The organism is Massilia sp. HP4 (genome assembly GCF_005222695.1).
In the GTDB taxonomy this organism is placed as follows: Bacteria; Pseudomonadota; Gammaproteobacteria; order Burkholderiales; family Burkholderiaceae_D; genus Telluria.
In genome coordinates this window covers 113,815-277,184 of the sequence record NZ_STGG01000064.1, presented here as the reverse complement: position 1 = coordinate 277,184, position 163,370 = coordinate 113,815, and the positions used below count along the sequence as shown (strand labels likewise).

The following is a 163,370-nucleotide window of genomic DNA, read 5'->3' as shown; positions in this document are numbered from 1 at the left end:
CTCCGGGTGCGATTGAATACTGGGACTGCTGAATCCAGCAATCAAGTCGCCCAGCATAGCTTTTGCACGGAACAAAGGCCAGCTACGGCGAGGAACATGATCGCACGATACTGAACAGATAGCCAGAGGCCGGCAGCGCGTGCCGATTCAAGGATGAGTGTCTGCTTCTGCGCTTGTCCGGGCAGTCCGTCACCCGCGAGTTTTACGGCGTAGTTCGTGCTCAATCCAATGTCCTCGTCAATGTAGGTAAGTCCGGTGCGGACAACTTCTTCCCATGCCTGAGAGCAATTGTATTGTATAAATGCATGGCAGGTCAGGTCTGATATTCCGACACGAGCTCAGCCTTGGAAAAAGCGTTCATTGTCGAGGTAGTGTCTGAATGTCAGTACCGACCCCATTGATGCACTATGCGGATACCATCGGGTGTGCGATTAAAAAATAACCGTAGCAGCGGTTGAGGCCAGATCGGGCGCGTTCAAGCGCTCATTGTCGGGGCAGTGTACAAATTTCAGACCTGACCCCAATGATGACCACTGGCCTTAACCATCCCTGAAAGCCACTGCCATGCGTAGGAAGTCAGCCAGAATTCATGTGCAATGCTCTACGAGCGTGATCGCAAAGGTCGATCCCATCTTCCAACAGCCTGGAAGTTCCAGACAGAAGAAAATGTAGTCTGATGGCAAATTCTTTGCGCTTCTCGGGTGTGTCGAGACTGTCATCACCTTCGCGAACCATTTCGAGCGCCCTAATGGCTGTGGCAATTTGATCCCCAGCTTCAGCGAGCTGACCAACCTTACGTGATGAAAGGGGGGCCATTGGCATCAGGTCGGTTGCCGTCCAGAGTTTAATCTTGTCGAGATCGAAGACGCAGATAGTGATGCTCGCCTCACCACGATCCTTCTGAGCATCAATATGGAGACTTCGACAGACGCGTTCGATGGCGCCTCGAGCATTTACCAGCCGAAGCATAAATCCTGCGGCGTGAAGTCTTGCCTGAGTTACTTCCTTTCGATATGCCGCATTGACTATCCATAAGGTGCCTGCGAGAGTGCCGACGGTGCCCGTCGCCCCGACCCAAGTAGGCAAGTCGCCTTTATCAAGAGCGGCCCAGTCGAAAAAACTAACAGCCCAGTGAATGACCACAAGGGTGCATATGATCAAAATCAGGACCAATGCGCCAAAACCGATCAGCTTCCAGAGTTTTTGTTCCATGTCAGTAGTGAAATGAGATGTTGCCGATCGTATCATGACTTGTTCACGAAAAAGCAATCGTGAGGGGCAAATGGGAGAAACCGTGAGCAGTAACCGTCACCCGCTGATTAATGACGCACTAGCGTATCTCGCGCTGGCGCTCGCCGGGGCGGCCAGGGTCACCGGACGGCCATGGCCACGGCCAGGGGCAGATCTGATACTTAGACACGAGCTTGGTCTTTAAGAAGGCGTTGATTGTCGGGGCAGTGTCTAAATGCGGCATTCGGACACGAGCTTAGCCTTCCAAAAAACGTCTATTGTCAGAGCCGTGTCCAAATACTAGGCCTGCCCCCGTTGCTGTGTGACCCGTTGATGTGACTTTGCTGATGTCGGTTGGTCTTCGATCAATCATCGTCCTGAGGAATATCGAGCCACATGACGTAATGCCTTTCATCTGGAGAGCTGCAGATCTTCCCACCTCGGATTTTTGCAGAGCATTCGAAATGCGTGAACTCACCCAAGTGGCCTGCGCTGATCGCGCGGCGAAAATCCTGTGCAATACGGGGAGCCAGATTTCCAATCACCTCATCCTGGATGAGTACGCGCACAGCACTTGATTTGGTCTCGACACGCAACTGCACCTGGATATCAAGAGCTGCGCCTTTATTAGTCCGAGGTCCGCATATGGCTTCAAAAGATTGCTGATACCGCTTGGTGCCGAGCACCTCGATCCTGAACTGTCGCGGACCTGTTATGACTGGTATGGCCGAGGGAGAGCCAGTCGACAGCGCTTTGGTAGCTCGGCTTGGCGACATGGTCGGGTGGGCACCGTGCAGAGCGCGGAAATATACCTCCAATGCCCAAAGTGTATCGTTCAGCGCGCGATGAGCTACGCCGTTTTCCAAGCCAAGGTAATCAGCAAGATGCCCTAATTTATGGTTCGGTAAATCCGGCCAAGCTTCTCGAGCCCGGGCAAGTGCGCAATGTCCGATATTCTTGAGCGGACTCCGACCGTGCCGGGTGAGCGCGGAGTTAAGAAAGCCTGTGTCGAAGTTGATGTTGAACGAGACGACGTCATGATCGCTGATGAACTCGATAAATTCATCGAGTACAACATCCATTGGGCGCCCCTCCCGCTGCAGCATATCGTTTGTGATGCCAGTCAGCCTGGAAATAAAGGGCGAAAGCGGCCTGTCAATCAGTATCAACTGCTGCATATGCGGGTGCGACTTTGCGCCAGGCACATACTTCACCGCCGCCACTTCGATGATCAGATCAGTTTTTGCGGACAATCCAGTTGTCTCGAAATCAAAAAAGACAATTGGGTTACCGGTTTGAGGGTAGTGGGTATCGTGCATAAGGGAGGCGTATTTGGACGGCGAAACCAAGGTGATTGCCAAATGAACAGGTTGCTCTCGCGAGTATAGCTGTACAGGTGCTCGTCGATTCTCGCGCATACTCACTGGAGGAAGAGCGCATCGAAGTAGTCGATGACATCATGTCTGCCCAGACTTCAGAAATGAAAAAGCCGCTGACGAATCAGCGGCTTTTTGGAAAGAGGTTGGTGGAGGCGGCGGGAATCGAACCCGCGTCCGCAAGCACTCTACAGACAGTTCTACATACTTAGCACTATCATTTGATTTGACCTGTACAACGGGGATGTGCACCCTTTGGACAAGCGAGTTACCTTAAATTTCGGAAGCAACCAAGTAACCCGATTGATTCCTAGCCTCTGTAAATGACTCTACTAGTCTTGCGACTCACCCCAGAGGCGAGGTGTTGTAGAGCTAGCAGCAATTAAGCTGCTTGTGCGTACGAGTTATCGTTTGCAGTTATTGATTTCTGGATGTATTTACGAGGTAACCAGTCCTCGGTATGCCCTGCGCTGCTTTGCAACCCACGTCGAAACCAGGTCGCCCCCAACGTCAAGAACCTCTATTGTACTCCAAGCGTCAAGGATGTACAGCGCTGTTCCTTAGCGCCTGCTTAAACTCTGTCGCACTAAAAAACCTACAATGCATAGCTTAATTGCAATAAGCTGGCGGGATCAGCAATGCTGGCGAGGTTCGACATGACGTGCATCGTATGTGGCAGCACCAAGACAGCCGGCCTGGCCGGATGGCATGCATTTTGCCCGGCTTGCGACTATGAAAGCGCCGCCCTGAGCGCCGCCATCAATGCCCACAGCGGGCCGGCGGTCGATGAAGCCGAACGTGAGGCCGGCCTCAAGGCGCTGCGCCTCGAGAATTTCCGCACCATCGTCGCCTGGGCCCGGCAGCATGTCGGCGCCAGCCGGCCGAGCCTGCTCGACGTGGGTAGCGCCCATGGCTGGTTCCTCGAAACGGCGCGCGAACAGTTCGATGTGCTGGGCGTCGAGCCTGACGCCGTGGTCGGCGCACGCGCCGCCGCGCGCGGCTTGCCGGTCCGTTCCGGCTACTTCCCGGATGTCCTGCAAGACGGCGAACACTTCGATGTGATCGTGTTCAATGACGTGATCGAGCATATCCCCGACATCCGCAGCGCGCTGGCGGCCTGCCATGCGCGCTTGAATGACGGCGGCATCCTGATTCTCAACCTGCCGAACAGCCGAGGCTTCTTCTACCGGCTGTCGAAGTTGATCGCGCGCTTGGGCTGGCGCGGGCCGTTCGAGCGACTGTGGCAGAAAGACCTGCCGTCGCCGCACGTCCACTACTTCAATCCGAGCAACCTGCAACGGCTGGTCGTGGGGCAGGGGTTCGCGCTGGCTGAAGCGGCCGAGTTGCCGGCCTTGCGCGCCAAGGGTTTGCTCGAGCGGCTGCGCTGCGCCGGCAATGTCCCGACGTTCTCGCTTTACGCACAGTACATCGCGATCATGTGCGCGATCCCCGTATTGCGCATGTTCCCGAGCGATATCATCGTCGGCGTATTCAAAAAAAAGGCCGCAGACTGAAGTCCGCGGCCAAGGGGAGAGAGACGGTAAGTTAGCGCTTGCTTAGCGGCTATTGCGGTTGGCGACTTCGTTGCCGATGATGCCGCCGCCGATCACGCCGGCGACGGTTGCCAATTTCTTGCCATTGCCGCCACCGATCTGGTTGCCGATCAGGCCGCCGATCACGGCGCCGGTGCCGATGCCGACATAGTTCGGCTGCTGGGCTGGTGCAGGCTGCGAGTAACGCGGTTCTTCATAGCGCACCGGTTGCGGCTTGGCGTGCACCACGCGGGTTTTCTCGACCACCTTCACCACTGGCTTTTCCTTGATGATCACGGTCGGCTGCGGCTGGGCGACTGGCTGGGCATAGGCCACCTGCTGGGCCGGGACCATCGCGGGTACCATCGCCGGCACCAGTTGCTGGCCGTTTGCCGCCACCGGCACCATCTGGCCAGGCTGGGCTGCATAGCCATTAGGCTGGGCAACATAGCCGTTAGGCTGGACCTGCATGCCCGCCTGCGGCATCGCGTACGGCGAGGCGGCTGCCAGCGGCATGGTCGGTTCGGGCGCGCTCTTCGAGGTCGGCAGCAGACCGGTGATCGCGGCGGCGCCCGTCAGGCTGACGACGATGACCGACGCAGCGGCAGCGGCCATCAGTGGGTGGATGCGGTTATTGGTCGTGGTTTCCATGATCTGCTCCGTAAGATGTGGCGTGTTCGTATGGCACTAGATTACTGGCGAGCCGGGCGCAGAGATAGACGCGACCCTGTATCAATCGTAAATTGATGTAAGCACGGCCCGCAAAAGAAAACGGCGCCGAAAAAGGGCGCCGTTCGGGAAAATAAATAAAAGGATCAGGCTGCGTGCTCGGCCTGCCGTGCGGCTTCCGATATCTGCCCTAGCAGCGCGAGCATTTGCGCTGGCGTATCGAGCAGATAATCGGCGCCCCAGCTCGACGGTTCGATCGCGCCGCAATAACCCCAGGCGCAGGCCACCGTCACCATGCCGGCCGCGCGGCCGGCTTCGATATCGCGCAGGTCGTCGCCCACGTACCAGCACTGCTCCGGTGCGATGCCGAGCCGGCGTGCGCCTTCGAGCAGTGGGGCAGGGTGGGGTTTTGCGAAGCCCGTCGTGTCGCCCGAGACCACGCAGCCGGCATGCGCCAGCGCGATCTGCGGCACCAGCGGATCGGTGAAGCGGGCTGGCTTGTTGGTGACGATGCCCCAGCTCATGCCGGCGTCGGTAATCCCCGCCAGCAGCTCGGGAATGCCGTCGAACAGCGTGGTATGGGCCGACATCGCCGACTGGTAGCGGTCGAACCAGGCCAGGCGCAGTTCTTCATAGCCCTCATCGCCTGGCGCCAGCCCGAAGGCGGCGCCGATCATGCCGCGTGCGCCGGCTGAAGCGGTCGGGCGCAGCACCTCGTAGGGCGTCGGGTCGAGGCCACGCTCGGTGCGCAGCCAGTTGACGGCCGCCGCGAGGTCGGGCGCCGTGTCGGCCAGCGTGCCGTCGAGGTCGAACAGGATGGCACGCGGTGCCGGCATCACGGTCGGAAAGGTCATGTCGTTCAGAGCGGTTTGCTGCACGCCACCATGTAGTTCACACTGGTGTCGTTGTTCAGCGAGTAGATCTTGGTCAGCGGGTTGTAGGTCAGGCCTTTCAGGCCGTCGACCTGCAGCCCGGCCTGGCGCACGAATTGCGCCAGCTCGGCCGGCGTGATGAACTTGCCGTAGTCGTGGGTCCCGCGCGGCAGCATGCGCAGCACGTACTCGGCGCCGATCACGGCGAACAGGTAAGACTTGGGATTGCGGTTCAGGGTCGAGAAGAACAGGTGGCCGCCCGGTTTCACCAGCTTGGCGGCGGCGCGCACGATCGAGGCCGGGTCGGGCACGTGCTCCAGCATCTCCATGCAGGTGACCACGTCGAACTGGCCGGCTTCCTGCTCGGCCATCTCTTCGGCCGCGATGTGTTTATAACGCACCTCGACGCCCGATTCCAGGCTGTGCAGGTCGGCGACCTTGAGCGCCTTCTTCGACAGGTCGATGCCCGTGACCTTGGCGCCCTTGCGTGCCATCGATTCGGACAGCACGCCGCCGCCGCAACCGATGTCGATCACGTTCTTGCCGGCCAGCGGCGCGCGCGCGTTGATCCACTCGAGGCGCAAGGGGTTGATTTCGTGCAGCGGACGGAATTCGGAGGTCGGGTCCCACCAGCGGTGGGCCAGTTCGCTGAACTTCTGGATTTCTAATGGGTCTGCGTTTGTCGTCGTCATGGCTCGAATAATAGCGGATTTGATGCAGGGGAACGGCCCGCAAATGAAAAAACCCCGCCGCAGCGGGGTCTCGCGGGGGTTAGCCCGAATTACTTGTTGACGGTACGGGTACCGACGACTTCGATTTCCACGCGACGGTTCTGGGCGCGGCCTTCGGCGGTCTTGTTGTCCGCTTTCGGCTGGCTTTCGCCCTTGCCTTCGGTGTAGATGCGGGTTTCTTCGATGCCCTTGCCTTTCAGGTAGGCTTTGACGGCTTCGGCGCGGCGGATCGACAGTTTCTGGTTGTAGGCATCGGTGCCGATCGAGTCGGTGTGGCCGACGGCGATGATGACTTCCAGGTTCATGTCGCCCAGCTTGGCGCTCAGCTCGTCCAGCGACGATTTGCCGGCTGGCTTCAGGATCGCCTTGTCGAAGTCGAAGAAGGCGTCGGCCGAGTAGCTGACTTTTTCCGAGGTCGGCACTGGCGCGGCCACGACTGGCGCGGGGGTCGGCTCAGCGACCGGTGCTGGCGGTGGCGGCGGAGCGACGCACTTGCCGTTTTCAAGTTTCTCTGGCTCGACGCACAGCGGTGCATCGCAACCTGGGACCGCATCGGCCGGGGTCCAGTAGCCGGTGCGCCAGCACAGGCCGAACGGATTGCGCGCGATGACGCCGCGTGCATCTTGCACGTAGGCGCTGTACGGGGTGCGGGCCTGGATGTCGGTGGTCAGTGGCGCGTAAGGTGGGGCGCTTTGGGCGGAGGCGACGCCAGCGATCGCGGCCGACGCTGCGAGCAGAACGGTGATCAGTTTCTTCATATTCTTTTCCTTTCGGTTAAATCCGTAGCGATTCAAACGGGGTTTTGTGGTCATAAGATTAACACGCTGGTCGCCCCGTCTGTTTCGTATTATGAAACAAGCAATTGACTTCCTGTCCATTTTGCCACATGCACCAAAATCGCACGACTGCACCCAAATCAAACATCAAGCATTAATTGCTTGACGTTGTTTGGCCGCAACATTTTCACAAGCGGACTATCCCGACGACGACAATGTTGGAAATTTCGCATTTCGGCGCACGATTTCAAGAGCGTAAAGCACTGTGGTCGGAATTGAGCAACTGCTATCTGTCGCATGGTAGAATCGTCCGTTGCAACTTATAACCATCGCCTGAAAGCAGTCGACCCGCCCAATGGATCAATTCGCAAAAGAAACAGTCCCGATTTCCCTCGAAGAAGAGATGCGCAAGAGCTACCTCGATTACGCCATGAGCGTGATCGTGGGCCGTGCGCTGCCGGACGTACGCGACGGCCTGAAGCCGGTGCACCGCCGTGTGCTCTACGCGATGCATGAGATGAACAACGTGTGGAACCGTCCTTACCTCAAGTGCGCGCGCGTCGTCGGCGACACGATGGGTAAATTCCACCCGCACGGCGACTCGTCGATCTACGACACCCTGGTTCGCATGGCCCAGGACTTCTCGCTGCGCTACACCCTGGTCGATGGCCAGGGCAACTTTGGTTCGATCGACGGCGACAGCGCCGCGGCGATGCGTTATACCGAGTGCCGCCTGGACCGCATCGCCGGCGAGATCCTCGCCGACATCGACAAGGACACGGTCGACTTCCAGCCGAACTACGACGGTAAAGAGAAAGAGCCGACGGTCCTGCCGACCCGCATCCCGAACCTGCTGATCAACGGTTCGTCGGGCATCGCGGTCGGCATGGCGACCAATATCCCGCCGCACAACCTGTCCGAAGTGATCGCCGGCGCGATGCACGTGCTGCACAACCCGGACTGCACCATCGACGAGCTGATCGAGCTGATCCCGGCGCCGGACTTCCCGACCGCCGGCATCATCTATGGCGTCTCGGGCGTGCGCGACGGTTATCGCACCGGCCGCGGCCGCGTGGTGATGCGCGCCAAGACCCACTTCGAGGAAGTGGGCCGCGACGGTTCGCGCACTGCGATCATCGTCGACGAGCTGCCCTACCAGGTCAACAAGAAGTCGCTGCTCGAGCGCATTGCCGAGAACGTGCGCGATAAAAAGCTTGAAGGCATCAGCGACATTCGCGACGAGTCCGATAAATCGGGCATGCGCGTGGTGATCGAGCTCAAGCGCGGCGAAGTACCTGAAGTGGTGCTGAACAATCTGTACAAGCAGACCCAGCTGCAAGACACCTTCGGCATGAATATGGTGGCGCTGGTCAATGGCCAGCCGAAGCTGCTGAACCTCAAGCAGATGCTCGAGTGCTTCCTGTCGCACCGCCGCGAAGTGGTTACCCGCCGCACCGTGTTCGAGCTGCGCAAGGCGCGCGACCGCGGCCACATGCTCGAAGGCCTGGCCGTCGCGCTGGCCAATATCGACGACTTCATCGCGATCATCAAGGCCGCGCCGACCCCGCCGCTGGCCAAGGTCGAGCTGATGCAGCGCGCCTGGGATTCGTCCCTGGTGCGCGAGATGCTCAATCGCACCGAGCTGGGCGAATCGGGCGGCATCGCCGCCTTCCGTCCCGAGCACCTGCCGAAGCACTACGGCATGCAGCAGGATGGCCTGTACAAGCTGTCGGACGAGCAGGCGCAAGAGATCCTGCAGATGCGCCTGCAACGCCTGACGGGCCTGGAGCAGGACAAGATCGTCAACGAGTACAAAGAGGTGATGGCCCACATCGCCGACCTGCTCGACATCCTGTCGAAGCCCGAGCGCGTGACCACGATCATCGTCGACGAAATGAACGCCATCAAGGCCGACTACGCCGACAATGGCAAGGACACCCGCCGTTCGAGCATCGAGCACAATGCCAGCGACCTCGAGACCGAAGACCTGATCACCCCGCAAGACATGGTGGTGACCCTGTCGCACTCGGGCTACATGAAGGCGCAGCCGATCTCTGAATACCGCGCCCAGAAGCGCGGCGGCCGCGGCAAGCAGGCGGCGGCGACCAAGGACGAAGACTGGATCGACCAGCTGTTCATCGCCAACACCCACGACTACATGCTGTGCTTCAGTAACCGCGGCCGGATGTACTGGCTCAAGGTGTGGGAAGTGCCGCAAGGCTCGCGCAACTCGCGCGGCAAGCCGATCGTCAATATGTTCCCGTTGCAGGATAACGAGAAGATCACCGTCATCCTGCCGCTGCAGGGCGAGAACCGCACCTTCCCTGAAGACCACTACGTCTTCATGTCGACCTCGCTGGGCACGGTCAAGAAGACCCCGCTGCGCGACTTCTCCAATCCACGCAAGGCCGGCATCATCGCGGTCGACCTGGACGAAGGCGACGTGCTGGTCGGCGCCGCGCTCACCGACGGCAAGCACGACGTGATGCTGTTCTCCGACGGCGGCAAGGCCGTGCGCTTCGACGAGAACGACGTGCGTCCGATGGGCCGTACCGCGCGCGGCGTGCGCGGCATGAACCTCGAAGAAGGCCAGCAGGTCATCGCGTTGCTGGTGGCCGAGAGCGAAGAGCAGACCGTCCTCACCGCCACCGAGAACGGCTTCGGCAAGCGTACCCCGATCACCGAGTACACCCGCCATGGCCGCGGCACCAAGGGCATGATCGCGATCCAGACCAGCGAGCGTAACGGCAAAGTGGTGGCCGCGACCCTGGTCGAGCCGAGCGACGAGATCATGCTGATCACGACCGGCGGCGTGCTGATCCGCACCCGCGTATCCGAGATCCGCGAAATGGGCCGTGCGACCCAGGGCGTGACCCTGATCGCGGTCGAGGATGGCACCAAGCTGTCCGGCCTGCAGCGCATCGTCGAGACCGACCTCGAAGAAGTCGAGCTCGAACCGGCGCCGGAATAATGGCGCCAGGGGGCAAGCGCTGAGCCGGTGCTTGCCCCCTTTGTTCAATTCAATGGGCGCCAGCGCCCGCTTGGGAAACCAATGAAAAAACTCCTCCTCGCCGTGACCTGTGCCGCCGCCTTTGCCGGCGCGCCTGCACCCGCGTTTGCGCAAGGCGCCGCACCGGCCGCTCCCAGCGCCCAGGAAGCTGCCGCCGTCAAGGAATTGCTGGCGGCGATGGATGTGCGCAAGATGATGATGGCCTCGTTCACCGAGATGGAGAAGGCGCTGCCGCAGATGATGCGCTCGCAGATGACGGCCGTGATCAATGCCGATCCGACCGCCAGCGACGACAAGAAGAAGGCGGCCCTGGACAAGGTCGAGCAGGTGCTGCCGGGCGCCACCGAGGCGATCAACCGCATGTTCCGCGATCCGGCCCTGGTCGACGAGATGATGGCCGAGATCGGGCCGCTGTACGCCAGGCACTACAACGTCGCCGAGCTGAAGGAACTGGCCGCTTTCTACCGCACGCCACTGGGCCAGAAGATGCTGACCCTGTCCCCGCGCCTGGCGGCCGAGAGCATGGCGGTCGGCCAGAAGATCGTCGCGCCGCGCCTGAACGGCCTGATGCTGGAAGTGATGCAGAACGCCCAGGCAAAATAACACCGTCGAAAGGACCGCATGACCCACGTCTTCAATTTCTCGGCCGGCCCCGCCGTCCTTCCGAAAGAAGTGCTGCTGCAGGCGGCGAGCGAGATGCTCGACTGGCACGGCAGCGGCATGTCGGTGATGGAGATGAGCCATCGCGGTCCGGAATTTTCCAGCATCCACCGCCAGGCGCTGGACGACCTGCGCGAGCTGCTGGACGTCCCGGCAAATTATAAAATCCTGTTCCAGCAGGGCGGGGGACTGGGCCAGAACGCCATCGTTCCCCTCAACCTGAGTGGCCGCCGCAGCGACCCGGTGATCGATTTCGTCCACACCGGTTCGTGGTCGGGCAAGTCGATCAAGGAAGCGGCGCGCTATGCGCGCGTGAACGTGGCCGCATCGAGCGAGGCGGAAGGCTTCGCCCGCGTCCCGGCGCGCGAGTCGTGGCAGTTGTCGCAGGACGCGGCCTATCTGCACATCTGCACCAACGAGACCATCGACGGCGTCGAATATCCTGACGCGCCGGAGATCGACCCCGACCTGCCGATCGTGGCCGATATGTCCTCGCACATCCTGTCGCGCAAGATCGATGTTTCCAAATACGGCGTGATCTTTGCCGGCGCCCAGAAGAATATCGGGCCGGCCGGCCTGACCCTGGTGATCGTGCGCGACGACCTGCTCGACTACGCGTCGCCGCAGTGCCCGTCGGCCTTCCACTGGAAGACCTGTGCCGAGCACGATTCGCTGTACAACACGCCGCCGACCTATTCGATCTATATCGCGGGGCTGGTGTTTGCCTGGCTCAAGGCGAATGGCGGCGTGGCGGCGATGGAGCAACGTAATATCGAGAAGTCGCGCCTGCTGTACGAGGCGCTCGATCGCGACGATTTTTATACCAATCGCGTGGCGAGCCCATTCCGCTCGCGCATGAACGTGCCGTTTTACCTGCGCGACGAATCGCTGAACCAGTTATTCCTGACCGGCGCACAAGCGCGCGGTCTGCTGCAACTGAAGGGCCACAAGTCCGTCGGCGGCATGCGGGCATCCATCTACAACGCGATGCCGATCGAGGGCGTACAGGCCCTCGTCGATTATTTGAACGAGTTTGCAGGGCGGTGATTCCGGCAGGGTGCGCGACGACGCATCGGCCGGTTGAACGCGTCGGCGGCGGAGCCGCCAACCCTACGTAGGGTCGGCAGGTCTCCTGCCGACGCGTGCAACCCACGGTTGATTCACACGCACGCAAACAAAATCGACCACACAGCATAACGATGACAGACAAACTCAAACCCCTGCGCGAACGCATCGATGCGATCGACGCGCAAATCCTCTCGCTGTTGAGCGAGCGCGGCAAGGTCGCGCAAGAAGTCGGCCATGTCAAGGCCGAAACCAACGCCCCGGTCTTCCGCCCCGAGCGCGAAGCCCAGGTGCTGCGCGGCGTGGCCGAGCGCAACCCCGGCCCGCTCAAGGACAAGGACGTACAAACGATCTTTCGCGAGATCATGTCGTCCTGCCGCGCGCTCGAGAAGCGCGTCACGGTCGCCTATCTCGGCCCGACCGGCACCTTCAGCGAGCAGGCCGTATTCCAGCAGTTCGGCACCGCCATCGAGACGCTGCCCTGCGTGTCGATCGACGAGGTGTTCCGCGCCACCGAGGCCGGCACCGCCGACTTCGGCGTGGTCCCGGTCGAGAATTCGTCCGAAGGCGCGATCAACCGTTCGCTCGACCTGCTCTTGGGGACCACCACCATCATCAGCGGCGAAGTCTCGATCGCCGTCCACCACAGCCTGATGAGCAAGACCGGTTCGATGGACGGCATCAAGATCATCTGCGCGCACTCGCAGGCGCTGGCCCAGTGCCAGGTCTGGCTCAACCTGCACCACCCGCAGATCGAGCGGCGCGCCGTGGCCTCGAATGCCGAGGCGGCGGTGCTGGCGAGCCAGGATCCGACGGTCGCCGCTATCGCCAGCGAGATGGCGGGCGAGCAGTACCAGCTGGGCGTGGTGCAGGCCCATATCCAGGACGACCCGCACAACCGCACCCGCTTCGTGGTGATCGGCCATCTGCAGACCGGCCCGTCGGGCAGGGACCGCACCGGTATCGTGCTGGCCGTGCCGAACAAGGCGGGCGCCGTCTACAACCTGTTGGCGCCGCTCGAAAAGCATGGCGTGTCGATGACCCGCTTCGAATCGCGGCCGGCACGCATCGGCACCTGGGAGTATTACTTCTACGTCGATATCGAGGGCCACGTGCATGACGCCGCCGTTGCGCGCGCGCTCGAGGAACTCAAGGACAACGCCGCCTTCTTCAAGGTGCTGGGCTCCTACCCGCAAAGCCTTTAACAAACAGAGAGAGACATATGTCGACATTCGGTCCTGAATACGTCCGCGCCATCGCCCCTTACCAGGCCGGCAAACCCATCGCCGAAGTCGCTCGCGAGTTCGGTCTCGACGAGGCGACCATCGTCAAGCTGGCTTCCAACGAAAATCCGTTCGGCCTGCCGGAATCGAGCCGCGCCGCGATGCTCGAAGCCGCCGCCGACCTGGGGCGCTACCCGGACGCCAACGGTTTCGATCTGAAAACCGCGCTGTCGCAGCGCTACGACGTGCCGCTCGAGTGGATCACCCTCGGCAACGGCAGCAACGACATCCTCGAGATCGCCGCCCACGCCTTCGTGCAAAAAGGCGAAGCGGTGGTCTATTCGCAGTACTCGTTCGCGGTGTACGCGTTGGCCACGCAGGGCGTGGGCGGACGCGCCATCGTGGTCCCAAGCGTGAACTACGGCCATGACCTGGATGCGATGGCCGCCGCGATCGACCTTGAGACCCGCCTGGTGTATGTCGCCAATCCGAACAACCCGACCGGCACCTTCATCCCGGCCGCGCAAGTCGAGGCCTTCCTGCAGAAGGTGCCGGCCAACGTGATCGTGGTGCTGGACGAAGCCTATAACGAATACCTGGCGCCGGAACACCAGTTCGAGTCGAGCGGCTGGGTGCGCAAGTACCCGAACCTGGTCGTCTCGCGCACCTTCTCCAAGGCCTACGGCCTGGCCGGCCTGCGCGTGGGTTTCGCCATCGCCCAGCCGGAAGTGACGGACCTGATGAACCGCATCCGCCAGCCGTTCAACGTCAATTCGCTGGCGCAGGCCGCCGCGATCGCCGCGCTGAACGACAAGCCGTTCCTGGAAAAGGGCGCGCAGAACAACGCCGCGGGCTACCAGCAGATGGTCCAGGCCTTCGAGGAGCTCAAGCTCGAATACGTGCCGTCGTTCGGCAACTTCGTGCTGGTCAAGGTCGGCAACGATGACCAGGCCGGCGCGCGCGTGAACACGGCGCTGCTCAAGCAGGGCGTGATCGTGCGTCCGGTCGGCGCCTATGGCCTGCCGCAGTGGCTGCGCATCTCGATCGGCCTGCCGCAAGAAAATGCAGCCTTCATCGAAGCGTTAAAGAAAGCACTCGGCTAAATGCTCGGCAAGGTTGTCATCGTCGGCGTCGGCCTGATCGGCGGTTCGTTCGCGCTGGCGCTCAAGCGCGCCGGCCAGGTGGGGCAAGTGGTCGGTATTGGCCGCCACCCGGAGGCGCTGGCACGTGCACTGGAGTTGGGCATCGTCGACACCGTCAGCGAGTCGTACGAAGAAGCGCTGCGTGGCGCGGACCTGGTGTTGCTGGCCGCGCCGGTGGCCCAGACCGGGGCCATCCTCGAAGCACTGCTGCCGCACCTTGAGCCGCACACGATCGTGACCGACGCCGGCAGCACCAAGTGCGACGTGGTCGCCGCTGCGCGCGCGGTGCTGAACGATCGTGTAGGCCAGTTCGTGCCGGGCCACCCGATCGCGGGCAGCGAATCGAACGGCCCGGACGCCGCACTGGCCGGCCTGTACCAGGGCAAGAAGTGCGTGCTGACGCCGCTGCCAGAGAATGCGGCTGCCGACATTGAAAAAGTAGCCAGCGCCTGGCGTGCCTGCGGCGCCGTGATCCACACGCTCAGTCCCGGCGACCACGATCGCGTCTTCGCCGCCGTCAGCCACCTGCCGCACCTGCTGGCCTACGCGCTGGTGGACGACATCGCCGCCAAGCCGCATGCCGACCTGCTGTTCCAGTACGCCGCCAGCGGTTTCCGCGACTTCACCCGCATTGCCGGTTCGTCGCCCGAGATGTGGCGCGACATCAGCCTGGCCAACCGCGCCGCACTGCTGTCCGAGCTGGATGCATATCTGGCACAATTGACGTCGATGCGGGCCATGCTCGCGGCATCGGATGGCGTCGGCTTGCAAGGAATCTACGCGACCGCCCAGCGCGCCCGCCGCGAGTGGCAAGAGGCCATCGAGGCCGGCTCGCCGGACCGGCGCACGCCCAATCAGGAAAACACATGACGCAGCAAAAACACTACCCGCAGCACATCGACCTCGAACCCGTCCTGCATGCGCAAGGCACGGTGCGGCTGCCGGGCTCCAAGAGCATCTCGAACCGCACGCTGCTGCTGGCCGCGCTGTCCGAAGGCGCGACCACGATCCACGACCTGCTGGCCTCGGACGACACCATGGTGATGCTGGGCGCCCTGCGTTCGCTGGGTATCCGGTGGGACGAGGTCGACGAGCGCACCGTGGTCGTGCACGGCAATGGCGGCGAGCTGCCGAACGGTGAGGCCGACCTGTTCATGGGCAATGCCGGCACCGCGATCCGTCCGCTGACGGCGGCCCTGGCCGTGATCGGCGGCGACTATACGCTGCACGGCGTCTCGCGCATGCACGAGCGTCCGATCGGCGACCTGGTCGACGCCCTGAACGAGGTCGGCGCCCAGATCGAGTACACGGGCGAGCAGGGCTTTCCGCCGCTGCGCATTCGCCGCGGCCGCGTCAACCCGCAGCGCATCGCAGTGCGCGGCAATGTATCGAGCCAGTTCCTGACCGCGCTCCTGATGGCAGCGCCGCTGATGGCCAAGACCCATCCGGTGGCGATCGACGTCGTCGGCGAGCTGATCTCGAAGCCGTATATCGAGATCACGCTGAACCTGATGCGCCGCTTCGGCGTCGAGGTCGAGCAGAACGGCTGGGCCTCGTTCACCGTGCACCCGGGCCAGCGCTACCAGAGTCCGGGCACGATCCACGTCGAAGGCGATGCTTCGTCGGCGTCCTACTTCCTGGCGGCCGGCGCGATTGCCGGCGGTCCGGTGCGGGTCGAAGGCGTGGGCGAACAGAGCATCCAGGGCGACGTGCGCTTTGCCGACGCACTCGAGCGCATGGGCGCCATTGTCACCCGCGGCGACAACTGGATCGAGGCGCGTTCGAACGGTGTGTTGAAAGCCATCGACGCCGACTTCAACCACATCCCGGATGCGGCGATGACGATCGCGGTGGCGGCCCTGTACGCCGACGGCCCGAGCACCTTGCGCAATATCGCCAGCTGGCGTGTGAAGGAAACCGACCGCCTGGCGGCCATGGCGACCGAATTGCGCAAGGTCGGCGCCGAGGTGGAGGAGGGGCCGGACTACATCCGCATCACCCCGCCCGAAGAGCTGAAACCGGCAACGATCGACACCTACGACGACCACCGGATGGCGATGTGCTTCTCGCTGGCTTCGCTGGACGGCAAGGCGCGCCGCGGCAACGCGATGCGCATCAACGATCCGAAATGCGTCGCCAAGACCTTCCCCGATTATTTCGAGGCTTTTGCGGGCATCGCCCGTGACGAGTTGTTTTAACGTGTTAATTTAATTGATTGCCAGGATCCGCATGCCGAATTCGAACGTACCAGTCATCACCATCGACGGCCCTACCGCATCCGGCAAGGGGACGGTCGCCAGCCGGGTCGCCGGGCATCTCAGCTTTCACCTGCTCGACTCGGGCGCGCTGTACCGCCTGACGGCGCTGCAGGCGCTGCGCCGTCAGGTGGAACTGCGCGACGAGCATGCGATCGCCAAGCTGGCCGAGCACCTGCCGGCGCGGTTCCAGGGCGAGCATATCTACCTGGCCAACGAGGATGTCACGCACGCGATCCGGGCCGAGGAAGTCGGCAATATGGCGTCGAAGATCGCGGCGCTGCCGACTGTGCGCCAGGCGCTGTTCGGGCTGCAGTTGGGCTTTCGCCAGACGCCGGGGCTGGTGGCCGACGGGCGCGATATGGGCACCGTGATCTTCCCGACCGCCAAGCTGAAGGTGTTCTTGACCGCAAGTGTCGAGGCGCGGGCGCAACGCCGGTATAAGCAATTGATTGACAAAGGGTTTTCTGCTAATATGAACGACCTCCTGGCAGATTTGCAGGCGAGAGACGAGCGCGACACCAATCGCGCGGTCGCTCCTCTAGCCCCGGCAAGCGATGCGCATCTGCTGGACACGTCCGAAATGGGCGTGGATCAGGCGGTGGACCAGGTCTTGGCCTGGTATGCGCAAAAGTAATTCGAAAGAATTACCGCGGCAAAAGTATTCAAGAAGAGTTCTTAAAGACTTTGAATGGCGTTTCGATGCCTTCGGCGTAAGCCGTTGGTGTCGAAATGTCATTCCCGCGCAGGCGGGAATCCCAGTTCGATGCCTACCGTTGGCTCGAGTCATCGCCGTGGTGCGCGGGCAAACTGGGAATTCCGCCTGCGCGGGGATGGCGGCCCCAGGGCCGCCATCCTTTGGTGCCTGCAACAGGCTTTTATGATGCAGGCGTGTTTTAACCCTAACCCAGTTCAGTCCGCAATTTCGTCGGCCTGCTGGTTAACATGAAATATCCCACTTTTATGTCTACTGCAACTCAAGATACCGGTATGGAAAGCTTCGCAGCCCTCTTCGAGGAATCGCTGCAACGCCAGGACATGCGTTCGGGCGAAGTCATCTCGGCTGAAGTCGTCCGCCTGGATCACAACTTCGTCATCGTCAACGCTGGCCTGAAGTCGGAAGCCTTCATCCCGGTCGAAGAATTCAAGAACGACCAGGGCGAACTGGAAGTTCAGATCGGCGATTTCGTTTCCGTGGCTATCGAGTCGCTGGAAAACGGCTTCGGCGACACCATCCTGTCGCGCGACAAGGCCAAGCGCCTGGCGTCGTGGCTGGCACTGGAAAAAGCGATGGAATCGGGCGAAATCGTCACCGGTACCGTCAACGGCAAAGTCAAAGGCGGCCTGACCGTCCTGACCAACGGCATCCGCGCCTTCCTGCCGGGTTCGCTGGTTGACACCCGTCCAGTCAAGGACACCACCCCATTCGAAGGCAAGACCCTCGAATTCAAGGTCATCAAGCTGGACCGCAAGCGTAACAACGTCGTGCTGTCGCGTCGTGCCGTCATCGAAGCCTCGATGGGCGAAGAGCGCGCGAAGCTGATGGAAACCCTGAAAGAAGGCACCGTGGTCACCGGCGTCGTCAAGAACATCACCGACTACGGTGCGTTCGTCGACCTGGGCGGCATCGACGGCCTGCTGCACATCACCGACCTGGCATGGCGTCGTGTGCGTCACCCGTCCGAAGTCCTGTCGGTTGGCCAAGAGATCACCGCCAAGGTCCTCAAGTACGATCAAGAGAAGAACCGCGTTTCGCTGGGCGTCAAGCAACTGGGCGACGATCCATGGACCGGTCTGTCGCGTCGTTACCCACAAGGCACCCGCCTGTTCGGTAAAGTCACCAACCTCACCGACTACGGCGCGTTCGTCGAAGTCGAGCAGGGTATCGAAGGCCTGGTCCACGTGTCGGAAATGGACTGGACCAACAAGAACGTGGCGCCAAACAAAGTTGTCCAACTGGGCGACGAAGTGGAAGTCATGGTCCTGGAAATCGACGAAGAGCGTCGCCGTATCTCGCTGGGCATGAAGCAGTGCAAAGCGAACCCATGGGACGACTTCGGCATGACCCACAAGAAGGGCGACAAGGTCAAGGGTTCGATCAAGTCGATCACCGACTTCGGCGTCTTCATCGGCCTGCCAGGCAATATCGATGGCCTGGTCCACCTGTCCGACCTGTCGTGGACCGAAGCCGGCGAAGAAGCCGTGCGTCGCTTCAAGAAGGGCGACGAGCTGGAAGCCGTGGTCCTGGCAATCGACGTCGAGCGCGAGCGTGTTTCGCTGGGCGTGAAGCAACTCGAAGGCGACCCGTTCAACAACTTCGCTTCGCTGAACGACAAGGGCACCCTGGTCACCGGCACCGTGAAATCGGTTGAGCCTAAAGGCGCCGTGATCGCCCTGTCGGAAGAAGTCGAAGGCTACCTGCGCGCTTCGGAAATCTCGCGTGACCGCGTGGAAGACGCTGGCACCCACCTGAAAGTGGGCGACAAGGTCGAAGCACTGGTCATCAACATCGATCGCAAGGCTCGCAGCATCCAGCTGTCGATCAAGGCGAAAGACAATGTCGATACCCAAGAAGCAATGAGCAAATTGGCCAACGACAACAGCGCAGCTTCGGGCACCACCAGCCTGGGCGCACTGCTCAAAGCCAAGTTCGACAATAAGAACTAATCAGGAATTTCCTGAGGAGCTGCGATGACCAAATCCGAGCTGATCAACCGTCTGGCTGAGCGTTATTCCCAGCTGGTGGCAAAGGATGCGGAGTTCGCTGTCAAGACCATCCTCGATGCGATGACCAACGCCCTGTCGACCGGGCAGCGCATCGAGATCCGTGGTTTCGGCAGCTTTTCGCTGAACAGCCGTCCCCCGCGCATCGGCCGCAATCCGAAGTCCGGCGACAAGGTGATGGTGCCCGAAAAACGGGTGCCGCACTTCAAGCCGGGCAAGCAGTTGCGCGAGCGGGTGGATGCGATGGTCGGGCAACCGATCATCAACGATTGAATCGTCACACAGTCCACGAGAACGGCATCCGCAAGGGTGCCGTTTTTTTATCCCTGTCTTCCGGCCAGCGGCCCCACGCCGCATGTCATTTTGAAATATCATGGCGAATATGCGACACTTCGCCCTCACACCATTCTCCAGCGGAACCTGCTGATGAAATTCGTCTCGACCATCGTCGGAATCGTCCTGTTCATCCTCTTCTTCGGCTTTGCCTTGAAGAACACCCAGGAAGTCGACCTGCACTTCTTCCTGCAATATGAATTGCGCGGCCCGCTGGTGCTGATGCTGCTGGCGTTCTTCGTGGCCGGCGCCGCCCTTGGCATCCTGGCGCTGACCCCGACCGTGTTCCGCCAGCGCCGCGAGAAGTGGCTCAACAAGATCACCATCCAGTCGCTGCAGAGCGCCGCCGGCACCGGCACGCCGGTCGCTCCAGCACCGGACAGCGTGCCGCCGGTCCCGCCGCGCCACTGAACAATAAGAAAACAAGAACTCCATGGAATTTGAACTCTGGATGCTGCTTGGCATCCCCTTCTTTTTTGGTCTCGGCTGGCTTGCCGCCCGGGTCGACATCAATGAACTGGTCTCCGAGTCGCGCACCTTGCCGCGCGGCTATTTCAAGGGCTTGAACCACCTGCTGAACGACCAGCCCGACAAGGCCATCGATTCCTTCATCGAGATCGTCAAGCTCGACCCCGAATCGGCCGATATGCACTTTGCGCTGGGCAATCTGTTCCGCCGCCGCGGCGAGACCGAGCGCGCCATCCGGGTGCACCAGAACCTGCTGGCGCGGCCCGACCTGCCGGTCGAGGACAAGGCGCATGCGCAATATGAGCTCGGCATCGACTACCTGAAGGCCGGCCTGCTCGATCGCGCCGAAGAGACCTTCAACCAGCTGGTCGACACCTCGTATGCGGTGAAGGCGCGCCGTTCGCTGCTCGAGATCTACCAGCGCGAGAAGGAGTGGAAGCGCGCCATCGCGGCGGCCGAAGGCCTGCAGGAATCGGGCGCCGGTTCCCGCCAAAAGGAGATCGCCCAGTTCTATTGCGAACTGGCCCAGGATGCGCTGGTGCACATGGCGCCGAGCGACGCCATGCTATTGCTCGAGAAGGCGCTGGAAGCCGACCGCCACAGCGTACGCGCCACCATCCTGCGCGGCGACGCGCTGCTGGCCCAGGGCGACGTCGAAGAGGCCTTGAAGACCTGGCGCCGCGTCGAGCAGCAGAGCGTGCCGCACGTGGCCCTGGTCGCCACCCGCCTTATGGATGGCTACCGCAAGGTCGGCCGCCCGCAAGAGGGCGTCAACCTGCTCAAATCCTACCTGGCCGAGGCCTCGTCGATCGACCTGATCGAAGTCGTGTTCAAGGCCGTCATCGAACTCGACGGCGTGCAGGCGGCCAAGGAACTGGTGGTGGAGGAATTGCGCCGCAACCCAACCCTGCTGGGCCTGGATAAATTGCTGGAAGCGCGCCTGATGGATGCGCCGGCGAATATCTGGGAAGAGCTGTCGATGGTCAAGAACCTGGTGCAGCGCTATACGCAGAAGCTGGCGCGCTACCAGTGCAGCCACTGCGGCTTCAAGGCGCGCCAGTTCTACTGGCAATGCCCGGGGTGCAACCGTTGGGATTCCTACCCGCCGCGCCGCACCGAAGAACTGAACGTCATGAACTGAGCACCATGAACAACCCGACTCCAAGCCGCTTGCTGGCGGCCGACGACTTCCGCCAGCAGGCGGCCCCGCAACTGTCCGCCGTGCGCCTGCTGGTGGTGGGCGACGTGATGCTCGACCGCTATTGGTTTGGCGACGTGTCGCGCATCTCGCCCGAGGCGCCAGTGCCGGTGGTGCGGATCCAGAAACGCGAGGAACGCCTGGGCGGCGCGGCCAACGTGGCGCGCAATGCCGCCGCCCTCGGCGCGCATACCGGCCTGTTGGGCGTGGCTGGGGCCGACGAGGCCGGCGACCAGATGGAGCAGCTGCTGCAGGATGGCGGCATCCACAGCTACCTCAAGCGCGATGAAGCCATCTCGACCATCATCAAGCTGCGCGTGATCGGGCGCCAGCAGCAGATGGTGCGGATCGATTTCGAGGATGCGCCGACCGAGGATGTCCTGCGGAACAAGCTGACCCAGTTTAAGGCGCTGCTGCCGGACTACGATGTCATCATCCTGTCCGACTACAACAAGGGTTCGCTGGTCAATGTGGCCGAGATGATTGCACTGGCGCGGGCGGCGGGCAAGATCGTGCTGGTCGACCCGAAGGGCGACGATTTCACGCCCTACAAGGGCGCGAGCATCCTGACCCCGAACCGTTCCGAGCTGCAGCAAGTCGTCGGCGGCTGGAAGACTGAAGAGCAATTGCTCGAGAAAGCGCAGAAGCTGCGCGAGGAACTGGGCCTGGATGCGCTGCTGCTGACCCGCTCCGAAGAGGGCATGAGCCTGTTCACGAAAGACGAAGTGCTGCACGTGCACGCCGATGCGCGCGAGGTGTTCGACGTCTCGGGTGCGGGCGACACCGTGATCGCCACGCTGGCCACCATGCTGGGCACCGGCGCGCCGCTGGCCGAGGCGCTGGTGACGGCCAACCGCGCCGGCGGCATCGTCGTCGGCAAGCTGGGCACGGCGACCGTCACCCGCGGGGAGCTGTTCCCCGCTTGACGCTTGATCGCGCTCAATCCTCGGGGCCCAACCGTAGCCGGGGTCATCCGTCTAAGTGAACACCGGCGGCGCCGCTGCCGGGCGACCTCACCTTACGGAGAAACTTCGATGATCAAGAAACTGATGCTTGCCTTCGCTGCGCTGGCCATGTCGAGCGGGATCGCTTTTGCCCAAGTGGACGTGAACAAGGCCGACGCCGCCGCGCTCGACGGCGTCAAGGGCGTGGGACCGAGCATGTCCAAGGCCATCCTGGACGAACGCACCAAGGGCGCATTCAAGGATTGGGCCGACCTGCAGGGCCGCATCAAGGGCTTGGGCGACAAGAAGGCCGCCAAGCTCTCCGAGGCCGGCCTGGTGGTCAATGGCAAGGGCAAGGAAGGCGCGGCGGCCAAGCCGGCCGCGAAGGACGCCAAGCCGAGCCAGACCGCGGATGCCAAGGCCGCAATGTGACATGTATTGACTGACATTCGCGCGGGCGCGTGGCAAGATGTACAAGCTCGACTGTTACAGCTTGCACACCAATACCAGAAAGGTAATCATGCCTCACGCCCGTGTTTCCACCGCCTTGCTGGCGGCCCTGCTGGCCGCTGCGACCGGCGCCTCTGCAGCCACTTCTGCACAACCCAATATCACCGCCCAGCAAGCCCAAATCAACAAGATTCTTGGCGAAATTTCGCAGAAGCGTATCGAAGGCCATATCCGCAAGCTGGTCAGCTTCGGCACCCGTCACACGATGTCGGAGACCGAATCCGAGACGCGCGGCATCGGCGCCGCCCGCCGCTGGATCAAGGCCGAGCTGGAGCGCTGCGGCGCCGGCACGCCGCTGCAGGTCGCCTTCGACAGCCACGTGGCGCCGGTCTCGGCCCGCATCTCGAAACCGACCGAGATCGTCAACGTGGTCGCGACCCTGCCGGGCACGCAAGCCGCGTCGACCGACCGCATGTACGTGGTCAGCGGCCACTACGATTCGCGCGCCTCGGACGTGATGGATGCAACGTCGGATGCGCCGGGCGCCAACGACGACGCCTCGGGCACCGCCGCGATCATGGAGCTGGCCTGCGTGATGGCCAGGTACAAGTTCGACGCGACGCTCGTGTTCATGGCCGTCGCGGCCGAAGAGCAGGGACTGATCGGCGCGCGCCACTGGGCGACCCAGGCGCGCGAAAAGGGCTGGAACGTGGCCGGCATGTTCACCAACGACATCATCGGCAGCTCGCGCGGCGACGACGGCAAGGTCGACGATAAATCGGTGCGCCTGTTCGCCCAGAGCATCCCGGCGACCAGGGAAATGAGCGAGGCCGTGCGCCAGCTGGTGGCGACCGGCGGCGAGAACGATTCGATCTCGCGCCAGCTCGCGCGCCACACCAAGGAGCAGGGCGAGCGCTACGTGAAGGGCTTCAAGGTATCCGTCATCCAGCGCCACGACCGCTACCTGCGCGGCGGCGACCACATGCCGTTCCTGGAGCAGGGCTACGCCGCGCTGCGCTTTACCGAGCCGGCCGAGAACTTCGACCACCAGCACCAGGACCTGCGCACCGAAAACGGCAAGGTGTATGGCGACACGATCGACCACGTCGACTTCCGCTACGTTGCCAATGTCACCAAGGTGAATGGCGCCGCGATGGCATCGCTGGCGCTGGCGCCATCTGCGCCGCAGGAAGTGAAGCTGCGCACCGCTGGCCTGACCAACGATTCGACCCTGGTGTGGAAGGCGAATGCCGAACCGGACCTGGCCGGCTACCGCCTCGTGTGGCGCGATACGACCAGTGCGAACTGGGAAGGCTCGAAGTGGGTCGGCAACGTCACCGAAGCGACGGTCGAGCTGTCGAAGGATAATGTGTTCTTCGGTGTGCAGGCCGTCGACAAGGACGGCAACGTCAGTCCGGCGAGCTATCCCTTGCCGCTGCGGTAGGGTTGGCGGCTTCGCCGCCGACGCGGTGATGGTTGGCAGCCAGATCATCCGGCGCGGGAGCGGAGCGGCTGGTTGGCAGCCAGATCATCCGGCGCGGGAGCGGAGCCGCTCCCGACGCCGTATTGCTTCTCGGATTAAAATGGCGCTTTGGTATCGCAAGGAATAGAGAAAGCAATGGCTTACAAGACCATCGAAGCCACGATCGGCAACACGCCGCTCGTGCAGCTGCAGCGCCTGCCTGGCGCCGACATCGCGGCCCGCAACAACATCATCCTGGGCAAGCTGGAAGGCAATAACCCGGCCGGTTCGGTGAAGGACCGGGCTGCGATGTCGATGCTGCGCGGCGCCGAACAGCGCGGCCAGATCAAGCCGGGCGATACCCTGATCGAAGCGACCAGCGGCAATACCGGCATCGCGCTGGCGATGGCGGCGGCGATCCTCGGCTACAAGATGATCCTCTTGATGCCCGACAACCTGTCGGTCGAGCGCCGCCAGAGCATGGCCGCCTACGGTGCGCAAATCATCCTGACCCCGAAATCGGGCGGCATGGAATACGCGCGCGACATGGCCGAGCAGATGCAAAAAGACGGCCAGGGCATCATCCTCGACCAGTTCGCCAACTTCGACAATCCACGCGCCCACTACGAGACGACCGGCCCCGAGATCTGGCGCGATACCGAAGGCCGCATCACGCACTTCGTCAGCGCCATGGGCACCACCGGCACCATCATGGGCGTGTCGCGCTACCTGAAGGAACAGAACGACGCCATCCGGATCGTCGGCGCCCAGCCCGAAGAAGGCTCGTCGATTCCGGGCATCCGCAAATGGCCCGAAGCCTACCTGCCGAAGATCTACGAGGCGGCGCGCGTCGACCAGGTCGAGAGCGTGAGCCAGGCATCAAGCGAACAGATGGCGCGCCGGCTGGCGGCCGAAGAAGGCATCTTCTGCGGCATCTCGGCCGCCGGCGCCTGCGAAGTGGCGCTGCGCATCGCGCAGACCGTGGAGAATGCGACCATCGTGTTCGTGGTGTGCGATCGCGGTGACCGCTACCTGTCGACCGGCGTCTTCCCCGCCTGATTGGTCCTGGCAAATAAAAAGGCCGCCTGGATGACAGGCGGCCTTGTCGTATCAGTCGCTGGGACTGCATAGATCGTTCAACCGGCGTATGGCCGGCGCTAAACGGTCGTCCGCCAATGCGGCGGCTCGTACGCCCGCGCGGGCGTACGCACTACTTATCCGGCGGCGCGCAAGGCGCCGTCATTCCTGCAAAAAGCCCCGGCGCAAAAGCGCCAGCGGCTTCTCAGTCTTTCGATGCAGGAACCGCGCCTTCTTTCGGCTTGAACTGCTTGTCGCTGATGCGGAATTTCGCACGGCGATCGCCCATCAGGTAGCGCAGGTCGCGGATCGACAGGTCGCTCACTTCGTGCATGCGGATCAGCAGCGACGCACCGACCGGCAGGCGGTGGTGGCGGATCTTCGAGATCACCGGCGGCGCGACTTCGAGTGCGCGCGACAGCGCTGCGTCGTTCTTCAGGCGCAGGTTCTCGATCAGGGTATCCAGCAGGCGGTTGGGGTTGTACTGAAGCAGCTCGTCGCCTTCCGAATCGCTGTTCATATCAATGCCGACTTGGTTAGTCATGATTCAAATTCCTATCTGGGGGTTGAAACGGAGTCGCTGGCGGCGTTCGATTCCGGAAGTTTAATTTCGTAATTTTCTATTCAATTGTACAACTATTTTTATTCCGATACTCATGAGCAAGTCGGAATCGTTTCTCTCACTTCGGATTGTTGTCTAGTTGCAACAATAGCCGCAATGCAATTCTCTCATAAAATCACTGGAGAAATATATTGTTTTTTGAATAAGCAATAGTGTACGGGCATCCAGCATTTGATGCCGCACGGTACGAGATTTACTGACGAAAAGGAAAGAAAATAGGGGGTATGCTAAAACACATGCCATATTTGCCACTAACGTGACACAGTTGGCCGTGGATACCCCTGGGGGTATGTAGGAGGATGCCTACGTGGAATAGACGAGGTAAAAGGGAAACCTGTTACAAAGGATTACAAAGTTTCCCGTTCGGAAATAGTCATCCAGGGCGTGCCGCCCGTACCGCCCGCCCCAGATCGACGACCGACATGGCATAGAAATAACTGCGATTGTATTTTGTGATGGCATAGAAGTTATCGTTAGCCACCCAATATTCTGTTGCTTCGGCGCCATTCTGCAGGTCGATCAAGCCATACAGGCGGTCGCCCGGCAGCGCCGTGCCGGTCGCCACGCCGGCCTCGCGCAGTTCATCCGGCCGCAAGGTCGCTTCCAGGCCGCGATCGAGCAAGCCTTCCCAGGCACGCGCCGGCGAGACGTCGGCCGCGAACACGGTCGGGCCGCGGTGCTCGGCGTTCCAGCCATGCTGGACCAGGAAATTGGCCACGCTGCCGATCGCGTCGGTCGCCGAGCCGCGCAGGTCGACCCGGCCATCGCTGTCGAAGTCGACCCCATATTTGAGGATATTGCTTGGCATGAACTGCGGCATCCCGACCGCGCCAGCGAACGAGCCCAGCAGCGAGAACGGATCGTAGCCGCGCTCGCGTGCCAGCACCAGGGTATTGGCCAGCTCGTCGCGGAAGAAGGCCTTGCGCGCGGCCTGGTTCGGCGTCTCGGGATAGGCGAAGGCGAGCGTGGTCAGGCTGTCGAGCACGCGGAACTTGCCGGTATCGCGGCCATAGATGGTCTCGATGCCGATGATGCCGACGATGATCTCGGCCGGCACGCCATATGCCGCTTCGGCGCGCGCCAGCGCCTCGGCATGCTCGTTCCAGAAGCGCACGCCGGCGCGGATGCGGATCGGCTCGATGAAGCGCGCGCTATAGGCTTGCCAGTTCTTCGGCTTGCCCGGCGGCGCCGGCTTGACCAGCTGCACGGCGCGGTCGATGAAGCGGACGTCCTTGAACAGCGCCTGCAGCGCTTCGCGCTCGAAGCCGTGGGTGGCGACCATCTCTTCGATGAACTCGCGCACCGGCAGCCATTCGAGGAAGTTGACGTGCTCGGGATCCAGCTCGGCGGCGGCAGTAACCCGGGCCTGGGATTGGGTGCTCTGGCCGGCGGCGAAGGCCTCGCCATGGGCGCCGGCGAAGAGGGCGATTGCGGAAAGTGCGGAAACAATGAATTTCATTTGACTTGCAACAATAAGCTTTTCAAGGTGGCGGTCAGCCGGGGATCGGCCGTCGGGGGCGCATAGCGCCAGGCGCTGTAACGACGCAGGAATTCTTGCGCCGCCGCGCGCGATTGGGGCGCCAGCTCAGTGGCGCCGGCGACCCGCGCCGCGTAGGCGCTCGGTCCTTCATCCTGGGCACGCGCCAGGCCCAGCTGGCCGAGACGCTTGCACAGGGTCGAGTATAGAGCATCGACCGGATGCCGTTCGCCACGACGGCGCAGAAATCTCAGCAAAACCAGCGCCAGGACAACAGACGCCAGCAAGGCGATGAAAGGCCAGCCGAACAGCTTGCGCTGCAGCTCGCGCACCACCTCGCGCTGGCGCTCGGGCGTATAGTTGAGTACCCACTGGTTCCAGCCATTGTTGACGGCGTTGACGGCATTGCGCAGCTCGGCCATCCAGGCATTGCTGCGGCCCTGGAACGGGTTCATGCCGCGCAGCGCCTCGATGCCGAACGGGGGCGGGCGCGGAACCGAGGCGTCCAGGCCGCGCCGCACGCGCTCGGGCGCCACGGCGGCGGTCGGGTCGACCCGCTGCCAGCCGATCCCCGCGATCCAGACTTCGGCCCAGGCGTGGGCGTCGGACTGGCGCACCGTCATGAAGCCGTCGAGCGGATTGATCTCGCCGCCCTGGTAGCCGGTCACCACGCGCGCCGGGATGCCGGCGGCGCGCATCAGGAACACGAAGGCGCCCGCATAGTGTTCGCAAAAGCCCGAGCGGGTGCCGTACAGGAACTCGTCGACCGTGTGCCGTCCCAGCAGCGGCGGCGACAGCGTGTACTGGAACGGCTGCTCGCGGAACTGCCCCAGCACGGCTTCGACCCGCTGCGCCGGATCGGGGATCTTGCGCAGCGCGCGGCCGGCGGCCAGCGCGCGCGGATTGAAGCCATAGGGCAGCAGCAGCCAGCGCCGGGCGTCGTCCAGCGTCGGGCCGCCCTGGAAGGCGAACTGCAGGTGCGAGCTGGCGCGATAGCGCACGCGGGTGTCCAGGGCATCGTTGGCGGTCAGCTCGAATTGCGGCGAGATGCGCAACTGGTGGCCCGGCACCGCGGGCAGCTCGCCCGGCATCTCGAGCGCGAACACCCAGCGCGATGGCGACGGCTCGAGCGTGACCTCGTACTCCACCGGGTCGCCGCTGACCGAGAGGTGCAGGTCGCGGCCCGAGGCCTGGCTGGCGCCGCGCGACCAGGTCAGGCCGTCGAAGAAATCGAGCACCGGGCCGCGCCAGTAGAGTTGGGCCTGCACCGGCGGCGGCGTGAAGAAACGTACCCGAAACGCCGGCTCCTCGGACAGCGCCAGGTTCGACATCTGGCCCGGCGCCATCGTGTCCGACAGGCCCGAGCGCGCGCCGCCCGAGTCGCCCGGCATGGTCCACAGCGGTCCGTGGATGCGCGGGAAGACCACGAACAGCAGGATCGCGATCGGCGCCGCGAAGGCGAGCATGCGGCCGGCCATCGCCAGGCGGGTGCGCAGCGGCGGCACGGCGCCCGTGAACTGGAACGACAGCTGGGTGGCGAGCAGCAGCAGCACCGAGGCCACCATCAGCACGGCGCTGCCGATGCCCTGGGCATAGAAGAAGTTGGTCAGCACCAGGAAGAAGCACAGGAAGATCACCACGAACAGGTCGCGCCGCGCATGCATCTCGAGCATCTTGAAGGCCACCAGCAGCACCAGCATCGCCACCCCGGCATCCTTGCCGAGCAGGGTCTCGTAGCTGAACTGCACGCCGGCCATCGCGGCCACCGCCACCGGCAGCAGCACCAGGGCCGGCGGCATGCGCTTGCCGCGCAGGGTGATCGCGGCGCGCCAGGCCAGGGTGGCGCCGCACAGCAGCGAGACCCACAGCGGCAGGTGCGTGGTATGCGGGGCCAGCACCAGCACCGCGCTGGCCAGCAGCAGCAGGGTGTCGGCCTTGTCGCGCGTGAGCGCCGTGGCGAAAGGCTTCATGCGGCGTCCTCGCTGCCGCCGCCGGTCCCGTACAGCGCCAGCGCGCGCAGGCAGGCGGCCTGGTGGGCCGCGCCGAGGGCGGCGTCGAAGCGCAGCGCGCCCAGGCGGAAGGCATAGGGCAGGGCGCGGCCCTCGGCCTCGAGCACCCAGCGCGTCATGCGCGACAGGCGCAGCTCGAGGTCGAGCGTGGCCGGGATCGCGTCGAAGTCGAGCACCAGCTCGTCGCCGCCGCCACCCTCGAAATGCTTGGACACCAGCGCGCCGCCGATGCTGGGATCGAGCCGGGCGATCTGGCGCCAGGCCAGCTGGCGCGGCGAATCGCCAGCCTGGTAGTTGCGCACGCCGGCGAAATCGTCGTGGCCGGACGCACGCAGGCTGCTGCCGCTGCCGCCGCCCAGCGGCAGTGGCGGGGCGCCGTCCTCGGGCCGCGGATAGACCAGCACGCGCATGGCCGGGCGCCAGTAGCTCCAGGCGTTGAACAGGCCGAGCGGAAACCGGGTCGACAGCTTGATCCGGGCCGGCGCCAGCCAGCCGCGCTGCAAGCTCGGCACCGACAAGGTCAATACCGCATGGGTGCCGGGCAGGATGTCGGCCACGTGGCGTGGTTCGGCCACTTCGGCGAAGTCGGCCCGGATCGCGTAGCGCGCCAGGCGCGTGCGGTTGAACACCAGCAGCTCGAACTGGGCTTCCTGGCCGGCGAACACGGGCGCGGCCCGGCCCTGCTGCAGGGCCAGGTGCGCCAGGTTGCGGTAGGTGGCAACCATGTCGACCAGCGCGCACGACAGCGCCAGGAAGGTCAGGCCGAAGCCCAGGCCCAGCGCGTAATTGATCGAGCCGATCAGCAGCACCATCAGCAGCAGGGCGAAGCCGAGGCCGGCCCTGGTCGGCAGGATGAATACGCGGCGCTGCCTGAGCACCACCTCGCCGGCGTCGAGTTTGCCGGCGCGCGGCAGCCAGGCGCCGGTCGCGCGGCGCAGCCGTCCCCGCGGACCCCCGGCCATCAGACCGGCACCGCCTTCTGCAGTTGCAGCACAAGGTCGCGGCTGGCCAGCGCCGTGCCGTGGGCGGCGCGCAGCGGCCGCAGGCGGTGCGCGCAGACCGGCACCAGCACCGCCTGGATGTCTTCCGGGATCACGTGGTCGCGGCCCTCGAGGGCGGCCCAGGCGCGGCCGGCCTGCAGCAGGGCGATCGCCGCGCGCGGCGACAGGCCCTCGGCGAACAGGCCGTTCTGGCGCGACGCTTGCGCCAGCGCCTGCACATAGGTGATGAGGTTGCCGGAGGCGTGGATGGCGCGCAGCCGATGCTGGGCCGCGGCCAGTTCTTCGGGCCGCATGGCCGGTTGCAGGGTCTTGAGCATGCTGCGCCGGTCTTCGCCCATCAATAGCGCGCGCTCGGCGGCGGCGTCCGGATAGCCCAGGCTCAGGCACATCAGGAAGCGGTCGAGCTGCGATTCGGGCAGCGGGAACACGCCGACCTGGTTGGCCGGGTTCTGGGTCGCGATCACGAAGAAAGGCTCGGGCAAGGCGCGGGTAACGCCGTCGGCCGACACCTGGCGTTCTTCCATCGCCTCGAGCAGGCCAGACTGGGTCTTGGGCGTGGCGCGGTTGATCTCGTCGGCCAGCAGCACTTGCGTAAAGATGGGGCCGGGGTGGAACACGAACTCGTTCTTCTCGCGCTCGTAGACCGAGATGCCGGCCACGTCGGCCGGCAGCAGGTCGCTGGTGAACTGGACCCGGTTGAACCGCAGGCCGAGCGAGATCGCCAGCGCATGGGCCAGGGTGGTCTTGCCGACGCCGGGCAAGTCGTCCAGCAGCAGGTGGCCGCCGGCCAGCAGGCAGGTCAGGGCCAGGCGCACCTGCTGGTCCTTGCCGACCACGACTTCGTTGACCTGGCGTGCGACGGCGTGCAGTTTGTTGAACATGGATGTCCCGTGGGTTGGTCGATGCGTCTGTCGTTTTGGCGGCGGCCGAGCGGGGCGGGCGGCTGCCGTGGTAGATTAGCGCCATTGGCAAGCTTCATGCTCCGATAGGTCGAGCCGTCCCAAAGATTCTATGCGAGAACGGCGGCGCGGGGTGTGAATGGATGAGCATTGGCGGAGACGACAGCACCATGAGTACAGCGATTTACAGCCACCCCGACTGCCTGCGGCACGAGATGGGCAGCTGGCACCCCGAATCCCCGGCACGCCTGCAGGCGATCGACGACCAGCTGATCCTGGCGCGGCTGGACGGGCTGATCGAGCAGCGCAGCGCGCCGCTGGCCGAGGTCGAACAGGTCTTGCGTAACCATACGCAGGGTGCGCTGGCGCTGGTGCGCGAGAACGTGCCGGCCACGCCCGGCGACTATTATCCGCTCGACGGCGACACCTCGCTCTGTCATTACAGCTACCAGGCGGCGCTGCGCGCGGCCGGTGCGGCGGTGGCCGCCACCGACGACGTTATCGCGGGCAGCGTCTCCAACGCCTTCTGCTCGGTACGCCCGCCCGGCCACCATGCCACGCCGACCACGCCGATGGGGTTCTGCTTCTTCAATAACGTCGCGATCGCGGCGCGCCATGCGCTCGAGGCGCACGGGCTGGAACGCGTCGCCATCGTCGATTTCGATGTCCACCACGGCAACGGCACCGCCGACGCCTTCCGCGACGAGCCGCGCGTGCTGATGGCCAGCTTCTTCCAGCATCCATTCTATCCGTACAGCGACCCCGAGCCGGTCACGGCCAACAGGGTCAACCTGCCGGTACCGGCGCGCTGCGACGGCGACGCGGTGCGCGCGCTGGTGCACGAGCACTGGCTGCCGGCGCTGCATGCCTTCAAGCCGCAGATGATCTTTATTTCGGCCGGCTTCGACGGCCACCGCGACGACGATATGGGCGGCATGGGCCTGGTTGAAGCCGACTATGCGTGGATCACGCGCCAGATCATGGCGGTGGCCCGCGAGTACGCCGGCGGGCGCGTCGTGAGCTGCCTCGAAGGCGGCTACGACCTGTCGGCGCTGGGGCGCAGCGTGGTGGCGCACCTGAAGGTGATGGCGGATCTCGAGTAAAGCTTGTCCTTAGCGTGTCGTTACTTCCACTGGCGGTAGCGACTTTCCGGGAAGGGGCAACCTAAGTGACCTTCCCAATAGGAACGCATGCCCGGCTGCTTGCCCTGCCTGCGTAGAGTCGACCACCGTGAACAAGAAACACACCTTCTATGCGCTGTGCCTGCTCTCGGCTGCAGGAGCAGTCGAAGCCGCCAACTACACGCTCTGGTTGACATCCTCCCCGCCCTAAAGGACAGGAATCCCTACGGCGCCGTGCGCTCTTCTGCGGGTCGCTTCGGTGGGTTCCTGCTTCAGCGAGCGGCCTTGCTGCACCGGCTCTCCACAGGCTATGACGCGATGCCCTCGCGCTAAAATGTTGATCGCACCGACTACGTCGGCGTGGTTTTCGTAGCCACAGTCGACGCACAGGAATGAGGCCTGAGTCTGCCGATTGTCTTTCGAGATGTGACCGCAGCACGGGCAAGTCTGGCTGGTATGATGGGGCGGCACAGCCAGCAACACGCCGCCACACCACGCCATCTTGTAGTCAAGCTGGCGCCGGAATTCGCCCCATCCCTGATCGAGAATGGCGCGGTTCAGAGCGCTTTTCTGGTTGACCTTCTTTCCTGGTTGTTCGACCGTGCCCTTGGCAGACCCGGACATATTCCGCACTTGTAAGTCCTCAATACAGACGAGCGCGTGGTTTTTGCTGATCGTCGTTGTAGTTTTATGCAGAAAGTTTTTTCGCGCGTTAGCGACGTCGGTATGAATCTTCTGGACGCGGGCTTTCGCCTTCTTCCAGTTGTTGCTGAATTTGACCTTGCGGCTCATGCTGCGCTGATAGCGTGCCAGGCGCGGTTGGTGTTTCTTGAAGCTGTTTAATGGGACGACGAAATCGCCGTCGCTCATCGTAGCGAACCGGGTGATACCGGCATCGATGCCGATGGCTGTCGTTGCAGTGGGAAGGGGTTGTTCGACTTCGCGTCGCGTCTGAATCGACGCGAACCACTTTCCATCTGACTGGCTGACGGTGACGTTGCGCACTTCGCCCAATACCTCACGACTATTGCGATAGCGTAGCCAGCCGAGCTTGGGCAAACAGATGCGGTTGTTGGCCTGGTCGAGCTTGATCTGCTTCGGATCAGGGTAGCGGAAGCTCTCGCTACTGCCTTTGCGTTTGAAGCAGGGGAAGTCGGCCTGTTTCTCGAAGAAATTCTTGTATGCCTTGTCCAGGTTTCTCAAGGCCTGTTGCAATGGGTGGCAAGGCGCGTCTTTTAGCCAAGGCGTTTCAGCACTATTGCGCCAACTGGTCAAGTGCTTCGCCATGGCGACGTATCCGATGAATCTATTTCCAGCGTCGCGATTTTCCTTTTGCAGCGCCAGCGCCTTGTTGTAGACGTACCGGCACGCTCCGGCGTAGCGGCGCATGGCGCGTGCCTGCTCGCCATTGGGCCTCAGTTCGTACTTATAGGCCTGTAGACGTAGCATGTTTCGATTGTCGTCGACCCATGAGCAGTGATCACGACATAGGTCAATAAGAATCAACCGAGTATTCGTATGAAACTCTGTAGCGACGCACTCATCGCCGCTATGCAGCAGCACATCGAACTTCAGCAGCCCCTGCACTACGGATGACGAGGACAGCTCCGCCGTCTGCGCCTGCTCCGGCCGTGAACAGCGGGCTTCACCTCCGCAACCAATCAAGTGGGTGCGGGAGGCATCGGGCGCCGCGGGCAGTTAGGAACTCGACTGCGGATCAATAAGGCAACAACGGCAACTGCTCGACCAGCGCCGACGCCACGATGGCGCAGCACAGCATCAGCACGCCATACCAGCGTGCCAGCGACCGTTTCAGTTTTTCCCGTGCGCGCATTCCCAGCTCCGTCTTGTGCAGGCAAGAGGACAGTGTGCGCCCAGAATATGTCACCAGTGTTGCAATAGCTCAACTGAGCGCGAGATAGAAAGGGTGCTTGTGGCAGCGCCGCACCGTTTGCATCGGCGCTCAGCGTAGAATACCGCCTTGGACGAAAGATTAAGAGAGCAATAGTATGTCGATACAATGGTTCCCAGGCCACATGAACGCGGCCAAGCGGGAAGCGGCCGAGCAGATGGAAAACATCGATCTGGTGATCGAGGTCCTCGATGCGCGCCTGCCCGAGGCGAGCTGCAACCCGCTGGTGGAAGAGCTGCGCAAGTTTCGCCAGCGCCCCTGCCTGAAGGTCTTGAACAAGATCGACCTGGCCGACCCCGGTGCGACCGCCGCCTGGAAAGCCTATTACGATGCCCAGGACGGCGTGACCGCCTATCCGATGACCACCAAGAAGCCAGCCGACGTCGCGCGCATCCCCGACCTGGCGCTGTCGCTGGCGCCGCACCGCGGCGTGCCGACCAAGCCGCTGCGGATCATGATCATGGGAATTCCCAATGTAGGCAAGTCGACGCTGATGAACGCGCTCTTGAAAAAGCGCGTGGCCAAGGTGGGCGACGAGCCGGCCGTGACCAAGACCCAGCAGCGCCTGTACCTGAACAAGAACGTGGTGCTGGTCGACACGCCGGGCATGCTGTGGCCGAAGATCGCCATGGCCAGTGACGGCCTGATGCTGGCCGCCAGCCACGCGATCGGCACCAATGCGCTGGTCGAGGAAGAAGTGGCCGAATACCTGGGCGAGCTGCTGCTGCAGCGCTACCCGCAACTGCTCACGGCGCGCTACGGCTTTGCGACCGACGGCATGGACGGCGTGGCGGTGATCGAGGGCGTGGCCCAGCGCCGGGGCTTCCGCGTACGTGGTGGCGATTTCGATTACGAGAAGGCGGCGCACACGCTGCTGCAGGATTACCGCCAGGGCGCGCTGGGCCGCATCAGCCTCGAGACGCCCGAATCGCGCGCGGCCAGCCTGGCCCTGCATGCGGCCGAGGTGGCCGAGAAGGCCCGTATCGCGGCCGAGAAGGCGGCGGCCAGGCTGGAAGAAGCGGCGCGCGGCAAGCGCGGGACCTGATCACGCCGACGGCGGTGGCCCGAACCTGAAACTCGACACCGTCAAATTGCCCATGAACGCGTCTTCGTGATACACGCAGGCGGCCGCTTCCTGCTCGGCCGCCCCCAGCGCCACCATCAACGGAATCAGGTGTTCCTCGCGCGGATGCGCCGCCCGTGCTTGCGGCGCCGTGTCCCAGCGCAGCAGTTCCTGCTCGCGTTGCGCGGGATCGCGCTCGAGCAGCGTGTGCTGCAACCACCCATCGAAGTCCCGTGAGGCCTCGCGCCCGTTCGGCCCGAACTGGCGCAGGTTGTGGTACGACAGCCCGCTGCCGATGATCAAAATGCCCTCGTCGCGCAGCGGCGCCAGCGCGCGGCCGGCGGCCAGGTGGGTGGCCGGATCCAGGTCGCGCCGGAGCGACAGCTGCACCACCGGCATGCGCGCTTCCGGGTAGACCGGATACAGCATCGAGAACGTGCCGTGGTCGAAGCCGCGTTCGGCATCGAGCCCGGTCGGGAAGCCCGCGGCATCGAGGAGGCCAGCCACGCGCTGCGCCAGCGCCGGTTCGCCCGGGGCCGGGTAGGTGATCTGATAGGTGTGCGGCGGGAAGCCGCCATAGTCGTAGATCATGCCCGGGGCGGCGCCGGACGACACCATGAATTGCGGCGCCTCCCAGTGGGCGGTCACGACCAGCACCGCCCGCACCGTGTTGCCGGCCTCGACCCGCATCGCCGCCAGCGACGCGGCCAGCTGGTCGTAGGCAGGGCCGTACTGCTCGCGCATCCAGGGCCAGGGGCCGCCGCCGTGCGAAACGAAATAAGTGGGTAGACGCGCCATGGCCGCTCCTGCTTTGAAAGCGACCATGGTAGCCCAAGCGGCGGCAGCTTGCCGGCGCCGGGCCGGAACGACAGTTGTCGATGTATAATCGCCCCGTTTTGGTGCTCTCGCGCGCGTCCAGGTGCGCGAAGTTAAACGGGAAACACGACATGGCCGCGCCACGCGCCGCCATGGAGGTGTGCTGCCCCCGCAACGGTCAACAAGCGCCGCGCCTGCATCCAAGCAGGGCGGCAGGCGGTCTCGACAACCACTGCGCATGACGCGCAGGAAGGTGAGGCCGTCATGCTTGCCAGCCCGGATACCGGCCAAAGCAGGTGGAAGCGCGTCGAACGCGCTTCCGTTGACTCCGGTCTGCGGGGACGCAGGCCGGTGCCTTTTACCGAGACCACATTCATCATGATTCTTGCTGCCGCACCGCGCCGCGCGCCACTCGCATTGGCCTGCGCCTTCGCCCTTTCCGCCATCGCTCCCCATGTCGCCGCCCAGGACACCCTGCCGTCGATCGTCATCACCGGCCCGCGCTTCCCGGCCCAGGCCACGCCGATCGGCGCCACCGTCATCACCGCCGAGCAGATCCGCAGTGCCGGCGCTGGCGACGTGAATGCCGCGATCCGCAAGATCGGCGGCGTGTTCGGCCGCCAGAGCCTGGACGGCTCGCCCGACTTCGGCCTCGACCTGCGCGGCTTTGGCACCAATAGCGCCCAGAACACGGTGGTGCTGGTCGACGGCGTGCGCCTGAACGAGAACGAGCTGGCCCATACCGTGCTGTCGACCATTCCCGTCGACACCGTCGAGCGCATCGAGATCACGCGCGGTGGCAGCAGCGTGCTGTATGGCGATGGCGCGACCGGCGGCGTGGTCAATATCGTTACCCGCCGCGGCACGGGCGCGGGGACCCACGGCTCCCTCTTTATCGAAGGCGGCCGTTTCGACCACCTCGACCTGCGCGCGTCGATCGCGCACGGCGCCGGGCCATGGTCGTTCGACGCCGCGGTAAGCGACCGCCGCACCGATAACTACCGCGACAACAACAAGTACGAGCAAACCAGCTTCAGTGGCGGCCTGCAGTACGCCTACGCGCCCAACGGCCGCGCCGGCCTGCGTTTCGAAACCTCGCGTTCCGACTCGCGCCTGCCAGGCTCCTTGACGGAAGCGGAATTCCTGTCGGTGCCGACCCGGAGCAATACGCCGAACGACTTCGGCTCGCTCGACACCGACCGCGTGACCGCCTTCATCGAACACCGCGTCGGCGCGCTCGAGCTGGCCGCCGAGCTGTCGCACCGCGAGCGCGACGTCAGCGCGACCTATGTGTCGGACTGGGGCACCTCGGCCTCACGCTACGAAGCCGAGCAGACCCAGTTCTCGCCGCGCCTGCGCCACACCCACGATTTCGGCGACAAGCGCAACGAATTCGTGACCGGCATCGACCTGATGCGCTGGGAACGCGACGTCACCTCCAGCTTCTCGGCCGGCGCCGCGCGCCAGGACTCGAAAGCCTTCTACCTGCGCGACGAGCTGCGCTGGAATGCCCCGCATAACGCCCGCCTGGCGCTCGGTGGCCGCCACGAACGCTTCGAAAAGGACTACAGCGACCCACTCGCATTCCCGCCGGTCGTGGGCGAGCACCGCAAGCAGTCGCTCAATGCCTGGACCGTCGAAGGCAGCATCGACGTGGTGCCGCTGGTGACCGTGTTCGCCAAGGCCGGCCGCAGCTACCGCATCGCCAATATCGATGAAAACAGTTTCCGCTCGACGCTGGACGTGCTGGAGCCGCAGACTTCGCGCGACCTGGAGCTGGGCGTGGCCGCCGGCAATGAAGCGAGGAAGGCGACCGCGCGTGTGTTCCGCCACCGCCTGACCAATGAGATCTATTACGATCCGACCATCGGCTTTGGCGCCAACACCAATCTCGACCCGACCCGCCGCCAGGGCGTGGAAGTGGAAGGGCAAGCGGTCCTGGCCGACGCCTGGCGCCTTACCGGCTCGTGGCAATACGTGCAGGCCGAGTTCCGCGACGGCCCGAACGCCGGCCGCGACATGGTGCTGGTGCCGAAGCACGTCGTCACCGCGCGCCTGGCCTGGACGCCGGGCGACGGCCAGACCGCCGACATCGGCGCCCAGTGGGTCGACAGCCAGCGCTATGGCGACGATTTCACCAATAGCTGCAGCACCCGCATGCCGTCGTTCACCACGGTCGACGCCCGCTATGCGCGCCGCTTCGGTCCGTGGGAAGCGGCGATCTCGGGCCTGAACCTGGCCGACCGCCAGTACTTCAGCCAGGCTTTCAGCTGCCGCGCCGGCATCTATCCGAGCGCCGGCCGCCAGCTCAAGCTGTCGCTGCGCTACGACTTCTGACGCCATGAAGCGGCTGACTGCGCTGTTCCTGGCCGTGCTGCCGGCGGTCGCCGGCGCCAGCGTCACGGTGGTCGACGATGTCGGCCGTACGGTCACCCTGGCGCAGCCGGCGCGGCGGGTGGTGTCGCTGGCGCCGCATGTCACCGAGCTGCTGTACGCGGCCGGCGGCGGCGCGCGCCTGGTCGGCGCCGTCAACTATAGCGACTACCCGGAGGCGGCCAGGAAGCTGCCCCAGGTCGGCAGCTATAACAAGCTCGATTTCGAACGCGTGCTGGCGCTCAAGCCCGACCTGCTGGTGGTCTGGCATAGCGGCAATCCGGTGCGCCAGGTCGAGCAGCTCGAGCGCCTTGGCATCCCGGTCTTTCACAGCGAGCCGGGACGGTTGGACCAGATCGGCGAGAGCCTGCTGCGCCTGGGCCGGCTGCTCGGCACCGAGCCGGCCGCGCAGGCTGCGGCGCAGGATTACCGGGCCCGCATCGCGGCGCTCAAGGCGCGCTATGCGGCGCGCCCGCCAGTGACCGTGTTCTACCAGGTCTGGCCCAAGCCGCTCTACACGCTCAACGACGACCACATCGCCGGCGACATGCTGCGCCTGTGCGGCGGGCGCAATCTGTTCGGAGCCCTGAAGACGATCGCCCCCGAAGTCGGCGTCGAAGCGGTGATCGAGGCCGACCCCGAAGTCATCCTGGTCGGCGGGCGCGACAACCCATCCGATCCGGGCGGGAAGATGTGGCAATCGTTCAAGGGCATGACGGCCGTGAGGCGGGGCAATATCTTCACTATCGATGGCGATTTGACCAACCGGGCGGGGCCGCGCACGGCCGAGGGCGCGGCGAAGCTGTGCGCGATGCTCGAAGAGGCGCGCGGGCGGCGTTCGTCCGTTCCTTGACCATTTCGGCCGCCAACGTATAGTGAAAGTCACCACACGCTTGTTTCAGCCGTAAGCAAATGCAATAAATTGGGCCGCGGGGACAGGGGATCCGCAAAAAGTGGTAATCTCGCGGTCGTTCGTTCATTCTTTTGGAAGGATTTTATGCGCACCCTGCGTTTCGCCCTCGTTGCCGCTGCCCTGGTCGCCGGTTTCGCCAATGCCACGCCGACCAACCCCCAGGTTGGCGCCGAATACACCGTGCTGGCTTCGCCACAGCCGACCCAGACGGTGGGCAAGAAGGTTGAAGTGGTCGAGTTCTTTGCCTACCACTGCGGCGCGTGCAACGCGTTCGAACCGAGCCTGGTGAACTGGGTCAAAAAGCAAGGCGACAACATCGTGATGCGCCGCATCCCATTGCCGTTCCAGGGCGCCACCGATCCAGAAGCCCGCCTGTTCCTGACGCTCGACGCCATGGGCAAGCTCGAGGAATACCATCACCGCGTGTTCCGCGCCGTGCACGTCGAGCGCAAGCGCCTGATGAAGGACGACGACATCATCGCCTGGGCCACCTCGAACGGCCTGGACAAGGCCAAGTTCACCGAAGCGTGGAACTCGTTCGGCGTGCAGACCAAGCTCAAGCGCCTGCCGCAGATCGCCGAAGCCTACAAGGTCAGCAGCACCCCGACCGTCATCATCGACGGTAAATACGTCGTGTCGCCGGCCACGGTGGCGCAATCGAACAAGATCCAGGACATGGGCCAGCTGATGTCGGCCACCGGCCAGGTCCTCGACGCACTGGTGGCGAAGGCAGCCAAGGAAAAATGAGCGACAAAGTCGAAGGCGAGATCCTCAAGATCTATGAAGGGTCACGACCCAAAGAGGAAACCTTGTTCGAGACCAGTAACGTGAATCACATCGCGTGGTCGCTGGCGCTGATCTTCGTCCTGACCACCCTCTGGTTCGGCATCGCGCTCGTGCATGCCGAAAACCAGCGCCACGCGATGGCGTCGAACCTCTGCCCTGATACGGTGTTCAAGGAAGGGTTCGACAAGAAATGCCTGGCGACCGTGCGTTCGCGCGATCACTGGTGGGAACACCTCTGGTACGGCGCGACCCATGTACGCTCGCATCCCGACCACGACGGCCGGATCGATACCCGGAAGTAGAACAAGACGGCGTCCCTTGCGGACGCCGTTTTCTCATCCGGGTACGTGCGGCGTGACCGCATAGGCGCAGCGCCGCGCTCCGGCCAACTGGTGCTCGATCCGGACCACTTTCACGTCCGGCCCCAGCACCCGCTGGAATACCTCCAGCTCCGAGCGGCAGAAATCCTGGCACATCGTGGCCGCCGCGCAGATCGGGCAATGGTGCTCGACCAGCAAGACGCCGCCATCTTCCTGCGCTTGCGCCTCGGCCATATAGCCTTCTTCGTCGCGCACCCGGGCCAGCGCCTCGACCCGCCGCGCCAGCGGCGCCCCGGCTTCCACTTCATCGAGCCGGCTGCGGTACAAGGCCTCGCTGGCCTGTTCGCGGGCGGCGATCAGGCGCTCCATGGCTTGCGGCCCGAACAGCGCCTGCACCTGCCCGATGAGGTCGACCGTCAGCTCGGCATGGCGATCGGGAAAGCGCGCATGACCGGCCTCGCTCAAACCCCAGCGCCGTACCGGGCGGCCGACCTTGCCGCTGCTGTCATGGCTCTCGACCAGGCCCTTGTCCTGGGCCTGCTCCAGGTGGCGGCGCACACCCATCGAGGTCAGGCCCAGTTGGTCGGCCAGGGCCTGCGCGGTCTGCGGACCGCGCATTTTAATTTGCAGCAGGATGCGCTCTGGCGTATTCATGCGTTCTCCAGGTGGGGATGCGGGCTGCGCGCGCTCCAGCGGCGCAGGGCCACCGAGGCCCAGGCGGCCAGCAGGCCGCCGACTACCAGCACCAGGCGGGTATCGATCAGGGTCAGCACCGCACCTGCCAGCGCCATCAGGATATTGGCCAGGCAAAAGATGGTCGACAGCAGGGCCATCACGGAACCCTGGCCATGCAGCGCGAATTCGTCTGCCGACCAGGTTTGCAGGGCGGTGTTGTAGAAGGCATGCGGCGCGCCGAACAGGACGATGCCGGCGATGCCGACCCACAGGTTGCCGAATCCCACGCACAGCACGGCGACCGCCGCCATGGCCGCATACCAGCCGGCGCGCAGGCGGCCCTCGACCTGGCTGGCGTGGCCGGCGAACAGGGCGGCCGTCGTCATCAGCGCGCACATGCCCATGTTCACGACGGCGATCTGGCGCGCATCGTAGCCGCCCACGTCCACCAGCCACAGCGGAAAGAACTCGTACAGCGCGGCGACGCCGCAGCAATAGCCCAGGTGGACAGTGAACAAGGTGCGCAGCGGCGGGTGGCGCAGCAGGGTCAGTGCGTGGCGGTCGCGCGCCACCGTCCACCAGCGGTGCGCGTGCGGCGCGGATGGCGTGGGCGGGATCGAGACCAGGACGCCCACCGTGCCCAGCAGCAGGGCAACGGCGGCGATGTAGAACGGCAGTTCGGGCCCCAGCGCCATGGTGAAGCCGGCCAGCAGCGGGCCGACCAGCCAACCCAGGTTGAACGCGCCGTTGAGCCATGACAGCGCGTGGTTGCGCAGCGGCCCCTTGATGCGCTCGATGACCAGCGCCCGCATCACCGCGCCATTGCCTTCCAGCAGACCGGTGAAGAAGCGCGCCGCCAGGAACAGCAGGTACGATTCCATCACCATCGCGACTGCCGTGAGCAGGTGGCCCACGGCCGCCCCGACCGTGGTCAGGAGCAGGGCGCGCCGGCGGCCGAAGCCGTCCGACAGCGGCCCCAGCACCGCGCTGCCGATCAGCAGGCCGACTGGATTGATCATCAGGGCGATGCCCAGCAGCAGCTTGGGCGGCAGGCCGAGGAAACTGTTGAGGCCATTGACATTGCCGTCGGCGAACAGCGGCGCCAGCATCGGGTAGGGGAGGGACGCCCCGACGGTGGACAAGAGTCCCAGGCCGCACAGGGTGCCGATCAGCAGGCGTTCGTTCATGGCAGTGATGGAATTGGCAACCCGCCCAGCTTACGCCCGGCTCGACAATAAGTAAACGAATCCGTTTATTTATTAGGGCTATTTGCCGGCAGCGTGATCACGAAGCGCGCCCCGCCCATGGTAGATGTCTCGACCCGCAAGGTCCCGCCATGCAAGAGCACCGCCTTTTGCGCGATCGACAGGCCCAGGCCAAAACCGCCGGTGGCGCGGTCGCGGCTGCGGTCGAGCCGGTAGAACGGGTCGAAGATCCGGTCGCGCTCTTCGGCGGGAATGCCGGGGCCATTGTCGTCGACGGCGATCTCGACCAGGTCCGGCGCGCGCCGCGCCGACAGCACGATCCGCCCCTGCGCATACTTTTGGGCATTGCGCAGCAGGTTGCCGACCGCGCGCGCCAGCAGGCGCGCATCGAGTTCGAGCGTGCCGAGTCCCGGTGCCAGCTCGCAGGCGACTTGCTGCGGCGAGGGCGGCAGGGTGGCGCAGCAGTCGCGCAGCAGCGCGTCCAGGTCGGCCTCGGCGCCCTGCAGGCTGCGCGCGCTGTCGAGCTTGCTCATATCGAGCAATTCCTTGACCAGGTTGTTCAGCTCGGACAAATCGCCTTCCATGGCCGCGATGCGGCGGCTCAAATCGGCATCCCTGGCCTTGGCATCGAGCAGCTCGAGCGCGAACTCGAGGCGCGCGATCGGCGTGCGCAGCTCGTGCGACACCGAGTGCAGCAGATTGCGTTGCGACTCCATCAATGCCTCGATGCGGCCGGCCATGTGGTTGATGCGCTCGCCCAGCGGATAGACGGTGTCCGACGGCTTCAGGTGGGCCCTCACCGACAGCTTGCCGGCGCCGAACTCGTCGGCCATGCGCGACAGCGATTGCAGGCCCTGCCAATGCGAGCGCGACCACAGCGCGATCGGCACCAGCAGGGCGATGGCGACGATCACGTAGCGCAGCAGCTCCATCTTGAGCGCCTGCCCGATATCGATCGGCAGGTCCTGGGCATGCAAGACCTCGTCCTGGCTGCCGATATAGCGTTCGCCATCGAGGTCGACCCGGCGGTAGAACGATTTGCTGCCCACGTCGATCACGATGGCGCCGCGTTCGAGGTCGGCGCGCCGGCCGGCGCCAAGGGCGTCCCGGGCTTGTGCCAGCGGCATCAGGTCGTAGCGCGCGTCGGACACTTCGCGCACATTGTTCAGGCGGGTCAGCCATTCGTCCCTGGGCGCCTGGTCGACATACTGTTCGAGCAGGAAGATCTGGGCCGCCGCCTGGCGCCGCGCAATGTCGTCCAGCGGGTCGCCGAACAGGCGCGCGAACGCGAAGTAGATGACGAAGGTGGCGGCCGTGATCGACAGCATGACGAGCACGAAGAAACGGAAGAATATCCGGTTCACGATCGCGTCCTGCTCGACTGTCGGTTTGGCGCTGCCAGCTGCATGGTGTCTCCTCGGGCCGAATTGTACAGGCGCAACGGTCGCGTCGGTGGACCGCAAGGGGGAGGCGCAGGATGGCTTACAAATTGACGACAATTGGCCGACATCTCAAGGTTGAATGACAGCGGGGCGAACGATTAACATCTTCCTCATCATCAGGTTTTCCGTTTGCCCACCTGATGCGCAAGTGTCGGTGGGTTTTTTTATTCAAGTAGGAAGCGATCACAGGTCGATTCCGAAGCGCCGCGCCCAGCGCGCCGCACAGAATGGCCCCAGGATGTGACGGCGGGCGCGCGTTCCACAGGAAACGCGACGCGGTCACCAATCGAATAGTCATACGGGGATGGGAGAGCGAAGCTTGCTCGACGTAAAATATCGACAGACGAACTCTCCGAGCACTTTCACGATGAAACCATTTTTCGCCCTGGCCCTGGCGGCTGCAAGCACGGCAGCAAGTGCGCAGACACCGGCCACCAACCCGATGCCCGACGGCAGCCGCGACATGTACGCAGGGCTGGGCGCCGTCGCGCGGCCGCGTTACGAGGGGGCGGACAGTCACAAGGTTTCAGCCTTGCCAGTGATCCAGGTTCAATGGAGCAATGGCTTTTTTATTTCCGGCATGAGCGCAGGGATGCATTTGTCCAACCGTCCGACGGTCGAATACGGGCCGCTGCTGACGGTCCACGCCAACCGCGACGAATCCGGCTCCGGCAAGATCGTCGACGGGGTCGGTGTCACGACCGCGCCGGTGGAGTTCCTGCGCAGCGAGAACCGCCTGGTCGGCATGAAAGACGTGAGTACCCGGCTCGAGGGCGGGTTCTTCTTCAACTACTACCTGGCGCCCGAATGGCGGCTGACGAGCAGCGTGCTGCTCGGCTCGGGCAATGACCGCGACGGCGCGCGCATGGAGCTGGGCGTGCAGCGCCTGGCCGTGCAGCTCGCGCCTCGGCACACGCTCTCGTTCAATGCCGGCGCCACCATCGTCAACGCCGACTACAGCCGCGCCTATTTCGGCGTGACCGGGGACGAATCCCGGGTCAGCGGCAACCCCATGTACCGGCCGGGCGGCGGCATCAAGGATGTGCGCGTCGGCGCGCGCTGGAACTGGGCCCTGAACCCGTCCTGGATGCTGGTCACCAATGTCCAGGCCACGCGCCTGGTCGGCAGCACCCGCAATAGCCCGCTCGTCGAGCGGCCCACCAACGTGTCGGTTTCGGCCGCCTTCGCCTACCGGTTCTGATGATGCGACGCGCACACCTCACCGCCTGCGTGACCCTGCTGCTGACGGCCGGTATGGCCGTGGCGCAGCCGAGCGCCGGGGAATGGGTGAACTATCGAGATGCCTACCGCGCGATGGTGCAATTCGATAAGTATGGTGGCCCCAAGAACCTGCTGCACAACCACCTGCAAGTGCTGCCGCGCGAAAAAGGCGTGCTGGAGCAGGGCGTGCAGCTGGTGATGAAAGGCCGCACGGTCCAGGCCGGCCTGGCGCTGGATGCGCTGGGGCGCACCACGCTGCCGCTGCTCAAGGCGGCATACGACGAGAACGCCGTGCTGTCGCCGAATCGTCCGCTGGGCGGCTTCACGATTCGTCCGCGGGTCTCGCTGGCGCTGCGCGCCGACGGCGCCTATGACATGACCGAATTGCGCGCCGCCTGCGAACAGGCGCTGGCTTTCGCCCGCTATGCCGACCGCTCGGCGGGTAGCCGTCAATGCGTCGGCGTGCGCCTGGTCTTCCCCAAGCAAGGCGAGGCGGCCAGCGTGCACCTGCGCCTGGGCGGCAATCTGGTGGCCCTGGCGGCGACGCGCGGCGCGGCCTTCGCCGGCGACGTCGACGCCGATTTCCCGCTCGTCACCTACCGCTTCGCACAGGCGCCGGTCGAGGGAGCTGCCCTGCAGCTGATTACCACGCGCCTGGCCACCGCCAAGGTGCTGACCTATAACGCGCCCTTGGCGATCGTGCCGCTGTTCGAATAAGCGGACACAAAAAAACCTGCGCTTGGCAGGTTTCATTGGTGAGTCTTCAATTCCAGGCCGAAGGCGAGAATAGGTAGCCTTCTCCCCACACCGTCTTGATCTTTTCCGATTCGGCATCGTCGAACTTGCGGCGCAGCTTGGAGATGCAGTTGTCGATGCTGCGGTCCAGGCCGTCGAACTCGATGCCGCGCATCTTCTTGAGCAGGGCGTCGCGCGACAGCACGCGGCCGGCCGCTTCGGCCAGCACCAGCAGCAGCTTGTATTCGGTGTTCGACAGCACGCAGGGCTGGCCGCGCCAGACCACGCTGCGATCCGAGGTGACGATGCGCAGGGCGCCGAACTGCAGCACGCGCGAATCGACGCCCGACTTGGCCTGGGTGCGGCGCATCAGCGCGCGCAGGCGCGCCAGCAGCACACGCGGCTGGACCGGCTTGTTGACGAAATCGTCGGCGCCTTGCTCGAGGCCCGACACTTCGTCATACGAGTCTTCGCGCGCGGTGAGGATGAGGATGGGCACGTCGGACTGGTCGCGAATCTGGCGGCACACGACCATGCCGTCCAGGCCCGGCAGCATCAGGTCGAGGATCACGACGTCGGGCGCCAGTTCCTTGAAGCGGTCGAGCGCCGCATCGCCGCGCGTGACCAGTTCGACCGCGAATTCATAGCCGGACAGGTATTCGGTGACGAGCTCGGCCAAGCGCGCATCGTCTTCCACCAACATCACTCGGTACATACATTTTCTCCTTGGTCTGCCATTGTATAAGACCAACTGTCGAATTAACACATCCTCCAGACATAGAAGACAGTTAATTACAGTTTGACGACAAATGGGCGGGCTTGCGGCTTGTCGGGAAGATCACGGCTGTGGCCAAGGTGCTAACGATTGCGTTAAACGTGACATTGTGCGATGTCAAAGCTCATTCAACGCGGATGACGGCTTGCGATCGCCGCATCGCGGCTTCCGGACGCCGTTCCGAAAAATATAGAAAACATAACCGCGGTCAATGATTCTGGAAATCGGCTCCAGCAACATCATCTCACTTTCACCGATTTCGAAGCCACGATGCGGTGCCGGCTTTTCAGACGTCAGGGTGAAAGCAGTGAACGCAATACGAGTTGCGGTCGTCGAGGTTGTCCCATCTTGCATCGAGAGGAGAACGGCAATAGCGGACATTCAAATCTGGAGCACAGTGTCAAGCGGCTGTCTCGCGTGGTGGGCAGTGCGGCCGCCAGGAGCATGCCAACGTCTTTTTTGATGACTGATTGTTGTGAATAGATTTTAATGAGAAAAGGCGTAGGGGTTGGCGCGAGTTCCAGGACTCGACGTGAAGCATGCACATCACACCATAATAAATGGAGACATGAAAATGCTGGATACCATGACCAGGCAGGCGCTCCCGGCGCCCGCATACCTAGCTGCACGTTTGGAAGGACAACACCTCACCGATCAAGGAGCGTCACATGACTAGTCCATCGGCAGCAGCACTCCGCCCCGGTCAACCGGTCTCCAATTCGACGCGCTGGTTCCAGCTCGCCGTCGGTGTGATCTGCATGATCGCCACCGCGAATATCCAATATGCGTGGACCTTGTTCGTTCCCGAGATCCAGGGCGAGTTTGGCTGGTCGCGGGCCAGCATCCAGGTCGCGTTTACCCTGTTCGTCATCGTCCAGACCTGGCTCGCGCCGCTCGAAGGCTATTTCATCGATAAATTCGGTCCGCGCATGATGGTCGCGTTCGGCGCCATCTTCATCGGCGTGGCCTGGATCATCAACTCGCAGGCCACGACCCTGGCCGGCTTCTATGTCGGCGCCGCGGTTGGCGGTATCGGCGTGGGTTCGATCTACGCGACCTGCATCAATAACGCGATCAAGTGGTTCCCCGATCGCCGCGGCCTGGCCGTCGGCCTCACCGCGGGTGGCTATGGCGCCGGTTCGGCCGCAACGATCCTGCCGATCGCCGCCATGATCGAGTCGTCGGGCTTCCAGCAAACCTTCTTCTTCTTCGGCATCCTGCAGGGCACGCTGGCCTTCATCGCCGCCTGGTTCCTGCGCTCGCCGAGCGGCAACGAGGTCACGAAATCGAGCAAGCTGGTCCAATCCACGCACAGCTACACGCTCAAGGAAGCCATGAGCACCAAGCTGTTCTGGCTGATGTTCACGATGTTCATCCTGGTGGTCACCGGCGGCATGATGGCGGTCGCACAGCTCGGTGTGATCGCACAGGATCTCGGGGTCAAGGAATTCCAGGTCGACCTGCACTTCTTCGTGATGGCGGCCCTGCCGCTTGCCCTGATGCTCGACCGCATCATGAACGGCATCTCGCGACCGCTGTTCGGCTGGATCTCGGACCATATCGGGCGCGAGAAAACCATGGTCATCGCGTTCACGCTCGAAGGCTTCGGGATCATCGCGCTCGGCTACTTCGGCCACAATCCGTATGCCTTCCTGATCTTGTCCGGCATCGTGTTCCTGGCCTGGGGCGAGGTGTATTCGCTGTTCTCGGCCCTGGCCGGCGATGCCTTTGGTACCAAGCACATCGGTAAGATCTATGGCGTGCTGTACACGGCGAAGGGCATCGGCGCCTTGTTCGTCCCGGTCGGCAACCTGATGATGGAGGCGACCGGCACCTGGTCGACCGTCCTGTACACCGTTGCCACGATGGACCTGGTCGCGGCGCTGCTGGCGGTCACGGTATTGCGACCGGTACTGCAAAAACACGTCAGTTACTCCAAGACGCGCTTTGCAGAGGAAAACGCGGTCGGACAGGGCGCCTTGCCTGCCTGACGGCCCGGGCGCCGGGTACATCCGCAGATAAAGCGGGCTTCTTCGGAAGCCCGTTTTTCTTGGCCGGACGGGTGGCATTTCGATGTCAAATTTTCATTTCATCGTTCTTGACTGCGGTCATTGAGCGCGGCCGGCGCGCCTCACTATGATGATTTGAAAACATCGCTTGCGCGCCGGTAATGCTTGCGTTGACGTATTGCTGAGCGCAGAATCGAATCGGCTGGGTTAAATCTTCGGAGGAAACTGGTATGGGCAAGGCATTGGAAGGCGTTCGCATCCTCGATTTCACCCACGTCCAGTCGGGGCCCACCTGTACCCAGCTATTGGCATGGTTCGGCGCCGACGTCATCAAGGTCGAGCGCGCCGGCGAGGGCGATGCGACCCGCGGCCAGTTGCGCGACATCGCGGGCGTGGACAGCCTGTATTTCACCATGCTCAACCATAACAAGCGTTCCATGACGCTCGACACCAAGCGGCCCGACGGCAAGAAAGTGCTGGAGAAATTGATCCAGGACTGTGACGTGCTGGTCGAGAACTTCGCGCCGGGCGCGCTCGACCGCATGGGCTTTTCCTGGGAGCGCATCCAGGAACTCAATCCGCGCATGATCGTCGCCTCGGTCAAGGGCTTCGGCCCCGGCCCCTATGAACACTGCAAGGTATACGAGAACGTGGCCCAGTGTACCGGCGGCGCGGCCGCCACCACGGGCTTCGACGATGGCCCGCCGCTGGTCAGCGGCGCCCAGATCGGCGACAGCGGCAGCGGCCTGCACCTGGCGCTGGGCATCGTGACCGCGCTCTACCAGCGCAACACCACGGGCCGCGGCCAGAAGGTGCTCACCGCGATGCAGGACGCGGTGCTGAACCTGTGCCGGGTCAAGCTGCGCGACCAGCAGCGCCTCGAGCGCAACGGCGTGATGGAAGAGTATCCGCAGTTCGCCGACGGCCAGTTCGGCGAGTCGGTCCCGCGCGCGGGCAATGCCTCGGGCGGTGGCCAGCCGGGCTGGATCCTCAAGTGCAAGGGCTGGGAAACCGATCCGAACGCGTATATCTACTTCATTGCGCAGGCCCAGGTCTGGCCCGCGGTCTGCAAGCTGATCGGACGCGAGGAGTGGATCACCGACCCCGATTACGCGACGCCCAGGGCGCGCCTGCCGCGCCTGATGGCGATCTTCGCCGCGGTCGAGGAGTGGAGCACGACGCATACCAAGTTCGAGGCGATGGATATCCTCAACAAGTTCGATATCCCGTGCGGACCGATCCTGTCGATGAAGGAAATCGCCGAGGATCCTTCGCTGCGCGCCACCGGCACCATCGTCGAAGTCGATCATCCGGAGCGCGGTCCCTATCTGACCGTGGGTAACCCGATCAAGCTCTCGGACAGCCCGACCGAGGTGCGCCGTTCGCCGCTGCTGGGCGAGCACACCGACGAACTGCTGTCGGGCCTGGGCTACTCGGAAGACCAGATCCGGCGCCTGCGCGAGGAGCGGGTCATTTAACGTCCCGCGGGCCGCGTCCAGTAGCCGGGCGCGGCGTACACCTGCCTGAGCATGTCGATGAACGAGCGCACCCGCGCCGGCAGGTGGCGCTGCTGCATATAGACCGCCATGATGTCGTAGTCGGGCAGCGCATATTCGTCGAGCACCGTGATCAGTTCGCCGGCCGCCAGCTGCGCCTGGATCTCCCAGGTCGAGCGCCAGGCCAGCCCCAGTCCTTCGCTGGCCCAGCGGTGCAGCAATTCGCCGTCATTGCAATCGAGGTTGCCGTTGACCTTGACCGTCACCGGCTTGCCGTCGACCTGGAAATACCAGCCGCGCTGCTGCCCGCCCTGCAGGTTGAAGGCCAGGCAGTTGTGCTGCGCCAGTTCGTCCAGCGTGCGCGGCACGCCGCAGCGTGCGAAATAATCAGGCGTGCCGCAGACCACGCGCCGGTTGCTCGCCAGCCGCACGGCGACGAAGCTCGGATCGAGCACGCCGCCGATCCTGATCCCCAGTTCATACCCTTCGCGCACCAGGTCGACCACGTGGTCGGTGAGGTTGAACGAGACCTGCACCCGCGGATTGGCAGCCAGGAAGGCCGGGGCGTGGGGCGCCACGTGCAGCCGCCCGAAGGCCGCCGGCGCCGACACGATCAGGTGGCCGCTGGCCTGGTCGCGCACCTCGGACACGATGGTCTCGGCCATCTCGATATCGGCCAGCAGCTTGCGGCAATGCTCGAGGAACAGCGATCCCGATTCGGTGAGCGTCAGGTGGCGCGTCGTGCGATGCAGCAGCTTGACGCCGAGGCGGCGCTCCAGCGCATCGATGCGCCGCCCCAGCATGACCGGGGTGATGCTCTGCCCGAGCGCGGCGCGCGCGAGGCTGCCCTTGTCGACGGCGTCGACGAAGGCCCACATCTGTTTGACCTTGTCCATGCCTGCAGTATTCCATACTCCAGGGATCGAATAAACCTACTTTTTGTGTTCTTATCAAGCACACCCCGAAGCTCTAGCATTGGTTCATCGCAATCGTGCGTTTTCTTTATGAGCCTGGAGGTAAGCAATGGCAAGGATGACCGCAGCAGAGGCAGCAGTGCTGGTGATGGAAAAGGAAGGCATCACCAATGCCTTCGGGGTGCCTGGCGCCGCGATCAATCCCTTCTACGCCGCGCTGCGCAAGCGCGACAGCATCCGCCACTACCTGGCGCGCCACGTGGAGGGCGCATCGCACATGGCCGAGGGCTATACCCGCGCCAAGGCCGGCAACCTGGGCGTGTGCATCGGCACCTCGGGGCCGGCCGGCACCGACATGATCACCGGCCTGTATGCGGCGCAAGCCGATTCGATCCCCATTCTCTGCATCACCGGCCAGGCCCCGCGCGCCCGCCTGTACAAGGAAGACTTCCAGGCGGTCGACATCGAATCGATCGCCAAGCCGGTGACCAAGTGGGCCGTCACCGTGCGCGAGCCGGCGCTGGTGCCGCGCGTGTTCCAGCAGGCCTTCCATGTGATGCGCTCTAGCCGCCCCGGTCCGGTGCTGATCGACCTGCCGATCGACGTGCAGATGGCGCAGATCGAGTTCGATATCGAGACCTATTCCCCGCTGCCGCTGCACAAGCCGCAGGCCACGCGGGCCCAGGTCGAGAAGGCGCTCGACATGCTGAACGCGGCCAAGCGTCCCCTGATCACCGCCGGCGGCGGCATCATCAATGCCGATGCCTCGGCGCTGCTGGTCGAATTCGCTGAGATCACCGGCGTGCCGGTGATCCCGACCCTGATGGGATGGGGCGCGATCCCCGACGACCATCCGCAGATGGCGGGCATGGCCGGCCTGCAGACCAGCCACCGCTACGGCAATGCGACCTTGCTGGCATCGGACTTCGTGATGGGGATCGGCAACCGCTGGGCCAATCGCCATACCGGCGGCATCGAAGTCTTCACCCAGGACCGCACTTTCGTGCACATCGACATCGAACCGACCCAGATCGGGCGCGTGTTCGGTCCCGATTTCGGCATCGTGTCCGATGCGAAGGCGGCGCTCGAACTGCTGGTCGAGGTGGCCCGCGAGTGGCGCGCCAGCGGCCGGCTGGCCGACCGCTCCGAGTGGCTCGGCGCCTGCCAGGAGCGCAAGCGCACCATGCTGCGCAAGAGCGATTTCGACAGCGTGCCGGTGCACCCGCTGCGCGTCTACCACGAGATGAACGAATACTTCGGGCGCGACGTGCGCTACGTGGCCAGCATCGGCCTGTCGCAGATCGCCGCCGCCCAGTTTTTGCACGTGCATCACCCGCGCCACTGGATCAACTGCGGCCAGGCCGGCCCGCTGGGCTGGACCATCCCGGCCACGCTCGGCGTGCGGGTGGCCGATCCCGACGCCGACATCGTCGCCATCTCGGGCGACTACGACTTCCAGTTCCTGATCGAGGAGCTGGCGGTGGCGGCGCAGTTCAAGCTGCCCTATATCCACGTGCTGGTCAATAACGCCTACCTCGGCCTGATCCGCCAGGCGCAGCGCGGCTTCGAGATGGATTACTGCGTCCAGCTGGCGTTCGACAACGTCAACGCCCCCGAACTGGAAGGGTATGGCGTCGACCACGTGGCCGTGGTCGAGGGCCTGGGCTGCAAGGCGATCAGGGTGTTTAGGCCGGACGACATCATCCCCGCCTTCGAGCGCGCACGGGCACTGATGGCGCAGTACAGCGTGCCGGTGGTGGTCGAGATCATCCTCGAGCGCGTCACCAATATCGCGATGGGCACCGAGATCGATGCGCTCAACGAGTTCAACGAAGTCCTCGACATCAAATAACGCCACGGAGACCGGGATGACCAGACTTGCCGCCAACCTGACCATGCTGTTCAACGAAGTCGATTTCCTCGACCGCTTCGGCCACGCCGCGCGCGCCGGCTTTCGCGGCGTCGAATTCCTTTTCCCGTACGCCTACCGGGCCGAGGACATCGCCGACCGCCTGGACTCCTGGCGATTGCGGCTGGTGCTGCACAACCTGCCGGCCGGCGACTGGGCCGGCGGCGAGCGCGGCATCGCCTGCCTTGCCGGACGCGAAGCCGAGTTCCAGGACGGCGTTGGCAAGGCGATCGACTATGCCAAGGCGCTCGGCGTCAAGCAGCTCAACTGCCTGGCCGGCATCGTGCCGCAAGGCGTGGCGCTTGACGCGGCGCGCGCCACGCTGGTGGCCAACCTGAAGTTCGCCGCCGGCGCCTTGCAGCGCGAGGGCATCGACCTCTTGATCGAGCCGATCAACACCTTCGACATCCCGGGGTTCTTCTTGCACGGCACGCGCCAGGCGCTGGACATCATCGACGAGACCGGCGCCGACAACCTGTTCCTGCAGTACGACATCTATCACATGCAGCGCATGGAAGGCGAGCTGGCGGCGACGATCAAGGCCAACCTGGCGCGCATCCGCCACATCCAGCTGGCCGACAACCCGGGACGCTTCGAGCCGGGCACGGGCGAGATCAATTACCGCTACCTGCTCGGCATGCTCGACGAGATCGGCTATGCCGGCTGGGTCGGCTGCGAATACAAGCCGCAGGCCGGCACCGCCGAGGGCCTGGGCTGGATCGCGGCACACGGCCTGTAGGACCGCTCGGCTGGAGCGTTTCGATTACACGTCAACTGGAGACCATCATGACGAAAGTAGGATTCATCGGCCTTGGCATCATGGGCGGCCCCATGGCCGGCAAGCTGCAGGAGGGCGGCTGCAAGCTGTACCTGCACGACCTGAAAAACCCGCCGCTGGCGCTGATCGAGGGCGGCGCCACCGTCTGCACCAGCGCCACCGAGGTGGCCAAGCGCGCCGACATCATCATCGTGATGGTGCCCGACACGCCGCACGTGGAAGAAGTCCTGTTCGGCGCCGAAGGCGTGGCCGCCGGCCTCACGCCGGGCAAGATCGTGATCGACATGAGTTCGATCTCGCCGATGGCGACCAAGGAATTCGCCAGGAAGATCAACAAGCGCAATTGCGACTATCTTGACGCGCCGGTGTCGGGCGGCGAAGTGGGTGCGCGCGCGGCCACCCTGACCATCATGGTGGGCGGCGCGCAAGAGGCCTTCGACCGCGCCAAACCCCTGTTCGAACTGATGGGCAAGAACATCACGCTGGTAGGCGGCAACGGCGACGGCCAGACCACCAAAGTGGCGAACCAGATCATCGTCGCGCTCAATATCCAGGCCGTGGCCGAGGCGCTGCTGTTCGCCTCGAAGGCGGGCGCCGATCCGGCCAAGGTGCGCCAGGCGCTGATGGGGGGCTTTGCCGCCTCGCGCATCCTGGAAGTGCACGGCGAGCGCATGGTCAAGCGCACCTTCGCGCCGGGCTTTCGCATCGAGCTGCACCAGAAGGACCTCAACCTGGCGCTGCAGGGCGCCAGGAGTCTCGGGCTTTCGCTGCCAAACACCGCCACCGCGCAAGAGCTGATGAATTCCTGCGCCGCCCACGGCATGGCCCAGCTCGACCATTCGGCGCTATGCCAGGCCATCGAAAGGATGTCGAACCATGCCATCGCCGCCGACTGAGCTGCCGACCCTGGTATTCCATCACCAGGCCTGCCTGGGGCACGAGCCCGGGCCCGGCCATCCGGAGTCACCGTGGCGCCTGCATGCGGTCCTGGGGGCCTTGCGCCAGCCCGAATTTGCGCCACTGGCCTGGCGCGAGGCGCCGGCCGGCACCCGTGAACAACTGTTGCTGGTACACGACACCGGGTATGTCGACGCGATCCACGCCGCGACGCCGCTGGGCGGCCTGGTGGCGCTGGACGGCGGCGACACCCTGATGTCGCCCGGCTCGTGGGACGCGGTGATGCGCTGCGTCGGCGCCGCCTGCGCCGGCGTGGATGCGGTGATGAGGGGCGAGGCCGCCAATGTGTTCTGCGCCACGCGGCCCTGCGGCCACCATGCCGAACCGGATCGGGCGATGGGATTCTGCCTGTTCAACCAGGCCGCGATCGCCGCCGTCCATGCCCTCGAGACCTACGGCTTGCAGCGCGTGGCCGTGGTCGATTTCGACGTCCACCATGGCAATGGCACCCAGGCCGCGTTCTTCGACCGGCCGGAACTGTTCTATGGATCGAGCCACCAGTCGCCCTTGTATCCCGGCACCGGCGCGGCGAGCGAACGGGGCGCGGGCAACAATATCGTCAATGTGCCGTTGCCGCCCGGCTGCAGCCCGGACCTGTTCTGCGCGCGCACGGCGAGCAGCCTGCTGCCGGCCGTGCGCGAATTTGCACCGCAACTGATCGTGATCTCGGCCGGGTTCGATGCTCACCGGCTCGATCCGCTGGCCAGCATGAACCTGGAAAACGAGGATTTCGCGTGGATCACGCGCGAACTGATGGCGATTGCCGCGGATGTGTGCGAGGGCCGGATCGTGTCGATCCTGGAGGGCGGTTACAGCGCCGAGGGGCTGGCAGGGGGCTGTGCGGCGCATGTGCGCGCGTTGATGCAGGGCTGAGGCGGGGGCTGAGGCAGGGATGGCGGCGGCTGCGTGAAACGCGGCCGGCCCGCACGGATCTCACATCCGGTGCAGGCTGCCGTGGTAGTGCGTATTACAGCTTGGTACGACGTCCGGCGACGCCATGATGCGATATTACAGGCCGCAACCGTAGTAGGCCGGGTCGGAATCCTGGCCGGTGTAGCCTGGTTCGAGCTTTTCGCGCAGGCTCAGGGTGAAGAAAGCGACGACGAGCGACAGCAGCGAGTGCGAAGGTGCTGCGTAAGTGGTTTGGGCTGGTGCGTTGATCATGATGAGCTCCTGAAAGTTGGTTTGTTCGACGAGGTAAATATAGGGCCAACTTCCCGCAGCTTCCAATTTCGAGTTCTGATACCAGTTATTACGGCCGTGAATGTTGTTGACATTGAACTACCGCTGTCGCGCATGCTGCAGCGCGACAGTACTGTCTGCAAAACCGCTATGCGCCAGGATGCGACGCTGGAATCAAGCGGGCAATTCGCTGGGCTCCTTCATCGAGCAGGAACTGGCGAAACGCCCGCGCTACGGGAGGCAACCGCTTCTCGCGGCGGTGCACCACGTACCAGTTTAGCATCAATGGAAAACCTTCGACTTCCAGCACCACCAGGCTGCGCGCGGCGAGTTCGTGGCCGATCGTATGGGCCGACAGAAAGCCCAGTCCCATCCCGGCGATCACCGCCTGCTTGATCGTCTCGGTGCTCTTGATTTCCATCGCCACGTTCAGGCTGGCCAAGTGCTTGCCGAATGCATCTTCCATCGAGAACCAGGTATCGGAACCCGGTTCGCGTACCACGAACGGCTGACGGATCAATTCCTCCATCGCAATAGGGCCACGTCCCGCCAGCGGGTGGTCTGGTGCGCCCACGATCACATAGGGGTGGGGCGCGAACGCATCGTTCTGCGTGTCGAGTTCGGCAGGCGGACGCACCATGACGGCAAGGTCTGTGCGGTTCGCCGCCAGTTCGCCCAGCAGCTCTTCGCGGTTGTGCACCGTCAGGTTCAGCTGCACGCCCGGATGCTGGCGCGCGAAGGCGACCATCAGCTGGGGGAAAAAGTAATCGCCGGCACTGATGACCGCCACGTTCAGCTTGCCGCCGGCGATCCCCTTGAGCTGTGCCATCGCGTCTTCGGCCTCATCGAACTGCTGGATGATCGCGCGGCAAAAATGCAACAGCTCGTCGCCGGCCTGGGTCAAAAAGACCTTCTTGCCCAGTTGTTCGAACAGGGGCATGCCGACGTGGCCTTCGAGGGCGCGGACCTGGGTCGACACGGCTGGTTGGGTCAGGTGCAGTTCTTCGGCGGCGCGTGAAAAGCTGAGGCGGCGCGCGACGGCCTCGAACACCTTCAACTGGCGTAGTGTGGCGTTCTTCATCGCTTCTCCCGGCAGTGATCATAAGTAATCGTGAATGATTATCCGTAAAAACTTTCACTGTTGCTAATCATTTCGTTCGATTACGATGGTTTCAAGACAGCTCGACCGCAACCACCAACCTGGAGAGTGCCATGACGACGTTCCGCAACAGCAATGCCGATGCCGAATGCAATGCCTACAACGCGGCTTTTCATGAACTGGGACTGAGCTGGGTCTGGGATAACCGGCTCTATGCGAGCGCGATCGGCGACGCCGATGACCGCACCGGCTTGCGCAACTACCTGGCGCGGCACCAGCCCCACCTCTTGACCGCGCACGATGCCGATTTCCTGGTCGAGGCGATCCTGGATGCCAAGCAGCGTTGCGGCGAACAACTGAGCGCAGCCGGCTGCAATCCGGCCGCCTTCATCGACTGGTCCGCGCTCCAGCAGCGGCAGATTGGGGTCTGAGGTAGAGATTTTCGAATCTTAACCGTGGTCAAGGATATGCGGAATTGCTTATTCCACAATCAGACCATCCCCTGACCCGACGCCCGAGAGACCTCCCATGATCCGACACTGGATACGCTTTCAACACCTCGACACCATACGTTTCGGCACGATCGAGGGCGACAAGATCCGGATCTTCAAGGGCGATATGTTCGACAGCCCGAGCCGCACCGACCTGGCGCTGAACCTGGACGAGGTCGAGGTGCTCACCCCGTGCGTGCCCGGCAAGGTGCTGGCGATGTGGAACAATTTTCACGCGCTCGGCCAGAAGCTGGGCCTGGCGCCCCCGAGCGAACCGCTGTACCTGATGAAACCAGCGACGTCCTACCTGGCGCCGGGCGGCACGATCCGCAAGCCGCGTTGCGAAGGCAAGGTGGCGTTCGAGGGCGAGCTGGCGATCGTGATCGGCCGCCATTGCAGCGGGGTCGCGGTAGAAGAAGCGCTCGACCACGTGTTCGGCTACACCTGCGTCAACGATGTCACGGTGGGCGACATCATCGGGCGCGACCCCACCTTTCCCCAATGGGTGCGCGCCAAGGGCTTCGACACCTTTTGCCCGTTCGGTCCGGTGATCGCCACCGGACTCAACCCGGCGATGCTGGTCGTGCGCACGACCCTGAACGGCGAGGTGCGCCAGGATTATCCGATCAACGACATGGTGTTTTCGGTGGCCGAGCTGGTCAGCAAGATTTCCCAGGACATGACATTGGAGCCGGGCGACCTCCTGCTGTGCGGGACATCGGTCGGTGTCGGCTCGATGCGGCCCGGCAGCACGGTCGAGGTGGAAATCGACGGCATCGGAAAGCTCATCAATCGGTTCGAGTAGACAGTTTCACGTAAACAGTTTCGAGTAAACGATAGGGAGCAGGTCATGAAGATCGCAGTAATTGGAGCGGGGGCAATCGGCGGCCTGGTCGGCGCCAGGCTGGCGCTGGCCGGCGAGGAGGTGACGTTCATCGTGCGGGGCGCCAATCTGGCGGCGATTCGCACGAATGGCATCAAGCTCATCGAGATGGACGGCGAAGAGAAGGTGGCGGCAGGCGTACGCGCCACCGACAACTATGACGAGGCCGGCGAGCAGGACCTGGTGATCCTGGCGCTCAAGGCGCACCAGGTCGATGGCGTGTCAAGCCAGATCGGCAAGCTGTTCGGTCCACAGACCGTGGTGGTGACGATGCAGAACGGCATACCGTTCTGGTATTTCCATCGCCATGGCGGCGAGTTCGACGGGCGCACCGTGCGCAGCGTCGACGCCGGCGGCGAGCTGGCGCGCCGGATCCCGCCCGATCGGGTACTGGGTTGCGTGGTGTATCCGGCCGCGGAACTGCTCGCGCCGGGCGTGATCCGGCATATCGAAGGCACGCGCTTTCCGCTGGGCGAACTCGATGGCACGTCGAGCGAGCGGGTGGCGGCGGTATCGCGCTGCTTCCAGCATGCCGGCTTCAAGTCGCCGGTGCTGGACAATATCCGCGCCGAGATCTGGCTCAAGCTGTGGGGTAATGTCAGCTTCAACCCGATCAGCGCGCTGGCCCATTCGACTTTGGTCGATATCTGCGAGTATCCGCTCACCCGCGACCTGGCGGCGGAGATGATGCGCGAGGCGGAAGCGGTCGCCAGCAAGCTGGGCATCACGTTCCGCGTGACCCTGGACCGGCGCATCGAGGGCGCGGCGCAGATCGGCAAGCACAAGACTTCGATGCTGCAAGACGTCGAGGCGGGAAGGGGGCCCGAAATCGATGCGCTGGTCGGCTCGGTGATCGAACTGGCGCGCATGACCGACACGCCGACGCCGCATATCGATTCGGCCTATGCGCTGGTCAAGCTGCTGGAGCAGACCATGACCGAGGAAGGTGGCGGGGTCAGGCTGCAGAGGGCCGTCACGACAGTCTGATCGCCATGTGCAGATCGCCCCTGCCTTTGCAGGGGCGCCGTATCTGCGTCAACGAAGTAGAACATTTCGTTGACGCCTTCAAATCTTCCCCCGATTCTTCAAGCGGCTCAGCGTCTCTGGCGACAGGTTCAGGTACGCCGCCAATTCCTTCTTCGGCAGCCGTTCGAACAAATCCGGATGCTTGCGCACGAAGCGATGCACCCGGCCCGGCGCATCGAGCAGATGCAGCGTGATCGTATGCGCCATGATGGCGCTCATCAGGTTCATGACCTCGTACTCGAAGGCCTGCTTCACGGTGCTGTGGCTGCGCATATAGTCGACCCATTGCGGCAGCGGCATGCGCGCCACGCGCACCTTGGTGACGCAGGCGATGCTGAATGGCGTCGGCATCTTGAGGCACCAGGCGGCGTAGCTGGTCTCGATATCGCGCTCGGCCGAAAAGCGCAGGATCATCTCCTTCGCTTCCTGGTTCGAGACCTGGCGCTTGAGGATGCCATCGAGGATGAAGTACTGCGACATCTCTTGCACGCCCTGGTTCATCAGCAGGTCGCCCTTCTGGTGATTCTCGATCGTCAGGTACGGCTCGAGCGCGGCCATCTCGCTGTCGCGCAGTTCCTTGAGCACCACGTTTTGCTTCAGCTGAAGACGGATGATGTTTCGTTCCGCGTGATTTGCAATAGTCGTCATGAACGCTGCCGTTTTTCTTGATTCTCGCATCATGCGGCCAAAATTGACCATGGTCAATGAGACAAATCAGGCGTGCTGGCTATGATGGTTTGCGGGCGATACACATCGCGTTCGGCCCGGAGCGACAATAACTGGAGACAGCAATGACTAACCACGTATCGGTAGACGTGACCGACGGCTTCCACCTGGTAATCGATGCGCTGAAACACAACGACATCGATACGATCTTCGGCCTGGTCGGCATTCCAATTACCGACCTGGCGCGCCTGGCGCAGGCCGAAGGAATGCGCTTCATCGGCTTCCGCCATGAACAGAATGCCGGCAATGCCGCAGCCATCGCCGGCTACATGACGCAAAAGCCGGGTATTTGCCTGACCGTCTCGGCGCCGGGCTTCCTCAACGGCCTGACGGCACTGGCCAACGCGACCACCAACTGCTTCCCGATGATCCTGATTTCGGGATCCAGCGAACGCGAGATCGTCGACCTGCAGCAAGGCGATTACGAAGAAATGGATCAGCTGAATGCGGCCAAGCCGTATGCCAAGGCGTCCTACCGCATCAACAAGGCCGAGGACATCGGCATCGGCGTCGCCCGCGCGATCCGCGCCGCCGTCTCGGGCCGCCCGGGCGGTGTCTATCTCGACCTGCCGGCCCAGCTGCTGGCGCAGACCATCGAGGCCGGCCACGCCAAGCGCTCGCTGATCAAGGTGGTCGACCCGGTGCCGCGCCAGTTGCCGGCCCCGGATTCGGTGCAGCGCGCTTTGGCCCTGATCAAGGGCGCCAAGAAGCCGCTGATCCTGCTCGGCAAGGGCGCCGCCTACGCGCAGGCCGACGACGACATCCGCGCGCTGGTCGAGCGCTCCGGCATTCCCTATCTGCCGATGTCGATGGCCAAGGGCCTGCTGCCGGATACGCACCCGCAGTCTGCATCGGCAGCGCGCTCCTACGTGCTGGCCGAGGCCGACGTGGTGGTGCTGATCGGCGCGCGCCTGAACTGGCTGCTGGCGCACGGCAAGGGGAAGACCTGGGGCAAGCCCAAGCAATTCGTGCAGATCGATATCTCGCCGACCGAGATCGACAGCAATGTGGCGATCGCCGCGCCGCTGATCGGCGATATCGGTTCCTGCGTGGCGGCGCTGCTCGAAGGCCTCGACGGCGCCGGCATCGCCAAGCCCGATGCCGAGTGGCTGGGCCCGATCGCCGAGCGCAAGGAGCAGAACACGGCCAAGATGGCGGCGCTGCTCAATCGCGAATCGGTGCCGATGAACTTCCACACCGCGCTGCGCGCCATCCGCGACGTGCTCAAGCAGCATCCGGACATCAACCTGGTGAACGAAGGCGCCAATACCCTCGACTATGCGCGCAGCATCGTCGACCAGTACCAGCCGCGCAAGCGTTTCGACTCCGGCACCTGGGGCATCATGGGCATCGGCATGGGCTACGCGATCGGCGCGGCCGTCGTCAGCGGCAAGCCGGTGGTCGCGATCGAGGGCGACAGCGCCTTCGGTTTCTCCGGCATGGAACTCGAGACCATCTGCCGTTACGAGCTGCCGGTCACGACCATCATCTTCAACAACAACGGCGTGTACCGCGGCACCGACGTCAATCCGACCGGCGGCAAGGACGTGGCCCCGACCGTGTTCGTCAAGAACGCGCGCTACGACAAGATGATCGAGGCCTTCGGCGGCATCGGCTACCACGCCACCACGCCCGAAGAACTGACCCGCGCCCTGGCCGAGGCGATCGCTGCCGGCAAGCCCGCCCTGATCAATGCCGTGATCGACGAGACCGCCGGCACCGAGAGCGGCCGCCTGACCAATCTGAATCCGCAAAGCAACGCGAAAAAGTGACATCGCAGCTGACATAACAGTAGTACAGCGACACGCACGACCGCCGGCGCCCACAAGGCCGCCGGCGGGGCCCGCAATATCGACTGAACAATGGAGACTGACATCATGAGCAAACCACTCGAAGGCATCAAGATCATCGATTTCACCCACGTCCAGGCCGGTCCGGCCTGCACCCAGCTGCTGGCATGGTTCGGCGCCGACGTGATCAAGGTCGAGCGCCCCGGCGCCGGCGACGTCACGCGCTCGCAGCTGCGCGACATCCCTGGCGTCGACGCCCTGTATTTCACCATGCTCAACAGTAACAAGCGTTCGCTGACGCTGGATACCAAGAAGCCCGAAGGCAAGGAAATCCTGACCAAGCTGATCAAGGAGTCGGACGTGCTGGTCGAGAACTTCGGTCCGGGCGCGCTCGACCGCATGGGCTTTACCTGGGAACACATCAAGGAACTGAACCCAGGCATGATCGTCGCTTCGGTCAAGGGCTTCAGCGACGGCCACCACTACGAAGACCTGAAGGTCTACGAAAACGTGGCGCAGTGCGCCGGCGGCGCGGCCTCGACCACCGGTTTCGACGACGGTCCGCCAACCGTCAGCGCGGCCGCCCTGGGCGACAGCAATACCGGCATGCACCTGGCGATCGGCATCCTGACCGCCCTGCGCGCGCGCGACGTCTCGGGCAAGGGCCAGAAGGTGGCGGTATCGATGCAGGACAGCGTGCTGAACCTGTGCCGTGTGAAATTGCGCGACCAGCAGCGCCTGGACCGGGTCGGCTACCTGGAAGAGTATCCGCAGTATCCGCACGGCTCGTTCTCGGACGTCGTCCCGCGTGGCGGCAATGCCGGCGGCGGCGGCCAGCCGGGCTGGGTGCTCAAGTGCAAGGGCTGGGAAACCGACCCCAACGCCTACATCTACTTCACCATCCAGGGCCACGCCTGGGCGCCGATCTGCAAGGCGCTGGGCAAGGAAGAGTGGATCGACGACCCGGCCTACATGACGGCCGGCGCGCGCCAGGACAAGATCTTCGCCATCTTTGGCACGATCGAAGACTGGCTGAAGGACAAGACCAAGTTCGAGGCGGTCGACATCCTGCGCAAGTTCGACATTCCCTGCTCGCCGGTGCTGTCGATGAAAGAGATCGCCGCCGATCCATCGCTGCGCGCCAGCGGCACGATCGCCGAGGTCGACCACAAGGAACGCGGCAAGTACCTGACCGTGGGCAGCCCGATCAAGTTCTCGGACATGAAGGTCGAGATCAAGGGTTCGCCGCTGCTGGGCGAACACACCGACGAGGTGCTGGAAAGCCTGGGCTACAGCAGCAGGGATATCGCGGCGCTGCACGAGAAGCAGGTGGTGTGACCGGCAGCCTGGTAGGATAAATGAAGGTCTGGTGCGCGCCGTCTGCTTGCGGCGCGCATTTTGCATTTACGGGGGAAGAATAATCATGCAAACCAATATCGATTTTCAACAACTGCTGCAGGCCCTGGGCGACGCCGTCGTCGTGTGCGATGCGGCAGGCAACATCACTTTCTGGAATGCGGCCGCGACGCGCATCTTCGGCTTCACCGAGAGCGAGGCGATCGGCCAGTCGCTGGACCTGATCATCCCGCAGCGCCAGCGCCAGCGTCACTGGGACGGCTACCACAAGACCATGGCCACCGGCGAGACGCGCTACGGCGCCGACGTGCTGCGCGTGCCGGCGTTGCACAAGGACGACAAGCCCTTGTCGATCGCGTTTACGGTCGCGCTACTGCATGGTCCTGGTGGGGAAGTGACGTCGATCATCGCCCTGGTGCGCGACGAGACCGAACGCTGGGGCGAGGAGCGCAAGCTGCGCGCGCGCCTGGCGCAACTCGAGATGGCGCAGGCCTGAAAACCTGCCTGGCGATCGATGGAAATCGCCGGGTGGGGGGATGGAGTGGGATGGGCGGGCAAGCCGTCCACCCCAGGTCAACGGACCGTACCTGCGGGATCAGCCCGCGTCGCCACCCGGCGGCGGCGGCGGCATGTGCTCGCGCCGGTGCTCGACCAGCGCCTCGATCACGATCGGCCTGAGTCCTTCGCCCTGCGTCTGGTCGATGTGCGAAAACAGCTGGCTGCGCATGCGCGGCGCCCAGAAGCGCTGCAGGTGGTTGGCGATCTCGGTGCGGCCTTCCTGCTGGTTCGGATAGGACTCGAAGAAGGTGCCGATCTGGTTGGCCATGGTGACCAGGTTCTCGATATTCATGCTTTATCCATTGCGATGTTGGCGCCATGTGCGTAGGCGACGAAGTCGTCGCCGCGGGCGAAGGCGACCAGGGTCAGGCCGCAATCCTGCGCGGTGCGGGCCGCGAGCGCGGTGGGGGCCGAAATCGCCACCAGGGCGGCGATGCCGACAGTGGCAGCCTTCTGCACCATCTCGACGCTGGCGCGGCTGGTGATCAAGACAAAACCGTCTTGCAGGTCGGCGCCTTCCAGGTGCAGGCCGCCGATCAGCTTGTCGAGCGCGTTGTGGCGGCCCACATCTTCGAAGGCCGCGCGCGGCGCGCCGTCACGGCCGCACCAGAGTGCCGCGTGGGTGGCGCCGGTGAGGCGGTTGAGTGGCTGCTGCTGCCGCACCTGGGCCACGGCGCGCCGGATCGCCGCGCCGGACAGCGCCCGGGTCGGCGCCAAAAAGGGCAGCGGGCGGATCACCTGGGCCAGGCTGTCGGCGCCGCACAGGCCGCAGCCGGTGCGGCCGGCCAGGCTGCGCCGCCGTTCCTTGAGGCGCATGAAGGCGGCCGTGGCGACGTCGATGTGGGCAGTGATGCCGGCCGCGCCGAACCCGATCTCGACCCCGTAGAATTCGGCGGACGAAGCGACGATGCCTTCGCTGAGCGAAAAGCCGAGCGCGAATTCCTCCAGGTCGGCCGGCGTGGCCAGCATCACGGCGTGCGAGACGCCGTTGTACTCGAGCGCCACTGGCACTTCTTCGGCCAGCTCGTCCTCGGCGCCGTCAAGCACGCCGGTGCGCATGCGCGCCACCGCCATGCGCGCGCTGGGCGTTCGGTGGAAAGCCGGCTCCACCTCGGCTTGCTCCTCGATGTCGAGCGCGCACATCATGCGACCGGCTCCGCCAGGCCCAGCTGCTCGCGGTTGAAGCGGGCATATTCCAGCTGCCAGTCCGACTGCTGCTGCACATGCATCACCTGCACCGCGGTCACCTTGTATTCCGGGCAGTTGGTGGCCCAGTCGGAGTTCTCGGTCGTGATGACGTTGGCGCCCGATTCGGGGAAGTGGAAGGTGGTGTATACCACGCCCGGCTGCATGCGCTCGGTGATCTTGGCGCGCAATACCGTCTCGCCGGCGCGGCTTTGCACCCCGACCCACTGGCCGTCCTCGATGCCGCGTTCCTGGGCATCGTGCGGGTGGATCTCGAGCCGGTCTTCGGCGTGCCAGCGCACGTTCTCGGTGCGGCGCGTCTGCGCGCCGACGTTGTACTGCGACAGGATGCGGCCGGTGGTCAGGATCAGCGGGTACTTGCGCGTCACTTTCTCGTCGGTGGCGACGTATTGCGTGATGATGAAGCGGCCCTTGCCGCGCACGAAGCCGTCGACGTGCATGGTCGGCGTGCCTTCCGGAGCCTCGTCGTTGCATGGCCACTGGATGCTGCCCAGTTCGTCCAGGCGCTTGTAGCTCACGCCGGAGAAGGTCGGCGTGAGACGCGCGATCTCGTCCATGATCTCGGACGGATGGCGGTAGTTCATCGGATAACCCAGGCGGTTCGACAGCGCCATCGTCACTTCCCAGTCGGCGTAGCCGGCCCGTGGCGGCATCACCTTGCGCACGCGCGAGATGCGCCGTTCGGCATTGGTGAAGGTGCCGTCCTTTTCCAGGAACGAGGAACCCGGCAGCAGCACATGGGCATACTTGGCGGTCTCGTTCAGGAAGATATCTTGCACCACGATGCACTCCATCGATTCGAGCGCCGAGGTGACGTGCTGGGTATTCGGGTCGGACTGGACGATGTCCTCGCCCTGGCAATACAGGCCCATGAAGCTGCCGTCGAGGGCCGCCTCGAACATGTTCGGAATGCGCAGGCCCGGTTCGGCCTGCAGCGGCACGCCCCACGCCTCTTCGAACGCGGTGCGCACGATGGTGTCCGAGACGTGGCGGTAGCCCGGCAGTTCATGCGGGAAGGAGCCGATGTCGCAAGAGCCCTGCACATTGTTCTGCCCGCGCAGCGGATTGACGCCGACGCCGGCGCGGCCGACGTTGCCGGTCACCATGGCCAGGTTGGCGATGCCCATCACGGCGGTCGAACCCTGCGCATGTTCGGTCACGCCCAGGCCGTAGAAGATCGCACCATTGCCGCCGAGCGCATACAGGCGGGCCGCCTCGCGCACCTGCTGCGCCGGCACGCCGGTGATGGCCTCGGTCGCTTCCGGCGAATTCCCGGGCTGGGCGACGAAGTCGCGCCACTGCGCGAAGGCGCGCAGGTCGCAGCGCTCGGCAATGAAGTCGTTGGCCATCAGGTTTTCGGTCACGATGACGTGGGCCAGCGCGCTGACCATCGCGACGTTGGTGCCGGGCCGCAGCTGCAGGTGGTGCTCGGCGCGGATATGCGGCGACTTGACCAGGTCGATGCGGCGTGGATCGATGACGATCAGGCGCGCGCCCTGGCGCAGGCGCTTCTTCATGCGCGAGGCGAATACCGGGTGGCCGTCGGTCGGGTTGGCGCCGATGACCAGCACCACGTCGGCCTTCTCGATGGATTTGAAAGTCTGGGTGCCGGCCGATTCGCCGAGCGTGGTTTTCAGGCCGTAGCCGGTCGGCGAGTGGCATACGCGGGCGCACGTGTCGACGTTATTGTTGCCAAACGCCGCGCGCACCAGCTTTTGCACCAGATAGCCTTCTTCGTTGGTGCAACGCGACGAGACGATGCCGCCGATCGCATCCCGGCCGTGCTTGGCCTGGATGCGCTTGAATTCCGAGGCCGCGTAGTCGAGGGCTTCATCCCACGACACTTCCTTCCACGGGTCGGTGATCTTGGCGCGGATCATCGGTTTCATGATGCGGTCCTTGTGGGTGGCATAGCCCCAGGCGAAGCGGCCCTTGACGCAGGCATGGCCTTCGTTGGCCTTGCCATCCTTGGCCGGCACCATGCGCACCACCTCGTTGCCCTTCATTTCGGCCTTGAGCGAGCAACCGACACCGCAATAGGCGCATGTGGTCGTGATGCTGTGCTCGGCCTGGCCGAGCCAGATGACCGATTTCTCGGTGAGGGTGGCGGTCGGGCAGGCTTCGACGCAGGCGCCGCACGAGACGCACTCGGAATCCATGAACGCCTCGCTCTGGCCGGCCGCGACGCGCGCGTCGAAGCCGCGCCCCGAGATCGTCAGGGCGAAGGTGCCTTGCGTTTCCTCGCAGGCGCGCACGCAGCGGTTGCAGACGATGCACTTCGAGGAGTCGAAGGTGAAGTAGGGGTTGCTCTCGTCTTTCTTCAGTTTCAGATGGTTGGCGCCGTCGTAGCCGTAGCGTACTTCGCGCAGGCCGGTGACGCCGGCCATGTCCTGCAGCTCGCAATTGCCGTTGGCGGGGCAGGTCAGGCAGTCGAGCGGGTGGTCGGAGATGTACAGCTCCATCACGCCCTTGCGCACTTCTTGCAGCTTGGGGCTCTGGGTGCGCACGATCATGCCCGCTTCGGCCGGCGTGGTGCACGAGGCCGGATAGCCGCGGCGGCCCTCGATCTCGACCAGGCACAGGCGGCAGGAGCCGAACGGCTCCAGGCTGTCGGTGGCGCACAGCTTGGGGATGTTGATGCTGTTCTCGGCCGCCGCGCGCATCAGCGAGGTCCCGGCCGGGACGGTCACCTGCACGCCGTCGATGCTCAAGGTGATCATCTCGGTGGCGAGGTGGATTTCCTTGGCTGGCGTGCCGAAATCGCGGGTGAGGATGGTTTCGATCATGGGGTTCTCCTGGGCAGCACTCAGGCGGCCAATTCGTCGCCGGCCACCTGGCCGAAGTCTTGCGGGAAGTGGTTCAGCGCCGACAGCACCGGGTAGGGCGTCATGCCGCCCATGGCGCACAGCGAACCGTTGAGCATGGTGTCGCACAGGCTGCGCAGCAGGATGACCTGTTGCGGGCGCTCGGTGCCATTGCGGATCTTGTCGATCACCTCGACGCCGCGGGTGGAGCCGATACGGCAGGGCGTGCATTTGCCGCAGGATTCGACGGCGCAGAACTCCATCGCGTAACGCGCCAGATTCGCCATGTCGGCGCTGTCGTCGTGGACCACGATGCCACCGTGGCCCAGCACCGCCCACAGGGCGGCGAAGGCTTCGTAGTCGAGCGGGGTGTCCCACTGCGACTCGGGGAGGTAGGCGCCCAGCGGGCCACCGACCTGCACCGCCTTGATCGGCCGCCCGCTGGCGCTGCCGCCGCCATACTCGTACAAGATCTCGCGCAGGGTGGTGCCAAACGCCAGTTCGATCAGACCGCCGTGCTTGATATTGCCGGCCAACTGCACCGGCAGGGTGCCGCGCGAGCGGCCCATGCCGAAGTCCTGGTAGAACTGGGCGCCCTGGTCGAGGATGACCGGCACCGAGGCCAGCGACAGCACATTGTTGATCACGGTCGGCTGGCCGAACAGGCCGGCCAGCGCGGGCAGGGGCGGCTTGGCGCGCACCACGCCGCGCTTGCCTTCGATGCTCTCGAGCAGGGCGGTTTCTTCGCCGCAGATATAGGCGCCGGCGCCCTTGCGCACCTCGAGCTCGAAGGCGCGGCCGCTGCCGGCGACGTTCGGTCCGAGCAGGCCTGCGCGGGTGGCGGTGCCGATCGCGTGGTTCAGCGCGGCGATCGCATGCGGATACTCGCTGCGCACGTAGATGTAGCCGCGGGTGGCGCCGACCGCGAGGCCGGCGATGGTCATGCCCTCGATCAGGACGAAGGGATCGCTTTCCATGACGATGCGGTCGGCGAAGGTGCCGGAATCGCCTTCGTCGGCATTGCACACGATGTATTTCTGGTAGCCGGGCGCGCGCAGCACCGTGTTCCACTTGATCCCGGTGGGGAAGGCGGCGCCGCCGCGTCCGCGCAGGCCCGAGGCGGTCACCGCGGCGACGATGTCGGCGCCGGTCATGGTGATGGCCTGGCGCAGGCCGCGGTAGCCGCCGTGGGCTTCATAGTCGCTAAGCGACAACGGATCGGTGATGCCGCAGCGGGCGAAGGTCAGGCGGGTCTGCCTGGCCAGATAGGGAATCTGGTCGACGAGGCCGAGAGACAGGCGGTGCGTGGATTCGCCATTGTGGAAACCGGCATCGAACAGGGCCGCCACATCGTCTTCGTCGACGTTGCCGAAGCCGATGCGGCCGTCGGGCGTGCCCACTTCGACCAGCGGTTCGAGGTACAGCAGGCCGCGCGTGCCATTGCGCACCAGTTCGATGGCGATGCCGCGCTGCGCCGCCTCGCGCACGATCGCGCTGGCGACGTCGTCGGCGCCCAGGGCCAATGCTGCCGAATCGGCCGGGACATGGATGCGCACGCTCATGCGGCCACCTTGGTGGTCGCTTTCGCGAGCAGCTTGTCGAAACGCGCCGGGGTCACCTTTGCGTGGACGGCGTCGTTGATCATGATGGCGGGCGCGGTCGCGCAGTGGCCGAGGCAATACACCGGCTCCAGTGCGAAGCCGCCGTCGGCGCTGTGTTCATGCAGGTCGCATCCCAGCGCCTGGCGGGCATGCGACAGCAGGGCGTCGCCGCCCATGCTCTGGCAGGCCTCGGCGCGGCACACCTGCACCGTGCAGCGCGCCGGCGGCGTGGTCTTGAAGTAGTGGTAGAAGGTGATCACGCCATGCACCTCGGCGCGCGAAAGATTGAAGGCTTGCGCCAGCCCCTCGACCGCATCGGGCGGGATGAAGCCGAGGCGGTCCTGGATCGCGTGCAGGACCGGGAGCAGGGCATCCTGGCCAAGCACGCCATGCTGCACGTGAAGGTCGAGGATGTCGCCGATGACGCGCGGTGCGTCGGTGGTGTCTAGTGATTGCATGGTGTCTCCATCTCTGCCTTGCATATGTTTATCGGAACATATATAACGGCTTTTATTTACTGCTCCGTCCAGAGTAGCACCCGTTTGAAGCACGTTCAATATGAAGGATTTTGCATATGATCAGAGTAGAGATACGGCCCGACTGGATCGTGCGCGACGCCTCGGGCGAACCGACCGCGCTGCCGGCGCTCCTTGGCCTGCTGCTGGCGGTGAGCCAGCTCGGCTCGATCAGCAAGGCGGCTGCGGCGCGCGGCATGTCGTATCGCCACGCCTGGGGGCTGCTGCAGCAGTTCTCGGAGCAGTTCGGCGTGGACCTGGTCCACAAGGTGCGCGGCAAGGGCACGGTGCTGTCTCCGCTGGCCGAAAAGCTGATGTGGGCCGACCGCCGCATCCAGGCCCGCCTGACGCCCACGCTCGATAGCCTGGCCTCTGAATTGCAGCAGGAACTGGCGCGGGTGCTGGTGGCCGATGCCCAGGTCGTGCGCATGACCGCCTCGCACGGCTTCGCGGTGGCGGCGCTGGTCAAGCAGCTCAATGAGCAGGGCGTCACGGTCGACATCAATTACCGCGGCAGCAGCGATGCGGTGGCGGCGCTGGCGCGCGGCGAGTGCGACCTGGCGGGCTTTCATCTGCCGGTGGGTGAATTCGAGCAGGCGGCGGCGGCCAAGTACCGGCCCTGGCTCGATCCCGAGCGCCACGCACTGCTCCATCTCGCCTACCGCATGCAGGGGATCTTTGTCGCCAAGGGCAATCCGAAAGGCGTGACGGGGCTGGCCGACCTGGTGCGACCGGATCTTCGCTTCGTCAACCGCCAGAAGGGTTCCGGCACGCGGGTGCTGCTCGAACTGCTGCTGGCCGACATGAAAGCCGACCCGGCGCTGATCAACCGCTCCGGCACCGCCGAATTCACGCACGCGGCGGTGGCCGCCTATGTGGCGAGCGACATGGCCGACGTGGGCTTCGGCGTCGAGACGGCGGCGCGCCGCTTCGACCTCGACTTCATTCCCGTCATTCGCGAGCAGTATTTCCTGGCCTGCGAGGCCAGCGCGCTCGATACGCCGCTCCTGAAGGCGGCGCAGGCGGCGATGTCGAATGGTGCGTTCAAGCAGGTGTTGTCGGAGCTGCCCGGCTATGACGGCGCGCTGTGCGGAACCAGGCTCGATACGCAGTTCCTGTTCTAGCGTCCCGATTATCCAGCGAGGATGGTCGGGAAGCGAACTGATCCATATCAAATGGGCGCGCGCGGGCGGCGGTTAAAACGGTAAATCTTCCACGTCGATTTTTCCGTTTTTTACCCCGTCCAAGGATATGCCATGACGACTGCACCGCATTACGCGCAATTCGAGATCAATCCGTATCCGAGCAATCTGCAAAGCGGCTGGCTGCCGCAATATGGCAGCCCCAGCATGCAGACATATTTCGACCGCGTGCTGGGCGCCGAACGAAAACCGCTGGCGCCCTCGGTGCAGGCGCTGGGCAACTATATCGAAGAGAACGAGGTCGTGCGCTTCCTCGTCAATCATGCCTGCGCCGAAAACCTGAACATCATCGATGCGCATTCGCCCGAGGCGAAAGGCGTGCCGATCCCGCGTATCAAGGACGTCGATACCTTGCTGCACGGCTTCAACACGATCCTCACCCACGCGCCGAGCTTCATCGATGACGACCTGGTCGGCCTGCCGTTCTCGGCCTTCGTGGTGGGTATCGACCCGACCCAGAGCGGCACGACCCTGTTCCGCCTGCCCACCTTCAATGTGCTGATGTCGAACATCCTGGCCGACTGGAATGCCTTCCTCGCTACCCCGGCCTCGAACGTGGGTTTCCGCGTCGAAGGCGAGCAGTGGCTGTCACCGGCGGCCAAGGAGCAATACCAGTTCCCCTTGTGGAAAAAGGATTCCGAAACCCTGCCTTACTGGAAAAGCTGGAATTCCTTCTTTACCCGCACGTTTAAAGATCCCGGGCAGGCGCGGCCGATCGCCGATCCGGAGTCGAACCAGACCGTCATTTGCCCGAACGACGGCTCGGTATTCCGCTGGGATGCGAATATCGCGCGCAAGGATGCGTTCTGGTTCAAGGACATGAATTATTCGCTGACCGATATATTGAGTTCGCCCGTGCCGCAACAGCAGGCGCTGATCGACGACTACAAGCTGGTCGACATGTTCGAAGGCGGCGCGATCTTCCAGACCTACCTGAATCCGTACAACTTCCATCGCTGGTGGGTGCCGGTCAATGGCGAAGTGCTGTTCGACCCGTTCACCATTCCCGGCTGCTTCTTCAATAAATTGGTCTTGCCCGACTTCGGCGGCGCCACCACCGCCTCGCTGCCCTATCTGGCCCAGGTCAATGCGCGCGGGATCATCGTCATCAAGACCCCCGATTACGGCCATGTGTGCTGCATCCCGCTGGGCATGAGCGAGGTGTCGAGCGTCGCGTTCGACCCCGGCATGCGGCGCGGCGCCCAGGTGCGCAAGGGGCAGGAAATGGGGATGTTCAACTACGGCGGCTCGTCGTTCGCCATCCTGTACGAAAAGCTGCCCGGCAAGGAGCTGATCTTCGTGAACGCCGACGGCGTGCCGTATCCGCAGCGCCCGGTCCTGCCCAGCGGCAGTTCGAGCACGGGCGGCAACGTCACCCTGATCGGTTCCCAGATCGGCGTCTGGTACGCCAAGAAATAAGCGGAGGCCACCATGTGCACCACGATGATCATCACGAATGGCGCCACGGCGGACGGTTCGATGATGGTGACGCATTCCGACGACAATGAGTTGTCGGACCAGCGCATCATCTACGTCCCGGCCCGGCACCACGCACCGAACAGCCTGCGCGGCGTGGTCGACGCCAGCATTGACCCCTATCCGCGCCTGGTGAGCAAGGAGCGCGGTCCGGGCTACGAGATGCCCGGCCGGCCAGAGACGCCGCTGATCGGCCGCATCCCGCAAGTGGCCCACACCTACGCCTATTTCGACGGCAGCTATGGCATCATGAACGAGCACAATCTCATGATGGGAGAGTGCACGAATGGCGCCCGTTTCCAGCCGCCGCATGTATCGCAGGAAGACGCCGAAAAGACCGGCAAGCACTGCCGCCTGTTCTACAGCGCCGAGCTGTCGCGGGTGGCGCTGGAGCGCTGCACGACGGCGCGCGCGGCGGTCGAGACGATGGGTGGCCTGATCGACAAGTACGGCTATTTCTCGACCGGCGAGACCCTGCTGGTGGGCGACGAGAAAGAAGCCTGGGTATTCGAGATGTGCGCCTTGCCCGACGAGGAATACCACTCGGCCTGGATCGCCCAGCGCGTGCCGGATGGGACGGTGTTCGTGGCCGCCAACGAATTCCGCATCCGCGACATCCGTCCCGGCGCCGAAGAGCAGGTATTCTCCGACAAGCTGCTGGCCGGCCTCGAGAAAGTGGGTTGGGCCAAGGCCGGCCAGGGACCGGTCGACTGGCTGCGCGCGGTCAGCGAGGGAGAGTATGCGCACCCCTACTATTCGCTGCGCCGGGTGTGGCGCGTGTTCGACCGCGTCAACCCGGACCTGGGCCTGAGCCCATGGGTCAGCGGCGGCGGCTATACCACCGACTATCCGTTCTCGGTGGCGCCGCGCGCCAAGCTCACGCGCGAGGACGTGATCGCGCTCTACCGCGACCACTACGAAGGCACGCAGTTCGACCTGACCCGCGGCGTGGCGGCCGGGCCGTATGGCGATCCGAACCGGTATATCGGGCCCTACGATGGGGCGCAGAACAATGTGTCGTCAGAGAAGCTGTATGGCGCCTGGGAACGGGCGATCTCCATTTTCTACCAGGGTTATACCTATGTCGCCCAGACCCGGCCCGATGCGCCGGAGCTGACCCGCGGCATGCTGTGGTATGGGCCGGACGTGGCGTACACCAGCTGCTTCGTGCCGTTCCCGAGCAAGGTCGCGCAGCTGCCGCATGCTTACGAGATCGGCGACCCGCAGCAGTTCAGCCGCGACGCGGCCTGGTGGGCCTTCGATTTCGTGGCCAACTGGGCGCGGCTCAATTACCAGCGCATGTGCCAAAGCGACATCCTGCCACTGCAAAGAGAGATCGAAGCGCGCCAGGCCAGGGTGGTCGATGCGTGGGACCGGCAATGTGCGGAAGGCTGCAGCGTCGTCACGCTGACCCGGATGTGCGAGCAGAACGCGGCCGGGGTCGTGGAAGCGTGGTGGGAACTGGCCGACCGGCTGATCGCGAGGTATTCGGACGGCTACATCAATATGCCGGGCAGGGCGGGGCAGCCGCCGGCGCCGGTGCCGGTCGGGTATCCGTCGCAGTGGCTGGGGCTGACCGATTACCGGGATGGGCCGGTCAGTTATGACATGAAGCTGTAGACAACGGAGAGGGGGCGCCGGCCTCGACGCAGGGCGGCGATAGCGTCGTAGTGACTGGCGGTTCAGAGGGCGACAGCGGGTGCGCGGCCGATGAAGGTGGTGGCGGCTGCGGAGGCGACTAATGACAAGGGCCCGCACCTGGCGGGCCCCTGCTGGCGACGCATCATGCCGACGCCGGCATGACCGTCAGCCCATTCAGACGAAATTCTTGTTCACGAATTCCCAGTTGGCGACATTCCAGAACGCTTCCAGGAACTTGGCGCGGGCGTTGCGGTAGTCGATGTAGTAGGCGTGTTCCCAGACGTCGGCGGTCAGGAGTGGCACGTCGGCGGTGGTCAGCGGGGTGCCGGCGCCGGTGGTGTTGACGATGTCGACGCTGCCGTCGGCCTTTTGCACCAGCCAGGTCCAGCCAGAGCCGAAGTTGCCCAGTGCGGCCTTGTTGAACTCTTCCTTGAACTTGTCGAACGAACCCCATTTGGCGTTGATCGCGTCCAGTGCCTTGCCGGTCGGCGCGCCGCCGCCGTTCGGGCTCAGGCAGTTCCAGAAGAAGGTGTGGTTCCAGATCTGGGCCGAATTATTGAACACGCCGCCCGACGACTTCTTGATGATCTCTTCCAGGGACAGGTTCTCGAACTCGGTGCCCTTGATCATGTTGTTCAGGTTGGTCACATAGGTCTGGTGGTGCTTGCCGTGGTGGTATTCAAGGGTCTCGGCCGAGATGTGCGGTTGCAGGGCGTCCTTGGCATACGGCAGTGGCGGCAGGGTGTGTTCCATGTGTGCGATTCCTTAGTGGTTGGGAAAGGTTGCTGTTCTTATAGCGCCGTTATTCTACGCAATATGGAGCAAGGTTGCAGGCTTGCATCACCAGCAGCCCCTGCACACCGTTCCCAGCTCACTCGAGCACGCTCTGGACCTGGGCCACGCCCACCTCGGCGCTGCCGCCCGCCAGGCGTACCGTCAAGGTGTCGCGCGCATGGATCTGGGCCGGATCGCGGACGATCTGCCCCTTGCCGTCGCGCACGATGGCATAGCCGCGCTCCAGCGTGCGCTGCGGATTCAGCAACTCCAGCTGGGCAGCCAGGCCGGCCAGCGCATCGCGGTTCTGCTTGATGCGGTTGCCCAGGCTGGCATTCAGGTGGCGGCCGTCGGACAGCAATTGCGCGCGCAGCGCCCGCATATCGGGGCGATGACGCGACCAGCGCTGCTGCAGCTGGGCCAGCGCCAGCTTGTGGCGGTTGACCGGCAGCTTGACCGCATGGGTCATCGCGGTGGCCATCGACAGGAGTTTCAAACGCTGGTGGCCGATCTGGGCCGATGGATTCAGCAGGCGCCGGCTGAGGTTGTCCAGCCCCTGGCCGGCGTCGTGCAGGCGGCGCTCCATGGCGCGCTGCAGGTCGAGGGCGTCGCCTTCGAGCGAGGCCAGCCAGTCGGCGCGCGGGGTGGCGGCCAGTTCGGCGGCCGCGGTCGGGGTGGCGGCGCGCACGTCGGCGGCGAAGTCGGCGATGGTGACGTCGGTTTCGTGGCCGACGCCCGAGATCACGGGAATCGCGCAGGCGTCGATCGCGCGCGCCACGCATTCCTCGTTAAAGCTCCACAAATCCTCGATCGAGCCGCCACCGCGGCACACCAGCAGCACGTCGACCTCGGCCCGGCGCGAGGCGGTCATGATGGCCTCGGCGATCTTGTCGGCCGCGAACTGGCCCTGGACCGGGGCAGGGTAGAGCACGATGCGCACATGCGGCGCGCGCCGGCGCAGCGCGGTCAGCACGTCGCGCAGGGCGGCGGCCTGGGGGCTGGTGACGATGCCGATGCTGCGCGCGAACAGCGGCAGCGCACGCTTGCGGTCGGCGTCGAACAGGCCTTGCGCGGCCAGCTTTTCCTTCAGGCGCAGGAAAGCCTCATACAGCTGCCCCACGCCGGCGCGGCGGATCGCCTCGACATTGATCTGGTAGTCGCCGCGCGCGCCGTACAGGGTCACCAGCGCGCGCACCTCGACCTTGTCGCCTTCGCGCGGGGTAAAGCCGGCCATCTGCGCGCGGCTGCGGAACATCACGGCGCGCACCTGGGCCGCGTCGTCCTTCAAGGTGAAATACCAGTGGCCGGAAGCGGCGCGGGTGAAGTTGGAGATCTCGCCACCGATCCACACCAGCGGGAACGAACGCTCCAGCAGGCGCGCCACCTGCTGGTTCAGGGCGGTCACGCTCAGGACGGCAGGGGCGGCGAAGGCGGGATCGGCGTCGTTCGATTGGTGCATGGCGTGTGGGCAAAAATTGGGACAGCGATCATTATCCATCCAACGGCAAACCACAAGCGTTTTCCTTCACGGCCCAGCTGCCGCCGCGGGTCAATGTTGCTGCTTTTCAATGCAATCTATTGAAATCTGTTTGTAATCAATGGCTTAGCGATGAGGTAATGTCGTTTGAGAGCGATTTATCCACAAAAACTGTGGGGAACTCGGCCATGTGGGAGGGGAGTGCGCAGGGATTGGGCAGGATAAGTAGAATTGTTACGAATCAATGACTTAAGTCCCTAGTCGAAGGCTTGATCACAAAGTTGTCCACAGAATCTGTGCAGACTTTTCGCACGGTACGGATAACGAGATCGGCGCCCGATACCTTGAGCGTCGCTGCAAGATGAGTCCAGCCGGCGCTGCCTGATTTTAGAGCAGGCTCATGCGAAGCTAATGAAATCAAAGACTTAGCTAGGAAAGCTCCGGCTTTCTCACATTCTTATCCACAAAAATTGTGCACATGATGAATATTGTGTGCATAAGCGCTCCCCAGGCCGAACAAACACGGCAGGAATCGGCTCTACGGCAGCAATTCTTGGCAAAAAATGCCTTATGCCAATATTTTTAGCAGTCCAATTTTATTGAGGTAAATCAAAGACTTAGTGTCACAAAGGGTGCCTTGCTCACACTTTTGTCCACAAAAAATGTGCGGAACCAATGCAATCCCGATGCGAAGTACAGCACCGTTCCCCTGCCAGTAATTTGAGCTCCACGGTTAAGTTCAATGAAATCAGCTACTTGGCTGAGCCCGGCCGCCCTTGCGCACAATTTTGTCCACAGAATTTGTTCGCAACTACATCGTACTAGCGAGCAACTGGTGCTGCCGCGTTCCGTTTGAGCCAAGTCATGAGACTGCCATTTTCTTGCGCAGGCGCAGAAAGCCCTTACAAATCAAGGTACTTGCCCCACCTCGCGCGCATTGCGCACAATTTTATCCACAGAAGTTGTGAAGAACTCTACTTGCCGCTTCGCTGCCAACTTGCTACATTGCCGAATTGATTTTTTTCCTCTCAGGAGTATCTCTTGCTCGCCATTTTCCAAGCCGCAGGCTGGCCTATCTGGTTCCTGCTGGTCGCGTCGATCGTTGCCGTCGCCCTCATCGTCGAACGCATGATCACCCTGCGCCGCGAGAAGATCCTGCCCCGCAACCTGCTCGATGAAGTCATCCGCGTCTACCGCAGCGGCAAGGTGACCCCTGAGGTCGTGGACAAGCTCGAACAGAATTCGCCGCTCGGTACCGTGCTGGCCGCCGCGCTGCGCAATGTCGACGCCCCGCGCGACGTGATGAAGGAGTCGATCGAGGAATCCGGCCGCGGCGTGGCCCAGAACCTGGAGCGCTTCCTCACCACCCTCGGCACCATCGCTTCGCTGGCGCCGCTGATGGGCCTGTTCGGTACGGTGGTCGGCATGATCGAGATCTTCGGCGCCTCGACCCCGACCGGCGGCAACAACCCGTCGCAACTGGCGCACGGCATCTCGGTGGCGCTGTACAACACCGGCTTCGGCCTGGCGATCGCAATGCCGGCCCTGGTCTTCTACCGCCACTTCCGCAACCTGGTCGACACCTATATCGTCGAGATGGAACTGCAGGCGGTGAAACTGGTCGACGTCGTCCACGGTGCCCGCAAATGATGGACTTTCGCCGCGGCCGCAAGCGCGAAGAACCCGAGATCAACCTGATCCCGTTCATCGACGTGCTGCTGGTGGTCCTGATCTTCGTGATGGTGTCGACCACCTACAGCAAGTTCACCGAGCTGCAGATCACCTTGCCGACCGCCGAGGCCGAGAAGCAGGCCGAGAAGCCGTTCGAGATCAACGTCACCATCGATGCCAAGGGCAACTACACGGTCAACGGCACGCCGGTGGCCTTCAGTCATGTGGCCGGCCTGGCCCAGGACATGAAGAACGCCGCACGCACCGCCGACGGCCAGGTCGTGGCCAGCCCGGTGGTGATCGTCAACGCCGACCAGTTCGCGATGCACCAGATGGTGATCAATGTGCTGGAAGCGGCGCGCGTGGCCGGCTACGACAAGCTGACCTTTGCGGCCCAGACCGGCGCCGGTAAATAAGCCCCACGGCGCGCAGCCCCGCGCGCCGCGCTCCAATCGCTGTCCTCCGCCCGCATGGCTTCCTCTCTCGAATCGACCCTGACCCGCGCCTGGCTCCGGCGCGGGCCGCTGGCCTGGGCGCTGCTGCCGGTGGCGCTGCTGTTCCGTTGTCTGTCCAGCCTGCGCCTGCTGCTGTTTCGCATGGGCGTCAAGCGCGCCGGGCGCCTGCCGGTGCCGGTCATCGTGGTCGGCAATATTTTTATTGGCGGCACCGGCAAGACGCCGCTGACGATCTGGCTGGCCGAGAGCCTGCGCGCGGCCGGCTTGCGTCCCGGTGTGATCTCGCGCGGCCATGGCGGCCAGGAAGGCGCGCCGCAAGCCGTCACCCCGCAATCGGATCCGCGCGAAGTCGGCGACGAACCGCTGCTGATCGCGGCCCGCGGCGGCTGTCCGGTCGTGGTCGGCCGCCGCCGCGTGGAGGCGGGCAGGGCGCTGCTGCAGGCGCATCCCGAGGTCGATGTCCTGATCGCCGACGACGGCCTGCAGCACTACGCCCTGGCGCGCGACGTCGAGATCGTCCTGTTCGACGGCCGCGGCGTCGGCAATGGCTGGCTGTTGCCGGCCGGCCCCTTGCGCGAACCGCCATCGCGCCGGCGCGACTTCACGGTTGTGAATGCGCCCGAGGTGACCCCGAGCCTGGCGCGCGCGGTCGGTGGACAACCGTGGCGCATGCACCTGGCCGGCGAATACGCCGAACCGCTGCAGGGCGGCGCGCGCCTCCCTTTGGCCGGCTTGCGCGACAAACGCATCGTGGCCGCCGCCGGCATCGGCAACCCGGGACGCTTCTTCGCCATGCTGCGCGCGGCCGGTTTGACGGTGGCCGGGCTGCCGCTGCCCGACCACCACGACTTCCTGGACGAGCCTTTCAAGGCGGTCGATGCCGATGTCATCCTGATCACCGAGAAGGATGCAGTAAAATGTCGGCAAATTGATCATCTAAAAGACGATCCACGCCTGTGGGTCGTGCCGGTCACGGCGCAGCTCGACCCTGCGTTGGCCGAACAAATCGTGGAGAAATGTCGTGGACGCTCGCTTGCTTGATATCCTGGTCTGCCCCTTGTGCAAGGGACCGCTTGAACTCGACAAAAAGGCGCAGGAACTGACCTGCCGCGCCGACCGCCTGGCCTATCCGATCCGCGACGGCATCCCGATCATGTGGGCCGACCAGGCCCGCAAGATCGAGCCCGCCTGAGCGATGGGTTTTACCGTCATCATCCCGGCGCGCCTGGCCTCGACCCGCCTGCCGAACAAGCCGCTGGCCGACCTGGGCGGCAAACCCATGGTGGTGCGCGTGGCCGAACGTGCGCGCGCGTCCGGCGCGGCGCGCGTCATCGTCGCCACCGACCATGAAGACATCGCCACTGCCTGCGCCGCGCATGGCGTCAGTGCCGTGCTGACCCGCGCCGACCATCCGTCCGGCACCGACCGCATCGCCGAAGTGGCGCAAGTGCTGGGCCTGGACGAAGACGAGGTCGTGGTCAACCTGCAGGGCGACGAACCGCTGATCGACCCGTCCCTGCTGGCCGCCTGCGCCGCCCGCATCGACGCCGATACGCCGATGGCCACCTGCGCGCATCCGATCCTGGACGCTGCCGAGGTGTTCAACCCGAATATCGTCAAGGTGGTGCTCGACAAGACGGGCCGCGCGCTGTACTTCTCGCGCGCCACGATTCCGTGGCACCGCGACGCCTTCGCCGCGACCCAGGATTCGCTGCCGCTCGGCTACGCCCCGCTGCGCCATATCGGGCTCTATGCCTACAGCAATGCCTTCCTGCAGGCCTATCCGAAGCTGGACGTCTCGCCGCTCGAGGGCATCGAGGCGCTGGAACAGCTGCGCGTGCTGTGGCATGGCTACCCGATCGCGGTGCATGTCACACAGGATGCCCCGCCCGGCGGCGTCGACACGCCGGAAGACCTGGCTCGGGTCCGCCTGCATTACCCGTCTTGATGCAAACCGCAGAGTAGCGATGGGAAGTCTGCGCGGGATCAAATTTCCCTGCCGCAGGCCCCCCAAAACTGGCTTGAAAGCCAACTTTTGTGGTAACTTCCGTGTCAAGGAAGTCAGTGCAGCTCAAACATCATTCCACCATTCCCCAAAAACTTTCATTATTTTCTAGAATTTCAGGAAACTCATGCGTCTCATTCTGTTAGGAGCACCCGGCGCCGGTAAGGGCACCCAGGCAAACTTCATCAAGGAAAAGTTCAACATCCCGCAAATCTCGACCGGCGACATGCTGCGCGCCGCGATCAAGGCGGGCACCGAACTGGGCCTGGCTGCGAAAAAAGTGATGGACGCCGGCCAGCTGGTCTCGGACGACATCATCATCGGCCTGGTCAAGGAGCGCCTGAAGGATGCGGATTGCGCCAACGGCTACCTGTTCGACGGCTTCCCGCGCACCATCGCCCAGGCCGAGGCGATGAAGGACAGCGGCGTCACCATCGACTACGTGCTCGAGATCGACGTGCCTGACGAAATGATCCTCGAGCGCATGACGGGCCGCCGCTCGCACCCGGCCTCGGGCCGCGTGTACCACGTCAAGTTCAACCCGCCGAAGAACGAAGGCGTCGACGACGTCACCGGCGAGCCGCTGATCCAGCGCGACGACGACAAGGCCGAGACCGTGTCCAAGCGCCTGGAGGTCTACCACAACCAGACCGAAGTGCTGCTGGGCTACTACGGCAAGTGGGCCGAGTCGGGCCTGCCTGGCGCGCCGAAGTACCGCAAGATCTCGGGCGTCGGCCCGGTCGAGCAGGTGCGCGACAACGCGTTCGCGGCGCTGTCGAACTAAGCGCACGGCAGCCCCATGACGAAAGCGGACCCGTGGGTCCGCTTTCGTCGTTTACGGGGAGGGTGGCGGCACTGCCACCAGCTCGAGGTCGCCCATGGTCGGCGCGCCGCCGTTGAAGGTGGCGATGAAGGTGAGCTCGTCGGCGTCGATGACGCCATGGTCGTCCTGTGCGCGGAAATAGAGCAGGGCGGCGCTGCCGCCGTGCCCGGCGTGCCGGGCCAGGATCAGGATATCGCCGCCGCGCGCCAGCTCGCTGACGTCGAGCGCGCCGTTGAGCGTGTCCAGTGTCTGCTGCTGCAGCGATGCCGCGCTCGAGACGACGGCTGCGGGATCGATCAGCGTCACCTCCACCGCATCGATACCGGCGCCGACCACCAGCTGCCCACCGCTGCCGCCCAGCCAGTCGAAACCGTCCCCGTTGTCGTCGACGGCGGCGCGCAGGTCGCCGGCCAGGCCGATACGGTCCTTGGCCGGGTCGAAGTCCAGGATCAGGTCTTCGGCGCCGGCATCGATGCCGGCGTAGACGACCGTCAGCGCCCCGCTCTTGCTCAGCACGACGTCGTTCCCGCTTCCCGTGACGAGGCTCGCCGCGCCGGAGGCGTGGCCGAAAATGGCCCACGGGACCGCGTCGGTGAAGGCCGTGTCGCGGGACATCGTGCGCATGCCGACGACCGCGAAACCGTCGTTGTCGAAGCCGTTGTTATGGCCGCCCGCAAAAAAGACCTGGCCGGTCGCGAGGTGGCCCGCCGTCGTGTCGAAGGTGTCGTTGGTCCAGAACATCGAGTACAGGTTCGAGGCGAGCGGCCCGTTGAGCGAAAGGACATTGTCGCGCAGGCCGAATCCGGGCGCGGCGTGGTGGCCGGGGTCGGTCGGCAGCGGGGCAAATTCACGGTAGTTCAACAAGGAGAAGCCGTCGCGGTTGGCCAGGCCGGTCTCGCTGCCCGGGGTGTGCGTGACCGGGTCGGGCAAGGATTCGAAGGTCGCGGTGACGACGTCCCCGAGCAGCGATGAATACGAGACCGACTTCACCAGTGACATGGCGGGCGTCGGCGCGGCCAGGGTCAGGGTCCCGGCGGCGCGGTCGATGGTGAACTCGGCCCGGCTGCCGACGTCGCGCAGGATGGCGCTGCCCACCACGTCGTCGGTGACCCACTGCAGCATGAAGTCGTCGTCCGCGGCAGCGTCGCCCTGCACGAAGCGCCCGCCACTGGCCGAGCCGCGCACGAGCGCGATTTCGTTGGGGTCCAGGCCGCTCAGATACGTGTCGCGCCATACCGGCACGCCGGCGAACGGCCGGCCCAGGTCGACGATGTCGCCGACGCCGAGATGGTCGACCTTGTCGATGTGGGCGGTCTGGTCGCCGTCCTGGAACAGGGGCAGGCCGGCGCTGGACTCGCCGGCGCCATGGACCAGCCGGTCGACATCGTTGTCCGCGCCCAGGTCGATGGTGTCGCCGCCGCGTCCGCCGTGTATGACGTCGCGCCCGGCGCCGGCCCGGATCGTGTCGTTGCCGTCGCCGCCGAACAGCAGGTCGCCTGCGGCGGTGCCGTCGATGACGTCGTCGCCGCCATGGCCCCACACGTACTGGCCGGCCAGGTCCTGGCCGGCGTTCGAGCCGAGCGCGACCACGATGGCGCCAGGCGCGTTGCCGATATTCCCGCTCGGCGCCTGCACCAGCACGGTGCCGGTCAGGCTGCCTGTCGCACGTTCGCCAAGCACGACGTCGACCGGGGCGGCGCCGTCGCCGGCGTGGGCCTGCACCCGCTGGCCGCTGGCGTCTTCGATCAGCACGTCGCCGGGCTTGTCGGCCACGATGCGCAGGCCGTCCACGCCCGCCGTGATCGTGACGCTCGTCTGCTCCCCATCGACGATGACGACCCCGGCCGGATTGAGGCCGTCCAGGCTGGCGGCCGCCAGTGCGGCGCCGACCCGGTTGGCGATGCCGCCGTCCAGCGCGCCGCTGATGGCCAGCGCCAGGTCGGCGATGCTGTCGCCGGACTGCACGGTGTAGGTGAAGACCAGGGTGTTGCTGCCGTTGCCGCCGGTGTAGATGGCGGCGCCCCCGTTGTTCAGCAGCAGGCGGGTGCCGGCGGCGGCCTGCACGGTGTCGCTGAACACGAGGCGCAAGGCGATCGTCTCGCCGATCGCCAGGTGGTGATCCGTCGTGCCATAGCCGATGGCCGTCAGGGTTGGCGGGTCCGGCTCCGGCTCCGGCTCGGGTTCAGGATCGGGCTGCGTCACGGGCGGCGGGTAGGCCAGGTCGAGCAGCCCCTTCAGGCCATCCTGCCTGAGCAGCTCGACCAGGGATTGCAGGTCGATCCGCGCCGGCATGTCGTCCAGCACCTCGGCCACGCCGCCCTTGCGCAGCAGCTGGCGCATGAGGGTCGGCCGGTCCGCCGCCGACGCGGCGATCAGGTCCAGCGCCTCGGTCAGCAGCGCCGGATCGGCCGACCAGCGGCCGGCGTCGAACAGCTCGAGCAGGGGCCGCCCTGGCGCCAGCGCTTCCATCACGGCCGGATGATCGCTGAGCACGTTGGCCAGGCGCAGCGACGATGTCACCAGGGCGTCGAGCTGCCCGGGCGTGGCATCCGCCGTGACGGCGCGCAGCAGTATGCGTCCGGCCTCGATGCCGGTATAGCCGTGGTAGTCGGCGGCGCCAGGCTCGACCCGTTGCGTGAAGCGGCTGGCGGCATCCAGCCGCAGCAGGGCCAGGTCGCGATCGCTTCCCTGGGCGCCCTGCAGGATGGCGAGCGCCACGCCCTCCAGGGGCACATGGCCGCCCTCGACGGCATCGATCCAGAACCGCAGGCCGTCGGCTTCGGGAGCGCGGCTGAACAGCGTCTCGTAGATACCGGCAACGCGTTCGGGCAGTGGCACGTTGCCGAAACGGATCAGCGCCTCGTGGGACTGCGCGAAAGCGGCGCCGATGGCGGCAAACTGGCCGTCAGCTGCCTCGAATTGCCGCGTCCAGAATGCGAGCCCGTCCCGATCGGCGGGACGGCCGAAGAAGGCTGCATAGAAGGACTGGACGGTGGCCGCGTAGGCATTGGTGCTGGTCATCGGCATGATTGTCGCGAATTTGCAATCGGGAAACAATTATAGGTATGCAAATAGCCTTGGTACCATTATTAAGCGGTTTATATCGATAGTTCGTTGTTGTCCTTGAACACGTCTCGGCGGTACTGTAATTATGTGAGAAATTGTTTCTCGTGCGCCGTGCGCACGTTGACAAGACGATAATAGCTTATCGGTTAATCAAATAAAGAGAGAGGTCTGCCATGAACACGTCGAAAGCCATTCTTGCCTTCCTGCTCGCCGCCACGGCCATCGGCGCGGGCGCCCAGACCACCGGCGTGACCCAGGGCCAGCCGACGACCGGCGCGACCTATCGCCCATCGCTCGACGGGCAGCAGACTTCGACCCCGGCCCCGACGATCGACATGCGTCCCATGACCCAGGAAGAGAAAGCCACCGGCCGCCAGGAACCGTCGCGCCTGAAGGATATCGACCCCGCCACCCATCCGGCGCCCCAGAACGTGCGGCCGCAACCGACCGTGATGCCGCGCTCCCAGGACAGCCAGCCGGTGCCGCCGAGCGCGCGCGTGGTCGCGCCACCGCCGGCGACCGGCGCGCCGGCCCCGGTCGGCCCGACCTCGAGCCCGGTCAGCGCCTGCACCGGCGCCACCTGTACCGACGCCAGCGGCGCTACCACGGCCGGCCAGGTCGGCAATTCCAGCGTCAACAGCGCCGGCCGCCTGTGCAACCGCACCGGCAATACCATGCAGTGCTTCTGACTTGATCCGGTTCGTGGTTTTTTCCCATCAAAGTTCGCTACAATGCCTGTTGACGTTAACGTAAACGGCAAATAGAACTTTTATAAGGGACACACCATGCAAATCCAGAACAACGTCTTCATCGTGACCGGCGGCGCCTCGGGCCTGGGCGCGGCGAGCGCGCGCATGCTTATCGATGCCGGCGCGAAAGTCGTGATCGCCGACGTCCAGGAAGAAGCCGGCCGCGCGCTGGCGAGCGAACTTGGCGGCCAGTTCGTCAAGTGCGACGTCACCCAGGAAGCCGATGGCAAGGCCGTGGTCGAGGCCGCCGTGGCGCTGGGCACCCTGCGTGGCCTGGTCAACTGCGCCGGCGTGGCGCCTGCGGTCAAGACCGTCGGGAAGGACGGCCCGCACCCGCTGGACGTATTCCAGCGCGCCGTCAACATCAACCTGGTCGGCACCTTCAATATGGCGCGCCTGGCGGCCGAGGCCATGTCCCTGACGCCCGAGTCCGACCACGGCGAGCGCGGCGTCATCATCAACACCGCCTCGGTCGCGGCCTATGATGGCCAGATGGGGCAAGCCGCCTATGGCTCATCGAAAGCGGCCGTGGCCGGCATGACGCTGCCGATGGCGCGCGACCTGGCGCGCAACGGCATCCGCGTGATGACGATCGCCCCGGGCATCTTCGAAACCCCGATGCTGATGAATATGCCGCAGGAAGTGCGCGACTCGCTGGGCAAGATGGTGCCGTTCCCGCCGCGCCTCGGCCTGCCGAAAGAGTATGCCCACCTGGCCAAGGCCATCATCGAGAATGTGATGCTCAACGGCGAAACGATCCGCCTCGATGGCGCGATCCGCATGCAGCCTAAATAAAGAAGCATTGTTCCGAAAGCAAGCCTGCGCGACATGAGGTAGCATGTCTGCGATGAGCGGGCGCGTCGCCGCAGTGCGTGTGGCGGCGCGCCCGTTTGCTTTTGGAGAAACGATTTGAAACAACTCAGCACGCTCGCACTCGGCCTGGCGCTGGCCGGCATCTTTACTCAACCGGTCCTGGCCCAGGACTCGTTGCAGGCTGCGCCGGAAGCGGCCAGCGGCTTGCAGGAAAAAGCGGGCTGGCCGGCCCAGAAATACATGGTGGCCGCGGCCAATCCGCTGGCGGTCGATGCCGGCTACCAGATCCTGCGCCGCGGCGGCAGCGCGATCGACGCCGCGATCGCCACCCAGCTGGTGCTGACCCTGGTCGAGCCGCAATCGTCTGGCATCGGCGGCGGCGCCTTCATGGTCCACTACGACGGCAAGCAGACCCAGGCCTTCGACGGCCGCGAGACCGCGCCGAGCCGCGCCGACGAGCACCTGTTCGAGCGCCCGGACGGCACGCCGCTGTCGCGCACCGAAGGTGTGGTCGGCGGCCGCTCGGTCGGCGCGCCAGGCGTGCTGCGCATGCTCGAACTGGCCCATCGCCAGCACGGCAAGCTGCAGTGGAAAGCGCTGTTCGAGCCGGCCATCCGTCTGTCTGAACAGGGCTTCGCGGTCAGCCCGCGCATGCACAAGATGCTGGCCGGCGAAACGCACCTGCGCAAGGATCCGGTGGCGGTCGCTTATTTCTACGACAAGGCCGGCCAGCCCTGGCCGGTCGGCCACATCCTCAGGAATCCGGCGCTGGCCAGGACCCTGCGTGAGATCGCCGAGGGCGGCGCCGACGTGTTCTATACCGGCCGCATCGCGCGCGATATCGCGGCCAAGGTGGCCGGCCACCCGACCAATCCGGGCCTCTTGAGCGCGAAGGACATCGCCGACTACCGCCCCAAGGTGCGCGCGCCCGTATGCAGCGACTACCGCCAGTACACCGTGTGCGGCATGCCGCCGCCGTCGTCGGGCGGGATCGCAGTGGCCCAGATGCTGGGCATGTTCGAGACCTTCGACATGAAGGCGCTGGCGCCAGGAGACGGCGTGCCGAACGCCGAGGCGGTGCACGTGTTCTCGGAAGTGGGGCGCCTGGCCTACGCCGACCGCAACCGCTACGCGGCCGACAGCGACTTCGTGCCGCTGCCGGGCCGCGGCATCCCGAGCCTGATCGACAAGGGCTATTTGAAACAGCGCGCCGCCCTGGTCGGCGCCCGCTCGATGGGCGAGGCCAGGGCTGGCACGCCGCCGGGGATGGAGGTCGCCTGGGGCACCGACAATGCCATCGAGACGCCGTCGACCTCGCACCTGTCGGTGGTCGACGCCAACGGCATGGGCCTGGCGATGACGACCACCATCGAAGACGCCTTCGGTTCGCGCCAGATGGTCGACGGCTTCATGCTGAACAACCAGCTGACCGATTTTTCGTTCAGCGCGCGCGATGCGGACGGTCCGGTGGCCAACCGGGTCGAGGCCAATAAACGGCCGCGCAGCGCCATGTCGCCGACCATCGTGTTCGAGAAGGAAAGCGGCAGGCTGGTGCTCACCGTCGGCTCGCCCGGCGGCCCGGCCATCATCAATTATGTGGCCAAGGTGCTGGTCGGGACCCTGGACTGGGGCCTGAACGTGCAGCAGGCGATCGCGCTGCCCAATTTCGGCAGCCGCAACGGCCCGACCGAGCTGGAACGCGGGCGCTTCCCGCAAGCCACGCAAGACCTGCTGCGCGCACGCGGCCATGCAATCCGGGTAAGCGACCAGACCTCGGGGCTGCACGGCATCGAGCGCATCGGGGTGCACGGGGTGCCGATGTGGTTCGGCGGCGCCGATCCGCGCCGCGAGGGGATCGCCAGGGGCGATTGAAGTGGGGCAGGGAAGCGACAATTCCCGACAATTTGTCGCGATCCCTGCCGCATATTTGCCTCAAGACAAGCAGAGTTTGCTAACCTGTCGCCGTGGATAGCAAACAGAAAACCGGATTGATCCCGACAGGGGGAGGAGCGCGCGCCGCCTACCAGGCCGGGGTCCTGCACGCGATCTCGCGCATCCTGCAGGATGCCGGGCGGCCGGCCGCGTATTCTCCTTTCGACATCATCTGCGGCACCTCGGCCGGCGCCCTGAACGCGACCGCGCTGGCCTGCCGCGCCGACAACTTCGCCAGCGGCGTGCGCGGCCTGCTCGCGGTATGGGAAAACGTGGTCACCCACACGGTCTACCGCGCCGATTCGCTGGCCGTGCTGCGCTCCGGCGCGCGCTGGCTGTCGCTGTTGTCCTTCGGCTGGCTGCTGCGCAAATGGCGCGCCGCGCCGCCACGCTCGCTGCTCGACAACACCCCGCTGGCCGGCCTGCTGCACCGCGTGCTCGACCTGCCGCGCCTGGACGCCAACCTGGAATCGGGCCGGCTGCATGCGCTGGCCGTCACCGCGTCCTCGTACAGCAGCGGCCACCACCTGACCTTCTACCAGAGCGCGGCCCGGGTCGAGCCCTGGGTGCGCCACCAGCGCATGGCGATGGCGACCCAGATCGGGGTCGAGCACCTGCTGGCCTCGAGCGCGATTCCCTTCGTGTTCCCGGCGGTGCCGCTGTACCTGGCCGGCCACCGCGAGTTCTGCGGCGACGGCTCGATGCGCCAGTCGGCGCCGATCGCGCCGGCCATCCACCTGGGCGCCACCAGGGTGCTGGTGGTGGGCGCCGGCCGCATGAGCGAGCCGGCATCCTTCGACCCCGGCCAGGGCGGCTACCCGAGCCTGGCCCAGGTGGCCGGCCATGCATTGTCGTCGATCTTCCTCGACAGCCTGGCGGCCGACGTCGAACGCCTGCAGCGGGTAAACCACACGCTGGCCCGCATCCCCGAAGCGGCCAGGGCCGGCATGCCATTGCGCCAGGTCGAGCTGTTGACCATCGCGCCGTCGGAACAGCTGGACGACATTGCCGCGCGCCACACGGCCAGCCTGCCGGCGCCGGTGCGCACCCTGCTGGGGGCCCTTGGCGCGCTCGAGACGCGCGGCGCGGCGCTGGCGTCCTACCTGCTGTTCGAGGCCAGTTATACGCGCGAACTGATCCGCCTGGGCGAGCACGACACCCTGGCGCGGCGCGACGACGTGCTGGCCTTCTTCGCCCCATGAGCATGGCGCGTCTTTTCTTGTCGATGCTGGCGCTGCTGGTGGCCATGCCGCTGCGCGCGGCCGCCCCCGAGCCGACCCTGCGCTTCGAGCACCTGTCGGTGCAGCAGGGCCTGGCCCAGGAATCGATCCTGGCGATCGTCCAGGACCGCGACGGCTTCATGTGGTTCGGCACCCAGTCCGGCCTGTCGCGCTATGACGGCTACCGTTTCGTGAACTATCGCAGCGAGATCGGCAACCCGCGCAGCCTGGCCAGCAACTGGGTGCGGGTGCTGCACCTGGACCGCCACGGCCGCATGTGGCTGGGCACCGACGGCGGCCTGAATCGCTACGATCCGGCCACCCGCAGCTTCACCCTGTATGCGCCGCAGGAGCCGAGCCGGCGCGGCACCGGCAACCGCCAGATCAAGGCCTTGGTCGGCGACGGCCGCAACGGCCTGTGGATCGGCACCGCCGACGGCCTGCAGCACTTCGACCTCGAAAGTGGAAAGTTCACGGTCTGGCATCATGTGCCGAACGATCCGCGCACCCTGCGCGACGACGGCATCCAGGCGCTGGCGCTGGATGCCGACGGGCGCCTGTGGATCGGCACCGCGGCCGGCCTGGACAGCCTGGCGCCGGACCGCAAGACCATCGAACACCATGCCTCGAACCTGGACCGGCGTGCGCGTCCCGTGCACGCGCTGCTGGTCGACGCCGAACAGCGGCTCTGGATCGGCCGCTTCGGCGGGCTGGAGCGGCGCGCACTGCGCGGGCCCGACGCCGGCAGCGTGCGCCGCTTCGGGCCAGCGGACGGCATCGACGGCTACTGGATTACCACCCTGTACCAGGACCCCGACAGCACGGTGTGGGCCGGCTCGCACGACGACGGCCTGCTGCGCTGGCGCGCCGATGGCGAGTGCTTCGACGCCATCCGCAACGTCGTCACCGACCGCCATAGCCTGGTCGACAACTACGTCTCGGCCCTTTACCGCGACCGGGTCGGCACCTTCTGGGCCGGCACCTGGTATGGCGGGGTGTCGCGCGTGGACCTGGGCAGCGGCGGCTTTGCGCGCCTGAACGCGCGTCCGGGCGAGCCCGACTCGCTGGCCGACAACAAGGTGCGCGCCATGCTGCAGGACGGCGACCGGCTGTGGGTCGGTTCGGCCGGCGCCTTGCACCATTTCGATCCGCTGACCGGCCAGGCCGAGGTATTCCGGCACCGGAAGGATGACCCGAATAGCCTGATCGACGTGCCGGCGGCGGCCATCGTGCGCGACCATGCCGGCCTGCTGTGGATCGGGAGCCGCTCGGGCGTCACCTCGTTCGATCCGGCCACGCGCGCTTTCCGTCGCCAGGTGCTGCCGGGCGACGCCGACGCCAACAATGTGCGCTCGATGCTGGTGGACCGCGCCGGCAGCATCTGGATCACCACCCGCGGCGGCATGCACCGGCTCGATCCGGTCACCCGCGCCGTGACCAGCTACCGCCACGATCCCTCGAAATTCACCAGCCTGTCGGACGATGTCGCGCGGCCCATGCTGGAAGACCGGCATGGCCGCTTCTGGGTCGGCACCTTTGCCGGCCTTGACTTGCTGGACCGCGCCAGCGGGCGCTTCCGCCACTTCAGGCACGACGACTTCGACCCCAACAGCATCAGCCACGACGAGGTGCACCACCTGATGGAAGACAGCCGCGGCGACATCTGGATCGGCACCGCGGTGGGACTGAACCGCATGGTGACCGGCCAGGACGGCGCGCTGAGTTTTACCCGCTTTACGACGCGCGACGGCCTGGTCGACGATTCGGTGGCCGCCATCGTGGAAGACCAGGACGGCCGCATCTGGGCCAGCACCTCGGGCGGAATCTCGTGCTTCGATCCGGCCAGCGGGCGCTGGCGCAGCTACACGGCGGCCGACGGCATCACCGAGGGCGCCTTCTTCGACGCGGCAGTGTTGAAGACCAGCGATGGTACCCTGTATTTCGGCGGCTTCAACGGCATCACGGCGTTCGACCCGCGCGCGATCCGCGACAACAGCATCGCGCCGCGCCCCATGATCACCGGGCTGCAGGTATACAACCGCCCGCTGGAGCAGGCTTTCCCGGGCCTCTTGCCGGGACCGATCGAGAACGCCAGCGCAGTGACCCTGCCGGCCGACGCCGCCGTGATCACCCTCGAATTCGCGGCGCTGCACTTCGCCGCGCCCGAGCGCAACAAGTTCGCCTACCGCCTGGACGGCTTCGACGAGGGTTGGGTGAACGCCGGCGCCGACCAGCGCTTTGCCACCTATACCAACCTCGATCCCGGCACCTATGTGTTCCGGGTGCGCGCCGCCAACAAGGACGAGGTGTGGAGCGAGGACGTGGCGGCGCTGGCGCTGACCATCGAGCCGCCGCCCTGGGGCACGCCCTGGGCCCGGATCGGCATGATCCTGCTGGTGTGCGGCGCGATCTACGGGGCCTTGCGCCTGCGCTTTGCCGGCCTGCGGCGCCAGAAGGAGCGGCTCGAACACCAGGTCAGCGCGCGCACCGAGCAGGTCGAGCAGCAAAACCGCATGCTCGAGCAGCAGACCCGGGAATTGCGCGAGCAGGAGCGGCGCGGGCGCCACCAGAGCAACGAGCTGGCGCGCGCCTACCGCGCGCTGCAGGAGAACGAGGAATTCCTGCGCCACGCGAAGGACCGCGCCGAGGACGCGACGCGCCAGAAGTCCGAATTCCTGGCCAATATGAGCCACGAGATGCGCACCCCGCTGGCCGGTGTGATCGGCATGCTCGGCTTCGCGCTGCGCGACCTGGCGCTCAGGGACAATACGCGCGAGCAGATCCTGCGCGGCCAGGCCAACGCCGAGGCGCTGCTGGCGATCATCAACGACTTGCTCGACTTTTCGAAGATCGAGGCCGGCAAGCTGACCGTCGAGCGGATCGACTTCGACCTGCACGACAAGATGCGCAGCGTGGCCAGCCTGTTCCAGCAGCAGGCGGCCGGCCACAGCCTGGAATTCACGGTGCAGGTGGACGAGGACGTGCCGCGCTACCTGGTGGGCGACCCGACCCGCTTGCGCCAGGTGCTGGTCAACCTGATCGGCAATGCCTTCAAGTTCACCAGGTCGGGCAGCGTGACGGTGCACGTCGAATGCCGGCCGGACGACCAGGACCGCCCGCCGGGCATGCACATGATCCGCTTCACGGTGCGCGACACCGGCATCGGGATCCCGGCCGATGCGCTGCCGCGCCTGTTCCAGAAATTCGAGCAGGCCGACACCACCACCACGCGCCGCTACGGCGGCACGGGCCTGGGCCTGGCGATCTGCCGCCAACTGGTGGAACTCATGAAAGGCACGATCGGCGTCAACAGCGAAGAAGGCAAGGGCAGCGTGTTCAGCGTGCTGCTGCCGCTGCCGGACGGCGTCGAACCGGCCCACGTCGAGCACGCGCCGCGCGCGCCGCATAGCCATCGCCTGCGGATCCTGTGTGCCGAGGACTTCCCGACCAACCAGATCATCGCGCGCCTGATGGTGGAGGAGATGGGCCACGAGATCGACATCGTCGACAACGGCGTGGAGGCGGTGGCCGCCTGCGCCCGCAGGCGCTACGACCTGGTGCTGATGGACGGCCGCATGCCCGAGATGGACGGCGCCAGCGCCACCCGCCTGATCCGCGCCGGCGGCTCGCCCGAGGCGCGGGTGCTGGACCAGCACGTGATGATCGTGGCGCTGACCGCCAACGCCAGCGACGAGGACCGCACGCGCTACCTGGCCTGCGGGATGGACGCCTTCCTGACCAAGCCGATCGACGAGGCGGCGCTGCACCTGCAGCTGGCACGCGCGATCGAGCGCCAGCTGCAGCGCGGCGTGCCGCTCGATCCGATGCCGGCGCAAGCATCGCCCGAGGACCGTGCCCAGGACAGCCGCGCCCAGGCCATGGCGGCGCTGGATGCGATGTTCGACGTGACCTTCGACGAGGCGCCGGCGGCGCCGGCCGCCCCTGCGGCCCCGCATGGCGCAGCGCTGGCGGCACGCCTGCGCGCGGCCTTCGGCGCCGACCTGCCGCGCCGCCGCCGCGAGCTGGCGGCGGCGATCGCATCCGACGACCTGGATGCGGCCGGCCGCATCCTGCACGGCCTGCGCGGCAGCGCCGGCCACCTGGGCGAACCGGCGCTCGAGGCGCTGTGCGCCGAACTGGAAGCGGCGGCCGACGCCGGCGACCACGCGCGCCTGCGCGCCGGCCTGCCGCAGCTGCACGCGCTGCTGGATACCTTCCAGCGGCAGTAGAAATAAGCTGATCCTGTAACGCCTGCCTATAATGCAGGTCTTGACTGAACTGGCGGAGAGTTGATGAAGGTGCTGGTAGTGGACGACGACATCGTGGCGCGCATGATGCTGATGCATCTGGTCGACAGCTGCGGCAGTCACGCGATCCTCGAAGCGGAGGACGGCGCCGACGCCTGGCGCCAGCTGGAAGCCGGCCTGCGGCCCGCCATCGTGTTCTGCGACCTGCGCATGCCGCACATGTCTGGGCTCGAGCTCCTGCAGCGGGTGCGCGCCAATGCGGCGACGGCGGAACTGCCCTTCGTGCTGGTCTCGGCGGCCTCGGACGGCGCCACCCTGGACGAAGCGGCGGCGCTGGGCGCCAGCGGCTACATCGTCAAGCCGTTCCGCCAGGAAGACGTGCGCGCCCAGTTCGAGCGCCTCTTCCCTTCGACCGCCGCGGTGCAGGAGACGCCGGACGAAGCGCCGCACGAGGTGGCGCGCCGGCTCGGCATCGACCACGCGCGCCTGCGACTCTACCTCGACGGCCTGGCGCGCCAGCTGCAGGTGGCCATGCGCGAATCGCCGGCGAGCGACGAGGGCGCCGAGGCGCGCCTGAACCGCCTGCGCGAGGGCTGCAAGACGCTGGGCCTGTACGCTGCGGCGGCCGCGCTGGCCAAGGTGGCCGGGACGAGGTCTCCGGGGCCCGACGAGGTGGCTGCGGCGCTGGCGACCGCCAGCGCGGCGGTCGCGCGCCAGGCCGGGCGCGCGGCGGGTGGTTGACGCCGGGACGAGCGGGCACAAGACCGGCCACGAATCCGCTTGCCGATGCATTGCTTTAGATTTAAAGTATCCCTTGTTGCTTGAGCAACTGTCCAAGCGCCGAGTGTCACGCGACCGGGATCATTCATGAACGACGTCACCTTCGCAACGCTGTCCCCGTCCGGCCACACGGATGGCTTTGCCCGCGCCAACCTGCCGCCGTTGGCGACCTGGCCCGCATTCCTGTTCGACCTGCCTGAGCTGCATTACCCGGCGCGCATGAACTGCGTCGCCGAACTGCTCGACAGCGCCGTCAAGCGCGGCTGGGGCGGACGCACGGCGCTGATCGGCGCGCGCGAGCAGCTGGCTTATGCCGAGCTGCTGGCGCGCGTCGACCGCATCGCCCACGTGCTGCGCCACGACCTGGGCCTGGCCACCGGCAACCGGGTGCTGGTGCGCGGCGCCAACTGCCCGTCGATGGCAGCCTGCATCCTGGGCGTGATCAAGGCCGGCTGCATCGCGGTGCCGACCATGCCGCTGCTGCGCGCGCGCGAACTGAAGGCGATCGCCGACAAGGCAAACGTGAACGCGGTGCTGTGCGCCGGGTCGCTGGTGGAAGAAGTCGAGGCGCTGGACTTGCCGGTGCCGCTGGTGGTGTTCGACGATCCCGCCCCGGATGCGCTGGAAGCACGCATGGCGCGCCATGGCGAGCCGTTCGCCGCCGCCGACACGGCCGCCGACGACGTCTGCCTGATCAGCTTCACTTCGGGCACCACGGGCATCCCGAAAGGGACCATGCATTTCCATCGCGACGTGCTGGCGATCTGCGACTCTTTCCCGCGCCACATCCTGCGCTCGCAAGCGGACGACGTCTTCATCGGCACGCCGCCGCTGGCGTTTACCTTCGGCCTGGGCGGCCTGTTGCTGTTCCCGCTGCGCGTGGGCGCGGCCGGCGTGCTGGTCGAGCGCCTGAGCCCCGAGACCCTGCTGGCGGCGATTGCCGAGCACCGCGCCACCGTATGCTTCACGGCGCCGACCTTCTACCGGCAGATGGCGACGCAGGCAGGGCGCTTCGACCTGTCGAGCCTGCGCGCCAGCGTGTCGGCCGGCGAAGCGCTGCCGGTGGCGACGCGCGAGGCCTGGCAAGCGGCGACCGGGCTGGCCATGATCGACGGCATCGGCGCGACCGAGCTGCTGCACATCTTCATCTCGAGTGCGGGCGACGACGTTCGGCCCGGCGCCACCGGCAAGCCGGTGCCGGGCTACCAGGCCTGCATCCTCGACGCCGAGGGGCGGCCGGTGGGGCCGGGCGTGATCGGCCGGCTGGCGGTGAAGGGGCCGACCGGCTGCCGCTACCTGGCCGACGAACGCCAGCGCAACTATGTGCAAGATGGCTGGAACCTGACCGGCGACGCCTATGAGATGGACGCCGACGGTTATTTTTATTATCGCTCGCGGACCGACGACATGATCATCTCGGCCGGCTACAACATCGCCGGCGCCGAGGTCGAGGAAGCGCTGCTGCACCATCCGGCGGTGGCCGAATGCGCGGTGGTGGGGCGGGCCGATCCCGAGCGCGGGCAGCTGGTCGAGGCGCATGTCGTGCTGCGCAGCGGTCATATTGGGTCGGAAGCACTGGCGCAGCAGCTGCAGGAATTCGTGAAGGGCCAGATCGCGCCGTATAAATACCCGCGCGCGATACTGTTCAAGGAACAACTGCCGCGGACCGAAACCGGTAAACTGCAACGGTTTAAATTACGCACTGAAGCGGTTTGAGGACTTGCATGGATGACGACAGGCGCATGAGGACTGCCGAAGATGGAGCGGCGGATGAGCTGGACCTGGAAAGCCGCCTGACGGACGAACATCACCAGTCGCTGAGATTGTGGCTGCGCATGCTGTCGTGTACGACGCGGATCGAGAACGAGATCCGCAGCCGCTTGCGCACTACCTTCGGGATCACCTTGCCGCGGTTCGATCTGATGGCGCAGCTTGAGCGGCACCCGGACGGGCTGAGGATGGGGGAATTGTCGCGACGCATGATGGTCACTGGGGGGAATATCACCGGGATTACCGATCAGCTGGAGCGCGAGGAGCTGGTGGTGCGGGTGCAGGATGCGCGGGACCGGCGGGCGTCGGCGGTCAAGCTGACGGAGGCGGGTAGAAAGGCGTTTGCCGAGATGGCGGCGGTGCATGAGCGCTGGATCGAGGAGATGCTGGCGGATGTGCCGGGTGAGGACAAGGCGAGCATGGTGGCGTTGTTGTCGACCATGAAGCGGTGTTTGCGGGTGGACGATCCTGAGTAACGGTGAAGTGACGGGTATTGCGTTGCCGAGCTGACAGATCATGGCGGCGACTGGTACAATTCGCACCGCGTGTCGCCATCGTACAATGGATAGTACAAGCCCCTCCTAAGGGTTAGATGCAGGTTCGATTCCTGCTGGCGATACCATTCCCTCCGCAGCACGTCCCTGGATGATGTGAGAATTGACCTCGCAGGCGGTCCAGTCGGTACAATGTGCGCCTTATTCAATCAACTCACGCATTCGCCGGCGCCAGCGACCAGTTCGCACGCCGGGCCGCACATCGATCATGGCTGTCATCTCCCTCTCTTCCGCGCAACTGGCCTTCGGCCACGTCCCGCTGCTCGACCACGCCGATTTTTCGCTGGAAACCGGCGAGCGCGTCGGTCTCATCGGCCGTAACGGCACCGGCAAATCCTCGCTCCTGAAGGTCATCTCGGGCCGTTTCAAACTCGATGACGGCTTGCTCGTCATGCAGCAGGGCGTGAGCATCGCCTATGTTGAACAGGAACCTGTGTTCGATCCGGAAATGACGGTATTCGACGTGGTCGCGCTCGGCATGGGCGACCAGCAGGCGATGCTGACCGAATATGAAGAACTGACCGGCAAGTTCGGCCAGGGCGACGACGACGCGCTGATGGATCGCATGCACGTGCTGCAGACCAGGCTGGACGCCACCGATGGCTGGAACCTGGCGAACAAGGTCGAGACCACGCTGGGACGTCTGAACTTGGCGGGCGACGCGAAGATGGGCACGCTCTCTGGCGGTATGCAAAAGCGCGTGGCGCTGGCCGTGGCCCTGGTGTCGGCGCCCGACGTGCTGCTGCTCGACGAACCGACCAATCACCTGGACTTTACCTCGATCAAGTGGTTGGAGAGCCTGCTGCGCGAATTCCGCGGCTCGATCCTGTTCATCACCCACGATCGCAGCTTCCTCGACAATGTCGCCACCCGCATCATCGAACTCGACCGCGGCATCCTGCTTTCGTTCCCGGGCAATTTCACCACCTACCAGGAACGCAAGCGCGAGCTGCTGGCCAATGAAGAAGTCGAGAACGCCAAGTTCGACAAATTCCTGGCGCAAGAGGAAGTGTGGATCCGCAAGGGTGTGCAGGCACGCCGTACCCGCGACGAAGGCCGCGTGCGGCGCCTGGAAGCGCTGCGCCTGCAGCGCGCCGCGCGCCGCGACCAGCAGGGCCAGATCAAGCTGGACGTCGCCACCGGCGAGCGCTCGGGCAAGATCGTCGCCGACCTCGAAGGCGTGTCGAAGCGCTATGGCGACAAGGTCATCGTCGACAATTTCACCGGCACCCTGATGCGCGGCGACAAGGTCGGCCTGATCGGCCCGAACGGCGCCGGCAAGACCACCCTGCTCAAGATTATCCTGGGCGAAGAAACCGCCGACAGCGGCGCCGTGCGCCTCGGCACCAAATTGAACGTGGCCTATTTCGACCAGATGCGCACCCAGCTCAACGAAGAGGCGAGCCTGGCCGACACCATCGCGCCCGGCAGCGACTGGGTCGAGATCAATGGCCAGCGCAAGCATGTGATGACTTACCTGAACGACTTCCTGTTCTCGCCGGAACGAGCACGCTCGCCGGTCAAGTCGCTGTCGGGTGGCGAGCGCAACCGCCTGCTGCTGGCCCGCCTGTTCGCCAAGCCGGCCAACTGCCTGGTGCTGGACGAACCGACCAATGACCTCGACATCGACACCCTCGAGCTGCTGGAAGAATTGCTTGAGGAATACACCGGCACCGTCTTCCTGGTCAGCCACGATCGTACTTTCCTCGACAATGTCGTGACCCAGGTCATCGTGGCCGAAGGCGGCGGCAAGTGGCGTGAATTTGTGGGCGGCTATACTGACTGGGAACGCGTGAAGGCCGCGGCCCCGCTCGTCCAGGCGCCGGCGCCGGGTGCGGCCAAGGCCAGCGCCGCCAAGGTCGACGAGGCGCCAGCCCAGGGGGCCGGCAAGAAGGTCAAGCTGAGCTACAAGGAGCAGCGCGAGCTAGAAGAGCTGCCGCAGCTGATCGCCAACCTCGAGGACGAGCAGTCGGCGATCACCCAGCAGCTGAACGCACCCGATTTCTACAAGACCAACCCGGCCGACGCCAAGCGCATCAATGCGCGATTCGCCGAGATCGAAGACCTGCTGCTCGACGCGCTCGACCGCTGGGAACGTATCGAGGCGCGCGCCAGGGGCGAATAAGCGGCGCCTGCCGCTAGGGCGTGAGGATACAGATGACCGAACACAAGGATCCACGCCCCGTTGCTCCATCGGCCGCGCTCGCGGCCGACGAACCTTTGCTCAACCGCGCCGCCTGGGCGCGCATCCTGCCATTCGGCACCTATATCCTGTTCATTGTCCTTGGCGACATACTCGAGCGGCTCGGTGTCGGCCGCGCCGAGCAGCGCTGGCTGTATCCGGTCCAGGTCGTCGCCGTACTGGCCTTGTTGCTCGCGTTCTGGCGTGGCTACGAGGAATTGCACCAGTTCGCGCTGTCGTTCAGGCAGGCGCTGGTCGCCGTCGTCGCCGGCATCGTGGTGCTGGTCTTGTGGGTCAATCTCGACGCCCCCTGGATGACGATCGGCAGCGCCCCCGGCTACGATCCGCGCACGCATGGCGAGATCGACTGGCTGCTGGTCGCGATCCGCATCGCCGGCGCCGCCCTGATCGTGCCCGTGATGGAAGAATTGTTCTGGCGTTCTTTCTTGATGCGCTGGGTTGAACGATCCAATTTCATATCGGTTGATCCGGCTCGCATCGGCTTCAAGGCTTTCGTGATTCCATGCGTGTTGTTCGGATTCGAACACACTCTTTGGCTGGCCGGCATTGTGGCGGGCGTCGCCTACGGCTTGCTGTATATGCGGCACCGCAAGCTGTGGTCGCCGATACTGGCCCACGCTATCACCAATGGATTGCTGGGCGCCTGGGTGCTGCATACCGGAGGCTGGCAGTTCTGGTAATTCCTTCGGCGCAGCATCACCGGGAACGCAAAGAACATGCCTCACAACCCAGCATTGCATCGGCACCTGCAGCGCCATCGCACCCTGGCTGCGCTGGTGACAGTCTTGTGTTCTTTCCCGGCACTGGCTGCGCCGAAAGACGCGCCACAAAAAGAGGGCATGCGACTGCTCGGCGGCATCGGTTGGACCTATGACGACAACCTGCTGCGCGTCGCCGACGACGAGCAGCCCTTCGACGGCCGGCGCAGCGATGCTTACCGCACGCTCGATGCCGGCGTGGTGTACAACAGGACGCTCGGCCGCCAGCGCATCGCGGCGACGGCCAAGGTGTCCAAGGTCAAGTTCGACCACTTCGACCAGCTCGACTACGACGGGCGCGACCTGCTTGCCAGCTGGCGCTGGGAAGCCGGCAACAAGTTCGAGGGCCGCGCCGAGGCGCTGTACATCAAGACACTGGCGCCGTACACCGACTTCGACAGCGACGAGCGCAACCTGCGCCAGCAGCGCCGGCAGGTGTTCGATGCCGGCTGGAAGATGCACCCGAGCTGGAAGCTGCGCCTCGGCGCCGCGCGCGACAAATATACCTATGAATTGCTGGCCCAGCGCTACAACAACCGCACCGAAAAAGCGCTTGAGGCCGAGCTTTTATACAGGCCAAGAAGCGGCAGCTCGGTCGGCCTCGTCGCGCGGCGCGTGAAGGGCGAGTATCCGTATCGGCGTCCCTACAATAGCAGCGTGCTCACCGACGATTTCACACAAGACGAACTCAAGGCGCGCGTCGAGTGGCTGGCCAGCGGGACGACCACGCTGCAGGCGCTGGCCGGCTATGTGAGCCGCGACCAGCCCTCGTACGGCGAAGGCAGTACCAGCGGCTTCAACGGCCGCATCACCGCCTTGTACACGCCGCAGGGCAAGATCAGCTACAGCGCGTCCGTCTGGCGCGAGTTCGCGCCGATCGAAAGCCCGAGCGTCAGCACCACCCTGAACAAGGGCGCCAGCCTGCAGGCGACCTGGGCCGCGACCGACCGGATCAAGGTCGACGCCAGCGCCGCCTACGAACAACGCGACTACACGGCGCGCGTCGTATTTCCCGGGTCGAACGACCTGAGCGACTCGATCCGTACGGCGAGCGTGCGGGCGCTGTGGCAGGTTCGGTCCAAGGTGCAAGTGATCGCCGGCTACGCCTACCAGGCGCGCACCGGTTCTCCCGTACTCGGCACCGGCAAGTTCGACGCCAATATGGTGCAACTGAGCGCCAACGTGCTGTTCTGACGAGTGCTCTCGACGCATGACGGTCAACGACATCCCCATCATTTCGTTCTTCCAGCGCGTGCTCGATCCGCTGATCGTGATGGGCAGCCTGTATCTGGCGACACTGGCTTTCGGGGAACCGTTCTCAGGCTATTGCCTGGTGTTGATGGTCCTCGCCTTCTTCATCTCGTCGGCCGTCTACCAGCACATCGATCCCTACCGTACCTGGCGCAGCGGCCGCATGCTGGCGTATGCGCGCGATACCGTGTTCGGCTGGTGCCTGACGATCGCCGTGCTGTACTTCCTCGGCTCGGCCAGCGGCATGAAATATTATTACGACGAGCGCGTGCTGCTGGCCTGGGCGGTCGCGACGCCGCTGACGATCCTGGCCAGCCATATCGCGGTGCGCCTGGCCACCGGCAGCAGCCAGCGCAGCCGCGAACTTCGGTCGATCGTGGTGGTCGGCGCCAACGATGCCGGCATCAAGTTCGCCGGCGTGTGCGAGCGCCACCCGAACCTGTTCATGCAGGTGCAGGGCTTCTTCGACGACCGCGCCGACGGGCGCCAGCTCGTCGGGCTGAAGTACCCGATGCTGGGCACGATGCTAGATGTCGCCGCCTATGTGCGACGGCATAATATCAAGATGATTTTCATCAGCCAGCCGGTCTCGGCGCAGCCGCGCATCCGCAAGCTGGTCGACGAACTGAAGGACACTACCGCCTCGGTGTATTTCTTGCCCGACGTGTATGTGTTCGACCTGATGCAGGCGCGTTTCGACACCGTGGGCGGCATGCCGGTGATCGCGATCAGCGAGACGCCGTTCATGGGTTTTAATAGCGTGATCAAGCGCGGCACCGACGTCGCGGTGAGCGCGACCGCGCTGGTGCTGCTGGGTCCGCTGATGCTGCTGGTCGCGATCGCCGTCAAGCTCGGCTCGCCTGGGCCGGTGCTGTTCAAGCAGCGCCGCTATGGCCTGTATGGCGAAGAAATCTATATCTATAAATTTCGTTCGATGACGGTGCTGGACGATGGGCCGACCATCGTCCAGGCCAGGCCGGGCGACGGCCGCATCACGCGCCTGGGCCGTTTCCTGCGCTGCACCTCGCTCGACGAGCTGCCACAGTTCATCAATGCCTTGCAGGGGCGGATGAGCGTGGTCGGGCCGCGCCCGCATGCGGTCGCGCACAACGAGGAATACCGCAAGCTCATCAAGGGCTATATGCTGCGCCACAAGGTCAAGCCGGGCATTACCGGCTGGGCCCAGGTGAATGGATTGCGCGGCGAGACGGCGACCCTCGACAAGATGGAGGCGCGTATCCAGTACGACCTCGATTACCTGCGCAACTGGTCGCTGTGGCTCGACCTGTGGATCATCCTCAAGACTGTCAAGGTCGTCCTCACGCGCGAAAACGCTCACTGATCGGCGCACGGAAAGTGAACTGTCGGGCTTTGCGCGCATCGAATGGCAGGGTAGTCAGGCTTCGAGCCGGGCCGATGAGTTAATCAATTTTTCCCTGGCAACGGATGAGCACCAAATCGACGCTTCCTTTGATCTGGACGATTCCCGACAGCCTTGCGCGGCCATCGTAGCTGGGTAGAATTGTTAATGAGATTGCAAGAGCAATGACCGATTTCCCAGCCGCAATCGGGCGGGAAACACGGGCATTGATCACGGGAGTCAATGTGCAGAACAAACCTCGCATCTATGTTGCCGGCCATCGCGGCCTCGTCGGCTCGGCGATCGTGCGCGTGCTGCGCGCCAGGGGCCATGCCGACATCGTCACCCGCACCCACGACGAACTCGAACTGACAGACCAGGGCCAGGTGCGCGAGTTTTTCCGCACCGAGCGCATCGACCAGGTCTACCTGGCCGCGGCCAGGGTCGGCGGCATTCATGCCAACAACAGCTATCCGGCCGAGTTCATCTACGACAACCTGATGGTGCAGGCCAATGTGGTGCACGAGGCCTGGCGCGCCGGCGTGCACAAGCTGCTGTTCCTCGGCTCGTCATGTATCTATCCGCGCATGGCGGCCCAGCCGATCCGCGAAGAATACCTGATGAACGGCATGCTCGAGCCGACCAACGAGCCTTATGCCATGGCCAAGATTGCCGGCATTAAGCTGTGCGAAAGCTATAACCGCCAGTACGGCACCGACTACCGCAGCGTGATGCCGACCAATCTGTATGGCCCCGGTGACAACTACCACCCCGAGAACAGTCACGTGATCCCGGCCCTGCTGCTGCGCTTCCATGAGGCGAAGGTGAACGAGGCGCCCGAGGTCGCGATCTGGGGCAGCGGCAAGCCCATGCGCGAGTTCCTGTACATCGACGACATGGCCGCCGCCAGCGTGCACGTGATGGATCTCACGCCCGAGGCTTACGCGGCCAGCACCGAACCCATGCATTCGCACATCAATGTCGGCACCGGCCAGGACGTCACCATCGCCGACCTCGCGCGCCTGGTGGGCCAGACGGTAGGTTACCGCGGCAATATTGTTTTTGATGCGAGCAAGCCCGACGGCACGCCGCGCAAATTGCTGGATGTGTCCAAGCTGGCGGCGCTGGGCTGGCGCGCCAGCACGCCGCTGGCCGAAGGCTTGCAGCGCGCCTATGCCGCCTATCTCGACGCACGATGTGAGATCCTGAACAGAGAAAATGTCGCGAGCAGTCCAGAATGGCAGGTTTCGACCCGGACGGCGCATGCATGACAGCAGGCGGCGTCCCCCCACGTTGGAGAACCACATGAAGAGCTCGCACCAGAACGCCCGATCGTCCATTCTTTCGTTCACGCCAAGGCGGGCGGCATGCGCGGCCGTAGTCATGGCCAGCATGGCGCTGGCGGGCTGCAACAAAGATAATCCGGCGGCCGACGCCAAGCCCGGCCAGGCACTGGCGAGCGTGAATGGCGAAGAGATCACGATCCTGCAGCTGAATGAAGAAATGCAGCGCGCCGGCGTGCCGGCTGCCCAGCAAGAAATCGGCCGCAAGCAATTGCTGCAAGCCTTGATTGACCGTGAACTGCTCGAGAACGAAGCGGCCAGGGAAAAGATCGACCGCGATCCCAAGGTGATGCAGGCGATCGAGCGCGCGCGCTCCCTGATCATCGCCCAGGCCTATATGCAGAAAGCGGTGGGCGACGTCGGCCGCCCGACCCAGACCGAGATCGAAGACTACTTCAACAAGCATCCGCAATTTTTCGCCAACCGCCGCCAGTTCGCGATGAACCAGCTCGTGTTGCCGGCCTCGGCCGTGACACCCGAACTGCGCGCCGCCGCCGACAAGGCCAAGTCACTTGAAGAAGTTGCGGCCCTCCTCGACACCCGGCAAGTCGCCTACGGCCGCGCCCAGGTCACACGCAGCACGGCCGACCTCAAGCCCGAGCTGGCAGCCAGGCTGCTGTCGATGCCCAAGGGCCAGCTGTTCCTGGTGCAGGAAGGGCAGCGCGCGCTCCTGATCGCGATCGACGCGGTGCGCGATGCGCCAGTGTCGCTCGATATCGCTGCGCCGCAGATTGCGCAATACCTGGCCAACCGCAAGAACAAGGAACTGGCCCAGGCCGAGATCCAGCGCCTGCGCGCGACCGCCAGGATCGAATACCTGAACAAGGACCTGGCGCCCGACGCCGCCACGCCCGGTGCGCTGCCGACCGCGGCGCCGGCATCGCTGGCGGCCATCCCTGGGGCAGGGCAGGCGGGTAGCGCGGCGGCGGGCGCGGCGCCCATTGCGGGTGACGGCAACATCGGCCCGGCGGCTACCGACGGCGATGACGACAGCGCTGCCGACAAGGCTGCGCTCGACCGGGGCGTGGCAGGCCTCAAGTAGGATTTTCTGACGACCTTCGCAACTGGAGGATTGACGATGAGACGCTGGACGAGATGGGTGATGGGCGCCGCCCTCGTGCTGGGCATGGGGACGGGCACGGGCATGGCGGGGGCGGCCGAAGTGCTGCTGGGCGCCGGCGACGTGGTCAAGCTGTCGGTGTATGGCAGCCCCGACCTGTCGATCGAGACCCGCGTGAGCGAGAGCGGCCACCTCACGTTCCCGCTGCTGGGCCAGGTCGCCGTCGGCGGCCTGTCGGTGGCCGCGGCCGAGAAAAAAATCGCCGGCCAGTTGCAGAAAGGCGGCTATATCAAGCAGGCCCAGGTCAATATGCTCGTCACCACGCTGGCCAGCCAGCAGGTGTCGGTGCTGGGTCATGTGAACCGGCCGGGCCGCTATCCGGTCGAAGGCAGACGCAAGGTGCTCGACATGCTGGCGCTGGCCGGCGGCATCCATGGCGATGGCGGCGACATGATCAGCCTGGTGCGCACGCGCGACGGCCAGACGACGCGCGAGACCATCGACGTGGTCGATATGGTGCGCAAGGGCGAGCTCGACAAGGACTACGAAGTCGCCGGTGGCGACATCATCTTCGTGGAGCGGGCGCCGCGCGCCTACGTTACCGGCGAGGTAGGCCGCCCCGGGCCGTTCCGCCTGGAGCGCGGCATGACGGTGCAGCAGGCGATCTCGGCCGGCGGCGGCCTGGGCCCGCGCGGCAGCGACAACGGCATCAAGGTCACGCGCCGTGATGCCAGCGGCAATCCCGTCACCCTGGACACCAAGGCCAGCGATCCGGTCCAGGTCGACGATGTGATCGTGGTACGCGAGAGCTGGTTCTAGTGTCCTGAATTGAAGATTCGTTGAATAAATGCGGCGAGAATCGCCCCGATACTGCGTCGCAAATGCGCGCAAGGCCCCGGCCTTGCTGTACTTTGCTCCTTGTCTCGGGCCGACTTCGCCACATTTACTATTCAACGAACTTCCAATTCAGGACACTAGGGGGGATGGCTCGTGATTTGGTCCACTGGACCAAATCACTCCACGCGGTGATGGTTGGCCGCAAGATTATCCGGCGCGCGAGCGAAGCCGATTTTCACTGCGCATGCAAAGGTGACTCATGAACCTGCATCAATTTCTGCTGATCTTGCTTGCCCGGAAGAAGATGATCCTGGGGACTCTCCTGATCACGGTGCTGCTCGCCCTCGGCTGGAGCGTGGTGCAGCAAAAAACCTATGAAGCCACGGCCTCGGTCCTGCTCAACTACAAGGGCGTCGATCCGCTGACCGGCCTGACCATGCCCGGGCAACTGATGCCGGGCTATATGGCGACGCAGATGGACATCATCGGCAGCAAGAACGTGGCGCTGCGGGTCGTCGATGCATTGCAGCTGGCGTCCAGCCCGGCCGTGGTCCAGCAATTCCGCGACGCCAACGACGGCAAGGGCTCGGTGCGCGACTGGCTGGCCGAGCTGCTGCTCAAGAAGCTCGAGATCATGCCGTCGCGCGAATCGAGCGTGGTCGAGATCAGCTTCAGCGGCGCCGATCCGGCATTCGCGGCGGCGGTCGCGAACGCCTTCGCCGAAGAATACCGGCGGGTCGGCGTGCAGCTCAAGACCGAGCCGGCCAAGAACGCCTCGACCTATTTCAATGAGCAGACCCGGCAGCTACGCGACAACCTCGAAACGGCCCAGGCGCGCCTGTCGAAGTATCAGCAAGAAAAAGGCATCGTCAGCCTCGACAACAACCGGGTCGACGTCGAACTGTCGCGCCTGAACGACCTCGCTGCCCAGCTGGTCGTGGCGCAAACGGCGGCCATGGAAGCGAACTCGCGCGAGAAGGCGGCCGGCGGCGCCGTCGATTCGCCCGATGTCGCCAACAACGCGCTGATCCAGAACCTGCGCATGAACCTGGCCAGCGCCGAAGCGAAACTGGCCGAGGCCGGCTCGCGTTTCGGCCGCAACCACCCGCACTACCAGGCGGCCAGTGCCGAGGCCGGCAAGCTGCGCGCCGAGCTCGATAGTGCGCTGGGCAGCGTCACGCGCAGCGTCGGCACCAATGCCGACGTGGTTCGCCAGCGCGAGTCCCAGTTGCGCAGCGAGCTGGCGGCGCAAAAGGAGCGCGTGCTCGAGCTCAATCGCACCCGCGACGAACTCGGCCCGCTGCTGAAAGACCTCGAGGGCGCCCAGCGGGCCTTCGACTCGGCCAGCCAGCGCTATTCGCAGACCCGGATCGAGGCCCAGTCCGAGCAATCCGATGTCTCGGTGCTGAACCCGGCGGTGGCGCCCACCGCGCCAAGCGGCCCGCGCATCCTGCTCAATACCCTGGCCTCGATCCTGCTCGGCACCGTGCTCGGCGTCGGCCTGGCGCTGCTGCTGGAACTGCTGGCGCGGCCAGTGCGCTCCAGCAGCGACTTGCGCGACATGCTCGGCATTCCCGTGCTGGGAACCATCGCCTGGGAGCCGCCACCGGTCAAGACTGGGCGCATCCGCAGGCTGGTGGCGCCCGTCCGCCTGCCGCGCCTGAACTGAGGACCCGCCATGAACTCATCCGTGCTATCCGCCCTGCATCACAGCGCGAGCTCCGGCCCAGGCGCCAGTGCTGCCCCCGACGCCAGCATGGGCGCGCTGCTGGTCGACGCGGGCAAGCTGAGCGTTGACGACGCCGAGCGCGTCCTGCGCACCCACGAAGACCTTGGCATCCGCTACGGCGAGGCGGCGTTGCGCCTGGGCCTGGTGAGTGAGGACGATATCCAGCAGGCGCTGGCGCGGCAGTTCGCCTACCCATATCTGCAGAAAGGGCAGGCCAGGCTGTCGCCCCGGCTGGTCGCCGCGTACGAACCGTTCTCGCCCCAGGTCGAGGCGCTGCGCGCGATCCGCAGCCAGCTGGTGCTGCGCTGGTTCGCGCGCGGGCGGCGCGCGCTGGCGATCGCCGGCGCGACCGCGGACGAGGGCGTAAGCCAGTTCGCGGCCAACCTGGCGCTGGTGTTTTCGCAACTCGGCGAGCAGACCTTGCTGGTGGACGCCGACCTGCGCACTCCGCGCCAGCATGCGCTGTTCGGGCTCAGGCCGCGCCAGGGACTGTCCGACCTGCTGGCCGGACGGGCCGATCTCGACGCAATCCTGCGGGTGCCGTCCTTTCCCGACCTGTCGGTGCTGCCGGCCGGAACCTTGCCGCCGAATCCGCAGGAGCTGCTGGCGCGGCCCGCTTTCCGCACACTGTCTGCGCAACTGGAAAGCCGCCACGATGTCGTGCTGTACGACTTGCCGCCATTCACGACCGGGGCCGATGCGCTGGCGGTGGCGGGGCGTGCCGGCGGCGTGCTGCTGGTGGCCCGCAAGCACCATACCCGCATTGCCGACATGGCGCATATGGCCGAGCAGATGCTTGACGCCGGCGCCGAAGTGGTCGGCTCGGTCGTGATGGAGTTCTAGGATGACGACCGGTCGCTCCACGGACCCGCTGCCTGGCCCTGGCACCGGCCGAGGTCTCGGCACCGGCACCGGCCCAGGTCTCGGCCCCGGGACCGGCCCAAGTCTCGGCCCCGGAACCGGCCGAGGTCGCGGCACCGGCACCGGCTTCGGCCTGGGCTTCGGGCCTGGCGCCGGCGCCGGCTTGCGCCAGGCCTTGCCCGAATGGTGGCCGGTCATGCTCGGCCTGGCCTTGCTGCTCGGCCCGACCTTCCACGACCTGTTCACCGGCGCCTGGATCGGCGAAGAGCAGGGCCATGGGCCGATCATCTTCTTCCTGGCCTTGTGGCTAATCTGGCGCAAGTGGCCCGAGGTGCTCGCCGCCAGCTCACCGGCCCGTGCACACTGGGCCGGCTGGGCAGTGCTGGCCTTCGGCCTGGGCATCCACCTGCTGGGACGCTCGCAAAAAATCCTGATGTTCGAAGTCGCCTCGATCCTGGCCGTGCTGGCGGCAGTGGTGCTGCTCAAGCTGGGGGCGAAGGCGCTGCGCATGCTGTGGTTCCCCTTCTTCTTCATGCTGTTCATGGTGCCCCTGCCGAGCGAGCTGGTGGCGGCGGTGACGATGCCCATGAAGATGGCCGTGTCCTGGGCCACCGAACACCTGCTGTTCGCCGCCGGCTATCCGATCTCGCGCTCGGGCGTGGTGCTGCAGATTGGCCAGTACCAGCTGCTGGTGGCCGATGCCTGCGCCGGCCTGCAGACCCTGCTGACCCTGGAGGCGCTGGGCCTGTTCTACCTGAACCTGATGCGCCATCCTTCGGCGATCCGCAATATGGCGCTGGCGATCCTGATCGTGCCGATCTCGTTCACCGCGAACGTGATCCGCGTGATCGTGCTGACCCTGGTCACGTATTACTTCGGCGATGCCGCCGGCCAGGGTTTCCTGCACGGTTTTGCCGGGATGGTGCTATTCGTGACGGCATTGCTGCTGATCCTGGCGCTCGACTCGGCCCTGCAGTGGTTTATCAAGCGCCGCGAAGGCAGGGGCGGCGGCGCGGATACACACCGTCGCGGCGACGATCGCCACGGTGGCGGCCGGCCGGGGCCGATGCACGAGGCCGCCCAATGACACCGCTGCGCCGCCACCTGGCCGTCAGCATCGTGCTGGGCCTGGCCATGGCCGCCACCTCGGCCCTGACCAGGGCCCTGACGCCGCAGCCGCGCGCGCCGCAGCCGCACGAACGCTTCAGCCTGGAACAAATGATCCCGCAGCGCTTCGGCGCGTGGACGATCGATCCCAGCGTCGTGCCGCTGCAACCCGATCCCGAGCAGCAGGGCGTGCTTGCGAAGATCTACGACCAGACCCTGTCGCGCACCTATATCGACCGGCACGGCCAGCGCGTGATGCTGTCGATCGCCTATGGCGGCGACCAGAGCAAGGCACTGCAGCTGCACCTGCCCGAGGTCTGCTACGTGGCCCAGGGATTTGCACTGCTCAAGGACAGCGAAGACTTGCTGCCCACCCGCTACGGCCAGTTGCCGGTCAAGCGCCTGGTGGCGCGCCTCGCCGAGCGCAACGAGCCGATCACCTACTGGATCACGATCGGGGACAAGGCCACCAAGGCCGGCATCCAGCAAAAGCTACGCCGTCTCGCCTACGGCTTGGCGGGCGAGATCCCCGACGGCATGCTGGTACGGGTATCGACCATCCAGGGCGACGAGCAGTCCGCCTGGCGGGTGCAAGACCGTTTCGTGGCCGACATGCTGTCGGTGCTGCCGTCCACCGACCGTGCCCACCTGATCGGCGCAGATACCGTCGCGGGCGCGGCGGACACGGTTCCCGCGACCGGCGCGGCGTCCACCACGACGACCGCTCCCGCCACGACTGCTGCGGGCAACGCGACCAACGCAGTTGTAGCCACTACCGCGACAACCGGGGCGACCGCTCCGGCCGCGACCTTTGCACATACCGCGACCACCGCGTCCACAGCGTCCACCGCGACCACCGCGACCACCGCGACCACCGCCCACAACTAACCAGGCACCCGCGCCGCGATGAGCGACTTCCTGCCCTATATCTATTACTCGCTGCCCTGGCTAGTCGTCATCGGCCTGTCGATCGCGGCCGTGGCCGGCATCGGCGTCGGCATCGTCTGGCCGCGCTTCCTGGTCTATCCCTATCTGCTGGTCTTCTTCTGGGTCAATTCCACCAGCTACGGCAGCCTGGCCGTGTTCGCCTCACGCAGCATCTATAGCCGCGGCTCGGGCATGCTGTTCTTCGGCGTGCTGCTGTGGTACATCCTCGGCGCCTGGATCTGCGCCCGCGTCGCAGCCGGCTTCTCGACGACTCCCTGGAGCGGCCCCCAGCGCCATCCTGCGCCGGCCTGCAACCTGCGCCCCTGGTTCCTAGCCTGGGCCGTCCTGCTGGCCTGCCATGTCGGCGCCGGCCTCGTCGCGGGGGTGCCGGCGGCCGAGTCGCTCGCGCCATCCGGCTTTTCGAATATCGTCTGGATGGCGCCGCTGATCTCGCTGATGCTGCTGGCCTTCCGTACCCGCGAACACGCGCTCGAGCTGGCGCGCTTCATCATGCTGGCGGGCCTGGCGCGCGCGCTGTTCGGCCTCGGCCGCTGGGCAATATCCGGCGGCGATCCGAACAATGTCTACGCCAATATGAACGCGATCCAGATCCGCCTGACCTTCTTCGACATCAACGACAGTCTGTTGTGCACGCTGGCGTTCGCCATCGCCGCCGTCGGGCTGTTTGGCGCGCAGCAGCCCGATCGCAGCAAGACCTGGCGCATGCTGGAATGGTCGACCTTGGCCGCGACCGCCCTGTGCGTGGTGCTGTCCTACCGCCGCACGGCATGGATCGGCTTCGTGCTGGCCTTCATGGTGCTGCTGCTGCGCTTCCCACCCGGACGTCGCCTGCAGCTGACCTTTGCCGCCATGCCGTTGGCCGGCGCCGCCATGGCCTTCGTGGCCGCGCGGCGCCTGGCGCAGACCCGCACGGCGGGCGAGGTGGGGGAAGTGGGCGTCGGCCTGTTGCACGATATGCAGTCGCGCCGCTTCGGCCCGCAGAGCGAGCGGGTGCTCGAACTGAAGCTGGCCCTCAGTGACTTTCTTTCCCGTCCGCTGGCCGGGATCGGCTCCTGGGGCCGCTATCACGGCTACCAAACCATCTCGTGGCAAAACAATCCGGACGGCGGCCTGTTCCTTCATAGCGGGGTGCTGCACATCGCTCTCAAGAGCGGCCTGCTGGGCACGGCGCTGCTGGCGGGGACCATCGTCGCTTTCATCGTGTTCACCCGGCGCGCGCTGCGCAGCCTATCGCCCGAGCTGCTGGGCCTGGGCGCGGCCGGGGCGGCAGGGCTCGCGTTCATGATTCCTGACCTGCTGATCGGCACGCCGTTCCCGCAGGTGCGCACGACCCAGATGCTGGCTTTGTGCCTGAGTCTGCCTTACCTGGCGCTGGCGGCCGCGCAAGGTGTTCCGGCGCCGCGTCCGCTGGCCTGGCAGGGCGCGCCGCCTCGCCACCTGGTGCCGGCCTGATGAAGCTGCGCCTGGCCCGCAACGCCTGGTTCAACCTGCTCGGGGCGGCGGTGCCCGCGCTGGTGATGCTGGGCACGGTGCCGCTGGTGGTGCGCGGGCTGGGCGAGGCCGGCTATGGCGTGTACGCGCTGGTGACGGCCATCGTCGGTTATTTCGCGGTGATGGACATCAACCTTACCGCCGGCTCGGTCAAGTACATCGCCCAGCACCGGGCCAACGGCGACGCCGGCCGCATCTTCGAGACCATCTCGTTCGGCCTGGCCACCTATGCCGGCATCGGCTTGCTCGGTGCGCTGGGCATCCATGCGAGCGCCGCCTGGCTGGTCGACGCCGTGTTCACCGTGCCGCCGGCCTTGCACCAAGAAGCGACCTCGACTTTGCGACTCGCCGCGCTCGCCTTCCTGTTCGGCCAGGTACAGATCTACCTGAACAGCGTGCCGCAGTCCCTGATGCGCTACGACATCTCGGGCCGGCTCGAGATGGTGTTCGGCGCGCTGCTGCCGCTGGCGACGGTCGGCGTGCTGGCATTGGGCCACGGCCTGTTCGAGGTGATCCTGTTGCGCGTGCTGGCGAGCGCCATCCACGGCCTGCTGCTGTGGCGCGCGATCCGGCGCCTGCTGCCGGCCTGGCAGTGGCGCTGGCCGGGCGGCGGCGCGCGCGCGGCCCTGTTGCGCTTCTCGGGCTGGTCGTTCCTGTCGCGCTTTGCCGCGCTGTCCTATGCCCACGCCGATAAACTGGTGATCGGGGCCCTGGTCGGCGTCGCCGGCCTGGCGTATTTCGCGGTCGCGGCCACGCTGGCCAACCGCGTGCTGGGCCTGAGCTTCCGGCTGTCGGCGGTGTTCTTCCCGGCCGCCAGCGCGCTCGCGGCGCGGGGCGAACTGGCGCGCCTGGACGGGGTCTACCTCAAGGCGACACGTTACGTAGCCTACCTGAACGGCGCGATCCTGGTGCTGCTGGCCGTGTTCGCCCACCAAATCCTTGACTACTGGATGGACGAGACCTTCGCGCGCCACGGCGCCACCGTCCTGGCGCTGATGGCCTTGTCGCAATTCGTCGATTCGCTCACCAGCCTGCCGTCGCTGGTCAACGATGGCATGGGCCATCCGCGCGTCTCGGGCCTGTTCGCCGTGGTGCGCGCGCTGGCGGGGCTGGGCGTCGTGGGCGCCGGCGTGGCGGGCTGGGGTATCGATGGCGCGGCCTGGGGCCACCTGGCCATGTCGCTGGTGTTCGCCACGGCCTTCATCGCCTACGTGCACGGCCGCACGGTCCCGACCTCGCTGGGGCGCCTGCTGGTCCATGGCTACCTGCCGGGCCTGGCCGGGATCGCGCTCGTGGCCATCGCCGCCAGCACAGCCGACATGCTGCTGGGCGACAGCCTGCATGCCTTCATGGCAATCATGGCCGCGACCGTGTTGCTGCTGGCCTTGCACGGCGCGCTGTTCGTGGTCGAGCGCGACGACCGCGAGCGCGCCTGGGCGCGGCTCAAGACGCGCTGCCAGTTGGCGCGCGCCAGGGCAGGGTGAGGCATGCGCATCCTGATGGTGTCCGAAGATTTGCCGGGCGAACAGATCGGCGGCCTGGGCAAGCACGTCGTCACCCTGGCCAACCGCCTGTTGCAGGCCGGCCACGAGGTCGAGATCCTGGGTCGCAGCGATCGGCCGTCGGCCGACCCGGCCGCGCAAATCGGTTTCGCCGGACGCATCAAGCCCGGCTTCGCCATCGCGCGGCCGGGCTGGAAGGAGTCGCAGCTGGGCGCATTCAATCCACTCAAGCGCCCGTATTTCGCGCGCCGGATCGCCGCCGCCATCGATGCCCACGCCGCCGGTTTCGACGTGGTCCATTACCACGGCCACCTGCCGATGACGGGCCTGTACATCCGGGACGGCATCAACTACGTCCAGACCCGCCACGACCAGGGCAGCGAATGCCTGACCCATCTGCGTTTCGTCGATGGCGCCGTCTGCGAACGGCTGGCGCCGGCCGAATGCACCGTGTGCATTGCGCGCCGTACCAGGCGCGGTACTGGCCCTGGCAACATCGGCACCGCGCTGACGGCGCTCGCCGTGAGCGGCTATCGCAGCCAGGCGGCGCACGCCTTCGCCCGCCACAAGACGGTCTTCGTGTCCGAGTTTCTGCGCCGCCGCTTCCTGCGCGCGGTGCCCGATGCCGATCTGTCGCGCAGCCGCGTGATCCACAACCTCGTCGACTATCCGGTCATGCGCGCGCTGGCCCTGGCCGCCCCGCCGCAGCAGGCGGGCGAGGTGGTGCTGGCCGGGCGCGTCGATGCCGGCAAGGGCTTCGCCGAATTCCTCGATGCCGCCGCCGGCCGGCTACCGGCGCATGCCCGCCTGACCATCGTCGGCGACGGCCCGCTGCTGGCGGCGCTGGCCCGACGCCATGCCGGCCCGGCCGTGCGCTTCCTGGGCTGGCAGGATCACGCCGCCACCCTGGCCCTGAGTGCAGGCGCCCACCTGTGCGTGGTGCCCTCGGTGTGCGAGGAAGCCTGCAGCACCACGCTACTCGAAGCGCTCGCGCTGGGCCGCGGCTGCCTGGCGCTGGCGCGCGGCGGCACGCCCGAGCTGGCGCAATACCAGCAGTATCCCGGCCAACTGGCGCTGGCGGCGTCGATGCCAGACCTGGTCGCGCGGCTCGCACGCCTGCTCGCCGCCCCGCCGCGCCGGGTAACGCCCCCGCGCGACTTCGGGGCCGATTGCGCCCGCCTGCTGCCCAACTTACTGGAGTTGTATGCCGAACCCGCCGACCTTCTCGATCGTGACCTGCACCTGGAACAGCGCCGCCACCCTGGCTGACACCCTGGCCTCGGTCCGGGCCCAAACGTGCCAGGCGCACGAACACATCTTCGTCGATGCCGGCTCGCACGACGCTACCCTGGACCTGCTCGCCGCCTATCCCGGCAACAAGCACGTCCTGCGCGACGTCAAGGGCGGCATCGGCCGCGCCATGAATGCAGGCATCGCCGCAGCCACGGGCGACTACATCGCCCATCTGCATTCGGACGATTACTACGCCGACCCATCGGTGCTGGCAGTCGTCCGCCGCTGTGTCGAACAGGTCGGGGCGGCAGGCCGGCCACCGGCCTGGGTGTTCGGCAATATCCGGGTGCTCAAGGATGGCAGGCTTTTGCCGCAGAACGCGATGCGCCCCTACTCGTACCACTCCTTTGCAGCCGGCCGCGCCTGGATCCCGCACCCGGCCGTGTTCGTTCGGCGCGACGTGTTCACGCGGGTCGGCATGTTCGACGAGGGCTTGCGCTATGCGATGGACATCGACCTGTGGCTGCGGCTGGGCGCGGTTTTCCGGCCGGCGATGCTCGACCGGGTGTTGACGGTGTTTCGCGACCACGCCGGCAGCGTCTCGTCGAGCAACCGGGTCGCCGCGCGGCGTGAAGAGTTCGCCGTGCGCCGGCGCCATGCCGGCAAGGCGCCGCTGGCCTTCGGCATCTATTGCCTGCGTTACCTGAAACGGATGCATGCGCTGCAGCATCGACATGAAGAGAAGCAAACCTAGTTATCGCACAGTCTTCTCATATCGAACACGACAGTTACAGGACAGAACATCCTGTTCGCCAAATGTTAAATCTCCTGTGTTGGATTCTCGCGAACGAAGAAAAAAAAACACGCGCAAGGCAAAATTTCCTTAGAGAAGTTGATTTTGTTCAAAAAAACCTGCGGTAACATTCTTCCCATCAAGCAAGCGTCACCCGACGTGAGCAGCAGGCATCAAGCGCCCGATCGCGGCGCAGTCCTTGAACAAATTCTCGTTCTTCTCGGAGCTTCAGCATGAAATTTCACCGGAAAGGTCTCGTCCGCGCCGCGGCGCTGGCGTCGCTCTTGGTATGCACGAGCGCGCGCGCGGATTGGGTCCAGTCCCTTGATCCCCTGGTCGTCCAGCCGGGTCCGGACCTGAACCAGGTCCAGGCACAGAATCCGCCCGGATTCACCTGGGCCCGCCACGCCAACGGACCGGCCGCCTACGAGCTCGAAATCACGCCCGCCGGCGGCGCACCGGGCAAGGTATTGGTGGAGCGCAACTGGTATCTGCCATCGAAGGCCCTGGCCCTGGGCAAGTACACCTGGCGCGTGCGTCCGGTGGGCAGCAACGACTGGTCGACCCCGCGCGGCTTCTCGATCACCAGCAGGTCGAACCTGTTCGAGGTGCCCGACAATGCGACGCTGCGCGCGCGCATCGCGTCCAAGGCACGGCCGCGTTCGCTGCCGTCGTCGTTTACTCCGTACGCCAGCTGGAATAGCGCCAAACGTGCCGAACTCGGCCCTTACGTCAGCCGCATGATCAACGAGATCAAGCTGCAGACCAATGCCGTGCCGGCAGTGAGCGATGCGCGCTGGCCGATCGTGATCAGCTCGCCGCTGACGGCGGCCATGGCCACCCAGCAGACCGACATCCGCCAGCGCATCAACGAAGCCAGCCGCCAGCTCGAAGCCGCCGCCGTGATGTGGCGCATCAGGGGCGAGCGCATCTTCCTGGACGAGGCGCTGCGCCGGGGCGACCAGCTGGCCGCGCTCGACCCGACCGGGCCCACCAGCTACGCCAACCAGGACCAGGCGACGCGCCAGATCTCGGTCTCGCTGATCAAGGCGGTCGACATCCTGGCCGGCGACCTCGATGCGCCGCGTCGCGCGCGCTGGCTGAACACGGTCAAGGTCCGCGCCGAGGAAATCTACGGCAACCTGGCCGGCGATAACGGCCGCCTCGACCAGTACCCGTTCGACTCGCACGGCAACACGAGCCTGATCTTCCTGTCGCTGATCTCGACGCTGGCCCTGGGCGATATTCCGGAAGCGCAGAAATGGTTCGATTTCTCGTTCCGCGCCTACGCCAATTCGCCGTCTCCCTGGAGCGGCGAGGAGGGCGGCTACGCCAACGGCACCGCCTATGCCGAATACGCGGCCGGCTACCTGGTCGCGCTGTGGGATCCCATGTCGCAGGCCTCCGGCGTGAATTTCTATGCCAAGCCCTGGGCCCAGGGCCTGCTCGACTTCGCCTCGCAGTTCACGCCGCCGGGCTCGCGCGTCCATGCTTTCGGCGACGGCTCCGAGACCAGGCCCGACACCCGCGTCTGGCACGCCTTCGGCTCGCGCATGGTATCGCCACGCGCGGCCTGGTATGTCGCCAGCCTGGGCGGCACCGAAGACACGCTGAGCCTGCTGCAAGCGCCATACCCAATGCCGATCAAGGGCACCAGGACCAAGGCGCCGCCGACCGATTCGGCCTATTACCCGAGTATCGGCTGGGCCTCCATGCATACCGATATCGGATCGACCGCGCGTACCTCGCTGTACTTCAAGTCCAGCCCCTACGGCTCGTTCAACCACAGCCACGGCGACCAGAACGGCATCCTGCTGTCGAGCGCCGGCCAGCCGCTGCTGGTCAAGGCTGGCTGGTACGACTGGTACGGTTCGCCCTACTGGAACGACTGGTACCACCAGACCCGTTCGCAGAACGCCATCACCTTCGATGGCGGCAAGGGCCAGCTGGTGACGGGCTACCGTGAACAATTGCAGCGCAATGGCAAGATCACCGGCTTCGCGGCCCAGCCGAGCCATGATTTCGTCGAGGGCGACGCCACCGCCTCGTATGGCGGCCAGCTGACCATGGCCAGGCGCCAGGTCTGGCACCTGCGCAATGCGGGCAACGCGATCCTGGTGCGCGACCGCCTGGCCAGCACCGTGGCGCGCACCTATGAGTGGAATTTCCACACGCCGGTCATCATGTCGGTGCTGGATGCGCAGAACGTCAAGGTGGCGGCCGGCGGCCAGTCGCTGTGCCTGCGCTCGCTGAACGCGGACGCCAGCTTCGCCAAGTGGATCGGTCCGGGCGCCAAGGTCAATGTGGTCGAGGACCATGGCGCCTTCTACCTCAAGAACGACGGCAGGTCGACCGCCGAGTTCCTGGTGCTGCTCGACGTCGGCTGCAAGAAGCCGGCGGTGAGCATCTCCACCTCGGGCACGGTGCGCACCGTGACCGTCGCAGGGCAGAGCGTGACCTTGAACTAGCAACCTGTCTCCGCGCCTAGCTGGCGCGCTCCTTTCACGCGCGATGCTAGCGTGGTCGCGCTTGAACCGAGCGGCGGGCCATCGATGAGACAGGCTTTCCTGATCTGCGCGCACAAGGACATGGACCAGCTCAACGGGCTGGTCGGGCAGTTGTGCGATCCCGATTTCCTGGTCTACGTCCACCTCGACCGCAAGAGCGCGCTCGATCCGGCGCGGCTGCATCCGCAGGCGCGCCTCGTGCGCGAGCGGCTCGCCGTGCGCTGGGGCGACGTGTCCCAGGTCGCGGCCACCCTGGCGTCGATGCGCCAGGTCGTGCGCGAGGTCCCGGATTTCGACAAGCTCATCCTCCTGTCGGCCCAGGACTTCCCGCTGTTGCCGAATAATTTATTGAAAGCCGAGCTGGCAAGGATGCGGGGGAACGAGCTGATCGAGACCGCGCCGATCGCGGCCGACGGCTGGCGCGTGATGCATCGTTACGCCTATTTTCATCGCGACGGGGGCAGTCCCGCCGAACGCCTGGCCTGCGCCGCCGCCAATCGTGTCCTGCGCCTGCTGGGTCGGACTCGACGCTTGCCCGACAGCCTTGCCCCCTACGGCGGCTCATGCTGGTGGGCCTTGTCGCGCGACTGCCTGCGCGAACTGCTGCGCCTGGCAGACGCGCATCCACGCCTGCTGCGCTTTTGCCGCAGCGTGCAGTCGCCCGACGAGCTGTACTTCCAGACCCTGGTGATGCACTCGCGTTTCGCCGGTCGTGTGCTTCCGGATAATTTCCGCTACATCCAGTGGCCGGAAGGCGGCGCCAGCCACCCGAAGGTGCTCGACGAAGGCGACTTCGAGCACATCCGGGCCTCCAGCGCCCATTTCTGCCGCAAACTCGACAGTCAGGCCAGCGCCGCCTTGCTCCCACGCCTGCTGGCGTGGAAGGACGGTCGGGCCGTGTGACGTTTCAGAACGTGATCTTGATCTCGCGCGCGCTGAAAGTCGCTTCGCCGTGGTACACGGCTTCGATATTGTTACCGTCGGGATCGATCACGAAAGCGCCGTAATAGCCGGGGTGATAGGGCCGTTCTCCCGGCGCGCCGTTATCCTTGCCGCCGGCCGCCAGCGCCGCGTGATAGAAGGCGTCGACCATGGTGCGGTCGCGCGCCTGGAAGGCCAGGTGATGGCGGCCGGTCAACTGCCCCTGGGCTGCTTCGCTGTTCGCTGTCGAGATGAACAACTCATCGGCCCAGAAATAATCGTCGCCCGAACCGCCGAGCGGAATGCCCAGCACCTCGAACACGGCCGTATAGAACTTGCGCGAGGCGGGCAGGTCGCGCACCACCAGCTGGATGTGGTCGATCAGGCGTCCGCGGTAGATCTCCATCGTTTCCATCAGATTCTCCTCGTCAGGTTTGAGCTGCCGATTATACGAAAGCCTGCACCGCCGCGGCACGTCAATACGAGGGGGAACTGTCGAGCGTGGCGACACGCATCTTGCATAGATGGCATTATTTCCCGGAAACTGAAATCTGGAGGGAATACCCGTGTGGTGGAGAGAAAGCTGGCTGACGATACAGCGTGAATTTTCAGACCTGGGCAATGCCGAAGACGTGACCGTCATCGTCGTGCGCCTGCTGGTGGCGGCCCTGGTGGGTGGGATGCTCGGCTACGAGCGCGAGACGGTGGGCGCCTCGGCCGGCCTGCGCACCCATATGCTGGTCTCGGTCGGCTCGGCCCTGTTCGTACTGATCCCGCTGCAGGCGGGCATGCAGGTGGCCGACCTGTCGCGCGTACTGCAGGGCGTCACCGCCGGCATCGGCTTCCTGGGCGCGGGCGCCATCCTCAAGCAGAAGGAACAGAACGATATCAAGGGCCTGACCACCGCCGCCAGCGTCTGGATGACGGCCGCCATCGGCGTGGCCGCCGGCATGGGCCGCGAAGCGACGGCCATCCTCAGCGCGCTGTTCGGCCTGGTGATCCTGTCGATCCTGCGCGCGCCGGCCAAGAAGGCCGGGGAATACGGCAAGGCCAACCGCGACACCGACCGCTAGCGCCCCGGGTGCGCCGGCATCGGCGCACTTTCTGCGCGCAACTTCTGCTCGCAACTTCTGCGCGCAACTTCTGCGCGCAACTTCTGCGATAAGCGAAACATTCGCGCCCCGTGCCGGTCTAGTATCGTAGGTTCCACCGATCGATACGAGGCGCCATGAGCAAGCCGTTTTCCATCGCCTTCATCGTGCGCGACCCCTTGCCGCCGCTGCGCGCCGACCTGCTGGCGCTGTTCGGCGCCGAGATGCCGCGCCACGGCCTCGGTAGCGAGCTGGTAGGGCAGGCCGGCGCCGGCCCTGCGGCGCCCTGGGGCGCGGGCGGCATGCACGTGGTCGGCCGCTTCGGCAGCCGCTACGCCAGCCTGCTGTCGCCCTGGTGGGATTTGCTGGGCCTGCTGCGCGCCTGGCGCCGCGCCAGGCCGGACGCGATCCAGGTGCGCGACAAGATCGCCTCGAGCCTGGTCGGCCGCGCCGCCGCCGCCCTGCTGGGCGTGCCCTTCGTCTACTGGATGTCGTTCCCGATCGTCGAAGGCTATGCCGCGCAGCGCGACGACCTCGGACGGCGCGGCAAGCGCCTGGCCCGGCTGGCGCATGCGCTGCGCGCCGCGGCCGCGCGCCACGCCCTGTACCGCCTGGTGCTGCCGGGCGCGCGCCACGTCTTCGTGCAGAGCGAGGCGATGGCCGACTGGCTGGCCACCAAGGGCGTCGAGCGCAGCCGCATGACGGCGGTGCCGATGGGCGTCGATACGGCGCTGTTCGACCGCCGCCAGATCGTTCCCAGCCATGACCCGCGCCTGGCCGGGCGCCGCGTGGTGCTGTACCTGGGGCGGGTCGCGCGCTCGCGCCAGTCCGATTTTTTGCTCGAGGTGGCCGCGCTGTTGCGGCGGCACGAGCCCGGGGTGCTGCTGGTGATCGCGGGCGACGCGCCGTCGAACGACGAGATGGCCTGGATGCGGGCCGGCATCGCGCGCCGCGGGCTCGGTCAGCACGTGCTGCTCACCGGCTGGCTGCCGCAGCAGGCGGCGCTCGGCTATGCGGTGCGGGCCGAAGTCGGCCTGTCGCCGATCCCGCGCGGCGTGCTGTTCGACGTGTCGTCGCCGACCAAGCTGGTCGAATACCTGGCGCTCGGCATTCCCAGCGTGGCCAACGACATTCCCGACCAGGCCCGGGTGCTGGCCGACAGCGGAGGCGGGCTGTGCGTGCCGATGGAGGCGGACGTTTTTGCCGCCGCCATTCGGCGGCTGTTGCACGAGCCGGGCCTGGCGGCCGGCTGCGCCGCGCGCGGGCCGGCCTGGGTCCGCGCCAACCGCAGCTACGCGATCCTGGGGCAGGTCGTGGCGCAGGCCTATGCCCGCATCCTGGCTGAAGGGGCGTCCTGATGGACTGGCGGCCGCTGCTGCGCCTGCTCGTGCGCGGCTTGCCGGCGCGGCTGTTCGTGCTGCCGGCCCTGCTGCGCAACGAGCGCTCGGCGCTCGCCCTGGATGCCTACGTGGCGCGCCGCGCCCGCGCCCTCGGCGTGAAGGTCGCGCCTGACCCGACCCGGTTGCAGGCGGTGCCGCCGGATGCGGCGCTGCTGGCGAAACCGGCGCTGCGCGCCGATCCCGCGCGCCACCTGCGGCCGCGCCGCGTCGGCTCGCTCGTGCGCAACACGATCCGCACCAGCGGCACCTCGGGTTCGCCCCTGACGCTGGTGCAGTCGCTCGGCGCCGTGATCCGCGAAGAAGCCTTCATCCAGCGCCAGTTGCACTGGATCGGCTGGCGGCCGGGGCAGCGCCGCGCCTGGATCCGCGGTGACATCGTGGGCGATGGACATTACTTTCACCGCGACCCGATCGGCAAGATGCTCGTGATGTCCTCTTATCACTTGTCGAATGCGACCATCGGCGCCTACGTCGCGGCCCTCGAAACCTACGATCCGGTGGTGATCCAGGCCTATCCGTCCTCGATCGGCGCCATCGCCAACTGGTTGCAGGCGGTCGGCCGCCGTTATGCGGGCCGGGCCTTGCGCGGCGTGATGACCTCGTCCGAAACCCTGGCGCCCGACGTGCGCGCGGCCGTTGTGCGCGGTTTCGGCGTGCCCGTGTTCGACTGGTATGGCCAGGCCGAGCGGGTCGCCGCCATCGGCACCTGCGAGCAGGGCCGCTACCACCTGCTGACCGACTACGGCGGCGTCGAGCTGCTGCCGCTGCCGGACGGCAGTTGCGAACTGGTCGGCACCAGCCTCAACAATGCCGCGATGCCGCTGGCGCGCTACCGTACCGGCGACACCGTGCTCGTCGGCAGTGCGGCGCCTTGCGGCTGTGGCCGGGTGTTTCCGACCGTCGAGGCCGTGATCGGGCGCCAGGAGCGCAGCGTGACCTTGCCCGACGGCCGCATGGTGGCGCGCCTGGACCGGGTCTTCCAGGGCCACGACGCTTGCCTGCTCGAGGGCCAGGTGCGCTACCACGGCGATGGCCGCTTCACCCTGCGGGTGGTGGCGACCGCTGCCTTCGGCGCCAGGGAAGAAGCCGCCCTGTGCCGGCAATTCCTGCTGCGGGTGCCCGGAGTACAGGTCGCGGTGGAGCGGGTCGAGGCGATTGCCCGCGGCGCCAACGGCAAATTCGAGTTCATCGCCGTGGATGAGTGAATCGTGCGCGAGATTCGACAATATGCCATGTATGATCGTAAATATTGCCCCTTTACCAAGTGCATGAAACCGTGAACAGGATGTCGACACATTTCTTGAGCAGGATGCGTGCATGAAGGCGGCGCCCCCACGCGTGCTGATGGTGGGAACGGCGCTGGGGGGCAGGGGAGGCATCGCCAGCGTGGTCGAGGTGTTGCGCGCCGACGGCCTGTTCGAGCGCGAAGGCATCGCCTACCTGGCGACCCACGCCGACGGCGCTCGCCTGGACAAGCTCGGCGCCGTGTTGAAAGGCCTGTGGCAGGCTGGAGTGGCGTGCGGCGGCAGGCAAGGGCCGGCCATAGTCCACGTCCATTCCGGCTCGCGCGCCAGTTTTATCCGCAAATCGCTGGTGCTGCTGATGGCGCGCCTGGGCGGCGCGCACACGGTCTTCCACCTGCACGGCGGCGGCTTTCGCCGCTACGCGCAAGAGGAGGCCGGGCCGCTGCTGCGGCGCTGGATCCGGCACACGCTCGAGGCGAGCTCGCGCGTGATCGCGCTGTCGCCCGGCTGGGCCGCCTTCGTGCGCGAATGCGCGCCGCGCGCGCGGGTCGAGGTGCTGCCCAATCCGGTGCGCCTGGCGCCGCCCACGGTTGCGGGGCAAGCCGAGGCGGGCCGCATCCTGTTCCTGGGCCGCATCGAGCCGGCCAAGGGGGTGGACGAATTGCTGCAGGCCTGCGCGCGGCTGGGTGGCCATCACCCGGGGCTGCGCCTGGTGCTGGGCGGCGCCGGCGACGTGGAATGGGTGCAGCGGCGTGCCCTGGAACTGGGCATCGCCGACCGGGTCGATACGCCCGGCTGGCTGGACGAGCGCGCGCGCGAGGCAGCGCTGGCGCGTGCCTGGCTGTTCTGCCTGCCATCCCATGCCGAAGGCTTGCCGATCGCCATGCTCGAAGCGATGGCGGCCGGCGTGCCGGTGGTGGCGACGACGGTCGGCGGCATACCCGAGGCGGTGGCCGATGGCGTCGATGGCTTGCTGGTGCCGCCGCGCGATGTCGGCGCGCTGGCCCTGGCCATCGGGCGCCTGCTGGACGACGGCGCTCTGCGTGCGCGGCTGGCGTGCGCGGCGCGCAGCGCCGTTGAACGACACTACTCGACCGGCGTGGTGTGCGGCCGCCTGGCCGCGCTGTACGCACGATTGCTTGATGAAAGAGCGCAGCAGTATCGACGAAATACGGGGAAGGATGCTTGATGAACGCAACAGTACGCATGGCATGGCTCGTCAACCGGCTGCGCTGCATGTCGGTTCCGGAAATGGCTTATCGGCTGCGCCAGGCGGCCGCAATCGGCCTGGCGCGCCACACATCCGGCCGCACGCCGCCGCCGCTGCCGCGTGCGCTCACGCTGGAGGTGCGCGGTGCGCCGGCGCTCGAGCGGCCTGAAATCGACGCGCTGCTGCTCGATGCCGAGCGCATCGAGGCCGGCCACGTGGTGCTGTTCGGCGAGCGCCGCTTCGACGTCGGCGTGCCGACCGCCTGGAACCGCGATCCCGAGACCGGCGTCGTGGCGCCGCCGCTGTACCGCGGCGACATCGCGATCAGCGACCGCGAACTGGTGGGCGACATCAAGCACGTATGGGAACTGAACCGCCACCTGCACCTGGTGACCCTGGCCCAGGCCTGGGCCCTGACGGGCGAGCAGCGCTGGCTGAAGGCCCTGGCTTCAAACCTGCGCAGCTGGTTCGAAGCCTGCCCGCCGCTGACCGGCCCCAACTGGACCAGCCCGATGGAGCTGGGTATCCGCCTGGTCAACTGGAGCCTGGTCTGGCAACTCGTGGGCGGCGAACGCAGCGCCCTGTTCGAGGGCGAGGCCGGCCGTCGCCTGCATGCCGGCTGGCTCGACAGCATCCACGCCCACTGCCGCACCATCGCGCGCCACTTGTCGCGCCACTCGTCGGCCAATAACCACCTGATCGGCGAACTGGCCGGCCTGTATGCCGGCGCCGTCACCTGGCCGTGCTGGAAGGAATCGAAGGATTGGCAAGCGCTGGCGCGGCGCGAACTGGAGCAGGAAGCCCAGGCCCAGTTCTCGCGCGACGGCGTCAACCGCGAGCAAGCCTTCGGCTACCACATGTTTTCCTGCGAATTCCTGTTCGTGGCAGGCCTGCTGGGCCAGGCCGGCAATCAACCTTTCTCGCGCAGCTACTGGGCCGTGCTGCAGCGCGCGTTGCGCTTCCTGCGCTCGGTGCGCGACGTCGACGGCGGCCTGCCGATGGTGGGCGACGCCGACGACGGCTGCGTATTCCGCCTGCACGCCGGTAGCGGCCCCGGCCATGCAGGGCCGGATCGCGCCGCGCAATTGCTGGCGCTGGGCGACACCGTGTTCGGCGGCCAGCCCGACCACCATCCGGGCGTGCGCTGGCTGCTGCATGCGCTGCCGGGGGCGCGGCCCGATTGCGATCCGCACGAGATCGACACCGGCTGGTCTTTCCCTGACGGCGGCTACCTGCTGTTCGGCAATCATTTCGGCGAGGCGAACGAGATCAAGGGCATGCTCGACTGCGGCCCGCTGGGCTACCTCGGCATCGCTGCCCACGGGCACGCCGACGCGCTGTCGCTGACGCTGTCGGTCGCGGGCGAGGCCTGCCTGGTCGATCCCGGCACTTATTCCTACTGGCAAGACCAGAAATGGCGCGATTATTTCCGTGGCACGTCAGCCCACAATACGGTGCGCATCGACGGGCTCGACCAGTCGGTATCGGGCGGGCGCTTCATGTGGCTGCGCAAGGCGCGCGCCAGCATCGAGCGCATGCCGGCCTCGCACCACGAGTTCGACTTTCGCGGTTCGCACGATGGCTATACGCGCTTGCCCGATCCGGTGCTGCACCTGCGCAGCGTGCGCTTCGACGGCGCCAGCAACACACTCACCGTGCGCGACGAGGTGGCGGCCAAGAAGGCGCACAAGGTCGAGACCTTCTGGCACTTCGCGCCCGGCCTCGACGTCCGCCTGACCAGCCAGGGGCTGTCGGTGCGCGGCAAGCGCTTCGTGTTGCAGATGCAGGCCAGCGGCGACGACCTGCACCTGGAACTGGTGCGCGGCGCCGAGAATCCGCCGCTGGGCTGGCATTCCGCCGCCTATGAAGCGAAGGAGCCGTGCGAGGTGCTGCGGATCACGACCGTATCGTCCGCCGTTCCCATCGACTGTCGGTTTACAATCACCTTTGTCGATGACAAATAATTAACACTGGGAAACGTCAGGCTCCGCACCGGAGGCAGGCATGGAAGCGAATCGGCGGATCACGCTGTTTGGTTGTAATATAGATAACGTTTCGATGGAAGAGACCCTGCACGTCGTGGAGGGTTTCATCGGCTCCGGGCGGCCACACCAGCATGTGGTGGTCAATGTCGACAAGCTGGTCAAGGCCAGCCGCGACGAACAATTGCGCCGCATTATCAATGCCTGCGAGCTGGTGAATGTGGACGGCATGCCGGTGGTGTGGGCTTCGCGCCTGCTGGGCAAGCCGCTCAAGGAGCGGGTGGCCGGCATCGACCTGTTCGAGGCCTTGATGCGGCGCGCGGCAGAGCGCGGTTGGCGCGTGTTCCTGCTCGGGGCGCGCCCCGAGGTGGTGGACGAGGTGGCCGCGACTTACGCGCGCCGGTATCCGGGCCTGGTGCTGGCCGGCGTGCGCGATGGCTACTGGCAGGGTGAGCAACAAGAAGCGGACGTGGTACGCCAGGTACGCGACAGCCGCGCCGACCTGCTGTTCGTGGCGATTTCCTCGCCCAAGAAAGAACAATTTCTCGGCAAATACCAGGCCGAGATGAAGATACCGTTTGCGATGGGGGTGGGCGGCAGCTTCGACGTGGCGACCGGCCGCGTCAAGAGGGCGCCGGGCTGGATGCAAAGGGCCGGGCTGGAGTGGTTCTACCGCTTCCTGCAAGAGCCGCGCCGGATGTTCCGGCGCTATTTTATCGACGATATGGCGTTTCTCTGGCTGCTGATCAAGGAAGCGGCCAGGGGCAGATAGTGAATCACATTCAATAGAGAGCGAAAGACATGAAGATCCTGGTTACTGGCGGCGTGGGTTATATCGGTTCGCACACCGTCGTCGAACTGCAGAACGCAGGACACGACGTGGTCGTGGTCGACAACCTGTCCAACGCCCAGCAGTCGGTGTGCGAGCGCGTGCAACGCATCACCGGCAAGCCGTTCGCATTCGTGCAGGCCGACATCCGCGATCGTTCCGCGCTGGAAGCCGCATTTGCCGAACACAGGCCCGAGGCGGTGATCCACTTTGCCGGCCTGAAGGCGGTCGGCGAATCGGTGGCAGAGCCGCTGCGCTATTACGACAACAATGTCACGGGCAGCGTGGTCCTTTTCGAGACCATGGCCAAGTTCGGCTGCAAATCGCTGGTGTTCTCGTCCTCGGCCACTGTCTACGGCGATCCGGCTTCGGTGCCGATCCGCGAGGATTTCCCGTTGTCGGCCACCAATCCCTATGGCCGCAGCAAGCTGATGATCGAAGACATCCTGCGCGACCTGGCCAAGGCCCAGCCCGACTGGCGCATCGCACTGCTGCGCTACTTCAATCCGGTCGGCGCCCACGATAGCGGCCTGATCGGCGAAGAGCCGAGCGGCATCCCCAACAACCTCGTGCCCTATATCGCGCAAGTTGCCAATGGCCAGCGCGAAAAACTGTCGGTGTTCGGCGGCGACTACGACACCCCCGACGGTACCGGCCTGCGCGACTACATCCACGTGGTGGATCTTGCCATCGGCCACGTCAAGACCCTGGACCGCCTGAACAAGGGGCCGGGCATCGTCACCTACAACCTCGGCACGGGCCGGGGCAATAGTGTATTGGAAATGGTGCGCGCCTTCGAAGCGGCCAGCGGGCGATCCGTCGCCTACCAGATCGTCGACCGCCGTCCCGGCGACGTGGCCAAGTGCTACGCCGATCCGTCCCTGGCGCGCGAAGAACTGGGCTGGACTGCCGAACGTGATGTCGCTCAAATGTGCGCCGACGTATGGCGCTACCAAACCACAGCCAAATAATGCAAAGGATAGTCTAATGAAAGCCATGATTCTCGCCGCAGGCAAGGGCACACGCGTCCGTCCGCTGACTTATGACCTGCCAAAACCCATGATCCCGCTGCTGGGCAAACCCGTAATGGCCTATCTCGTCGAACACCTCAAGAAGCACGGTGTCTCCGAGATCATGGTCAACGTCAGCTGGCTGCACGACAAGATCGAAGACTATTTCGGCGAAGGCGAGCAGTTCGGCGTCCAGATCGGCTATTCCTTCGAGGGCTATACCAAGGATGACGGCGAAGTCGTCCCCGAACCGATCGGCTCGGCCGGCGGCATGAAGAAAATCCAGGAATTCGGCGGCTTCTTCGACGACACCACCGTGGTGCTGTGCGGCGACGCGCTGATTGATCTCGACCTCAAGGCCGCGCTGCTCGAACACCGCCGCAAGGGCGCAATGGCCACCGTCATCACCAAAGAGGTGCCATGGGACAAGGTCCCGTCGTATGGCGTGGTGGTCTCGGACGCAGAGGGCCGCATCCTGGAGTTTCAAGAGAAACCGAGCCAGGAGGTCGCGAAATCCAATTTCATCTCGACTGGCATCTATATCTTCGAGCCGGAAGTGATCGACCTGATCCCGTCCGGCGTGCCGTTCGACATCGGTTCCGAGCTGTTCCCGCTGTTGGCCGAGCGCGGCCTGCCGTTCTATGCCCAGGGCCGTCCCTTCAACTGGCTCGACATCGGCACCATGGGCGACTACTGGGAAGTGCTGCAGTCGGTCATTACCGGCGAAGTCAACCACATGGACGTGCCGGGCATCCAGATCAAGCCGGGCGTCTGGGTTGGCCTCAATACCAGCATCGACTGGGAAGGTACGACCATCGAGGGACCCGTCTACATCGGTTCCGGGGTTAAAGTGGAGGCCGGTGCCCGCATCATCGGGCCGACCTGGATCGGCCATGGCAGCCACATTTGCGAAGGCGCCGAGATCGTGCGCAGCGTGCTGTTCGAGTACACCCGCGTGTTGCATGATGTAACATTGAATGAAATGATTGTCTTTAAGGAATATAGTGTCGACCGAAAAGGCGAAATGAAGCACTCCTCCGAGTATTCCTCAGAGGAGTGGCTCAATGCACGCGATCGTCGCCGTTCCCGGCGCACGGAAATCGCGGACCAGAACACCAATGAGTTAGAGAAAGAGAAAGTCAGCGCATGAAGATCTATCCAGTCATCCTCTCCGGCGGCGCCGGCACCCGTTTGTGGCCTTTGTCGCGCAAGGTCTTGCCCAAGCAGTTGCTGCCGCTGGTTGCCGATAAAACCATGTTGCAAGAAACTGCCTTGCGCGTGGCCGGCTGGCCGGAGATGATGGCGCCGCTCGTGGTGTGCGGCAATGACCACCGCTTTATGGTGGCTGAGCAATTGCGTGAAGTGGGCATCAGCCCGCTGGGCATCCTGCTCGAGCCGGTCGGCCGCAATACGGCGCCGGCCGTGGCCGCCGCCGCCCACCACCTGCAGCAGATCGATCCCGAAGCCGTCATGCTGGTGCTGCCGGCCGACCACGTGATCGAGAATGGCGAAGCCTTCCGTGAAGCGGTCGACCGCGCTACCCGCCTGGTGGCCAAGGGCGCGCTGGCGACCTTCGGCATCGTGCCCAAGACCCCCGAGACCGGCTATGGCTATATCCGCCGCGGCGAGGCGGTGGACGATTGCGGCGAATGCTACAAGGTCGCGCGCTTCGTCGAGAAGCCCGATGCCGCCACCGCAGAAAGCTTCCTGGCCGAAGGCGGCTATTACTGGAACAGCGGCATGTTCATGTTCGCTGCCGCGCGGTACCTGCAAGAGCTCGAGCAGCACGCCCCTGCGATTGCCGGCGCGGCCAGCCAGGCCATGCACGCGGCCTACCGCGACCTCGATTTTTGCCGACTCGACGAAACCGCCTTCTCGGCTTGCCCGTCGGATTCGATCGACTACGCCGTGATGGAGCATACCCGCGACGCCGCCGTGGTGCCGGCCGATATCGGCTGGAACGACGTCGGCTCGTGGTCGGCGCTGTGGGAAACCCAGGCCAAGGATGCCAACGGCAATGCCCAGCGCGGCGACGTCTACCTGGACGGTGTCAAGAATTCGCTGGTGCGCGCCGAGAGCCGCATCGTGGCCGTGGTGGGCCTCGAAGACGTGGTCGTGGTCGAGACCCAGGATGCGGTGCTGGTCACCTGCAAGAGTAAGGTGCAGCGCGTCAAGCAGGTGGTCGAGCACCTGGCTTCCAAGGAACGCACCGAACACCTGCACCATACCCGCGTCTACCGTCCATGGGGCCACTACGAGGGCATCGATGCGGGCGAGCGGTTCCAGGTCAAGCGCATCACGGTCAAGCCGGGCGAGAAACTGTCGCTGCAGATGCACCACCACCGCGCCGAGCACTGGGTCGTGGTGTCGGGCACCGCGCGCGTGACGTGCGGCGACACGGTCAGCCTGCTGTCCGAGAACGAATCGACCTATATCCCGATCGGCATGAACCACCGCCTCGAGAACCCGGGCAAATTGCCGCTGCACATCATCGAGGTGCAGTCGGGCAGCTACCTGGGCGAAGACGATATCGTCCGCTTCGAGGATATCTACAAGCGCGCCTGATCCCCGGTCAGGCAAGGCCTGGAACTTGTCATGCGACCTGCAGTCTGACGTTGCATGAACAAGATCCTGGCACAGTGTGCGGGGGCTGCCCTCCTTGGCGCCATCCTCGCTACCACGGCATCGACGGCAGAGGCGCAAACCGATGCGCCGCTGCTCGATGCTAGCCTGCAGGGCCAGCTCGAACGCTGGCTCGGGGCCGGCCCCCTCAACCTCGAGAACATCTACACGCGGCAGGTGGGCGACGATTCGCTCGACTTCCACGCGGCCGCCGACGGGCGCGGCAGCAACTTCACGCTCATGCGCATCGCTAACGACGCCGGCGACAGCTGGGTGGTGGGCGGCTACAATCCGCGCAGCTGGTCGTCCACCGATGGCTGGCACGTCGCCGAGCGCGACTGGCAGCGCACCGGCTTCCTGTTCAACTATACCGACCCGGCCGTGTACCGCCAGGTATTGTCCGACCACGTCCTGCCCAGCCAGGGCTCGCGCCAGACCTATAACTGGCCCGACCACGGGCCCACTTTCGGCGCCGGCCCCGACCTCTTCGTCGACGATCGCTTGACCACTTCCATTTCCTGGCAACTCAGCTACGGCGACCCCATCCTCGAAGGCCGCAGCATCATCGACGGCACCTATGGCGGGCAGTTCAGGCGGGTCGAAGCACTCGAGACCTATGCCATTTCGCTGGTGCCCGAGCCGTCGACCACCGCGCTGCTGGCCGGTGGTCTTGGCGTGATCGGCTGGGCCGCACGACGCCGCCGGCGCTGAATCCACCCGCCAAGGCTGCCCTGCAGTTCCCCGCGTTTCTCTGCGGAACATTGACACGCCGGTGTTGATCTGCCGCTAATCTTGAAATTACCCTCTGCGGTTAATTTCTCGTCATCATGTTGTCAATATCCGCATTTACTATCATTCTGCTAACACATGTGGCGGGCACATCTTGTGCGATAAATAATGGGGAATCAATGAGCACCTTTGCAAGTTTCACACCGCAGCGTACGCTGCTGGCGACCCTGATCGCCGGCCTTGCCGCGAGCACGCCAGCGCTTGCCGCCGACGTCGTCATCAACCAGCTGTATGCTCACTCGCATAGTCCCTCGAGCAACCTCGGTCACGATTTCGTCGAACTGTACAACCGCGGCAGTGCGCCCGTCAGCCTGGACGGCATGCGGCTGCAATACCAGTCCGCCGGTGGCAGCAACTGGAGCAGCGTTACCCCACTGCCGCCGGTCACGCTCGCGCCAGGCCAGTATTTCCTGATGCGCGGCGCGCGCGACCAGGGACGGAACCCGATCGAGAACTTCGATGTCCAGGCGCCGGGCTTCAATATGGCTGGTGCGACCGCCAAGGTCGCGATCAGCGACGGCACCCGCATCCTCGACCTGGTCGGCTACGGCAGCGCCAACCTGTCCGAAGGTACGCCGGCCCCGTCGCCGACGCTCGAACATTCGCTCCAGCGCGCCGCCGCCGGCTGCCAGGATACCGACAACAACCGCGCCGATTTCGTGCTCGCCCCGGTGGTCGGCCCGCGCACCACCACATCGCCACTGCAGGCCTGCGGCGACAGCGGCCCGATCGCGAAACCGATCGTGCTGGCTTGCCCTGCAACGGTGCAGGTCGAGCAGGGCCGCGGCGGCTCGGCGCTGCTGTCGGCGATCGATGGCGACGCCATCGTCAACCGCGCGAGCATCGTGTCGGGTGGCGTCACCGGCATTACCCTTGCCGGCTTCACCCCGGCCGCCGCGACCGGCGGCAAGGCCGAGGCGCGCCTCGAGATCGCCGATACCCTGGCCGGCGGCCGCTATCCGGTGCAGGTCGAATTCGGCAACGATGCCGGCGAGACCGAGAGCTGCACCGTCAACGTCGCCGTCGCCGGCATCGTCACCATTCCCCAGATCCAGGGCTCGGGCGACAACAGCCCCTACGCCAATACCGTGCAGACCGCGCGCGGCGTGATTACCGCCAAGGTCGACGGCGGCTTCTTCATCCAGGATCCGCAGGGCGATGGCGACCCGTCGACTTCGGACGGCATCTATGTCTATGGCACCGACACCGCACTTGCGGTCGGCACCTTGGTCAGCGTAACTGGCCAGGTGGTCGAATTCCGCCCGAACGGCGCCGAGCGCACCTATACCGAATTCAAGGACGTCACCAACATCACTGCGCTGGGTGTCGGCCAGGCCATCGTGCCGACCAATATCACCTTGCCGGGCGTCAACCTGGCCAGCGTGGAGGGCATGCTGGTGCGCTTCACCAATACGCTCACCGTCAACGGCAACGGCGACCTGGCCAACCGCGGCGAGCTGACCCTGTCCAACGGCCGCCGCGAGCAGCCGACCAGCCGCTACCCGCAGGGTTCCGCTGAAGCTGAAGCACTTTATCGCGAGCACATGGCCAACCGCATCGTGCTGGACGACGGCCTGTTCCGCGCACCGCCCGCCATGCCTTACCTGGCCGAGGACGGCACCGTGCGCGCCGGCGACACGATCGATAACCTGACCGGCGTGATCGACTTCGGTTCCACCGGCGCCAGCAGCGGCGCCAGCACCGGTTTCAAGCTGCAGCCGACCGAAGCCCCGGTCATCCATCGCGCCAACGAGCGCCAGCCGGCGCCAGCGCTGCCGGAAGGCATCAAGGTGGCGGCCGCCAATGTGCTGAATTTCTTCACCACCTTCACCAATGGCGGCGACGCCTGGGGCAAGTCGGGCCAGGGTTGCAAGCTGGGCGCAAATACCTCCGCCGGGAATTGCCGCGGCGCAGACAATGCGGCCGAGTTCATCCGCCAGCGCGACAAGATCGTCGCCTCGCTGGCCGCGCTCAACGCCGACGTGGTCGGCCTGATGGAAATCCAGAATAACGGCGACATCGCGGCCAGGTACCTGGTCGACGAGATCAACCGCGTCACGGCGCCGGGCACCTACGCCGTGGTGCCGGCGCCGGTCGCACTGGGTACCGATGCGATCCGCGTCGCCATGATCTACAAGCCGTCGAAGCTGACCCTGGTGGGCGGCGCGCTGTCCGATGGGCACGACATCAACAACCGTCCGCCGATGGCGCAGACCTTCATGGCCGCCAACGGCGGCAAGTTCTCGGTCATCGCCAACCACCTGAAATCGAAGGGTTGCGGCGGCGCCAGCGGCGGCGACGCCGACCAGGGCTATGGCCAGGGCTGCTACGACGCCACCCGCGTCCAGCAGGCCCAGCGCCTGACCAACTTCTTCATCCCGCAAGTGATCGCGGCGGCGAAGGATCCGGACGTGCTGGTGCTGGGCGACCTGAATTCGTATGCCTTCGAGAGCCCGATCAACCACCTGACCGGCGCCGGCGCGATGGTCAATGTGATCGAGCAGTTCGTGCGTCCGCATGCGATGCCGTATTCCTATGTGTTCAACGGCCTGGCCGGCTCGCTCGACCACGTGCTGGCCAGCAGCTCGCTGGCGCCGCAGGTGGTGGGCGCGGCCGAGTGGCATAACAATGCCGACGAACCGAAGGACATCGACTACAACATCGAAACCACCGGCACCGATGTGTATCGCAAGAATGCCTACCGCGCCTCGGACCACGATCCGCTGGTGGTCAGCCTGAACCTGGCCGGCTCGACCACCGACGTCACCGCGTCGAGCAAGATCGTGATCGGCGGCTTCAGCGTCAACCGCGCGACGGGCAAGACCACCGGCAATGTCACCATCACCAACACGAGCGACCAGCCCCTGGCCGGTCCGCTGCACCTGGTGCTGCAGGGCTTGCCGGACGGGATCACGCTCGACAAGCCTGCCGGCATGCACGCAGGCGCGCCGTACCTCACCCTGCCGCAAGTGAATATCGCGCCGGGCGCCACGGTCACTGTCGCCACCTCGTTCACGAATGGCGCCAAGCGCAACTTCATCTACACGCCGCAGCTGGTCTCCGGCTCGTTCTAAAGGAAACGATCATGTCGAATCTTGCATCCCGCTTTGCATCCCTCTTGTTCCGCGTCCTGCTGGCGCTGTCGATCGCGATCGGCGCCCCGGCGGCCCTGGCCGGTCCGATGTACCGCGTCTCGCTCGATACCTCGGCCCTGGCCGGCACGGTCGGCTACCTCGACCTGGGCTTGAACGGTCCGATCGATGCGGCGCCGACGGTGGCCCGTCTCAGCAACTTCAGCGGCGCCTTCCTGGACGGCGGCGTCCTGGCGCCGTCGGGCGACGCCAGCGGTGACGTCGTGCATGGCGTCGTCCTGCGCAATGGCCCCGACCACAATTTCTTCGACCAGCTGGTCACCTTCGGCGGCCTGTTCAGCTTTGACGTCAGCTTCGAGCTGGGCGGGGGCGACAACGGCGCCCTGTTCAGCGTCGCGTTCATCGACGAAGCCCTGAACTACCTGGGCGCGGTCGGCAATGTGATCGAGCTGAACCTGGTTGCCGGACAGCCTGGCGAGTTGCAACTGGTGGATGGGGAGTTTGCCAGCGTGGCCCAGGTGCCTGAACCGGCCGCCTGGCTGTTGCTGGCAAGCGGGCTGTTCTTGCTGGTAACGACGCGCCGGATGCGCGAGCGTCGCTGATCGTGCCGCATGCTTGAGCGAGGGCGCGCCGAGAGGCGCGCCTTTTGCTTGTCAGAGCTGGGCCAGGCGGGCGTCGAGGGCGGCGCGGCGCTCGGCGTCGATGCGCCAGGCTTCGGCATTGCCGTCGATGATGCGCAGGCTGGCGCATCCTTCAGGGGCGCAGTCGGGGGCCGGCATCGTGGCCGTGGCGACGCTCGCGAATGCCGGGGCAGACAGCGCGGCGGCCGTGGTCGCTGGCGGGGCGCTCACGGTGGCCGCCGCCGTTGCCGTCGTCATTGGCAGGGGCGCTTCGGTTGCGACGCCGCCACCACAGGCGGCGAGGAGGGAAGTGAGGAACAGGGTGAAGGCAAGGCGCGGGAAGGGCATGTGTGAACTCGTACAAACTCGTTTGTAACGAAGCTATTGTAGCGAGTAAATTTTCCACGGCACAATTTCCTGCAGGCAAAATTCGAACCGGCTTTCGTTCCGTAACTAAGCTGCGACAAGCAAGCCGATACATCTGGTGACAATGCGTTAATGTGTGCTACTTGACCACTTGTACGGTGCGGGCGAAGATTGCGGCATGAAAAATCTCATCCTCATTCTCCTGTTCGGCGCAACCGCCGCCTGCACCACCCAAGCCCACGATTCGGCCACGCCACCCGTCAAGGACGGCGCGCCGCCCGTGGTCGCGCTCCAGCCCGGCGCCACCGTCTCAGAGATCAAGCGCCTGATCGGCACGCCGACCTGCACCGATAATGCGCAATGTCGCTCGCTGCCGGTTGGCGCGCTCGCCTGCGGCGGTCCGCAGGAATACCTGCCGTACTCGACCGCGAAAACGGACGAAAAGGCATTGCTTGCCCTGGCCGAACGCTCGAAGACCGAGCGCCAGGCCGAGATCCAGCGTACTGGCGAAATGTCGATCTGCATCCACCGGCCCGATCCGGGCGCGGTGTGCGCGGCCAATACCTGCCAGCTGGGGTCGGGATCGCCGGCGACCTGAGCGAACCTGCCTGAGGCGATAGGCAGTTCTCCAAAAAAAACTGCGCGCCCGAGGGCGCGCAGTGTTCATTGGGCAGGGGGCACAGCCCCCATGCCGTCAGTCCAGCTCAGATCTTCCCGTTCTTGAACTTGTCGCGCTGCTGGCGTTCGCCCAGCGGCACCGGCTGGTTGGTCTCGACCTGCACCACGGTGGTCGAACCGACCGCGCCGTTATTGTCCAGCAGGTGCACCGCGCCCAGGAAGCGCTTGCCGCTCGCCAGGCCCGACCAGCTGACCGGCACCGTGGCCTTGCCGCCGGCATACACCGTGGCTGGTACGGCGGCGCGCAGGTTGCCGCCCTTGTCGCTGGTGTTCACGATCACCGCATGCAGGCCGTAGGTCGATGGCTGGCCATCGGCGGTGCTGTAGGCGATCGTGCACAGGCGATAGGTGCCGGGAGCGGGCGCCGCCAGGGCGATCGCTTCGTTCGAGCCGAACGTCGCCGACGAGGCCACCGGCGTGCCGGCGGCATTGATCAGCACCAGGTCGAAGTCATCGCCGCCCTGGCCCGAGGTATCGCGGTCGAAGGTCTCGAACAGGGCTGCCATGGTGTTGGCGGTGAAGGTGACGGTCTGCATGCGGGTGCCGGTGTCGCCCCTCAGGCAGGCGCTGGCCATCAGCGGCACGGTGTCGACTGAGCCGGGCGCGGCCGGGTCCAGCGTGTACGGCGTGCGCACGATTTCCTTCAGGCCGCCGACCACCGAGCTCATCTTGCCCGAGAAGCCGGTGCTGATCGACATCGGCTTGGCGCCGCTGGCACGGTCGCTGGTGATCACCACAGGCGCGATCAATGGACGGCCAGAACGCGCGGCGATCGGGCTACGCACCCGGTGCACGCCGTCGGTCCAGGTCAGCTGGCCATACTGCCAGACATTCTCGGCCGCGCCGTCGCGGGTCAGCGTGACGCTGAACGACTTGGTCTCGCCCGGCGCCAGTTGCAGCGAGGCCGGCGCCACGACGGCGGCGAAGCCCTGCATCTGGGAGGTGGCGGTATAGGTCGCGGCCTGGGTGCCGACGTTGGTCACCGAGCGGTTGACGGTGACCGCGCCCAGCACATTGCCGACGGTGATCGACGGCAGGTTCAGGTCGTAGCCGGCGATCTGGCCGGCGCTGCACTGCGCGCTGACGCCGGCGCCGCACATGTATTTACGGTAGTCCAGCTCGCTGATACCGTAGACCAGGCCCGGGTTGAGCGCGGCGGTCGGATTGACGTGGCCGGCGCCCTGGGCGAACGGCAGCCGGCCGTTCATGTCGCCCGGCTGGCCATCGTTGAAGGTATCGGTCGCGGTCGTCATGAGGGCCGACTTGATCATCGACGGCGACCAGTTCGGGTATTTCTGCCGCAACAGCGCAGACAGGCCGGTCACGTGCGGCGCCGACATCGAGGTGCCGTTCATCGACTCGAAGGCATATTCGGGCACCAGGGTGCCGTTGACGATGTCGGCGCGCTGGGCTTCGGTCTGGGCCGGGCTGGTGCCGGCGATGATGTCCACGCCCGGCGCGGTCAGGTCGGGCTTGAGCACGTTGGCGTCGTGGCGGTTCGGGCCGCGCGACGAGAAGCTGGCCATCATCGGCGCTGCCACCGACGAGGTGCCGATCGCGAACTTGCCGATCGCCGCGGTGGCGGCCGCGACCGAGGCCGCATAGGCGCGGATGTCGCGGCCATCGTTGGCGGTCACGTGCACCGATGGCACCGAGTGGATGTCGGCCACCAGGCCGGTGCCGTTGTCCACCTGGATCATGCCGACGCCGCCGGCCTCGAGCACGGCGCGGCTCTTGTCGACGCGGTCGTTCAGGCCGCGGTTGCAGATCACGATCTTGCCGGCCACCTTGGCCGGATCGAGCACGGCGGCGCCGCCGTCGAACTGGCCGCTGTAGCAGTAGCCGAGGCGTTCGGGATTCGCGCCCGGCAGGCCCGCGTTGGCGGCATCGACCAGCGGCGCGGCCGGCAGCGGCGTCGGATTCATCGAGGCGCCGGTGTATTGCCGGTTGTTGCCGAGGGTGACCTTGGCCTGCAGCTCGCGGTTATGGGTCGAGGCCGCAACCGTCGTATGCCATGGGCTGATGTGGGCGACCTGGTTGCCCGGACCGTCGTTGCCGGCCGAGGCCACGGCGATCACGCCGGCGTTGGAGGCGGCGAAGAAGGCTTGCTCGACCGAGTCGGTGAGGGTCAGGCCGCCGCTGATCGAGTAGTTGATCACGTGGACGCCGTCGGCCACCGCCTTTTCGATCGCGGCCACGCTGTCGCTGCCGTAGCAGCTGTTGCGGCGGCCGATCGCGACCGACGGGTCGACATAGGTCCAGCACACCTTGTACGATGAGATGCGGGCGCGCGGCGCGATGCCGGACATGGCGCCGACGCTGACGCCGCCGACGGTTACGTCGACGCCGTGGTTGCCGCCCGCGGTGGTCGACACGTGGGTGCCGTGGCCGCCTTCGCCGGCGGTGCCGCCGATCGAGTCGCGCGGCGACGAGTTGAATTCGCTCCAGTGCGGGACGCGGCCGGACGCCTTGAAGCCGCTGTCGAAGTAGTGCGCGCCGATCAGCTTGTTGTTGCAGCTGGCGGTGGTGAAGCCTTCGCCGGTCTGGCAGTCGCCGGCAAAGCGCGCCGGCGGCGCGTCGTAGACCAGGGTGCCGCTGTCGCTGAAGGTCGGCTTGCCGTTGGCGTCGACGCGGTCGGCATAGGCCGGGTTTTCGGGCCAGACGCCGCCGTCGACGATGCCGATGATGATGTCTTCGCCCGCTTCGTCGAGGCCGCCGAGCTGGGCCCAGGCGCCGTTCGGCTTGTCCAGGTCGAGGAAGGACGGCGTGAAGGTGGTGGTCAGTTCGCGCGGCGTGTCGAGCGTGATCGAGACCACGTCGCCGCGCGCCATCAGGGTACGCACTTCGGCGTCGGTCAGCAGGGCCGCGAAGCCGTTGAGGACCAGCTTGTAGTCGTGCAGCACCGGCGCATTGCCGATCGCGCTGCGCACCACGGCCTTTTTCTGGTCGAGGTAGCCGCTATACAGGCGGACGCTGGCGCTGTCGAGCGCCAGGCGCTTGCCGCTGGCCGGCTTGGTGGCGCTCAGGCCCGAGACCGTGCCGTCATACGAGGCGACCGGCTGGTCGGCCAGCTGGATGATGTAGGGGCGGCGTACGTCGTCGGCCTGGGCCGTGAGCGCGAAACCGGAGATGGCCAGCAGCACCGCTGCTGAAAGTGGACGGAGTTTCATGGATGGATCCTTGTTCGGTTCGCGGTGTTCAGGCGTTGACGTTGGCGTTGGCTTTGCGGCGGCGGGCGCCGGCGACCAGCCCCATCAGGCCGAGGCCGAAGATGGCGGCGCTGGCCGGTTCCGGCACTTCGGCCAGCACGATGTTGTCGATGGCAAATTGCCCTTGATTTGAATCGAACGCCGAGCAGCTGAGCGAGGCATTGCACACCATGCCGAACATGGCGATTTCCACGAAATTCATGCTTGCATACGGCTCGAGCAGGTCGTAGGTGGCGAACTGGAAGCCGTTGGCGCCCGGGCCGAACAGGGGCAGGTCGATCACCTCGTAGCTATTGTCGGCGCGAAACGCCTGCATGCGCAGCAGGCCGGAGAGTGCCGGATAGGTGCCCAGGTCGGGGAAGGCCCCGATGAAGCTGGCGTCGATCGACTTGAGCTGGAATTGGGCGCCCTGTGTTGCCGAGCTGAGCCAAACCACGCTGTCGTTGAAGGCGCCGTAATAGCTGCCGTCGCCGCCGATCGGGCAGGCCATATCCACGCAAGGCCATGGATCGGAACCATCGATGATCGAGCCGACCGCGGTATTGCTGTCGGCATCGGAATTGTAGGCATCGAACACAAGCTGGTACCCACTTTCGACCCAGGTGTCGCCATGCACGACAGGCATGCTGTAGTCGGCGTTGAAGCGCACGACACCGGCCTGGGCCGGGGCCGCGAGCACCGTGGCGGCCAGCAGGGCGCCGGCGAACTTGGTGATTGTGCTGGTGGAGGGTAACGCCATCTGCGATTTCCGGATCATGATTTGCCTTTGTGGTTGAGGTTCTCTCGCCTGGATAGGGCGGGGCACAGCGTGATACCTGAGGTTCAGGTTGCTAAGAAATATATCAATTGAATTAAGAAAAGTGTAAAAAAGTTTAACAAGCAATATTTTGACTTTTCACAACTTGCGCTGATTAAATTCGGTTTCTCCTATGGAAAATAGTGGTTTGTCCGCATTTGTCATCCGTTTTAAATATGCGTCATTGCAATTTAGAAAAGATTGTTACATGTAACTAAGGTCTATGAAGCTTGCATGAGGTGGTGTTTTTTTGAAAAGAACAGTTGTCGCTGTGCTCAGCAGCGTGTTACCTTTCACGGGCAGGATTTCAAAGAAGCAATCTAGGAGTCGCTTGATGGTTTTTGCTATGAAACAGGGCGCCGTCGTCCGTGCCAGGCGTAGCGCAGGCTTCACCTTGCTGGAGCTGCTGGTGGTGATCGTCATCATCGGCCTGCTCGCCGCCTATGTCGGCCCCAGGTACTTCTCGCAGCTCGGCAAATCCGAAGTGACCGCGGCCAAGGCCCAGATCGATGCCTTCGACAAGACGCTCGACACCTACCGGCTCGACGTCGGCCGCTATCCGACCACCGAAGAGGGCCTGGCAGCCCTGATGACGGCGCCGCCGAGCGCCGGCGCCAAGTGGAACGGCCCCTACCTGAAAAAGGCGGTCCCGCCCGACCCCTGGGGCAATCCCTACCAGTACCGTGCGCCGGGAACCCGCGGCGACTACGAGGTGCTATCCCTCGGCAAGGACGGACAGCCGGGCGGCACCGGCGACAACGCCGATATCTCGTCGAACTGACATTCCCTTTTCGCTTCCGCACCAACTCGCCGGGCATTCCATGCAGTTCGCCGTTCGTACCCTCGCGCCCGATATGTCGATCTCGAATGTCGTCGTCGACGCGCTCGACGAAGAGGACGCGCGCCGCCAGGTCGAGGCGCGCGGCCTGTTCGTCAGCGCCGTCGAACCGGCGCGCGGCGCCGCGCTGGCGCAGCCGCGCGGCACCAGGCTCTCGCTGGTGCTGTTCAGCCAGGAACTGCTGGCGCTCCTGCATGCGGGCCTGGGCATCGTGGAAAGCCTCGAAGCCCTGCTCGAGAAAGAGGGCGCACCGGCCACCCGCGGCGTGCTGGAGCGGCTGCTGGGCGGCCTGCGCGAAGGCAAGCGCTTCTCGAGCGTGCTGGCGGCGCAACCGGCGCTGTTCCCGCCGCTGTACGTGGGCATCGTGCGCGCCGCCGAAGGCACCAGCGACCTGCCGCGCGCGCTGGCCCGCTATATCGACTACCAGCAGCGCATCGATACCGTGCGCGCGAAGATCGTCAGCGCCTCGATCTATCCGGTGATCCTCTTGATGGTCGGGGGCGGCGTCAGCGCTTTTCTCATTGGCTACGTGGTGCCGAAGTTCGCCGAGGTCTACCACGGCGCCGGCCGCGACCTGCCGTGGATGTCGCAACTGCTGCTGGACTGGGGCCAGTTCGCGGCCGGCCACGGCACGGCGATCCTGGTGGCGGCCGCGCTGCTGGTCGCCGGGCTGGTCGCCGGCGTGCGCCATTTGCTGCGCAGCGGCGGCATGGCGCGCCTGCTGGCCCGCCTGCCGGGCATCGGCGAACGGGCCCGCGTGTACGAGCTGTCGCGCCTTTACCTGACCCTGGGCATGCTGACCGAGGGCGGCATCACCATCGTCGGCGCGATCGAGACCGTGCAGCCGATGGTGTCGGGCCACCTGGCGCGCAACCTGGCCGCGGCGCGCGCCGCGATCGAGGCCGGCCAGCCGCTGTCGAACGCCTTCGAGGCCAACGGGCTGACCACGCCGATTTCGCTGCGCATGCTGCGCGTGGGCGAGCGCACCGGCGAGATGGGGCCGATGCTGACCCAATCGGCCGCCTTCTACGATGGCGAGATCGGGCGCTGGATCGACCGCTTCACGCGCACCTTCGAGCCGCTCCTGATGGCCGCCATCGGCCTGGTGGTGGGCGCCATCGTGGTGCTGTTATACATGCCGATCTTCGACCTGGCGGGAGACATGTCGTGAACCGTTCTTTCAAACTTACGCAAAGCTAACCATGGTCAGCTTTCCTGTTGAATTCCTGCTTCACTGGAGACGGTTTCACCTGGCAATGTATATGCCAAGCCAGCGCCTTCTCCTCCACAGGCAGGGACGGTGGAACTCACCGCCAACATCTTTACCTGCAACCCGATGCAGCCGCAGATGATTGTAAGATGGCCAGAACAGAAGATAGTTCCCGAGATTGTCTTGGCAAAGAAGTTTTTTTTCGTGCTTTGCGCGATTTGATAGTCGCAGAACGTCTTCGATAACGATGTAGCCCGCATGCATGGATCATGCGGGATAGCGAAATCAACAGGCAAACCTAATCTATTTGAATAGGTTTGAATAATTCTAAACATGTATCGGCGAACTGATAAAAACCCTGCACCTGATGCCGGCCACGCCGAGCCGTTCGACACGGCGCTGCTGGCGCGCGCCCGCGCCGCCAGCGGCGTGTCGCGGCGCGGCCTGGTGGCCGAGCTGGAAGCCTTGAGCGGACGCGATCCGCGTGAGCTGGTGCGCGAACTGGCGGCGCCGTTCGCCTTGCCGGTGCTGGAGACCAGCGATATGCTGGCGCTGGTCCCGGCATTCGAGCTGCTGCCGCTGGCCCAGGCCCTGTCGCGCCACTGCGTGCTGCTGCGCCATCCCGACGGACGCCTGACCGGCGTGCTGGCCGACCCGTTCGACCTTGACCTGCAGACCTGGCTCGGAGCCCAGGCGCGCGCCAGCGCCAGGCAGCCCCTGGCCCTGTGCCTGGCGCTGCAATCGGACATCCAGGCCTATCTGTCCAAGCAGGAAGAATCGGCGCGCGCCGTCGATTCGCTGGTGGGCGGCGCCCAGGATGCGCGGCGCGACGGCAAGAGCGGCACCGTGCTGTCCTTTGCCTCGGTGTCGGAAGCGGGCAGCCCGGCCGTCAAGCTGGTCAACTCGACCCTGTACGATGCGCTCAAGGCGGGCGCCTCGGACATCCACCTGGAAAGCACGGCCGGCGGCCTGGCCGTCAAGTACCGGGTCGACGGCGTGCTCGATCATGCGGCCACCGTGGGCGGCATCGAACTGGCCGAGCACATCATCTCGCGCCTGAAGGTGCTGGCCGAACTCGATATCGCCGAGCGCCGCATTCCGCAGGACGGCAGCTTCCGGGTCGAGGCCGGCGGGCGCGACATCGACCTGCGGGTCTCGATCATGCCCAGCATCCACGGCGAGGACGCGGTGATCCGTATCCTCGACAAGCGCGCCATGATCGAGGCCTATGGTTCGCTCACGCTGGAGGCGCTGGGCTTCGATGCGCCGTCCTTGGTCACCTTGCGGCACCTGGCCCAGGAAGCCTACGGCATGCTGCTGGTGACCGGGCCCACGGGTTCGGGCAAGACCACCACCCTGTATGCGGCGCTGACCGAGATCCACAACGGCCGCGAGAAGATCATCACCATCGAGGACCCGGTCGAATACCAGCTGCCCGGCATCCTGCAGATCCCGGTCAATGAAAAGAAGGGGCTGACCTTCGCCAAGGGCCTGCGTTCGATCCTGCGCCACGACCCGGATAAAATCATGGTGGGCGAGATCCGCGACCGCGAGACCGCCGAGATCGCGGTGCAGTCGGCCCTGACCGGCCACCTGGTGCTGACGACCGTCCACGCCAATAATGTGTTCGACGTGTTCGGGCGGTTTACCCATATGGGCATCGATCCCTATGCCTTCGTCTCGGCCCTGAACGGCATCTGGGCCCAGCGCCTGATCCGCATGTGCTGCCCGCGCTGCGCCGAGCGCTACGATCCGTCGGCGCAGGAGCTGGCCTCGGTGCACCTGCAGCGCGAGGAAGTCGCGGAGTATGTCTTCATGCGCGGCAAGGGCTGCGGCGATTGCCGCGGCACCGGATATAAAGGCCGCCGTTCGATTGCCGAGATATTGACCCTGAACGACGAGATCCGCGAGCTGATCGTCGACAAGCAGCCGATCCGCCGCATCAAGGCCGCGGCCCATGCCAACGGCACCCGCAGCCTGCGCCTGGCGGCGCTCGACCTGGTGCGGCGCGGCGCCACCACGATCGACGAGATCAAGCGGGTAACCCTGCATGCGTAGACTGCATTTCGCCCCATCCTTGCCGCGCCTGGGCCAAGCCCTGCGGATCGGCGTGGCCGCCAACGGCCTGGCCCTGGTCAAGACCGGCCGCCTGTTCGGCGGGGCGCCGCTGGCCCTGTCCGAGCAGCCGCTCGACCTGTTCGCCCCCGATGCGCTGGCTCCGGGTCTGCGCTTGCTGTTTGCCGACCTGCCGGTCAGGGGCTGGCCGGTCAGCGTGGTGCTGGCCGACGAACTGGTGCGGCTGTGGCAGGTCGCGCCGCCGCCGGGCGCGACCCGCATGGGCGACCTGGAGGCGGCCGCCGCGCTGCGCTTCCAGCACCTGTTCGGCGCTAACGGGGCCGAGTGGAAGATCAGCGCCGACTGGGATGCGGCGGATCCTTTCCTGGCCGCGGCCGCGCCGGTAGCCCTGCTCGATGCGCTGGCGCTGGCGGCCCATGAACACGGCTTCCACCTGGTCGAGGTCAGCCCGCAATTGGTCGCCGCGATGAACGCCTGGCGCCGCGAGCGCAGGAGCGGGGCCTGGTTCGGCCTGGTCCACGGCGGCGTGCTGTCGCTGGCGGCCTATGAAGGCCGCAAGCTGGCGGCGGTGCGCAGCAGCCCGATCCCGGCCGGCGCCGATCGCGACTGGCTCGATTCCCATGTGGCGCGCGAGGCGCTGCGGGTCGGCATCGCGCGGCCCGAACGCCTGCAACTGAGTGGCGCCGCGCCCGCGGCCTGGGCCAGCAGCCCGGGACGTCTGAAGTTCGCCTGCAGCCTGCTCGAGCAGGTCGACGACTGGTCGGAACTGGCGCGCCTGGCGCGCACCGGAGTACCGGCATGAAGCGCACCCGCATCGATTTCGCGCCGCCGGGCCTGCGCCGCACCCTGTTCCGCGCGCCGCCGAGCCTGGTGTTCATGGCGCCCGCAGTGCTGGCGCTGTGCCTCCCGGCCTTGTTCCTGGGCCAGCGCTACCTGGAACAGCAAGAACAATTGCGCGACTTGCAGGCGGCGCTGGCCGCGCGCAGCGCGCCGCCCCCGGTGGTGGCGCCGGCGGCGCCGAAGATCGCGGTGTCGCCGGCCCAGGCCGGGGCCGTGAACGCCGCCATCCTGCAACTGAACCTGCCGTGGCGCGACCTGGCGGCAGCGCTGGGCGAGGCCACGCCGAACACGATTGCGCTGCTGGCGCTGGAACCGGATGCGAAACGGCGCACGGTGCGCATCAGCGCAGAAGCGCGCTCGAGCGATGAGATGCTGGCCTATATCACGCGCCTGCAGGCCGAGGAATGGTTCAGCAGCGTGGTCCTGCTGCGCCATGAAGTGATGGAGCAGGACCCGAACCGCCCGCTGCGGTTCCAGGTCAGCGTGCAGTGGGAGGCTTCATGAAAGCGGGCGCCTTGCTGCTGCGCGCGCGCCTGCTGCTGGCGCGGGTCGATCCGCTGGTGGCGCTGGTGCTGGCGCTGCTGCTGGCCGGCGCCGCCGCGCAAGTGGCGCTGGTGCCGGCGCGCGCCAGGCTCAATGCCGACTACGAGGCGGCGCGCCAGGCAGCGCGCACGCCGCTGCCGCCACGCGCGGCGCCGGCCGCGCCGCCGCCCGGCAGGGATCAGAACCTGCAGGATTTCTATGCCACCCTGGGTGAGCGCCGCGGCGTGGAGCGCCAGTTGAAGGAAGTGTTCGCGCTGGCCGCGCGCCATGGGCTGGCGCTGCGACAGGGCGAATACCGGGCCAGCAATGACCGCAATGCGAAGCTGATCGCCTACCAGGTCAACCTGCCGGTGAAGGGCAGCTATGGCGCGATCTGGCAGTTCGCGATGGACGTGCTGCGCGTGATCCCGCACGCCTCGCTGGACGACGTCGCCTTCCGCCGCGACAGCGTGGGCCAGGACGGGGTGGAGGCGCGCCTGCGCCTGACCTTCTATCTCGCCGAGGGAGGCAAGCCTTGAAACCGCGCCATATCGCCATGGGCGCGGCGCTGGCGCTGGCCGCCGGCCTGGTGCTGTTTGGCGACAATGCGCCGGACACCGCACTGGCCGAGCCGGTCGAGCGTGCGGCCGCCACCGCGCCGGCGCCGGCGCGCACCGCCTCATCGTCCGCATCGTCTGCAAGAAGCAGCGACGAGATCGCGATCGCGCGCCTGGTCCCGCGCGAGACCTTGATCGGCGCCAGCGGCGAGCGCTTCGGGGAAGGCGAGAATAGCCTGTTCGCGCGCCATGACTGGACGCCCCCGCCGCCGCCGCCCTCGAACGCGCCGCCGCCGCCGCCGCCGAGCGCGCCGCCGCTGCCGTTCACCTACCTGGGCAAGTCGCTGCAGGACGGCGTATGGGAGATCTACCTGGCGCGCGGCGAACGCACCTATCTCGTGCGCGATGGCATCACCATCGACGGCACCTACCGCGTCGACGCGATCCGCCCACCGGTGCTGACCCTGACTTACCTGCCGCTGGGACAAGCCCAGCAGCTCAATATTGGAGTATTCGATTGATGGTGCGAACCCGGATTCAAGGCCTGGCACTGCTCGTGCTGCCACTGCTGCTCGCAGGGTGCGCGGCCCAGCGCGCCTACCAGGAGGGCAATGCGCTGGTGGCCCAGGACCAGGTCGGCGCCGGCCTAGCCAAGTACCAGGAAGCGCTGGCGGCCGAGCCGGACAACCCGGTCTACAAGGCGGCCTGGCTGCGCGCACGCGACGGCGCCACCGTGCGCCTGGTGGACCAGGCCGAGCGCGCGCTGGCGGCCGGCCAGGTGGACCTTGCGATCCAGGATTTTCGCCGTGTCCTGGCGATCGACCCGGTCAACGACCGCGCCCGCGCCGGCCTTCACCAGGTCGAGGCCGAGCGGCGTCACGCGGCGGCCATCGGCGAGGCCAGGGCCGCCCTCGACAAGGACGACCCGGACACCGCGCGCCACAAGCTGGCGGCGGTGCTCACCGAACGGCCTTCGCATGAGGCGGCGCGCCGGCTGCTGCGAGAGGTCGAAGAGAAGGCGGCGGCCGTGCCGAAAGCGCAGGTGGCGCTGGCGGCCAGCTACCGCAAGCCGATCAGCCTGGAGTTTCGCGACGCTCCGCTCAAGCAGGTGTTCGAGGTCATCGCGCGCCATTCGGGCCTGAACTTCATCTTCGACAAGGACGTCAAGGCCGATGTCCGCACCTCGATCTTCCTCAAGGACAGCACGGTCGAGGCGGCCGTGTATTACCTGCTGATGACCAACCAGCTCGAGCGCCAGGTCATGGACGGCAACACGGTCCTGATCTATCCGAACGTGGCGGCCAAGGTGCGCGAATACCAGGAGATGACGGTCAAGACCTTCTTCCTGGCGAACGCCGAAGCCAAGAGCATCGCCAACACCTTCAAGACCATCCTCAAGGCGCGCGACGTGGTGGTCGACGAGAAGCTGAACCTGGTGATCCTGCGCGACAACCCGGAAGCGATCCGCATCGCGACCCAGCTGGTGGCCTTGCAAGACGTGCCCGAGCCCGAGGTCATGCTCGACGTCGAGGTACTCGAGATCCGGCGCAGCCGCGAGATGGACCTCGGCATCGCCTGGCCGACCTCCCTGTCGTTCGCGCCCCTGCAAACGCTGAGCGGCAATCGGCTGACGATCGACGAGCTGCGCAATTTCAACAGCAGCAACATCACGGTGGCTGGGATCGGGGCCACGATCAATGCCAGGAAGGTCGACGGTGACACCAATACCCTGGCCAATCCGCGCATCCGCGTGCGCAACAAAGAGAAGGCCAAGGTCGTTATCGGCGACAAGATCCCGAACATCTCGGCCACCGTCTCGTCGGGCATCGGCGGCTTTGCTTCCGAAAACATCAACTACATCGACGTCGGCCTGACCCTGAACGTCGAACCGACCATCTACCTCAATAGCGAGGTGGCGATCCGCATCGGGCTCGAGGTCAGCACCCTGGGCGAGAAGACCGAGACCATCAACGGCAGCGTTGCCTATCGCATCGGCACCCGCTCGGCCACCACCCTGCTGCAACTGAAGGATGGCGAGAACCAGGTGCTGGCCGGCCTGATCAATAATGAGGATCGCAGCAGCGGTACGAAGGTGCCGGGCATCGGCGACCTGCCGATCGCCGGCCGCCTGTTCGGCAGCAAGAGCGACCAGCAAAGCCGCACCGAGATCGTGCTGTCGATCACGCCGCGCATCGTGCGCGCGGTGCAGCGGCCACCGGCGTCGGCGTCCGAATTCGGCGCCGGCACCGAGGCCAGCTTCCGCCGCCGTCCGGACAATGCGGTGCGGGTGCAGGTCACGAACGCGCCGACCCGCGCCCCGGCGCCAGCCCCGGCGGCGGCCGTCGAGACGACGCCGGTGGCGCCGCCGCCGGATGCCATGCCGAGCTTCTCGGTGCCGCCGTCGGCCCTGCCGGCCACGCCGCAACTGGGTTCACCGCCATCGGCGCCGCCGGGCGCGGCGGTTCCTCCGCCCGCGCCTGAACCAGTGGCCGAACCCGAGATCGTCCCGGCCGCCTATCCGCCAGGCGTCAATCCGCCGATCCCACAGCGATGAATGTCCAGGCGCAGCGCGGTTTCACGCTGATCGAGCTGCTGGTCACGCTGGCCATCCTCGCGCTGCTGGGAACCCTGGTGCTGCCGGTGGCCGAGGTCACGGTGCAGCGCCGCGACGAGCAGGAATTGCGGCGCGCGCTGCGCGAGATCCGCCAGGGCCTGGACGCCTTCAAGAAAGCCGGCGACGAGGGCCGGGTGACGAAGGCGGCCGACGCTAGCGGCTACCCGGAACGCCTGGAGCTGCTGGTCGAGGGCATGCCCGACCTGCGCAGCCCGAAGCAGGCCAGGATCTATTTTTTGCGGCGCCTGCCGCGCGACCCGTTCAATCGCGATGCCGGGCTGACTGACGCCGCCACCTGGGGCAAGCGCAGTTATGCCAGCGATGCCGACGAGCCGAAAGAGGGCGACGACGTCTACGATGTGTACTCGACCTCGGAGCGGGTCGGCCTGAACGGCATCCCCTACAATAAATGGTGAACCGGATGAAATCCGCACGCGGTTTCACGCTGATCGAATTGCTGGTGGTGCTGGGCATCGTGGCCCTGCTGCTCACGCTCGCCGTGCCGCGCTTTTTTCCGAGCATCGACGGCGCGAAAGAGACGATCCTGGCCGACAACCTGCGCAATACGCGCGCCGTGGTCGACCAGTACCGCTCAGACACCGGACGCTATCCCGAATCGCTCGAGCAGCTGGTGGAAGAAAAATACCTGCGCGAGATCCCGCTCGACCCGGTCACCGAAAGCCGCGAGACCTGGCTGCTCGAGGCGCCGCAAGAGGGCGAGCAGGGGGGATTCTCGAATGTGCGCAGCGGCGCGCCGGGCAACGACCGGCGCGGGCGACCCTACATCGAATGGTGACGGGGCGCCAGTCGGGCTTCACCTACCTGGGCCTGATCATCTTTGTCGCCATCATCGGCCTGGTGGGCGCGGCCACGCTCAAGATCGGCTCGCTCCTGCAGCGCGCCGCGGCCGAGGAAGAATTGCTGGAGATCGGCGCCGCCTTCAGCGCGGCGCTGGACAGCTACGCCGCCGCCACGCCGCCCGGCGCCTCGCCCTATCCGCCGTCGCTCGCCGAATTGCTGAAGGACCCGCGTTCGCCCGCCGTGCGGCGCCACCTGCGCAAGGTCTACGTCGATCCGCTGACCGGCAAGGCCGAGTGGGGCATCGTCTACCTGGCCGGCGGCGAGACGGGCGTGGTCGCCATCCACAGCCTGTCGCCGGCGAAGCCGCTCAAGATCGCGAACTTCGACAGCCGCTTCAAGGGCCTGGACAACAAGGAGACGGTGTCGGAGTGGCGCTTCGGCGCGGGCGAGCGCAGCCTGGCGCCGGTCGTCACGAACACGCAATCGGGCGGCCCCGGTGCGCAGCCGCCGCAGCAGCAGCCGCAACCCCCGCCGGCGCAAGCGCCTTCCACGCCGCCGCCCGAGGCCGAGCCCGAGCCCGAGCCGGTGGAAGAAACGCCGCCGCCGGAACAGGAAGAGGAGAGCGAAGCGGTTGATCGGGAATGAGGCAACGTGATACTTTTGCACGACTGCCTGCCATGACCGACAATCGCATGCTACTGTCTTTACATCGACCTGCCCGAACGTCCTGGCGCGGCCTGGCCGTCGCGCTGTGGCTCGTATTGACGTCGGCGCTGGCCCTGGCCGCCGAGAGCAATGTGCAGCAAAGCGCGCGCGCCACGGTATCGCTGGTGAGCGAATACGCCGCCGTGAGCCCGGGCCAGGAATTGCGCATCGGCCTGCGCCAGCGCCTGGCGCCGCACTGGCACACCTACTGGAAGAACCCGGGCGACGCCGGCTCGCCGCCGAGCATCGCATTCGACGCGCCGGCCGGCGCCACGGTGGGCGAGATCGCCTGGCCGGGCCCGGACCGCTTCATCATCGGCCCGGTCGCCAGCTACGGCTACGAAAACGAGATCGTGTTCCCGATGGCCCTGGAGGTGCCGCGGGATGCGCGGCCCGGCAGCCGGCTGGTGCTCGAGGCAAATGCCGACTGGGTGGTGTGCGAGAAGGAGTGCATTCCCGAAGAAGGCAAGTTTCGCCTGGTCTTGCCGGTGGAAGCGAGCGCGCGCCCCGCCAGCGCCGAGGTCCTGGCCGCATTCAGGATCGCCGACGCACGCCAGCCGCAGCCTGCCGACTGGCGCGCCACGGTGAGCGCCGGCGAATCGACCCTGCAACTGGCTGTCGAGGGAGAAGGCATTGCGCCGGCCTCGGTGCAATCGGCCCTGTATTTCCCGGACAGCTGGGGCGTGGTCGACCACGTCGCCGATCAGGCCCTGGAAGTGGAAGAGGGCAGGCTCACGCTGGCGACGACCAGGGGCCAGGGTTATACGCCCGGCCCATCCGCCGGCCTGTTGGCGATCACGGACGGCGGTGGGCAGAAACGCTGGTTCGCACTCGCGCTGACGCCTGCAGCGGCGGCGCCGGCCACGACCGATGCGCCGGCCACGCTCCCGCTGTGGCAGATGGCGCTGTTCGGCTTCCTGGGCGGCCTGATCCTGAACCTGATGCCCTGCGTGTTCCCGGTGCTGGCGATCAAGGCCACGGCGGTGGCCGGCATGTCGGGCGGCGACCGGCGCGAAGTGCGCCTGTCCGGCCTGTTCTACACCCTCGGCGTGCTGGCCGCCTTCATGGCGCTGGCCCTGGCCTTGCTGGCGGTGCGCGCGGGCGGCAGCGCCGTCGGCTGGGGCTTCCAGTTCCAGTCGCCGCTGTTCGTGGCGGCGATGTGCTGGCTGATGCTGGCGATCGGCCTGAACCTGTCCGGCGTGTACGAGATCGGCGGCGCGCTCGCCGGCGCGGGCCAGGGCCTCGCCGAGCGCAAGGGCCATGCGGGCAGCTTCTTCACCGGCCTCCTGGCGGTGGTGGTGGCCACGCCCTGCACCGCGCCATTCATGGGCGCCGCGATCGGCTCGGCGCTGGTGGCGCCTGCCTACGTGAGCCTGGTGGTGTTCGCGGCGATGGGCCTCGGCCTGGCCCTGCCTTTCCTGTTGCTGGGCGTTTTCCCGTCCGTTGCCCGGGGCCTGCCGCGGCCCGGCGCGTGGATGGTGACCCTGCGCCAGGCGATGGCGTTCCCGATGTATGCGACCGCGGCCTGGCTGCTGTGGGTATTGGCCCAGCAGGCGGGCGAGGCCGGCCTGCGCATGGCCCTGGCCGGACTGGTGCTGGTCGGCCTGGTCGGCTGGCTGGCCGGCCTGGCCCAGCATGGAGCGACAAGGCGCTGGTGGCCGCGCGGCGCCGCAGCGGCCGGCGTGGCCGGGATCGCCGGCCTGATGGTCATGCTGCATGGCGCCGAGCCGCAGGCCGCCGCCATGTCCGCGCAATCGGCGCAATCGGCGCAGGCCGAACCCTATAGCGCAGCGCGCCTGGCCGCGCTGCGCGCCGACGGTAAGCCGGTATTCGTCAATATGACGGCCGCCTGGTGCATCACCTGCCTGGTCAACGAGCGCACGACCCTGTCGAGCGCCGCGGTCCAGCAGGCCATGAAGGACGGCGGCGTGGTCTATATGAAAGGCGACTGGACCAACCGCGATCCGGCCATCACGGCATTCTTGCAGTCGTTCGGGCGCGACGGCCTGCCGTTCTATGCCTTCTATCCGGCCGGGAAAGAACCGGTGGTCTTGCCGCCGGTGCTGACCCAGGCCATCGTCACCGAATCGTTCGGGCAGTAATCATTCATCCACAAGGAGATGTCATGCAAGCTTCCTCTCGTCGCACCCTGTTGCGCAGCACTGTTTCGATGGCGGCCCTGCTGCTGGGCGCCGCCGCGGCGCCTGTCTTCGCCGCGCCGGTCGTCGGCCAGCCGGCCCCCGCCTTCACGGCCGTCGACAGCAAGGGCAAGCAGCACAGCCTGGCCGACTACAAGGGCAAGACCGTGGTGCTGGAATGGACCAACCACGATTGCCCTTACGTGAAGAAGCACTACCAGGCGAATATCCCGAACCTGCAGAAGCAGGCGAAAGATGCGGGCGTGGTCTGGCTGAGCGTGATCTCGTCGGCGCCGGGCGAGCAGGGTCATGTGGACGGCAAGAAGGCCGACGAGCTGACGACCAGCCGCAATGCGGCGCCGAGCGCGGTGCTGCTCGACCCGCAAGGCACGGTCGGCAAGGCGTATGACGCGCGCACCACGCCGCATATGTACGTGATCGACGCCAGGGGCGTGCTGCGCTACGCGGGCGGCATCGATAGCATCGCATCGGCCAAGCTGGAAGACATCGAGAAGGCGAGCCCGCTGTTCAAGACGGCGATGGAAGCGGTCGTGAAGGGCGAGATCGTGGCCCAGGCCACGACCCGCCCCTACGGCTGCAACGTCAAGTACAAGTCCTGAGCGCGGACGATCTCAGGCGGCGCGGCGGCGGAAGTCGCGCGGCCTGAAGCCAAGCACCGCCAGCACCGCGAAGTAGGCGAAGGCGCAGGCCGTGATGATGGCGAGCAGGGCGCCGATGCGCAGCGCCGGCGTGGCTTTCATCGCGGCCCAGTCGAACTGGGCCTGGCCGAACCAGGCCAGCGCCCCCATCACGCTGACCGCGACGGCCAGCTTGATGAAGAATTTGAGCCAGCCCGGCTGCGGCGCATAGATGCCGCGCCGGCGCAGGCCGATATACAGGCAGGTGGCGTTGATGCAGGCGCCCAGGCCGATCGACAGGGCGAGGCCGGCCACGCCCAGGTCGAGCCAGAACACGAACAGCAGGTTCATCAACTGGGTCGCGAACAGCACCATGATCGCGATGCGCACCGGCGTCTTGACGTCCTGGCGCGCATAGAAGGCCGGCGCCAGGATCTTGACGAGGATGATGCCCAGCAGGCCGGCGCTGTAGGCCATCAAGGGCATGGCCGAATTGGCCAGCGCCGCATCGTCGAATTTACCGTAGTGGAAGAGGGTGGCGATCATCGGCTCGGCCAAGCTTGCCATGCCCACGGCCGCCGGCAGCGCCAGCAGGAAGGTCAGGCGCAAGCCCCAGTTGAGCAGGGCCGCATATTCCTCGGCATTTCCTTCGCTATTGGCTTTTGACAGCGACGGCAGCAGGATGGTGCCCAGCGCCACGCCCAGCATCGCGGTCGGGAATTCCATCAGGCGGTCGGCATACTGCAGGGCCGAGACCGCGCCCGCCGCCAGGCTGGCGGCGATGCCGGTATTGATCAACAGGCTGATCTGGGCCGCCGACACGGCGAACACGGCCGGGCCCATCTTGCGCAGCATGCGCCGCACGCCGGCGTCGCGCAGGCCGTGCATCGGATTGAGGGAGATGCGCGGCAGCATGCCGATTTTCACCAACGACGGAATCTGGATCGCCACCTGCAACAGGCCGCCGACGCAGACTGCGATCGCCATCGCATAGATCGGCTGCTCCAGGTAGTTGACCAGCACCAGCGAGGCGAAGATGAAGGACAGGTTCAGCAATACGGGGGTAAAAGCAGGCACCTTGAACTGGCGCCAGGTATTGAGGATGCCGCCTGCCAGCGCGACGAAGGACATGCAGGCGATATACGGGAACATCATCTGCGTCATGATGACCGAGGCGTCGTAGGCGCCGGGTGTGTCGCGCAGGTCGCCGGCCAGCACGGCGATCAGGAGCGGGGCGCCGACGATGCCGACGATGCTGGTCAGTACCGTAGCCCAGATCAGGGCGGTGGCCACGTGGTCGACCAGGGTCTTGGTGGCCCCCTCGCCGTGCTGCGTTTTATATTCCGACAAGATCGGGACGAAGGCCTGCGAGAACGCACCTTCGGCAAACAGGCGGCGCAGCAGGTTCGGCAGGCGGAAGGCGATGATGAAGGCGTCGGTATAGGCCGAGGCGCCGAAGGCGCGCGCGAACAGGCTTTCGCGCAGCAGGCCGGTGACGCGCGAGAGCATGGTCATGCTGGAGATGGCGGCGAGGGTTCTGAGCAGGTTCATGGCGCAAGATTATACTTGGGCAACTCGTCGGAATCGGGGATGTTCTGACGTACCGGACGGCACTCCCGCAAGGACAGTAAACCGACAATCTTTGAATTATGAATTGCTCCGAATTGAAACCTTCGCTATAATCATGGGCTGTACTGAATTCTGTTAGCAGACACTGATCGTTGGGCAGGCATTGCATAGCTCACCCCGGCGCAAGTTTGATAGTCGCTAATGTTTGCAAACGCAACTTGACCCCGATTTAGGAAATTCCATGGCAAATACCGCACAAGCGCGCAAACGCGCTCGTCAAGCAGTTAAGCAAAACGCACACAACTCGTCGCAGCGTTCGACCCTGCGCACCGCAATCAAGGCCGTCCGCAAAGCCATCCAGGCCGGCGACAAGGCTGCTGCGACCACCATCTTCCAGCAATCCGTGTCGAAGATCGACAGCATCGCTGACAAAAAGATCATCCACAAGAACAAGGCAGCGCGTCACAAGAGCCGCCTGGCTGCAGCCCTGAAAGCACTGTCGGCTTAATAGCCGTTTGCGACGCGGCCCTCGGGCCGCGACAGCAAGGTTCTGTGCAGTTGGAAAGACCCGCCCGACTTCGGTCCTGGCGGGTTTTTTTGCTTGGCGCGGCGCTTTTACGGTTCCGTCCTCATCCATGTTTAACGCGTACATCGCCTTGCCGAACGCTTAAAAACTGGTATCCCATGCAAAGCTCGGGCATAATATGGCGCGTCTTATGTCTTATAGAAGACTTGAGCGCGCTGCCGCGACGAAGCGAAGGCTGCCACTGGCTGGTGGTCATCCCTTTGCGATCTGCCCATCCCGGGGTCGGGAGGGGTAGAATGTCCGCCATCAGCGCGGTGCGCCAGGGCGGGGCGCCAAGGCGGAGCGCCAAGGCGGAGCGCCAAGGCGGAGCGCCAAGGCGGAGCGCCAAGGTCTTGCCTGTGGCCAATTGTCAGTTTAATACTCGCGACAGCGTTCGCGATTACCGAGGAAAATGTGCATGAGCAGTGATCAGACCATCATCTACACCCTGACCGACGAGGCGCCGCTGCTGGCGACCCACGCCTTCCTGCCCGTGGTCAGCACCTTCACCAAGCCGGCCGGCATCACCGTCGAAGCCAGCGACATCTCGGTCGCGGCCCGTATCCTGGCCGCCTTCCCGGAGAACCTGACTCCGGAACAGCGCGTACCTGACGCGCTGGCCGACCTGGGCCAGAAGACGCTCACGCCGGAAGCGAACATCATCAAGCTGCCGAACATCAGCGCCTCGGTCACCCAGCTGACCACCGCGATCAAGGAACTGCAAGAGAAGGGCTATAATATCCCCGACTATCCTGCCGATCCGAAGACCGACGAAGAAAAATCGATCAAGGCCAAGTACGGCAAGTGCATCGGCTCGGCCGTGAACCCGGTCCTGCGCGAAGGTAACTCGGACCGCCGCGCACCGCGCGCCGTCAAGGAATACGCACGCAAGAACCCGCACTCGATGCAGCCATGGTCGCAGGCATCGCGCACCCACGTGTCGCACATGACCCAGGGCGACTTCTACCACGGCGAAAAGTCGATGACCCTCGACGCGGCGCGCGAAGTCAAGATGGAACTGGTCACCAAGGGCGGCCAGACCATCGTCCTGAAACCGAAGGTCGCGCTGCAAGCCGGCGAGATCATCGATTCGATGTTCATGAGCCGCAAGGCCCTGCTCGACTTCTACGAAGCGCAGATCGAAGACGCGCACCAGACCGGCATGCTGTTCTCGCTGCACGTCAAGGCGACCATGATGAAGGTCTCGCACCCGATCGTGTTCGGCCACTGCGTGCGCATGTTCTACAAGGATGCCTTCGCCAAGCACGGCGCGCTGTTCGACAGCCTGGGCATCAATGTCAACAACGGCATGGCCGACCTGTACAACAAGATCGCCGACCTGCCGTCGTCGCAGCGCGAAGAAATCATCCGCGACCTGCACGCCTGCCAGGAACACCGTCCCGAGCTGGCGATGGTCGATTCGGCCAAGGGCATCACCAACTTCCACTCGCCGAACGACGTGATCGTCGACGCGTCGATGCCGGCCATGATCCGCGCCGGCGGCAAGATGTACGGCGCCGATGGCCGCCTGAAGGAAGTCAAGGCCGTCATTCCAGAGAGCACCTTCGCCCGCATCTACCAGGAGATCATCAACTTCTGCAAATGGCATGGCGCCTTCGATCCGAAGACCATGGGCACCGTCCCGAACGTCGGCCTGATGGCCCAGCAAGCCGAGGAATACGGCTCGCACGACAAGACCTTCGAGATCACGGAAGACGGCGTGGCCAACATCACCGATCTCGCCACCGGCGAAGTGCTGATGTCGCAAAACGTCGAAACCGGCGATATCTGGCGCATGTGCCAGGTCAAGGACGCGCCGATCCAGGATTGGGTCAAGCTGGCCGTGACGCGCGCGCGCAACTCGGGCATGCCGGCCGTGTTCTGGCTCGACCCATACCGTCCGCACGAAAATGAACTGATCAAGAAGGTCAAGGTCTACCTGAAGGATCACGACACCAGCGGCCTGGACATCCAGATCATGTCGCAAGTGCGCGCCATGCGCTTCACGCTCGAGCGCGTCTCGCGCGGCCTGGACACCATCTCGGTGACCGGCAACATCCTGCGCGACTACCTGACCGACCTGTTCCCGATCATGGAACTGGGCACGTCCGCCAAGATGCTGTCGATCGTGCCGCTGATGGCCGGTGGCGGCATGTATGAAACCGGCGCCGGCGGTTCGGCGCCGAAGCACGTGCAGCAGCTGGTCGAAGAGAACCACCTGCGCTGGGATTCGCTGGGCGAGTTCCTGGCCCTGGCCGTCTCGCTGGAAGACCTCGGCATCAAGACCGGCAACAACAAGGCCAAGGTGCTGGCCAAGACCCTGGATTCGGCCACCGGCAAGCTGCTGGACAACCGCAAATCGCCATCGCCGAAGACCGGCGAGCTCGACAATCGCGGCAGCCAGTTCTACCTGTCGATGTACTGGGCGCAAGAGCTGGCCGCGCAGACCGAGGATGCCGAACTGGCCGCCAAGTTCGCGCCGCTGGCCAAGCAGCTGGGTGAGAGCGAAAGCAAGATCGTCGCCGAACTGCTGGAAGTGCAGGGTAAGCCTGCCGACATCGGCGGCTACTACAAGCTGGACGAAGCCAAGGTGAGCGCCGTGATGCGTCCGAGCGCGACCTTCAACAGCGCGCTGGAATCGCTGGCGTAATCCGCAGCGCCAATAAAAAACCCGCCGTACCGTGAGGTCGGCGGGTTTTTTCATGGCCGGATCATAAGCGGACTTCGGTGTATTCCCCGGGCATCAGCGGGTGTGTCGACAGGGAAAACGGACCGATACTGTTGCGCACCAGGCGCAGGGTAGGGAAACCCACCGCCGCCGTCATCCGCCGCACCTGCCGGTTCTTGCCTTCCTCGAGCGTGATCGCAATCCAGGCGGTCGGCTTGTCCTGGCGCGCGCGGATTGGCGGATTGCGCGGCCACAGCCATTCCGGTTCGGCGATGCGCACCGCGCGGCAGGGCCGGGTCACGAAGTCGCCCAGGTCGAGCGGCGCCTGCAGGCGCGCCAGGGCGGCGGCATCCGGCACGCCATCCACCTGCACCAGGTAGGTCTTGGCTTCCTTGTGGTCGGGATGGGCGATCTTGTGCTGCAGCTTGCCGTCGTCGGTCAGCAGCATCAGGCCTTCGCTGTCGGCGTCCAGCCGGCCGGCGGGATAAATGCCTGGAATATCCAGGTAATCGGCCAGCGATTCACGGCCCTCTTGCGGCGAGAACTGGCACAGGACCTGGAACGGTTTATTAAAGAGAATCAGGGGCATCGGTTGCGTCAAGCGGATAAGGGGCGCCTTCGGTCAATAGCGTGCCGATATGGCAGAATACTGAGGCATAATAAACCGCACGCCATCTTATGTCTTATAGAGGACTGGCGGCGGAGAGGGCGATATTGTAATCGAGTTCGCCCTCCCGACCGCCGCCCACCAGGGAGAACACGCGATGTACCAGCATATCACCGTCCCGGCCGACGGCCGCAAGATCACCGTCAATGCCGATTTCACCCTGAATGTCCCGGATAACCCGGTCATTCCCTATATCGAGGGCGATGGCACCGGCGTGGACATCACGCCGGTCATGATCAGGGTGGTCGATGCGGCGGTCGAAAAAGCCTATGGCGGCGCGCGCCGGATCAGCTGGATGGAAATCTTTGCCGGCGAAAAGGCGACCGGGCGCTATGGCGCAGACACCTGGCTGCCGGGAGAGACGCTCGATGTGCTGAAGGACTACGTGGTCTCGATCAAGGGCCCGCTGACGACGCCGGTCGGCGGCGGCATCCGTTCGCTCAATGTCGCGCTGCGCCAGGAACTCGACCTGTATGTCTGCATGCGCCCGGTGCGCTATTTCCAGGGCGTGCCGTCGCCGCTCAAGCAGCCGGAAAAGACCGATATGGTCATCTTCCGTGAGAACTCCGAAGACATCTACGCCGGCATCGAATGGGAAGCCGGTTCGGAAGGCGCGCAGAAGCTGATCGCTTTCCTGTCCGAGGAAATGGGCGTCAACAAGATCCGTTTTCCCGGGACCTCGGGACTGGGCATCAAGCCGGTCTCGCGCGAGGGTACGGAGCGCCTGGTGCGCAAGGCGATCCAATATGCGATCGACAATGACAAGCCCTCGGTGACCCTGGTCCACAAGGGTAATATCATGAAGTACACCGAAGGCGCTTTCCGCGACTGGGGCTATGCACTGGCGCAAAAGGAGTTCGGCGCCGAGCTGTTCGATGGCGGCCCATGGTGCCGGGTGAAAAATCCCAGGACCGGGCGCGACATCATGATCAAGGATTCGATCGCCGACGCCTTCCTGCAGCAAATCCTGTTGCGCCCCGCCGAATACAGCGTGATCGCCACCCTGAACCTGAACGGCGACTATATCTCGGATGCGCTGGCGGCCCAGGTCGGCGGCATCGGCATCGCGCCGGGCGCCAATATCTCCGATTCGGTGGCAGTATTCGAAGCAACCCATGGCACGGCGCCGAAATACGCGGGCAAGGATTATGTGAATCCGGGTTCGCTGATCCTGTCGGCCGAGATGATGCTGCGCCATATGGGCTGGAGCGAGGCGGCCGACCGCATCATCGCGGCCATGGGCCGCGCGATCGTGTCGAAAAAGGTGACGTATGACTTCGCGCGCCTGATGGAAGGGGCGACCCAGGTATCGTGCTCGGGATTCGGCGAGGTCATGATCGAGAATATGTAAGCGCGTCCCGGCACGCGCAAGGAGAACGCATGGACCAGGAATCGATTACCCAGGCCGAATTCGAAAGAATCGGGCGTTTCATCTACGGCTTCCAGCGCCATGCCGATCCGGAGCAGTTGCGCGCAGCGGCGGCGGCGGGCGCGCTGGCGCCCAACGTTGCCGAGCGTGCGGCAGCCCTGGTGCGCCGCTACGACGAGGCGCTCGATGCGCTCCAGCGCAATACCGTCGACGGCATGCCCGATGCCGTGAGCGACGACGAGTTGCAGGCAATCCTGGCCGACGCGGCGGCATTCGTGCAGGCCAGCGGCTGGACCCATGGCGAGAATCCCGTCCGCTAGGCGAAAAAAAAACCCCGCTGTTGCGGGGTTCCTTGCTTCCGGGAGGGGAAAGATTACATGCCCTGGATATTGGAAGCTTGTTTGCCTTTAGGGCCTTGCGTGACTTCGAATTGGACTTTTTGACCTTCTTTGAGGGTCTTAAAACCGTTCATGTTGATCGCGGAGAAGTGAGCGAACAGATCCTCGCCGCCGTCATCAGGAGTGATGAAGCCAAAGCCTTTGGAATCATTGAACCACTTAACAGTACCAGTTGCCATAAAAGAACTTTCAAATTTTAACAAATCACACGAGCCATAAAAGCAAGAAGCTTCTTGCCCCCTCCTCAGCCTGCTCACTTCTTATCAACAAGTACATAAGTACAATGTCAATAACTGCATTGTTGGTGGAATAATCACTGAAGTCAAGCGCTTTTACGTGCCTATTGTCAAATATTTCAGCATCAGCCCATCCACGGTCTTGATTTCCGCAATCGGAACGCCATCTGCGCAAATATCTGAAAAAGCGTAAGATGGAAACATCAGAAAACGAGCTGATGTTTACGCTTGGCACCAACCGCGGAAGTATTAGAATAACCCCATGGCAACGAAGCACGATACTGAACAACTGCTCGAGCGGCAGACCGTCAAACCGCCTCCGCTGTATCAGGTGGCGCTACTGAACGATGACTACACGCCGATGGAGTTCGTGGTCGCCGTGATCCAGGAGTATTTCAACAAGGATCGCGAGACCGCAACCCAGATCATGCTGTCCGTGCACCAGAATGGTAAAGGTGTGTGCGGGGTGTTTTCCAAAGATATAGCGTGTACCAAAGTGGAGTTTGTCTTAACGCATGCGCGCAAGGCCGGGCACCCCCTGCAGTGCGTGATGGAGGAAGTATGATTGCGCAGGAACTTGAAGTATCCCTACACATGGCCTTTGTCGAGGCACGACAGGCACGCCACGAGTTCATTACCGTGGAACACCTGCTGCTCGCGCTCCTCGATAATCCATCGGCCGCCGAAGTCCTGCGTGCGTGCGCGGTCAATATCGAAGACCTGCGCAAGACCCTGACTAATTTTATCGGTGATAACACCCCGACCGTGCCTGGCACGGGCGAGGTCGACACCCAGCCGACGCTCGGTTTCCAGCGCGTGATCCAGCGCGCGATCATGCACGTGCAGTCGGCCTCGAACGGCAAGAAAGAAGTCACCGGCGCCAATGTGCTGGTGGCGATCTTCGGCGAGAAGGATTCGCACGCTGTCTATTACCTGCACCAGCAGGGCGTGACCCGTCTCGACGTCGTCAACTTCATCTCGCACGGCGTGCGCAAGGACCAGCAGATGGACACCCAGAAGGCGTCCGAAGGCGTGGAAGAAGCGCAGGTCGAAGGCCAGGCGAAAGAGTCGCCGCTCGACCAGTTCACCCAGAACCTGAACAAGGCGGCTGCCGACGGCAAGATCGATCCGCTGATCGGCCGCGAAGAAGAGGTGGATCGCGTGATCCAGATCCTGTGCCGCCGCCGCAAGAACAACCCGCTGCTGGTGGGCGAGGCCGGCGTGGGCAAGACCGCGATCGCCGAAGGCCTGGCCTGGCGCATCGTGCAAGAAGACGTGCCCGAGATCCTGCAGAACGCAGTCGTGTTCTCGCTCGACATGGGCGCGCTGCTGGCCGGCACCAAGTACCGCGGCGACTTCGAGCAGCGCCTGAAAGCCGTGCTCAAGCAGATCAAGGACACCCCGAACGGCATCCTGTTCATCGACGAGATCCACACGATCATCGGCGCCGGTTCGGCCTCGGGCGGTACGCTCGACGCCTCGAACCTGCTGAAACCGGCCCTGGCCAATGGCCAGCTCAAGTGCATCGGCGCGACCACGTTCACCGAGTTCCGCGGCGTGTTCGAGAAAGACCATGCACTGTCGCGCCGGTTCCAGAAAGTCGACGTTAACGAACCGACGGTCGAGCAGACCGTGGCGATCCTGCGCGGCCTCAAGTCGCGCTTCGAAGAGCACCATGGCGTGAAGTATTCGGCCTCGGCGCTGTCGACCGCGGCCGAGCTCGCGGCGCGCTTCATCAACGACCGTCACCTGCCTGACAAGGCGATCGACGTCATCGACGAAGCCGGCGCCGCCCAGCGCATCCTGCCGAAGTCGAAGCAAAAGAAAACCATCGGCAAGACCGAGATCGAGGACATCATCGCCAAGATCGCGCGCATCCCGCCGCAAACGGTCAACCAGGACGACCGCAGCAAGCTGCAGACGATCGACCGCGACCTGCGCAACGTCGTGTTCGGGCAAGATCCCGCGATCGAGGCGCTGTCGGCCGCGATCAAGATGGCGCGCGCCGGCCTGGGCAAGACCGACAAGCCGATCGGCTCCTTCCTGTTCTCGGGGCCGACCGGTGTCGGCAAGACCGAGGTGGCGAAGCAGCTGGCCTTCATCCTGGGCATCGAGCTGGTGCGCTTCGACATGTCCGAGTACATGGAGCGTCACGCCGTGTCGCGCCTGATCGGCGCGCCGCCGGGCTATGTCGGCTTCGACCAGGGCGGCTTGCTGACCGAGGCCATCACCAAGAAGCCGCACACCGTGCTGCTGCTGGACGAGATCGAGAAGGCCCATCCGGATATCTTCAACATCCTGTTGCAGGTGATGGACCATGGCACGCTGACCGACAACAATGGCCGCAAGGCGGACTTCCGCAACGTGATCATCGTGATGACCACCAATGCGGGCGCCGAGAGCCTGACCAAGCGCTCGCTGGGCTTCCTCGATTCGAAGGCGGCTGGCGACGAGATGGCCGACATCAAGCGCATGTTCACGCCCGAGTTCCGTAACCGCCTGGATGCGATCATCAGCTTCCGCGCGCTGGACGAAGACATCATCTTGCGCGTCGTCGACAAGTTCCTGATGCAGTTAGAGGAGCAACTGCACGAGAAGAAGGTCGAGGCTATCTTTACCGAGAAGCTGCGCAAGTTCTTGGGCACCAAGGGCTTCGATCCGGCGATGGGTGCGCGTCCGATGTCGCGCCTGATCCAGGACATGATCCGCAAGGCGCTGGCCGACGAGCTGCTGTTCGGTCGCCTGACCAACGGCGGCCGCGTGACGGTCGACCTGAACGAGAAGGACGATGTGGTCCTCGAGTTCCCGGAAGGCGACGCATTGCCGCCACCGGCGCCGGCCGAGACGGTCGAGATCGAGTAAGGAGGGCGCCGCAAGGCGCTGTTATCACAAAGCCCGCGTGCACATGTGCCGCGGGTTTTTTATTTTCTGGCTGATGCAGGATGGGTCAGGAGTCTTCTATTCTGAATGGCGTAACGTTTAATTAACTTAGTTACTTTTTAATTAATATGATTTGTAAAAGACTATGGTAATTCTTGAAATGTAAGTTCATGATCGTGTCATATAACATTCCTACACTACCCGCATCGTTGTCCCACCTCCTCACGGACTACCAATGCGACTCGCACAACTCAATACCTCCGCCAAGCTCATCGGCGCCTTCAGCATCCTCTCCCTCGTCATCGTGATCATCGCCGCCGTCGCGGTATGGCGCATGCACGCGGCGGATGTCATCACCTCCAACCTCGTCAACGACAAGCTCGCCAAGCAGCAACTGGTGTCCGACCTGCTCGGCATCGAGCGCTTGAATGGGTCGCGCACCGTCTCGATCGCGCGCAGCGACAGCCTGGAGTTGGCCGATTACTTCCAGGCCCAGCTGGCCGAAGGCCGCAAGAACATCGCCGCCATCGAAGCGAAGCTGGCCAAGCTGCCGGTATCGAGCAGCGAGCGCGCGCTGCTGCAGGATGCAGCCCGCCACAAGGCCGCGCTGGGGAAGGTCCAGGACGCGCTGTTCAAGGCCAAGGACCTTGGCCAGACCGGCCTGGTCGAAGAAATACTCACCAAGCAGTGGGAGCCGGGCTACAAGGCCAAGATCGGCGC

141 protein-coding genes, 1 tRNA gene, 1 other RNA gene and 1 riboswitch (1 of these 144 running past the window's edge) are annotated in these 163,370 nt (G+C 65.3%); of the genes, 105 read left to right on the top strand and 38 right to left on the bottom strand.

The genetic code is table 11. The annotated features are described in order from the left end of the window. Positions 1-576: 576 nt before the first annotated feature. The 3 genes from E8M83_RS24055 to ssrA form a co-directional block, all read right to left on the bottom strand. Positions 577-1,212 (bottom strand): hypothetical protein, encoded by a 636-nt coding sequence (locus E8M83_RS24055; protein ID WP_137175873.1) that lies wholly within the window; start codon positions 1,210-1,212, stop codon positions 577-579. A gap of 383 nt (positions 1,213-1,595) precedes the next feature. Further along, on the bottom strand, positions 1,596-2,549 hold the full coding sequence (locus tag E8M83_RS24050) for a PolC-type DNA polymerase III (RefSeq protein WP_170976907.1): 954 nt from the start codon (positions 2,547-2,549) through the stop codon (positions 1,596-1,598). A 204-nt stretch (positions 2,550-2,753) separates the two neighbouring features. Further along, positions 2,754-3,112: a transfer-messenger RNA gene (gene ssrA / locus E8M83_RS24045) on the bottom strand. Between the two features lie 150 nt (positions 3,113-3,262). Between ssrA and E8M83_RS24040 the strand changes: the two genes are divergently transcribed. Then, the gene (locus E8M83_RS24040) at positions 3,263-4,120 is read left to right on the top strand and encodes a bifunctional 2-polyprenyl-6-hydroxyphenol methylase/3-demethylubiquinol 3-O-methyltransferase UbiG (RefSeq protein WP_137175871.1); all 858 of its coding nucleotides are present in this window, start codon (positions 3,263-3,265) and stop codon (positions 4,118-4,120) included. A 42-nt stretch (positions 4,121-4,162) separates the two neighbouring features. Here E8M83_RS24040 and E8M83_RS26545 read toward each other — a convergent pair whose 3' ends face one another. From E8M83_RS26545 to ompA, 4 genes are all read right to left on the bottom strand, one after another. After that, positions 4,163-4,789, bottom strand: a complete 627-nt coding sequence (locus E8M83_RS26545) for a glycine zipper 2TM domain-containing protein (protein WP_137175870.1) — start codon at positions 4,787-4,789, stop codon at positions 4,163-4,165. A gap of 164 nt (positions 4,790-4,953) precedes the next feature. Beyond that, complete coding sequence (locus E8M83_RS24030; RefSeq protein WP_170976906.1) at positions 4,954-5,661, bottom strand: HAD family hydrolase; 708 nt, start codon at positions 5,659-5,661, stop codon at positions 4,954-4,956. Positions 5,662-5,666: 5 nt separating this feature from the next. Further along, the gene (gene ubiG / locus E8M83_RS24025) at positions 5,667-6,371 is read right to left on the bottom strand and encodes a bifunctional 2-polyprenyl-6-hydroxyphenol methylase/3-demethylubiquinol 3-O-methyltransferase UbiG (protein WP_137175869.1); all 705 of its coding nucleotides are present in this window, start codon (positions 6,369-6,371) and stop codon (positions 5,667-5,669) included. A gap of 89 nt (positions 6,372-6,460) precedes the next feature. Continuing rightward, complete coding sequence (gene ompA / locus E8M83_RS24020; RefSeq protein ID WP_137175868.1) at positions 6,461-7,168, bottom strand: outer membrane protein OmpA; 708 nt, start codon at positions 7,166-7,168, stop codon at positions 6,461-6,463. Positions 7,169-7,541: 373 nt separating this feature from the next. Between ompA and gyrA the strand changes: the two genes are divergently transcribed. The 16 genes from gyrA (at position 7,542) to cysM (ending at position 25,179) form a co-directional block, all read left to right on the top strand. Beyond that, positions 7,542-10,157, top strand: coding sequence for a DNA gyrase subunit A (gene gyrA / locus E8M83_RS24015; RefSeq protein ID WP_137175867.1), 2,616 nt, complete (start codon positions 7,542-7,544; stop codon positions 10,155-10,157). An 81-nt stretch (positions 10,158-10,238) separates the two neighbouring features. Further along, complete coding sequence (locus tag E8M83_RS24010) at positions 10,239-10,799, top strand: DUF2059 domain-containing protein (protein ID WP_137175866.1); 561 nt, start codon at positions 10,239-10,241, stop codon at positions 10,797-10,799. An 18-nt stretch (positions 10,800-10,817) separates the two neighbouring features. Beyond that, a complete protein-coding gene (serC, locus tag E8M83_RS24005) occupies positions 10,818-11,903 on the top strand; it encodes a 3-phosphoserine/phosphohydroxythreonine transaminase (protein ID WP_137175865.1) in 1,086 nt (361 codons plus the stop codon). A 152-nt stretch (positions 11,904-12,055) separates the two neighbouring features. Beyond that, positions 12,056-13,126, top strand: a complete 1,071-nt coding sequence (pheA, locus tag E8M83_RS24000; RefSeq protein WP_137175864.1) for a prephenate dehydratase — start codon at positions 12,056-12,058, stop codon at positions 13,124-13,126. A gap of 17 nt (positions 13,127-13,143) precedes the next feature. Beyond that, a complete protein-coding gene (gene hisC / locus E8M83_RS23995) occupies positions 13,144-14,247 on the top strand; it encodes a histidinol-phosphate transaminase (protein ID WP_137175863.1) in 1,104 nt (367 codons plus the stop codon). Then, a complete protein-coding gene (locus E8M83_RS23990) occupies positions 14,248-15,156 on the top strand; it encodes a prephenate dehydrogenase/arogenate dehydrogenase family protein (protein WP_137175862.1) in 909 nt (302 codons plus the stop codon). Further along, entirely contained in the window at positions 15,153-16,484 is a 1,332-nt protein-coding gene (aroA, locus tag E8M83_RS23985; RefSeq protein WP_137175861.1) for a 3-phosphoshikimate 1-carboxyvinyltransferase, read from the top strand. Before E8M83_RS23990 ends, aroA begins: the two co-directional genes overlap by 4 nt. A 31-nt stretch (positions 16,485-16,515) precedes the next feature. Continuing rightward, positions 16,516-17,178, top strand: a complete 663-nt coding sequence (gene cmk / locus E8M83_RS23980) for a (d)CMP kinase (protein WP_137175860.1) — start codon at positions 16,516-16,518, stop codon at positions 17,176-17,178. A 326-nt stretch (positions 17,179-17,504) separates the two neighbouring features. Next, complete coding sequence (gene rpsA, locus E8M83_RS23975; protein ID WP_137175859.1) at positions 17,505-19,208, top strand: 30S ribosomal protein S1; 1,704 nt, start codon at positions 17,505-17,507, stop codon at positions 19,206-19,208. A 24-nt stretch (positions 19,209-19,232) separates the two neighbouring features. After that, positions 19,233-19,538 (top strand): integration host factor subunit beta, encoded by a 306-nt coding sequence (locus E8M83_RS23970; protein WP_137175858.1) that lies wholly within the window; start codon positions 19,233-19,235, stop codon positions 19,536-19,538. Between the two features lie 153 nt (positions 19,539-19,691). After that, a complete protein-coding gene (locus tag E8M83_RS23965; protein ID WP_137175857.1) occupies positions 19,692-20,009 on the top strand; it encodes a lipopolysaccharide assembly LapA domain-containing protein in 318 nt (105 codons plus the stop codon). Positions 20,010-20,031: 22 nt separating this feature from the next. Beyond that, positions 20,032-21,207: a lipopolysaccharide assembly protein LapB gene (gene lapB, locus E8M83_RS23960; RefSeq protein WP_137175856.1), complete on the top strand. Its 1,176-nt coding sequence runs from the start codon at positions 20,032-20,034 to the stop codon at positions 21,205-21,207. Between the two features lie 5 nt (positions 21,208-21,212). Further along, on the top strand, positions 21,213-22,190 hold the full coding sequence (gene rfaE1, locus E8M83_RS23955; RefSeq protein ID WP_137175855.1) for a D-glycero-beta-D-manno-heptose-7-phosphate kinase: 978 nt from the start codon (positions 21,213-21,215) through the stop codon (positions 22,188-22,190). Positions 22,191-22,298: 108 nt separating this feature from the next. Beyond that, entirely contained in the window at positions 22,299-22,640 is a 342-nt protein-coding gene (locus tag E8M83_RS23950) for a helix-hairpin-helix domain-containing protein (RefSeq protein WP_137175854.1), read from the top strand. Positions 22,641-22,728: 88 nt separating this feature from the next. Continuing rightward, positions 22,729-24,102 (top strand): M20/M25/M40 family metallo-hydrolase, encoded by a 1,374-nt coding sequence (locus E8M83_RS23945; RefSeq protein ID WP_170976905.1) that lies wholly within the window; start codon positions 22,729-22,731, stop codon positions 24,100-24,102. 174 nt (positions 24,103-24,276) lie between these two features. Next, positions 24,277-25,179: a cysteine synthase CysM gene (gene cysM / locus E8M83_RS23940; protein WP_137175852.1), complete on the top strand. Its 903-nt coding sequence runs from the start codon at positions 24,277-24,279 to the stop codon at positions 25,177-25,179. Between the two features lie 223 nt (positions 25,180-25,402). Here the strand turns inward: cysM and E8M83_RS23935 are convergent, their stop codons facing one another. The 5 genes from E8M83_RS23935 to E8M83_RS23915 all read right to left on the bottom strand — a co-directional run bounded on the left by E8M83_RS23935 (position 25,403) and on the right by E8M83_RS23915 (position 31,187). After that, positions 25,403-25,741, bottom strand: coding sequence for a hypothetical protein (locus E8M83_RS23935; RefSeq protein WP_109344434.1), 339 nt, complete (start codon positions 25,739-25,741; stop codon positions 25,403-25,405). Positions 25,742-26,192: 451 nt separating this feature from the next. Beyond that, the gene (gene mltB, locus E8M83_RS23930; RefSeq protein WP_137175851.1) at positions 26,193-27,278 is read right to left on the bottom strand and encodes a lytic murein transglycosylase B; all 1,086 of its coding nucleotides are present in this window, start codon (positions 27,276-27,278) and stop codon (positions 26,193-26,195) included. Then, positions 27,275-29,266, bottom strand: coding sequence for a DUF3488 and transglutaminase-like domain-containing protein (locus E8M83_RS23925; protein WP_137175850.1), 1,992 nt, complete (start codon positions 29,264-29,266; stop codon positions 27,275-27,277). Before E8M83_RS23925 ends, mltB begins: the two co-directional genes overlap by 4 nt. Beyond that, positions 29,263-30,267, bottom strand: coding sequence for a DUF58 domain-containing protein (locus E8M83_RS23920; RefSeq protein ID WP_137175849.1), 1,005 nt, complete (start codon positions 30,265-30,267; stop codon positions 29,263-29,265). Before E8M83_RS23920 ends, E8M83_RS23925 begins: the two co-directional genes overlap by 4 nt. After that, positions 30,267-31,187 carry a MoxR family ATPase gene (locus tag E8M83_RS23915; RefSeq protein WP_137175848.1) on the bottom strand — a complete coding sequence of 307 codons (921 nt, stop codon included), beginning with the start codon at positions 31,185-31,187 and terminating at the stop codon, positions 30,267-30,269. The genes E8M83_RS23920 and E8M83_RS23915 overlap by 1 nt, the downstream gene beginning before the upstream one ends. Positions 31,188-31,375: 188 nt before the next feature. Between E8M83_RS23915 and E8M83_RS23910 the strand changes: the two genes are divergently transcribed. Continuing rightward, complete coding sequence (locus E8M83_RS23910; protein ID WP_137175847.1) at positions 31,376-32,308, top strand: histone deacetylase family protein; 933 nt, start codon at positions 31,376-31,378, stop codon at positions 32,306-32,308. Between the two features lie 225 nt (positions 32,309-32,533). Here the strand turns inward: E8M83_RS23910 and E8M83_RS23905 are convergent, their stop codons facing one another. Continuing rightward, entirely contained in the window at positions 32,534-33,775 is a 1,242-nt protein-coding gene (locus E8M83_RS23905) for an RNA-guided endonuclease TnpB family protein (protein WP_137175890.1), read from the bottom strand. Positions 33,776-34,335: 560 nt separating this feature from the next. Here E8M83_RS23905 and ylqF point away from each other — a divergent pair. After that, positions 34,336-35,283: a ribosome biogenesis GTPase YlqF gene (ylqF, locus tag E8M83_RS23900; RefSeq protein WP_137175846.1), complete on the top strand. Its 948-nt coding sequence runs from the start codon at positions 34,336-34,338 to the stop codon at positions 35,281-35,283. Here the strand turns inward: ylqF and E8M83_RS23895 are convergent, their stop codons facing one another. Then, positions 35,284-36,099 carry a class III extradiol ring-cleavage dioxygenase gene (locus E8M83_RS23895; RefSeq protein ID WP_137175845.1) on the bottom strand — a complete coding sequence of 272 codons (816 nt, stop codon included), beginning with the start codon at positions 36,097-36,099 and terminating at the stop codon, positions 35,284-35,286. An 82-nt stretch (positions 36,100-36,181) separates the two neighbouring features. After that, positions 36,182-36,424, top strand: a riboswitch (cobalamin riboswitch). Positions 36,425-36,495: 71 nt separating this feature from the next. Here E8M83_RS23895 and E8M83_RS23890 point away from each other — a divergent pair. From E8M83_RS23890 to E8M83_RS23875, 4 genes are all read left to right on the top strand, one after another. Further along, complete coding sequence (locus tag E8M83_RS23890) at positions 36,496-38,454, top strand: TonB-dependent receptor (RefSeq protein WP_137175844.1); 1,959 nt, start codon at positions 36,496-36,498, stop codon at positions 38,452-38,454. Positions 38,455-38,458: 4 nt separating this feature from the next. Then, positions 38,459-39,343 (top strand): cobalamin-binding protein, encoded by an 885-nt coding sequence (locus E8M83_RS23885; protein ID WP_137175843.1) that lies wholly within the window; start codon positions 38,459-38,461, stop codon positions 39,341-39,343. 144 nt (positions 39,344-39,487) lie between these two features. Further along, positions 39,488-40,150, top strand: a complete 663-nt coding sequence (locus tag E8M83_RS23880) for a thiol:disulfide interchange protein DsbA/DsbL (RefSeq protein WP_137175842.1) — start codon at positions 39,488-39,490, stop codon at positions 40,148-40,150. Then, positions 40,147-40,491: a hypothetical protein gene (locus E8M83_RS23875; protein ID WP_137175841.1), complete on the top strand. Its 345-nt coding sequence runs from the start codon at positions 40,147-40,149 to the stop codon at positions 40,489-40,491. The genes E8M83_RS23880 and E8M83_RS23875 overlap by 4 nt, the downstream gene beginning before the upstream one ends. Positions 40,492-40,524: 33 nt before the next feature. On the opposite strand, the gene E8M83_RS23870 is transcribed toward E8M83_RS23875, so the two are convergent. The 3 genes from E8M83_RS23870 to E8M83_RS23860 all read right to left on the bottom strand — a co-directional run bounded on the left by E8M83_RS23870 (position 40,525) and on the right by E8M83_RS23860 (position 43,753). Further along, complete coding sequence (locus E8M83_RS23870; protein ID WP_137175840.1) at positions 40,525-41,163, bottom strand: metalloregulator ArsR/SmtB family transcription factor; 639 nt, start codon at positions 41,161-41,163, stop codon at positions 40,525-40,527. Further along, a complete protein-coding gene (locus tag E8M83_RS23865; RefSeq protein ID WP_137175839.1) occupies positions 41,160-42,371 on the bottom strand; it encodes an MFS transporter in 1,212 nt (403 codons plus the stop codon). Before E8M83_RS23865 ends, E8M83_RS23870 begins: the two co-directional genes overlap by 4 nt. Before the next feature lie 65 nt (positions 42,372-42,436). Beyond that, the gene (locus tag E8M83_RS23860) at positions 42,437-43,753 is read right to left on the bottom strand and encodes an ATP-binding protein (protein WP_137175838.1); all 1,317 of its coding nucleotides are present in this window, start codon (positions 43,751-43,753) and stop codon (positions 42,437-42,439) included. Between the two features lie 445 nt (positions 43,754-44,198). Between E8M83_RS23860 and E8M83_RS23855 the strand changes: the two genes are divergently transcribed. Further along, positions 44,199-45,032, top strand: coding sequence for a MipA/OmpV family protein (locus tag E8M83_RS23855; RefSeq protein ID WP_137175837.1), 834 nt, complete (start codon positions 44,199-44,201; stop codon positions 45,030-45,032). After that, positions 45,032-45,769, top strand: coding sequence for a hypothetical protein (locus tag E8M83_RS23850; protein WP_137175836.1), 738 nt, complete (start codon positions 45,032-45,034; stop codon positions 45,767-45,769). Before E8M83_RS23855 ends, E8M83_RS23850 begins: the two co-directional genes overlap by 1 nt. A gap of 46 nt (positions 45,770-45,815) precedes the next feature. On the opposite strand, the gene E8M83_RS23845 is transcribed toward E8M83_RS23850, so the two are convergent. Together E8M83_RS23845 and E8M83_RS23840 are read right to left on the bottom strand one after the other, a co-directional pair. Further along, positions 45,816-46,502: a response regulator transcription factor gene (locus E8M83_RS23845; RefSeq protein WP_137175835.1), complete on the bottom strand. Its 687-nt coding sequence runs from the start codon at positions 46,500-46,502 to the stop codon at positions 45,816-45,818. Positions 46,503-46,679: 177 nt separating this feature from the next. Beyond that, positions 46,680-46,943: a hypothetical protein gene (locus E8M83_RS23840; RefSeq protein ID WP_137175834.1), complete on the bottom strand. Its 264-nt coding sequence runs from the start codon at positions 46,941-46,943 to the stop codon at positions 46,680-46,682. Positions 46,944-47,230: 287 nt separating this feature from the next. Here E8M83_RS23840 and oxlT point away from each other — a divergent pair, with 287 nt between their 5' ends. Further along, positions 47,231-48,553, top strand: a complete 1,323-nt coding sequence (oxlT, locus tag E8M83_RS23835) for an oxalate/formate MFS antiporter (protein WP_137175833.1) — start codon at positions 47,231-47,233, stop codon at positions 48,551-48,553. A 248-nt stretch (positions 48,554-48,801) separates the two neighbouring features. After that, entirely contained in the window at positions 48,802-50,049 is a 1,248-nt protein-coding gene (gene frc, locus E8M83_RS23830) for a formyl-CoA transferase (RefSeq protein WP_137175832.1), read from the top strand. Here frc (E8M83_RS23830) and E8M83_RS23825 read toward each other — a convergent pair. After that, positions 50,046-50,963: a LysR family transcriptional regulator gene (locus E8M83_RS23825; protein WP_137175831.1), complete on the bottom strand. Its 918-nt coding sequence runs from the start codon at positions 50,961-50,963 to the stop codon at positions 50,046-50,048. The genes frc (E8M83_RS23830) and E8M83_RS23825 overlap by 4 nt on opposite strands. 127 nt (positions 50,964-51,090) lie before the next feature. Here E8M83_RS23825 and gcl point away from each other — a divergent pair, with 127 nt between their 5' ends. Genes gcl through E8M83_RS23805 form a run of 4 tightly spaced genes read left to right on the top strand, consistent with a single transcriptional unit; the run spans position 51,091 to position 55,498 of the window. Beyond that, a complete protein-coding gene (gene gcl, locus E8M83_RS23820) occupies positions 51,091-52,833 on the top strand; it encodes a glyoxylate carboligase (protein WP_137175830.1) in 1,743 nt (580 codons plus the stop codon). A 16-nt stretch (positions 52,834-52,849) separates the two neighbouring features. Beyond that, complete coding sequence (hyi, locus tag E8M83_RS23815) at positions 52,850-53,629, top strand: hydroxypyruvate isomerase (protein WP_137175829.1); 780 nt, start codon at positions 52,850-52,852, stop codon at positions 53,627-53,629. Positions 53,630-53,676: 47 nt separating this feature from the next. Then, a complete protein-coding gene (locus E8M83_RS23810; RefSeq protein ID WP_137175828.1) occupies positions 53,677-54,564 on the top strand; it encodes a 2-hydroxy-3-oxopropionate reductase in 888 nt (295 codons plus the stop codon). Next, entirely contained in the window at positions 54,545-55,498 is a 954-nt protein-coding gene (locus tag E8M83_RS23805) for a histone deacetylase family protein (protein ID WP_137175827.1), read from the top strand. Before E8M83_RS23810 ends, E8M83_RS23805 begins: the two co-directional genes overlap by 20 nt. A 135-nt stretch (positions 55,499-55,633) precedes the next feature. On the opposite strand, the gene E8M83_RS26005 is transcribed toward E8M83_RS23805, so the two are convergent. Further along, the gene (locus E8M83_RS26005) at positions 55,634-55,789 is read right to left on the bottom strand and encodes a hypothetical protein (protein ID WP_170976904.1); all 156 of its coding nucleotides are present in this window, start codon (positions 55,787-55,789) and stop codon (positions 55,634-55,636) included. 166 nt (positions 55,790-55,955) lie between these two features. Beyond that, positions 55,956-56,888: a LysR family transcriptional regulator gene (locus tag E8M83_RS23800; RefSeq protein WP_137175826.1), complete on the bottom strand. Its 933-nt coding sequence runs from the start codon at positions 56,886-56,888 to the stop codon at positions 55,956-55,958. Between the two features lie 131 nt (positions 56,889-57,019). Here E8M83_RS23800 and E8M83_RS23795 point away from each other — a divergent pair, with 131 nt between their 5' ends. From E8M83_RS23795 to E8M83_RS23785, 3 genes are all read left to right on the top strand, one after another. Next, entirely contained in the window at positions 57,020-57,337 is a 318-nt protein-coding gene (locus E8M83_RS23795; RefSeq protein ID WP_137175825.1) for a hypothetical protein, read from the top strand. 97 nt (positions 57,338-57,434) lie between these two features. Then, a complete protein-coding gene (locus E8M83_RS23790) occupies positions 57,435-58,202 on the top strand; it encodes a fumarylacetoacetate hydrolase family protein (RefSeq protein WP_137175824.1) in 768 nt (255 codons plus the stop codon). 45 nt (positions 58,203-58,247) lie between these two features. Further along, positions 58,248-59,267, top strand: a complete 1,020-nt coding sequence (locus E8M83_RS23785) for a 2-dehydropantoate 2-reductase (RefSeq protein ID WP_137175823.1) — start codon at positions 58,248-58,250, stop codon at positions 59,265-59,267. 78 nt (positions 59,268-59,345) lie between these two features. Here the strand turns inward: E8M83_RS23785 and E8M83_RS23780 are convergent, their stop codons facing one another. Then, a complete protein-coding gene (locus tag E8M83_RS23780; RefSeq protein ID WP_137175822.1) occupies positions 59,346-59,954 on the bottom strand; it encodes a Crp/Fnr family transcriptional regulator in 609 nt (202 codons plus the stop codon). Between the two features lie 143 nt (positions 59,955-60,097). Between E8M83_RS23780 and oxc the strand changes: the two genes are divergently transcribed. The 3 genes from oxc (at position 60,098) to E8M83_RS23765 (ending at position 63,674) form a co-directional block, all read left to right on the top strand. Beyond that, positions 60,098-61,804, top strand: a complete 1,707-nt coding sequence (gene oxc, locus E8M83_RS23775) for an oxalyl-CoA decarboxylase (protein ID WP_137175821.1) — start codon at positions 60,098-60,100, stop codon at positions 61,802-61,804. A gap of 105 nt (positions 61,805-61,909) precedes the next feature. After that, positions 61,910-63,160, top strand: a complete 1,251-nt coding sequence (frc, locus tag E8M83_RS23770; protein WP_137175820.1) for a formyl-CoA transferase — start codon at positions 61,910-61,912, stop codon at positions 63,158-63,160. A gap of 85 nt (positions 63,161-63,245) precedes the next feature. Continuing rightward, on the top strand, positions 63,246-63,674 hold the full coding sequence (locus E8M83_RS23765; protein WP_137175819.1) for a PAS domain-containing protein: 429 nt from the start codon (positions 63,246-63,248) through the stop codon (positions 63,672-63,674). Between the two features lie 99 nt (positions 63,675-63,773). On the opposite strand, the gene E8M83_RS23760 is transcribed toward E8M83_RS23765, so the two are convergent. From E8M83_RS23760 to E8M83_RS23740, 5 genes are read right to left on the bottom strand one after another with little or no spacing between them, the layout of a single operon-like run. Continuing rightward, on the bottom strand, positions 63,774-64,028 hold the full coding sequence (locus E8M83_RS23760) for a formate dehydrogenase subunit delta (protein ID WP_137175818.1): 255 nt from the start codon (positions 64,026-64,028) through the stop codon (positions 63,774-63,776). Further along, a complete protein-coding gene (gene fdhD, locus E8M83_RS23755) occupies positions 64,025-64,879 on the bottom strand; it encodes a formate dehydrogenase accessory sulfurtransferase FdhD (RefSeq protein ID WP_373995071.1) in 855 nt (284 codons plus the stop codon). The genes E8M83_RS23760 and fdhD overlap by 4 nt, the downstream gene beginning before the upstream one ends. Further along, a complete protein-coding gene (gene fdhF / locus E8M83_RS23750) occupies positions 64,879-67,728 on the bottom strand; it encodes a formate dehydrogenase subunit alpha (protein ID WP_137175816.1) in 2,850 nt (949 codons plus the stop codon). Before fdhF ends, fdhD begins: the two co-directional genes overlap by 1 nt. A gap of 20 nt (positions 67,729-67,748) precedes the next feature. After that, the gene (locus E8M83_RS23745; protein ID WP_137175815.1) at positions 67,749-69,308 is read right to left on the bottom strand and encodes an NADH-quinone oxidoreductase subunit NuoF; all 1,560 of its coding nucleotides are present in this window, start codon (positions 69,306-69,308) and stop codon (positions 67,749-67,751) included. Further along, complete coding sequence (locus E8M83_RS23740) at positions 69,305-69,805, bottom strand: formate dehydrogenase subunit gamma (protein ID WP_137175814.1); 501 nt, start codon at positions 69,803-69,805, stop codon at positions 69,305-69,307. Before E8M83_RS23740 ends, E8M83_RS23745 begins: the two co-directional genes overlap by 4 nt. Positions 69,806-69,921: 116 nt before the next feature. On the opposite strand from E8M83_RS23740, the gene E8M83_RS23735 reads away from it, so the two are divergent. The 3 genes from E8M83_RS23735 to E8M83_RS23725 all read left to right on the top strand — a co-directional run bounded on the left by E8M83_RS23735 (position 69,922) and on the right by E8M83_RS23725 (position 74,160). Further along, the gene (locus E8M83_RS23735) at positions 69,922-70,986 is read left to right on the top strand and encodes a substrate-binding domain-containing protein (protein WP_137175813.1); all 1,065 of its coding nucleotides are present in this window, start codon (positions 69,922-69,924) and stop codon (positions 70,984-70,986) included. A 132-nt stretch (positions 70,987-71,118) separates the two neighbouring features. After that, positions 71,119-72,483 carry a phosphatidylserine decarboxylase family protein gene (locus E8M83_RS23730; RefSeq protein ID WP_137175812.1) on the top strand — a complete coding sequence of 455 codons (1,365 nt, stop codon included), beginning with the start codon at positions 71,119-71,121 and terminating at the stop codon, positions 72,481-72,483. A 12-nt stretch (positions 72,484-72,495) separates the two neighbouring features. Continuing rightward, entirely contained in the window at positions 72,496-74,160 is a 1,665-nt protein-coding gene (locus E8M83_RS23725; protein WP_137175811.1) for a dipeptidase, read from the top strand. A 195-nt stretch (positions 74,161-74,355) separates the two neighbouring features. On the opposite strand, the gene E8M83_RS23720 is transcribed toward E8M83_RS23725, so the two are convergent. Then, positions 74,356-74,934 carry a superoxide dismutase gene (locus E8M83_RS23720; protein WP_137175810.1) on the bottom strand — a complete coding sequence of 193 codons (579 nt, stop codon included), beginning with the start codon at positions 74,932-74,934 and terminating at the stop codon, positions 74,356-74,358. A 118-nt stretch (positions 74,935-75,052) separates the two neighbouring features. Next, positions 75,053-76,414: an exodeoxyribonuclease VII large subunit gene (gene xseA, locus E8M83_RS23715; protein ID WP_137175809.1), complete on the bottom strand. Its 1,362-nt coding sequence runs from the start codon at positions 76,412-76,414 to the stop codon at positions 75,053-75,055. Between the two features lie 1,059 nt (positions 76,415-77,473). On the opposite strand from xseA, the gene E8M83_RS23710 reads away from it, so the two are divergent. The 6 genes from E8M83_RS23710 to adk all read left to right on the top strand — a co-directional run bounded on the left by E8M83_RS23710 (position 77,474) and on the right by adk (position 81,347). Next, positions 77,474-78,082 carry a MotA/TolQ/ExbB proton channel family protein gene (locus E8M83_RS23710; protein ID WP_137175808.1) on the top strand — a complete coding sequence of 203 codons (609 nt, stop codon included), beginning with the start codon at positions 77,474-77,476 and terminating at the stop codon, positions 78,080-78,082. Continuing rightward, on the top strand, positions 78,082-78,519 hold the full coding sequence (locus E8M83_RS23705) for a biopolymer transporter ExbD (protein ID WP_170976910.1): 438 nt from the start codon (positions 78,082-78,084) through the stop codon (positions 78,517-78,519). Before E8M83_RS23710 ends, E8M83_RS23705 begins: the two co-directional genes overlap by 1 nt. Positions 78,520-78,573: 54 nt before the next feature. After that, entirely contained in the window at positions 78,574-79,599 is a 1,026-nt protein-coding gene (gene lpxK / locus E8M83_RS23700; protein ID WP_137175806.1) for a tetraacyldisaccharide 4'-kinase, read from the top strand. Next, positions 79,580-79,750: a Trm112 family protein gene (locus E8M83_RS23695; protein ID WP_005669111.1), complete on the top strand. Its 171-nt coding sequence runs from the start codon at positions 79,580-79,582 to the stop codon at positions 79,748-79,750. The genes lpxK and E8M83_RS23695 overlap by 20 nt, the downstream gene beginning before the upstream one ends. A gap of 3 nt (positions 79,751-79,753) precedes the next feature. After that, the gene (gene kdsB, locus E8M83_RS23690; RefSeq protein ID WP_137175805.1) at positions 79,754-80,506 is read left to right on the top strand and encodes a 3-deoxy-manno-octulosonate cytidylyltransferase; all 753 of its coding nucleotides are present in this window, start codon (positions 79,754-79,756) and stop codon (positions 80,504-80,506) included. A 184-nt stretch (positions 80,507-80,690) separates the two neighbouring features. Continuing rightward, positions 80,691-81,347 carry an adenylate kinase gene (gene adk / locus E8M83_RS23685; protein WP_137175804.1) on the top strand — a complete coding sequence of 219 codons (657 nt, stop codon included), beginning with the start codon at positions 80,691-80,693 and terminating at the stop codon, positions 81,345-81,347. A gap of 51 nt (positions 81,348-81,398) precedes the next feature. Here adk and E8M83_RS23680 read toward each other — a convergent pair whose 3' ends face one another. Then, a complete protein-coding gene (locus E8M83_RS23680) occupies positions 81,399-84,413 on the bottom strand; it encodes a calcium-binding protein (protein ID WP_137175803.1) in 3,015 nt (1,004 codons plus the stop codon). A gap of 212 nt (positions 84,414-84,625) precedes the next feature. On the opposite strand from E8M83_RS23680, the gene E8M83_RS23675 reads away from it, so the two are divergent. The 26 genes from E8M83_RS23675 (at position 84,626) to E8M83_RS23550 (ending at position 118,403) form a co-directional block, all read left to right on the top strand. Next, on the top strand, positions 84,626-85,141 hold the full coding sequence (locus E8M83_RS23675; RefSeq protein WP_137175802.1) for a hypothetical protein: 516 nt from the start codon (positions 84,626-84,628) through the stop codon (positions 85,139-85,141). Between the two features lie 96 nt (positions 85,142-85,237). Next, entirely contained in the window at positions 85,238-85,996 is a 759-nt protein-coding gene (locus tag E8M83_RS23670; protein ID WP_137175801.1) for a 3-hydroxyacyl-CoA dehydrogenase, read from the top strand. 114 nt (positions 85,997-86,110) lie between these two features. Beyond that, positions 86,111-87,886 carry a gamma-glutamyltransferase gene (gene ggt, locus E8M83_RS23665; RefSeq protein WP_206077513.1) on the top strand — a complete coding sequence of 592 codons (1,776 nt, stop codon included), beginning with the start codon at positions 86,111-86,113 and terminating at the stop codon, positions 87,884-87,886. 116 nt (positions 87,887-88,002) lie between these two features. Further along, the gene (locus tag E8M83_RS23660) at positions 88,003-89,148 is read left to right on the top strand and encodes a patatin-like phospholipase family protein (protein WP_229491868.1); all 1,146 of its coding nucleotides are present in this window, start codon (positions 88,003-88,005) and stop codon (positions 89,146-89,148) included. A 2-nt stretch (positions 89,149-89,150) separates the two neighbouring features. Further along, entirely contained in the window at positions 89,151-93,395 is a 4,245-nt protein-coding gene (locus E8M83_RS23655; protein WP_229491864.1) for a hybrid sensor histidine kinase/response regulator, read from the top strand. 63 nt (positions 93,396-93,458) lie between these two features. Continuing rightward, positions 93,459-94,154 carry a response regulator gene (locus E8M83_RS23650; protein WP_137175799.1) on the top strand — a complete coding sequence of 232 codons (696 nt, stop codon included), beginning with the start codon at positions 93,459-93,461 and terminating at the stop codon, positions 94,152-94,154. Positions 94,155-94,280: 126 nt separating this feature from the next. Then, a complete protein-coding gene (locus tag E8M83_RS23645; RefSeq protein WP_137175798.1) occupies positions 94,281-95,909 on the top strand; it encodes a benzoate-CoA ligase family protein in 1,629 nt (542 codons plus the stop codon). 8 nt (positions 95,910-95,917) lie between these two features. Further along, positions 95,918-96,439: a MarR family winged helix-turn-helix transcriptional regulator gene (locus E8M83_RS23640; RefSeq protein WP_137175797.1), complete on the top strand. Its 522-nt coding sequence runs from the start codon at positions 95,918-95,920 to the stop codon at positions 96,437-96,439. Positions 96,440-96,510: 71 nt separating this feature from the next. Beyond that, a tRNA-Arg gene (locus E8M83_RS23635) sits at positions 96,511-96,585 on the top strand. Positions 96,586-96,725: 140 nt separating this feature from the next. Beyond that, positions 96,726-98,642: an ATP-binding cassette domain-containing protein gene (locus E8M83_RS23630; protein ID WP_137175796.1), complete on the top strand. Its 1,917-nt coding sequence runs from the start codon at positions 96,726-96,728 to the stop codon at positions 98,640-98,642. Positions 98,643-98,674: 32 nt separating this feature from the next. Then, entirely contained in the window at positions 98,675-99,400 is a 726-nt protein-coding gene (locus tag E8M83_RS23625; RefSeq protein ID WP_137175795.1) for a CAAX prenyl protease-related protein, read from the top strand. A gap of 36 nt (positions 99,401-99,436) precedes the next feature. Beyond that, on the top strand, positions 99,437-100,672 hold the full coding sequence (epsL, locus tag E8M83_RS23620; protein ID WP_137175794.1) for an XrtB/PEP-CTERM-associated polysaccharide biosynthesis outer membrane protein EpsL: 1,236 nt from the start codon (positions 99,437-99,439) through the stop codon (positions 100,670-100,672). A gap of 16 nt (positions 100,673-100,688) precedes the next feature. Further along, positions 100,689-102,071: an undecaprenyl-phosphate glucose phosphotransferase gene (locus E8M83_RS23615; RefSeq protein WP_137175793.1), complete on the top strand. Its 1,383-nt coding sequence runs from the start codon at positions 100,689-100,691 to the stop codon at positions 102,069-102,071. 263 nt (positions 102,072-102,334) lie between these two features. Further along, the gene (locus tag E8M83_RS23610) at positions 102,335-103,360 is read left to right on the top strand and encodes a GDP-L-fucose synthase (protein ID WP_137175792.1); all 1,026 of its coding nucleotides are present in this window, start codon (positions 102,335-102,337) and stop codon (positions 103,358-103,360) included. Between the two features lie 34 nt (positions 103,361-103,394). Then, positions 103,395-104,474, top strand: a complete 1,080-nt coding sequence (locus E8M83_RS23605; protein WP_137175791.1) for an EpsD family peptidyl-prolyl cis-trans isomerase — start codon at positions 103,395-103,397, stop codon at positions 104,472-104,474. Positions 104,475-104,534: 60 nt separating this feature from the next. After that, complete coding sequence (gene epsE / locus E8M83_RS23600; RefSeq protein WP_229491854.1) at positions 104,535-105,311, top strand: polysaccharide export protein EpsE; 777 nt, start codon at positions 104,535-104,537, stop codon at positions 105,309-105,311. 277 nt (positions 105,312-105,588) lie between these two features. Further along, on the top strand, positions 105,589-106,998 hold the full coding sequence (gene epsF, locus E8M83_RS23595) for a chain length determinant protein EpsF (protein ID WP_137175789.1): 1,410 nt from the start codon (positions 105,589-105,591) through the stop codon (positions 106,996-106,998). Positions 106,999-107,007: 9 nt separating this feature from the next. Further along, positions 107,008-107,901 (top strand): chain length determinant protein tyrosine kinase EpsG, encoded by an 894-nt coding sequence (gene epsG, locus E8M83_RS23590; RefSeq protein WP_137175788.1) that lies wholly within the window; start codon positions 107,008-107,010, stop codon positions 107,899-107,901. Between the two features lies 1 nt (position 107,902). Continuing rightward, positions 107,903-109,006 (top strand): exosortase B, encoded by a 1,104-nt coding sequence (gene xrtB / locus E8M83_RS23585; RefSeq protein ID WP_373995070.1) that lies wholly within the window; start codon positions 107,903-107,905, stop codon positions 109,004-109,006. Then, on the top strand, positions 109,003-109,914 hold the full coding sequence (gene epsI, locus E8M83_RS23580; RefSeq protein ID WP_229491848.1) for an exosortase-associated protein EpsI, B-type: 912 nt from the start codon (positions 109,003-109,005) through the stop codon (positions 109,912-109,914). The genes xrtB and epsI overlap by 4 nt, the downstream gene beginning before the upstream one ends. 18 nt (positions 109,915-109,932) lie before the next feature. Next, the gene (locus E8M83_RS23575; RefSeq protein WP_137175787.1) at positions 109,933-111,426 is read left to right on the top strand and encodes an O-antigen ligase; all 1,494 of its coding nucleotides are present in this window, start codon (positions 109,933-109,935) and stop codon (positions 111,424-111,426) included. Continuing rightward, positions 111,426-112,949: an oligosaccharide flippase family protein gene (locus E8M83_RS23570; RefSeq protein WP_137175786.1), complete on the top strand. Its 1,524-nt coding sequence runs from the start codon at positions 111,426-111,428 to the stop codon at positions 112,947-112,949. Before E8M83_RS23575 ends, E8M83_RS23570 begins: the two co-directional genes overlap by 1 nt. 3 nt (positions 112,950-112,952) lie before the next feature. After that, on the top strand, positions 112,953-114,236 hold the full coding sequence (locus E8M83_RS23565) for a glycosyltransferase family 4 protein (RefSeq protein ID WP_137175785.1): 1,284 nt from the start codon (positions 112,953-112,955) through the stop codon (positions 114,234-114,236). Then, positions 114,172-114,954, top strand: coding sequence for a glycosyltransferase family 2 protein (locus E8M83_RS23560; protein ID WP_137175784.1), 783 nt, complete (start codon positions 114,172-114,174; stop codon positions 114,952-114,954). The genes E8M83_RS23565 and E8M83_RS23560 overlap by 65 nt, the downstream gene beginning before the upstream one ends. A gap of 272 nt (positions 114,955-115,226) precedes the next feature. Then, positions 115,227-117,461: a heparinase II/III family protein gene (locus E8M83_RS23555; RefSeq protein WP_137175783.1), complete on the top strand. Its 2,235-nt coding sequence runs from the start codon at positions 115,227-115,229 to the stop codon at positions 117,459-117,461. A gap of 84 nt (positions 117,462-117,545) precedes the next feature. Further along, the gene (locus E8M83_RS23550; RefSeq protein WP_137175782.1) at positions 117,546-118,403 is read left to right on the top strand and encodes a beta-1,6-N-acetylglucosaminyltransferase; all 858 of its coding nucleotides are present in this window, start codon (positions 117,546-117,548) and stop codon (positions 118,401-118,403) included. 4 nt (positions 118,404-118,407) lie between these two features. Here the strand turns inward: E8M83_RS23550 and E8M83_RS23545 are convergent, their stop codons facing one another. Beyond that, positions 118,408-118,836, bottom strand: a complete 429-nt coding sequence (locus E8M83_RS23545) for a VOC family protein (RefSeq protein WP_137175781.1) — start codon at positions 118,834-118,836, stop codon at positions 118,408-118,410. 145 nt (positions 118,837-118,981) lie between these two features. Between E8M83_RS23545 and E8M83_RS23540 the strand changes: the two genes are divergently transcribed. From E8M83_RS23540 to E8M83_RS23485, 12 genes are all read left to right on the top strand, one after another. Beyond that, entirely contained in the window at positions 118,982-119,494 is a 513-nt protein-coding gene (locus E8M83_RS23540; RefSeq protein WP_137175780.1) for an MgtC/SapB family protein, read from the top strand. A 155-nt stretch (positions 119,495-119,649) separates the two neighbouring features. Then, positions 119,650-120,870, top strand: a complete 1,221-nt coding sequence (locus E8M83_RS23535) for a glycosyltransferase (protein WP_137175779.1) — start codon at positions 119,650-119,652, stop codon at positions 120,868-120,870. After that, complete coding sequence (locus E8M83_RS23530) at positions 120,870-122,117, top strand: phenylacetate--CoA ligase family protein (protein WP_137175778.1); 1,248 nt, start codon at positions 120,870-120,872, stop codon at positions 122,115-122,117. The genes E8M83_RS23535 and E8M83_RS23530 overlap by 1 nt, the downstream gene beginning before the upstream one ends. A gap of 112 nt (positions 122,118-122,229) precedes the next feature. Further along, a complete protein-coding gene (locus tag E8M83_RS23525; RefSeq protein ID WP_137175777.1) occupies positions 122,230-123,345 on the top strand; it encodes a glycosyltransferase family 4 protein in 1,116 nt (371 codons plus the stop codon). After that, complete coding sequence (locus E8M83_RS23520; protein ID WP_137175776.1) at positions 123,345-125,330, top strand: alginate lyase family protein; 1,986 nt, start codon at positions 123,345-123,347, stop codon at positions 125,328-125,330. The genes E8M83_RS23525 and E8M83_RS23520 overlap by 1 nt, the downstream gene beginning before the upstream one ends. A 94-nt stretch (positions 125,331-125,424) precedes the next feature. Then, positions 125,425-126,120, top strand: a complete 696-nt coding sequence (locus E8M83_RS23515) for a WecB/TagA/CpsF family glycosyltransferase (protein WP_229491843.1) — start codon at positions 125,425-125,427, stop codon at positions 126,118-126,120. Between the two features lie 29 nt (positions 126,121-126,149). Further along, on the top strand, positions 126,150-127,148 hold the full coding sequence (gene galE, locus E8M83_RS23510; RefSeq protein WP_137175774.1) for a UDP-glucose 4-epimerase GalE: 999 nt from the start codon (positions 126,150-126,152) through the stop codon (positions 127,146-127,148). A 16-nt stretch (positions 127,149-127,164) separates the two neighbouring features. Then, complete coding sequence (locus E8M83_RS23505; RefSeq protein ID WP_137175773.1) at positions 127,165-128,337, top strand: sugar phosphate nucleotidyltransferase; 1,173 nt, start codon at positions 127,165-127,167, stop codon at positions 128,335-128,337. Then, complete coding sequence (locus E8M83_RS23500) at positions 128,334-129,752, top strand: mannose-1-phosphate guanylyltransferase/mannose-6-phosphate isomerase (protein ID WP_137175772.1); 1,419 nt, start codon at positions 128,334-128,336, stop codon at positions 129,750-129,752. Before E8M83_RS23505 ends, E8M83_RS23500 begins: the two co-directional genes overlap by 4 nt. A 54-nt stretch (positions 129,753-129,806) precedes the next feature. Continuing rightward, positions 129,807-130,520: a PEP_CTERM-anchored TLD domain-containing protein gene (locus E8M83_RS23495; RefSeq protein WP_137175771.1), complete on the top strand. Its 714-nt coding sequence runs from the start codon at positions 129,807-129,809 to the stop codon at positions 130,518-130,520. A 197-nt stretch (positions 130,521-130,717) separates the two neighbouring features. Then, entirely contained in the window at positions 130,718-133,672 is a 2,955-nt protein-coding gene (locus E8M83_RS23490; protein ID WP_137175770.1) for an ExeM/NucH family extracellular endonuclease, read from the top strand. Between the two features lie 11 nt (positions 133,673-133,683). Beyond that, the gene (locus tag E8M83_RS23485; protein ID WP_137175769.1) at positions 133,684-134,292 is read left to right on the top strand and encodes an NF038129 family PEP-CTERM protein; all 609 of its coding nucleotides are present in this window, start codon (positions 133,684-133,686) and stop codon (positions 134,290-134,292) included. 51 nt (positions 134,293-134,343) lie between these two features. On the opposite strand, the gene E8M83_RS23480 is transcribed toward E8M83_RS23485, so the two are convergent. Then, complete coding sequence (locus E8M83_RS23480; protein ID WP_137175768.1) at positions 134,344-134,568, bottom strand: hypothetical protein; 225 nt, start codon at positions 134,566-134,568, stop codon at positions 134,344-134,346. A gap of 286 nt (positions 134,569-134,854) precedes the next feature. Between E8M83_RS23480 and E8M83_RS23475 the strand changes: the two genes are divergently transcribed. Beyond that, entirely contained in the window at positions 134,855-135,274 is a 420-nt protein-coding gene (locus E8M83_RS23475; protein WP_137175767.1) for a hypothetical protein, read from the top strand. Between the two features lie 106 nt (positions 135,275-135,380). Here E8M83_RS23475 and E8M83_RS23470 read toward each other — a convergent pair whose 3' ends face one another. Together E8M83_RS23470 and E8M83_RS23465 are read right to left on the bottom strand one after the other, a co-directional pair. Continuing rightward, the gene (locus E8M83_RS23470) at positions 135,381-138,524 is read right to left on the bottom strand and encodes a S8 family peptidase (RefSeq protein ID WP_137175766.1); all 3,144 of its coding nucleotides are present in this window, start codon (positions 138,522-138,524) and stop codon (positions 135,381-135,383) included. Between the two features lie 28 nt (positions 138,525-138,552). Next, the gene (locus tag E8M83_RS23465; protein ID WP_170976902.1) at positions 138,553-139,302 is read right to left on the bottom strand and encodes an NF038120 family PEP-CTERM protein; all 750 of its coding nucleotides are present in this window, start codon (positions 139,300-139,302) and stop codon (positions 138,553-138,555) included. A gap of 391 nt (positions 139,303-139,693) precedes the next feature. Here E8M83_RS23465 and gspG point away from each other — a divergent pair, with 391 nt between their 5' ends. The 13 genes from gspG to E8M83_RS23395 all read left to right on the top strand — a co-directional run bounded on the left by gspG (position 139,694) and on the right by E8M83_RS23395 (position 152,280). After that, a complete protein-coding gene (gene gspG / locus E8M83_RS23460) occupies positions 139,694-140,140 on the top strand; it encodes a type II secretion system major pseudopilin GspG (protein ID WP_137175764.1) in 447 nt (148 codons plus the stop codon). Between the two features lie 40 nt (positions 140,141-140,180). Then, the gene (locus tag E8M83_RS23455; RefSeq protein ID WP_137175763.1) at positions 140,181-141,368 is read left to right on the top strand and encodes a type II secretion system F family protein; all 1,188 of its coding nucleotides are present in this window, start codon (positions 140,181-140,183) and stop codon (positions 141,366-141,368) included. Between the two features lie 372 nt (positions 141,369-141,740). Beyond that, positions 141,741-143,465: a GspE/PulE family protein gene (locus E8M83_RS23445; RefSeq protein WP_137175761.1), complete on the top strand. Its 1,725-nt coding sequence runs from the start codon at positions 141,741-141,743 to the stop codon at positions 143,463-143,465. Further along, the gene (locus E8M83_RS23440) at positions 143,458-144,285 is read left to right on the top strand and encodes a hypothetical protein (RefSeq protein ID WP_229491842.1); all 828 of its coding nucleotides are present in this window, start codon (positions 143,458-143,460) and stop codon (positions 144,283-144,285) included. Before E8M83_RS23445 ends, E8M83_RS23440 begins: the two co-directional genes overlap by 8 nt. Beyond that, entirely contained in the window at positions 144,282-144,827 is a 546-nt protein-coding gene (locus E8M83_RS23435; RefSeq protein WP_137175760.1) for a PilN domain-containing protein, read from the top strand. Before E8M83_RS23440 ends, E8M83_RS23435 begins: the two co-directional genes overlap by 4 nt. Further along, positions 144,824-145,384: a hypothetical protein gene (locus tag E8M83_RS23430; RefSeq protein WP_137175759.1), complete on the top strand. Its 561-nt coding sequence runs from the start codon at positions 144,824-144,826 to the stop codon at positions 145,382-145,384. Before E8M83_RS23435 ends, E8M83_RS23430 begins: the two co-directional genes overlap by 4 nt. Beyond that, positions 145,381-145,923 carry a hypothetical protein gene (locus E8M83_RS23425; RefSeq protein WP_137175758.1) on the top strand — a complete coding sequence of 181 codons (543 nt, stop codon included), beginning with the start codon at positions 145,381-145,383 and terminating at the stop codon, positions 145,921-145,923. Before E8M83_RS23430 ends, E8M83_RS23425 begins: the two co-directional genes overlap by 4 nt. A gap of 35 nt (positions 145,924-145,958) precedes the next feature. Further along, on the top strand, positions 145,959-147,956 hold the full coding sequence (locus E8M83_RS23420) for a secretin N-terminal domain-containing protein (protein ID WP_307721867.1): 1,998 nt from the start codon (positions 145,959-145,961) through the stop codon (positions 147,954-147,956). Then, a complete protein-coding gene (locus E8M83_RS23415; protein ID WP_137175757.1) occupies positions 147,953-148,432 on the top strand; it encodes a type II secretion system protein in 480 nt (159 codons plus the stop codon). Before E8M83_RS23420 ends, E8M83_RS23415 begins: the two co-directional genes overlap by 4 nt. 5 nt (positions 148,433-148,437) lie before the next feature. Continuing rightward, on the top strand, positions 148,438-148,812 hold the full coding sequence (locus tag E8M83_RS23410; RefSeq protein ID WP_373995069.1) for a type II secretion system protein: 375 nt from the start codon (positions 148,438-148,440) through the stop codon (positions 148,810-148,812). Next, positions 148,806-149,462, top strand: coding sequence for a type II secretion system protein (locus E8M83_RS23405; protein WP_137175755.1), 657 nt, complete (start codon positions 148,806-148,808; stop codon positions 149,460-149,462). The genes E8M83_RS23410 and E8M83_RS23405 overlap by 7 nt, the downstream gene beginning before the upstream one ends. Before the next feature lie 32 nt (positions 149,463-149,494). Then, positions 149,495-151,624 carry a protein-disulfide reductase DsbD gene (locus tag E8M83_RS23400; protein WP_229491841.1) on the top strand — a complete coding sequence of 710 codons (2,130 nt, stop codon included), beginning with the start codon at positions 149,495-149,497 and terminating at the stop codon, positions 151,622-151,624. A 23-nt stretch (positions 151,625-151,647) separates the two neighbouring features. Beyond that, positions 151,648-152,280: a redoxin domain-containing protein gene (locus tag E8M83_RS23395; protein ID WP_206077512.1), complete on the top strand. Its 633-nt coding sequence runs from the start codon at positions 151,648-151,650 to the stop codon at positions 152,278-152,280. A 12-nt stretch (positions 152,281-152,292) separates the two neighbouring features. Here the strand turns inward: E8M83_RS23395 and murJ are convergent, their stop codons facing one another. Beyond that, positions 152,293-153,849, bottom strand: coding sequence for a murein biosynthesis integral membrane protein MurJ (gene murJ / locus E8M83_RS23390; protein WP_137175754.1), 1,557 nt, complete (start codon positions 153,847-153,849; stop codon positions 152,293-152,295). Positions 153,850-154,108: 259 nt separating this feature from the next. Here murJ and rpsT point away from each other — a divergent pair, with 259 nt between their 5' ends. Both rpsT and E8M83_RS23380 read left to right on the top strand, forming a co-directional pair. Then, positions 154,109-154,375, top strand: coding sequence for a 30S ribosomal protein S20 (gene rpsT, locus E8M83_RS23385; protein WP_005669248.1), 267 nt, complete (start codon positions 154,109-154,111; stop codon positions 154,373-154,375). A 475-nt stretch (positions 154,376-154,850) separates the two neighbouring features. Beyond that, a complete protein-coding gene (locus tag E8M83_RS23380) occupies positions 154,851-157,082 on the top strand; it encodes an NADP-dependent isocitrate dehydrogenase (protein ID WP_137175753.1) in 2,232 nt (743 codons plus the stop codon). A gap of 61 nt (positions 157,083-157,143) precedes the next feature. On the opposite strand, the gene E8M83_RS23375 is transcribed toward E8M83_RS23380, so the two are convergent. Further along, a complete protein-coding gene (locus E8M83_RS23375; RefSeq protein ID WP_137175752.1) occupies positions 157,144-157,689 on the bottom strand; it encodes a pseudouridine synthase in 546 nt (181 codons plus the stop codon). Positions 157,690-157,864: 175 nt separating this feature from the next. Between E8M83_RS23375 and icd the strand changes: the two genes are divergently transcribed. Together icd and E8M83_RS23365 are read left to right on the top strand one after the other, a co-directional pair. Continuing rightward, entirely contained in the window at positions 157,865-159,118 is a 1,254-nt protein-coding gene (gene icd / locus E8M83_RS23370; protein WP_137175751.1) for an NADP-dependent isocitrate dehydrogenase, read from the top strand. A 29-nt stretch (positions 159,119-159,147) separates the two neighbouring features. After that, positions 159,148-159,456, top strand: coding sequence for a hypothetical protein (locus E8M83_RS23365; RefSeq protein WP_137175750.1), 309 nt, complete (start codon positions 159,148-159,150; stop codon positions 159,454-159,456). A 53-nt stretch (positions 159,457-159,509) separates the two neighbouring features. Here the strand turns inward: E8M83_RS23365 and E8M83_RS23360 are convergent, their stop codons facing one another. Further along, positions 159,510-159,713: a cold-shock protein gene (locus tag E8M83_RS23360; protein ID WP_020653506.1), complete on the bottom strand. Its 204-nt coding sequence runs from the start codon at positions 159,711-159,713 to the stop codon at positions 159,510-159,512. Positions 159,714-160,032: 319 nt separating this feature from the next. Between E8M83_RS23360 and clpS the strand changes: the two genes are divergently transcribed. The 3 genes from clpS to E8M83_RS23345 all read left to right on the top strand — a co-directional run. Beyond that, the gene (gene clpS, locus E8M83_RS23355) at positions 160,033-160,335 is read left to right on the top strand and encodes an ATP-dependent Clp protease adapter ClpS (RefSeq protein WP_137175749.1); all 303 of its coding nucleotides are present in this window, start codon (positions 160,033-160,035) and stop codon (positions 160,333-160,335) included. Further along, on the top strand, positions 160,332-162,632 hold the full coding sequence (gene clpA, locus E8M83_RS23350; RefSeq protein WP_137175748.1) for an ATP-dependent Clp protease ATP-binding subunit ClpA: 2,301 nt from the start codon (positions 160,332-160,334) through the stop codon (positions 162,630-162,632). Before clpS ends, clpA begins: the two co-directional genes overlap by 4 nt. 253 nt (positions 162,633-162,885) lie before the next feature. Beyond that, positions 162,886-163,370 carry the beginning of a methyl-accepting chemotaxis protein gene (locus E8M83_RS23345; protein WP_137175747.1) on the top strand. It continues 1,111 nt past the right edge of the window, so the window shows 485 of its 1,596 coding nt (coding positions 1-485); it begins with the start codon at positions 162,886-162,888; its stop codon lies off the right edge, out of view.

What these genes read in the sequence shown, in the direction of transcription:
- E8M83_RS23490 (WP_137175770.1), top strand. Translation starts at nt 130,718, where the DNA reads ATGAGCACCTTTGCAAGTTTCACACCGCAGCGTACGCTGCTGGCGACC.
- E8M83_RS23395 (WP_206077512.1), top strand. Translation starts at nt 151,648, where the DNA reads ATGCAAGCTTCCTCTCGTCGCACCCTGTTGCGCAGCACTGTTTCGATG.
- E8M83_RS23380 (WP_137175753.1), top strand. Translation starts at nt 154,851, where the DNA reads ATGAGCAGTGATCAGACCATCATCTACACCCTGACCGACGAGGCGCCG.
- frc (WP_137175820.1), top strand. Translation starts at nt 61,910, where the DNA reads ATGAGCAAACCACTCGAAGGCATCAAGATCATCGATTTCACCCACGTC.
- hisC (WP_137175863.1), top strand. Translation starts at nt 13,144, where the DNA reads ATGTCGACATTCGGTCCTGAATACGTCCGCGCCATCGCCCCTTACCAG.
- hyi (WP_137175829.1), top strand. Translation starts at nt 52,850, where the DNA reads ATGACCAGACTTGCCGCCAACCTGACCATGCTGTTCAACGAAGTCGAT.
- ylqF (WP_137175846.1), top strand. Translation starts at nt 34,336, where the DNA reads ATGTCGATACAATGGTTCCCAGGCCACATGAACGCGGCCAAGCGGGAA.
- E8M83_RS23740 (WP_137175814.1), bottom strand. Translation starts at nt 69,805, where the DNA reads ATGCAATCACTAGACACCACCGACGCACCGCGCGTCATCGGCGACATC.
- E8M83_RS23910 (WP_137175847.1), top strand. Translation starts at nt 31,376, where the DNA reads ATGAGTACAGCGATTTACAGCCACCCCGACTGCCTGCGGCACGAGATG.
- E8M83_RS23525 (WP_137175777.1), top strand. Translation starts at nt 122,230, where the DNA reads ATGAAGGCGGCGCCCCCACGCGTGCTGATGGTGGGAACGGCGCTGGGG.
- oxc (WP_137175821.1), top strand. Translation starts at nt 60,098, where the DNA reads ATGACTAACCACGTATCGGTAGACGTGACCGACGGCTTCCACCTGGTA.
- E8M83_RS23885 (WP_137175843.1), top strand. Translation starts at nt 38,459, where the DNA reads ATGAAGCGGCTGACTGCGCTGTTCCTGGCCGTGCTGCCGGCGGTCGCC.
- E8M83_RS23935 (WP_109344434.1), bottom strand. Translation starts at nt 25,741, where the DNA reads ATGACTAACCAAGTCGGCATTGATATGAACAGCGATTCGGAAGGCGAC.
- E8M83_RS23850 (WP_137175836.1), top strand. Translation starts at nt 45,032, where the DNA reads ATGATGCGACGCGCACACCTCACCGCCTGCGTGACCCTGCTGCTGACG.
- E8M83_RS23430 (WP_137175759.1), top strand. Translation starts at nt 144,824, where the DNA reads ATGAAAGCGGGCGCCTTGCTGCTGCGCGCGCGCCTGCTGCTGGCGCGG.
- fdhF (WP_137175816.1), bottom strand. Translation starts at nt 67,728, where the DNA reads ATGATCGAAACCATCCTCACCCGCGATTTCGGCACGCCAGCCAAGGAA.
- E8M83_RS23845 (WP_137175835.1), bottom strand. Translation starts at nt 46,502, where the DNA reads ATGTACCGAGTGATGTTGGTGGAAGACGATGCGCGCTTGGCCGAGCTC.
- lapB (WP_137175856.1), top strand. Translation starts at nt 20,032, where the DNA reads ATGGAATTTGAACTCTGGATGCTGCTTGGCATCCCCTTCTTTTTTGGT.
- E8M83_RS23645 (WP_137175798.1), top strand. Translation starts at nt 94,281, where the DNA reads ATGAACGACGTCACCTTCGCAACGCTGTCCCCGTCCGGCCACACGGAT.
- E8M83_RS23865 (WP_137175839.1), bottom strand. Translation starts at nt 42,371, where the DNA reads ATGAACGAACGCCTGCTGATCGGCACCCTGTGCGGCCTGGGACTCTTG.
- E8M83_RS23675 (WP_137175802.1), top strand. Translation starts at nt 84,626, where the DNA reads ATGAACACGTCGAAAGCCATTCTTGCCTTCCTGCTCGCCGCCACGGCC.
- E8M83_RS23465 (WP_170976902.1), bottom strand. Translation starts at nt 139,302, where the DNA reads ATGGCGTTACCCTCCACCAGCACAATCACCAAGTTCGCCGGCGCCCTG.
- lpxK (WP_137175806.1), top strand. Translation starts at nt 78,574, where the DNA reads ATGGCTTCCTCTCTCGAATCGACCCTGACCCGCGCCTGGCTCCGGCGC.
- kdsB (WP_137175805.1), top strand. Translation starts at nt 79,754, where the DNA reads ATGGGTTTTACCGTCATCATCCCGGCGCGCCTGGCCTCGACCCGCCTG.
- E8M83_RS23605 (WP_137175791.1), top strand. Translation starts at nt 103,395, where the DNA reads ATGAAGAGCTCGCACCAGAACGCCCGATCGTCCATTCTTTCGTTCACG.
- ubiG (WP_137175869.1), bottom strand. Translation starts at nt 6,371, where the DNA reads ATGACGACGACAAACGCAGACCCATTAGAAATCCAGAAGTTCAGCGAA.
- E8M83_RS23720 (WP_137175810.1), bottom strand. Translation starts at nt 74,934, where the DNA reads ATGGAACACACCCTGCCGCCACTGCCGTATGCCAAGGACGCCCTGCAA.
- E8M83_RS24050 (WP_170976907.1), bottom strand. Translation starts at nt 2,549, where the DNA reads ATGCACGATACCCACTACCCTCAAACCGGTAACCCAATTGTCTTTTTT.
- E8M83_RS23760 (WP_137175818.1), bottom strand. Translation starts at nt 64,028, where the DNA reads ATGAATATCGAGAACCTGGTCACCATGGCCAACCAGATCGGCACCTTC.
- E8M83_RS23880 (WP_137175842.1), top strand. Translation starts at nt 39,488, where the DNA reads ATGCGCACCCTGCGTTTCGCCCTCGTTGCCGCTGCCCTGGTCGCCGGT.
- epsE (WP_229491854.1), top strand. Translation starts at nt 104,535, where the DNA reads ATGGGCGCCGCCCTCGTGCTGGGCATGGGGACGGGCACGGGCATGGCG.
- E8M83_RS23895 (WP_137175845.1), bottom strand. Translation starts at nt 36,099, where the DNA reads ATGGCGCGTCTACCCACTTATTTCGTTTCGCACGGCGGCGGCCCCTGG.
- xseA (WP_137175809.1), bottom strand. Translation starts at nt 76,414, where the DNA reads ATGCACCAATCGAACGACGCCGATCCCGCCTTCGCCGCCCCTGCCGTC.
- E8M83_RS23560 (WP_137175784.1), top strand. Translation starts at nt 114,172, where the DNA reads ATGCCGAACCCGCCGACCTTCTCGATCGTGACCTGCACCTGGAACAGC.
- E8M83_RS23810 (WP_137175828.1), top strand. Translation starts at nt 53,677, where the DNA reads ATGACGAAAGTAGGATTCATCGGCCTTGGCATCATGGGCGGCCCCATG.
- E8M83_RS23625 (WP_137175795.1), top strand. Translation starts at nt 98,675, where the DNA reads ATGACCGAACACAAGGATCCACGCCCCGTTGCTCCATCGGCCGCGCTC.
- E8M83_RS23705 (WP_170976910.1), top strand. Translation starts at nt 78,082, where the DNA reads ATGGACTTTCGCCGCGGCCGCAAGCGCGAAGAACCCGAGATCAACCTG.
- clpS (WP_137175749.1), top strand. Translation starts at nt 160,033, where the DNA reads ATGGCAACGAAGCACGATACTGAACAACTGCTCGAGCGGCAGACCGTC.
- E8M83_RS23965 (WP_137175857.1), top strand. Translation starts at nt 19,692, where the DNA reads ATGAAATTCGTCTCGACCATCGTCGGAATCGTCCTGTTCATCCTCTTC.
- E8M83_RS23515 (WP_229491843.1), top strand. Translation starts at nt 125,425, where the DNA reads ATGGAAGAGACCCTGCACGTCGTGGAGGGTTTCATCGGCTCCGGGCGG.
- E8M83_RS23365 (WP_137175750.1), top strand. Translation starts at nt 159,148, where the DNA reads ATGGACCAGGAATCGATTACCCAGGCCGAATTCGAAAGAATCGGGCGT.
- E8M83_RS23855 (WP_137175837.1), top strand. Translation starts at nt 44,199, where the DNA reads ATGAAACCATTTTTCGCCCTGGCCCTGGCGGCTGCAAGCACGGCAGCA.
- E8M83_RS23485 (WP_137175769.1), top strand. Translation starts at nt 133,684, where the DNA reads ATGTCGAATCTTGCATCCCGCTTTGCATCCCTCTTGTTCCGCGTCCTG.
- E8M83_RS23655 (WP_229491864.1), top strand. Translation starts at nt 89,151, where the DNA reads ATGGCGCGTCTTTTCTTGTCGATGCTGGCGCTGCTGGTGGCCATGCCG.
- mltB (WP_137175851.1), bottom strand. Translation starts at nt 27,278, where the DNA reads ATGAAATTCATTGTTTCCGCACTTTCCGCAATCGCCCTCTTCGCCGGC.
- E8M83_RS24055 (WP_137175873.1), bottom strand. Translation starts at nt 1,212, where the DNA reads ATGGAACAAAAACTCTGGAAGCTGATCGGTTTTGGCGCATTGGTCCTG.
- E8M83_RS23415 (WP_137175757.1), top strand. Translation starts at nt 147,953, where the DNA reads ATGAATGTCCAGGCGCAGCGCGGTTTCACGCTGATCGAGCTGCTGGTC.
- E8M83_RS23555 (WP_137175783.1), top strand. Translation starts at nt 115,227, where the DNA reads ATGAAATTTCACCGGAAAGGTCTCGTCCGCGCCGCGGCGCTGGCGTCG.
- E8M83_RS23400 (WP_229491841.1), top strand. Translation starts at nt 149,495, where the DNA reads ATGACCGACAATCGCATGCTACTGTCTTTACATCGACCTGCCCGAACG.
- E8M83_RS23905 (WP_137175890.1), bottom strand. Translation starts at nt 33,775, where the DNA reads ATGCTACGTCTACAGGCCTATAAGTACGAACTGAGGCCCAATGGCGAG.
- E8M83_RS26005 (WP_170976904.1), bottom strand. Translation starts at nt 55,789, where the DNA reads ATGATCAACGCACCAGCCCAAACCACTTACGCAGCACCTTCGCACTCG.
- E8M83_RS23920 (WP_137175849.1), bottom strand. Translation starts at nt 30,267, where the DNA reads ATGGCCGGGGGTCCGCGGGGACGGCTGCGCCGCGCGACCGGCGCCTGG.
- icd (WP_137175751.1), top strand. Translation starts at nt 157,865, where the DNA reads ATGTACCAGCATATCACCGTCCCGGCCGACGGCCGCAAGATCACCGTC.
- E8M83_RS23870 (WP_137175840.1), bottom strand. Translation starts at nt 41,163, where the DNA reads ATGAATACGCCAGAGCGCATCCTGCTGCAAATTAAAATGCGCGGTCCG.
- epsF (WP_137175789.1), top strand. Translation starts at nt 105,589, where the DNA reads ATGAACCTGCATCAATTTCTGCTGATCTTGCTTGCCCGGAAGAAGATG.
- clpA (WP_137175748.1), top strand. Translation starts at nt 160,332, where the DNA reads ATGATTGCGCAGGAACTTGAAGTATCCCTACACATGGCCTTTGTCGAG.
- epsI (WP_229491848.1), top strand. Translation starts at nt 109,003, where the DNA reads ATGACACCGCTGCGCCGCCACCTGGCCGTCAGCATCGTGCTGGGCCTG.
- aroA (WP_137175861.1), top strand. Translation starts at nt 15,153, where the DNA reads ATGACGCAGCAAAAACACTACCCGCAGCACATCGACCTCGAACCCGTC.
- E8M83_RS23950 (WP_137175854.1), top strand. Translation starts at nt 22,299, where the DNA reads ATGATCAAGAAACTGATGCTTGCCTTCGCTGCGCTGGCCATGTCGAGC.
- E8M83_RS24030 (WP_170976906.1), bottom strand. Translation starts at nt 5,661, where the DNA reads ATGACCTTTCCGACCGTGATGCCGGCACCGCGTGCCATCCTGTTCGAC.
- E8M83_RS23470 (WP_137175766.1), bottom strand. Translation starts at nt 138,524, where the DNA reads ATGAAACTCCGTCCACTTTCAGCAGCGGTGCTGCTGGCCATCTCCGGT.
- E8M83_RS23375 (WP_137175752.1), bottom strand. Translation starts at nt 157,689, where the DNA reads ATGCCCCTGATTCTCTTTAATAAACCGTTCCAGGTCCTGTGCCAGTTC.
- ompA (WP_137175868.1), bottom strand. Translation starts at nt 7,168, where the DNA reads ATGAAGAAACTGATCACCGTTCTGCTCGCAGCGTCGGCCGCGATCGCT.
- E8M83_RS23800 (WP_137175826.1), bottom strand. Translation starts at nt 56,888, where the DNA reads ATGAAGAACGCCACACTACGCCAGTTGAAGGTGTTCGAGGCCGTCGCG.
- cmk (WP_137175860.1), top strand. Translation starts at nt 16,516, where the DNA reads ATGCCGAATTCGAACGTACCAGTCATCACCATCGACGGCCCTACCGCA.
- epsL (WP_137175794.1), top strand. Translation starts at nt 99,437, where the DNA reads ATGCCTCACAACCCAGCATTGCATCGGCACCTGCAGCGCCATCGCACC.
- xrtB (WP_373995070.1), top strand. Translation starts at nt 107,903, where the DNA reads ATGACGACCGGTCGCTCCACGGACCCGCTGCCTGGCCCTGGCACCGGC.
- E8M83_RS23495 (WP_137175771.1), top strand. Translation starts at nt 129,807, where the DNA reads ATGAACAAGATCCTGGCACAGTGTGCGGGGGCTGCCCTCCTTGGCGCC.
- E8M83_RS23915 (WP_137175848.1), bottom strand. Translation starts at nt 31,187, where the DNA reads ATGTTCAACAAACTGCACGCCGTCGCACGCCAGGTCAACGAAGTCGTG.
- E8M83_RS23440 (WP_229491842.1), top strand. Translation starts at nt 143,458, where the DNA reads ATGCGTAGACTGCATTTCGCCCCATCCTTGCCGCGCCTGGGCCAAGCC.
- E8M83_RS23745 (WP_137175815.1), bottom strand. Translation starts at nt 69,308, where the DNA reads ATGAGCGTGCGCATCCATGTCCCGGCCGATTCGGCAGCATTGGCCCTG.
- gcl (WP_137175830.1), top strand. Translation starts at nt 51,091, where the DNA reads ATGGCAAGGATGACCGCAGCAGAGGCAGCAGTGCTGGTGATGGAAAAG.
- gyrA (WP_137175867.1), top strand. Translation starts at nt 7,542, where the DNA reads ATGGATCAATTCGCAAAAGAAACAGTCCCGATTTCCCTCGAAGAAGAG.
- pheA (WP_137175864.1), top strand. Translation starts at nt 12,056, where the DNA reads ATGACAGACAAACTCAAACCCCTGCGCGAACGCATCGATGCGATCGAC.
- rfaE1 (WP_137175855.1), top strand. Translation starts at nt 21,213, where the DNA reads ATGAACAACCCGACTCCAAGCCGCTTGCTGGCGGCCGACGACTTCCGC.
- fdhD (WP_373995071.1), bottom strand. Translation starts at nt 64,879, where the DNA reads ATGTGCGCGCTCGACATCGAGGAGCAAGCCGAGGTGGAGCCGGCTTTC.
- E8M83_RS23570 (WP_137175786.1), top strand. Translation starts at nt 111,426, where the DNA reads ATGAAGCTGCGCCTGGCCCGCAACGCCTGGTTCAACCTGCTCGGGGCG.
- E8M83_RS24010 (WP_137175866.1), top strand. Translation starts at nt 10,239, where the DNA reads ATGAAAAAACTCCTCCTCGCCGTGACCTGTGCCGCCGCCTTTGCCGGC.
- E8M83_RS23825 (WP_137175831.1), bottom strand. Translation starts at nt 50,963, where the DNA reads ATGGACAAGGTCAAACAGATGTGGGCCTTCGTCGACGCCGTCGACAAG.
- E8M83_RS23785 (WP_137175823.1), top strand. Translation starts at nt 58,248, where the DNA reads ATGAAGATCGCAGTAATTGGAGCGGGGGCAATCGGCGGCCTGGTCGGC.
- E8M83_RS23445 (WP_137175761.1), top strand. Translation starts at nt 141,741, where the DNA reads ATGTATCGGCGAACTGATAAAAACCCTGCACCTGATGCCGGCCACGCC.
- oxlT (WP_137175833.1), top strand. Translation starts at nt 47,231, where the DNA reads ATGACTAGTCCATCGGCAGCAGCACTCCGCCCCGGTCAACCGGTCTCC.
- E8M83_RS23455 (WP_137175763.1), top strand. Translation starts at nt 140,181, where the DNA reads ATGCAGTTCGCCGTTCGTACCCTCGCGCCCGATATGTCGATCTCGAAT.
- E8M83_RS23410 (WP_373995069.1), top strand. Translation starts at nt 148,438, where the DNA reads ATGAAATCCGCACGCGGTTTCACGCTGATCGAATTGCTGGTGGTGCTG.
- E8M83_RS23630 (WP_137175796.1), top strand. Translation starts at nt 96,726, where the DNA reads ATGGCTGTCATCTCCCTCTCTTCCGCGCAACTGGCCTTCGGCCACGTC.
- E8M83_RS23475 (WP_137175767.1), top strand. Translation starts at nt 134,855, where the DNA reads ATGAAAAATCTCATCCTCATTCTCCTGTTCGGCGCAACCGCCGCCTGC.
- E8M83_RS23840 (WP_137175834.1), bottom strand. Translation starts at nt 46,943, where the DNA reads ATGTCCGCTATTGCCGTTCTCCTCTCGATGCAAGATGGGACAACCTCG.
- E8M83_RS23795 (WP_137175825.1), top strand. Translation starts at nt 57,020, where the DNA reads ATGACGACGTTCCGCAACAGCAATGCCGATGCCGAATGCAATGCCTAC.
- E8M83_RS23360 (WP_020653506.1), bottom strand. Translation starts at nt 159,713, where the DNA reads ATGGCAACTGGTACTGTTAAGTGGTTCAATGATTCCAAAGGCTTTGGC.
- E8M83_RS23970 (WP_137175858.1), top strand. Translation starts at nt 19,233, where the DNA reads ATGACCAAATCCGAGCTGATCAACCGTCTGGCTGAGCGTTATTCCCAG.
- E8M83_RS23945 (WP_170976905.1), top strand. Translation starts at nt 22,729, where the DNA reads ATGCCTCACGCCCGTGTTTCCACCGCCTTGCTGGCGGCCCTGCTGGCC.
- adk (WP_137175804.1), top strand. Translation starts at nt 80,691, where the DNA reads ATGCGTCTCATTCTGTTAGGAGCACCCGGCGCCGGTAAGGGCACCCAG.
- E8M83_RS23615 (WP_137175793.1), top strand. Translation starts at nt 100,689, where the DNA reads ATGACGGTCAACGACATCCCCATCATTTCGTTCTTCCAGCGCGTGCTC.
- gspG (WP_137175764.1), top strand. Translation starts at nt 139,694, where the DNA reads ATGGTTTTTGCTATGAAACAGGGCGCCGTCGTCCGTGCCAGGCGTAGC.
- epsG (WP_137175788.1), top strand. Translation starts at nt 107,008, where the DNA reads ATGAACTCATCCGTGCTATCCGCCCTGCATCACAGCGCGAGCTCCGGC.
- rpsT (WP_005669248.1), top strand. Translation starts at nt 154,109, where the DNA reads ATGGCAAATACCGCACAAGCGCGCAAACGCGCTCGTCAAGCAGTTAAG.
- E8M83_RS23530 (WP_137175778.1), top strand. Translation starts at nt 120,870, where the DNA reads ATGGACTGGCGGCCGCTGCTGCGCCTGCTCGTGCGCGGCTTGCCGGCG.
- E8M83_RS23990 (WP_137175862.1), top strand. Translation starts at nt 14,248, where the DNA reads ATGCTCGGCAAGGTTGTCATCGTCGGCGTCGGCCTGATCGGCGGTTCG.
- E8M83_RS23875 (WP_137175841.1), top strand. Translation starts at nt 40,147, where the DNA reads ATGAGCGACAAAGTCGAAGGCGAGATCCTCAAGATCTATGAAGGGTCA.
- E8M83_RS23535 (WP_137175779.1), top strand. Translation starts at nt 119,650, where the DNA reads ATGAGCAAGCCGTTTTCCATCGCCTTCATCGTGCGCGACCCCTTGCCG.
- E8M83_RS23650 (WP_137175799.1), top strand. Translation starts at nt 93,459, where the DNA reads ATGAAGGTGCTGGTAGTGGACGACGACATCGTGGCGCGCATGATGCTG.
- E8M83_RS26545 (WP_137175870.1), bottom strand. Translation starts at nt 4,789, where the DNA reads ATGGAAACCACGACCAATAACCGCATCCACCCACTGATGGCCGCTGCC.
- E8M83_RS23500 (WP_137175772.1), top strand. Translation starts at nt 128,334, where the DNA reads ATGAAGATCTATCCAGTCATCCTCTCCGGCGGCGCCGGCACCCGTTTG.
- E8M83_RS23435 (WP_137175760.1), top strand. Translation starts at nt 144,282, where the DNA reads ATGAAGCGCACCCGCATCGATTTCGCGCCGCCGGGCCTGCGCCGCACC.
- E8M83_RS23780 (WP_137175822.1), bottom strand. Translation starts at nt 59,954, where the DNA reads ATGACGACTATTGCAAATCACGCGGAACGAAACATCATCCGTCTTCAG.
- E8M83_RS23680 (WP_137175803.1), bottom strand. Translation starts at nt 84,413, where the DNA reads ATGCCGATGACCAGCACCAATGCCTACGCGGCCACCGTCCAGTCCTTC.
- E8M83_RS23545 (WP_137175781.1), bottom strand. Translation starts at nt 118,836, where the DNA reads ATGGAAACGATGGAGATCTACCGCGGACGCCTGATCGACCACATCCAG.
- E8M83_RS23575 (WP_137175787.1), top strand. Translation starts at nt 109,933, where the DNA reads ATGAGCGACTTCCTGCCCTATATCTATTACTCGCTGCCCTGGCTAGTC.
- E8M83_RS23520 (WP_137175776.1), top strand. Translation starts at nt 123,345, where the DNA reads ATGAACGCAACAGTACGCATGGCATGGCTCGTCAACCGGCTGCGCTGC.
- E8M83_RS23725 (WP_137175811.1), top strand. Translation starts at nt 72,496, where the DNA reads ATGTGCACCACGATGATCATCACGAATGGCGCCACGGCGGACGGTTCG.
- E8M83_RS23890 (WP_137175844.1), top strand. Translation starts at nt 36,496, where the DNA reads ATGATTCTTGCTGCCGCACCGCGCCGCGCGCCACTCGCATTGGCCTGC.
- E8M83_RS23730 (WP_137175812.1), top strand. Translation starts at nt 71,119, where the DNA reads ATGACGACTGCACCGCATTACGCGCAATTCGAGATCAATCCGTATCCG.
- E8M83_RS23790 (WP_137175824.1), top strand. Translation starts at nt 57,435, where the DNA reads ATGATCCGACACTGGATACGCTTTCAACACCTCGACACCATACGTTTC.
- E8M83_RS23670 (WP_137175801.1), top strand. Translation starts at nt 85,238, where the DNA reads ATGCAAATCCAGAACAACGTCTTCATCGTGACCGGCGGCGCCTCGGGC.
- E8M83_RS23925 (WP_137175850.1), bottom strand. Translation starts at nt 29,266, where the DNA reads ATGAAGCCTTTCGCCACGGCGCTCACGCGCGACAAGGCCGACACCCTG.
- frc (WP_137175832.1), top strand. Translation starts at nt 48,802, where the DNA reads ATGGGCAAGGCATTGGAAGGCGTTCGCATCCTCGATTTCACCCACGTC.
- E8M83_RS24040 (WP_137175871.1), top strand. Translation starts at nt 3,263, where the DNA reads ATGACGTGCATCGTATGTGGCAGCACCAAGACAGCCGGCCTGGCCGGA.
- E8M83_RS23505 (WP_137175773.1), top strand. Translation starts at nt 127,165, where the DNA reads ATGAAAGCCATGATTCTCGCCGCAGGCAAGGGCACACGCGTCCGTCCG.
- galE (WP_137175774.1), top strand. Translation starts at nt 126,150, where the DNA reads ATGAAGATCCTGGTTACTGGCGGCGTGGGTTATATCGGTTCGCACACC.
- cysM (WP_137175852.1), top strand. Translation starts at nt 24,277, where the DNA reads ATGGCTTACAAGACCATCGAAGCCACGATCGGCAACACGCCGCTCGTG.
- E8M83_RS23805 (WP_137175827.1), top strand. Translation starts at nt 54,545, where the DNA reads ATGCCATCGCCGCCGACTGAGCTGCCGACCCTGGTATTCCATCACCAG.
- E8M83_RS23640 (WP_137175797.1), top strand. Translation starts at nt 95,918, where the DNA reads ATGGATGACGACAGGCGCATGAGGACTGCCGAAGATGGAGCGGCGGAT.
- serC (WP_137175865.1), top strand. Translation starts at nt 10,818, where the DNA reads ATGACCCACGTCTTCAATTTCTCGGCCGGCCCCGCCGTCCTTCCGAAA.
- E8M83_RS23480 (WP_137175768.1), bottom strand. Translation starts at nt 134,568, where the DNA reads ATGACGACGGCAACGGCGGCGGCCACCGTGAGCGCCCCGCCAGCGACC.
- E8M83_RS23765 (WP_137175819.1), top strand. Translation starts at nt 63,246, where the DNA reads ATGCAAACCAATATCGATTTTCAACAACTGCTGCAGGCCCTGGGCGAC.
- murJ (WP_137175754.1), bottom strand. Translation starts at nt 153,849, where the DNA reads ATGAACCTGCTCAGAACCCTCGCCGCCATCTCCAGCATGACCATGCTC.
- rpsA (WP_137175859.1), top strand. Translation starts at nt 17,505, where the DNA reads ATGTCTACTGCAACTCAAGATACCGGTATGGAAAGCTTCGCAGCCCTC.
- E8M83_RS23405 (WP_137175755.1), top strand. Translation starts at nt 148,806, where the DNA reads ATGGTGACGGGGCGCCAGTCGGGCTTCACCTACCTGGGCCTGATCATC.
- E8M83_RS23550 (WP_137175782.1), top strand. Translation starts at nt 117,546, where the DNA reads ATGAGACAGGCTTTCCTGATCTGCGCGCACAAGGACATGGACCAGCTC.
- E8M83_RS23735 (WP_137175813.1), top strand. Translation starts at nt 69,922, where the DNA reads ATGATCAGAGTAGAGATACGGCCCGACTGGATCGTGCGCGACGCCTCG.
- E8M83_RS23565 (WP_137175785.1), top strand. Translation starts at nt 112,953, where the DNA reads ATGCGCATCCTGATGGTGTCCGAAGATTTGCCGGGCGAACAGATCGGC.